This is a genomic window from Paenibacillus sp. JT22N15, from assembly GCF_059383755.1.
This window is the reverse complement of the sequence record NZ_JBXENV010000001.1, coordinates 57,672-288,357: the sequence shown is the minus strand read 5'-3', so window position 1 is coordinate 288,357 and position 230,686 is coordinate 57,672. Positions and strand designations below refer to the sequence as shown.

Below are 230,686 nucleotides of genomic sequence, written 5' to 3'. Positions count from 1 at the left end.
AGAAGCTGGATGTTTCTACGGGGGAATGGAGCGAGTGGAAGAAAAGCGGCGGTGGCTCGGGAAGCGGACTCGGAGAGTTTAAAAACCCGTCAGGCGTTGCAGTAGATGGCAGCGGCAATGTTTATGTAGCGGATATGGGCAACCATCGCATCCAGAAGCTGGATGCTGCTACGAATACGTGGAGCGCATGGTCGAAGGCTGGCGGAAGCTCGGGAAGCGGTATAGGGGAATTTAAATCGCCTAGAGGCGTAGACGTTGACCTTAACGGGAACGTGTATGTAGCCGATACCGACAACCATCGCATCCAGAAGCTGGATGTTTCTACGAATACGTGGAGCGAGTGGAAGAGGAGCGGCGGAGGCTCGGGAACTAGTCTGGGCGAGTTTAATTTTCCTAGAGGCGTCGCGGTAGATGAGGGTGGTAATGTCTATGTAGCCGACTCTCGCAACAACCGCATCCAGAAGCTGGATTTCTCGTCTGTGCCATCGGGCGAATGGAAGCTGATCGGCGGCTCGCTAGGAAGCGGTGTGGGCCAGTTTAAAAACTTGTCTGATGTCACCCTTGATCATAGCGGTAATATTTACGTAGCCGATACGGGAAATCACCGGATTCAGAAGCTTGATGTTTCTACAAATTCGTGGAGCGAGTGGAAGAAGAGCGGCGGAGGCTTGGGAAGCCAGTTAGGCGAGTTTAGGAGTCCATTCGGCGTAGCGGTAGACGAAAGCGGCGATGTGTATGTAGCCGATAGCGAAAATCACCGGATTCAGAAGCTGGATAGGCTGGCGGACTCTTGGAGCAACTGGGGTTATATGGGGGCGGTTGCAGGCGATGGCCTCGGCGAATTTGATGGTGTAACAGGAATCGCGATAGATGATGAAGGCGATGTGTACGCGGCCGACTATGAAAACCATCGCATTCAGAAACTCGATGCGATTACGGGCAGCTGGAGCGCGTGGGGGAAAATAGACGGAAGCTCGGGTACCGGCCTGGGCGAGTTTGAAAATCCGACTGGCGTAGCTGTTGATGGCAATGGAAACGTTTATGTCGCTGATCGTAACAATCACCGGATACAGAAGCTGGATGCAGGTACGGGAACGTGGGGGGCATGGGGAAAAGCAGGAGGCGGCCAAGGAAGTGGCTCTGGGGAATTTGCATACCCTTCCAGCGTTGCAGTTGACAGTGAGGGTAACGTCTATGTCGCCGATACGAACAACTTTCGCATTCAAATGCTGGAGGCTTCAACCGGAACATGGAAGACTGTAGGCGGAGGAAACGGAAGAAGCGAGATAGGCGAGTTTAATTATCCGACTGGTGTTGCGGTAGACAGCAGCAACAATATTTACGTAGCCGATACAGATAACCATCGCATTCAGAAGCTGGACATCTCCAAAGGCGAATGGGAGGAAATCGGCAACGGAGAAGGAAGCGGCTTGGGCGAGTTCAACGAGCCATACGGATTGACGGTAGACATTAATGGGGATATTTACGTTGCGGACTTGGGCAATCATCGCATTCAGAAGCTGAATATAGCGGATGGAATGTGGATTGAGTGGTCAAAGAGCGGGGGCGGGGAAGGAAGCGGTCTTGGCGAGTTTAGCAGTCCGACCGGTGTGGCAGTTTACCACAATGAAATTATATATGTGGCTGATTTCGGCAATCATCGTATTCAAAAATGGGATTATGCTGCTCCGAGCGCTCCTATTAGCGTTGCAGCAACCGCAGGCAACGGAGAAGCGACGATAAGCTTCACTATGCCTGCCAATGATAGGGGCGGCGAAATTACGGGCTACACGGTAACGGCTAATCCAGGAGGCCTGATAGCGACCGGCACGGATAGTCCGATCAAAATGACCGGTTTGACGAATGGTCAATTCTACACGTTTACCGTTATTGCATCGAATAGAAGCGGAGATTCACCTTCCTCGGCGGCATCGAATGCCGTTACGCCAATGACACATCCGGACGAACCGACCGGTGTGACAGCGACGGCAGGCAATGGAGAAGCGACGGTAAGTTTCATTCCGCCTTCCAGCGATGGAGGCAGCGCTATTACGGGCTACACGGTAACGTCTAATCCAGGGGGAGTGACAGCGAGCGGTACGGGCAGCCCCATTAAGGTTACAGGCTTAACAAATGACACAGCGTACACCTTTACCGTAATCGCGATTAATGAAGTGGGCAATAGCGCGGCTTCTACTGCGTCCGTTGCTGTAACACCGGTAAGTCCTCCCAATAACAACGGCGGAGGAAGCACGCCGTCGCAGCCGGCACCTTCAACGGCGCCGGAAGCCGGCCCATCTGACCGTTTCGTTCTTATTAATGGTAAATCGCAGAACTTGGGATCGGCAAAAGTAACGAAGGTTGATTCCCAGAGCGTAACAACGATTACCGTTGATCAGAAAAAGCTGGAAAGCCTGCTTGCAGCAGAGGCTCATTCGGCGGTCGTAACGATACAGTCGAAAGCCAATTCCGATGTTATTATCGCAGAGCTTAATGGGCAAATTATTCATGAAATGGAATCGAGGCAGGCGGTTCTGGAGCTGCAAACGGATAAAGCGATTTATCGTTTACCAGCGCTGCAGATCAATATCGGAGCCATTGCAGATCAATTTGGCAAGTCGATTGCCTTGCAGGATATTCGCTTTCAGATCGAAATTGCTGTGCCCAAAGAGCCGCTTAAGTGGACTCACGATGAGTCTGCTGGAGCAAAGATAGCCTTTGTCGTTCCACAGCTGGACTTTAGTGTAAGAGCCATATATTTGAACGAGAGCATCAATGTGAGTGAGTTCGATGCTTACGTAGAACGCAGTATTGCAATTCCTGCAGGTGTGGATACGAGCAAAATTACGACTGGGGTTGTAATTGAAACGGACGGAACGCTGCGCCACGTCCCAACGAAAATAGTGTTACGCGATGGAGTTTCTTATGCTAAGGTGAGCAGCTTGACGAACAGTGTCTATTCCTTAATCTGGCACCCGCTCGCGTTCAAGGATGTAGAGGGACACTGGGCAAAACAAGCGGTTAACGATATGGGCTCGCGCCTGATCGTTAAAGGGGACGCGAACGGCATGTTTAATCCCAATCAAGAGGTAACCCGAGCGGAGTTCGCGGCGATTCTGATCCGTGCTCTGGGCTTGCAGCCCAAAATGCAGGGGACGAGCTTCGTCGATGTTGCTCCGAACAGCTGGTTCGCGGGAGATTTGGGCACAGCATCCCACTATCGCTTAATCAGTGGCTTCGGGGATGGGACGATGCGTCCGAACGATAAAATGACGCGTGAGCAAGCGATGACCCTTCTAGCCCGAGCGATGCTGCTAACGAAATTGAAGGAGAAAACATCACCAGCTGCAGGGCAAGCGCTGGATGCTTTCACCGACAATGGTGCGGTATCGAGCTGGGCCAAGGAAGGCATTATCGACAGCTTGAGCTATGGATTAGTAACAGGACGAAAGGGGAATGAACTTGCTCCGGGCGCTTTCATTACCCGTGCGGAAGTGGCTGTTCTCGTTCAGAAGCTGTTGAGCAAATCGGATTTAATCTAGATAAATCGTTATTTTTCAATAAAGAAGACTCAAGCTCCACTGGCGGTGGTTCTTGAGTCTTCTTTGTTTGAACATTGGCATTCCACTCAGGGCGAACGACTATAACCTTTTTTCGCTGGACCTCAGCCTTACTTTTATTGCTCCATTTGTATCGTTTCTGTTTTTTAAGCTCAATTTCAGCTTTGCTTCATTCGATTTTCAGGGAAAAGGCGCACAATCTCTCATAGTGAAGCAAGAGACGGAAGCGAAAGGGCGGCTGAGCCATGGCAGTAATAAAAAAACAGCGCATGGATGCAATATTAATGGTATGTATCCTCGTATCGGCATTTTTGAATGGATTTTTAATCTGGACAGATGACCATGTCAATACGTATTACACGACTACGGTCGCAAGTATGCTGCAAAGCTTCCACAATTTTTTCTTTGCAACCGTAGATTCTGGAGGCTTCGTAACCGTTGACAAGCCGCCGGTCACGTTCTGGGTGCAGACGGCTTTTGCCTATGTGCTGGGTCTGCATGGCTGGAGCGTGATTTTGCCCCAAGCGTTAGCAGGTATTGGCTCGACGATTTTGCTGTATGTGCTGCTCAAACCGTCCTTTGGCCTTGCGGCAGCACGGATCGGAGCAGCAGCGATGGCAACGATGCCGGTTGCGGTTGCCGTGAGCCGGACGAATAATATCGATAGCATGCTCGTTTTTACGCTGCTGCTTGCCGTATGGCTGTTATTCCGTGGAACGAAGCAGGGCAAGGCGATTTGGCTGATAGGCGCTTTTGCCGTCATAGGTGTTGGATTTAATATGAAAATGATGGAAGCCTACATGGTGCTTCCGGCGTTTTATTTATTTGCTTTAATGGCGTGGAAGGGCAAATGGTTTAAAAAAATCAGCCTGCTGGCAGGAGCGACCGCTATTATGCTCGTGATTTCCTTATCCTGGGCGGTAACAGTTGATTCTATATCCACAGATAGTCGTCCCTATGTGGGCAGCAGCCAGACAAACTCTGTGTTGGAGCTAGCTTTCGGGTATAACGGACTTTCAAGGCTGACTGGAAATCGTGGAGGCGGTTCCGGCTCGATGATGGGGCCGCAGCAGCTTCCGGCGGTTGGAAATACAGATTTTGCCCAGACGAATATTGTAAATAGCTGGTTCAGCGGCGATGTGCCAGGCGGGAACCGCAGCATTGCGGCTGTAGAGCAGGATGGGCAGGGGGCGAGCGTCGATGGTGGCAGCCGCCGTGGCGGAAGCAGCCAGGGCGCGGATAGCAATAACAATAATGGCGGCGGGACTGGTGGGCTCCCAGGAGGTGCCGGGGGAGATGCTGGAGCCGGCGGTTTTAACGGCGGTCCAGGTGGGGGAATGGACGGCATGGGTGGTCGCGGCGGCTTTGGCGGCGGTGGCTCAGGCGGCATGTTTGGAACAGGAACAGCAGGGCCGCTTCGATTATTCCAAGCCGAGCTGTCCGGTCAAGCAAGCTGGTTTTTGCCTTTTGTATTTGTAGGCTGCGTGGGTTTGCTGGCTAGCATTCGCAGACGGAATATGACGATGAAGCATAAGGAGGCGTTGTTCTGGCTGGCGTGGCTGGTACCGGTTATGGCCTTTTTCAGCGTCGCAGGTTTTTTTCATCAATATTATTTAATTATGATGGGCCCCCCGATTGCCGCACTGCTTGGAGCAGGCTGGAGTGAGCTATGGAGACAATATCGCAGCAAAGCGGGCTGGGTAAGCTGGCTGCTGCCGCTCGGTATTGCCGCAACAGCGGGGTTCGAATGGTATATTATGCATCCATTTGACGCGACAATTGGCAGCGGGTGGTCGCTTGCCGTGCTAGTTGGCGGAATGACAGCAAGTTTGCTGCTCATTGGATGGCGGATAGCGAAGCAGAAGCAGGCGAAGTCATTAATACGGCATAGTAGTGGTGGCACGGAAGGGGAAGAAGCAGGGGCAGATGCTGGCGCAGATAACGAGCTGTATGGCGGCAAGCTGCCGTATGAGCATGGCGGATATTTGACAGCGAATGCTGGCGTTCAAAACGGAAAGCATGCGGCGAGCCGCCAAAAAATTTGGCAGCAGCCAGCCGTGAACCTGATTGCGCTGCTCGGGCTGCTTGTGCTGTTCATTGGCCCGGCTTACTGGGCGGCGACGCCTATCGTATACGGGCAGAGCAGCCAGCTGCCGGAGGCAGGGCCTGATCAGACGAATGCCTCTTCCCGCGATGAGCCGCTTAATGAAGCCGCGCTTGCTTTTTTGAAGGCGCACAATACAGGCGAGAAGTACCTGTTTGCGACGAACAGCTATTCGACCGCAGCACCGTATATTATCGATTCCGGTGAAAATGTCATTATACTCGGCGGTTATTCCGGCTCCGATCCCGTTCTGTCTGTAGACCGGCTGAAGGCGCTCGTGGCCGCAGGGGAATTGAAATATTTTCTCGTTTCGCAAGGCGGGCGCGGGGGCAGCAATAATAATGAGCTGACGCAGTGGATTACTTCCCATGGCAAGCAGGTTGAATCCAGCGAATGGCAGACGACAGCTGGAGGCGGGAATGCGGTGAATAACAGCGATACAGCTAGCAATAATAGTGGTGGCTTCAACAGCAGTAATTCTAGCGCTGGAATTGGCGGAAGTAGTAACGGATTTTTCACGAATCGAAATAGTGACAACAGCTTCCGCGGCTTTGGCGGAGGCGGCAGCAATATAACGATTTATGAGGTAACGCCGGAAGCTGCACTTTTGAGCGACAGCGAATAAGTATGGCTCTTATATTGAAATGGAGCCAACTGCTCCAGTTGAAAAAGCATAAAAGCCACGCAATACCACATGCCAGTGGTTTTGCGTGGCTTTTGCTATAGCTGCTGCTTGCTGGCCTATTATTCCGCCACTGCAAGCTTAATCCTAATGCTGGAAGGATCGGTTGCAAAAATAATGCCGTCTGACTCGTCAAGTGCTGCTCCCGCCTCACGCAGCCTGCTTATAGCTGTATCCCTTTCCGCTTGATTTGGATAGACGATGGTGAAGTAGTCCAGCCCAGTAGTATTGGCGGCTGGTGCAGGGGCGCCAATGCCGGCCCAAATGTTAAGCCCGATATGATGGTGGTAGCCTCCGGCTGAGACGAACAACGCTTTGAAATCGGTGTAGTCGCCTACGATATCAAAGCCGAGCAGCCCATTGTAAAAGGCGCGGGCAGCCGGAATGCCATTAATATGCAGATGAATATGCCCGATGATTGTGCTGGGCGGCAGTAGCGTAGCGGCAGCCGGATCGGCAGCGGCAAGAAGTCCGTCCCAATCGACGGGGTTGCTAGCCATAACGTAATCGCCATTGTCTTCTTTTTTCCACTCTGAGCGTGGTCTGTCTGCATAAATTTCAATGCCATTATTGTCAGGGTCCGTGATATACAGCGCTTCACTGACGAGGTGATCGGCTTGACCGATATGAATGCCGGAGGCGATTAGCCGGGCGAGTGCTGCGCCGAGCGCTTCACGATTAGGCAGCAGCAGGGCATAGTGGTAAAGGCCAGTCGTCGTTCTGCGTTCGGAGACGATGGCATTTGGAATCTCTTCCAGCTCAAGAAGTGTATGGACGCCGTCAGCCGTAAGGCGGGCAACGTTGTCTCGCTGCTCAAGCACCTGCAAGCCAACAACCTCTTGATAAAATGGCAGCGAACGTTTCAAATCGCTAATGTACAGCTTTACTGTCCCAAGTACAGTATCAGCATTTATGCTGTAGGTCATGTGCAATTCCTCCTGTGATAAGTTGATTACTATTTGTAACTAACTATATTTTATGAACTAACTTTTGTCAAGTTTAATGTCAATTTGAAACTCAATGTCAAATATGACGTATTATTGACTAATTGATGGTGAACTGTGGTTCTAATGTCATATATATGTTAGAGTAGTGATAAGGCCTCTTGAACAAAGAGGCCTTAATGATTAGAAGGAGGAAGAAAGCATGGCAATACGGCATGGATTAGAGCTTCATAAAACGCATACAGGAGGCGAAATTTATTATGAACCTTAGTGGTGGGGATCACAGAAGAACACGTTCCAGCAACCCTTTTTTGTATTTGTTTTTCAAATGGATTTCTTTAACCTCATCGGCAGTTATTGTACTGCTGTCCTTGTGGTGGCTCATTCAATTTTTGTTTCAAAGCACCGTAGCAGAAGAGCAATAAGCGGAAAAAAGGCCAGTACGTTTTGTCAGGCTGACCTGCGTGAGCATGTCTAACATTAGGAAAGTGATTGGCTGAACGTAAACGGCAGCTAATTCCAAATATATTAAAAGAGGTACAGCTAACGCTTCGAACCGTTAGCTGTACCTCTTTATTTTTTAATGAAATGTCTAGATTGGCGATATTACTTCAACAAGCCGGCGTGACGCAAGCCACCCCGAATGCCATTTTCACTCACATGAGTCGTTACGTAATCAGCGAAGGGCAGCAGCTCCGGATGGGAGTTGCCCATGGCGATGCCTAGTCCGACAGTTTCGAGCATTTCCTTGTCATTTAGTCCGTCACCGAAGGCAAGTGCTTCCTGAGCCGTCAGTCCCAAATGCTCCAGCAGCGCGGCAATGCCAAGCGCCTTGGAGCCATCATTCGTAAGCACGTCCATCGCGAACGGATGCCAGCGAATATAGCGCAAGCCTGGGATGACGTCTGTATACAGATGCTCGTCCTGCGGCTCGCAGTGCAGGAAAATTTGATAAATGTCCGCTTTTTCCCAATAGCTTGGATCGAAGCCCGGCTGCGCTACGCGCAGTGATGTCACAGAATCGAACACCTGCGGATGCGCTTCAGCGTTGGAAAAAAAGGCGTCATGTCCTTCAAAGACGAGGGAATGGTTATGAAGTCCGGCATGCTCAACAAGCGCCTTGACATCTGTACGAGGAATGGGATTATGGTATACGGGAACGCCATTGTACACGACGTAAGCGCCGTTCAGGCTGACGAAGGAATTAATCGCAAGCTTCTCGGCAATATCCTTGAAAAAATAAGGCGCGCGTCCCGTTGCAATGACAGCCTCGACGCCCTGCTCCTGAATTTCACGAATCGCATCAATCGTATCTTGGGGAATTTGTTTTTCTTCATCTAATAATGTGCCATCAATATCAAAAAAAGCAATTTTATAACTCATCTTTTGTAGGTCTCCTGTTCTGTCTAGTTGATGTTGTAACTCGGCAGCCAAATGTTCTATACCCCTTATACCATTCGGTTCTGTCTTTAAGCAAGCTTATTTGAGGATTGTTTGCAAAAATCTCTGTAAGGGCATAGGTATATACTTCATTATATTATATAATCAAATGTGTGAAAAACTTATTGGGAAATGCGGACTGCCGCAATCCCAAATACAAGAACTAAGGAGACAGTAAAATGGCAAAAACATTTATTTTCGGGCATAAAAATCCGGATACGGATACAATCTGTTCTGCGATCGCATATGCTGATTTGAAGGCTAAGCTGGGCTTTGAGGTTGAAGCGGTTCGTTTGGGTGAAATTAGCGGAGAAACGCAATACGCGCTGACTCATTTCAAGGCTGAGGCGCCGCGTCTTGTAGAAACGGTAGCCAATGAAGTAGAGACTGTTATTCTTGTTGACCACAATGAGCGTCAGCAAAGCGCAGCAGATATCGACCAAGTTCGCGTGCTGGAAGTTATCGACCACCACCGTATTGCGAATTTTGAGACAAGCCACCCGCTATACTATCGCGCTGAGCCTGTAGGCTGCACAGCTACGATTTTGAATAAATTGTACAAAGAAAACGGCGTAGCTATCGAGCCGCAAATCGCAGGTCTAATGCTGTCCGCAATCATTTCCGACTCCTTGCTGTTCAAATCGCCAACTTGCACCGAGCAAGATGTAGCGGCTGCTAAGGAGCTTGCTGCTATCGCTGGGGTTGATACAGATGCATACGGTCTGGAAATGCTGAAAGCAGGAGCTGACGTGCGCGACAAATCGATCGCTCAGCTGCTTTCGCTTGATGCGAAAGAATTCCAAATGGGCAGCAGCAAAGTAGAAATCGCGCAAGTTAATGCGGTTGACACAAACGATGTACTGGTTCGCCAAGCGGATCTGGAAACAGCGATTAACGCAATCGTTTCGGAAAAAGGCTTGGACCTGTTCCTATTCGTTGTAACTGACATTTTGAACAGCGATTCCGTAGCGCTTGCTATCGGCAGCGCAGCAGGCGCAGTTGAGAAAGCCTACAATGTAACGCTGGCTGACAACAAAGCCGTTCTGAAGGGCGTAGTATCCCGCAAATCGCAAATCGTTCCTGTATTGACAGAAACGCTTAGCAAATAAGTGTGAATGACGCATGGCCACCCTCTGAATCAGCCTGATGCTGGAGAAGGGGCGGCCTTTTTTTATTTGGAGGAGCATTAGAAATACAACGATAAGCAAAAACGTCCTGAACGAATTAGCGTTCAGGACGTTTTTGCTTATATAGGAGTTCAATTGTAGAACGCTATAGCTGCGTTGTAACGTGTTGAAAGGTTTGGCCTAGGATTTCAATACGCGTCGTGCTGTCACGTAGCGCTTATGCCAGTATGACTCGCCAAGGCTGCTGATCGTCACGCCCGTGCTCGTGGCGCTGTGCAAAATTTTGTTATTTCCCGCATAGATAGCTACATGGCTAATGCCTCTGCCGCTCGTATTAAAGAAAACAAGATCGCCTACACTAAGGTTTTCCTTAGTCACTTTGGCTCCAATGGATGCTTGGGAGGAGGAGCTGCGTGGCAGCGAAACGCCCATGGCATCGAATATGTATTGGGTAAAGGAAGAGCAGTCAAAAGCGTATGTAATGCCTGCTGGGGCTCCATATTTATAGGGGGTTCCGATAAACTCCTTGCCGGAGTCGATTAATTGTAGGGAAGTTTCAGTTGCGGCATGTGCCTGGTTGCCGGAAGCGAAGGTGAAGGCTGTCAAACCAATACTTGCGCATAAGCTCAATTTGATGACGGAGCGAAAAAAGTTTCTCTTAATCATTATGGTGTGATTCCTTTCGTTGTACGATTCGTTTTGGCTAAAAACACTATACCACACCGAAAAATGAGCCTTTTCTCATGATGAGAGCGCAAAGGAAGGGGAAATCATGTTGTTTGGTGTTTATGAGAAGTTAATGAGAATTTATTCATTTATGTTTGAAACGTAAATGGGGGGTGTATGGGGCGCTGCGCTGCGTGATGGGGTTGGGGCTCGATCGCCATTAGCCTTGGATTTCTATGCAGTTATTTCCACCCTATAGGTAGAAATCCAACGCTAAAAGCGAACGCTCCGCTTCTCACTCCCCACCCCTTCACTCCGCTCCGCTTCCCCACCCCCCACTTAAAATTTCAAACCCTAAACCCGAATGGCAAAGATAAGAAAACACGAAGAGCAAAAACGTAAAACCCAAAAGCCAAAAGCCAAAGGCAAAACCCAAAACCCAAAACCCAAAACCCAAAACCCAAAACCCAAAACCCAAAACCCAAAACCCAAAACCCAAAACCCAAAACCCAAAACCCAAAACCCAAAACCGCTTCATACTCTCCGTTTTAGATTTCATTTATAAAAAAACAATTGACTTGGTGGACACAGGAGCCGCTATTTCAATAGAAATACCGGTTAGGACACAGGCTCCGGACTCAGAAGCAGCTAATGCGCTCTCCACACCCATTTTGAAGCGATATGGAGGGCGATAGCGGATCTCCTGTCCGCTTACGCCTGAATATCGCATTAAAAGCTAGAATAGCGGAATCTCAGTCCTCCAAACAAGGAGTAGGCACCCAAGCCGAGCGATATCAGCAACAATCGAACGAACGGTAAGGTTCTCAAATCTTGAATTGTCTGATGAGATTGGCCGCGAATAAACGCTAAGCAAGCTGGAGGCAAACTCTGTTTTGCCTACAAACTCTAGAAGCTTGAAAATGGGTTATTGACAGCCATTTAATGAGCGCTTTATAATTAGGTTGCCTATTATTTTAGTTATAAGATAATCATAAGGAAAATAATTAATGGGAAAATAATTGGTAGCCTACATGAAAGGGCAAAGAAATATAAATGAAAGGAGGGCTCCCTTTGGAACATAACGAAAACGACACAAGCAATAAGAGCAGCAAAGACAAGACGGACGACACAAGCAAAGAAAGCAATGCAACGGAACACAGCGAGAAAATTACAAATGAATTAATTCGTGTGTTTCGCAGCTTTCATCGGCTCAATTGGCGGCAGAAGCCGAATCCGGACGGCAAGTTTAGCGAAATGCAGGTGCTGATGTGCATCAAGCGCGGTTCTATGAAGGCGCAGGATAAGCCAGGGATGAAAATCTCGGTCATCAGCCGCTTGCTCCGGGTAACCTCTCCCACGATCACCCAACTGGTCAACGGGATGGAGACGAATGGACTCGTGCAGAGAAACGCTGATCCCGATGATCGGCGGGCTGTACGCATCTCGCTGACAGAGGAAGGGGAACGCATCGCGGAGAAGGTCATTGCCGATTTTATGAATCGAATGGCAGGACTGGCGCAATACTTGGGAGAGCGGGATTCGCATGAACTGGTTCGTATTTTATCCAAAGCATTTGAGTATTTTGATGAGCTGAATGAGTCTGAACAAACGGGGGATGAACAGCAATGTTAAGGTTATTTCGCTTTTTAAAGCCGTTTCGCTGGCTGATAGCCGCGGTGCTTGTGCTAGTATTTATTCAGTCGCTGTCGGATCTATATCTCCCCACGCTGATGGCGGACATCGTCGATGATGGCGTATCTAAAGGAGATACCCCGCTTATATGGAAAATTGGCTCCTTTATGCTGCTCATAGCGGCGGTCGGCGGCATTAGCTCTATCGGCGCCAGCTATTTTTCGGCAAAAGCTTCAGCGAGCTTCGGGCGCCTCGTGCGGGAGAAGGTGTTTGGACATGTGCAAAACTTCTCGCTGCAGGAGTTTGACAAAATCGGCACGGCCTCGCTCATTACGCGTACGACGAATGATATTACACAGGTGCAGCAAGTGTTGATGATGATTATGCGCATGATGGTAATGGCGCCGATGATGTGCATCGGGGGCATTATTATGGCCATTTCGAAAGATGCGAAGCTGTCGCTTGTGCTGGTTGTCGCATTGCCTGTTCTCGCTGGCGCGATATTGCTCGTCGTCCGCAAAGGTATTCCACTGTTTAAAATGATGCAGGTTCGTATGGATAAGCTCAACTTGGTGCTGCGCGAAGGACTGACCGGCATTCGGGTAATCCGCTCATTCGATCGGACAAATTATGAAAACAAGAAATTTGACGCTGCCAACAGCGATCTGACCGAAACGGCGATTAAAGTCAACAAAATTATGGCGGTAATGATGCCGCTTATGATGCTGGTCATGAATTTATCGACAGTGGCGATTATCGCAATTGGCGGGCTGCGTATCGAGAATGGCGATATGGAAGTCGGCTCACTAATGGCTTTTATCCAATATGCGATGCAAATTATGTTCTCGCTTCTAATGTTATCGATGATGCTCGTTATGATTCCGCGTGCTTCGGCATCGGCGGTGCGTATTAATGAAGTGCTGGACATGGTGCCGGATATTGCGGACAGCGCCAGCGTCAAGAACACAGGCACGCGCAAAGGCTATATCGAGTTTCGCGATGTGACGTTCAGCTATCCGGGAGCCGAGCAGCCTGCTTTATCGAATATTTCGTTCAAGGCGGCACCTGGCGAGGTGACAGCTATTATTGGAGGAACAGGCTCTGGGAAGTCGACGCTCGTTAATTTGATTCCGCGCTTTTATGATACGGCGGGTGGCAGCATCATCATTGATGATGTGGATATTCGTGAGCTATCCCAGGAAACGCTGCGCGAAAAAATCGGCTTTGTGCCGCAGAAGGCCGTATTGTTCACCGGCACGATCGCGGATAATATCCGCTACGGCAAAGAAAATGCAACCGATGAGGAAATGGAGCATGCGGCAGAGGTGGCGCAGGCGGCCGAGTTTATCGGCACGATGAAGGAAGGATTTGGCGCCAGCGTATCGCAGGGAGGAAACAATCTTTCCGGCGGGCAGAAGCAGCGCCTATCCATTGCTCGTGCGCTCGTTCGCCAGCCAGAAATCTATGTGTTCGACGACAGCTTCTCGGCGCTCGACTTTAAGACGGATGCGAAGCTGCGTGCCGCCTTGCGTGAGGAAACGGTACATTCGACGGTATTGCTCGTTGCCCAGCGGGTGAGTACAGTGCTCGATGCTGACCGCATCATTGTGCTCGATGAAGGCGAGCTAGCCGGAATCGGGACGCATCAGGAGCTGATGGAGTCTTGTGATGTGTACCGGGAAATCGTATATTCACAGCTTTCGGAGGAGGAAATTGCATGAGTGAGCAGAAGCAGAATTCCCCGCAAAGGCCGAAAGGAATCGGCATGGGTCCTCCAGGAATGGGCATGATGATGCCCCCTCAGAAGGCGAAGGATTTCAAGGGCACCTTGAAACGGCTGGCTGCCTACTTGAAGCCGCATCGCACGAAGCTTGCGCTTGTGCTGCTGACCGCGATTTTAAGTACCGTATTCAGCATCGTCAGCCCGAAAATGATGGGGCAAGCTACAACGAAGCTTTACGAGGGAGTAATGGGAATAGCCCAAGGCGTTCCGGGTGCCCGTATTGATTTTGATGCGATTAACACGATTCTGCTGACGCTTGTTGTGCTGTATTTGATCAGCGCCGCATTTGGCTTCATTCAGCAGTATTTAATGGCTGGCGTCGCCCAGAAAACCGTCTATGATTTGCGCAAGGATGTAAATAATAAATTTGCACGCCTGCCGCTGAAGTTTTTCGATTCGCGCTCCAACGGCGAGGTGCTGAGCCGGGTCGTCAATGATGTGGACAATATTAGCAATACGCTTCAGCAAAGCTTGACGCAGCTCATAACGTCATTCATTACCCTCGTCGGCGTCATCGTTATGATGCTGACCATCAGCCCGCTTTTGACGCTGATCGTTTTCTTGACGATTCCTGCGAGCTTACTTGCAACGAAGGCGATTGCCAAGCGTTCGCAAAAATATTTTGCCGGCCAGCAGGCTGAGCTTGGACGCTTGAACGGACATGTCGAGGAAATGTACACGGGGCATAAAATTGTCAAAGCATTCGGACATGAGCGCAAATCGCTGGATGAATTTAATGAAATGAACGAGAAGCTGTATGATTCTGGCTGGCGCGCACAATTTGTGTCCGGCATCATTATGCCGATTATGAGCTTCATTAGCAATATCGGCTATGTGCTCGTATGCGTCATCGGCGGCTTGCTCGTCACGAGAAATGCGATTAAAATCGGCGATATTTTGGCATTTATCCAATATACAAGACAGTTCACGATGCCGATTACGCAGCTGGCCAACATTGCGAATATTATTCAATCTACAATCGCCTCCGCAGAGCGGGTATTCGAGCTGCTTGATGAAGAGGATGAGGTGCCCGAGGCGAAAAATGCCAAAGCGATCAGCAAGCCGACTGGCGCCGTTCGCTTCGAGCAGGTAGATTTTGGCTATAAAGCCGATGAGCCGCTAATTAGCGGGATGAATATTGATGTGTTGCCTGGCCAGACCGTCGCCATAGTCGGTCCGACCGGAGCTGGCAAGACGACGATGATTAATTTGCTAATGCGCTTCTATGAGCTGAATGGCGGTCGTATTACGATTGACGGCGAGGACATTACAGCGCTCCAGCGCAGAAGCTTGCGCCGAATGTTCGGCATGGTGCTGCAGGATACATGGCTGTTCAATGGCAGCATTCGCGACAATATCGCTTATGGGCGGGAGGATGCTACGGAGGAAGAGGTTTATCAAGCGGCTAGAGCAGCGCATGCGGATCATTTCATTCGGACGCTGCCAGATGGCTATGACACGATATTGAACGAGGAAGCATCAAACATTTCCCAAGGGCAGAAGCAACTGCTGACCATTGCCCGGGCCATTTTAGCTGATCCATCGATTCTGATCCTTGATGAAGCGACGAGCAGCGTTGATACGCGTACAGAAATTATTATCCAACGAGCGATGGGCGAGCTGATGAAAAATCGAACCAGCTTCGTCATTGCCCACCGCTTGTCGACGATTCGCGGCGCTGATCTGATTTTGGTCATGAACAATGGCTCTATTATTGAGCAGGGAAGACACGAAGCGCTGCTGGAGCAGGGCGGTTTTTATGCCGATCTGTATAACAGCCAGTTCACAGGCAAACGGACAATTAGCGAAGTTGTATAAAGCTTTAACCAGAAAGCTTCTCCATCCGAGCGAGGATGGGGGAGCTTTTTTTTGCTGCCACGCTTTCGTGCGAATAGTAGGGAAACGCCCATTCACCAGTTTGTAGCGAGCAATTACGTAAGCGTTTACGTCTACCCGATTTATTTTTCAAAAGAGGGTTGATAAATGCGGTTGGATTGTTTATTATGAAGTTAAATTAATGTTATCAATAAATGATTTATATTTTTATTAATCCATGTGGGAGGCTATAACGATGAGCAATCAAATTACAATTAACGCAGACATTGCTAAAGGTACGATTAACCGCAACATATATGGACATTTCTCCGAGCATTTGGGACGCTGTATTTATGAAGGCTTCTGGGTTGGCGAGGATTCGGTCATTCCAAATACGAAAGGCATTCGCAACGATGTTGTGGAAGCGCTCAAAAAATTGAATATTCCGGTGCTGCGCTGGCCGGGCGGCTGTTTTGCCGATGAATATCACTGGAAGGACGGCATTGGCCCAAGCGAAGAGCGCAAGCGCATGATCAATACCCATTGGGGCGGCGTAGTCGAAAATAACCATTTTGGCACACATGAGTTTTTGCTGCTTTGCGAACAGCTCGGCTGCGAGCCTTATATTTCCGGCAATGTAGGCAGCGGCACAGTACAGGAAATGTCCGAGTGGGTTGAATACATAACCTTCGACGGCGTATCGCCAATGGCGGAGCTGCGTGAGAAAAACGGCCGCGAGAAGCCGTGGAAGCTGAAATATTTTGGCGTCGGCAATGAGAACTGGGGCTGTGGCGGCAATATGCGTCCAGAATATTATGCGGATCTGTACCGCCGCTACCAGACTTACGTTCGCAATTATGGCGACAATGAAATTTACCGCATTGCCTGCGGCCCGAACGTCGACGATTACAAGTGGATGGAAGTGCTGATGCGCGAAGCAGCTAACAAAATGGACGGCATCAGCCTGCACTATTACACCGTTCCGAAGGAATGGCAGGACAAGGGAGCAGCTACCGGCTTCCCTGAGGATGAATGGGCGATTACGCTGAGAAAAGCGCTGTGGATGGAAGAGCTTATTACGAAGCATTCGGCGATTATGGATCAATATGATCCTGAGAAGCGCGTTGGCTTGATCGTCGATGAGTGGGGCACATGGTTCAATACAGAACCGGGCACGAACCCAGGCTTCCTGTACCAGCAAAACTCGATTCGCGATGCGCTTGTAGCTGGCCTTACGCTGCATATTTTCCACGATCATTGCGACCGTGTGCAAATGGCGAACATTGCGCAAATCGTCAATGTGCTGCAATCGGTTATTTTGACAGAAGGGGAAAAAATGCTGCTGACGCCAACCTATCATATTTTTGATATGTTTAAGGTGCATCAGGATGCTGAGCTTCTGGATACGCATACGACTAGCGCCCGTTACGAGCATGGCGACGAGAAGCTGCCGCAAATTTCAGTATCGGCTTCCAAAGCGGCAGATGGCAAAATCCATATCAGCTTATGTAATCTGGATCATAGTGCCGAAGCAGACGTATCCATTGCGCTGCGCGGCTTGGGACAAGGCCAGAAAACGATCAAGGGCACAGTGCTAGCAGGCGCGGCCATTGACTCGCATAATACGTTTGAGCAGCCAAATGCAGTAGAACCTGCCGCTTTTACAAGCTTTACATGGGATGGAGAAAAGGTATCGGCTAAGCTTCCAGCGATGTCGGTTACGGTGCTTGAGCTGATCGAGCAATAATAAAGGGATGAATAGAACGCAATGGAGGCGGACGGCATGAAGACGGGCATGGACAGGAGCGCAAGAAGCTGCAAAGGCTGTGATGACAGCTATACCGTCACAGAAGCGCAGATCCAGCGGATTTTGGCTGCGCCGATGTTTCAGTCGTCCGAACGCTGCGTGGACGATGAGGTGTATGCAGCGCGCCTTCGGGAATGCGGCAGCTGTCCGAAGCTGATGAGCGGGACGACATGCATCGTTTGCGGATGTATTGTGCAAATCTCCGCCAAATATAAAGAAAAAAGCTGTCCGAACCCAAATGATGTCAGGTGGCGCTCTGTTGCAAGCCATTGACGACAGCCGTTTACGCTTGAATGCAAACAGAGCTTGCCAGGAGGAATGAGTAGATGAAGGCGCCATTATTCAGAGATCCAATCTTTGACGGAGCGGCAGATCCGGTCGTTATTTATAATCGCGAGCAGCAGGAATGGTGGATCATTTATACGAATCGCCGTGCTACGGTGGAAGGTCCAGGCTTTGCATGGGTGCATGGCACAGATTTAGGCGTCGCCTCGTCCGCAGATGGCGGCCGCAGCTGGAATTACCGGGGAACGCTGACGGGGCTGGATATTGAATGGGGACGAAATACATTTTGGGCCCCGGAAATCATTTGGCATAATGGGCTTTACCATATGTACGTCAGCTATATTCAAGGCGTGCCCGATGATTGGGCGGGCCATAAGCGGGAGATTTTTCATTATACAAGTGCTAATTTGCTCGACTGGACGTTTGTTTCTAATGTACGGCTTAGCTCGGATCGGGTCATTGATGCCTGCATTTATGAGCTTCCGGATGGACGCTTCCGCATGTGGTATAAGGATGAGGCGCTGGGCTCGTTCACCTATGCCGCAGACAGCAGCGATTTGTATAACTGGAAAGTGGTTGGTCCTGTCATTACGGAGCGGGGCCATGAGGGGCCGAATGTATTTCGGCTGCAAGGCTCATATTGGATGATTGTCGATGAATGGCGGGGACAAGGCGTCTTCCGTTCGGATGATTTGGAACGCTGGGAGCGCAACAACTTGATCTTGAATGAGCCAGGCCAGCGTGAGGATGACGGGACCATTGGCTTGCATGCCGATGTCGTTGTCCAAGGCGAGCAGGCGTATATATTCTATTTCACCCATCCCGATAGACGCGGCGATTGGGAGGTGCCTGGTCAGGTGCCGGGGTATCTCACGCGGCGCAGCTCCATTCAAGTTGCCAAGCTTGAGGTGAAGGATGGCAAGCTGGTCTGTGACCGCGATGCGGAGTTTGAACTGGTGCTGGAAGCGGAAGCGCAATAGTGTCATACGATCGAAACTTGCTAGATAGCTGCGGCCTTTAGCCAGACTAAAATAACAGCACCCCGCATCTTCCTCAGCTGATGAGGCGGAAACGGGGTGCTGTTTTATTTAGGTTATATATTTTGAAAGCTGCTTTGAATCATTTAGGTCAAAATAAGCACGCCGTAAGGTTCCAGCATGACTGAGCCTTGAAGCGTATCCCCGCTTATAAGGTCGGTGCGCGGCTCGCTGAGATTGAGCTCGGCAGCTTCCTCCGCATAGTTGAGGAGGAAGTAGAGCGGCCCAGCCTCGCCCTCGCGAATAGTCAGCTCCACCTGCTCCGGCAGTGTGAGCCAATTGGCAACTGGCGATGACAAGCCGAGCATGCCGATCACGTTGCGTGCCGCCGCCTCATTGAATACAGCGCCGTAATACCAAGCAAAGCCAGCTCCAACGACATTGCGGGTAACGGCGGGCTTGCCTGCATAATAATCGGAGGCATATTCGCCAATGATCTCGACGGTATCGCTTTCGATTGCGAGTACATCATTGAACAGATCCGCGGTAGTTGCTTCACCGCCTCCTTGCTTCCATTCGATCATTGCCGACTTGCGCGTACCTTTAATTTGCGTAAACTCCTCGACGGAAATGCCGACAAGGCGTGCGGCGGCGCCAGGGAATGGGCGCATGTAGCAGTGGCCGCGCTCATCCTTGTAGCCGGTGCGGCAGCCGAATATAATGGTGCCGCCGCTAGCCACATATTGCTCCAGCAAAGCAGCTGTTTCATCCCGCATAATGGCCGGATGCGGATAGACGAGCACGCGGTAGCGCTGCAGGTCAGCAAGCGTTGTGCCGCTTCGCATGTAAAGGACATCATTTGGAATATGCTGGCGCTGCAGCGCTTTGAACCATTCCTTGCTGCTTTTCCAGGAAAAAGGCCCGTGCCAAATATCGTATTCGCCATCCCACTCATTGTCATAATCGCGTACGAGGGCTACCTCTGCCCGGTTGCGCGTACCGACAATGCGCGGACCGGCCTTGGCGAGCTCAGCGCCGATTTGCGCTGCTTCACGAAGACGGCGGTTCGGGCCATTATGGTAGTCGTTCAGTCCATGCCAATAGATTTCATTGCCAAAGGCTGCCGTTCTCCAGCGGAAATAAACGACCATATCTGCGCCATGAGCAATGGATTGGTACGTCCACAGGCGCATTTGACCCGGCTTCGGCGAAGGCATATCCATGCGGTTCACCCAGCCGCCTGGTCCAGCCTGCTGCTCCATAATGCAGAAATTCGGCGAAATGGAGCGAGTTGTAGACAGCGTCAGGCTCCAGCCGCGATCGAGCAGCGGGTTATCTTCATTTTTGTCATAGTTAATGGTGGAAAATTGCGGGTAGGAGTCGTAGCTGAAAAAGTCCAGCAGCTCGTCCGTCATCCGGTGGCTGTCGAGATGGCCGAACAAGCCATTCGTCGTTACCCACTGCTTGGGCGCTGCCTCGCGCAGCACCTTGGCCTGCACCTCGGCGTAAGAAATAGTGCTGTCGGAAATAAACCGCTTCTCATCCAGCGCCTGATGCGGATTCGGCTGTCTTGGCGCCGCTGTCGGACGCGGAAGAAAGACTTGCTCCCAAGCGGAATACGTCTGATTCCAAAAGACAGCGCCCCAAGCTTCATTCAGCTTGTCGAGCGTAACGTATTTGCGCTGCAGCCACTCTCGAAAAGCCAGATGATCCGCTTCCGAATAAAATTCGGAAATTTCACAATTGAATTCATTGTCGATTTGCCAGCCAACGACGGCCGGATGATCACAGTAATGCTCCGCCATTTGGCGAGCAATGCGAGCGCTCAGCTCCCGATATTTGGGACTGTTATAGTTGGTGTGGCGGCGCAGACCATGCTGAAGCGTGACCCCATCAAAGGTTACGTTGAGCACCTCGGGATACTTGAACGTCAGCCATGCAGGCGGCGTTGCTGTAGGGGTGCCGATAATGACCTTCAGCCCATGCTTATGAGCCAGGTCAATGACTTTGTCAAACAGGTCAAATTGGAATACGCCTTCCTCGGGCTCGAACACCGACCAGGCAAATTCGGCTACCCGAATGATCGAGAGCCCCATTTCCTTCATCCGGCGAAGATCATCATCCCATAGCTCCTCAGGCCATTGCTCAGGGTAATAGCAGACGCCAAGGGCAAACTCATTTATTGGGTTTACGTGTGTCATTAAAGTTATACCTCCATAAAAATAATAATAAATTGCTATCTATCGGCTATTTTATTATTGTAGAATCAGTATTTCAGTGCGTATATACTATTATGTTGTGATCGATATGAAAATATTGCGCTCTTTGGCGAAAAGGAGCTAATCGATGCGTACCTACTATCAATTGCCCGAGCCGGCTGCCGGGCATTATGTCTGTTATCCGGATTCAGTCGGCCGATATAATGATTTTCCCCAGCATAACGAGCGGCGGGCCGCAGGGGCCATAACTGCCTATAATTTGCATATTGTCTGCTCTGGAAGCGGCTATGTCATGAAGGAGGGGCAGCGCGTCAGCCTAAAAGCGGGGGAGGGCTTCTTATATCCTCGGGGAGCTTACCAGCATTATGGAACCGATCCCGAGCAGCCATGGGATGTGCGCTGGATTCATTTTATGGTGCCGATGGAGCTTTTGCTGCTGCGGGCAGCGGATGCTTCCAGCGTGTGGCTGTTTGCCGTTTCGCAAGCTTCGCTTGCGCGTTTTGTGGAGCTGACAGAGGAGATGTACATGTTGTGCGGCAGCTTCGAGACGCGGCATGAACCGCGGATGTCAGCGCTTCTATATGAGCTGCTGGCGGAGCTTGCCCATAATTCGGAGCGCCTGGAGCACGATGCGCTGCCGCTCATCACCAAAAATGCGATTCGCGAAGCGGCAGATCTTATACGCGGCACGAGTGGACAAGCGTGGACGCTGCCGGAGATGGCAGCGCTGTGCGGCTACAGCCCGTATTATTTTTTGCGGCTATTCCGGCAGGTAATGGGGCGTACGCCGCAGCAATATTTGACCGCCTGCCGTATTGCCGCCGCCAAAAGCCTGCTAGTTGCGACCAGGCTGCCTGTCAGCGAAATCGCCAGCCGAACGGGATTTTCGCAATCCAGCTACTTCATTCGCGTATTTCGCAAAGCGGAAAACGTCTCCCCGAAAGCTTACCGCGAAATGTATAGCTAGCCTGCCGAGCTGATCTTGCCTTTCCCCGCGAATGCTGGATAATTATTCATCCTTGTGGACAAAATGGATAACGGCAGCAAGCCGACATTTTAAGCGCAAAGCGGGTGAAGCAACATGCAGCAGGGACAGCCATCGATAAGCGCAAGGCAGCTAGCTATCCTTGTTATTTATTTTATCATGGGCGATATGCAGTTGTTTTTACCCTCTCTTACAGCCGAATTCGCAGAAGAAGCCGCCTGGCTGTCCGGGTTAATAGGCCTGCCCATCGGACTTGGCATGGCTTGGTTTATATACAGCCTCAGCAAACATTTTCCGGATATGACGCTCATCGAAATCAATAATCAGGCTTTTGGCAAACTAGCCGGAAGCTTTGTTTCGCTGCTTTTTCTGGCGATGATGTTCAACACCTCGATTACCCAAATCAGGGAGATCGGTGATTTTGTCACCACACAAATATTGATTGAGACGCCAAATATCATGATCTGCCTTCTGATGATTTTTCCATTAGCGATCGCGATACATGGGGGCATTCGAGCGGTCGGTCGAGCGGGCGAAACGATATTTCCCTTATTTGTATTGGTGTTTGTACTGCTCCTGCTGTTGCTCCTGCCGAGTTTGAAGCCTACTGAACTTTTGCCTATCTGGGGTGCGGGCGCTTCCGGCATTATGAAGGGCTCATTATTTTTTGTAGGTTTTCCTTTTTGCGAGCTATTCGCTTTTTTGATGATTTTTCCGAATGTTGTTCAAAGCAAACACCGTGCCCGTGACTATATGCTGGGGGTTTTGATAGGCGGACTAGCGATTTGGGTTATGGTTTTGCTGTGCTTGCTAGTACTTGGTACTTACATTACCCAACATTCTTTCTATTCCCCGTACATTATGTCGAAAAAAATCAACATCGGCAACTTCGTTCAGCGGATGGAGGCGATTTTTGCAATCAGCTTCATTATTACCGCCTATTTTCGCAGTTTAATCTACGGTTATGCTTTCGTTCTCGGCGTATCGCGGTTGTTCAAGCTTCGAGATTTTCGAATATTAACGGTTCCCTTCGCATTTATGGCGTTGGGTTATTCTTATATGGTGACGCCAGGAATAGTGTTTCTTAATACGTTAGCCGTACCCTGGGTGTTCTGGATTTTGACGTATTCGCCGGGGCTGCTGCTGCTTGGCTGGGGACTTGCAAAACTGCGGGGCAAGCTGCCAATGAAGGAGACGGCCGAATAGCCGGCAACAGCAAAAATCCATTTATGGATAATTCAACATCTTGCTGGACAAAATGGATTACGGCTATATTTCAAACGCAAAGCGGGTGATACGAAGTGCAGCGCGAACAACAAACGATTAGCGTGAGGCAGCTAGCCATCCTCGTTATATTTTTCATTATTGGCGATATGCAGCTATATCTGCCTCCCTTGACAGCTGCTTTTGCAAAACAATCAGCCTGGATGTCGGGGTTAATTGGCGTGCCATTTGGTGTTGGAGCTGCTTGGTTTATTTTCAGAATCAGCAAACGGTTTCCAGGGAAAACCCTAATCGATATTAATAATCAAGCATTTGGAAAAATAGCCGGTGGACTTCTATCCCTCGTATTTCTCGTAATGATGTTTAATACTTCGATTACTCAGGTTCGGGAAATCGCGGATTTTGTAACGACGCAAATGATGACGGAGACGCCGCAGCTAGTCATTTGCCTGCTGCTGGTTTTGCCGATTACGCTTGCCATTCGCGGTGGGATCACGACGATTGCTCGACTGGGCGAGGTGGTCTTCCCGCTTTTTTCCGCTTTGTTTATTTTGCTCATTATTTTGCTTATCCCAAAAATAGATTTTACTCAACTGCTGCCGATCGAGGTAACGGGATTTCCGGGCATCGTGAAGGGGGCGCTTTTTTTTATCGCATTTCCTTTTTGCGAAATGTTCGCATTCCTGATGATTTTCGATAGCGTGGAGGAAAGCGAACACGCTGCCCGTGATTATTTGCTGGCTGCTCTTGCTGCAGGTATAGCCATTTGGGTAATTATTGTGCTGTGTATATGCGTTCTGGGGGTATTCGCTACTGAACATACCGTCTATTCGCCCTATGTGATGGCTAAGAAAATCAATATCGGCGACTTTGTGCAGCGTCTGGAAGCGGTGCTGGCGATTGATTATATCATTTCCACTTATTTTCGATGCATCATATATGGCTATGCTTTTGTACGGGGGCTGCAGCAGCTGTTTAAGCTTCAGGACCATCGTTTTATGATGCGTCCATTTGGGTTTCTTATTGTCGGCTATGCTTATTTTTTGGCACCGGGCATCGTTGCTTTTGTACAATTCGATGTGGCGTGGCTGTTCTGGGTGTTTACTTACTCGCCGGGGCTGCTGCTGCTAAGTTATATAGCCGCCCGATTGAGACAGGGCTGGAGCAAGAAAGGAGAGGGCTAGCGTGAAGGGATTTCCAATTATAAGGAATAATTGGAAGTCCTCTTGGACAATATATGCAATTATGTGCAGCTTGGGGAGGTGGTTTGTAGATGAACGCTTCTGTGGATAAGCGGCTGGATCGGAAATTAATGAGCAATCTCTCGTTCATCAGAGCCAGCTTTGGCAACAGCCAGGATCTCGTGATTAAAGAAATGAATAATGACAATGGCTTGCAAGCGGCGCTTGTTTATATGGATGGATTAACGGATTCCACTGTGATTCATCATGTTATATTGGATTATTTTATGTCTGAGGAGCAAACGGCGAGCCGCAAAAGCGGCAATAGGCTGTTATATTTGAAAAATGCGGTGCTCGCGGTCGGTGAAACCGTTACGATCAGCGAATGGGACCCGTTATTTTATCAACTGCTGTCCGGCTGGGCTGTTCTGTTATTGGCAGACAGTCCAGATGCGATTTGTGTAGCCGCCGAGGGCTGGAAGGATCGCAATGTCAGCGAGCCTACCTCCCAGGTTGTCGTTAGGGGTCCAATGGAAGCTTTTACTGAAAATATTGCTACCAATAGAGCGCTCATTCGGCGGAAGATCAAGGACCCGCAGCTGTGGACAGAAGGCATGGAAATTGGCAAGATTACAAAAACCTCCGTATCGATTATGTATCTGCGCAATGTAGCGGATGAGAAGATCGTGGAGGAAGTGAGAAAGCGGCTTGGTGAAATCAATATCGACGGTATTCTGGAGAGTGGCTATATTGAGGAGCTGATTCAGGATACTGCACTGACGCCCTTTGCTACGATCTACAATACGGAACGGCCTGATACGATTGCAGCCGGTCTTCTGGAAGGCCGAGTTGCGATTTTGGTAGATGGTACGCCCTTTGTGCTGCTGGTTCCGGCGCTGTTTATTCAATTTTTCCAATCAGCGGAAGATTATTATCAACGGGCGGACATCAGTACTCTGCTGAGGATTCTGCGGTTTATTGCTTTTATGATTACGCTGCTTGCTCCGTCGCTTTATATCGCCATAACGACCTTTCATCAAGAAATGCTTCCGACGAGCCTGCTTATTAATTTGGCGGCTCAGCGTGAGGGAGTGCCTTTTCCAGCCTTTATTGAAGCGCTTGCGATGGAGCTCACATTCGAAATTTTGCGGGAAGCTGGCGTGCGAATGCCGAAAACCGTTGGTCAAGCGGTCTCGATCGTCGGTACGCTCGTTATTGGACAAGCCGCTGTAGACGCGGGCATCGTCTCGGCGGCGATGGTCATTATCGTATCGATTACGGCGATATCGAGCTTTGTCATTCCGGCTACGAGCATGTCGATATCGGTACGGATGATTCGTTTCGTCTTAATGGGGCTTGCCGCTTCCTTTGGTCTATTCGGCATTTTGCTGGGCTATATTTTGCTCGTTCTGCATTTGAATAGTCTGCAATCGTTCGGCATTCCCTATATGCAGTCGTTTTCCCCATTCATATGGAGCAATCAGAAGGATACGCTGTTTCGGCTGCCCTGGACGAAAATGCGAACGCGCGCTGTTGCAACCGCAGAGAAAAATTTGGTTCGGCAAAGACCGAGGAACAAACAGAAAATTTAGGGGGATAAAGCATGAGCAGATTTACTTGGCGAGCAGGCAAACTGCTCTTGCTAATGCTGGTATGGTCAATTGCAGCTTCTGCAGTCAGCGGCTGCTGGAATCGGCGGGAGCTGGATACGCTCGGCATTCAGCTGGGAACGGCCATTGACAAGGTTGGCAATCAATACCGGGTCTCCGTTCAGGTTGTTATTCCTAGCGAGCTGTCGGCAAAGGCGGGCGGGGGAGGGCGCTCGCCGGTTGCCATGTATGAGGCGACCGCGCCAACCGTATTTGAAGCGTTCCGCAAACTGACGGAAACCAGCTCGCGAAAAATATATTCCGCGCATATCCGGGTGCTGATCATCGGGGAATCGCTGGCGAGGGAAGGGATAGCCAATGTACTCGATCTGCTGTCACGTAATCCGGAAGCACGAACGGATTTTTACTTAATGATCGCGCATAAAGCGCCGGCGAATCAAATTTTGAAAATTTTGACGTCGCTGGAGAAAATTCCGGCGGAAAATTTATTTTATGCGCTGGATACATCTGCCAAAACATGGGCACCCACGACAACGGTTACGATTGAAAGTTTGATCGAACAGCTTGTTACAGACGGAATTAGCCCTGTGTTGACCGGAGTTCGGCTGGAAGGCAAAGCCCGGCAAGGGGAAAATATTTCGAATATCCAGCAAGCGGATTCACGAACGCGTACCCGAATTACCGGGCTTGCTGTTTTTCATTCTGACAAGCTTATTGGCTGGCTCAATGAAAATTATAGCAAGGGCTACAATTATATAATGGATAACGTGACAAGCACCGTAGGCCATCAGACCTGTCCAGATGGCGGTTATATTGTCATGGAAGTATTGCGCAATAAAACGAAGCTTATCCCCAAGGTCGTGGACGGCAAGCCGGTCATTAAGGTGAAGATGAAGCAGGTGGCATCGGTAGCCGATGTGGAATGCAAAATCGATTTAACGAAACCAGAAACGATCAAAATGCTTGAAGAAAACGGAAAGCAGAGGATAAGGGGGGTCATTCAGGGAGCTGTTGAGCATGTTCAGAAAACCTATAATTCCGATATATTTGGCTTTGGTAATACGTTTCATGAATACAAGCCAAAGCAGTGGGAGAAGTGGAAGGATGACTGGGATGAGCTGTTTCCCCAGGTCAAGCTGGAATATGACATTGAGCTTCAGATTCCGAAGGTCGGCACGACAAATGATGCGTTTCAAAACTATTTGAAGAAATGAGGAAGGCTAAGTGGCTGGAATTCTGATTATATCGGCTCTGGCCATAACGCTTGCGGTCATCGAGCTGCCGAAGCTCGCGAAAAAAGGCTGGAAAAAAGAAATTTTTGTTTATCTGATTATGCTGGCGGGGGGTGCTTTTTTGAGTATATGTGCCTTCAACCAAATCAGATTGCCTAGTCCACTAAATATTATTGTGTACATTTATAAGCCGCTGGAAAACTGGTTTAATGCATTTTAAGTCGAGGGGGTGAGGGCATGCCGAAGCAGGGAAGCATAAGCGCTAGACAAATGGCTGTACTCGTTCTATTTTTCATCGTGGGCGATATGTTCTGGTTTATTCCGACCTTGCTTGCTTCCATTCTGGACTCGGATGCCTGGATTCCCTCTTTGCTAAGCATGTTCTCAGGACTTGTCGTCGTCTGGTTTGTAGATAAGTGCTACCGCCTTTTTCCGGGGCTTACATTGATTGAGATTCATCGAGCTGCTCTAGGAAAATGGCTGGGCGGCTTATGCAGCCTGTTTTTCTTATTTCTGCTTTTTAATGCCATTGGTACCCAATTGAGAGTTGTTGGTGACTTTGTTACAACTCAAATGATGCCGGAAACGCCGGTACGAGTAATCGTGCTTATGATTACTATTCTAGTTGTCATTACCTTGAGGGCTGGTCTGGTTGTTTTTGCAAAATCGGCCGAGATTTTTATCGTGGGTTTGGTGCTGATGTTCATCATGTTCATTGTTATGCTGCTTCCAGAAGCTTCACTCTCCAATCTACTGCCTGTTTTTCATCATAAAGCAGCGGACTATGGCAAAGGCGTACTGTATGCAACCTCTTTTCCCTTTTTTCAAATGGTTACCTTTTTTATGCTCTTTCCTTTCATGAAGCAGACAAACAGCTGGACAAGAGATTTTATGCTGGTCTCCCTAGTAGCGAGCTGTTCCTTATTTCTGATCGTTATTATGTCGCTGCTCGTGCTGGGCGATTATATGACGGAGCATCAAATTTATGCCGCGTACGCCATGGCCAAAAGAATTAGCATTGGCCGATTTATAGAACGTGTAGAGGCTGTATTGGTCATCAGCTATATCGTTTCGACCTATGTGAAAATGTCAATTAATGCGTTTGCCTTTGTATACGGCCTATCTCAATTTCTTGGCCTGCGAGAACAACGTGCAATTATATTTCCATTCGGCTTGCTGATGTTTGGGCTGGCTTATACCATTGGTCCCAACATTCCGTATATTAATAGCTTTGTTACGATTTGGCCTTTTTGGGATTTGACCAATATGTTGATTTTGGCGCTGGCAGCCGTCATCATGGTAGTGTTTAAGAAAGGGAGGGTAAGCAATATTGGCTAATGAAAGGAAAAATCTATTAGATCAGGATGGCGGATGGAAGAGCTTTGCTTAGTTATCCGCATATTTAATAGAATGAACAGACCATCCCTAATCTCTCAGCATACGATATTGTATGGATTGAGAAGAGGAGGATACCTGATGCCTGGGTTTGTATATTTTTGCTCCATTTGTGCGTTTCTGGGGTCTATTGTGACATTTGCTTTTGGTGTATGGATGGAATCGCTTACACTGCTGATCGTCGTTATGGCTATTGACTATGTGACTGGTGTGTCTGCATCTTTAAAGGAGGGTCGAGGCCTTAACAGTTCATTTGGAGCATGGGGAATTGCTCGCAAAGGGCTTATGCTGCTCGTTATACTCATCGCACACCGTGTAGATCTATTGTTGGATGCTAATAATATGACAATGGGAGCGGCTATTTATTTTTATATTGCCAATGAACTGATCTCTATTACTGAAAATTACGGAAGATTGGGTTTGCCGCTTCCGGATAAAATTCGTCAAATGATTGAAATTTTAAAGGATAAAAATAAGTAAACGTTGGGCAATGTAGCACTTGTATAAACCGGCTCACTTTGTATATAATAGGAACAAGTGTTCTTATTGCGAAGGGGGCTGTTTATTTCGATGAAGCCATTGGAGAAACCGACTGCGCGTGTGCTAGTTATGAGGCGTCAACCGATTCAGAGAGAGGAGGAGCTTGTGCTGGCAAGGCGTTATGTGCTGCTTGGCATCATTGTACGGATTCTGGATCATGATATACGTGTGCTTCATTCAAGCGAAGCCAAGCTTCCAAAGCTTTATGAGACGATGCTGCTTGGCTTGCAGGACCGTGTGTTGCTGGAGCTTACTGCTCTTCGTAAACAGCTGAGAAGCAAGGGCATTGAAATGGTTGAAGAGAAGCGAAGTGAGGATGGGCTGGAGGCGCAGTATATTTGTCGAGGGTACCGCCACCGTTTCATTCTGTTATGGGGATATATTCGTTCGGAATCGGAGCAGTTGCTTCGAACGTATTGTCGATAATAATAAGAACTGCTTTACAAATGAAATGTCAAGCAACACCCTAGCTGCTTTTAGCGGCAATTGAGAAAAGTTCATCATTTTGTCATAATCACCAAAAAAGTTTTCCCCTTAATCAGTTTAAGCTTGAGTACATAGGACGATCTTATGTAATATAAGAAGTAAACATTAGATAGTAAAGGGGAGTACGTTGTAATGCATAAGTGGATTATGTTTGTATTAATGACAGCGGCATCACTGCTAGGTGTTTATTTGCTAACAGCAGGCTTGCCGGCAAAGCCAGTGGATGAATCTGCTTCACTGCCTGAAGGTACGGTTTTGGTAAACGTACAAGCCAACGCCGATTTCACTTTTGATCAAACAGAATATAAAGTGAAGGTTGGAGACAAAGTCATTCTTCGTCTGAAAAACAAAAGCGGTATTCACGGTTTGAAAATTGATGAGCTGAATGTTGATCTTGAAGGCGAGAAGCTGGAAACGAATATTGAGTTCGACAAGCCAGGCGAATATGTGATGCATTGCTCCGTTCCATGCGGTACGGGTCATATGGAGATGAAGACGAAGCTAATTGTAGAAGCGGCTTAATAAACGAATTTTTCATTAAAAAGAGAAGGTGCTTTGGGGCGCTTTCTGCACATAGGTTTTATAAACAAGAAGAGGAGCCGACTGGCTCCTCTTTTTAAAAATATAAGCATGTATAAGTTTCCCCCTTGTAATCGGCTTATATTTCACCCTCGAAACGGTAGCTTTGCCGCCAGAGGACGGTTTTCGGCCGTTGATGCTAGGCGCGATAACGCGTTCTGGACGAGGTTCGGTACACGATGACGTCGGCAATCAATCCGAGCAGCGCCCATGTAGCAACAGTAAGTACATACATAAGCATCACACTTACCTCATGAACATCGATAAACAAGTCAACGAACCAGGCTGGGACGCTGAACATAAAGAACACCATATTATGCGGGTCGTAGCCGGTTGAATTGTACAGGCATAAAGCCAGTCCAATCAGGGCGGCGATGGCTGTAAATTTATAACGCATGTTAAATCAGTCCTCTCTTATCGGATTAACGTTGCCGGATTGCGGCTGCTTGGGTTATTATGTGACAAAAGGGTTTAAGCAATTCCACTAGTCGAAGGGAGTAATACGATAATGATTACGCATATTGTTTTGTTTAAACTAAAGGATAACAGCGCCGAGAGCGTGGAAACGACCGCACAGGTGCTTCGCAATATGGAAGGTAAAATTGACGAATTAAAATCGATTACGGTTGGCCTGGACGTCCTGCATTCCGAACGTTCTTATGATATTGGCCTGATTACAACTTTCGAATCGCTTGATGCATTGGCGGCTTATCAGGTTCATCCGGTACACCAGAAAGTAATTGAGCATATGACCCAGGTTCGCGAAGCATCTGTAAGCATCGATTTTGAAAGCTAAGGCGCTGCGAGAAAATTAGCGGTACTTTATTTCGTCGCTGTCTCCAAGACACGCCAGCCTTAAGAGAGGACGTTAATGGCAATGGGAGAAGACTTATATCAAATAATGACGTATTTGTTCGTCATTATTGCCAGCAGCATTATTATGGTCGCTGTGCTGAAGCGCAAGGCCAAAAAGAAGAAGTAACGATAAAGGTGGCGAAACGGTATGTATTACGTGAATCGCGAACAAATTGCGGTGAGGCTTAATGCAATTCCTGATATTTCTGAGGCACTGACCTTCATTGCAGCCGAGTGGAATGGCAGCATGCTGCAAGGACTGGCACAGGAGCGGGCGCTGCATCTTGCAGTTGAAACCGTTACCGATGTCGGCAGCTATCTTATTGACGGATTTATGATGCGTGATGCGAGCAGTTATGAGGATATTGTGGATGTGACTGGAGCGGAAGGCGTGTTTTCCGCAGAGCTGCTGCCGACGTTCAAGCAATTGGTACAGCTGCGCAGGCCGCTCGTTCAGCAGTATTATGAATGGCAGCGCGGCGAGCTGCATCCGCTAACCAGTCAGCTAGCTCCGCAATTGCTGCGTTTCAAACAGGAAGTGGAGCTTTATCTGGAGCGCGAGCTGGTTGATTTTGAGGGAAAAGTTTAAACCGAATCGTACACACCATACTTTTAGAATATGTTACAATACCTGTAACAAGCGTTCGAAGGTGGCGATAGGATGAAGCAGCAAAATCAACGAAGCGCCGGTCCTGCGCCGGATAAGAGAACGTCTCCAGGCTCTACGCGCCAGCGCATTTTGCATTTGCTCAAGATGAATGGCTCTATGAATGCCGCGCAGCTTGCAAGCGAGCTTGCGCTGACTGAAATGGCCGTCAGGCGACATATGTACGCACTTGAAGAGGAACAAGCTATACAAATTGTGATGGTCAAGCAGGCAATGGGAAGACCGCTGCATCGATACGAGCTTACCTCACACGCGGATGACCGTTTTCCAAAAAACTACCATACGCTGACGCTTGATTTACTCGGTGAGCTGGCAGACGAGGCAGCTACAGCAGGCCTTATTACCCGCATGTTTGAAGGCCGCAAGCAGAAGCTGCTGGAGCGTTATGCTCCGCGCATGGCGGGCAAAGCACTGGAGCAGAAGGTGCTGGAGCTTGCAGCTATTCAAAATGCCGGAGGTTATATGGTTGAGGTCGAGCCGGCAGGCGAGGGGCATTTTGTATTAAATGAGTATAACTGCCCAATCGCTCAGGTAGCGAATCAATACCAGCAGGCTTGCAGCTGTGAGCTGACGTTATTTCAGTCGCTGCTTCATGCAGAGGTAGAGCGGACCGAATGCCTCGCTAAAGGCGGGACCAAGTGCACGTACAAAATAAGTGCCGTATAGGTTTTATATAGGGTCTATATACGTTTAAGGAAGAAACCGATGGACAGGCAGGTCATATGACCTTGCTCTAGCCATCGGTTTTTTTGCATGCCGTTGTGTCAAGACAAGCCCATGCTGCTTATAATGGCATTACGAAATGGGCAGATGCCCTGCTCTGGTTTACAACGGGAGGTGAACGGGCGATGAACCTTATAGCGGGATGCGCGATTGCAGCTACATTAGCATTTATTGGGTTAGTGGTGGGCGTATTGCTTGGCTTGCGCAAAGGGCTGATTCAGCTCGAAAGCTTGCGCACAAGCGCCGACGAGCTACGGGGACAGCTGCAGCATACAGCGGCTGAGACAGTCGCTTTAATGGAGCCGGCTAAGCAATCCCTCCTGCTGGTGCACCAGCAGCTGCAAAATGTCCAATCTTTGTTCTCAGCGGCAGGGCAAATTGGCGAGACGATCGAGCAAACGACAGAAACCGTAAGCCGGGTCTCCTCGCTATTGTCCGAATCCGCTGCCCAGCATATAGCGAAGGCTGACACGAGAAATAAGGCAAAAGAAGCGATGGAATGGGCAGAGCTAGGTATGCTGGCGTGGCAGCTTTGGCAAACTAAGCGCAAGCATAATAGCTGAAAGCAATAACGGCGCGGAAATGGCGGAATGCGCCGCAATAATGAAGGGAGCGAATCGTATGGCAAAGCAGAAGCAAACGAAAGGATTTTTGTTGGGGGCATTGGCAGGTACGGTTGCAGGAACCGTTACAGCGCTGCTGCTCGCTCCAAAAGCAGGCAAGGAGCTGCGTGAGGATATTGCAGGCGGCGTTCAAGATTTGAGTGAAAAAACGGTTAGAGCAGTAGAGCAGTGCGGCGAGAAAACGACTAGGGCGGCAAGACAGCTGGGCGATAAAGCGGTACACATCGCGGATTATGCCAAGGATGGAGCAGAGGCTCTCATTAGCAGCGCGCGTACATGGAGAAAAGGCGGGCCTCAATTAACGACGGAGGCTGCTGGCGAATTGGGGCAACTAGAAGACTTAGTGGAAGCAGCAAGCCTTTCGGAGGAGCTGGCATCTGAGGGAACAGCTGAAACGGTAGCAGCGGAAGCTGCGGAAGCGATTGAAAAATAGTGCGTCGACGACCGCGTTGTAAAGCTGTGTTATATAAGGAATAGAGCAGCAACCATGCATGGAGCCTGCCTTAATAGGGAGCAGGCTCTTTCCTTTTACACAAATATAAGCATGTATAAGCTTCACACTTATAATGGGCTTATATTTCAACGCGAAACGGTAATTAGCCGCCAAAGGACGGCGACAACCGTTTCACCTTGAAATATAGGAAAGGATTTCGTAACGATAACCATTCTCTATATTTCTCGGAATGAAACGCGCCGCACCGCCAAAGGACGGCGACAACCGTTTCACCTTGTCAGCTGCTGTCCATATTTTCCAGGGTGCGTATTGCGCCGCTTCTTAAGCGTAATTCTTGTAGGCTGTCCATAATTGAGATAAGATGTAGGTACGTTTTGATAGCTGAAAACATATGCTATTGATGTCTTATTCTCCTCATGAGCGACTACAATACGTTTAAGAAAGCGGTGTGTTTGTGCAGCAACCGATTGCCATACTTGATTCAGGCGTGGGCGGGCTTACCGTCGCCAAGGAAGTCATGCGCCAACTGCCGCGTGAAAAAATTATTTATTTTGGGGATACGGCTCGAACACCATATGGACCTCGTCCTTCGCAGGAAGTCGTTCAATTCACACGGGAAATTGTCGATTATTTAATCCAGTTTCGGCCGAAAATGATTATTATAGCTTGCAACACCGCTACAGCGGTTGCACTGGAGGATATACGTTCTAGAGTAAACATACCTGTCATTGGTGTTATCAATCCTGGGGCAAGAGCGGCCATCAAGCGCACCCAGACGGGCTGTATTGGAGTCATTGGTACAGAGGGAACAGTAAGAAGCGGCGCTTATGAACAAGCACTCAAGGAGCTGTCGCCAAGCGTACGCGTTATAAGCGAGGCTTGTCCGTTATTTGTTCCGCTTGTGGAGCGGGGCAATTTTCGTTCCAGCGAAACGTATGAGACGATTCGCCAATCTATCGGACACTTAAGCCTATATCCGATGGATTGCCTTATTTTAGGCTGTACGCATTATCCTTTTTTGACAGAAGCGATCGCTGAAGTTGTTGGCTCCCGCATAGAGCTGATCAGTTCCGCAGACGAGACGGCTCGTGATATTAGTACGATCCTTCATGATAAGGGTCAGCTTTCCCGAGGAGAAGTGCTGCCTGTTCATCAGTTTTTCTCCAGCGGCGACCCAATAATGTTCAAAGCCATTGCCCAGCAATGGCTTGGCGAGCAGATTGAGCTGACGCCTGTCGTATGGCAGGTGCCAACGATCGGATAACGGCTCTAGCCGTTTCTGCCATCCTTCGAATAAGCTTTCCAAGCCGCTGGCAAGTGGCAGAGGCCACTGAAAAACTTGTGATTTTAGAGGAGAGCAATCAAGCACAAAATAAAAGACGACCCAAATTCCCGTTTTAAGGAATATCGGTCGTTTTTTCGCTTTCTAGACAGGCCATTATGGCTGGTTTTTCATTTCATCAGTTTCAATATTCTCTTCATATTTACAGCGAAGATCGCCATAGCTCCTTGTAATTCCATGCCAACAAGATCCGAGGATGAGGCTACCTCATACCTGCGTCGGTGTTTCAACTCACTGTTTTTCGCTTCTATTTTGTAGCGTTCCTTTGCCTTTTCTTTGAAATACTCGCTTTCTTGGAACGCCATCTGGTCCGTGTGCTCGCTAGATTTAATCGTCACCGATTTTAGCCCCTTCCGTATAGCATCCCTCTTGAAAGGGGCATCGCTTGCACTTCTCGACATCGAAGTAAAAGGGATCGGTTTGGTTTTTCCTTGCTCCTTTATGCCTTGCCTTGCTTTCCGAATCGCCAGATGACCAGCTTTGCAAACGTACATACCGGCGTCTTTGTTAAACTCAAATGCTTCTTCTTTCTTGCGACCCCCTTGCGTAATTTGCGGATTCAGCTTCGCCGCTAGCTCCATATCATTCGTTTTGGTATACGCAATGTTGTCTTTTTCTGAATAAGCCGTATCCCCAATGACCGTTCTGACTTCCATCCCTGTGGTCTGACTTTTTTCGATCAGCGCTTGCAGCTGCTTGCCGTCACTCTTTTCGCCTGTTGTGACAATAGCCGCTGTAATGATTCGTTCTTCGGTCATCGCAATATGGGTTTTATAACCAAAAAATGAAGAATCCGCGCTCTTATGGCCGACCCTTGCATCTTGGTCTTCCGAGATTCGAAGCTGCTCAAGGTCATCTGCAACCGTTTCTTTAAGCAGATTTAATGGTTCTTTTATCTTAGGCAGCGCACAGATACCTCCCTCAGCTTCAATCACATCGATGAGCTTTTGACAATAAGCGATTTCATCCTCCACTACATCGTTCGTGTTCTTTGCTGGGGAGTTGGCCTTCAAGGATTCATCGATCTTGTATTCGGCTTTTCTTAGCTTTTTGGAACGATCCTGAAGGATTTCCCGTGGGGACTTCTGATTGTACCGAGCTTTTGTATGGGTTGCGTCGACGATGATCGCTTTACTCTGGATTACACCTTTCTCGATTGCAATGGCTACCGTTTTGTTGATCAACAGGTCCAGCAAATTCATATTCTTTAGCCGCAACTTGCGGAACTTGGTTAACGAACGGGAGTCAATCACCGACTCTTCTGGGGCCATATCCAGAAAGTACTTAAACGACATGTCGTATGTAGATCGCTCGACAAGATCACCGTCAGACAATTCAAAAAGGGCTTTAAGCAGCAAGTACTTAAACATCCGGATCGGGTCGATAGCATTTCTACCCTCGTTCAGGCAATAGTTTACTTTCATTTCCTCATATACAAAAGAAAAGTAAACGAGCTCATTGATTTGCCGCAGCATATTATCCTTGGGTATAACCAGTTTGTAAAGTTCAATATATGGACTGACAACCAGCGTTTGCTGCATTTGAATCATTAGCTCACCTGCTTTCCTGTATTCCTTTCATTAATACAAGAAAAAAGGCACATTCTCCTCATTTTTCATGAGTGAATGTACCTTTCTTGCTTCAAAAGGACTTTTTCAGTGGCCTCCAAGTGGCATGGGAGGCTTTTTTGCCGAATATAATTCAGGAGAGGCAATTTTGGAGCGAGGTGAGGAATACGGTTAATGTAGTGTGGGAAAATAAATACGGTTATCAGGAGCTGCTCGCGAACTGCCGCGAGCTGACGCAAACGTACCCATTTGTCACCGTTCATACGATTGGGCATAGCGTGCTCGGCAAGCCCATTGTTGCGCTGCGCTGCGGAACGGGTGCAAGAAGCATTCATATGAATGGAGCCTTCCATGCGAATGAATGGATTACGTCGGCTATGCTTATGCGATTCGTAGGGGATTATGCTGCGTCATGCGCTGAAGGCCGCTCGATCTGCGGCGAGCTGTCTTTGCGGCTGCATGAGGAGACGACGCTGTGGGCCGTGCCTATGGTCAATCCGGATGGCGTAGAGCTTGCGCAGCAAGGGGCGCTGCCTACCCACCCGTTTTATTCCCAGCTCATGGCGTGGAATGAAGGCAGGGAGTCCTTTGCCGATTGGAAAGCCAATGCGCGCGGCGTCGATTTGAATGACCAGTTTCCGGCACATTGGGAGGAAGAGTGCCAGCGGCGCGAAGTTCAGGGGCCTGGTCCGCGCGATTATCCGGGACCGTATCCGTTAAGTGAGCCAGAAGCGATGGCGATGGCGAATTTAACGACAGCACAGCGTTTTGACTTGACCGTCGCCCTGCACACGCAGGGAGAGGAAATATATTGGAACTATCGCGGCTATGAGCCAAAGGAATCCGAGCAGCTGGCGGAGCGGCTAGCCCTCGTCAGCGGTTATAAGCCAGTGAAGCTGACAGGCAGCGATGCTGGCTATAAAGATTGGTTTATCCAGCGATTTAGAAGGCCAGGCTTTACGATTGAAGCGGGACGGGGAGAAAATCCGCTGCCGCCTCAGCAGCTGCCCGCCATCTATGAGGCGGTGAAGCCGCTTCTTGTGGAGGCGTTGTCGCTTCACCGGGAACGGGAGCTTTAGCCATTTTCTAATTTAAACGCTATGCGCAAAGCAGAGCGCGAATAGCCGCAGGAAATGAAGCGCAGCTTCGATTTTCTGCGGCTATTGCTGGTTGAACAGGATGGAGGAAGAGGAGTGCCCGCCTTTAGTCCAGCTTTGCAGCAGGGATGATTATGCTATAATGAAGGCGAAAAATAACAATGAAAGGCGGCGAATGACATGCGGAAATTTTTATCGCTCCGGCATTGGCAGCGCACGTTCAGCCGAATTTTTCAACTGCTTCGCTCCAAGGAGGTTTCCTGGAAAGACAAGCTGCTGTTCCTCGTTCCGGTGCTGCTGTATTGGGTTTTGCCTGACGCATTGCCCTATTTGCCGTTTGATGATATAGCCGTGACAATGATTGTTGCAGAATGGTTTGCCCGCAGAACCGAGAACAAGTATAATAGGATAAGTTAAAATTTTTTTTCTAATTGCTGGTTAGACAAATGAAGGAGTGTTTAAGTGATGATGACAGTCAAAATTTCGCGCAATGCGGCAAAAATATTGAAGCTTGAGCTGGACAAGCCTGAGAATGAAGGCAAGAAACTTCGCGTATATGTGACGCATTCCCACGGCGACCATGCGCACTATGGCATGGGCATCGATGATCCAACGGATAAGGATGTTGTCGTTTCCACAGATAAAGATATCGATGTTATTTTGGAGAAGGACAACAAATTTCTTGACGGCATTCGCATTGACTACTTCTATGTGCCGGAAGAAGGCTTTGCCATTACGAACCCTTCCCAAGGCAATCACGGCGACCACTAACAGGCCGTGAGACCGAAGACAATACGGAAGTAGGACTAACAATAATGGCAAATGATATAATGGTATGTGATAAATGCAGGTTTTATCAGGTTAAGACGCTAGTGCCGAAGCTGCAAAAGCTAGCGCCCGATGCGGAAATTCGGGTTGGCTGCAAATCCTATTGCGGGCCTTGCGCAAGGTCGCCATTTATTTTTATTAATGGACGTTATATAAAAGGCGCTACTGAAGATGAAGCCATTGAGAAGGCCAAACGTTACATTAAAGGATAGTCAACATACGGCAGCAGGGAAGAGACTCAACATCTGTTGGGTCTTTTTTTGCCAATTGAAGCGTGAGCGGGCATTGCCATTCTTTGAAGGCAGTGCCCGCTTATGCTTTAATATTTGAGGAGGTTGAGTGAGCATGCGTCGTTTCCGCTATTATATCGCTGGATTGATTTTGGCCTTGCTGTACATTGCAGCTGCCGAGCTAATCTGGCTCCCTGCTCCGCTTAAGCTGGCCGCTTCTGGCATGCTTTGGATTGATATGATTAACTGGCTGCTCTATGCGCTCGCTTTCATTCCATTGCTCTGGCTGGTTGGCGGCTGCCGAGGCATTGTGGAGCGGGTGAATCGTAGCGGCGGTTTTGCTCGCGTTGCCACGATTCGTTTCGAGCGGCTGCTTGCAGTCGTTCAATATGGCATCGCTCTGCTCGGTGTGTCCGCTATCGGATGCATTGCTATTTTTCCGCAAAGGTTAATACTGTCGCTGCCGCTCATCGGGGGTATGCTGCTGATTGTATGCATTGAAATGGTTTGGAGCGAGCTGCTTGCGCGCCGCAGTATGGAGAAGCGGGGAGGGCGCTGGCCTAAAACCTTTATTTGGATGCTGGGCTCTGGGCTAGCCGCTGCTTTTGTACTGGTGTACCCGACAAATTATATCGTCACTTATCCGGGCCTTACGATGAACATGAACCGCTATGCCCATGTCGAAGGAGGAGCCGCTGGAGGCAGCATTAGCGGCGTGCTGGTGTTTGATCGGCCTGCAGTGCCTGCGGACTGGCTGTACAGTCTGGTGCTGCCGGAATATACGTTTGAGCGCAAGCCTGAGAACGAGCCTTCCTTGTCAGAGTCCTATACACTCGTTTCGACGATGAAAACAGATGCGAACAGTGTGGCCGCTGCGATTGCCGAGGGCAAGGCGGGCATAGGAAATGGCGTAACAACGACGGGGGTCCGCATTGTCGGCATGACGAAGGATGCCATTGCTCAGGGCGCACTCGTTCCTGGCGATTTAATCGTCAGCTTGAATGGCAAGGGGGTGGAGAGTGTGACGGAACTGACCTCCATTATGGCAGATCCAGCCTTTGTTATACCGGGAGAAACGGTTCAAGTCGGTGTTCAAAGAGGGACGTTAGCAGAAAAGTTAACGCTTGAGGTGAAGACAGCGGCGGCTGCTGCGACCGATCAATTGCCTGTGCGCGCCGTATTCGGCATTTCGGTGCAAAATGAACTGAAGCTGGATGCCCCAAGGCCTGTCAGCTATTATTCGTATATTGCCCATATCGGCGGGCCGTCCCATGGCGCCATGCTCACGCTGGCGCTTCTGGATCAGCTTACGCCAGGCGGGGTGACACATGGGCTGCAAGTCGCTGGCACCGGCACGATAGAGCCGGATGGCTCGGTGGGCCTCGTTGGCGGTGTGCCGCAGAAGGCCTATGCGGTGAGCCGGACCGATGCGGATGTGTTCTTCGTACCGGCAGAGCTTGAGCAGGAGGCGAAGAGCGCAGCGCCTGAGCTGCTTGTCGTGCCGGTCAGGACCATTGACGATATTTTGCTCTGGCTGCAAACCCACGGGAAATCCTGACCGCAGGGTAAAAAATAAACCGGGGGCTTGCTGCTTAAAGGCCAGCCCCATAAAAATGCCCCATGGCATCGCCGCTTGTATTGCGGCCTGTCATGGGGCATTTGCTTTATTTTCGAGCGGCTATTTGGGTGCTGCCGACTCGAACCATGCTTTTATCATAAAGCGCGGGGATTAAATTATGGATGACCAGAAGGTCCGACATGGACAGCTCAGTTTGCGCGTCAGCCCTCAGGTTAAGGCATGGAGCCAGTTCGCCAGGTGATTGTTCCGCAACGTTCCAGCATGTGCCATGCTCGGCAAGCCCATCAGCGGAAGGGATATAATAAACGTCGCCATTCGTAAATGCGCCATTGCGCAGCACAACAAGCTTGCTGTTTTGCTGCGGCTGACGCATGCTTTCCGTAATAAGCGGCGTTCCAATCATCGCAAGCTCGCTTGACGATATTCCAAGCAAATGCAGCAGCGTTGGCGCGACATCAAGCTGTCCGCTCGGAGCGGTATAGGCTCCTGCATAACGATCGTCTGGCAAATGGACGAGCAACGGCACCTGCTTAACGATTTGTTCCCGCTCCAGCTCATTTAACGGTTTGCCCAGAAACGCTTCAAACAAGCTCCAATCGCTGATCGAATTATCATGATCGCCATACATGGCAAATATCGTATGATCCCAAAGCCCTTCCTGCTGAAGCCGTTCAATAAGCTCGCCAAGCGCTTCATCCACGTAATGGATCGCTTGCAAATAATCGCCCATTATCGTGCCCTCAAGCTCGCCGAGCGAAAGCGTCTGTTCAGTTGCGGGAATTTGATAGGGGTGATGGCTGGACAGCGTGATCAGAAAGGAATGAAACGGCTGCGGCTGCTCGGCAATTTGGTCAAGCGATTGGCGAAAAAAGGATTTATCTCCAAGCGACCAGCCGATCGGCTCGTCCAGCTCGTATTGTTTTTTGCTCACAAAAGCATCGTATTTCATATTCGCGTACATGGTATTGCGGTTCCAGAAGCTTCCTTCGTAGGCATGAAAAACGCTAGTGTAGTAGCCGTTATTATGCAGCATCTGCGGCAAGCATTGGAATTCATTCCCGGCATATTGAATAAATACCGAGCCGCTGGCGAGCGGCTGAAGCGAGCAATTGCTGGCAAAATCCGCGTCCGACGTTCGGCCCTGCGCGGTCTGGTGATAAAAGGAGCTGAAATAGGCGCTGCTCTTGACCAGCTTATTGATGTTCGGCGTTATTTCCTGGCCGTTGAACGACTTGCCAATCATAAAGTTCTGGAAAGCTTCTGCCTGTACCAAAATAATATTGCTGCCTTTATACGCGCCAAAGCTTAAGTCCCGCTCCAGCTTGGCGCGCGATTGCCCGGATTGCTCCGTCCAGGCGAGCACCTGTGAAGTCGTCTCGGCAGAGACAGCTTCTGCATTCAGCCAATGCAGCGCCGCATAACGATACAGATCATAGCCGTGAAAGCCTAGTGCGCCTGTCACATTATAAAGTGATAAATTCCACCAATTGCTTTCGAATAATCCTTTTGCCCATGTGCGCTTGGCATCGTTAATGCCGCCAAAGGTCACCATTAATCCGATGGTCAGCAGGGCGAAGCTTAACAATAAACGCGGTGCTTTTGCTCGCCAATGCGGCTGCTTGCTGCGCTGGGGTAAAGCGGCCTCAGCGTTTGTGTCAGCTTTCATGGCAACAGATACGGCAGTTGGCTCGGCAGCGCGCCGCTTCCATGCCAGCAGAACGGCATAACCAAGCAGCAGCGGGATATCGGCCAACAATATAAAATCTTTCACTTCCAGCAGCGTAGCAATGCTGCCTCCAAGCGCCTCCACCTGCCCGGCCTGCAGCAGGACGGGTACGGAAATCAAATCCTCGAAGTAGCGATAATAAATTAAATCGGCATACAAAATAGCCGAGAACAGGGCATTCATTGCGAATAACGCAAAGAATCTGCCCCGCAGCGGCAGCAGCAGCGTCCAGAAGCTGCAAAGCGCAAGGGTGCCGATGGCGATTTTGACATCATAGACATTCATTTTCATATTGGGCACAGCTATAAATAAATCAAAGGCATATAGCTTGAGCAGAAGCACTCCGAAAAAAAGCAGCAGTTCCGCGCCATAGGGACGCCGTCCCCAGCGGGCTGCTGCTTGCAAGCTGTTGGTTAGAGCTTTGTATCTTTTTTGATGCATGAATTGAAAGTCCCTCTCTTAGAGTCCCTTTCCTCTCCCAAAAAGCGATTCTATTTCTCTATTTATTATTTTTCTGATGATTGGGATTTGCGGTTTGCATATAGGCCGCCTGGTCCGAAAAACTGGTAATAGTTGCATTCAATCCGCCCGTTGAACAGCTTGCGTTTCTTGTCGGCAGGGCGGCCCATATAATGCTCGATAGCAGCAACAGGCGTAAAAGCGAAAAATGACCAGGTCGGCAAATGGAGCGCCGACATGCCGAACTGGCGCAGCGCCGCTTCCGCCTCGCGATCATCGCCGAGTCGCTCCCCGTATGGCGGATTGGTCACGATGACGCCGTATTCGCCCTCGGGCTTAATTTTCGCGGCTGGCATGACGCTCAGCTTAATGTCTTTGCCGAAGCCGGCTTTTTTAATATTGGCTGTCGCGATTTCGATGGCGCCGGGGTCAATATCCGAACCGGCAATTTGCAGCGCCACATCGTCCTTCACCGCATCAAAGGCTTCTTCACGCGCCGTTTCCCACAGCTGGTCCGGCACTAGCGGCCAGCCCTCGCTGTTGAAGGAGCGGCGCAGCCCTGGAGCGACGTTCCACGCCAGCATCGCGGCCTCAATCAGAATGGTGCCCGACCCGCAGAACGGGTCGTAGAGCGGACGCTCCGGCTGCCAGCGGCTAATTTGCAGCAGCGCAGCTGCCATCGTCTCGCGCAGCGGCGCTTCCGTCGCTACATTGCGATAGCCGCGCTTATGCAGGCCAGCTCCTGTCGTATCAAGTGTCAGCTGCGCGCGATCATTAAGCAGCGTAACTTCGATGACGTAGCGGCCTTCATTTTCCGGAAACCACTCGGTTGCGTAGCGCTCTTTCATTTTTTCTACGACTGCCTTCTTCACGACACTCTGGCAGGCAGGAACGCTGGACAGCTGCGACTTGTGGGAACGTCCGTCCACCGGAAATTCGCCATCTCCGGGAATCCAGTCAGGCCAGTTTAGCGCCTTCGTGCCTTCGAACAGCTCCTCGAAGGTGGTCGCCTGAAATTCGCCCATCTTGACCAAAATCCGTCCTGCCGAGCGCAGCCATAAGTTGGTGCGGCAAATATCGATCGGTTCAGCCGGGAAAGTAATGCGTCCATTTTCTACTGTCAAGTCGGTATAGCCAAGCTCCTTGAGCTCGCGTGCGACAATCGCCTCAAGGCCCATCGGCGTCGTTGCGATCAATTCAATTTTCGTTGTCATTCGTGTCACTCTCTCCTTCGTATGTAAAGCGCAGTTGAATCCTCACGGTCAAAATCATACAATCAAGTATAGTAAACGCAGCTTGTTTTGACAAATGAAAGGATGAGTAAAAAAATGTCGATCGAAAATGAACAATATGCAGACAGCTTATATAAGGAAGATTTGGACCTGATTCGGGTGCGCGAAACCCTTGCTGCAAACGGGATGCCGGACATTTCCGTCGCTGATGGCTACGGCCGGCTGCTGACGATGCTGGTCGCCATGTCAGGAGCGAAGCAGCTGCTCGAAGTTGGGGCACTTGGCGGCTATAGCGGTATTTGCCTGCTGCGGGGAGCGGGAGAAGGCGGGCGGCTGACGTCGCTGGAGCTCAAAGCGGAATACGCGGAGGTCGCGCGCGGCAATGTGGAGGCAGCGGGCTATGGACAGGCCGTCACGTTCAAAATCGGCGATGGCAAAGCGAGCATGGAGCAGCTTAAAGCAGAGGGTCGGCAGTTTGATTTTTTCTTTATCGATGCGGATAAGGAAGGTTATCCCGTGTATTTGGAATATGCGCTCGCTTTAGCGACGCCAGGAGCCGTTATCGTAGGCGACAATGTGTTTTTGCGTGGGAGGACTATGAATACGGCCAGAGTTGGCCCGGCTATACAAGCCGTGAGGGCGTTCAATGAGCGGATTGCAAATGACGAGCGGCTGCTTAGCACTGTGCTGCCCGGCTATGATGGACTGGCCATAGCGATTGTAAAATAGCGGGGCAGGGGGGCTGGAAAGCCCTGTCTGTTGAGCGCTGCTGCAACTGTCTGCGCCCGCCTGCTGTTGTTCCCAAGAGGGAACGCAGGGGGTGGAACGAAGGTTGACGCTTGCAAGCTAATTATTTTATAATGATGGGGAATTAAAATCAGCGCCCCGCGAGAGAGGGAACGGTGTCCGAGGATCATGAGAAAATAACCTATTCGTTCAGAAGCTTATAAATGACAACTTATGATTGATTAAAAGTTCATTTTCTGAAGATAGGATTATTGCGCCCATTTCCGGACATGCCTCATACGTTTCGCTCGCGTTTTTTTGCCAGAGGACGGCGACAGCCGTTTCACCTTGACGCGCTTGTTTGCTGCTACACCTGAACAGGGATAGCTGCATGCTTATATCGGAATGGCTATAATTGGCGAATAATCCTCTTCAGATCGATACTTATTCGAGCTGGGGAGGTTTTTTTATGGGGAAATTAGAGGTTAGGCATATAGAAATAGCAGTACAGGATCGATTGTTAGGCAGGCTGGATGGTGTCTGGGAGCTGGGAGCTCGCGATCGCGTCGGCATTATCGGCGTTAATGGAGCGGGCAAATCGACGCTGCTGGCTGTGCTGGCGGGCAGGCTGGAGCCGGATAAAGGCACAGTGACCCGCAGCGGCTCTGCTGCCGAGCTGCGTCAGGCAGCGGGCTATCGGGGCGTGGCAGCGGCAGATGAGCAAGCAGAGCAGCAGCTCTCTGGTGTGCCCAGCGGTGAGCATGAGCTGCAAGAGGGAGCTATTCTCCGCTCTCGCCACAGCGAAGGAGAGAACGCCAGCCGCTGGCAGGCGCTGGATGCGGGGGAAGCGAAAGGCTTTGGCAGCGGAGGCGAGAAGACGAGGACGGCGATAGCTGAGCTGTTTGCTAGCGGAGCGGAAATATTGTTTGCGGATGAGCCGACGAGCCATTTGGATGCGGCAGGCATTCGCCAACTGGAAGATGCCTTCACCGCGTATCCGGGAGCCGTCATCTTCGTTTCCCATGACCGCGAGCTGCTGGACCATGTGTGCACCTCGATCATCGAGCTGGAGGATGGAGAAATCCTTATTTTCAAAGGCAATTATTCGGCTTATAAGCGGGAAAAGGAAGCGAAGCGGGCCCGCGCCGTTTTTGAATATGAGCAATATGCCAAGGAGAAGAGCCGTCTGCTGGATTCGCTAGCCAAAGTACGCCAGTCGGCGCAGGGCATCAGCCACAAGCCGAAGCGAATGAGCTATAAGGAGGCGAATCTTGGGCTTGAAGGCATGCGCAGCTCGCAAGCGAAGCTGAACAAGGCGGCGGATGCGCTGGAAAGCCGCTTGGAGCGGCTGGAGGTGAAGCAGAAGCCGGCAGAGCTGGAAATGCCTTTATTCGATGCGCAGGTGCACGAGCCTTGCCGCAGCAAGCATGTGCTGCGGCTGGAGCAGCTGGAGGCCGGGCTATCAGAGGACCGCTGGCTGTTCCGTGAGCTGTCCGTTCAAATAAAGCCAGGCATGCGCATCGCGCTTGTAGGCGGCAATGGAGCGGGCAAAACGACGCTGCTTCGAAGCATTTACGAGCAAGCGGAAGGGGTTGCAGCCGCACCGTCTTGCCGAATGGGCTATTTTCGCCAAAATTTATCGCTGCTGGATGAATCCAAAAATGTTTTGCAAAACGTGCTGGCATCAGCCGTCTATCCCGATGCGCATGTGCGAACCGTGTTGGCAAGAACCTTGTTCAAGGGCGAGGATGTGTTTAAGCAGGTGGCGCTGCTCAGTGGCGGCGAACGGGTGAAGGCGGCGCTTGCGAAGCTGCTGTTGGGGCGGCATAATACGCTGCTGCTCGATGAACCTTCCAATTATTTGGATATTTACGCTCGCGAGCAGCTGGAAGAGACGCTTCGAGCTTACCCCGGCACGATTATATTTGCATCGCATGATCGGCGCTTGGTTAGCGAGGCGGCGACGCATATCCTGCAACTGCTCGGTGACGGGGAATGGCGCTTTAGCGAGAACGAAGCGCCTGACCATGGCGGCGCAGCTGCCGACAACCCGGCAGCTGCAGGAACAGGAGCAGCGCAAGCGAGCGTGGAGCGGGAAGAGCTGCGGCTGAGGCTGGAGCAAGAATTCGCCGAGACGTTGGCGCGGCTGTCGCTGCCGCAGCGTTCAGCCGAGGAGAAGGCGGCGCTGGAGCTGAAATTCAGCGCGCTGGTCGCTAAGCGCAAGGAGCTGAAGCTTTAAAGCGCGGCTAATCGTGCAAGAGCAAGAGCAAGAGCAAGTCGCGCAAGCTTTATTTTTCATGGCGGAAACGTCTTGAAAAATAAAGCTTTTTTACTGCGGCGTGCCCGCGAAACGAGCATCGCCTTCAAACAGATGACAGCGCCAACTACACGTGCCGTGCCGCTGGGGCGAACAGCTCAAGCGCCGTATCGATAAACAGCTTGACCGCAAGCGATGCATCCTCAAGCGACGGCACGGCAAGCCGAATTTCCCGGTAGCCTTCGGGTGAAAGCTCCAGCTTAATTACATTTGGCGGCAGCGATTGCATCGCTAGCTCTGACAAAATGGACATGCCGAGTCCTTCCTGTACCATGCTGAGCAGCGTATTGACATTTTTAATGATGAATTTAATTTCCAGCTCCGTCTCGGCACGCTGAAACAGCTCCACTATAGGCGTCTCATAGCCTGATTTGCAATTAATGAGCGGATTGCCGCTAATGTCCTTAACCGAAATAACTTTATTGCCGGCCAAAGGATGATCGTCCCGCATAACGGCATACATCCGCTCCTTATACAAAGGGATCGTTTCAAACGCTTCATCCGGCGGAATGATGAGAGCCACATCGATGATGCGCGTGTGGAGCCATTCCTTCACCTCGTCAATCGTGCCTTCATGCAGCTCGAATTCGAGATGAGGATATTTGGCGGCGATGGTCCGCATGATTTTGGGCAAGAAATAAGCGGAAGCAACCGGGAAGGCGCCAACGCGAATCGTACCGATCTCCAGCCCTTTTTCACGGGAAATTTCCTGCTCAATCCGCTCATAGGATTTCAAAATTTCCCGAAACATCGTCAGCAGCCGTCTGCCGATATCCGTTAGCAGGACGCCATTTCGACGATCGCGTATGAGCAGCACGACGCCCAGCTCCGTTTCGAGCGTAGATATAGCTCGGCTCACGGCGGGCTGCGTCATATTCAGCTCAAGTCCCGCCTTCGTGAAGCTGCCGGTTTCGGCAATTTTAATGAATATCGTTAGCTGCGAGTTTGTCATAACTAAAGTGTTATGCCCCCTATGATAAACATTTATTTTATTTATGTTGCAAACTATTGTATCATTCGGTAAAACGACCACACAAGGAGCTGTTCAAGGTGCCTGGTATTTCCCGATCAGCGGCAACGATGTATTTAATTTTTCTCGTGTTTATATGGGGCATCAATTGGCCGCTTACCAAATATGCGCTGGACTTTTCTCCGCCTTTATTATTTGCGGGCATTCGAACGCTCATTGGCGGCATTTTGCTCGTAGGCTTTGCCATTTGGAAGCGGGGACCGCTGCGGCTTAAGCAGAATTGGCCTATTTATCTTATTGCTTCCATGCTGAACATCATTATGTATTACAGCTTTCAGACGATAGGGCTCCAATATATGCCGGCAGGACTGTTCACGGCGATTGTCTTTTTACAGCCTGTGCTGCTCGGTGTGTTTGCATGGCTATGGCTAGGAGAGGCGATGTACCCGCTGAAAATTATCGGCCTTCTGCTGGGCTTCGCCGGTGTTGCGGCGATAACGACGGGAGGCATTTCCGGCCATATTTCCGTGTGGGGCTTGCTGCTTGCGATTGTTTCGGCCATAAGCTGGGCAGGAGGCACGATATATACGAAGAAAATGGCGGCGCGAGTCGATTCCCTATGGATGACCGCGTTGCAGGTGGCCATTGGCGGTGTCGTTATTTTGGGCACAGGGTCGATGACCGAAAGCTGGTCCGATATTGTATGGAATATGCCGTTCATATTCGATACGCTGTTCATCTCTATTTTTGTCATCGCGATCGGCTGGCTTATTTATTTCAAACTCATCCGCAATGGCGATTCAGCGAAGGTCGGCTCGTTTATGTTTCTGATCCCGCTTATTGCGATCGTGTTCAGCGTGTTATTTTTAAAGGAGCATGTCACGATCAATTTGGTGGTGGGTCTCGCACTTGTCGCATCCAGCATAATCGTTGTTAATCGAAAGCCTAGCCGCTTGAAGAAAGAGCTTCCTGTGCTATGATAGCTAATAGAATCGTTTAAGTGTAGACGGGCGTTGCCGCTTTATGGGGCAGCGCCTGTTTCGCGCAGTTATTTTGCAGGAGACGGGAGAAGTGGGCATTGGCAGAAAAACCGGCAGTCGAACGAGTAAAAACACGGGTTGGCACGCTTAAGGAAATGAACCGTTACCCCATTAAATCGTTTGCGGGCGAGCGGCTGGATTCCAGCAGGATGGAAGCTTATGGGCTGTATGGCGACCGCAGCCATGCTTTTATAGATGAAACGAAGGAAGGCTGGGACAGCTTTATTACAGCGCGGCAAATTCCGGCGATGCTTGGCTACAAGGCGAAGCTCCAAGATGATCATGGTTTTGGAAAGGGTACGGCAGCGGCTTCCGGTTTTCCCGAAGTAACGGTTACGTCGCCTGACAATCGCGAGCTCGCCTGGAACGAGCAGCTGCTCGCCGAAATACAGTCGCACACCCGCACGACCCTTTCCATGCGGCGTTATGCGCCGGAAACGCCGGATTTGCTGGGCGCGGATGCCAGCAGCGTGCTCATTGTGACCGATGCGCTGCTGGGCAAGCTTGAGGCGATGTGGGGCAAGCCGCTCGATGCGCGGCGGTTCCGGGCGAACATGATTGTGGCGCTTGCGAGCGATGCGCCGGATGAAGACAGCTGGATCGGCAAGCGGCTCCAGCTTGGCAGCGCGGAGCTGCACGTAGACGGGCATTGCGAGCGCTGCTCCATGATAACGCTGGACCCTGACACGCTGGAGCGGGATATGTCGCTGCTCAAAAAAGTCAACCAGGAGCTTAATTTGCGTTTCGGCTTGTATGCCTCGGTTACGAAAGCGGGGCATGTCCGGGTAGGCGACGAAATATTTCTGCTGACGGATGCTTGAGTGGATTGCAAGATAAGCAGAATAGGCAGGATAGCCGAATAGGTAATGCCTTGCCTGCGGAATGTGTAGCTGATAACAGGAGTGCAGAACTGAAAAAGCAGCCTTGGCGTTTACGCCAAGGCTGCTTTTGTCTCCTTTTTCCCTGTGTGAAACCTTTACAGTTTTGTTTAGTAGAAGGTCGGCAGGTACATATGCCTGCACGATCTAGCTTTGCGAAGCCCGCCATTTGCCCCGCAGCAGCGAGCGATGCACCCAAAGCGCATTCAGCAGCATCATGACCGCGGACATAATGAACAGCCCCCGGATGCCGATCCAGCCGGATAGCGCGCCGCCTGTAATCGGACCGACCATATTGCCGAGGCCGAGCGTGCTGCTGTTAAAGCTGTAGGCACGGGATTCCATGCCGTCCGGCGTATATTTGCGAATGAGCGAATTGACCGTCGGCACAAGTCCGCCGAGAAAAATGCCCAGCACAAACCGGGAAATGAGCAGCTGCGGCACACTGTCGGCGAGCGCCTGCGGGATAAAGGTCAGTCCCGCGCCAATCAGCGAATAGCCGAGAATGCGCTCTGAGCCGATGCGATCGCTGAGCTTTCCTAGCACGGGCGACGCAATGAGATTGGAGATGCCAGCCGCAGAGCCGACGAAGCCCGCCCAAAAAGCCAAATTGGCTGTCGGGCCATGCAGGCTTTGGACATGCAGCGGCAGCAGCGTCATCGAGCTCATCATCGCGAATTGAATGAGGAAGGTGACCGCATACAGCGCCGTCAGCTCATGAATGCCGCGCAGCCGCTTGAAGCCTTCAATGACGGAAATTTGCACTTTAGCTGCTGCCTTCTGCAAGTCGAACGTCTCCTTCACGACGAACAACGCCAGCATGGACGCAGCGAACAATAGGGAGCCTGTCAAATAAAAAATCGGACGGTAGCCGACAGCGTCAGCCAGCAGCCCGCCGATAAAAGGGCCTAATATCGTTCCGGCAATGCCGCCCGATTGGAGCGTTCCCATCGCATAGCCCATGCGATCCTTGGGCGTGCTGGCAGAAATCAGCGCCACAGCCGCGGGATTAAAGCCGGAAATCGTTCCGTTCAGCATGCGCAGCAGCAGCAGATGCCACGGTGTCGTCGCAAAGCCCATCAGCACAATGACAATTGCCATGCCGATGCCAGAGCGGAGCAGCATCAGCTTGCGTCCGTAGCGATCGGCGTATTTTCCCCAAATCGGCTGGAAAATAAATTGGGTGACAAAGTTGCCGGCGAAAATAACACCAGCCCATACAGCAATTTGATGCGGATCGGTTAAGCCCAGCTCAAACTGCAAATAAAACGACATAAAAGGAATGATCATGGTCATTCCAGCCATTACGAGAAATTGTCCGAACCAGAGTACGATGAGATTTTTTTTCCACTGTTCCATGTTTTTTAGTATAGCACAAGCTGCCCGCCAGACAGAAATACGAAGAACATTTTGTCAAGGTGAAACGGCTGTCGCCGTCTTTTGGCAGCGCGGCGCGTTTCAGTCCGAGAAATATAAGCCTGTTTATAAATGTGAAACTTATTAATGCTTATATTTCAGAAAAGCACGAAATTCGCCTTGAATCAGGTTATAATGAAGAGAATGCCTAAAGAGAGTGTCATAACATTGTCATAGGAAGTCAGGGACTTGCGGTTGTTAGCCCCTGCAAAAACGGGCATAATGGAGTTAATAGAAAATTATATAGAAAAGAGGAACGGCGAACATGAGCTATAATGACCGTTTCATTCGGGCCTGCCGCAAAGAACAGCTGGATCAGGTGCCCGTCTGGTATATGCGCCAAGCTGGAAGATACGATCCTGAATATCGAAAAATAAAAGAGAAATATTCGCTGCTCGAAATTTGCAAGCAGCCGGATCTGGCTGCGGAAGTGACGATGATGCCGGTGCGCAAGCTCGGCGTGGATGCCGCTATTTTATATTCGGATATTATGAATCCGGTTGCTTCAATCGGTATTGATTTTGATATTGTGGCGAACGTGGGTCCCGTGATTGATAACCCGATTCGCTGCGCGGCGGATGTAGACCGGCTGAAGCCAATCGATGTAGAAGGCGATCTCGGCCATGTGCTGGAAACGATCCGTATTTTAGATCGGGAGCTTGATGTCCCGCTTATTACATTTGCAGGAGCGCCGTTTACGATTGCCAGCTATTTGATTGAAGGCAGACCGTCCAAAAACTACTTGCGCACAAAGGCGATGATGTACGGCGAGCCGGAAGTATGGCATAAGCTGATGGACAAGCTGGGCGATATGGTTATCGCTTATTTGCGTGCGCATATCGAGAATGGCGGGAAGGCTTTCCAATTGTTTGATAGCTGGGTCGGTGCGCTTGCGCCCGCAGATTTCCGCAAGTTTGTACTGCCGACGATCGAGCGGATATTCAGCGAGCTGTCGGATTTGCCGCATCCGAAAATTTATTTCCCAGGCGTAAGCTCAGGCGAGCTGCTGCCGGAGCTGCACAAGGTGCAAGCTGATGTAATCGGTCTTGACTGGAGAGTATCGATTCCCGAAGGACGCCGCCGTTTGAATCACGGCTTCGCGGTTCAGGGCAATCTCGATCCCGTCCTGCTGACTGCTCCAATGAGCGTACTTGAATCGTATGCGGCAGAAATTATTGAGCAGGGACTGGAAGAGCCGGGATTTATTTTTAATTTGGGACACGGATTATTTCCTGAGGCATCGCTTGAGAAGCTTCAAGAGCTAACGGCTTACATACATTCATATTCGAAAAAATACATTGCAGCGCGTGAAGGGAAGGAAACGAGCCATGTCGGAAGCTGAAAACAGCAAAATCGGAGTTCTCGTTATGTCATATGGAACGCCGGAAAGCCTTGATGGTGTAGAAGCGTATTATACGCATATTCGCCGTGGCCACCCTCCAACGCCGGAGCAATTAACGGATTTGTATGGCAGGTATGAGGCGATTGTCGGCGGCGTATTCCCGCTTCGTGAAAATACGAACGGACAGGTAGCCGGCCTTGCGGATAAGCTGGAGCAGCTCGCCCCAGGCCGTTATGCTTGTTATCAGGGGCTTAAGCATGCCCGTCCTTATATCGAAGATGGCGTAGAGGAAATGGCTCGCGACGGGATTAAGCAGGCAGTCGGCATCGTATTGGCCCCGCATTATTCGACGATGAGCGTAGGCAGCTACATCAAGCGTGCGCAGGAGAAGGCTAGCGAGCTTGGCGTGGAGATGACGTTTGTGAAGCAATATCATCTGCATCCGAAGCTGCTGCAGGCGTTGACGGAACGGGTAACGGATGGGCTTGCGCGGTTAAGCGCGTCATCGGGCGGAGAGACGAATGTAAAGGTGCTATTCAGTGCACACAGCTTGCCGGAGAAAATTCGCGAGCTTGGTGATCCTTATGAGGAGCAGCTGCTGGAGACGTCGAGAGCGGTTGCGAAGCAGGCTGGCATTGCGGATGATGGATGGCAGTTTACTTGGCAAAGCGCAGGCCGGACGAGAGAGCCGTGGCTGGGACCTGACATATTGGAGACGCTTGCCGAGCTTGCGGAGCAAGGAGTAAAGGCTGTATTGGCCGCGCCAATCGGCTTTGTGTCGGATCATCTTGAGGTGCTGTTCGACCTCGATATCGAAGCGAAGACGACAGCGAAAAATATGGGCATCACCCTTGAACGAATTAAAATGTTAAATCGCGACCCACTCTATATGGAGACGCTGGCGGAGTCTGTAATAGAAGCAACGTAGAGGTTGGTAAGAAAGGATGAATGAGATGCGGAGAATCGGAGAAGCTGATCGAATTGTCATTATTGGCGGGGGGATCAGCGGGCTGAGCTCCGCTTTTTATTTGCAGCGGGAAGCGGAGCGGCAGCGTAAAGAGATTCATATTACGCTTGTCGATAGCGCCGAGGTACTGGGCGGCAAAATCAATACGCTGCAACGTGACGGTTTCGTCATCGAACGCGGCCCGGATTCTTTCCTTAGCCGCAAGCTGGCGATTATTGAGCTGGCGAAAGAGCTAGGCATAGAGTCCGAGCTGACGGGAACGAATCCCAAGGGCAAGCAATCCTATATTTTGTTTAAAAATAAGCTTCATGCGATGCCGCAGGGACTCGTGCTCGGCATTCCGACGGAAATTATGCCATTCGCCCGGACAGGCTTGCTCTCTTGGGGCGGCAAGCTGCGGGCGCTGCTTGATTTCATCAAGCCAGCCCGGACTGCAGCTGGCGACGAATCGCTGGGCGGCTTCCTTGGCCGGCGGCTGGGGACGCAGGTTGTGCAGCGCATTGCAGAGCCGCTGCTGGCGGGCATTTACGCTGGCGACCTTAACAAGCTGAGCATTCAAGCGACATTCCCGCAGTTCGCAGCTGCTGAACGCAAGCATGGCAGCTTAATAAGGGGAATGCGGAGCAACAAAAAGCTGGCGAAAGCTCCCGATATGAGCCTGCTGCCAGAAGGAGCTAGAAGTAGCGTGTTTCTTACCTTTAAGGGCGGGCTGTCTACTTTGGTAAATGCGCTGGACCGAGCTTTGCCAAGCATGGAGCGCAAATTGGGCCAGGCGGTTATCGGAATTCATGATAGCGCTGCGGGTGGTGAAGCGGCAGGTTTCGCTGGCACGGCGGACGGGGAACAGTCGGGGTCCCGCTACACCATCGAGCTGGCAAACGGGGAACGGCTGCCAGCCGACAAAGTAATTATGACGGCGCCTGCGTTTCAGGCAGCGGAGATGCTGGAGCCGCTGGTCGATTGCGCGGAGCTGCGGGCGATCGATTACGTTTCGGTCGCAAACGTCGTCATGGCTTTTGACAAAGCGAGCCTTGGTGTAACCTTCAAAGGTTCGGGGTTCGTTATTCCGCGTTCGGAAGGCTTGCGGATTACAGCATGCACTTGGACCTCGACGAAATGGCTGCATACGAGTCCGGGAGACAAAGTGCTGCTTCGCTGTTATGTAGGCCGGGCAGGCGATCAGATAACGCCTTTTTTGCCGGATGACCAGCTTATGGCTGCTGTAAGAGAAGATGTGAAGAAGACGATGAATATTACGGCGGCTCCTTTATTTACGGAAATTACACGGCTGCCGCGCTCTATGCCTCAATATCCGGTTGGCCATCTGGACCAGACGAAGCGCCTGCGTGAGCGAATGGCACAGCAAGTGCCGGGCATTCATATTACAGGAGCGGCTTTCGACGGCGTAGGTTTGCCGGATTGTATTAGACAAGGCAAGGAAATTGCATCAGCTGCGCTTTCCTCTTCCTAGATGCATAGTGAATGAAGCAGCTTCCCTTCTAGTTATTTCGCATATTTATAACAAGCTTGCTATAATAGACAGGAAACTTTATTCATAAAGGAGCATCCTGTCATGAATAGATCTAGATCAGAATCGCGACAACAGCAAAAAGTCAGGCGAAAAAGAAGATTAAGACGCCTCATCATTTTCAACGGATTTATGCTTGGACTTATTGCAGTCGTTATTGGCTTATGGCTTAATACGCAAAATTGGTTTGATGCTGGGTCCTTATTTAATGGTGAAAATAAACCTCAGGCAGCAGATGCCGCCTCCGCGGGTACCGCTGGTGATCAGGAGCCGCAAAACGCGGAAACGGGCGCAGGCAGCAGTTCGCCTTCTCCATCTGTAGAAACGGCAGCAACGAATGATCCTGCTCCTACAGCCGATGAGGCTAACGGCCAAGGCGAGGCAGCGGCAACGCCAGCCAAGCAGCCTGAGGAGGAAGGTCATGAAGCAGTCGATGGAACAGGCGGCGATGACGGTTCCGGGCAGCAGCCATCGACTCAAGCTGGCGACGAGGATACGGTGAAGCTGAGCTTTGTTGGCGATATTTTGCTGGCGGCTTCGGTCGGCGACATGATGAAGCTCAATGGATACGACTATCCATATAAGCAATCGCTGCTTTATTTAAGCGAGCCGGATATTATGGCAGCCAATTTGGAGTATCCCGTGACGGATAGCGGTGTACCGGCAGTAGACAAGACGTATGTGTTCAAAGGTTCTCCAGATGCGCTTCCTGCTTTTCGGGATGCCGGCTTTGATGTTGTTAGCCTGGCGAACAACCATACGCTGGATCAAGGCGTCGAAGGCTTATTAAATACGATGAAGCATCTCGATGAGACAGGAATTTCCCATATGGGAGCCGGCAAAAATGATACGGATGCGTTTGCGCCTGTCATTAAAGAGGTGCGCGGCATTAAAGTAGCGTACATTGGACTGAGCAGAGTCGTGCCGGAAGTATCTTGGAAAGCAGACAAAAATGTTGCTGGCGTAGCAGAAACCTACGATACGACGAGAGCGAAGGCGGCGATTAAGAAAGCGAAGGAGCAGGCCGATCTGGTCGTCGTGATGGTTCACTGGGGAGAAGAGCGCAAAGATACGCCGCTGCAATACCAGCGGGATTTTGCACGCGAATACATAGATTCGGGAGCCGATCTAATTATCGGCAGCCATCCGCATGTGCTGCAAGGTTTTGAGACGTATAAAGGCAAGTGGATTGCATACAGTTTAGGGAACTTTATTTTTAGCGCTTACCCGAAGGGAGCGACTGCAGAGACAGGTGTGCTGGATGCGATTTGTACGAAAAAAGGGGACTGTGACCTGAAGTTTTACCCGATGTCCTCGGACAAAGCACAGCCAGTGCTCATGGATTCGGGAAATGCAGCAGCGCTGCTAACGCGCCTGACGAGCCTGTCCTTTGGCGTGAAGCTCCGTGAGGATGGCGCTCTCGTCTCTAAATAAAGAGCAGCGAGGAGGAGCGCATGGCAGAGCCAAGAAATGTATGCGTAGCCCACCGCGGGTGGTCAGGGCGTGCGCCTGAGAACACCCTTGCAGCGGTGAAGCTGGCGATGGAAGAGCCTGATGTGTTTTGGATTGAAATTGATGTGCAGCTATCGAAGGATCATATTCCGGTCGTTATTCATGATTATAAGCTAAGGCGTACAACGAATGGCAAAGGCGAAGTCCGCAACTGGACGGCTGCCGAGCTTGGCGCGCTTGATGCGGGCAGCTGGTTTTCGCCCTTGTTCAAAGATGAGGGAGTACCGACGCTTGATCAAGTGCTGGCATTAACAGCCGGGCGCTGCAACGTGAACATTGAGCTCAAGACGAATGGCATTCGTTATCCTGCGCTTGAGGAGCAAGTGCTTGCAAGCGTACGCCGATTCGGTGTGGAAAATGAAGTGGTGCTGACCTCTTTCTATGCCGGAGCGCTGAATAAGCTGTTCAAGCTGACGGAAGGACGTATTCGTACCGGCTTGATTATTGACGGCTGGCGCCAGACGCTGCCTCTGGAGCTGAGCCAGACGGGGTCGACCTTGCTTTCGATTGATTATTCGAGGCTGAATAAGGAGCGAATGAAGCTGCTTAAGGAAGCGGGCATTCAGGTGATGGCCTGGACGATAAACGAGGAACAGGCTATTCGCAAAATCGCGGAGCTGGACCGGGAGCTGATGATTTGCACGAATTTCCCGAATCGCTGGCGGCAGGCAATGGCAGGACTGAGAGATAGAACTGGGGAGGAGCGAGAAAATGGTAGGCTGGATCGATGAATGGTGGCTCAGGCTGCTTGGCGGCCTTGTTGGAAGCGGCTTAATTGCGTTCGTCGCCTATCGTTTCCGCTCTCTTTCGCTATCGGGCGCTTTATCGGCAATGGCAATGGGAACAGGCTTTGTGACATGGGGCGAACCAGTATGGTTCGCCTGTCTTATTGCGTTTTTTGTTACCTCAACCCTGTGGTCGAAATGGAAAAAGCACTCCCGAGCGAAAGCGAAGGCGGAAGCGGGATATGAAAAAACAGGACGTCGCGACGCTGGACAAGTGTGGGCGAATGGCGGAGTAGGCCTGCTGCTGTGCTTCGGCCATGCGCTGTTTCCAGCATCCGGCGATGGCTGGCTGCTCGCCTATATTGGAGTCATGGCGGCCGTAAATGCCGACACATGGGCGACGGAGATCGGTGCGCTGAGCAAGCGTCCACCGCGTTCGGTGACGAGCGGCAAAGTCGTCGCTCCCGGCACGAGCGGCGCTGTGACGCGGCTCGGCTCACTCGCGGCGCTCGCTGGTGCTGCCTGCATCGGCGTCGTAGCCGCCATCATGCTGGCATGGTTTCATCCAGCGTCTGCAGCCGATTTGCAGGCTGGGAACGCGGGGCTTGCAGGCGGCGGCCTCAGCCTAGCCTCAGCTGTAGCGCTTATTGCGGCGGCGGCGATAGCTGGCTTTGCCGGATGCTTTGCCGACTCTTGGCTCGGCGCCACCTGGCAGGCGATGTACCGCTGCACAAGCTGCGGCAGCGAGACGGAGCGCCGCACGCACTGCAGCGTAAAGACCGAGCGGACACGCGGGTTTGATTTTATGAACAATGACCGGGTTAATATGCTGTCATCCTTGCTTGCAGGTGTAGTTGGCTTAACACTGGGCCTCTGGTGGGTTTAGTTGCAAAATAAAATAACACCTTCTCTCCTTGATACGGGAGTAGAAGGTGTTATTTTTTGATTTTAGCGGTTATCCCCTTAGCTCAGAAAACAAGGCAGTCAAAGAGGAGACGCAAATTTATTTTTTAGTTAGCTCTTCCATTTGGCCGATGAGGCTTTCGAACACGCTCATCGCTTGCTCAATCGGCTCTGGCGAGGACATGTCGACGCCAGCTTTTTTCAAAATATTGATTGAGAAGTCGCTGCCGCCGCTCTTCAGGAAGCCGAGATAACGCTCGACTGCTGGCGCGCCTTCCTCCAAAATTTGCTTGGAGAAGCTCGTTGCGGCCGAGAAGCCAGTCGCGTATTTATACACATAGAAGCTGTTGTAGAAATGGGGAATACGTGCCCATTCCATCGCAATATCTTCATCTACGGCCATATCGTCGCCATAATACAGTACATTGAGGTCGTAGTAAATTTTGCTCAAATCCTGCGGTGTCAGCGATTCGCCTTGCTCGCTTCTTTCGTGAATGATTTTCTCGAATTCGGCAAACATCGTTTGACGGAACACCGTCGTCCGGAATTGATCCGCATAGTAAGTAAGCAGGTACATTTTTTCCTTCGGATCGGTTGACTTGTCAAGCAAGTAGTCCATCAGCAGCGCTTCGTTCAGCGTGGAAGCCACTTCCGCGAGGAAAATCGTATATTGCGCATCGCGGTAGTTCTGGGTCGTATCAGAATAATACGAATGCAGAGCGTGGCCCATCTCATGCGTCAGCGTAAACATGCTGTTCAAGTTGTCCTTGTGATTGAGCAGCACATATGGATGCGTGCCGAACGCTCCCCAGCTGTAAGCGCCGCTGCGCTTGCCTTCATTCTCGTACACGTCAATCCAGCCGTCGTCAAAGCCATGCTGCAGCACGTTCAAATAATCGTCGCCGAGCGGCTTCAAGCTTTCTTTGACTGTTTTTTTCGCGTCCTCATACGTAATGTTCATATCGAATTCCTCTACAAGCGGAGCGAACAGATCATACATATGAAGCTTGTCGACGCCGAGCAGCTTTTTGCGCAGGTTCATATAGCGATGCATCAGCGGCAAATGCTTGTGAATCGTGTCAACCAGGTTTGTGTATACCGTCTCGGGAATGTTATCCCCATAGAGCGACATGGCGAGAACGGAATCGTGCTTGCGGGCACGGGAGTAAAAAATATTTTTCGTTACATTGGCATTCAGCGTGGCCCCGATTGTGTTTTTGAGCTTTCCGTATGTATCGTACATTGCTTGGAAAGCTTCTTTGCGCACGTCGCGGTTTTTGCTCTCAAGGAACTGGATGTAACGGCCCTGCGTCAGTTCAATCTCTTCGCCGTTCTCGTCCTTCACTTTCGGGAACTTCAAATCAGCATTGTTAAGCAAGCTGAAAATCGTGCCGGGAGCCGAGCTCATATTGCCTACTTGCGCAAGCAGCGCCTCTTCATTTTTCGAAAGAACATGGGCTTTCTGGCGGCGCATTTCTTCAAGTGTATGACGGAACGTGGCCAGCTCCGGATTTGCGATCAATTGATCCAGCGCCTCGTCGCTTAAGGAAAGCACCTCTGGCGTAATGAAAGAGAGGGCTTCTCCTGTTTCCACGCTCAGCTTCTTGGATTTGTCGGACAAGGCCTGATAGGTCGGCTCTGCCGTATCCTCATGATGCTTCATATTGGCATATACGTATAGACGCTCCACATGCAGCGACAATTCATCCTCCTGCTCGAAGCAGGCTTTCAGCTGGGCCGGGTCTGCCAATGTGCCTTGGAAAGCGCTGATTTTGCCAATCAGGCTTTTGGCAGCGGCAAACTCCTTATCCCAAGCAGCTTGATCTGCAAACAGGTCTTCGAGCTTCCAACGGGCTTCTACTTTCGTTTCGGAACGCTTAGGTACGTGATTCATCGAATTCCTCCTTGGTATAATGGTAGATGAAGTAGCATGTGGTGCAGTTTTGGAATAGGCGGGCTGAATCATTCCCTCAGCGCCACTAATACCGGCTGTCAGGCTTAGAGAGACAAGGACGGGTAGCCATTTCATAGTTGCGTTCGCCTCCGGGCATAAATTTGTACCTAGTATGTACCGGAGGCTGCCTTGTTATGTTGAAATACAAGAACTTTCTAAACTCTTAGATGTGGCAAGCGGCTGCTCTTGTATTTGATGCGTTGGCGGCTGCTCCTTGATGTATGGCTTGTCAGCTGCCGCCAGCGCTTATGAGCTTCCCATCTGAAACAGGCTGAATACAATGAGGAAAAACGAGAATGCAATTAAAACAATAGAAGCAAGTGCCAGCCCGCGGCGCAAATTGGGAGCGAGAGAATCGCGTTTTGCAAGGACTATCCATCCTAGTGCAAAGGATGCGACAATAAAGATGATATTAGTCATTAAATCCATCTCGAAACGTACACCCCCTGTAGCCGCAAGCACAACATGGCCTCGTTAGTTTTCGCTGTTAAGGTTGAATTTTCCTGCTTACACTTCCTTGAAAGCACGGATGATGTTCTCCCGCTCTTCCTCGCGGCCAACATAATGGTCAGCACGGAAGCGATTTTCGGCCCAATGCATCATTTCAGGACGGCTTACGAACGTAAAGCATTCTTCGCCCCATTGATCGGAAATATCTCGTACGACGAGGGTTTTCCCCTGTACTTCTACCGTCAGCATATTGTACTTGTCAGTTTTGAATATCTCGTATTTCTTGAACATGTTGTAGGTCACCTTACCTTTCGTTACGGCTTACACCGTATTCTTACTATTTTAGCTATCTAGGGGGTGGAAAGCAATAAGGGACGGTGTTATAATATCAGCTATAATGCGGGAAAGAAGCATTTATGAGGCGAAGCTTCTATAGAGATAGGAGCGTAATCGCGAGAAGAGTATAGCTGAGACGAGGAGAGTTGAGAAGATGAAGCAATTGAAGTATGAGCAGGTAGGCGTTGCTATTACCTGCCGGGGTTTTGATGAGTATGTACACATGTTCGGACTGGAAGAAGACGATTTGGGCGCGGGGCCTCTACTGGACATTGCTGCCGGAGGCGCTTCTTTTACCGCTGAGGCGTGTGCCCGAGGGTATGATGCCCATGCTGTTGATCCGCGTTATGCCGGAGATGTGGAGTCGTGGATTGCACAATCTGCAGAAGAAATTGAAGTTTCCACAAACAAGCTGATCGCTTTGCAGGAGGCATTCGACTGGAGCTATTATAAGGACGCTGCGAATCATCGCGCGGGACGAGAGCGTTCGCTTGAGCTGTTTGCAAGCCATTTGCGATCTGTTGACGGGCAAGCCCGTTATCGTTTTGGGCAGCTGCCAGAGCTTCCTTTTGAACAAGGAACTTTCTCGCTTGTGTTATGCAGCCATTTTTTGTTTTTGTATGCGGAGCAGTTTGATTTCAATTTCCATAAGCAGGCTGTTTTGGAAATGATGCGACTGTGCAAGCCGGGCGGACAGGTGCGGATTTACCCGCTGTTGTCGCTAAGCTGGAATGCTTACCCGCACATGGATGAGCTGCTAAAGGCTGTCGCAGAGCGGGGCGGACAGGCGGAGCTTATGCCAGCGAAACTTCCTTTTATTCCTGGATCAGATTTATTTTTGAAAATAAGGGTTTAATTGCATTTTCCAGTTTAAGACTGTATAATATAGGGTATACGCTGATTAAACAGCGGTTTATTTTTTTAGGAGGTTGTTCATTTGAAAGGAACAGTTAAATGGTTTAACGCAGAGAAAGGCTATGGCTTTATCTCGGTCGAAGGCGGCGAGGATGTATTCGTTCATTTCTCCGCTATCCAAAGCGAAGGCTTCAAATCGCTTGACGAAGGCCAAGAGGTAGAGTTCGACATCACTGAAGGCAATCGCGGTGCACAAGCGGCTAACGTCGTTAAATTATAAGATTCGAAGTTTCTTATAATACTTGATTGCAGCATGTACAGGAGCTTCCGGTTAATCCGGGAGCTCCTTTTCGCATTTTAATAAGCCATTTTAACAAGCCATTATGACAATGGGCAGCGGATGGTGCCGAATAATAGGTTGAAAAGAGTGGAAAAGGGGAGAAAAAGGAGAACCATGGCGCGGGAAATACGTAAAAATAATAGCAGGAAAAGGCTCTTTTTAAATGGCCTTGCAGCAAAATAAAGCATGACGAACCTCGTTTTTCACTATTTTTAAAGGAGGAGAATAATGATGGAAGCCGGTGCCGTGTTTCAGAGGTTAAGCTTTAGTGACATTAAGCTGAAATTGCCTCGCGAGAGCTGGTATTACTTGCGCAATGAACAAAAGGATGGCGAATTTGAAGCAGAGGACGTTTGGTATTATAAAGGGGATTTGCGGCTTAGCGAGCTTCTGCTCGACTTGGATGCTATGCTCATTCTCGTTGAAGGAAATTTGATTGTGGATCGCTATATTGGCAATACAAATACAGACGGGGCTACCGGACTGATCGTTCTTGGCGATATGCGCGCCAGCCATATGGTTGTTGGTGGACAGGAGATCCATATTGGTGGCGATTTGCAGGTGGAAAAAATGTTTTGGGGAGATTATAATCACGGCGATCTCATCGTTGAGGGCCATATGCAGGCGGAGCTGATGATGACGAGCGATCAATATAGAGTACGCATTCAGGGGACATCGGCCTTTGAACGATACATAGTAGATTGGGACGACTTCGGTGTATGGCAGGGCTTCGACATGACCGAGCTTTTTGTTCCGGAAATTATTATAGATGAGGATGAAGAGCCGTTCGTCTGGCGAGAGGAAATGCTGCGTCTTTTGGAAGAAGACAAGCCTATCCTATATGAAGATCGAATCAAGCCGATTCGTGAACAACCGCAAATTCCTTTTTTATTCGCAGATACACAGCTCCGGCCGCTTTATATGCAGCAGGTAACTGCGGATTCTCTTTGCTTCCTCGGAGAGCCTGAAGCTGCTAGCTCAAGCTATGAGTTTTGGCTGGGCGATCAGTTTTTTCGTGCAACTGCGTATGGCAATGAAGCGGATTCGGGACATTTTCGAAGCGTTTATTTTCAGGATGGCGAGGAGTACGGGGCTTTGCTGAAAATAGAACCAGTTGCTGCGCAATCAGGCTCTGCAGCTCATTCGCGCCCTATGCAATGGCAGTTATCGGGCAAATATCGCAAAGTAACGGACGAGATTGTAGATTGGACGGTTATCGATGATGATTCACCGGCCGCGATCCAGCAGCTATGCCAGCAAAATTGGGTTTATTTGCTGCAAGCTGTATCGACCTATGAATATGCCCGTCATCTCATTGATCCGCAGCATATACGCGAGATATTGACTCTCCCGCTTGTTGAGCCCTATAACGATTATTATGATGAAGAGCGCAGCGGGCTATGGATCGGCGATATATATTTCTCATTTCGGCAAGAGGGTGAACTTTACAAGGATTCCCCGCGATTGGCTTTGGTGCGTATGGCCAGAGACTATACCGATGAACAGGGCGAGGCAAAGGTCGAATATTGCTCATACCGTATACAGAAGCATATGGACGGCTCTGAATGTGTTTACGTTCAGTATTCAGAAGATGAAGATGATGACGATTATACGATGGTTAATTACGAAGGCGGAGCTAAACTGCTGGATGCGGTCAAATTTTTTGAAAAAGGCCGAAAACTGATTACACGTTACAACCAAGATATGCTGGATGGAACGAAACCTTTTTGTGGCGAAGATTTTGCGATGGAATATTGGAGGGAGAAAGGCTATATTTCTTAATGATAGGAAGTACAGGGACGTTATTTTGCCATGCGCTTTTCGCATTTTAGACTTTGACCGGATTAGGCCTGAAATGTTACACTGTTAGGTGGAATCTTTGTCGGAGGAGCGAGTGGCATGAAGTTTAAATTGTTTAAGGATCGCAAAGGGAAGGCCGATCAGGCTAAAAATAATAAGTTTGTAAAGCTGTCGCGTGAAATTTATGTGCAGGCACGTAAGGGCGGAGCGAATCCTGAGGCGAATTTTGGCCTGAAGACAGCCATTGCCAATGCACGTGCGGAGCAAATGCCCAATGACAACGTTGAACGGGCAATCAAGAAGGCGACGGGCGGCGACGCGGTCGATTATGAAGAAATTATGTATGAAGGCTACGGCCCAGGCGGCGTCGCGATTATGGTTCGTTGTTTGACGGACAATCGCAATCGTACTGCGGCTGATGTGCGCTCGGCTTTTAATAAGCGAGGCGGCAATATGGGAGAAAGCGGCTGCGTATCCTATATGTTCGATCATAAAGGCTTGCTTGTCGTGGACCGTGAGGATTTAGAAATTGATGAAGACTCGATGATGATGGTGACGCTGGAAGCTGGAGCAGAGGATCTGGTCGTAAACGAAGACAGCTTCGAGATTTTGACGCATCCGCATGAGTTCGAGCAGGTGAAAGGCGCACTTGAAGCGGAAGGCTATACGTTTGTAAGCGCTGGAGTACGCTGGCTGCCGCAAAACATGGTTGCTGTAGAAGGCGAAAATGCGGACAAGCTGTCCAAAATGATGGACTCCTTCGACGATAATGACGATGTACAGGACGTTTACACAAACTTTGAGCTTGAGGACTAACGTCTACATAGTCAGCAGGCTAGAGCAAAAAAACAGCTTCGGGAGCCACATCATCATGTGGAGCCCAAGCTGTTTTTTTGAATTCGTTCATGAGCTAGAGGCTTTCATGCGGCACTCGTTCATGCGCTGCGCCTCGTATAATGTTTGTAAATAAAACCTGCTGCTGCTATTAAAGCAAGGGTAGTACCTAAATTAAAGAAGGCTGTGCGTCCGAAGCTTTCATATACATAGCCGCCAACGGTACCGCTGAGCAGACCGGCAAGGCCCGTCCATACAACGGCGTATACCGCTTGGCCGGAAGCGCGAAATTCATCGGGTATGAGCTGTGAAATATAACGCAAGGCAGTTGAGAAGTAGATGCCGAATGTAATGCTGTGCATGAGCTGTGTCGCCACGACGAGATAAGGGCTGCTCAAATGTCCAATCAGCCACATTCGCAGAGCATACAATACACATGCGATAAACAGCAGCGGCAGCTCCTTGAATTTATGGCCGTACTTTCCAAGCAGAAACAGGACGGGAATTTCGCTGCAGGCGGAAAGGGTCCAGGCGAGGCCGACAAGGGAATCGCTAGCTCCCATTTGATGCAGCGTTACAGCCAAAAAACCTTCGTACATACGATGCGCGACCGATACGATCAAAATAAGGACGAAAAAGGAAACGACCTCCCTTTTGCCCAGCAGCTTGAAGAAACCGCTAAAATCGACTTTGCGGGCACTGCCTCGGTAATCTCGCAGCAGGAAGGAAAGCGCCAGCGTTATCGTAATCGTACAGACTGCCAGCGGCAGCGTCCAATTGGAGCCCATCTGCTTCAATATAATGCCGAACAAGTAGGCGGATATCGCAAACCCGAGCGAGCCGAAAATGCGAATGAGTGCATAAGGAACAGCTGTATATTGACTGGATAATAAAATCATACTGTCATTCAATGGATTAATAGGTGTCTGAAAAAAATAAAAGATCGTCATCACTAGACAGATCATCGTAAAATCTTGAATCGGAAACAGCAGCGATATCATGACCAGCTGCCCGAATAATAAAAATATAAATAATTTTTTTATCGTCTGAAATCGGTCACTTGCCCAGCCTAGCAGTAAATTGGCGAAGACGGATATGAAGGGCCCAGTTGCATAGATAATGCCGATTTGATGCTCGGAATAGCCTCGCGCCAGAAAGTATAAAGGCAGGTAGGAGACGAGCAGCGCCTGTGTTGAATAGGCAGAAAAGCTGAAGGCGCGAAGACGCAGCGTTTCTCGGGATGTGTTAAGCTTCGCCTTTTCTAGGCCAAGTTGTGTCATTGCTGTATTCACTCCATAACTGTAAAAAACCTTGATTATACAGGTGTTATAGCTAATTATTAATAGATTGTAAACCATTATAGCATGAACTGCTGGATTATTGTTTATTGAAATGGTACATTTATGAGTGGAGGTTTCATTCATCGTGTAATAATGGGCTGGTAGCCGGCGGTTATTCAGCATTTTTTTAAGAGGAGGAGGTGCATCGTGAGATTGACGACATTTTCAGGCAGCCGTGCGCCCCGAGGGCCTTTAAAACTTATGCATCGCGTATATAAATATGTGCTGCCAGAAGTTGAAGAGCAGCTGGGGAAGCTGCGGGCTATGGCAGAGCAAATTCCCGACAGGGAGCTGAGGACGCAAGCGCTGAGCAGCATAGCGAGCAAGAAATTCCATTGTCAGGGTGGGGCCGTGTATGCAGCGGCCAACTTGGAACAGCGGCATATTCTTATACCGCTTATTGTTGCGCTGCAAACGATTAGCGACTACCTGGACAATTTATGCGATCGCAGCACCTCTCTTGATGCGGATGATTTCCGCCTATTGCATCAGTCCATGCTTGATGCGGTTAATCCGGCAGCGCCGCTCCGGGATTATTATGCCCACCGGAAGGAGCGGGACGACGGCGGATATTTGCACCACCTCGTTGCCGTGTGCCAGCACCATACAGCGCTGCTTCCTTCCTATGCCAGCGTTCAGCGTGACGTAACCGAGCTGGTCAGCCTATATGGCGATTTGCAGGTGTACAAGCACATTCGCAATGACTTGCGCGAGCCGAAGCTGCTCGCTTGGTGGGAGAAGCATGCACAGCGCTACCCGCACTTGCAATGGAATGAATTCGCAGCGGCCAGCGGATCGACGCTCGGCATGTTTATGCTTTTTTTAGCAGCCAGCGGTGATGGTCTGTCGAAGCAGGATGCGGCTGCGATTAAAGAAATTTATTTTCCGCACGTATGCGGCCTGCATATTATGCTTGATTATTTGATCGATCAGGCGGAGGATCAGGCCGGCGGAGATTTGAATTTCTGCAATTATTACGACAGCTTCCATTTGATGGCGGAACGGATCGGTACGATAGTGGAGTGGGCAAGGGAGGATGTGCGGCATTTGCCGGCTTCCCGGTTTCATCGCCTTATCATTGAAGGGCTGCTGGCCCTTTATTTATCCGATCCGAAGGTGCGTGCGCAGAAAGAAGTGCGCAGCGTAACGCGCAAGCTGATGAAGAACAGTCCGCTTACCCGCCTGTTTTTCCTGATTAACAGCGTGTGGATCAGGAAGCAGCAGGCTTAGCAATATATTACATCATTTTGGAGGAATGACTATGTCTTCAGTAAAATCAATCGCAGTATTAACCAGTGGCGGTGACTCCCAAGGGATGAATGCAGCCGTTCGCGCTGTAGTGCGGAGCGCTTTGTATAACGGGCTGGAAGTATACGGTGTACAACGCGGTTATCAGGGTCTTCTGAATGACGATTTGCGTCAAATGGATCTTCGCAGCGTAGGCGATATTATTCAGCGCGGGGGCACCATTTTACAGACGGCGCGCTGCAAAGAGTTTATGACAGCTGAAGGCCAGGAGAAAGGCGCTGAAGTTTTGCGTGGGCGCGGCATCGACGGTTTGGTTGTTATCGGCGGCGACGGCTCCTATCAAGGTGCTAACAAGCTGAGCAAGCTTGGAATTAAGACGATGGCATTGCCAGGAACGATCGATAACGATATTCCTTTCACGGATTATACAATCGGTTTCGATACAGCGGTTGGCATCGTGGTGGATGCTATTAACAAAATCCGCGACACGATGTCTTCCCATGAGCGTTCGTCTGTCGTTGAGGTTATGGGCCGTCATTGCGGAGATATTGCGCTTTATGCGGGACTTGCAAGCGGCGCCGAGACGATTCTTGTACCGGAAGTTCCGTTCAACCTAACGGAAGTTTCGCAGCGGATGGAAGCCAATTTTGCCAAAGGCAAGCGTCACAGTATCATTGTTGTTGCTGAAGGAGCAGGCAATGGACATGATGTATCCAGCGAAATTACGCGTGGTTGTGGACTTGAGCCGCGAGTAACCGTGCTTGGACATATTCAACGCGGCGGAACGCCGACTGCTGTTGACCGTATTCTGGCAAGCCGTCTCGGCGATTATGCTGTGCATCAGCTGATGGCTGGCGAATCGGGCAAAGCTTGCGGTATCGTGCGCGGAGAGTTCCTTTCTACGGATATTGACACGGTTGTCAACACGAAGAAGCCATTCAACCTGGAGTTGTATGAGCTCGCGCTGCGCCTGTCGCAATAATACCTTCTTGCCCGTCTGGGCAATGGCTAACATTGATTTCCAAAAACAAACAAATAACCTCCGGCAACGCTTTAAGGCAGCGTACCGGAGGTTATTTGTTTGAAATAAAGGAAAAGATATCCTAACGCTATCCTTTCTCTATATTTCTCGGAATGAAACGCGCCGCGCAGCCAAAGGATGGAGACAGCCGTTTCACCTTGTGGCGAGAAGCGTAAGTAATAGCAGCTAGCCTTACTTGAATGGTTATTCGTAATTAACGCCCTCTGAATATTTATTGCCTGCATTCCATAAAAGAAATTCATGAATATCGGTGTCGGCGAGCGCCTTAATCTGTGCCTCGACTTCTTTCTTGCCATATTTCATATAATTGCCCTGTCCCAGCCAGCTGGCTGTAAAATCCTGAATCCAAGGACGAATAATCGGCTTGGCGTCGCCAATCGGGTCAAGCTTGGCATGGGTGTCCTCCATAGCGCCTACAATGGTTTCATAGGGGTTTTTATCCGGAACCTTCTGTTTAAACCAGCCTGTGCTGTAATGGCTCGGATAAACCATAGGGGATATGACGTGCACATCATTGGAAATTTTCACAAAGTCCTGCCCAATTCCTTCGGCGGCAGGCACTGATGCGGCGTAGCCGAAAATATCGACCGATACCCGCACGCCAAGCGGCTCAAGCTGCTCGCGGGCATATTTCACGAATCCTGCGACGGCATCGACCCGGCTCTGTTCGGTTTTCTCATACTTCAGCGAATCGGCTTTCTTATCAAAGCCTTCAGGAAAACGGACATAATCAAACTGGATTTCCTTAAAGCCCAGCTTGGCTGCTTCCTTGGCAACGGCTACATTATAACTCCATACTTCTTTCATATAAGGATTAACAAAGCTTTCGCCGCGGCCGTTTTTCCAAATCGTTCCGTCGGAATGGCGGAAGGACAGCTCCGGATGCTGGCGTGCCAGCACAGTGTCCTTAAAGACGACAATTCTGGCAATGGGGTAAACCTCATGCTGCTTCAATTTCTTCATCAAGTCGCCAATATCGCGAATGTACTTCTGTGTAGTTCCCAGCTCAAGCAGCTCCGGCGTCTCGGTTGGATAGGTGATATAGCCGTTGTCGTCTTTTACATCAATGACCATGCTGTTCAGCTTCGTATCATCCATGAGCTTCAGCAAGCTATCCATACGCGCTCCACCTGCACTGTGAGCCGTCACGTAGATGCCCTTCACAATGGGAGCATCTTTCTGTGGATCATGCTTAGCGCCCGCCTCAGACGTCCCCTGGCCTTCTCCATCAGAGGGGCTCGCCTGCACGATCGTTGTTCCGAGTGAAGCGTTTAGTACGGAGGCTGCGAGCTCCCGGGCGGCTGCATGATCCTCTCCGCTTCCCGTCAATAAGCTGTATAACAGCATGACAGTTGAAAAGATGATGTCCATTTCCTTCTCTCCCCGCTAGCTCTTCTTACCAAATTATAAAGCAGAATTAGGCTGCGTGACACTTATTTTTTTCAAAAAGCGTAATTTTACACAGAGAAATGTTGCTTAAAGCACCATTTTTGGGCGGGAATTCCCGGTGGGAAAAGCATGCAAAAAACCTGCTGACGCATGCGTCAGCAGGTTTACTATCAATCGGTATATCCCCTTGTCATTGCAGTAAGGCTTCTCTTTGGTGCTCGCAAATGCTGTGCTGAACAATCTCCATTGCATCCGCCGGTTCAAGTACAGCCAGTCCGTCCCTCAATACGATATTGATCGAGAGTTCCCGATCCGTAAGAAAAGGACTGAGCTCTGGTGCTAGCTTCTCTACAATTTGTGACAGTGTTACGGTTTCGATATCCACCTGGCATCACCCTTTCATCATAGGTTCAGGGCAAAACATATGGCATGAAAACGTTAAAACAGCGGGATAACCACATTATAGCAGGATCAACTTTAAAAAAACAGGGTTAACTGCCATGCGCGCAGCGGGCAGGGAATATAAAATAAAGCAAACGCTTACGCGTGCGTCTTTTGATCTGTTTTTAAGCTTCGCTGGTAAACGTGTACGATTGTATGCTATAATAGCTTGGATATTTTTCAAGTAGGCTGCAGATAAAAGGAGTATGAGAAAGTTTGAAAACATTTGCTGAATTTGGCTTGGAACCTAAAGTGTTGCAAGCAATCACGGAGCTGGGGTTTGAGGAGTCAACTCCGATCCAGTCCAAAGCTATTCCAATTGCAATGGCTGGTCAAGATCTAATTGGTCAGGCACAAACAGGAACAGGAAAAACAGCGGCATTCGGAATTCCGCTCATTAATAAAATTCCGACAAGCGAGGAGCGCATTGTCGCCTTAATTATGACGCCTACCCGTGAACTCGCTATTCAGGTAGCTGATGAAATCGGGAAGTTGACTCGATACAAAGGTTTACGCTCATTGCCAATTTACGGCGGACAAGAAATTGGACGTCAAATTCGCGCTTTGAAGAAGAAGCCGCAAATTATTATTGGTACGCCAGGACGTTTGCTTGACCACATCAACCGTAAGACGATCCGTCTTGAAGATGTACAGACGGTCATTCTTGATGAAGCGGATGAAATGCTGGATATGGGCTTCATGGAAGACATTCAGTCGATCCTGAAGCAAGTACCGGACGAGCGTCACACCATGTTGTTCTCGGCTACAATGCCGCCGAACATTCAGAAGCTTGCACAGCAATTTCTGAAAAACCCTGAGCATGTGTCGGTTATTCCTAAGCAAGTAACGGCACCGCTTATCGATCAAGCGTATATTGAGGTTCATGAGCGTCAGAAGTTTGAAGCTCTTAGCCGTTTGCTTGATATGGAATCCCCAGAGCTTGCGATCATCTTCGGCCGTACGAAGCGCCGTGTTGATGAGCTTAGCGAAGCTTTGCAAAAACGCGGTTACACGGCAGACGGCCTTCACGGCGACTTGTCCCAAAACCAACGCGACAGCGTAATGCGCAAATTCCGCGACGGCAGCATCGATGTGCTGGTTGCAACGGATGTAGCTGCTCGTGGCCTCGACGTATCGGGCGTAACGCATGTTATCAACTTTGACCTTCCGCAAGATCCGGAGAGCTATGTTCACCGTATCGGCCGTACTGGCCGCGCAGGCAAAGAAGGTACGGCATGGTCGTTCGTAACGCCTCGTGAACTTGATCACCTGCATTTCATCGAGAAAGTTACACGTCAAAAAATCAACAAAAAACCTTTGCCTAGCATCGCAGAAGCGATTGAAGGCAAACAGCGCTTGACAGCTGAGCGTTTGCTCGAAGTTGTTCAAGAAGAAGAGTTCACGGAATACAAAGCAATTGCCATTCAGTTGCTTGAGCAATATGATTCCGTTAACTTGCTTGCAGCAGCCGTGAAATTGCTGACAGGCGAGAAGAAGGAAGTCAATATTGAATTGACACCGGAAGAGCCGCTTCGCGCGAAAAAACGCAAGCCGGACATTCGTTCGAATGGTCGTCGTTATTCTGGTTCCTCGTCCTTTGGCGGCGGCAGTGGCCGCAGCTCCAGTGGCGGTGGCGGCTATCGTGGCCGTGATGACAGACGTGGCGGCGGAAGCGGCAGCGGTTCGAGCTCCAGCTCGCGCAGCAGCAGCTATGACCGTAACCGTGATGGCGGCAGCAGCAGACCTCGCACTAGCGAGAACCGTCGTCCAAAACCATCGTCCGAAGGCTTTAACAATAACAACAACTAGGGTCATTTCTTCCTGTTCTTATACAGGATGAAGAAATAAGCCCGAATAACCAAGCTTAAGAAACCGGGGAAGTCCGTGATGCCTTACGGGCGTCCTGACTTTCCCTTTTTTATTGTTCATTTGATTAAGCCAGCCTGCTTGATTGAATAATATGCTTTGGTGCATGTCACAACCAAAATAGTAAGGAACAAGACGGAATAGTGGGGGCAGATCACATGGAGCCAAGGGGTTTAATGGGAGGTTTTTACCGCATCTCCGAATGGATTATGCGATTATCGGTAATCAATGTATTATGGCTAATATGTTCAATTCCTTTCGTATTATTGGCGTTTGTGGGCGTATTTCCAGGGAATGCTGCAGCACTTGATGAGGCGGCATATCTGGACCATGTTAAAACAACATTGATTTTCATGGCGATTGTTGCTCCTTTCACCTTATTTCCAGCTACAGCTGCGATGTTTGCAGTAGCTCGCAAATGGGTGATGGGTGAAACGGATGTCCCGCTATTCAAAACTTACTTTAGAGGATATAAGGAAAATTATCTTCAAAGTATGATCGGCGGGTTTTTCTACGCTATTCTGTTTGCCATTATGATTGTCGATTTTATTGTGTATCGCGACCAGTATAGCCTAATTTCTTATATCTTTATTGCTTTGCTGCTTCTGCTGGTGATTTCCTTGTTCAACTTCTTCTCGATGCTTGTCCATTATCACATGAAAACGTTTCAATTGTTGAAAAATGCCATTCTGATTACGATTGGCCGTCCAATACGCTCGTTCTCCTCTGCGGTAATGAGTGGTGCGGTCATCTACATCAGCACGCGCTTCACCTTTTTGATTCCGTTTTTTATGGGCAGCATTATCGCTTATCTGTCGTTCTGGAATTTCTACATGATTTACCAGAAGCTTCAGGAGCAGGCTGAAAAGGCAAGACTAGCTCAGGAGGCTCAAGAGGTCGAATTCGCAGAGCTTACAGACGGCGATTCGAGCTCGTCCAATAAATAAGCGTTTAGACATTTACAATTGTAAAGGTAACGTTTATAATAACAATACATCCTGCGATGTTCGTTTCGGCTTTACGTTGTTTTGAACCAATGGCTGTTTCTCGGGAGACCTAAATTGTTACGATGCTGACATGCCCTCTAAAGGGGACTTCAAATTCGTTTCTGCGGACACCCACCTTGCGAAAGCGAGGTTCAGAAACATGTAAGTCGGACGGCATAGGCGGGTTTTTATCTACACTCAAGAGACTCTGCTGCGCTAACACGCTCAGGGTTCTTTTTTTGTGTAACAAAACATGTTAATATAGATATTACATACAAAGATGCTGGAGGGGGAGATCGTTTTTGTTGAAGCGGACCGTAATCGGGCTGCTGCGCAGTCATGAACAAACAGGCGATAAAGCCAAAGACCCGATGCTCAAATCCCATTTTTACAAGTTGTCCAAGGAAAAGGCTTGGGAAGAAGTCGTATCTACGCTGAAGAAAATGCAGGGCTACAAGGTGCTGCATGAAGTGCAATCGGTTGGAGAGATTGTGCTGGAGAAGCGCACGGCTTTCGGCCGAACGATGGACATTACGGTGTCGGTCATTAGCGTGAATCCGGTAAATGCAGCCGTTGATATTTATTCGGCTTCCAGAGGCTCATTTGGCGACCTTGGCTCGAACTACCGGGTTATTCTTGAGCTTTATCGAACGCTGGACAAGAAGCTCTCTGCTTTTAAGACGACCGGAAACTCATAAAACGTACAAAAAGCGAGGAAGGTTTCCCTTCACTCGCTTTGTTTGTGCAGATAAAAGATTGTATACTGGATTATACGAGCGCTTTAGTTGCGTTAATCGCTGCTTCGTAGTTAGGGTGCTCTGTCATTTCTGCCAGGTACTCCACATATTGAATCGTATCATTGGCATCGATTACGAAGATCGAGCGCATATCCAGGCCGAATTCTTTAATGTAAACGCCATAGGCTTCGCCAAAGCTTTTTAGTTTGTAGTCTGACAGCAGCTCGACTTTATCAATGCCTGCAGCACCGCACCAGCGAGCTTGGGCGAATGGCAGGTCTGCGCTGATTGTAAGTACAGCAACGTTGTCGCCAAGTGTAGCAGCAGCTTCATTGAAGCGGCGAGTTTGAGCGTCGCATACGCCTGTATCAATAGAAGGAACAACGCTGATTAATTTGATTTTACCAGCATAATCTTTCAAGGATACGCTATCAACGAGTGTTTTGTTCACTTGAAAATCAGGAGCTTTATCGCCAGCTTTCAATTCTGGTCCGACTAGTGTAAGTGGATTGCCTTTAAATGCGGCAGCTCCAGCACGTTCTTGAGACATGAATAACGTCCTCCTCAAAGTTAAATGGTCAATACCCATTTATTATAATCGGAGTTCGGCAATATTGTCCAATTTTAGAGCGGGGGAATTCCTAATGATTTTTTTAAGATACGAAAGCTTTCGCGTTTATTTAAGATCTTATCCGGTGACTTCTGCGATAATCGCGTTAAATACGCTCTATTTTATATTTGTTGCTTTAAATGGCGGAACGACTAACGGAGAAAACTTGTACCGCTGGGGCGCCTTTTTAACTTTTCATGGAGATCCATACGGGCTGTTGGAGCCATGGCGCTATTTAACGTCCGTCTTTATGCATGGAGGCTTTCAGCACCTGCTTTTTAATATGTTTGCCCTGCTTGTGTTTGCGCCGCCCTTGGAGCGTCTGCTGCGCTCTGTGAAGTATGGTGTTTTTTATTTGCTTTGCGGGCTGCTCGGCAATTTGTTCAGTGCGGTTATTACGGTTATGACAGAAGGTGGCAATGGGGAGTTTGTCCATTTGTCAGTGGGAGCATCCGGTGCGATTTATGGCGTTTACGGGGCGTATCTATACTTGTCGCTGTTCCGTAAAGCTTGGCTGGATGATGGCTCGCGCAAAACCGTATATATGATTTTGGGAGCAGGTATCATTTATTCCATTATTTTGCCGACAATAGATTTATGGGCGCATGTTGGTGGCGGCCTTGCCGGCTTCCTCATGTATGGTTTATTCGATCGGGCAATGGTTCGCAGGCAGCGGATCGTCCGGAGATAATGTTTGGATAAGATAAGGAGAGATCATGGAACTTCGTCAGCTTTATTATTTCGTCAAAGTAGCGAGAAAAGAGCATGTGACACAGGCGGCGGAAGAATTGCATGTTGCTCAGTCTGCTGTGAGCCGTCAAATTCATCAATTGGAGGAAGAGCTTGGCGTAAAGCTTTTTTTACAAAAGGGCAGAAATTTGCAATTGACGCCTGTAGGTCATTTGTTTTTGAAGCGGGCTGAGGTCATATTGGCTGATTTGGACCGGGCTGTGGTTGAAATACATGAATTTCTTGACCCGGAAAAAGGGGAAATTCGGCTTGGCTTTCCGCATAGCCTCGGTGTATCCTTAATTCCGCAGGTTGTAGCTGCTTTTCGCAAGCATCATCCGAATGTGAAGTTTCGCTTTCGGCAGGGGATGTATCCGTCGCTTATACGAGATATGGTAAAGGGTGAGATTGATCTTGCTTTCATTTCTCCTTTTCCGGATGAGCATGAGCATGTATGCGGGCAGGTGCTGCTGACAGAGGAGCTTTATGCGATATTGCCGCCAGCACATGCTCTCGCTGGGGAGAGCTCGATTCGATTGAGCCAACTCAAGGATGAGACGTTTGTATTGTTCAGCGAGGGTTATTCATTGAGGCCCATCGTATGGGAAGCGTGCCAGGAGGCCGGATTTACACCGAAAATCGGCTTCGAGGGCGAGGAGACGGAGACGATCCGCGGGCTTGTCGCCGCTGGTATGGGTGTCAGTCTGCTGCCCGCAATGGCGCTTCATCATACAGGCATTTTACAGCCAGCTAAAGTGCGGGTGGAGCAGCCGCATGTGACTCGCAATATCGGCATCATTCATCGTTCTAATGAGAAGCTGTCGCTCGTTGCGAAGGTGTTCCATGGCTTTCTGCTGCATTACTTCGATGAGATGAAGCAAGAGGAATTAAAGTAAGAACCGCTATATGCAGAATGAAAAAGAACCGCTGCAAGTACCAGTTTTATTCTGGTCGTTGCAGCGGTTCTTTTTGTGTAAAAGGAAAGTGGGCCAGCCTAATGCTTTGGCTGGCCCACTCATCTGTGTTGATCGTGTATTGCTCTGAAAGCAAGTTATTCCCGGTTCGATGATGTGAAGATCATAATATATTTTAAGAGCTCCAGCAGGGAGATAAGCGCGGCTGCTACGTAAGTTAGGGCGGCCGCGTTCAGAACTTTGGCAACTCCGCGTTCTTCCTCGTTCGTAATAAAGCCTTCGGCAATCATAATGTGGCGCGCTCGATTGCTTGCATTAAATTCAACGGGCAGTGTAATGACCTGAAAGGCTACTGCTACGGAGAAGAAGATGATGCCAAGACCAATCAGATTAGCCTGTTGAAATAAAAATCCGGCGATCAGCATGAATGGGGCGATGCCCGATGCAATGTTAACGACCGGAAAAATGCGATGGCGCAGCACCAGCATTGGATATTTCGCCTGATGCTGAATCGCATGGCCAACTTCATGGCAGGCAACGGACAAAGCGGATATGGAGTTTTCATAATAAACATGCTCTGAAAGTCGTACTTTGCGTGATATAGGATCATAATGATCGCTTAGCGTGCCCCGTACGGGTTCAATTTGTACATGCTGCAGCCCATGGGCATCCAGCATTTTGCGTGCGGCCTGATAGCCGGTTAGTCCGCTCATGGAGCGAACGGTAGACCAAGTTTTGAACGTTCCTTTAACCCGAAACTGCGCCCAAATCGATAAAGCGAAAGCGATCAGGATGAGGATGTCCATTTTGTGAAAAAACATAACGTCATTCCTCCAAATGATAAATTTGACTTTCCGATCAAGGGGCGAAGCTTTTATTGTATATCTCTACATAAAATTCCCCTTGTTTAGCAGCAGCATAAGCGCTTCTATACAAGCTGCCGTTTGCGGCATGATACGAGTGTAGAGCCTGTTGGCTTGGCGAGGCTTCATTTGCTTGATCACTGGCTCCAAGTCTTTAACCTCTCGTTCCAGCTCGCTTAGACGAAGCTGTAGATCGGTCAGCTTGCGCGATACCTGCTCTTCAGCAGTTATGCTGTCCCATGCTGCTAGCGATTGTTTAATTTCTTCAAGCGTGTGCTTGCTTTGCTTCATTTGTTCAATACGTTTCAAGCGGATCAATGTTTCAGAATTATACAAACGGTAGTTCGTCGAAGAGCGTTCCGCCGGTTCAATAAGTCCCATTGAAGTATAATAGTCAATTGTTCGCGGACTGATGTTGGCCAGTTTGGCGAGTTCTCCAATTTTATAACGTTCAGCAGATTCCAATCCGTTCACCTTCTTTCCTCTATCTATATATGTCTATGTTTAATGATAATCGTAAAGTAACCATACAGTCAAACGTGTTACATAGATAGGTAAGCTAAGGGCAATTATGCCTAGGAAGCTGCTTCCTATATAGAAGATGAAAAGTACAAAGATTAAACCCCATCACGCTAAAAGCTGCCATGACCAGGCAAGTACTGTGAAAAAACTTAACATTAACCGCTTTCTTAAGGTCGAATGTTAGATTTTTTTCGAAAATAGAATAAAACGTATTGTCAAATGCGACTCTACTGACTATAATGACATTAAGTCTTTCCTGAAATGTTAGGAAACATAACGTATGGGGAGTGGTCGTAATGATTAGAAAGATGTTATTCACACTAGGGGCAATGTGCTTAGTATTCCCGGCAATGGCTTTTGCGAATGACCCATCCAATGCAACATTGAATATGGGTATCGACTCCTTATGGGTCATGGTAGCATTCGTGTTAGTTTTGCTCATGCAAGGCGGATTTATTCTTTTGGAAACAGGTTCTACCAGAATGAAAAATGCCGGCCATGTTGCAGGCAAAACGATTTTCACAGCTGGTCTAGCAGGTTTGGTTTATTGGGCGATCGGTTATGGTATTGCGTTCGGAACGGCTAATGCCGATGGCGGATCAAGCAGCTTTATCGGCTGGGGCGATTTCTTCTTTAATCCAGCTATTTCAAGTGTAAATGATGAGCTTCCAACAACTATTTTCTTCCTGTTCCAACTAGCTTTCGCAGCAGTATCGCTTTCCATCGCATGGGGCGGCTTTGCGGAACGTGCTAAATTGTCCTCATACCTTATTTTCACCGTTATCTACATTGCTGCGATCTATCCGGTAGTTGCTCACTGGATCTGGGGCGGCGGCTGGCTTGCAGCAGATGGTGCACAAGACTTTGCCGGTTCGACGGTCGTGCATTTATCCGGCGCATTGGCAGCTTTGGCAGCAACCATTCTACTTAAACCTCGTATTGGAAAGTTCAACAAAGATGGCTCTGCAAATGAAATTGCGGGACATAACCAAGTGTATACAGCACTATCGGTTTTGCTTCTGTGGGTCGGCTGGTTCGGCTTTAACGCAGGCAGCACGGTGAGCATTGGTGACGGCTTCTTCGGTTATGTTGCTTTTACAACGATGCTTGGAGCAGGTGCAGGTGCTGTTTCCTCGCTGCTGATTTCGTGGGCTGTAACAGGCAAAGCAGATATTACAACTACCCTTAACGGTACTCTTTCGGGTCTGGTTGCAATCACAGCTTCCTGTGCATTCGTTGATCCATGGGCAGCTGTCGTAATTGGTCTAGTAGCAGGTGTGCTTGTATTCTACAGCGCGAAGTTTTTCGAAAAAATGAAAATCGACGATCCGATTTATGCAATGTCGGTTCACGGTGCAGCTGGTATTTGGGGTACGCTGGCTAACGGTATTTTTGCAACACAAGCATTGGCTGACAAAGTGGGCGTAGGCCAAGGCGGCTTGCTTGATACAGGCAGCTGGAAACAATTATGGGTTCAATTCGAGAGTGTTGTTGTATGTGGCGCATTTGTTCTGGCAGCATCGTTCCTGGTACTTGGCATTATGAAGCTGGTAATGGGCTTCCGTGTAACAGAAGAGCAAGAAATTGTAGGTCTTGACCTCAGTGAGCATGGCGCTTATGGTTATCCTGAGCAAATGAAAAAAGCAGGTCAAAACCTGCAAGGTTAATAATATAAGGGCGATTCAAAGGGGAGAGACTCGGATGACGGACCCTGTACATGTAAAGCTGCTGGAGCAGTTAAGCTTGGCCGAAGAGGCCGGCACGCTGCGCAGCTTGCGGGATCAGGTACATGATCGGATGAAGGAAGCTCTCCTTGCAAGCCCTGTCGAACAGTTTAATGAACAATTGAATGAGATGCATGATACGGTGATCAGCCGGGCAATTGCACTCGCAGAAGCGGAAATGGCACGGATGGGGAAGGGTTCTCCTCCCGTGCCTTACGCCTATTTATTATTCGGCAGCGGAGGCAGGGAAGAGCAAACCTTGTCCAGCGATCAGGACAGCGGCATTGTTTATGAGTATGCGGCTGATGATGAGTCGGATGTGCAGCGCTATTTTTATGAATTGTCCGCACTCATTGTCAGTTATCTTCAAACGGCGGGATATCCTCCATGCGAGGGAGAAGTGCTTAGCAGTAATCCCCAGTGGTGCAAATCGCTGTCAGCATGGGAGGAGCAAATTAACTCGTGGTTTAAGGAGCCAAGCTGGGAGGCGGTCCGTTATTTGCTAATCATAGCGGATGGACGCTGCATTTTTGGAAGTCAGCTGCTTATGCGGCGATTCAAGGATATTTTTTTCACCGACATGCTGGCCACGCCGATTATTATTAGACGCATGCTTGAAAATACGATGCGCCACAAAATGCTGCTCGGCGTATTCGGCCATTTGCTGAAGGAGCAGTATGGAGAGGATGCAGGCAGTCTGGATATTAAATATGGCGCCTACATTCCGATGGTGAATGCCATTCGGCTGTTGTCGATCCAGCGAGGCATTCGCGAGTCTTCTACGATGGATCGCATGCGGAGGCTATTGGAAGAAAAGGAGCTCTCGGAGCAGGAAGCCAAGCAATGTGAGCAGGCTTTTCTCTTTTTTCTCAGGCTCCGGCTGTTATCGATTGAAAGCTCGGAAAATGGCTGGTATGGCAACAATGGCAAAGTGGCTTCTCGCAAGCTTACTAAAGAGATGAAAGATGAATTAAAGAAAAGCTTGCGGTTCGGAAAGAAGCTGCAGCGCAAAGTGTATAAAACCACGATGGGAAGGCTTGTGTAAGGCGGTGGATGGAGACTATGAAGGAACCTAAAGGCGTGGGACGGATGTGGAGCTTATATAAAATGGGCGGCTTTACGCCGGCCATAGCCTCTATGCTGGGATCGCAAAATGCCCAGCAAATGGCTTTTATTCGCTCTGTCAACAAAGAGCAGCGCAAGCAATCCCCGCTTGACATGCTGCTTAGGGAAATGGAATTTATCGTGTTTGACTTGGAGACAACGGGATTTTACCCGTCAAATGGCGATGAAATTATTTCCTTTGGCGCCGTATTAATGCGTGGGAGCGAAATTTATTCGTCGGAGACGTTCTACAGCCTCGTTAATCCGAAGCGCCGTATTCCCCGGGCTATTGTGGAGCTGACAGGCATTACGAATGAAATGGTAGAGGATGCCCCCGATTTGATGCAGGTGCTGCATGATTTCATGGAGTTTGTCGGCAAGCGGCCGCTCGTTGCCCATGCTTCCGGGCATGATAAGCAATTTCTCAACGCTGCGTTATGGCGAACGTCGAAAGTGAACTTAAACCATCGCGTATTGGATACGATGATGGTTGCCAAGTGGCTGGAGCCGAAGCGTGATAGCTATGCGCTGGATGATTTGCTGGAAGACAGCGGCATTACGATTACACAGCGGCATCACGCGCTGGAGGATTCTTTAATGACGGCAGAATTGTGGCAGTCGTATTTGCGGCGTATTTTTGAGCGGAATATAAATACGCTCGGCGACCTGTATGCTTATCTCAGTCAGCGATAGCCCATTGCGCTGGCTGGAAGCATCCGTTCATGTAGCAATAAGCCTGTATTTCAGGCTGCAAAGGCTGCTGCAAAGAAATAATCCAATAAGACAACAATAGATTATCCGTATGGATGCCCAGCTCATCTGCAGTTGAAGGGTGGGGCGGCGACGTTGGGTGAGAATGGAAGAAGCCGAGCAGCGAGTGCCGGCTTTTTTGCATGCGGTAATAAGCCTTTACCCAATCATCTGGTGCGAAAGCAAAGGCGGTAGCAGGGGACGGATGGACGTTGGAAATAGCAGCCACGTCGATTATTTTGCCGATGTCTTGTTCACCTGTCAAAATGCCGCAGGCTTCCCTAGGAAGTGCTTCAAGGCATGAGGCAATGAGGCGATCATAAGCTTGTGTTGTTATATGTAGTTGCGGCTGCATGCAAATGCCCTCCCGTCAATCCTATATCGTATATCGAATAGGTATGATTTGATTTATTTTAACCCAAAATAAAAGGGGAAAACACGGCAGATATGACGGTTTAATGAAGGAAGAGGCGTTTTTGTTGAGCTTATCTTGCCGGCCGTGTTACGATGGAAGCAGGTAAAAGCATGAAATTGGCAGGAGGATTTTGGAAAATGAAGAAGGCGTCCGCATGGTTTATAGTCGCTTTTGTGCTGGCTGGCTTGGCTATTTCGCAATATATGGAGAAAGACAGCGCAATTATTTCTGCTTCCGGGGATTTTAAGCCGAAAGCGGGATATGCTGCCCAGCAATTCGAGCTTCAGGCGTTGGATGAGCAGATGTACAAAGTCGGGGGAGAGCAGGGCAAGCTTAGCTTTGTGAATTTTTGGGCGTCATGGTGTGGTCCCTGTGAGCTGGAGGCGCCGGATTTGCAGGAGCTTCATGAGAAGTATGGGGATAAAATCGCAATGTATGGCGTGAATTCTACCAAGTTTGATAAAGAGCGCGCAGCAAGGCAATTCGCCCTGGATCATGAATTCACATTTACCATTCTGATGGATCGCGAGGGAGATGTCACGAAGGAGTATAAGGTGAATACTTTTCCAACGACATTTCTAATTGATTCCAAAGGTGTTATTCGGGAAAGAATCAATGGCGTCATTCCGCTATCGGAGTGGGATCGTCTCATTGAAAAATATTCATAAGCAATTAAGGGAGCCTGCAAGATCGTGAATACTGAACAGAAGAAATTATGGCTCCACCCTTATGTATGGCTGCTTATTGCTGTTTTGGCTGTAGCGATATCGTCGATTATTATTAAGTTTTCGAGTGCTCCTTCCTCGGTGGCAGGTATGTACCGGCTGTTCATTACCGTCGTTATTATGCTGCCGCTTATACCGTGGAAGGTGTTTCGGACGATTCGTTTAACCCGCAAGGAGTGGATGATTTTAAGTTGTGCCGGTTTTTTTCTCGGCCTGCATTTTTTGCTTTGGATGGAATCGCTGAAATTTACGTCTGTAGCAAGCTCTATGGTATTTATTACGCTGCAGCCCATCTTTGTGATGCTAGGCTCGTTTCTTCTATTTAAAGAGCGTCAGGCGATAGCGGGCAGCCTTTGTATGGCTGTAGCGGTACTAGGTTCCATCATTATCGCATGGGGCGATATCGGGGTGTCGCGTGAGGCATTATTCGGCGATTTATTGTCCTTGCTTGGAACGATGGCGGTTGCTGTGTATATGATAGCTGGGCAAAAGATCAGTGGCAGGCTGCCTTCAAATCTGTATAGCTTGATCGTATTTTTGATTGCAGGAATAGTCATGTTCATTTACAATCTCGTCAATCAAATTGCTTTGACGGGGTATGCTGCGCAGGAATGGATGTATTTCGTCTTGCTGGCGATTATTCCGACTATATTCGGACATTTGGTGTTTAATATGCTGTTGAAGCATATTGGGGCTACGAACGTTTCAATGGCGATTATCGGCGAGCCGGTGTTAGCAATGATATTAGCTTATTTTCTGCTTAATGAATATTTAGGCACCGCGCAGTTGATTGGCAGCTTTTTGACGATTGCCAGTATGGGCGTGTTTTTCCGGCTGAAAGCTCGGCAAACGGCGGTTCGCGCTGAAGTAGGCGCATAAGAAATGCCTTAAGCAAAGCTGCCTGAAAAATAGCATTCCGAGCATTCAGACCGTTTATTACTGCACGAAAAAGGGCATTCCTGCAAGCCAGTTGTTACTTATGGCTTGAGGAATGCCCTTTATTATCGTTACAGTTGCCTATTATGCGCTGATTTAATGGTTTACTAATCCATGCTGCTCGGTTACAGGGGCATCAATAGCATCGGGTTTGCCCATGTTGAGCAGGGCGTAGCGAATGCCGTCAACCAACGCTTCCCAGCTTGCTTCGATTACATTGTTGGAAACACCTACGGTGCTCCACGTGTTGTCGATGCTGGTAGACTCTACAAGCACGCGCACTTTAGCGGCTGTAGCGTCTTTCTCGTCGATTACGCGAACTTTGTAGTCGGACAAATGAATCTGCTTGATTTTTGGATAAAACTGTACGAGCGCTTTTCTTAGGGCGTTATCGAGCGCGTTAACAGGGCCGTTGCCCTCAGCAGCGGTATAAACCTGCTCACCGCCAACGTTCAGCTTGACGATCGCCTCCGTGCGGAGCGCGCCTTGCGAGTTTTCCACCAGCATTTTAAAGGACTCGACTGTGAAAATTTCTTCGACCTCGCCAAAAGCTTCTCTAAGCAGCAGCTCAAGCGATGCATCAGCACCTTCAAATTGATAGCCTTGATGCTCCAAGTCTTTAATCCGCTCCATAATTTGCTTTGTTTTGTCGTTGTTGGCGTTCACATCGAGGCCAAGCTCCTGGGCCTTGGAGATGATGTTGCTTTGGCCTGCCAGCTCGGAGACGAGAATGCGCTGTTTGTTGCCAACGAGTTCTGGCGCGATATGCTCATAGGTTTTGGAATCCTTCATAATCGCCGAGACGTGGATGCCGCCTTTATGGGCGAAAGCAGCATTGCCGACATAAGGCTGGCCGACAGGCATATGAACGTTGGCAATCTCACTGACAAAACGTGCGGTTCCTGTTAGCAAGCTCAGCTTGTCATCCGGCAAACAGTTATATCCCATTTTAAGCTGCAAATTTGGAATAATCGAACAAAGATTGGCATTGCCGCAGCGTTCGCCATATCCATTGATCGTTCCTTGGATTTGACGGGCTCCGGCTTGCACGGCAGCAAGCGAGTTGGCAACCGCCAGCTCACAGTCGTTGTGCGTATGAATGCCGATAGGAGCATTCAGCTCGGCGCGAACGCGCGATACGATTTCATGAATTTCGCCCGGCAGCGTGCCGCCGTTCGTATCGCAAAGCACGAGCCAATCCGTTCCCGCTTCCTGTGCCTTGCGCAGCACCGCCAGTGCGTATTCCGGGTTATGCTTGTAGCCGTCGAAGAAATGCTCCGCATCAAACATCGCTTCAATCCCGTTATGCTTCAGGAAAGCAAGCGAGTCGTAGACCATAGCTATGTTTTCTTCAAGTGTCGTTTGCAGAGCGGTGTGTACGTGAAAATCCCATGACTTTCCGACAAGCGTTGCTGCAGGAACGCCGGATTCTTTAATTCTGAGCAAATTAGCATCTTGGTGAGCCAGACTGAACTTGCGTCTAGTGCTGCCGAATGCCGTAATCTTCGCTTGCAAATTATAGGCTTTAATGCGCTCAAAAAACTCAATATCTTTGCTATTGCTTCCCGGGTTGCCGCCCTCAATATAATGAACACCTAGTGCATCAAGCTTCAAAGCGATCTTCAGCTTGTCCTCCGCTGATAGGCTTATGCCTTCTCCTTGCGTACCATCACGCAGCGTCGTGTCAAAAATAGTTAAATTCATTGTCATGGCCAGAAGGCCTCCTTCTTCACTGATAGCCTTTACAATTATAATGAATTATTATAACACTAGTTGACTGGAATGTAGAGAGCAGCCCTTACTTTTTTTAAATATAAGAATGTATAAGTTTCACCCTCGAAACGGTAGCCTTGCCGCCAGAGGACGGCGAAACCCGTTTACGCTTGTGACTTTTGCGGTTCTCAGCTGTTCAATTGACTTGCTACAGCGGCAGCGGTATGCTGATAAGTACAAATAAACAACGGTGGAGACATTGCGTTCAGGCGGATCTCCTCGCAGGTGGTGGAAACTTACAATGACGAATACGAATGAGCATTATCCGGCGAAGGGCCGCGTCATTTTGCATCTGGATATGAATGCCTTCTACTGCTCTGTCCATGAGGCGGAGGAGCCGGATAAATATAAAAATAAACCAACAGCCGTTGCTGGCAGCGTGGAGCTGCGCAAGGGCATTATCGTCACCTGCTCATACACTGCCAGAAAGCTTGGGGTCAAGACGGGCATGACGGTGCGGGAGGGGCTTAGACGTTGTCCTGAACTCATCCTTATTCAGCCGGACTTCCATTTATACCGCAAATATTCACGAGGTTTCATGACGCTTGCCAGAAGCTATACAGATTTGGTGGAAGCTGTTTCTATAGATGAATGTTATATGGACATAACCGGATCAAAAATATTCGGAACGCCGCTGGAAATTGCCAGCGTTTTGCAGGAGCGTATCCGTACGGAGTGGCAGCTGCCCAGCTCCATTGGCATAGCCCCGAATAAGCTGCTGGCGAAGATGGCCTCGGATATGAAAAAACCAAATGGGATGACGGTGCTGCGGCTGCGGGATGTGCCCGAGCTGCTATGGGACAAGCCGTGCGGCGATCTATTCGGCATTGGGAAAAAGACGGCAGACAAGCTGGCTCGGCTCAATATTCGCACAATTGGACAGCTTGCCCAGACGGATGAACGGCTGCTCATTAAGCAGTTTGGCGTCGTTGGAGCGTGGATGAAAGGGGCAGCGAATGGCATTGACCACTCTCCTGTGAATGGAGAGCGGGAAGTGAACAAGTCGATCGGCCATACGACGACGCTGCCGAAGGATTTTATCGCAAGGGAAGATATTCACCGTGTTCTGCTTAATTTATCGGATCAGACAGCACGGCGGCTCAGACGGCAAAAACTGATGGCGCTTACGGTGCAAATTACGGTTCGCAGGCCGGATATGACGACCATCACCCGTTCGAATACGTTTCGCTCGCCAACGCATGCGATGGAAGATATTTTTCAGGAAGCGTGCCGCTTGTTCGACAAGCATTGGCCGGAGGGAGAGCCGGTGAGGCTGCTGGGAGTTACGCTGCAAAATTTGTCGCCTGAGGTGGATACAGCGGTCCAGCTGGATTTGTTCAATTATGAGGAGCAGCCGCGTAAGGAAGCGCTGACAAAGGCGATGGACTTGCTGCGGGACAAGTTTGGCGAGGATGCGGTGCTAACGGCGGGGATGCTCAGCGATGATCCTTCCGCACTTATTCGCAATAAGCGGTTGCGGGGCACTTCGCTGCAAAAGGAAGATTTTTAATCGCAGTGTCAGGTTGCCAAAGGCTGAATGATGGTATATATTGATGAATGAAGCTTTATTATTATGATGTCATTAACGGAAGACAAGCTATATAGCGGCATTATTCCGTCACTTTATGGGAGGTATTTTGAATGGCTAAGTACACTTGGGTAGAAAAGGATACTTGTATTGCATGCGGCGCATGCGGCGCAACGGCTCCTGACATTTATGATTACGATGATGAAGGTCTGGCAGAGGTGATTTTCGGCAACGACGGCAATAAAGGCTGTGTTGCAATCTCGGAAGATCTTTATGACGATATGCAAGATGCAGTAGACGGCTGCCCGACGGATTCGATTAAAATCGCGGACGCGCCTTTCAACTAAACCCAGCTTAAACTTAAACTCCCCAACTATGCAGAAGTTGCACTGCGTAGTTCGGGAGTTTTTTTGTGTGCGAAGAGGGCTTTAAATAGAAGGTCGGCAAAGCCGTTTGCACTTGAAATAGAAGGAAGGATAAGGCTGCCGCGTATCCTAATACTTCTATTTCTACGCGAAACGAGCTTTTGCCACCGAAGGATGGCAAAGCCGTTTGCACTTGAAATAGAAGAAAGGATAAAGCTGCCGCGTATCATTATGCTTCTATTTCTACGCGAAACGAGCTTTTGCCACCGAAGGATGGCAAAGCCGTTTACGCTTGAAATAGAAGGAAGGATAAGGCTGCCGCTTATCATTATGCTTCTATTTCTACGCGAAACGAGCTTTTGCCACCGAAGGATGGCAAAGCCGTTTACGCTTGAAATAGAAGAAAGGATAAAGCTGCCGCTTATCATTATGCTTCTATTTCTACGCGAAACGAGCTTTTGCCACCGAAGGATGGCAAAGCCGTTTACGCTTTAAATAGAAGAATGGATAAGGCCTGCACATATCCATAATGCTTCTATTTCTACGTGAAACGGGCTTTTGCCACCGAAGGTCGGCAAAGCCGTTTGCACTAGAGTCAAAAAAAAGGTAAATGTTGCCGATATAGTGTTATTGGACTTTGAGGGGGGTTAATGATGGAGCAATTAGAGGATAACCTCTATCTAAAGCAATATGTTAGAAATCATCCTGACAATAAAATGGCGTGGTATTTGCTGGGCAAGCAATATTTACAGCTGGATAAAACGGCGAAAGCGAATTATTGCTTCATTCAAGCAGGAGAAATTTACGAGGCGTTTGAGCGCAAGCCGCATCCGCTGGCCGAAAGCCCGCAGGAAATGCTGGAGGAATGGAATCGCCAGCAGCGTAAAAAACGGACGATTCGCCGCGCGATTATGGGAGCGATTTCGCTTGTGCTGCTGCTAATGGTTATGCCTTCAAACGCAAGCCAGCTGGCTGATCTCGCTGCGGCAGAAGCGAATGCTATTATCGATGCACCCATTGATCCAACCTTCGGCGTTGTGTTGACGGACAAGGGTGAGCGCAATCCAATTGGAAGCGCTTGGGAAGAGCTGCTGTCCTGGTCCAAGCGGCCGTCTGAAGCGGCTGTAGTCAAGCTGGAAGAGCAGGAAGGCTGGCGTAAATGGACAGGCAATCGCAAGCTGCTGATGTCGGTGGAGCAGCAGTCCGATTATGTACCGATGGAAGTTAAGATGCTTGATGGCGGAGTATGCAGCTGCAAGCCGGCTGATGCTTCTACGGTGAAAACGAAGTTCATGGCTTGGAGCGAGCAACAGGAGGTTCGTTGGACGCTTGCCAGCGCCATCTATCAGTACAAGCGGATGAACGAGAAGTGGCCGGAAAAGCTTGATGATCTCATTAAGCCCTATCCCAACAATGTTTTGGCTGGTGACGCATCTGGCATGAAGGAGATGTTTAAGCCGCTAGTTGCTGCAATGAAAACGGATCAGTCAGGGACGAAACCGCCTGCGCAGCAGCAAAAAGATGAGGGTGAAAAGCCGCAGACTGATTCAAGTCAACGTCAATCGAAGTTTTTGCAAAGCAATTCGGATCAACTAGCCGGCGGAGTGGATGAAACCTGGCGCAAGCCGCTCGAAATCGTCGTTGATAAGTCAACGCACAGGCTTGCGGTTGTAAGTGGCGACATTATCGTCCGCAGCTTTAAGGTGGGGCTTGGCGGGGATAAAACGCCAGAAGGCAGCTTTTATATTAGCGAGAAAGTGAAAAATCCAAATGGGCGCGATAATGGCCAGTTCGGCAGCCGAGGGATGACGCTTTCCAGTACGCTTTATGCCATCCATGGCACGGATGAGCCGGATAGCCTCGGTCAGGACGAATCGCTTGGATGCATTCGGATGGGGAAGCAGGATGTAGAGGAGCTGTTTGATCTGGTACCGATGGGGACGGTCGTAAAAATTAAAAACGGGACTCTGCCGTCCGAAATTTCGGAATCCAAGGAGCGCTTCAAGCTGAATCCGAGTCAGGACGAGACGAATCCCGGTAAAGTGTATCACTGGCTGGGCTGATTAACCGCTAACCAACAACAAGACGGTGACGGCGACAATGACAACTCCAACAGCAGCACCTATCCAGACGAGTGCTTTCTTATTAACTTCCTCTGGCGCTTTTGCTTTCACTGTGGGTGGTTTGCGTTTGGGTGAACTCATGGCAATCAACCTCTTTCTAAATAAGTAAGGAATATAGTCATATTGTAATCGTTTTCGGAAAGAGCCGCAATAACAAAGGAGCAGTATTGCCCTTTTCTTTTCTGGGCAAAAACGCTACACTATTGGGTAGGACATTTATTGTAGATCGGAGTGAGTGTAATTGCTTTATTCTTCATTGGGTAAGCCGATATTTTTTCGAATGGATCCAGAGAAAGCCCACCATTTGGTTATCGATGGTTTGCATGCTGCTGGGCGCGTACCTGGCATGACGAGCATCATGCATGCGATGTACGGGGTAAATGAGACGCCGGAGCTTGCCGTGGATTTATTCGGCATTCATTTTCCGCATCCGATCGGGCTTGCGGCAGGGCTGGATAAGAACGCGAAGGCGGCAGACGGATTTTCCAGCATAGGCTTTGGCTTTATGGAAGTAGGAACGGTAACGCCGAAAAGCCAGCCAGGCAATGAGCAGCCGAGACTATTCCGTCTTCCGCCAGATGAAGCGCTGATTAACCGGATGGGCTTCAATAATGATGGCGTTGATGCGATGGCAGAGCGGCTGAATAAGCGCAAAATACACCGCATCCCGCTCGCTGTCAATATTGGAAAAAACAAAGTAACGCCCAATGAGCTTGCGCATGAGGATTATCGCTTATGCATTCAGGCGCTGTATGGGCAGGGAGATTTTTTTGTCGTCAACATTAGCTCGCCTAATACGCCGGACTTGCGTGCGCTGCAGCATGGGGATGAGCTGAGACTGCTCCTTGATACCGTTTTGGAGGAAATCAGGCAGCAGGCGTCGAAATCAGGTAAAAGCGCGAAGCCAGTGCTAGTCAAAATAGCTCCGGATATGACGGATGAGCAGCTTAAGCTGACGGTAGCAACCATTAAGGACAGCGGCGTTTCCGGCATTATTGCGACGAATACGACCGTGTCACGCACTGGACTTACTCATTCGAACGCTGGGGAAATGGGCGGCCTCAGTGGCGTGCCAGTGCGCGAGCGATCGACGGAGGTTATTCGTGCAGTTTACCGTCAGACGGAGGGCAAGCTGCCGATCATTGGCTCGGGAGGCATTTTCACTGCCGCTGATGCATACGATAAAATCCGCGCTGGGGCCTCGTTGGTTGAAGTATATACGGCCTTAATCTATAAGGGCCCAGGCTTGCTGCGTGAACTGACCAGCGGCTTGAAAGAGCGCTTGCGCAAAGATGGCTACCGCAGCATAACGGAGGCTATCGGCGCAGACCATAGATAAGATGAGGAGGCGGCCCTGATGGATGGACGAGACTGGAATCTATTTTTACAGCCATACGAGCAAACAGTTGAAGAACTCAAAGTTAAATTTAAAACGCTGCGCGTAGAGCTGAAAAGGCGGGAATCCTATTCGCCAATTGAATTTGTCACAGGCCGAGTGAAGAAGGTTTCGAGCGTTTTGGAGAAGGCAAGGCGGCTGCATGTGCCAGCGGACCAGCTGGAGCAAGGGATTGAGGATATTGCGGGCATTCGCATTATGTGCCAGTTCGTCGATGATATTCACCGGGTTGCCGGATTAATTCGTTCGCGCAAAGATTTAAGGCTTGTGAATGAGAAGGATTATATTACGAATTACAAGGATAGCGGTTATCGCAGCTATCATATGATCGTGGAATATCCTGTCCAAACGGCGCTCGGTCAGAAAAAAGTATTGGCAGAAATTCAGATTCGCACACTGGCGATGAATTTCTGGGCGACGATCGAGCACTCGCTGAACTATAAATATAAGGAAAGCCTGCCTGAGGACGTGCGTCTGCGTCTCAAAAAGGCGGCGGAGGCAGCCTCATCCCTAGATGAGGAGATGTCGAGCATTCGCCATGAAATTTTGGATGCGCAGCGCGGCTTCGAGGAAAGCTCGAATGTTGTCAGCAAAGTGCTCAGCACGATACAGGATCTTTATTTTTACCACCGTGTCCGGGAGGCAGCCCAATTTCAGATGAAATTTAATGAAATGTGGGAGCAGGAGGATTTGTTTGGGCTCCAGCAGCTTGCTCTAGACGTTGAAGCGGCGGTTTTGCGGGCGAAGAAAGGTACGCAAAGCTAATAACAAACCTCCAGTGGCGCACAAGCGAGCGCCTTTGGGGGTTTGTTGCATAAAGAGGGAAGCAGATATTTGAAGGAGAGATCGTTTTGGCAGCAAAAATAAGGCTGGACAAGCTGTTGGCCCATACGGGCAACGGCACGAGAAGTGAAATTAAAAAATTCGTGAAGCAGGGGCTCATTACTGTTGACGGAGCTGTAGTCAAGGATAGCGGCATGATCATTAATCCCGAAATGCATGAGGTCAGGTTTGAAGGACGGCAGGTCAATTACCGGGAATTTGCTTATTTTATGATGAACAAGCCAGCAGGAGTCGTATCGGCCACGGAGGATCGCAAAGACGAGACGGTCATCGATTTGCTCGAAAATGAAGATCAAGCGATCCAGCCTTTTCCGGTCGGACGTCTGGACAAGGATACAGTTGGCCTGCTGCTGTTGACCAATGACGGACAGCTAGCCCACGAGCTGCTGTCGCCGCGCAAGCATGTGCCCAAAACGTATGAGGCGGTCGTGCGAGGCAATGTAGGCCGTGCCGATCAGGATCAGTTCGCTGCGGGCGTTGAGCTGGATGATGGGTATGTGACGATGCCTGCCCGTTTGAATGTACGGAGTCAGGAACAGACGGATGCTGGCGTTATGTCGATGATTACGCTAACGATTATGGAAGGGAAATTCCATCAGGTGAAGCGGATGTTTGAGGCAGTAGGCAAACAGGTTGTTCATTTAAAACGAGTGGCCATGGGCCCTCTGGCGCTTGACACTGAGCTGGAAGAGGGAAGCTACCGCGAGCTGACAGAAGGCGAGCTGGAGCTGCTTCGCACTTATCGACGGACAGATTTGCAATAATGACGTGCCATACAAAATAGCATGTAAAGGTTCAACATAAGCATAACAGTGGCAGCTTTCCAAGCATGATGAATGAGACAATCTGTCGGCATCATAGGGTAGGTTAATAAATACCATTCCTGAGGTGATTGCTGCTTGCGCGTCCAAACCTTTAAAGTATACGTCATTACTTCAGCAGATATTAGGCGTTTCATCCTAATTGAAATCGTAATCGGCATGCTGACATACAATGTGGGGCTTAAGCTGCTTCATAACGCTATTTTGGCAGGAACGTTGAGCTTTGCAGGAACCGAGAGTATTAAGCGGAGCTTGCGGCTGATCAGGCGTAAGGGTGAAAATAAAAAGTGAGCTTTGCTCCTTGCATAGCAGGAGCAGTAAATCGCAGAAAAAACCGCCGGGAGCACGAATCCTGGCGGTTTTTTTACGGTGTTGGGTTAGGATTAGTACAAAAATCCTTTAGTTATGATGACCAGAAGAATAAACAGGACCAGGATGGCACCCGTCGATGTGAAGCCTCCATGTACACCAGACATGCTAATTCCTCCTGTACAGTTAATTTCCGGCTTAGGGTGCTGCTTCATTTAAATGGTCTTTTCCCTGCCGCTCGGTATACAGTATTGTATGTTTTTCGCCCTGTTTGGAATGGACTCCTGTCATGGGTCATTTATAATTGGGCGCTAGTAAGGCCGCTAACTCCGGCGGTTTATGATGGATGTTACTGAGGCGAATGCCTGGGAAGGATGAAAAAAGCAGCCTTCGCCGATAGGAATCGACGGAAAGCTGCTTGAAAGGTAAATTTATCTTTTGCGACCGCGACTGTTTCCAGCTCCGCCGCCACGGGAAGGGCTGGATCCACGGCTGGAACCGCCTGAGTTGCGACCGCCGCTGCCATAACCAGAGCTGCGTCCACCAGAACTGCGTCCGCCAGAGCTGCGTGGTGCACCTGAGGAGGAACGTTCGCTGCGCTCACCGCCGCCAAAGCTGCGAGGACCGGCAGGACGTTCGCTGCGCTCACCGCCGCCGAAGCTGCGAGGACCGGCAGGACGTTCACTGCGCTCACCGCCGCCGAAGCTGCGAGGACCGGCAGGACGTTCACTGCGCTCACCGCCACCGAAGCTACGCCCTCCATTGCCGCCACGCTTGCTTCCAGTATCGCCGCCGCTTGCTGCTTCCCATGGGCTGCCGCCGCCGGACTTGCTTGGAGCTGTTGACCGTTCAGCCTGCTGCCCACGGCCTCTGCCGCCAGCTTGCTGGCGTCCGCGTCCACCGGAGGATTCGCCGCCTCGGCGAGCTTGCTGGCCGGATCGTCCCGAATCGCGTCCGCCACGTGCTCTGCCGCCGCGCTCTGACGAGGACGAATCTCCGCGGCCATATGCTTTGGCTGGAGCTGCTGAGCGTTTCGTGCTGTCAGCTGTTAATTGGCCTTCTTCATCAATCGTAAAGCGCTGCAGCGAAGCATCAATGCTGCGCTCAATATGAGCAACAGCGCCGCGATCATGCGGCGAAGAGAGAGTTACCGCTGTACCGCGCTGTCCTGCACGACCTGTACGGCCGATACGGTGAATATAAATTTCCGAATCCTGCGGCACATCATAGTTGTATACATGGGTGACGCCTTCTACATCAAGCCCACGTGCAGCGACATCCGTTGCGACGAGAATTTGCAGCTTGGCATCGCGGAAACGCTTCATAACTTGCTCGCGCTTCGCTTGCGTCAAATCGCCGTGCAGCTCGTCCGAAGGAATGCCCTTATCCTGCAGGGCAGCATTCAGTTTTTTGGCCCGCACCTTCGTCCGGCAGAAAATAACGGCCAAATAAGGGTTATGCTGCTCAATCAGCTGCATAACGGCACGTTCACGTCCGCGATCTGTCGTTTCAATGACGAATTGCTTAATGTTGTCCAGCGTTACATGAGTGCTTTGAATACGAATATCGACCGGCGTATTCATATAGTTGGCAGCAAGGCGTTTAATCGCTTCTGGCATCGTAGCCGAAAACAGCATCGTCTGGCGAGCTCTAGGCATATGCGCGATAATGTTCTCGACCTCTGGCAGGAAGCCCATATGCAGCATTTGGTCAGCCTCATCAAGCACGAGCATTTTCAGCTTGCCCAGGTTGATCGTCTCCCGGCGAATATGGTCAAGCAATCGTCCAGGTGTTGCTACAACGATATGGGGAGCATTGTTCAGCTTGCGAATTTGTGCGACAACATCCTGCCCGCCGTAAGCAGCTAGCACCGTAGCGCCAACGGTCGGAGCAAGCTTCGTCAGCTCGCTCGTAATTTGAATAGCGAGCTCACGGGTTGGAGTCAATATAAGCGCCTGCACCTGTTCCTTGTGCACTTGAATGCGCTGCAATATAGGCAAGGCAAAGGCAAGCGTTTTGCCTGTTCCGGTTTGAGCTTGGGCAATGACGTCTTGTCCCGCAAGCAGTACGGGAATCGATTTCTTTTGAACCGGGGTTGGCTCGGTAATTCCGTTCTCATGGAGACGCGAGGCCAGCTCCGGCATGACGCCCATTGCAGTAAAATCAGTTGACATTAGACAATTTCCTCATTTCATAAAACATCGTTTGGTGTTAAGTATAACAGGTTGTACCCATCATGTGCATCTTTCCTGCACATATGCTATGCTATTTTGAAGAAAAGTATAAAATATTTCAAGGTGAAACGGCTGTAGCCATCCTCTGGCGGCGCAGCGCTGTCTTAATCAAGTGCATACTTTGGTCACTACGCTTTTTTGAAAAGGAAGGTTAACGTATGAACGGAACGAATCGCGCGGCAATCAAGCCGGGCCAGCAGGTCGACATTGTGCTTAAGCAGGATCAGCGTACAGGCAAGCTGACGAGAGGCATCGTCAAGGATTTGCTGACGAACTCCGGCACGCATCCGCATGGCATTAAAGTTCGGCTGACGGACGGGCAAGTAGGCCGCGTTAAGCATATTTTACCAATGGAATAAGGAGATGGACGGGTGGCATTTGGCATATCCAGAACCGAAATGAATGCTTGGAAGGAACGGGTGCAAAGCGGCGAAATCGCTTTTTTGACGCATTATTGGCTGGACCCGCGCTTTCCGGGCATGAAGACGGTAACGAAGGTAGGCTGCTCCAATATAGACAAGCTGGCGGAATGGTGCACGTCCTATGGGCTCGATCCCCGGTATATTCACTACCGCGACAACTATCCGCATTTTGATCTGTTTGGGCCTAAGCAGCGTCCAATCTTAATGGCGGAGCAGCAGTTCGACCAAATAACCCGCTTTAGATTGCTTTAATGGTAATTGGAATGGCATTGCCGCCGTCAGGGCGGCTGTTTTGCTTCGACAAGAGGGCGGGATGATTGCAGGGCATGCAAATTGCGAGATTTTATTTTACAAGTTTTAATGAAACGAATTGTAGAAAAAAGTTCAAATATTGGTTAGCAAAGCGAGGGAGAACGGTTCATGGAGCAGGAGCAGGAGCAGGGAAAACAGCAGTTGCTCAAGTATTTTCAAGAATGGATTACGTTTGTGGAAGGGCTGGAGCAGCGAGAGGAAGCGGTGTGGGAGCTAAGCTTGGCTCCGGGAAAATGGTCCGTTCGCGAAGCCGTCGCTCATATTGCGCTTTGGGATCGTTATTTTCTTACGACGGCAATTGAGAGATTAAGCCGGCAGCAGGAGCTGACGCTCAAGCATTTGGATTATGATGCATTTAATGAAAATGCCCGCCTGTATGGTCGTTATACTTCGATTGCGAAGCTTATCAGGCAGACGATTCAAGACCGTGAAGCGATTGTTGGGATCATCCAAGCTTTGCCGGAGCAGCATTATGCGGCTGAATACATAGACAGCGATGGGCATCCATTCCGGCTGCAGGGATACTTGACAGATTTTATCGCTCATGATCGGCATCATATGGGCCAGATAAAGCAGCTTTTGGACAGCGCCGCATTAAAGTCGTTATCTGAGGAGCAGCTGCATCTCAAGCTGGAGGAGCTGTCGATGAATGCTTGGCCTGCGCTTCAGGTGCTGATGTATGAGGGGTGGCAGCTGCGTCTGGCGAATGGCTATACAAAACGGTCAAACTCCATCGTGCCAGCAGCCTGCAGCGGGGAAGTGCTTTCGCACAAAATCACCTATGGCGAAGCTTTTTATACGGCGCGTGGAATGGATACGGCCTATAAAATCACGCCATTCTCCCAGCCGCCGGAGCTGGATGAGACGCTCGCGCTGCGAGGCTACGACAAAATAGATCCTGTCTATGTCAAGACGGCGCCCCTTGCTCAAATGCGAGAACCGGCTGGCGGGCTGGACGTTCGCATAGACACTTTTTTAAGTGAAGCTTGGCTGGAAGCCTATATGTCGATGGCGAAGCATACCGATGATGAGCGGGAGACGCTTAAAAAAATGTTCGCATCACCGCCGTTTCAGACGGGCTTTGCTGTGCTTTATGTAGAGGGAGTGCCCGCGGCTTGCGGTATTGGCGTGATGGAGCGAGGATATATCGGTCTGTATGCCGTCGTGACCTCACCAGTTTTTCGCAGGCGTGGATTTGGCGAGCAGCTTCTGCTGCATATTTTGCAGTGGGGCAAGGAGAATGGGGCGGAGCACAGCTATTTGCTCGTTACGCATGCCAATGATGCGGCTAACCGCTTGTATGACAAGCTAGGCTTTACGCTGCAATATAACTACTGGTATCGGGCGAAAAAATTACCGGCGTCCCATTAACCCGGGCGAAGTGGAGGGGCGATTACGTTGAAGCAGGCAGGCGGAAAATTCGATTCCTTTACTCAAAAAGTGACAGCCGTTCTTATTTTCGTTTATACGATATGGCTCATTTATGCAATGTTTTTTGGCTTTGGCCGGCAGGCGAGAAGCGGTACTGTGCTGCGATATAATGTCATTCCTTTTTCAACCATCAAGCTTTATGTAACGAACTTTCATCATATGCCCTTTATCGATTGGATCATTAATATGGGCGGTAATATTGTCGTATTTGTACCCTTTGGCTTGGCGCTTCCGATTGTTTTTCGCTGGCGGCTGGGCAAGGTGCTGCTGTCGTTTGTGCTGTTTATTACGCTGCTGGAAGTGCTGCAAATGCTTACGAGGCGCGGCAGCTTCGACATTGATGATATTCTCATGAACAGCGCAGCTGTTGTTCTTGGCTATGGCATTGTTTTCTGGTTTCGGAAGCTGGCAGTTGGCAAAAGAGGCATTCAAAGAACCTATTGATGATTCCATTCTATCGGGGGACATCAGGGGACAGAAACAGCGCCCCGGACTCTCTTAATAAGAGAAGGCCGGGGCGCTGTTTATTTTTATTCGAAAATCAAGCCCATTAAGTCTTCCTTCGTTACTTTGCCGAAATAATAGCTTAAATCGATCTCGCCGAGCAGCTTGCCGAGTGCAGCAGCTTCATAACGCTGACCGATGAGCTGCTTGGCAAATTCGCTGCTCTCGCCACGACCGAAGAAATCGCCATATACGGCGGCATCTGCAATAAGACCTTCCTCAACTTGCAGACGTACATCGAACGTTCCAGCTCCTTCGATCCGCTTCGTCTGGCGCATATTGAATGCTGGAGATCGGCCATAATTCCAATCCCAGCTGCGATAGCGCGTTTGTGCCAGCTCGCGGACATCCGCCCATTGCGCCTCGGACAGCTCGTAGTAAGGGATTTCTTCACTGCCTTCAAAAATGGAAGCAAGCACGCTTTGGCGGAATTCCTCAATTGTAATCGGCTCTGCCAGAAACTCGGAAATGTTGGCTACGCGGCTGCGAATCGATTTTGTCGCTTTCGACACGTATTTTTCAGGATTCGCTTTCAAAGCCGATACGACATTTTCAATTTCGGAATCAAACAGCAAGGTGCCATGACTGAACATTCTGCCGCGTCCTGAAAATTGTGCGTTGCCGGAAATTTTACGTTCGCCTACTTGAATATCGTTGCGGCCCGTAAGCTCAGCCTGAACGCCAAGCGCGGCTAGTGCTTTCACGACCGGCTCGGTAAATTTCTTGAAGTTATGGAAGGATTGGCCGTCGTCGCTCATGATGAAGCTGAAATTCAAATTCCCTTCGTCATGATATACGGCTCCGCCGCCGGACAGCCGGCGCACGACATGGATGTTGTTTTCCTCTACGTAGCGCGGGTTGATTTCTTCCAGCGTATTTTGGTTTTTGCCAATAATAATGGAAGGCTCATTAATATAAAACAGTAAATAATCGTCCTCCGGCGGCAGCGACCGTAAAATATATTCTTCCAGCGCCAAATTAAGCGCAGGGTCTGTTATATGGTTGTTGCTTACAAAACGCATCATAACGATTCCTCCGAAAATAGTAATGGGTTGCAAAAGCTTGCTGCTCCTATTATACCCCTCCTTGGGGCAAATGCCATGGATAAATGAGAGCGGCTTTTTCACCCGCAAGGAGAAAGGCGGTTCCTCGCAAAAAATGACTGACGTTCAAGCATCGTTCATCTAAGCATGCAAGAAGTGAGTGTATTGGGATAAAAAGGGAGCAACTTAGAGGCTTGTCCCTTGACATCGCGTCAAAGCTTCATTATAATCGGAACTAATTCTTAAAATGTCACATATGGCGTTGATAAGGAACAGTAGTATCGCGGGGCATGGCTTAGAGAGCCGGCGGATGGTGCAAGCCGGACCTGCAGCGATATGAATCTCACCTTGGAGCTGTGCGCGCAAGCGTACCGTAAGGCCTGCGTTAAAGGCAACAAGTGAGCACTCGGCAAAGCATGTCCGGGGGCTAACTAGGGTGGTACCACGGGAGACAGCTCTCGTCCCTAGCGATCATACGCTAGGGGCGGGAGCTTTTTTGCATGGAGCCGCTGAAATTTTGCTTTACCAAGCTTAAGGAGGAAACATTCATGAGTCAAGATCAGCAACCGCAAGGCTATAATCCGCTGATAGTAGAGCCGAAATGGCAAAAATATTGGGATGAGAACAAGACGTTCGCTACGAAGGAAGAAGCGGGCAAACCGAAATTTTATGCACTCGATATGTTCCCTTATCCATCCGGTTCAGGCCTGCACGTCGGTCATCCGGAAGGTTATACGGCAACGGATATCGTGTCGCGTTACAAGCGTCTGCGCGGCTTTAACGTCCTGCACCCGATGGGTTGGGATGCATTTGGCCTTCCTGCAGAGCAGCATGCACTGGATACAGGGCAGCATCCGCGTGAAATTACATTTAAAAATATCGACAACTTCCGCCGTCAAATCAAATCGCTCGGCTTTTCCTACGATTGGGATCGCGAGTTTAGTACGACTGACCCGGATTATTATAAATGGACGCAGTGGATTTTCATCCAGCTGTACAACAAAGGCCTTGCATATGTTGCTGAAGTTCCAGTTAACTGGTGCGAAGCGCTGGGAACTGTGCTTGCCAACGAAGAAGTCATTGACGGACTAAGCGAACGCGGAAATCATCCGGTTGTACGCAAGCCAATGCGCCAATGGGTACTGAAAATTACCGAATATGCGGAGCGCCTGCTGGAGGATCTGGAGGAGCTTGATTGGACGGAAAGCATCAAGGATATGCAGCGCAACTGGATCGGCAAGTCTACAGGCGCCGAAGTGACGTTTGCTATTGAGGGCCATGACGCGAACCTTGTCGTGTTTACGACGCGTCCGGATACTTTGTTCGGCGCCACTTATTGCGTGCTTGCGCCTGAGCATGAGCTGGTTGCCCAAATTACGACAGCGGAACAAAAGGCGGCTATTGAGGCTTACCAGCTGACAGCTTCCCGCAAGAGCGATTTGGAGCGTACTGATCTGGCGAAGGAAAAATCCGGCGTATTCACGGGTGCGTATGCGATTAACCCGGTCAATGGCGAGAAAACGCCAATCTGGATTGCCGATTATGTACTGGCAGGCTACGGTACAGGTGCGATTATGGCGGTTCCAGGCCATGATACGCGCGACTGGGAATTTGCCACACAGTTCGAATTGCCGATTGTGGAGGTCGTGCAAGGCGGAGAGATTTCCAAAGAAGCCTATACTGGCGACGGTGCCCACGTAAATTCCGATTTGCTGAACGGGCTTAATAATGAAGAAGCGATTGCGAAAATGATCAGCTTCCTTGAAGAAAAAGGCAGCGGCCATGGCAAAGTGACGTACCGTCTGCGCGATTGGCTGTTCAGCCGCCAGCGTTATTGGGGCGAGCCGATTCCGATTCTTCATCTGGAGGATGGCACAATGAAGCCAGTACCAGAGGACCAGCTTCCGCTGCTGCTGCCGGATGTTGATGCGATTAAGCCTTCGGGTACAGGGGAATCACCGCTTGCGAATGTTACGGAATGGGTCAACACGATTGATCCAGAAACGGGTATGAAGGCGCGTCGCGAGACGAATACGATGCCGCAATGGGCGGGCAGCTGCTGGTACTACCTGCGCTTTATCGATCCGAAAAACGACAAGGAAATTTGTTCGCCGGAAAAACAGCGCGAATGGCTGCCGGTTGACCTGTATATTGGCGGAGCGGAGCATGCTGTGCTTCACTTGCTGTATGCGCGCTTCTGGCATAAAGTATTGTATGATCTGGGCGTAGTTGAGACGAAGGAGCCTTTCCATAAGCTCGTGAACCAAGGGATGATTTTGGGCACGAACAATGAGAAAATGTCCAAATCCCGCGGCAACGTCATTAACCCGGATGAAATTGTATCGGAATTTGGCGGAGATACGCTGCGTTTGTATGAAATGTTCATGGGCCCGCTGGAAGCGACGAAGCCTTGGAACACGAACGGCGTAGAAGGAGCCTTCCGTTTCCTTAGCCGTGTATGGCGCTTGTTCATCGGTGACGATGGCAGCTTGAGTGCGAAAATTTCGGAAGGTGAAACGACCGAAGCGTTCAAGCGTACATGGCATCGCACCATTAAAAAAGTAACCGATGACTTTGAGCATCTGCGTTTTAACACAGCGATCAGCCAATTGATGATTTTTGTCAATGAAGCTTACAAAACCGAAGTGCTGCCGCGTGAAGCGATGGCTGACTTTGTGAAAATGCTGTCCCCGCTTGCGCCGCATATTGCGGAAGAGCTGTGGGAGAAGCTGGGCGGAACAGGGACGATTACTTACGAGTCCTGGCCGACATGGGAAGAGGCTTGGACGGTTGACCAAGAGGTTGAAATCGTCGTTCAAGTTAATGGCAAAATCATTGAGCGCCTGTCAATAGCGGCAGACACGAATGAAGCGGAAATGGAACGTCTTGCAAAGGAACTGGCTAAGGTGCAGGAGCTTATCGCAGGCAAAACCATCCGCAAGGTTGTAGCTGTAAAAGGTAAAATCGTCAACATCGTTGCCAATTAAACGTTAGCCACATGAAGAGGTGAACGGTCAGTTAGCTGAAGAACAGCTATTGACCGTTCACCTCTTCGCCGTAGAAAGAGACGGAAACTTTGGCGACATCGTCATGGAATTTGGCATGAGTTGTGCGAATAAGCCGGTTGAAAACATCATCGGTCTCATTACGAAGCAATTTGAGCGCCTGTGCTGTAATGCCTCCGGGAACGGCTACCCGGGCCTGCACATCAGCTGGGGTAAGGCCCCCTTCGGTCAAGAGCAGCCCTGTCCCGAGCAGCATGGCACTTGCCACCTTGAGCGCTTCCTCGCGGTCAATGCCCGTCTCTTCAACTGCTGCGTCGACGAACTGCTCCAGCAGACAAGAAATAAACGCCGGTCCGCAGCTGGAGAGGTCGGAGACGACACGCGTATAGGATTCATCAATTTGCAGCGGCTCGCTAATAAAGGCGAGCAGCGCTTCGAGCCGTTCCTTGTCCTCGCTCTGGATGCGGGAGCCATAAATACATAAGGAAGCGCCGCTCCATACATGATTCGTAATGCTGGGAATGACTTTCGCTACTTTGCATGGCACAACTTCCTCAAGATGTGAGAGCAGCACCGGGCTTGTAATGGAAACTAGCAGTTGCTCAGGCCTTATGATAGAGGCTATGTCGTCGATGACCTTCTTAAATTCATGCGGCTTAATGCAGAGAAAAACAATATCCTTGCCAAATGCGGCGCGAGCATTGCTCGCTTCTGCTTGAAGTCCGGCATAGCGGTCAGCGAGCGCCTGTGCTTTGGAGAAAGTGCGATTGCTGACGGAAATTTGATCGGATTCCAGCGCTCCCGAAGCGATTAATGCTTCAATGAGCAGACTGCCCATCGTTCCCGTTCCAATAAATCCAACTTTCATGCGATGACCTCCTTCGTTGTGAGGTTGTGAAATGGAAGCGGCCTTGTGGGGGCCAGATTTGAATCATTTTCTGATCTGAATTGATTTTCCGAAGTGAACAGGCTTTAAGGCGAAGTAAGCCTATTCGCAGTTTACCTGTTCTTCTACCGTATTCCTGACAACTTGGCAGTTATGTCAACGATTTTCATCTTTTTTGGAGCGGTCATTCATAGCGAAAGGTGTGGATTAAGGATGGGGCAACGAGCGAAGGAGAAGCAATATGGGAAAAGTCGAAATGCGAAGCGGACGATTATGGCGGGTTGTTTGCTGCTCGCCTGCGGGCTGCTTGGAGCTGCTATGCTTATGCCGAAGGAGCAGGCTCCGAGCGGCTGGATGACGCTAAATGCGGCGGTAGAGGCAGCATTGGATCCAGAGCAAGGCAATGAACCTGTTTCTGCTGGGGTGAAGAGCGAGGCTGGAAAGGCTAGCGGCTTAGGGAAGCAGGCGGATGGAGAAGGACAGCAGGGGAATACAGCGGCAAATGGCAGTAGTGGAAAACCGTCCTTGAACAGCGGTGGAGATGGGCAAAACGGGATCAGGAAGATGCCAGCTACTGCTGGTGGAGCAGTAGAAGGGGCTGTCTCATCTCGGTTGGATGGTGCTGGGAAGACGGTGCAAGGCGGGGCAAACGCTGATGCTGGAAGTAGCAGTGGGAATGGAAATAGAAATGTGAATGAAAATTTGACTGGATACAATACTGGGAATTCGGGGCTCCACTTGCCGGAATCTAGTGCGATTAAAGGGAGCGGTGCAACTGAAGCGGCACAGAATGAGACAGGTGATGGTGCAGCGTCATCGACGGATTCGGGCAAGCTGGATATTAACCGGGCAACTGTTCAGGAGCTCGATGGGCTGAAGGGAATCGGACCGGCGAAAGCTAAAGCGATCGTAGAAAATCGGGAGAAAAATGGGCGTTTTACATCGGTCGATGACTTGCAGCGAGTAAAAGGAATTGGTCCTAAGCTGCTGGAAGGCATGAAAGACAGCATTGTCGCCAATCCTTAAGTGTGAGAAAATAACAGGCAGCAGCCGGATTTTAAGAAAAAACGAATATATCGCGCATTTTTGACGCAGTTGTGGCTGACGATTATTTTGAACGAGCATCAAGGAGGAAGCTGAAACAATGGCAATAGTAGGGCAAGACGCCGAACGTAAAGACTGGGATACGTATTTTATGGACATCGCTTATATGGTATCGACGCGCTCACGCTGCCCAAGGCGGCATGTGGGAGCTGTTTTGGTGCAGGGTAAGAAGCTGCTTGGCACCGCATATAATGGAGCGCCAATGGGCGTTCAGGATTGCTCGGAAGCGGGCTGCATGATTGCGGAAGAGTGGGAAATTAAGCAGGAGAATGGCGAGGAGCAAATGGTTAAAAAACAGCGCTGCATTCGCACGATCCATGCGGAGCAAAATTTGCTGCTGTTTACCGATCGAGCCGACCGTGAAGGCTCAACGGTATATGTGACAGACCAGCCCTGCTGGACTTGCGCGAATATGCTTGCGAACAGCGGGATAAAAGAGGTTGTCTATCACCGCGGTTACCCGAAAGACAGCGAGAAGGTTGTGACGCTGATGGGGCACAAAGGCATCGCTTTTCGTTGTCTGGAAGGCTATGAGCCGCCGCCGCAGGCGGGAATGTCTGTAATTTCTTGATATTGCACGTTGATAGCAATTCATATATTTAGTGAGGGAGCACCTCTTATTGCATGCGGATCTGCATGTGATAAGAGGTGCTTTTTTTTGTGAATTTCATGGAAGAGGTGATTGTAAATGGATAGAAGACCGCTGCTATGGTTTGCGGTATGTTTTGTGGCAGGCTGCACAAGCGGCGCGAAGTTGAGCGGCGCAGGAGCTGCGCTGGCGGCGGGCGGTGTGGCGGTAGCCGCCCTGGCGCTGGTTTTGTCGGGGCGGCTGACGCGAAAGCTGGCTGCCGTATGTGTAGTCGGCTTCGTCCTTGCAGTTGGGGAACGAATGTGGGCGGATGACCGCAATGTGACGGGACTGCTGGACGTGCTGCGCGCCGCAGAGGCGCATGGGTCGGACGCTGCGATAGCGGTTGAAGCGTCCGGGACGATTGCGTCGGTCGTCGAGATCGACGGCGACCGGGCAAGCTTTGAGCTGGCGGTCGAAGCCGCCAGCGTAGCGGGCTTTGGCTCGCCGCGCCAGCTCGGCGGCGAGCGGATGCTTGTGCAGCTGCGGCTCGAGGAGCAACCGCAGCAGGAGGTCGCCGCTGCCTGGCGGCGCGGCGACGTCGTTGACGTTAAGGGCCAGCTGGCGCAGCCCGCTGGTCCGGCTAATCGCGGCGGCTTCGACTACCGCCGCTACTTGAGCAGCCAGAAAATCCACTGGCTGCTTCAAGCTACGGGCACGGGCGCGATCGACATCGCGCCTGGCCCGCCATGGACCGCGGCCGCGCTGCTCGGCCGCGTCGACACCGTGCGCGCCTGGCTCGCCGCACGGCTTTCGAGCATGTACCCGGGCATGCAGGCCGGCTACATGCAAGGTCTTGTCCTCGGGATCACGGATGACCTTGATCCCTCCCTCATGCAGCAATTCGCTCGTCTTGGCTTAACGCATATACTCGCCATATCGGGCCTGCACGTCGCGGTATTCCTCTACGGGCTTGGCCTGATTTTACGGCTTTGCCGCATGACGCGAGAGCGCCTGCTGCTGACGCTCGTTTTTGCCGTGCCCTTCTATGTGCTGCTCAGCGGCGCTTCGCCTTCGGTTGTACGGGCCGGAGTGATGAGCATGCTTGGCCTGCTGGCAGCGCGCATGCACAAGCTAAAGGATGGCCTGCATATATTAGCGGCCGCAGCCGTCATTATGCTGGCGTTAAATCCTTTTTATCTGGAAAATGTCAGCTTCCAGCTTTCGTTTATCGTAACGCTAGGTCTTATTCTTGGCGTCCCTCCAGTAAGGCGCGCCATGCCTCACTGGAAACGGGGCAAAGCGCTGCTCGATTTGATCGCCGTCAGCGTCGTGGCACAGGCCGTCTCGTTTCCGGTTTCCATTTATTATTTCAACCAATTCCATTTGCTGTCGCTCCCGGCGAATTTGCTGCTCGTGCCATTTATCAGCTTTATAATTATGCCGCTAGGCGGAGCCGCGCTTTTTATTCACATGGCTTGGCCAACAGGCGGCAAACTGCTCGCATGGGTGAGCGTCTACGCCAATGACTGGACATTTTGGCTCGTGGACTGGCTCGCAACAGCAGATATATTTCGCACGATTTGGGCGACTCCACCGCTATGGTGGATCGCGGCTTGGTATGGCGCTCTAGCGCTGCTATTTCGCTTACTTCCAGTGCGCGAGTTATCAGACGCCCGTGAGCAGGGGCCAGAATCAGAGCATAGCAACCTTGCAGCTGGCCACGAAAACGGCGAGCTCGAGACGCAGCCGCTCTACGAGCTTTCAGCTATACATCGAAAGGGCAGCATTACTGCTCCCAGCAAGTTTTCTGGTGGCTTTGCCGATTTTTCGTATGCATCAGCTGCAAAGGCGCTTCTTTTCCATGGAAGCTTTTTTTCCGCCGTGCTTATCGTGCTAGCACTGTTATTTTTCGCCTATCATCCGGATTTATTTGATCATGACAGCCGCGTTCATGTGCTTGATATCGGACAAGGGGACGCTATTTATGTCAGAACGCCGGAAGGGAAGCATCTGTTGATCGACGGAGGGGGAACGGTTTCTTTCCGCAAGGCCGGCGAGGAGTGGAGAGCGCGCAAGGACCCTTTTGAGGTAGGCAAAAAGGTTATCGCCCCGCTGCTAATGAAGCGCGGAGTGCATCAGCTTGATTTGCTCATCGTCAGCCATTTGGACAGCGATCATATTAGGGGGCTTAAAGCGGTTATGGATTCGATCCCTGTCAAAGGACTGTTATGGAACGGCAGTGTGAAGCATTCACCAGATGCGGAGGAGTTGCTGGCCTATGCGGTGCAGCATGAGATTCCGATGTACCGGGCTGAGGCGGGGCAGGAGTGGGAAATGGGCAAGAACACAAGTCTGAACGTTTTATGGCCCCCTGCTGTTAACCAAACGGAAGGAAGCAGCGTTTCCAACATGGAAATCAAGGAGCTCGAGGAGCAGAATGAAGCGAGTGTTGTCCTTTATTTGACGATGAAGAATTATACTTTTCTGCTGACAGGAGACATCGGATTTGATACGGAGGAGCGTTTGCTGGCCCTTATGGATGAAAATCCAGCTTTTTATGCAGCTTGCTGCGCCAATGTTGATGTGCTTAAAGTAGCGCATCATGGAAGCCGTTATTCGACTGCTGCCAATTGGCTGGAGCGCTGGCAGCCGCTGAGTGCGGCGATTTCCGCAGGTGCGACAAACAGCTACGGCCATCCTCATGGCGATGTGCTGGGACGCTTGAAGGCAGCCGGAACCGAAGTGCGCCGAACAGATCAGGATGGTGAAATTGAATATCGGGCGGCATCGGGAAGGCTTCAGGCCAGAACGATGAACAAGGGAAATTGATTTTCAATGATATTAAACGCAATCACAAAAAGGAGAATTTTGAATAAAAGTGCATGTAGTATAGGCAGGTATGCAACCGTATTTGAGCTGCATTCGAATCCAGATCCAGATCAAATATAATGTCACAAGTATTCCCATTATTACTGGAAATGTCACCGCTTATGAATGTGGACCTACGTACCGAAAGGCAGCTGGGTGGTCAGCGTTCCAGTGGCTTATTCCCTGTACAAAGCAAGACTAGGCGGACACAGAAGCAGCTATTTCAACAAAATCAAGGGTATGGCACAAGTGGCGGACTCAAAAGCCGCTAATGTGCTGTAAATGGCCATTTTGCTGCGATAAAGTGGGCAATAACGGATTTCCTGTCCGCTTAAGGTCAGAAATCGGTTCAAAACCCAAAATAGCGGAACCTCAGTCCGCCAAAAAGGAGCGTGCGCCCCGAACCGCGGATTCTCAAAAGCTGTGTTTTCAGCCACAATGATCTAAGCTACAGTGATCTAAGCGCAGTGATCTAAGCACAGTGATCTAAGCGCAGTGATCTAAGCTATAGTGATCTCAGCTACAGTGATCTAAGCTATAGTGATCTAAGCTATAGTGATCTCAGCTATAGTGATCTAAGCTACAGTGATCTAAGCGCAGTGATCTAAGCGCAGTGATCTAAGCGCAGTGATCTAAGCGCAGTGATCTAAGCCGCAGTGATCTGAGCACAGTGATCTAAGCTATAGTAATCTAAGCTACAGTGTTCTCAACCACCATGATCTCAGCAACAATCGCAGCAAGAGGTTCCCCAGCCTTGAATCGACAGGCGAGATTTGACTTGAAAAACGCTAACCAAGGAGCAGCGAGCCTGCTCCTACATGCACAACCAAAAATAGCAGCATGTCTTTGCAGCTTTCTGCGTATCTTTAGCGCATGAATCAAGCTATACTATACATTTCCTTCATATATATATTTAGTTAAAGAAAAGCAAAGTAGATTGGATCGCGATGTAGGCTTCTTTGAAATGATCCTGTAAAATGAGCATAAGTAGCGGCAGGAGATTAATGGCAAGGAAGTGTGAAGCTGATGATAAAAATAAACAGAGCCGGTAAATATGCCATTGATATCCGATTTGATATAGATGGTGCAAGTGAGCTTTACGAAGCTTTCCTCCTAACGCTTGCAGGGGAGGAAGCGGTGATTGCTTTAAGTGAAGCCGCGCAAATTAACAGTAAAAAAGTGAAGGAGTTTGGTCTTGCACAGGTTGACGACGAAGAAAGTCTCCATTACGCCCAATCGGCTTTAATGCTGAAGCTCGATAGTGACAGCATCGAAAACATTTTGGACAAGCTCAAGGCATGCGTGGGCGGAGAGGATTTTTTCCCGGCTGAATGCTGCGAAGTGCGCTTTGGCAAAATGAATATTAACTTTTATGCGTTTCTGGAGAGGGCAGTTGATTAAAAGAGCAAGGCTGGCTAGTTCCATGCAGTCATGAACTTGCTATATACGCTGCTTGCTTTTTTTGATATTCTTGAGTGTGGAGTACGCTTCTTTAAATCGGAATATGGGCCGTGTGGCTAAAATAAAAAATGAATTTGTACGAAGGTTTGCAACATTTTACGTAACCTGCTCGTCAGAGAGGTTGCAAGAGAGGGGGATCCTTCGTGGTGGAGCCTGGCCTTATTAGAGCCGCTCAGTCGGGAGATCGCGATGCATTGATTACTCTATTGCGAGAGATTGAAACACATGTTTATCGGACAGCCTACTATATAGTAAACAACGAGCAGGATGCAATGGATGCGGCACAGGAGGCACTCATTCGCATTTATACCAAAATCGGCTCCTACGAAGAAAAAGCCCAATTTAAAACATGGATTCAACGCATTGTAACGAATATCTGCATTGACAAGTTTAGAAGAAACAAGCCGACAGTATCTATTGATGAGCACGATATGGTGTTTCACGAGAAGCAAAATGTAGAGGATGAGGTTTTGTCCGCTTACGCAGCTCAAGACATCCGTAACGCTATTGATAAGCTACCCGATCATCACCGTGCTGTTGTCGTGCTTCGATACTTGCAGGATTTTTCCTACAATGAAATAGCTGAGTCTCTGGATTTGCCCCTAAACACAGTTAAATCCTATTTATTCAGAGCCAGACAGCAGCTTCAAACGTTACTACATGATTATCAGAAAGGTGGTGTCCGGGGATGAACTGTCAAGAGGTGATGGAATATATGCAAAGGGAGCTTGACGGCGACCTTGATGAATACGAGAAAGCAACCATGACAAAACATTTCAAGCAATGTCCGGACTGCGCAGCAATGTTTGAGCGGCTGAAAAATTTGTCTGCGGAATTGGAAAATCTGCCTCATGTAACGCCAAGCTACAGCCTTGTGGATGCTATTATGCCTCAATTGGAGCAGCTATCATTCGAAGCGGCTGGCTCAGTTGTGGCGCAGCAAGAGCAGGAGCCAGCAATGCCTAAGCGGAGGAAAACGCCGGATCGCGGTGCTTCATCAAAGCTTCGGCAGCTCACAGGCGTCGTTGCGGCGTGCCTCGTAGCTGGCACATTTATCATTTCCTATAACGCAGGCTGGTTTAATGGGTCGCAATCAAACAATGACATGAGCCGGACGGAAGCAAGCGCTACTGCTGCTGACAGCCCGATGGCCAATTACGACACGTCGGAGCTCAGGCAATTTGTGGCTACTGATCCACAAACTTCGGGTGAAGTGAAATCAGAATCGCTTGATACGGGCATGAGTCTTAAGACGAATGTAACTGATCGAAGTGGCGATGGATCAAATCAAGATGGCGGAAGCGCTAACGGGAATAACAACAGCGAATCTGGAACTTCTGATTTTGGTTCGGCTTCGGGTCTTACTGCTCCGGATTATTCCAAAGATGCAAAGTCTGACGCGGGTACAGACACTAACATTTCTCAAGCTCCTGCAGAGGAGGATGGCAAACCATTGGAAAGCCTTTCAGGCGAATCAGAGAAAGCATCTCTGGCAACCGTTCCCTTGGTTTCTGCTGACGGCGTTTATTCGGCGGAGGTTGTTGGCTATGCCATTAAGATTTATGAGGCAGGCGAGCATAAGCTGCTGCTGGAAACGGCGCGCAAAAACGGCCAAATCGCTAATTTGAGCTGGTCGGAGGATAATAAAATTTTAAATTATGAAATTCATCTGGAGTCGGGCGGCATTGAAAAATATGCGGTTGACCTGAATACGCTCAAAGATAACAAAGCAGCGCATTAATTTTAGTTGAATGACTACAGGTGTATGCACACTTTCCGCTCTAACTGCGTATGGTAAAGAGTGGAGAGAAGATGCGACGTGTTAGCCTTGATCGTCGTATGACCATCAGCAGAAGGAGAAGCCATGGATCTTTCTGCTGATGTTTATATAGATGTTCAGGGACAAAGGGATGAAGCCGAAACGGGCTCATCCCTTTGTTGCCGTTCACAGGAGAAGGTAGGGAGGAATAGCCTTTGGATGGGAAAGAAGCTTTGAAGGAAATCAAGGGCAAGCGATTTCGCCCTGTGTACGTCGTATTTGGCAAGGACCGTTACCGGATTCAGCAGTTTGCCGATACGCTTGCGGACGCGATGTTTACTACTGACGAGCGGGAACTGGGCATCGTCAAATTCGATACAGCGGAAAGTGTGCTTGATGAGGCTGTGCTTGAAGCGGAGACGCTGCCCTTCTTCGTTGAGCGCAAGCTAGTCATCGTCAGAGACGCCGTCGTCTTTGCAGCTGGCGGAAAAGAAGGAGGCAAGCTGGACCATCGCACTGACCGCTTGCAGCAATATATAGAGAATCCTTCTGAAACAACGGTCATTTTGTTTCTGATAAATGCGGAGAAGCTGGATGAACGGCGCAAGCTCGTCAAGCAGCTGAAGGATCGCAATGCGCTCATAGCTTTTCAAGAGCTGGATACATCCGAATTGAAGGGCTGGGCGATCCGCCGGGCTGCGGAGCAGAAACGCACACTGGATACGGAGGCGGCTGAGCTGCTTCTGTCACGGGTTGGAGCTCATATGCAGCAGCTGGCACTGGAAGTGGACAAGCTCTGTCTGCACGCTGGTGTTGGCGGTCAGATTGGACGCAAGGAAGTGGAGCTGCTTACGGTGTCGACTGTGGAAGAGGATGTATTCGCATTGGTTGATGCGATTGCGGAATTGCAGGTGGACAGGTCGCTTCGATTGTATCGACAATTGCTGATCAGACGCGAGGAGCCGATAAAAATCGCGGCATTGATTGCACGGCAGCTGCGTATTATGCTGCAAATTAAAGAGCTGGAGCAGCATCGTTATTCGCCGCAGCAAATGGCTGGGCAGCTCGGGCTCCATCCCTATGCGGTTAAGCTGGCTGCCGAGAAGTGCCGGAAGTTTTCAACGTCGCGGCTGGGGGCGCTGCTGTCCTCTATTGCTGATCTGGATTACAAGATGAAGACAGGGCAAATGGATAAAAACTTTGGCCTTGAGCTTTATTTATTATCGCTTGGCGCCCCGAAGCGGATGGCGTAAAGGCCATCCGCCACATCATATACATACAAAAAAGCTGTCGGCCGGATAACCGGAAGACAGCTTTTTTGTATGTTCAAGGACGGTTTAAGCTTGCGCCGAAAGAGCGTTAAGCTTTTTAGCAAGACGAGATTTTTTGCGGGCAGCCGCATTTTTATGAATCAGGCCTTTAGTAACCGCCTTGTCCAATTTTTTCGTCGCAGCGATTAGAGCTGTTTTAGCAACAGCTACATCAGTGCCGGCGATAGCTTGGTCAGCAGATTTAACAGCCGTACGAAGCGCGGATTTTTGGGAAGCGTTCAAAGCGCGGCGTTTTTCGCTCGTTTTGACGCGTTTAATTGCGGATTTAATGTTTGGCATCGAGTTTCACCTCCTACGAAATATGCACAGGCAATCTTTAGCATACGCTATAATTCTGGATAACACAACTTAAAATATATTATCACGCGTATACCCAAAAAGCAATAGCACGCATGAAAACCAAATGCTTGCGAACACTAATGGCAGAAAGCATTTATTTTTTCAAGGAAGAAGGGTATGCGGTGGGACAACTTGATTTGCAAGCTTACAACGTTCGAACAGATTTGGCGCTGGAAGCAAAAGAAATGGCCGAGCAGTCGGGCGGCGTCATTCCAGGCATCCACTCCGAGCGTCAAGACGAGGATGGCATCGTCATTACAAGCCTTCATGTCCAAAATGAGCAAGGAGCTGCGGCGATTGGCAAAATGCAGGGCCATTACGTCACGCTGGAGGTTCCGGGACTGCGTACGCAAGATACGGAGCTTCAGAATCGGGTGGCGACGATGTTCGCCAAGCATTTTGAGACCTTTCTTGAACGCATCGGTGTTGGCAAGACGGCACGTGTACTCATAGTCGGGCTTGGCAACTGGAATGTGACGCCGGATGCGCTGGGGCCGATAGTTGTAGAGAACGTAATGGTGACCCGTCATTTTTTTGAGCTGATGCCGGATCAGGTTGCCCCTGGCTATCGCGCGGTCAGCGCTATTGCCCCTGGCGTGCTAGGCATTACTGGTATTGAGTCCAGCGACATTATTCAAGGCATTGCCGAGCGGACGAAGCCCGATGTCATTATCGCCATCGATGCTCTTGCTTCCAAGGCGGTAGAACGGGTGAATACGACGATTCAAATTGCCGATACCGGCATTCATCCCGGCTCTGGCATCGGTAATAAGCGCAAAGGGTTGACTAAGGAGATTTTAGGGATTCCAGTAATTGCCATAGGGGTGCCGACCGTCGTGTATGCATCTACCATTGTGAATAATACGCTGGAGCTGATGCGCCAGCACATTGAAACGAACAAGGGCGACAGCAATCAGGTATTTGGCATCATGAACCAGCTGGAGGAGCAGGAGCGGCTGCAGCTCGTCAAAGAGGTGCTTCACCCGCTCGGCCATGATTTGCTCGTCACGCCGAAGGAGATTGACCAATTCATCGAGGACATCGCCAATATTATTGCAAGCGGGCTCAACGCTTCGCTGCATGATGCGGTTGATACGGATAATGTAGCCGCCTATACCCATTAACAGCAAACCGCCATACGATGCCTTTCAACACACGGGCATTGTATGGCGGTTTTTTAAAATATAAACAATTATAAGTTTCCCCCTTCTAATCGGCTTATCTTTACCCTCGAAACGGTAGCTTTGCTGCCAGAGGACGGCGACAGCCGTTTACGTCTGTGCAGCTTCTTCATAGACTGTCTAAAAGCATGCCCCTCTTACTCTAAATCTAGCAGCCCATTATATTAAAAATGAGGGTGCGGTCGGTTCTACTAACGCCAACTCGTTCATAGATTAATAGCAGCAGGACAGCTCTAGCACAGAACCGGGAGGTAAGCGAAACGATGAAACGTAAAATCATGCTGCTCGATTTGGCGTATGGAAGCCGGAAAATTCGGCAATTGTTGGTCACAGGAAGAACATTCGCTGTTCTTTCTTTATGTTCGATGATTTTTTTCGTCATTATAGGCATTGCGGCAGTTGCCCATCATCAAGCGTCGGCTGCGCCGGTGTCTTCGATGAAAGGTTTTGCAGCGGCTGTATCGAGCGGTTTGTTCGGGGATATGCTGGAAATGGAGTTGCCCGCCTTTGAGGGCAGCAATCAGGCGGACGAGCTGTCTGTGCCGCAGGTGAGCGCTTTTCTAGTCAGACTGATGACGGACATTAATCCTACACAGCCAAAAAGCCTGCTGGCAGCGGGCATTCCCGGCATGAGTGCCGGAGATTCCTTTCTCATTCGCAAAGGCAGTGGAACAGATACCGCCGTTGGGCCTGAGGATAATGAGCCGATTCCTTCGCATGCCGAAGAAGGGGCGACTGGTGAACAGCCGAATGTGGAGCCGCAGCCATCGCTTCCGCCAAGCACTGTGGAGCCGGGGGACAAGCCTGGACAAAGCGGCAGCGGCAATACGAAGCCTTCGACAGGGGAAGCTAAGATCGCATTTATCTATCATTCACATAATCGGGAATCATGGTATCCAGAACTGAAGGATGGCGCCAAGGACCCGAATTCCAGCACAACGAATATTACGCTGGTCGGCAAGCGGCTTGCGGAGCAGCTGGAGCAGCGCGGGGTTGGCGCCATGCATTCAGAAACCGATTATCCGACCGCCATGAAAAATTACAAATGGGAGCTGTCCTATAAATATTCCATGAAGACGGTTAAAGAGGCGCTGGCGAGCAGCAAAGATTTGAAGTTTTTATTCGATCTGCATCGCGATTCGCAGAAGCGCAAATATACGACGACCGAGATTAAGGGCAAAAGCTACGCGCAGGTTTATTTTATCATCGGCCATAAAAATCCGAACTGGAAGGAAAACGAAGCGTTTGCAACTAAAATTCATGAAGCGCTGGAGAAGCAGTATCCCGGCATTTCAAGAGGGATATGGGGCAAAACAGCCGCCACAGGCAACGGGGAATACAATCAATCGCTCGCCGCAGGCAGCGTGCTGATCGAGGTTGGCGGTGTAGACAATACGCTGGTAGAGTCGTATCGCACCGCGGATGTGCTGGCTAAAGTGATTGCCGATATTTACTGGCAGGATGAGAAGGTTACAGCTCCACAAAGCTGAATAGCGAATCGAGAGCGGAAAGGACGGGGTGCAGGATGAGAAAGCGGCGTGATGCGTTTAAATGGGCGATCATTGGCGGGGTGCTTGTTTTTGTTATATTGTATGGCATTGAAATGTCCTCCTCGGGCATTGAACGGATTTATGGGCCGATTGAGGAGACGGGGGCTTCCTCTGTCATTCCGGTAGATGCGATCATTAGGCAAGGCGCAGAAGAAGGCGGCAGCGGAACCATTGTACCAGAAGATCAGTCGATCGCCGGCATGTCGGATGTCGCTTCGCGCAAAATATCCGAGCTTGAGAAGGAGCTGGCCGAGGTGCGGAAGCTTGCTGAGCAAAACGCGCTGTATGGCGATAGGCTGCCGGGCATGCCTTATGAAAATCAAGAGCCTTCGGTCAATAAGCTGGCTGATGGCACAGCAGGCTTGCTGCAATCTTTTTCGACCGGAAGCATGGAGTTTATTGTGGATTTGTTTGAAAAGGTGACGAATTAACGAAGGCGCTCTTTCGGAATTTCGGCAACCGCATTGCTGGCGCACTCCATTGCTGATATAATGGAAAGAATGATTAGCAATAATGGATGGTGTGGGGGTTAGGCATGGCTGACGTACGTGACCGACAAAAGAAAATTAGAAACTTCTCGATTATCGCGCATATTGACCACGGGAAGTCTACGCTTGCGGATCGCATTTTGGAATACACTGGAGCTCTCACTTCGCGAGAAATGCAAGCTCAGGTGCTGGACCAAATGGATTTGGAGCGGGAGCGCGGCATTACAATTAAGCTGCAGGCTGTTCGTCTGACCTATAAGGCGGATGACGGTGTGGAATATTTGCTCAATTTGATTGATACGCCTGGACACGTCGATTTTACATATGAAGTTTCCCGCAGCCTTGCTGCTTGCGAAGGCGCGCTGCTCGTTGTAGACGCTGCGCAAGGGATTGAGGCACAGACGCTTGCCAATGTTTATTTGGCACTCGACAACAACCTCGAAATTCTTCCAGTCATCAATAAAATCGACTTGCCAAGCGCAGAGCCAGATCGCGTCAAGCAGGAAATTGAAGATGTTATTGGGCTGGATGCGAGCGAGGCGGTTCATGCATCGGCGAAGGCAGGCATTGGCATTAAGGAGATTTTGGAGCAGGTCGTTGCCAAGGTTCCAGCTCCTACAGGTGATCCTGATCAGCCTCTTAAGGCGCTGATTTTCGACTCTCACTATGATGCGTACAAAGGCGTTATCGTTTACGTCCGGGTTATTGACGGCAGCATCAAGGCGGGCAAGAAAATCCGCTTTATGGCGACTGGTGCTGAGTTTGAGGTTATTGAGGTTGGCGCGTTCATGCCGCGTATGGGCATCGTGGACGAGCTGGCAGTCGGTGATGTAGGCTTCGTCGTTGCTGGTATCAAAAATGTAAAAGACACGCGTGTCGGCGATACCGTAACCGAAGCGAAGCGTCCGGCACCGGAAGCACTTCCGGGCTACCGCCGAATTAATCCAATGGTATTCTGCGGATTATATCCGATTGAAACACAGGATTACAACGATTTGCGCGAAGCGCTAGAGAAGCTGGAGCTGAATGATGCTTCGCTGCGCTACGAGCCGGAAACGTCGACAGCGCTAGGCTTTGGCTTCCGCTGCGGCTTCTTGGGCCTCCTGCACATGGAGATTATTCAGGAGCGTATTGAGCGCGAGTTCAATATTCCGCTTATTACGACGGCGCCAAGCGTTATTTACCAAGTAACGCTGACGGATGGAACGGTCATGAGCATCGACAATCCGTCCAACCTGCCAGAGCAGGGCAAGCTTGATTTTATCGAGGAGCCTTATGTCAAAGCTGGCATTATCGTACCGAATGATTATGTTGGCGCGATTATGGAGCTATGCCAGAACAAGCGCGGCGAGTTCGTTAACATGGAATATTTGGATACGAACCGCGTCACCATTACGTATGAAATCCCGCTTTCGGAAATAGTATATGATTTCTTCGACCAGTTGAAATCAAGCACGAAAGGATATGCTTCGTTCGACTATGAAGTGTCCGGCTACCGCAAGTCCAACCTTGTGAAGATGGATATTATGCTGAATGGCGAGCAGGTCGATGCCTTGTCCGTCATCGTTCACCGCGATAGAGCGTTTTTCCGCGGCCGGATTATTTGCCAGAAGATGAAGGAGCTTATCCCTCGTCAAATGTTTGAGGTTCCAATTCAGGCCTCGCTGGGTACCAAGGTTATTGCCCGTGAAACCGTTAAGGCGATGCGTAAAAACGTACTTGCCAAATGTTACGGAGGCGACATTAGCCGGAAGCGCAAGCTGCTTGAGAAGCAAAAAGAGGGCAAGAAGCGCATGAAGCAGGTCGGCAGCGTTGAGGTGCCGCAGGAAGCGTTCATGGCTGTGCTCAAGATCGACGAAAGCTAGAGGGAGAAGGAGAGCCGGGGGCTCTCCTTTTTATCATGAGAGAGGCAAGAAGTCGTCCGCACTTTGACGGACTGGCACTTGAAGAGAGCTTGCCACAGGAAAGCAGGTGTACAGCATGACGATTCATCACGCGCCGCGAGCGCTGTATATTCATATCCCTTTTTGTACGAATAAGTGCCATTACTGCGATTTTACGTCCTATGTGCTGAAAGGCCAGCCTGTAGACGATTATTTGGATGCGCTGGAGCGCGAAATGGAGCGGACAATCAGCGTGCTGCCGCCTGAGCAAATCGATACGGTATTCGTAGGCGGAGGTACGCCGACGGTGCTTACACCGCCGCAGATGGAGCGATTTCTCGCTGCTGTCCGCAAGCATTTTCCACTTTCACCAGATGTCGAGTTTTCTATGGAAGCCAATCCAGGTACGACGGATGCTGACAAGCTGGCGGCGATGTATGCCGGTGGGGTGAACCGGATCAGCTTTGGCGTGCAATCGTTTAATAACACGCTGCTGGAGCGTATTGGACGTATTCACAATGTCGAGGACGTATATCGCAGCTTGGACAATGCTAGAGCAGCAGGCTTTACGAATTTGTCGATCGATCTGATGTTTGGCCTGCCTGGACAGACGGTTGAGCTGCTGGCTGACAGTGTGCAGAAGGCACTTGCGCTGGAGCTGCCGCATTACTCGCTGTACAGCCTTAAAGTGGAGGAGAATACGTTATTCCACAAGCTGTATGAGCGCAATGAACTGCCTTTGCCGACAGAGGATGAGGATTTGAATATGTATTTGCTGCTGATTGAGCAGCTTAAGGCTGGCGGCTACCAGCACTATGAAATAAGCAATTTTGCCCGTCCGGGCTTTGAGAGCAAGCATAATTCAACGTACTGGCGCAACGAGCCTTATTACGGACTTGGAGCCGGTGCCCATGGGTACGCAAATCGCGAGCGCCATGTTAATATCAAGGGGGTACAGCCTTATATTGACGCTACGCTTGCCCGCCTGCCGCGCCTTGATACGGAGACGATATCCGAGCTTGAGGCGATGGAGGACTTTATGATGGTCGGCCTGCGTCTGCTGGATGGCATTCGCACTGCTGATTTTACCCGCCAATTTGACGGCAAGACGCTCGAAAGCTATTTTGGCCCGATTATTGCTAAGCATTTGAATGACGGGTTGATGGAGCGTCTGGAGGATGAACGCGGGTCGGGTTATCGGCTGACGGATAAAGGCGTATTGCTCGGCAATGAAGTATTTGGATCGTTTATTGGTTTGGAAGTTTAGCCAGATAGGCGATTATGAAAATTCATATTAATATTTTTTAAAATTGCCTATTGAGAAAACATGCGCGATGATGTATATTTATTCAATGATAGGTATATGGTGATGAAACAAGCACCGGATGGGGGGAGCAGCATGAAACTAATGGACAGCTTGCAGGCAGTATGCAGAAAAGCAACCAAAGATGATGTTGACGTATTGTTTGATTTAATTCAAGGCTATGCAGAGAAAGGGATCATGCTGCCCCGTACCCGGTATATGCTTGAGTATTCGATAAATTCCTTTATAGTAGCGGAAGTAGGCGACCAGGTTGTCGGCTGCGGCTCGCTGACGAAGCTAGGCGATAATTTGGTAGAGATCCGGTCACTTGGCATGTCGGATGGCTACAAGGGTCTCGGCATTGGCAGTAAGCTCGTTGACGGCTTGCTTGCTGCGGCGAAGGAACAGGGCATTACGAAGGTCATGGCGCTGACTTACGAGGTTGCTTTTTTTCTGCGGAATGGGTTTACGGTCGTGGATAAAGAAATTTTTCCGGAAAAGGTATGGACCGATTGCGTCAACTGTCCGAAGCAGAACGCTTGCGATGAAATCGCCGTGCTGAAAGTGCTGGAGTAGAGGTTTTTCCGAGCCGCTGCAAGTCATTATAGTGAATATTGTAAAAATAGGCTAACTAAAAATGCCAAACTCACTTGACAATGCTCAAGCGGGTTTGGTATTTTTGTATTAACGATTAGCACTCAATCAAGACGAGTGCTAATGACAGAGCCGATGACTTGGAGGGAATGCGCATGTTGACGGATAGGCAGCGAATGATTTTAACAGCTATCGTAGATGATTATATCCGCTCGGCTGAGCCGGTCGGTTCACGCAGTATTTCTAAGCGCGGCGATGTTGGCTTCAGCCCAGCTACCATTCGTAATGAAATGGCGGATTTGGAGGAGCTTGGATTTCTGGAGCAGCCGCATACGTCGGCAGGCCGGATTCCTTCTACTAAAGGCTATCGCTATTACGTTGATCATCTGATGAGGATGGAAGAGTTGAACGATGCGGATATGACGAAGGTTCGTTCTTTTTTCACCGAGCAGATGAGCCAGATGGAGCAGGTTATTCAGCATGCAGCATCGATTTTGTCCAGCCTGACGAACTACACGTCGATTTTGCTGGGCCCGGAGCTGTTTAATACATCGCTGAAGCATTTCAGCCTTGTGCCGCTGGATGAACGTTCTGCGGTTGCCATCATTGTTACTAATACGGGGCGCGTCGAGAATCGCACCATTACGCTGCCGTCTGAGGTGAAGATGGAGGAACTGGAGAAGGTCGTCCATATTTTGAATACGAAGCTTGTCGGCATTCCGTTAGTCCGCTTGAAATCAAAGCTTTATCTGGAGGTCGGCCAGGAGCTGGAACGTTACGTCGATCATTGCGAGGAAGTGCTGGGCGTGCTGGATCAGGCGCTGCAGCCTGATAATGATCATCGCCTGTTTCTAAGTGGAACGACGAACATGCTGACGCAGCCGGAATTCAAAGATGTTGACAAGGTAAAAACGATTTTGGATTTGCTGGAAGAAACGCCAGCCGTGATGAAAATGTTTTCCTCCTTGCCTTCAGGCATACAAGTGCGCATTGGGACGGAAAATGATAATCTGGCGATTGCCAGCTGCAGCTTGATTACCGCTTCTTATTCGGTTGACGGGCAGCCGCTTGGCACAATCGGCATTCTGGGTCCCACGCGGATGGAATATGGCAAGGTGATGAGTCTGGTTGATATGATATCTAAAGATATGGCTGCATTTTTGGCCCGTTGGTATAAATGATAAGGGAATGCCAATCGGCATTTGAAGGAGGTGAATAGGGTGAGTAAAGAGCAACAAAATGATGTGGTTGAGGAGCTAGTGGCAGACGAGACTGTTGAATCGCAAGAAACGGCTGAAGCTGGGCAAAATGAAGCTGAGGTAGTTGATGCGCGTTATGCAGAGCTTGAGAAGCAGCTTGAAGAGAGCCAGCAGCGCTACCTTCGTACACAAGCGGACTTTGACAATTTCCGTCGTCGTTCCATTAAGGAAAGAGAAGAGCTGGCGCGTTATGCGTCGATGAAGCTCGTTACTGAGCTGCTGCCGGTTGTCGATAACTTCGATCGGGCTACAGCTGCAGCTTCCGTTAATGGTGATGTAGAGGCGCTTGCGAAAGGCGTGGACATGATTTTCCGCCAATTGATGCAAACGCTGGAACAGGAAGGTCTCGCAGCGATGAATGTCGTTGGAGAAGCTTTTAACCCTGACTTCCATCAGGCGATTATGACGGTGGAATCCGATGAATATGAAGAAGGAATTATTGTGGAGGAAGTTCAAAAAGGCTACATGCTGAAGGAGAAGGTTCTCCGTCCGGCAATGGTTAAAGTGAGCGGCTAACCGATAATTTCCTTTGATAATAGAATGTATGGAATGAAGAACCATTATAAGGAGGAAATTCACGATGAGTAAAGTAATCGGTATCGACCTTGGTACAACAAACTCTTGCGTTGCAGTAATGGAGGGCGGCGAAGCTGTCGTTATCCCTAACCCGGAAGGCAGCCGTACAACCCCTTCGGTCGTTGGTTTCAAAAAAGACGGCGAGCGTATCGTCGGCGAAAGCGCGAAGCGCCAAGCGATCACTAACCCTGACCGCACCATTATTTCGATCAAGCGCCATATTGGTACAAACCATAAGGAAAGCATTGATGGCAAAGATTATTCGCCACAAGAAATTTCCGCAATCATTTTGCAAAAGCTGAAGTCTGATGCAGAAGCTTACTTAGGTCAAACTGTAACACAAGCTGTTATTACGGTTCCTGCTTACTTCAATGACAGCCAGCGTCAAGCAACGAAAGATGCTGGTAAAATCGCAGGTCTGGAAGTTCTTCGTATCGTCAACGAGCCGACAGCAGCAGCTCTTGCTTACGGCCTTGAGAAAACAGAAGATCAAACGATTCTCGTTTATGACCTTGGCGGCGGTACATTTGACGTATCGATTCTTGAGCTTGGCGATGGCTTCTTCGAAGTTAAAGCAACAAGCGGCGATAACAAGCTGGGCGGCGATGATTTTGACCAAGTCATTATCGATCACCTCGTAGCTGAATTCAAAAAAGAGCAAGGCGCAGACCTTTCCAAAGATAAAGCGGCAGTACAACGTCTGAAAGATGCTGCTGAAAAAGCGAAAAAAGAACTGTCCGGCGTTATGTCGACAACGATTTCGCTGCCGTTTATTACAATGGTAGATGGCGTTCCTCAGCATATGGAAACGAACCTGACTCGTGCAAAATTTGAAGAGCTGGCAGCTGACCTCGTAGAGCGTACGCTGAAACCAACTCGTCAAGCGCTGAGCGACTCCGGCCTGTCCGCAAACCAAATCGACAAAGTCGTTCTTGTAGGCGGTTCGACACGTATTCCTGCCGTTCAAGAAGCGGTTAAAAAACTGATTGGCAAAGATCCGCACAAAGGCGTTAACCCGGATGAGGTTGTTGCATTGGGAGCGGCTGTTCAAGCAGGCGTACTGACTGGCGACGTTAAAGACGTTGTATTGCTTGACGTTACTCCGCTTTCCCTTGGTATCGAAACAGCAGGCGGCGTCTTCACGAAGATGATCGACCGCAACACAACGATTCCAACAAGCAAATCGCAAGTGTATTCGACGTATGCTGACAATCAGCCTGGCGTTGAAATTCACGTCTTGCAAGGCGAGCGCGAAATGGCAGCGGGCAACAAAACGCTGGGCCGCTTCACCCTGAGCGATATTCCTCTTGCACCGCGCGGCGTACCGCAAATCGAAGTTACTTTTGACATCGATGCGAACGGTATCGTTAACGTATCGGCACTGGATAAAGGCACAGGCAAAAGCCAAAAAATCACAATCACTTCTTCCAGCGGCCTAAGCGACGCGGAAATTGAACAAATGATGAAGGATGCCGAGCTGAATGCGGAAGAAGACCGCAAACGCCGTGAGCTGGTAGAAGCGAAAAACAACGCTGACCAACTCGTATACTCGGTAGACAAAACGATTAAAGATCTTGGCGACAAAGTAGCTCCAGAAGAAATCGAAAAAGCAAATGCTGCGAAAGAAAAAGTAACAGCTTCGCTTGCAACTGATAACCTGGAGGAAATTAAAGCAGCTTCTGATGAGCTGACTGAAATTGTACAGCAGCTATCCGTGAAGCTGTATGAGCAAGCGGCTGGGCAGCCAGGCGCAGAAGGCGAACAGCCGGAAGCAAAAGGCAAAGACAATGTGGTTGACGCTGACTACGAAGTAGTTGACGACAAAAACTAAGCTTGCAGCGCGGATGAGGTCAAAGACAGGGCTTCCCCTGTCTTTGACCTTGTTCCATGATTAAAGTATATAAAAAAAGCTTCGACGAATAGTTGAGACGAAGCTATAACTTTTTTTAAAAGGATAAGTTGAACAAAAGAAAAATATGTAGCATGGGAGTAACGGAGAGAAAGGGTAGCACTGTAGGAGCGGCAGCGTCCGCCTTTGTTTTCGGATTTTTCCTCAAGAGGAATAATTCAAGAAATCTGAAAACAACAGCGGCCGAAAGTCCACCCTTTCTCGCAGTTACGACCTTGGCGCACATAAAAGTCATTTGTCTCAGCTTATCCAACACATTTATGGGCGGAGGTGATACCGTTTGTCAAAAAGAGATTATTATGAAATTCTGGGTGTAGGCAAGGACGCTTCAGCGGATGACATTAAGAAATCGTACCGTCAGCTCGCGCGAAAGTATCATCCGGACGTCAACAAGGCAGCTGATGCCGAGACGCAGTTTAAGGAAGTCAAGGAAGCTTACGACGTACTGAGTGACGATGGCAAGCGCTCTACCTATGACCGATACGGGCATGTTGACCCGAATCAAGGCATGGGCGGCGGAGCAGGCGGTTTCGACGGCGGCGGCTTCGGCGATATTTTCGATATGTTCTTCGGTGGCGGCGGTGGCCGTCGTGATCCGAATGCGCCACAGCGTGGCAGCGATTTGCAATATACAATGACGATTGATTTCAAGGAAGCGGTATTCGGCAAGGAAACGGAGATTACGATTCCTCGCACCGAAAACTGTGATACTTGCAGCGGTTCTGGTGCTAAGCCAGGAACGAAGCCAGACACTTGCTCTGTATGTAGCGGTACTGGGCAGCAGGAGGTTGTGCAAAATACGCCATTCGGCCGTATGGTCAACCGCCGTGCATGCTCCAACTGTAGCGGAACGGGCCGCGTAATCAAAGAAAAATGCGGAACTTGTCATGGCGCAGGCAAAGTGAAAAAACAGCGTAAAATTACAGTGAAAATCCCAGCTGGCGTTGATGAAGGCGCGCAAATCCGTTTGTCTGGCGAAGGTGAAGCTGGCCAACGCGGCGGTCCTGCGGGCGATTTGTACATTGTTATTCGCGTAAGAGCCCATGAGTTTTTCGAGCGTGAAAACGACGATATTTATTGCGAGGTTCCTTTGTCCTTCGTACAGGCGGCACTCGGTGATGAAATCGAAATCCCGACGCTGACGGAGAAAATCAAGCTGAAAATTCCAGCCGGCACTCAGACGGGCACATACTTCCGCCTGAAAGGCAAAGGTGTTCCTAAGCTGCGCGGATATGGACAGGGCGACCAGCACGTTAAAGTGACAGTCGTTACCCCACAGAAGCTGACGGATGAACAGAAAGAGCTGCTTCGCCAGTTTGGCGGCGTTTCAGGCTCCGTTCCGACAGAAACAGCAGAAAATCACGAATCGATTTTTGAACGGATGAAAAAGGCGTTCCGCGGCGAATAAGCGCGGATCGTCTTTTTTTCTGAAAGCTTGCGAAAAAACGAATAATAATGGCACCGGCTTTCCATTCTATCGAAGTAGGAAGCTGGGCGGTTGAATACCGCCTAACTATACGTAGAAGGAGGCTGGGCGCATTATGGCTGATCAACACATACGCGCTGTATTTGAACATTCTGAGGCGGCACAGGGAGCGCTGCGCAAGCTGCAGGCGCTTCGGGTTGATGGACAAGCAGACAGTACGGCACTTACCGCGATGCTTGAAGAGCATGTCAAAGACAGGGCACTGCGTCTGATTGAGGATGCGGGCGGAAGTATGGAGCAATTGATGTAACCGGGCAAAGTAGAGCCGGGACTGGCGTTCGCAAGCGGAGAGGGCAGGAGCAAGGGGCCTGCCTTCTCTTTTTGCTATGCGCAAAAGAAAATTTAACGGCTGGAAAGGCTGTAAAATAGCAGGATTATCACATTTTCAAATACATATTTTGTGCATCAATGCGGATTGGTGTACAATAGATGTTAGTTTTTCACACTGGAGGCGTAGAAGCAAATGAAATGGCATGAACTTACAATCTCGACGACAGAACAAGCGATTGAGATGATTTCTAACTTTTTGCATGAACGGGATGCGGACGGGGTTTCCATTGAAGAATCCGGCACGCTGAACAAACAACGGGACACGTCCCTCGGCCAGTGGTATGAAACGCCGCTGAATGATATTCCGGAAGGACAAGCCGTTATAAAGGGGTATTTTTCGGAAGGAACAGATATCGCCGCTTTGAAAGCAGAGCTGGTAGCACCGATCGAACAGCTGCGCGAATTTGGCATTGATCCAGGCGATTATGAAATTACTTCGCAAATGGTAGACGAAGAGGATTGGGCGACGGCATGGAAGCAATATTTCAAGCCGCTTAAAGTATCGGATACACTCACGATCAAACCGACGTGGGAAGAGTACGAAGCTGCGCCGAATGAGAAAATTATTGAGCTTGACCCGGGCATGGCTTTTGGGACAGGCACACATCCGACAACTTCCCTCTGCTTGCAGACGCTGGAATCCGTCATTAAAGGCGGCGAGGAAATCATTGACGTTGGTACAGGCTCGGGCATTTTGGCGATTGGAGCTTGCAGGCTGGGGGCCAGCCGTGTGCTTGCTCTTGATCTCGATCCAATTGCTGTAACGAGCGCGACGGAAAATGTACGCCTGAATGGGCTGGAGCAGCAAGTCGAAGTTAAGCTCAGCGATCTGCTTGGCGTATTAGGAGGCAAAGGGGCACGCGGATCTGTCGGCTCTAATGAATCTACGACGGTATCGGTGCCAGTCGATCTGGTCGTTGCTAATATTTTAGCAGAAATTATTTTGCTGTTTATTGATGAGGTGTATCAAGCCTTGAAGCCGGGCGGGCTGTATATTTCCTCCGGTATTTATAAAAACAAGGAAGAGCTTGTGAAGCAGGGGCTTGTGAAAGCCGGCTTTATCGTGGAAGAAACACGCCGCAATGAAGACTGGGTTGTATTCGTAGCACGCAAGCCGCAGGTAACGGAATGAGTATGGAAGGTTGGTTTGCTTATCCGACCGCTGAATTGCCCTTTGCTGTGCTTGTGCTTATTATTGCTTTCACCGTTCACGAGTTTGCGCATGCTTACACGGCGTACAAGTTCGGTGACAATACGGCCTATGATGCGGGCAGGGTAACGCTGAACCCGCGCGTCCATTTGGATGTGCTTGGCATGATTTTGATTTTGCTTGCTGGCTTCGGCTGGGCCAAGCCTGTACCGGTAAACCAAAATCGTTTTAAGCATCCGCGTTTAATGGGCGTGATTGTGACGGCGGCAGGTCCGCTTAGCAACTTTGTACTCGGACTGCTTGGCATTATTCTTTATTATCTCAGCATCAAGACGGGGCTGTACCATATGGGCTCCATTGGCGTACAGGATGCTTTGCAAGTATTTTTCTCGTATTTCATTTCACTTAACTTTTTGCTGTTTATTTTTAATCTGATTCCATTGCCGCCACTTGACGGCTACCGGATCATTCAAAATCTCGTACCGCTAAAAGTCGGCTATAAAATGGAGCAGAACATGCAATGGGGCATTATTATTTTCCTGCTGCTATTGTTCATTCCACCGCTTCGCGCTGTGACCATTAGTCCGATTCTGAATTTTTCGCAGGAATTGGCAGCCTATTTTATGGGCTTGCTCGGCGGGCTGTTTATTTAAATTAGGAAAGGATATGATTTTCCATCCTTTCTCTATATTTCTACGCGAAACGGTAGCTTTGCCGCCAAAGGACGGAGGGCAGCCGTTTGCGCTTGAAATATAAGAATTTATAAGTTTCAATCATATAAATAGGTTTATATTTCTCGGATTGAAACGCGCCGCGCCTCCAAAGGACGGAGGGCAGCCGTTTCACCTTGTGTGGCACGGTTTGGTCATGGATTTTCGACATGAAAACATGCTATTATGAAGGATGGTTATGTAGACGATATGCAGCGGTATTTTATAGCGAAAGAGCAATTTGAAGATAATGAAGTCCGCTTGTTTGGCGAGGATGCATTCCACGCTGTTCGCGTCATGCGGATGAAGGCAGGCGATACGTTTATTGCAAGCGACGGCGAGCAGCGGGTCGTGCTTGCTTCTGTGCGGGAAGCTTCGTCCACCGAGGTTGTAGCGGCTATTGCAGAAGAGCTTCCCCAAAATAGCGAGCCGAGCTGGTCGGTTACGATTGCCCAAGCCTTGCCGAAAGGCGACAAGATGGAGCTGGTCATCCAGAAGGGCACCGAAATTGGCGCTTATTCGTTTGTCCCGTTCCAGTCAGAGCGCATGATCGTGCAATATGACGGCAAGAAGGAAGCGAAGCGTCTGGAGCGTTGGGGCAAAATCGCCAAGGAAGCGGCGGAGCAGTCGCATCGCTGCCGCGTTCCGGCTGTAGAGCCGGTGCGGAGCTGGCGCGAGCTGGTCAAATCGATTGCTTCCTATAATTTAGTTTTGTTTTGTTATGAACGCGAAGGCGATGCAGCGGAAGGCGTGGGTATTAGGCAGGCGCTGAATAGCTGGAGCTCTAACAGAGGGAGCGATACTTCCGCTCCGAGCGTATTGCTAATGGTAGGGCCGGAGGGCGGCTTTACCGAGCGTGAAGCAGATGAGGCAGAAGCAGCAGGAGCCATTATTGTCGGCCTCGGCAAAAGGATATTGCGGACGGAAACCGCAGGTATCGTCGGATTGACATGCTTGCTGTATGAAGCCGGAGAAATGGGAGGAGTATAACAACATGCCATCGGTTGCATTTTATACATTAGGCTGCAAAGTGAATTTTTACGACACAGAAGCGATATGGCAGCTGTTCAAAAATGAAGGCTACGAGCAGGTCGATTTCGAAGCGACCGCTGATGTTTATTTAATCAACACCTGTACGGTGACCAATACAGGCGACAAGAAGAGCCGCCAAATCATTCGCCGTGCGGTGCGTCGCAATCCGGATGCCGTTATAGCGGTAACAGGCTGCTACGCACAGACGTCCCCGGCCGAAATTATGGCGATTCCCGGCGTCGATCTCGTTATCGGTACGCAGGACCGCGAGAAAATCATGACATTTGTCGATCAAATTCATGCGGACCGTCAGCCGGTCAATGCTGTTCGCAACATTATGAAGACGCGCGAGTTTGAGGAGCTGGATGTGCCGGATTTTGCCGAGCGTACGCGGGCGTTTCTGAAAATTCAGGAGGGCTGCAACAACTTCTGCACCTTCTGTATCATTCCATGGTCGCGCGGCTTGTCCCGCAGCCGGGATGCTCATAGCGTTGTTGAGCAGGCGAAGCAGCTGGTTGCGGCAGGCTATAAGGAGATCGTGCTTACGGGCATTCACACAGGCGGCTATGGCGACGATTTGGATAATTACCGTCTAAGTGACCTGCTGTGGGATCTGGATCATATCGAAGGGCTTGAGCGTATCCGCATCAGCTCGATCGAAGCAAGCCAGATCGATGAGGCGATGATTGATGTGCTGAATCGGTCCACGAAAATGTGCCGCCATCTCCATATTCCACTGCAGGCCGGCGAAAACTCCGTGCTGAAGCGGATGCGTCGCAAATATACGACGGAGGAATTCGCGGCGAAAATCAAGCGTATCCGCGAGGTTATGCCGGGCGTAGCTATTACAACGGACGTCATTGTTGGTTTCCCTGGCGAAACAGACGAAATGTTTGAAGAAGGCTTCCGCTTTATGGAGGAGCTGGGCTTCTCGGAAATGCACGTGTTCCCTTACTCCAAACGGACGGGTACACCAGCAGCGCGCATGGAGGATCAAGTGGATGAAGAACTTAAGAACGAACGCGTTCACAAGCTGATCGACTTGTCCGAGCGCATGCAGCTTGCTTATGCAGAGAAGTATGTAGGCGCTGTGCTTGATATTATTCCAGAGCGCGACTACAAGGGAGCTCCAGGAACGGGACTTGTTATGGGTTATTCCGACAACTACATTCAAGTTGTATTCAACGGCTCCGAGGACTTAATCGGCAAGCTGTGCCGCGTTAAGGTTACGGAAGCTGGCGTCAATGAATGCCGTGGCCAGCTTGTGCGAGTGCTGGAAGGCGAATCGTCTGCGCTTCGCGGCTCCGAAACTCACAGCTTCGTGCTGGAGCTGGATGAAGAGCAAGATCAGCAAGCTGCCGTTCATACAAAAGCGGAAGCACTGAGAGCATAACAAAGGCGCCATACATTAGGCTTGAATTTCGGCCGCTGGCTTCGCTAGGAGGAAGCGGCTGGAGTTTTCGCTATTGCGATATGATGTCAATCAGGCAAGGGGGAAACAGGTGTGAAGGAAATATCAGCAGGAGGCGTCGTCTACCGCCGCACGGAGGAAGGCAAGCTGCAAATTCAGCTTATTCAGGATCGTTATGGCAAAGTATCGCTCCCCAAAGGCAAGATGGAGGCAGGCGAAACCGTTGAGCAGACCGCGTTGCGGGAAATTGCTGAGGAAACGGGGCTTCAGGGCAATATCATAGCACCTATTGACCAAATTAAATATCAGTACCAGCATGATACCTATGGTACGGTCGATAAAGAGGTTCACTATTACCTGGTTGAAGCCATCGGCGGCGATTTGCAAGCTCAAGTAGAAGAAATTCGCGGAGTGGATTGGTTCGAGCCGCTTGATGCATGGAGACGTCAGAAGCAATCCGGCTATGACAACAATAATCGGATCGTCTCCGGTGCATTAGAGCTGCTGGGCATACCATTTACATAGTTTTATGGTGCAGCATTGGAAGGTTAATCTTGGCGGGGCATCCGCCGCAGCGCTGGCAAATAGCAGAGCGGCAGGGCAAGCAGCGAGCTGAAAATATTAAACAGCGTTTGCGCATGGGCAATTTGCGCCGCTGGAGCTGCGGTCAGCCAAGCTGATAGTCCAGCAAGCAAGCCGACAAACGGCATAAAGAGCAGCGCGCCGCCGACATTCAGCGTTATATGGGCGAGCGCAACGAATTGACCCGCGCGCGATCCGCCAATAGAGGCGAGCAGCGCAGTGACGCAGGTGCCGATGTTTGCGCCTAGCACAACGGCTATGCCAACTTCTAGCGGCATCGCTCCGATTGCCGCAAAACCCATAATAATGGCTATGACAGCTGTGCTGCTATGCACGGCTGCAGTTAGCACCGCGCCGGCGGCCAGCCCCCACCAGAGGCTGTCCGCCGTTTTGCTCATAAACCAGTCAAACATGGCGCTTTGCTGAATGTCTGGGCCAACGCTTTGCATCATCGCCATGCCGGCGAGCAGTATGCCGAAGCCGAGCGTGGCAACAGAAGCGGAACGAATCGTGTTTAGCCAGCCGCCAGTCCGCAAGGCGGGGATAAGCTGCAGCTCGCCGAGCAGTGCAGTCAGCAGCCAGGCGGAGACGGAGAGGATGAGCAGCGGCATTGTGAGACGCTCAAGGCTAAGCCCAAGCAGCTCCGTCGTCAGGCAGGTGCCGATGTTGGTGCCAAGAATAATGCCGAGCGTTCGCGGAAAGGTGAGCAGACCGGCATTGACGAGACCTATAGAGATGACGGTTACGGCTGTGCTGCTCTGAAGAAAAGCAGTAGAGATGGCGCCAGCCGCCAGTCCGTGAATGGGCGTAGCGGTAAAACGCTGCAAAATACGATTCAATTGCGTTCCGGCAAGGCGATGCAGCGCCAGCTCCATCAGCTTCATGCCGCTTAAGAACAAGGCAAAGCCGATTGCAATCGGCAAAATAATAGAATGAAGCATGGGCTGAATCTCCTTTTCTAAAAACGAGTGACAGGTGTACCCATACATATATGCAGCAAACAAGACAAGCATGACAAGCATGAGAGAGGTTGGTTTTGCCATTATGACGAGAGCAAGGATAGCGCTGCAGCGCGGGCGCAAAAAACGTTTGGAGCAGGGCCACCCATGGGTATATGCAAGCGAGATTGATAAAATGGAAGGCACCGCAGAGCCGGGCGGCTTGGTTGATGTAGTCAGCCACCAGGGTCGTTATCTGGCGACGGGGTATTGGAATCCGAAATCGCAAATTACGGTGCGCATTATTTCGTACAAGCCGCTGGAGGCGATGGATACTGCTTTTTTCCATGAGCGTTTCCAGCAGGCGAAGGAGCATCGCAGCCGTTTTGTGCCGGATCAGGATTGCAGGCTCGTATACGGAGAAGCTGATTTCCTGCCAGGGCTGACCGTTGACCGCTTTAATGATGTGCTGGTTATCCAATTGCTGACACTTGGCATGGACATTCACCGCGATGCGATCATTGAAGCGCTTATCGAGGTGTTTGAGCCGCGCGGCATTTATGAGCGCAGTGATGTCGGCGTCAGACAGCTGGAGGGCTTAGAGAAGCGTACAGGCGTGCTGTACGGGGAATGCCCGGCCATATTGGAGATTGAAGAGAACGGGCTTAAGCTTGAGGTTGATATAGTCGAAGGTCAGAAGACCGGCTATTTCTATGATCAGCGTGAAAATCGCGCCTCCATCGCTCCGCTGATGAAGGGCTGGGGCCTTCGCAGCGGCATTAAGCTAATGCCGAAGCCTGCCGAGGACAGCAGCGCGAGTGCAGAGACAGCGGGGGAACTCGTTCCAGTCAATGCCAATGGCAAAGAGGTGACCTTCCCCTACTGGGATGGTGCGACGGTGCTGGAATGCTTTGCGCATACGGGCAGCTTTACCTTGCATGCCTGCAAATACGGAGCGAAGAAAGTGACCTGCTTGGACATTTCCGAGCATGCGATTGATACGGCGCGCCGCAATGTGGAACGTAACGGCTTTACCGATCGCGTACAGTTCGTTGTTACCGATGCTTTTGACTACTTAAGGCTGCAAACGAAGGGGCTGGAGGAGCGTCTCGAACGCAGCCGCGCAGGCACGGATACGTCCAAGCCGATTAGCGGTGGCGGCCAAACCTGGGACGTTGTCATTTTGGACCCTCCGGCGTTTGCCAAAACAAAAAATGCGGTAGCAGGTGCTGTCCGCGGCTATAAAGATATTAATTTGCATGGCATGAAGCTGGTAAATGAAGGCGGCTATCTGGTGACGGCGAGCTGCTCATACCATATGCGTCCTGATTTGTTTCTGGAGACGATCCAAGAGGCCGCAGCTGATGCAGGCAAGCTGCTCCGGCTTGTGGAATGGCGGGCGGCGGGCAAGGATCATCCGCAGCTGCTTGGCGTAACAGAAGGGCATTACTTGAAATTTGCCATCTTTGAGGTGCGCAGCAAATAACGGAAACCTCTTGAACGGCGAGTGTGCTTCTTGCTCGTTCAAGAGGTTTTTTTGCCAAATATTTAAGAACGTATGTTTGAAGGACTCGTGAAAAGTCGCGGCGGGTATGGTAGTATGGTTGATAATAGACAGGTTACGGAAGGAAGGGCTGCAGGATGCCGCTTCAATTAGTGCTGGGCCGCTCGGGAGCGGGAAAAACGACATATTGCCTGGATGCGATTCGCGGCAGGCTGAACGCTGACCCGGATGGGCCTCCGCTTATTTTGCTCGTGCCGGAGCAAGCGACCTTCCAGTCCGAGTACACGCTGCTTCGCGGCAGCGGATTGCAGGGAATGATTCGGGCGCAAGTGCTGAGCCTTCGCAGGCTTGCTCTTCGCGTTATGCAGGAAACTGGCGGTACCGCGCTCATTCCAATCGGCGACGAAGGCAAAAACATGCTGCTGTACAAAATCGTGCAGCGTCTGGGCGATCAATTGGAGCTGTTCGAGCATGGTGCTGGAAAGCCTGGTTTCATTGAGCGTCTGGGCGAGCTGTTGACGGAATGGAAGCGATATGGCATTAATCCGGCGATGATTGCAGAGCGCAGAGAAGAGGCTGCTTCTGCTTTGCAGGACTCGGCGCTGCTGAAGCGCAAGCTGCATGACTTGCAGCTGGTATACGAAAGGCTGGAGGAAGAGCTCGCCGGGCAGTATGTCGATTCGGAGGATTATTTGGTCTATCTGTCAGCGGGGCTGTCTCAATTTTCAACGATACGGGACACCGAAATTTGGATTGACGGCTTTAATGGCTTTACGCCAAAAGAATATGCCGCGCTTAGCTCGCTTATAAGCATGGCGAAGAAAGTGACGATTACGCTTAAGCTGAATCGGGCATATGCGGCTGGAGAGCGGCCAGTTGAGCTGGATTTGTTTTACCCTACAGCGGATGCGTATGTAAAGCTGAGGGAACTGGCGGAGGGCTTAGGCGTTGCGCTGCTGGAGCCGATTGTGCTCGGCGGTACAAGCAATGCTGCCTGCGAAGCGCCGGGCAGGTTCAGCAGCAGCCCGATGCTGGCTCATTTGGAGCGCCACTACGGAGGACGGGCACAAATGGCGCTTCCAAATCCGGCAATGCTCGATGCAACCAGCCCATTATGCGGCATATCGCTGCATGCGGCGGCAAATCGGCGAACCGAGGTGGAGCTGCTGGCGCGCGATATGCTGCGCAGAGTCAGGGAAGAGAGCCTAAGCTGGCGTGATATGACGGTTATGGTGCGCAATGCGGGGGATTACAGCGACTATATCGAAGCAGCGTTTCAAGAATACAGCATCCCCTATTTCCTTGATCAGAGGCACACGACCGTCCATCATCCGCTGGTCGAGTTCATCCGCTCAGCATTGGAGACGGTGCTTCATAATTGGAGCTATGAGGCGGTATTCCGCTGCATTAAGACCGAGCTGCTGTTTCCGCTTGATGGAAGCATTCCCCGCGACCAATTTGATTGGCTGGAAAACTTCGTCTTGGCGGCGGGCATCGATGGCTGGAAGTGGCTGGATGAAAAAAGATGGCGTCCATTCATCATCGAGTCGCTGGAGGAAGAGCAGGATGCAGCGGCCAATGCGCCATCGCAACGTGCGAAGGCGGAGTTTGAGGCGGTCATGGCCGCGCGCGGTGTAATCGTTCCTCCTTTGCAGCAGTTTGGCAAAGAGCTGGAGAAAGCTTCGAATGTTACCATGATGTGTGAGGCGCTATATCGCTTGCTTGAGCATACAGGGGTTGCGGAACGTCTGGAGCGCTGGAGCCGCGAGGATAGCGAGGCTGGCCGAGTACAGCGCTCACGCGGTCATCGCCAGCTGTGGGATGGAGTCATGAATTTGCTTGACCAATTAGTCGAGCTAGTTGGTAATGAACCGCTGTCCGCCGATATTTTCGTTGGCATGCTTGAGACGGGCTTGGAAAGCCTCAAATTAGGTGCCATTCCGCCTGCTCTTGATCAGGTGCTGGTGGGCAGCATGGACCGTACGCGTTCCAGTCAGGTGCAGGTCTGTTACGTGCTGGGAGCTAATGATGGCATCATGCCGACGCGTTTTCAAGAGGATGGCGTGCTGACGGACCAGGAGCGGGAGCGGCTGGCTGAAGAAGGCTTGGTCATGGCGCCGGGCCTCAAGCGGAGGCTGCTGGATGAGCGTTTTCTGATTTATAGTGCGCTCACAACGCCGAGCAGACATTTGTGGATGAGTTGGTCAGAGGCTGATGAAGAGGGGAAAAGCCTGCTGCCATCGGAAATTATTAGGCAGGTGAGGCAGCTGTTTCACGGATTGCCGATACAGCAAGTGCAGGCGGAGCCTACGCAGACTATGTCGGTAAAGGAGCAAAGGGAATATATTCAGCATCCAGAACGTGCCTTGTCGTATTTAATTACGGAGCTGCGGGCTTGGAAGCAGGGAAGCGAGATCGCTCCTTTTTGGTGGGAGCTTTACAATTGGTTCGCAGTACGTCCAGAATGGCAAACGAAGCTATCGCTGCTTACAAAATCTCTTGGTTATGTGAATCAAGAGGAGCTGTTGACCGCTGATACGGCACAGCAGCTTTATGGCGTTCGCTTGAGAGCGAGCGTATCGAGAATGGAGCGTTTCGTGTCGTGCCCTTTTCAGCATTTTGCGATTCACGGACTGAAGCTGCGCGAGCGGAAAATGCACCGGCTGGAGGCGCCGGATGTGGGTCAGCTATTTCATGCTGCGCTCAGCCGTTTGGCTGGAGAAGGCGGGCTTGGCCACGCTTTCGGCTCGGCTTCAGAGCGTCAGATCCGCGAGGCGGCGGTTCAAACGGTGGACGAGCTTGCACCAAGGCTGCAATCGCAAATTTTGCTGAGCAGCGGCCGCTATCGCTACATTGCCCGCAAGCTTAAGGAAATTGTAGCGCAGGCTGCCATTATGCTGAGCGAGCATGCCCGCCGGGCCGCATTCCAGCCCGTCGGGCTGGAGGTTGATTTTGGCCCGGGCGGCACACTGCCGCCGCTTATTATTCCTTTGCAGGATGGACGTTCTATGGAAATAATCGGGCGAATCGACCGGGTTGATGCTGCGGATACGGAGCAGGGCCTGTTGTTGCGCGTACTGGATTACAAGTCTAGCGTGACCCAGCTGCGCCTGGAGGAGGTGGCCTTTGGCCTTTCCCTGCAAATGCTGACGTATTTGGACGTATTGGTGACGCATTCTCCCGGCTGGCTTGGAAAGCAGGCATCGCCTGCGGGCGTGCTTTATTTTCACGTGCATAATCCGCTGCTTGCGCTTTCTAATCAAATGAACGAAGCGAAAATCAAAGCAGAGCTGCGCAAACGCTTTAAGCTAAGAGGACTCGTTACGGCAGAAGCCGAGGCGGTGCGCCTCATGGATGATCAGCTGGAAACGGGACACTCCGAGCTATTGCCTGTAGCGCTCAAGAAGGATGGGGCGTTCTACAGCAGCTCCTCCGTCGTGACGGACAAGCAGTGGGACATTTTGCGGGATTCTGTCAGGAGGACCATTAGCGGAATTGGCTCGGAAATCAGCTGTGGCAAAGTATCGATTGAGCCCTACAAGCTGGGAACAAAAATCCCGTGCCAATATTGTGATTATAAGGCGGTTTGCCAGTTCGATCCGCTGTTTGACGGCAATGAGTATGTGCGGCTTCGCAAGCCTTCAACGGAAGAGCTATGGCAGCGGCTGGAGAAAGGAGAAAGCATCGATGACGGACATGATCAACGCCATTAAACCGGAAGGCAGCACTTGGACCGATGAGCAGTGGAGCGCCATAGTAACGGAAGGATCCAACATTCTAGTAGCTGCTGCTGCCGGCTCTGGCAAGACGGCTGTGCTGGTTGAGCGCATTATTCGCAAAATTTCATCCTCGACCGATGTGGACCGCCTGCTCGTTGCCACTTTTACGAAGGCAGCAGCTGCGGAAATGAAGGAGCGGATTCGCATTGCGCTGGAGAAGGAGCTGGATCGCCAGCCTGACTCTGAGCATTTGCGTCGCCAGCTTGCGCTTATGAACAGGTCGTCGATCACGACGCTGCATTCTTTTTGTCTTGATGTCATTCGCCGTTATTATCCGCTGATTGGGCTTGACCCTGGCTTTCGCATCGCCAATGAAACGGAGAGCGAGCTGCTGAGGATGGAGGTGCTGGATCAGCTCTTCGAGGAAAAATATGACGAGGCGGATGCCGATTCTGGCGCTGGTGGCGCTTTTCTGGCGCTCGCTGACCGTCTGGGCGGAGAGCGCGGGGATGAGCCGCTGTACAAGCTCGTCCAGGACCTGTATGCTTTTGCGCAAAGCCACCCATGGCCCGTAGAATGGCTTCGCGAAACGGCTGAAAGCTTTAATTTGCAAAATGCAGCCGAGCTTCAGCACAGCAGCTGGGTTGCCAGCTTGCGGGCTGATGTGGAGCTGGCGCTCGCCGGGGCAGAAGCGCTGCTTCGGAAGGCGCTTGATTTGACGCGCGAGCCTGCTGGACCGGCACCTTATGCTATCAATTTCGAGGATGATTTGACACTTGTTCTCATGCTTAAAGCTGCTGTACAGGATAGACCTTGGGAGCAATGGTTTGAGCCATTTCATACAGTGGAATTTGGCAAATTGAAGGCTATGCGCGGCGACGAATACGATAAATCGCTGCAGGAGCAGGCGAAAGATTTGCGAGACAGCGCCAAGAAGCTGCTGGGCACGCTAGCCGAGGAGCTGTTCGGCCGTACGCCGGAGCAGTTTTTGGAGGAGCTGCAGGAGCTAGCTCCATTAATGGCAGCGCTGAGCGAGCTCATTATTGATTTTGGCAAAAGGTATGAAGCAGCGAAACGGGAGAAGGGGCTGCTTGATTTTGGCGATTTGGAGCATTATTGCTTGCGGATATTGCGCACGGAGGACTCTTCCGTGCAGCAGACGCTGCCTTCGCCCGCGGCACTGGAATACCAGAACCAATTCGATGAAATTTTGCTAGATGAATACCAGGACATGAATATGGTGCAGGAGGCGATAGTAACGCTGATCTCAAGACCGGGAGCGGGGAACCGTTTCATGGTTGGCGATGTGAAGCAAAGCATTTATCGCTTCCGGCTCGCGGAGCCAAATCTATTCATGCATAAATATAAAAGCTACGCCGTACAGGCTGTTCTGCCCGGAACGGCTGAAGCGGATAAAGACGCCGCAGCCACTGCAGCCACTGCAGCCACTGCACAGTCAATAGCTGAAGCAGCTTCTTCGGCTGGCCATTCAGCAGGCTTGCGCATTGATCTGGCGCGCAACTTCCGCAGCCGTCAGGAGGTGGTTGACGGCGTAAATAATGTATTCCGCGGCATAATGCGGGAATCCGTAGCCGAAATGGATTATGATCAGCGAGCGGAGCTGGTATGCGGCGCTTCCTTCCCGGCAGCAGAGGAAGCAGGAGAATTTGAAGTAGAATTGGTCGTCATTGATAAGGCTGGCTCCGTTATGGCGGAGGATAAAGCGCAGCCGGAGGATGAGGAAGAAGGGCTGGATGCGGCTGAGTCGGCCGAGGATTTGCAGACGGCGCAGCTGGAAGGGCGGCTGATTGCCCGGAAAATCCAGTCGCTTATGGACAGCGGCTACCGCGTTTACGACGGAAAAAGCAGACGGACCCGTCCGCTGGAATGGCGGGATATCGTTATTTTGCTGCGCGCGACATCGCAATGGGCGCCAATAATTATCGAGGAGCTGCAGGCAGATGGCGTACCCGCCTATGCTGAGCTGAGCAGCGGCTATTTTGATGCCATAGAAGTGCAGACTGTATTGTCGCTGCTGCGAGTCATTGACAATCCTTATCAGGATATTCCGCTCGCGGGCACGCTGCGCTCCCCTATTTTTGGCTTGGATGCCGAGGAGCTGGCGCTTATAAGGATTGAAAAATCCGGCGTCAGTTATTTTGAAGCGCTGCTGGCCGCAGAAGGCAGTTTAACGCTTCCAGAGGCGCTTCGCCAGAAGCTGACCCAGTTTCTCGTGCAGCTTGAGCGTTGGCGCAGCGATGCCAGACAGGGGGCATTGGCCGACCTCATTTGGCGTATTTTCCGCGAGACCGGTTATTATGATTTTGCTGGCGGTCTCCCTGGCGGCACACAGCGTCAAGCGAATTTGCGCGCTCTGCATGACCGTGCCCGCGGTTACGAAGCGACCTCCTTCCGGGGCCTGTTCCGGTTTTTGCGTTTCGTAGAGCGAATGCGCGATAGCGGAGGGGATCTCGGCACAGCAAGGGCGCTTGGCGAGCAGGAAAATGTCGTCCGCATTATGTCGATCCACAAGAGCAAAGGGCTGGAGTTTCCCGTCGTGTTCACAGCAGGTCTTGGCAAGTCATTTAACCAGCAGGATTTGCGCAGCGCCTTTCTTCGCCATAAGCAGCTTGGATTCGGCCCGCGATTTGTGGATCCCCAGCAGCGGGTCAGTTATCCAACTCTGCCATTTCTAGCGATTCGCCGCAGGCTGCGCATGGAAATGCTGGCCGAGGAAATGCGGATTTTATATGTGGCTCTCACCCGCCCGAAGGAAAAAATGTTTCTGGTCGGTACGGTTTCAGATGCAGCTAAGAAGCTGCCGGTCTGGCTGGCAGCTATTGACGCAAGCGGACGCATACCGGATTTTAAGCTGGCTGCGGCGTCGACTTTTTTGGATTGGCTTGGTCCGCTCGCCGCATCAAGCTTTGCGCAGCAGGAAGCAGAACAAATCGCTCAGGTATCCGGCATGAAAAGGCTGGAATGGCGATCGGGCTTCGTTGCAGCTGCGGTGTTCAGCAGTGAAGCAGCAGCAGCGCTTCAGCAAGATGCTGGACATGAAGAGAGAGAACTGCGGCTGCAAGGCGTTCTTTCGCTGGCTCAGCTTGAGCTGCAGCCTGAGGAGCAGGATAGTGAGCTGCGCGAACGATTGGATTTTCATTATTCTCATCAAGCTGCAACTCTTTTGCCTGCCAAAACGTCTGTTACTGAGATTAAACGTCTTCACGGCGAAGCTTTTACTGATCGCGAAGCCGCTCCTTTGTTTGAAGCTGGAGAGGAAGCGATGAATGATATAGAGGCAAGCGGCAGTCATTCATCGTCCGAACGGCTGGATTACCTGGAACAATCGGATTACATGAGGCAGCAAGGTGAAGCGAATAATAGCAATGACCTGCAGCCAGCGCCCGGAGGCTCATTCCGATTGCGTCGTCCGCGGTTTATGGAGCAGATTTCACTCACAGCGGCAGAGAAAGGCTCTGTCAATCACCTTGTCATGCAGCATTTACCGCTTAAGGGCACTGTCGATGAGCGCGTCGTTATGCAGACTACCCAGGGCATGATTGAACGCAAGCTGTTAACACCGCGCCAGGCGGAAGCCATTGACAGCATGAATATTGCTGCTTTTTTCGCAAGCCCTCTCGGATTGCGGCTGCTCGCAGCAAATGAGGTCAAGCGCGAGGTGCCATTCAGCTGTATGCTGCCCGCTTCGCGGGTGCATCCTTCCGTTGCTGAAGAAGCAAAGGACGAACAGATTCTAATTCAAGGCGTTATGGATTGCGTGTTCGAGGATCAGCATGGATTGGTGCTGGTCGATTATAAAACGGACCGGATCATCAATCAGCAATGGGAGCGTGCAGCCGAGCGCCATCGGTTTCAGCTGGAGCTTTATGCGGAGGCACTTGAAGCTGTTTTGCTGCGCCAGGTAGCAGAATGCCATGTGTTCTTTTTTGATGGGGGGCAGTCGGTGCGACTTCGTTGAAGCTGGAGCAGCACCTTATTGCGAAGAGGCAGCTATAGCAGTAGTTATAGTAAGGCGATTTAATTTTAGGGGGAAGAAAGCGTGTCAGTAGAGCAACAAACGCCGAAGAAAAAGCCGATTGCATTGGCAATCACAATCGTGCTGCTGGTATGCAGCCTTAATGGGAATATGTTTTTATATTCGCAATATTTGTCCAACATTCAAGAGAAAAAATATGAGACTGGGCAGCGTGTCGCTTCAGATGCCATCGGCGCCGTAGCATTTTATAATGCGATATTGCCTGAGCTTGAGAAGCTTGGGACATCAGCAGAGCTTTTGGAGCGGAATGAGGCAAAATTCAGTGCTGGTGCGGCTTTCCGAAATGTGGATCATGTGCTGGGTTTTCTGAAGGAAGCGCATCAGTATAACGGCACGGAGTTTGCTGTGGACAAGCTGGAAGCTTATTTTAACGCGGTGCAGCAGTCGCTGGCCAAGATTGGCGGCCATGAGGGGGCCCTAACGGCAGCTGAGCAGGATTACCTTGCGAAGCTTCAGGAAGCATTCCATTTGCAGTTGGAAGCTGTAACGGCTTTTAATGCAGATGCATTAGAAAGCAGAAGCTTGTCGATTCAAATCGGCAATGGCTACAACAATTGGCTGGAAATTGCGGATAAGCTGGAGCAGGCGATAGACGGCCACACAGATGTTAAGCTGCAATAGCTGTGAGCCGCCAAAAACCTATGCTCATCTATGTTTTACCCTGCAAGAAGCCGGATGGGATTGGACGAGCTTTGCTCATTCCGTTATGATGGAAGAAGGCTGTATAACATAATTTAGGGGGAGTTTTGAATGGATTGCATTTTTTGTAAAATTGTCGAAGGTACATTGCCATCAACTAAAGTGTATGAGTCGGATACAGTAGTTGCTTTTCAAGATATTAAACCGGAAGCGCCTGTACATATTTTAATCATTCCTAAAAAACATATTGCCACAATGAATGATGTGACGGCAGATGACGATATTATCATGGCAGAGCTGTTCACAGCCGCACGTCAAATTGCAATTGAGCAGGGCATCGCTGAATCTGGCTACCGTTTAATTAACAATGTGAATAGCGATAGCGGCCAGTTGGTATACCATTTGCATTTCCATTTGCTCGGCGGAGAGAAACTTGGCGCCTTGAATGCGAAATAGCGCAAGCCTAACGTGCATTAAACGTTTTTGAAAGGAGTTTGCATGGCTCGTTACAGAAAGTATATCGCTGTCGGTTTGTTTTCCTTCGTCCTGCTTATCGCTGCTTATGCTACGGCAGTAGCCCATCCGGGGACCGTTGTTACGAAAAAAATCTGTACTTCATGGGAAATGGCCAAAAATCAAGCTTTTATTATGACACATAAGCAGGCACTTAAGCCGTTAGCCGATTCTAAGCCTCTGGCGCTGGCAGGCAATGCTGAGCGGGTACCTGTGCTGATGTATCACTACATTGCACCGAAGGCTGACAATAGCGAGCCAGACAATCATTCCATCATTGATTTGGAATCATTTGAGCAGGGAATGGAATATTTGCACACGAACGGTTATAAGACAGCGACGATGGAGCAGTTGGAGAAATATATTAATGGCGAAGGCGTCCTGCCTGACAAATCGGTCGTCATTACCTTTGATGACGGATATCAAAACAACATTGTGTATGCTTATCCGATTTTGAAAAAATACGGCTTTCACGCGACGATGTTTGTTGTTGGAACTCATATACAACAGAAGACGGCAGCATTCGATTCGAAAAAAACAAGCTTTCTTTCCACTGAGGAAATGAAAGCGTCTAGCGACGTATTTGAATATCACAGCCACACCTATGATTTGCACAAAAAAGAGACGGCGCTTTGCGGTATTGCTTATTCATCGCTTGCTGACGCCACCTTGATTACAAGCGATATTCACAAAATAAAAGAGCTGGGAATCGATTCGCCTTATTTTGCTTATCCGTATGGCGAGGCGAACACACAGATTATTTATCATTTGCGTGAAAATGGCTATCGAATGGCGTTCTCCGTACGCAGCGGTTTCGCTGAACCGGGAACCGATCCGATGCTGGTTCCGAGGCTGACCGTTATTTCTTCGACGGATATGCACACGCTGCTTCATCCAGAAGCCAGCTTGAATTGATGCAGTCAAGCGCAGCATCTGCAGCAATCACATCATACGCAGGCTTCTAAAGAGAAGTGGGGGCCTGCTCTTTTTTCGACCAATGAAATCTATTAATCTAGCAATGAAAGCTTTGCTGCTTGGCGGCATTCATAATTCGGAGGTTATTTTAGTTGTTGAAGACGAAATATAAGATGTTGACGATCGTTGCTCTCGCTTTTTTGATGCTGATCGGTTGCTATTATTTATATAAATTCAAAGTAGCTTCTATCGATCGTTTGTCCATTGACCGCGTTCAGGCGCCATTTACGAAGGTTGAATCGGTTGAAACCGTACAGTCGAGCTATGATTTAATTGTTGTCGGAACAGATCCGGAAGGCATAATGGCTGCTGTGTCTGGAGCGAGGAATGGGCTGAAAGTACTGCTGCTTGAAGGAAGAGACCGCGACATTTTGGGCGGTTTAATGACGCTGGGCGGGCTGAATACGCTTGATTTGAATTATTCCCCGAATCAGCCGTGGTATTATCGATATTTGCACAAGTCAAAGTTTTTGAACGAAGGCTTATTTCAGGAATGGTTTGATCAGGTAGAAGGCAGCTCGGTTGATACTCATACGGCGGCCAACGTCTTTTACAAGATGGTTAAACAAGAACAAAATATTGATTTGCTCATGCATGTGAAAAAGATGGAGCCGATTTTGCAGCAGTCCGGCGAGAATATGCAGCTAATGGGGCTGACCATTACTAAACCGGACGGGGCGACCGAGAAGGTAGAGGCAAAAGTAGTCATTGATGCTTCGCAGGATGCGGATATCGCTGCCGCTTCGGGAGTGCCTTTCTCCATTGGGCGCCAGGATATTGGAGAAGGCAAAGCGAAGATGGCGGCTACGCTCGTGTTTAGAATGGACAATGTGACGAACGAGGCTTGGCGGAATTTCAAAGGTCTCGAGGGCTTGGGTCTAGACAGCACAAGCATTTGGGGATTTGGCGATGCTAGAAAATATCCGCCGAGCGATCCGAACAAGGTGAAAATTCGCAGCCTTAATATTGGCAGAGAAAACAATGAGACGATGTTGTTTAATACGATGCAAATTTACGGAGTCGATCCGCTTGATCCAGAATCGGTGGCTCGAGGAATGGAAGTTGGCAAAAAAGAAGCGCCGCTCATCGTCGATTACTTAAAGAAGACGTACCCAGAGTTTGCTAATATGAACTATGCAGGTACGGCTTCTGAGCTTTATATACGGGAATCCCGGCATATTTACGGCGAATACAGGCTGACGCTTGCCGATGTATTGGAAAACCGGGATAAGTGGGATGCCATCGCTTATGGCTCCTACGATGTCGATATTCAAAGCATCAACTACAGCGATGTGGGTACAATTATGCTAAGTCCGATGCAATATGGCGTTCCATTCCGCAGCTTGGTGCCGCTTAAAGTTGACGGTCTGCTCGTTGTTGGACGCACAGCCAGCTTTGATACGATCCCTCACGGCAGCGCAAGGGTCATTCCGCTCGGCATGGCGACGGCAGAAGCGGCAGGAGCAGCGGCGAGCCTTGCGATTAGCAATGACATCACCGTCCGGGAGCTGTCCCAATCGACGAAGCTTATCAGCAAGCTGCGCAAAAAGCTCGTCAAGCAGGGCATGGACTTGACGTATGAAAAGTTTGAACAGCCGGCTTACATAAAACACAAGGACTTCAAGGGCCTTGTGACTGCAGCGAGCATGTACATGACGTCGGGGAGCTATTCCAATGAGGCATGGGATCTCGATGGCACGATGAGCATAGGGCGATATTTGAACAAAATTAGAACGCTCAAAAAAGCGCATCCCGACCAGTTCCCGGGTTTTCCAGACAGTGCAGTCAAGGATATGAAGGATTTATTGACGGGGCCATTGACATTGGAGCAGGCGGCCTATATGCTGGCACTGACGGCTGGACTCGATACGACGAGAGAAACAGCGCTTAAGGATCTCGTTTCCCGCGGCTGGATTAGCGAGGAAATCATTGGTCAGATGCTCAATGTAAAAGAGCTGACGAATGGGGATACTTACATGATGTTCTACGATATTTTAAAAAATGGATTTGGCATTGTTTACGAGTGAAATTAGTGAGTTGACACTGTATTTTGTTTTGACTTATAATGGAGTTTGATAAACCGTGTTTAATGCTCTGGACGGTCTGTTTCGGAGGGAGGGAAAACTTGTGTCTGAAACTAAGGTTAAGAAAAACGAAACCATTGACTCTGCACTTCGCCGCTTTAAACGTTCTATCGCTAAAGATGGCGTGTTGGCTGAGGTTAAGAAACGCAAACATTATGAAAAGCCGAGTGTAAAGCGTAAGAAGAAGTCCGAGGCTGCTCGTAAGAGAAAGTTTTAGGAGGCTCCTAGTATAATGAACCTGAGCGAAAGATTGAACGACGATATGAAGCAGGCCATGAGGAATCAGGACAAGTTCCGGCTTACAACCATTCGTATGATGCGTGCGTCAGCTAAAAACTTGGAAATTGATTTGAAGCGTCCTCTGGACGACAGTGAAATGCTTGATATCCTAAGTCGTGAGATCAAACAACGTAAAGATTCCCTCCAAGAATTTAGCAAAGCCGGCCGTGAGGACCTGGTAACAGGTCTTAACGCAGAAATTGAAATTATTAGTCAATACCTTCCCACGCAGCTGACCGAAGAAGAGATAAAAGCGATAGTAACGCAGACCATCCATGAACTCGGTGCTTCTTCCAAAGCCGAGATGGGGAAAGTCATGGGCGCCTTGTTGCCAAAAACGAAAGGGCGCGCTGACGGTAAACTAGTAAATCAGCTCGTACAACAATTTCTGCAATAACGATATGTTCGGACGAAAACATCCCTTCCAAGGGGTGTTTTTTGCTTTTTAATACAGCTATTTTCTAAACAAATACTCGTTGAAAGCTGTTTGATATAGCTCAAAATTTGTGCGTCCCCATAAGTTGATGTAAGCTATTTAAGCTTATTTTGCAACGTTTCAGGGTAATCCATCGTAATAACGAATATAATGGATATAAAGGAGGGGTGGAAGGTTGAATATAAAAAAATGGCACCAAACCGCTTTCTGGGCGAAATTAGCTGTTTTCTCAGCATTGGTTGTCGCCTTGGGCAGCGGCCTGTTTGTCGGTATGCAGCCTGTAAAGGCACAGCAGCTTGCGGCGGATGAAGCTGGAGGAGCAGTCTACATTGTTCCAGTCAAACAGACGATTGAGAGTGGACTTAAGTCATTTTTGGAGCGCGCTTACAAAGACGCGGCTGAGGCAAAGGCGGAACGTGTCGTTCTCGTTATTAACACGTTCGGCGGAGAAGTGACGAGCGCAGAGGAGATCGGGGAGGTCATCCGGAAAAGCGCCATTCCAACAACCGCGTATATTGAGGGAAAAGCGGTGTCGGCAGGTACTTACATTGCGCTTAATGCGCAAAATATTGTCATGGAGCCGGGAAGCACAATTGGCGCTGCTGCTGTCGTTGATGGCGGAGGGCAATTGATTGACAACCCGAAGATCGTCTCCTATTGGACGAAGACGATGATGGAGGCTGCAAAGCTGGGTGGCCGGGATGCGAACATTGCAGCTGCGATGGTTGACACGACGGTGGCGCTTAGCTTGCCGAAAGCAGGCATAGAGAAACCGGCTGGGGAAATATTGTCCCTATCCGCCGATGAGGCGCTGGCTAGCGGTTACGCTGAGCATATCGCAGCTTCTGTAGGAGAAGCTATTACATGGCTGAAGCTTGATCAGAAGCAGCTCATTTCGTTTGAGCCCTCGCTTGCTGAGAAAGTGTCACGCTGGCTCGTTAATCCGTATGTGATGACGGTGCTGCTCATAATTGGCATTGCGGGCGTTGTAATTGAGCTGCTGATGCCGGGCTTCGGTGTACCGGGCATATTAGGCATTATCTCCTTCAGCTTGTATTTCTTCGGTCATTATGTTGCCGGGTTTGCAGGCATGGAATCGATTGTTCTTTTCGTTATAGGTTTGGCTTTGCTTATTATCGAGGTATTTGTTCCAAGCTTCGGTATTTTGGGACTGCTAGGCGGCGCAGCGCTTGTTGCTGGTGTAGTTACCGCGGCATCCGATCCGATGACAGCATTTATTTCGCTGGTCACGGCACTCGTAGTGGCTGTTCTTGTGATGTATTATATTTTCAGAAAATATAGACATAGAGGAATTTGGAACAAATTCATTCTTCGCGATAAGCTGACGAAGGAAGAAGGATATGTATCCGCCGATGAAAAGGACAGCCTGCTCGGACTTGTTGGGGTTACGCTTACTCCGCTGAGGCCAGCTGGAACCGTGCAAATCGGCGATCAGCGGATTGATGTCGTCACATCAGGCGAGTTTATTTCGACTGGAGCTAGCGTTGTTGTTATTAAGGCAGAAGGAACATGGGTCGTTGTAAAAGAGACAGTAAATAGCCTAACATAAGCGCAATTCAGCGCTTTACTAAAGCAATGGAGGTATTTAATAAATGGGTCTGGATCCGGTTGTATCTATATTGATTATAGCGGTTATTGTTATTATTGCGCTGTCCGTCTTCCTGAGTTTTTTTCCAATTATGCTCTGGATTTCAGCATTGGCGTCGGGTGTGCGTATCGGTATTATTACGCTCGTTGCGATGCGCTTGCGCCGGGTTGTTCCGAGCCGGATTGTTAATCCGCTCATCAAAGCAACGAAAGCTGGCTTGGGGCTGAATATTAATCAGCTGGAAAGCCATTTTCTCGCAGGAGGTAACGTTGACCGCGTCGTCAATGCGTTGATTGCGGCGCAGCGCGCCAATATCCCGCTCGTATTCGAGCGTGCGGCTGCCATTGACCTTGCTGGCCGTGATGTGCTTCAAGCGGTGCAAATGAGCGTTAATCCACGTGTCATTGAAACACCAACTGTTGCAGCAGTAGCGAAAGACGGTATTGAGGTTAAAGTTAAAGCGCGTGTTACCGTACGTGCCAACATCGAGCGTCTAGTCGGTGGTGCGGGTGAAGAGACGATTATTGCCCGTGTCGGCGAAGGTATCGTTACGACGGTTGGTTCAGCAAATTCTCATAAAGACGTGCTTGAAAATCCGGATATGATTTCCCGTACGGTGCTTGGCAAAGGGCTTGATGCTGGTACAGCATTCGAAATCTTGTCAATTGATATTGCTGACGTTGATGTAGGCAAAAACATCGGCGCCCATCTCCAAACGGAGCAAGCGGAGGCTGACAAACGGATTGCTCAAGCGAAAGCGGAGGAACGCCGGGCAATGGCGGTAGCGCAGGAGCAGGAGATGAAGGCGCGCGTTATTGAAATGCGGGCGAAGGTTGTGGAATCCGAATCGCAAGTGCCAGTTGCAATGGCGGAAGCACTCAAAAACGGCAAAATCGGCGTCATGGACTATTTGAACCTGAAAAACCTGGAGTCGGATACACAAATGCGTAATTCCATCGGCAAGAGCGACGCCCCAACCGAAAAAAATGACAATTAAAGATGGCAAATAAAGCACGGGCGTAGCTGCTTACCCTGGAGGTGAATCTGAACCAGTGGAACATGTAATAGAGTTTATTACGAAAAATATTTATTTCGTCGTTATTGTCGGCGGCTTTCTCCTGTCGATTTTCAATCGGGTCAGTGCGAAAAAGCGGACCAATCCGCGGATGCCGGACTTTAATGGTCAAAGCACGGCCGATGCTGCTTATCCGCAGCAGGGGACAGAGGTGCAGCAGCATCAGTCCGGTCGATATGATCAGGGAGAGGCTTATCCGGAATGGGAGGATAACGATGATTATGAGGAACGGTCGATTTCCTACCGCCAAGCGGAGGAGGAGGCTGAGCGTGAGAAGCAGCGCCACCTGTCAGAGCTCGCCAGAGCGCTTGAGAGCAAGCAGAAGCAGCAAGTGCCTATAACGGCCTCGCAGCAGCGCGAAGCCGCTGCAGGGCGCAGCAATCGGGCTAGCAGCGAGGCTGAGGCTGCTGCTGACACTCGGTTAGCGCCTTTGAGCGCGGAGGAGCTTCGCAAAGCGGTCATCTGGTCCGAAATATTGGGCCCGCCGAAATCGAAGCGTCCTTATGGCAAAGTCAGATAATATAAGCTTTATTTTTGAATAGCGCGGCTTTCAGAAATCCATTAAGGATGACTGAGGGCTGCGCTATTTTTCATAAAGTCATCACCCCGCGCATAGCTTGATATAGTACGATAATGGGCCTTGTGTCATATTTAACGTCTGGCGAGCGTGATAAGGGGGACGATCCTTTACCTATGAACCGTTTAAAACGCAAACTTCGCAAAATGACAGCGGATATTCTGGATTTGCCCCAGGATGTCGTCTATGATCTTCCCCGGCTGACGATGATCGGCGATCGCCAGTTATATATTGAGAACCATCGCGGTGTCATTCATTTTTCCAGCGAGCAGCTTAGGCTCGCGCTCAGCAAGGGCGAGCTTGAAGTGACGGGGAGCTCGCTAGTGATTCGGACGATTTGGACAGAAGAGGTTTTTATCGAAGGTCAAATTACGGGCATAGCCTTGCGGGAGTAGGAGGGGAGCGGCTTGAAGCTGAAATGGTCGGACTGGGTACTCGGCGTCGTAACAGTAACTATCAGGGGCGGACAACCTGAGCAGCTTGTAAATCGGGCATTGGAAGGGGGGCTGCAGCTTGCGTCCATCGGTTGGACGGGCGATGGCAAGCTGCAGTTTGATGTGCCTTTGAGTGGTTATTTTCGCTTGAAGCCTTTTTTAAAGGAGACAGGCTGTAGGGCGCATGTCGTAAAGCGGCAAGGGATGCCGTTTTGGTTAGCAAGGCTTGAAAAACGAAAATTTTTCATCGCAGGCATTGCGTTATTTTTTATTGGCATCTATTTGCTCTCCTCGCTTATATGGTCGGTTGAGGTTAAGGGCAACGTGAAATTGACGGAGGAGGAAATTGTTGAGGCGGCGCGGCAGGAGGGGATTTTCCCGCTCCAATGGTCATTCCGCCTGGCGGATACGGATATTATTTCAAAAAGGCTCGTCAACAAGCTGCCGAAAGCAACATGGATCGGCGTGGAGAAAAGAGGAACAAGAATCATCATTCAAGTCGCGGAAACGACCGAGCCTGATCATCGCGAATTGGAAAATCCTCGCCATCTCATTGCTTCTGCTGATGCGGTCATTACGGAAATTTATACGGAACGCGGTCGTGCTGTCGTAAAGAAAAACACGAAGGTCAGAAAAGGACAAACGTTGATTTCAGGTACGCTGGGCGGCGGCGCATATATGCAGTCGGTTGTGGCAAAGGGCTCAGTTCGCGGGCTGGTCTGGTATGAATTTAATATTGCTTCACCGATGTCGCAGCAGGTTAAAGCGTATACGGGGGAAAAGAAGGAGAAGTGGTATGTGGTCATTGGCGGCAGGGCGCTGCAGGTGAGCGGCTACGGCAAAAATCCGTACGAGCAGTCGGAGACGATCGTGGAGGAGGACAAGGCGAACTTTAAAAGCATAAGCCTGCCCTTCGGACGGATGAAGCAGACGGTAATGGAAGTGCATACGGAAGAGCTTAAACTATCAGCGGATGAAGCGCGCGCAGGTGGAATTTTGCAGGCGAAAGCGAATGTAATGACAAAAGCAGGCAGCGATGCGGTCATCCGGGATGAAATTGTTTTGCATGAAAAGACGGAGAATGGTAAAGTTTATATGAAAGTTCTTTTTGAAGTAGAGCAATCGATTGTGAAAGAGATGCCACTAGTCCAGATGCAAGGAGATTGAGGTTGTTTGCTAAATGAAACAATAGTCGTCAGAATTCCGCTGGAAAACGCGGGAGAAGGATTAGCGGTATTTGGCCCGCAGGACAAGTTCCTGAGGCTGGTAGAGGCGCAGTGCGAGTCCTCGATCACATCTCGTGAGGCAGAAATCGTCATTTCCGGTGCTGTGCAGGAGGTACGCTCGCTTGAGCAGCTGTTCAGCGTCATGCTGCAGCTTGTAAGGGGCGGCTACATGCCTTCAGAGCGGGACATGATGTATGCGCTTGATTTGGCCCGTACGATGCAGGCAGAAGAGCTTCTTGATTTATTCAAGGCTGAAATTACAACTACGTTTCGCGGCAAGCCCATTCGGGTTAAAACGATTGGCCAGCGCCATTATGTAAAGACGATTCACAAGCATGACGTCGTATTCGGAATTGGACCAGCCGGCACAGGAAAAACCTACCTGGCTGTCGTGCTCGCCGTAGCCGCCTTGAAGCAGGGATTGGTGAAGCGAATCATACTGACAAGGCCAGCTGTCGAGGCAGGCGAAAATCTCGGTTTTCTGCCCGGCGATTTGCAGGAGAAGGTCGATCCTTATTTGCGTCCGCTTTATGATGCCCTGCATGATGTGCTGGGACCTGAGCAGACGGTAAAGGCTTTTGAACGCGGCACCATTGAGGTTGCTCCGCTTGCGTATATGCGGGGACGGACCCTTGATGATTCCTTTATTATTTTGGATGAAGCCCAGAATACGACGCCGGAGCAAATGAAAATGTTTTTGACACGTCTAGGCTTCGGCTCAAAGATGGTTATTACCGGCGATGTGACACAGATTGATTTGCCAAGAGGGAAAAACTCGGGTTTAATAGAGGCACAGCGGATTTTGCAAAACATAGACGAACTTGGCTTTATCTTTTTTTCCGAGCAGGATGTTGTCCGTCACTCCTTAGTGCAGAAAATCATTGTCGCCTACAATCAGGACGCTGAGAACAAAGCATAGAGAGGAATGTCCGCTCCATGAACCAGAACCAGAACCAGAATCATTCCGGTAAACAGGGGAACCTGCAGAGCTCCAAGGCTGCGGGGTGGAAACAGAGCGTAGCTGTCCGCTTCGTGCTCATGTTATTATTTGTGTTGCTGTTTTATTTCAGTCTCTCTCCGCATCTCGTTCCGGAAACGTATGATATTCAAGAGGGCGTAGCCAGCGAGAAGGATATCGTCGCTCCCCATCAAATACCGGACAGCAAGGCGACGCTGCAGGCGCAGGAGGAAGCGGCGAACCGCGTAGATGCGATCTATTCGAACGTCGCGCTGCGCAGCGAGCTGCTGCTGGGCGAGATTTTTTCGCGCATGGAGCAGTTGAATCAGGATGATCAGGTTACGACGCAAAATAAAATCGATATTTACCGCAATGAAATTCCCGGCAGGTATCCCGATTTTGTTGATAATTACGTCAAGGTAAATAAAGGAAATGGCACTTATAGCGATACGCTGCTCGATGAGATGGCGGTCGTTATTAAAGAGCAGGAATACGCGATTTCTGAGGAAACATTTTATAAAATGCCGCGCATGTCGGTAGAGTCAATTACGGAAATGCGCCAGGTTGCGCAGGAGATTGTACGCAAGCTAATGAGCGAGCAGCTCCGCAGTGCGGATGCTGCGCGTACCCGTGTGGCGGAGCTGGTGAACGCAAGCTCCCTCTCCGACCGGACTAGCCGTGAAATTGTGCAGGAGCTGGCGCGTTTCTCCATTATGCCGAACCGCTTTCTTGATAAGGAAGCGACGGATGAAGCGAAAATCCAGGCGAAGAAAAACACGCCTCAGGTCGTTATCAAGGAAGGCGACGTTCTCGTCAAGCGCGGGCAAGTCATCACGCCAGAAATGTATGAGCTGCTGAAGGATTCGGCACTGCTGCAGGATAAACGCAATTATTGGCCGCAGCTTGGCCTGTTGATTTTGTCCGTTTTGTTCATCACGGCGATGTACAGCTATTTGCATCAGTCAGGCGGCATTTCCGGCCTGAAGCCGAAATATAATAATGCGCAAATTTTAATGCTGTGGCTCATCTATTTGATCAACATCGTGGTGATGATCATTATTTCATTAATCCAGACAGATGAAATCCCGTATGTCGGCTTCCTTGCTCCAGCGGCGCTCGGGACGATGCTGATTACGCTGCTGCTGGATATGCATTTGGCATTAATCAGCTCGATTTTGTTTGCGATTATCGGCAGCATCGTGCTGAATTCGGGCACGGGGCAAAATCAAATTTTTGATTTCCAATACGGCTTTGTTATTATCGTCGTTTCCGTCGCGGCTATTTTCTCGATACATCGAGCAAGCCAGCGATCGACGATTTTAAAGGCAGGCATTATGGTCAGCCTGTTCGGCACGTTTTCCGTTCTTGCGCTCATGCTGCTGACGGAGCGTCTGGATCAAGGGCCGCTTGTGTATTCGCTTTGCTTTGCTTTTGCAAGCGGCCTGCTGACAGCTGTGCTGGTGATTGGCCTTATGCCGTTTTTTGAAGTGACCTTTGGCATTTTGTCGGCGCTCAAGCTTGTCGAGCTGTCTAACCCGAACCATCCGCTGCTGCGCAAGCTGCTTACCGAGACGCCGGGAACGTACCATCACAGCGTCATGGTCGGCAATTTGTCGGAAGCTGCGGCTGAGTCCATCGGGGCGGACGGGCTGCTTTGCCGTGTAGGCTCGTTCTACCATGACATTGGGAAGACGAAGCGGCCGAATTATTTTATTGAAAATCAGACGAATATGGAAAATCCGCATGACTCGATTGATCCAAAGCTTAGCCGGTCGATTATTTGCGCCCATGCGCGGGACGGCGTGGATATGCTTAAGGCGCATAATATACCGAAGCCTATTCGTGATATTGCCGAGCAGCATCATGGCACGACGTCGCTGAAATTCTTTTATTACAAGGCGCTTAAGCAGGCTGAGGAGCAGGGGGAGGAGCCTTCCTTTACGGAGGATGATTTCCGCTATCCTGGCCCGAAAGCCCAGTCGAAGGAAGCCGCTGTGGTCGGCATTGCCGATTGCGTGGAAGCAGCTGTCCGCAGCCTGCGCAGCCCTACGGTTGAGCAGGTAGAAGCGATGATCAACAAAATCATCAAAAGCAGGCTGGATGACAATCAATACAACGAATGCGATTTGACGCTCAAGGAGCTGGATAAGATCGCACAGTCGCTCAAGGAAAGCGTAATCGGGATTTTTCACTCCCGAATTGAGTACCCTGAGGATGTTAAGTCAAAGGAGCGTTTAGCATGAGTTTGCAGCTGGATTATAGCAATGAGCAGGATAAGGTAGACATTCCCGAAGCTTGGATCACCCGGTTGGAGCAATTGCTTCAATTGGCTGGCGAAGCGGAAGGCATGACAACGGGCGAAGTAACGCTGACTTTTACCGATAATGAGCAAATTCATCAGTTGAATCGCGACTACCGCAACATTGATCGTCCTACTGATGTTTTATCATTTGCGATGCAGGATGATGGAACGGATGAGCTGGACATTATTTTTGAAGTGGAAAGCGAAGATGAGGTTGATCCTATTTCGGGCATGCTGGGCGATATTGTTATATCCGTAGAGAAAGCGGTTGAGCAAAGCGAGGAGTACGGCCATTCGCTTGAGCGGGAGATCGGCTTCCTGTTTGTTCATGGTTTTCTGCATTTAATCGGTTATGATCACGAGACGGAAAGCGATGAGGCAGTGATGACGAGCAAGCAGGAAGCAGTGCTTTCGAAGGCAGGCTTGTCGCGTTAATGAAAAAGTTTATACGCAGTTTAGGATTTGCGTGGGCGGGCATCGTATTTGGCGTGCAAAATGAACGCCATATGCGCATTCATGTGCTGGTCGCTGCTGCGGTCGTTCTGCTTGGCGCTTTTCTATCGCTTACACGTATGGAATGGGCACTGCTGCTGCTCACGATGGCGATCGTTATCGTAGCAGAAATGGTCAATACAGCGGTGGAAAAAGTTGTAGATCTTGCAAGTCCGGAGCGCCATGCGCTCGCTAAGACGGCAAAAGATGTTGCTGCTGGTGCTGTATTGCTGGCAGCATGCTTTGCCGTCTTCATTGGTTTTATTATTCTTGGCCCGCCATTATGGCAAGCCATAACGGCGGGACGCCAGTAATTTTAAAGGAGTCAACAATAAATGACAGTTACTTACGAAGGTTTGCAAGAAAATTATGCAGCTTTGCTTAATCAGGCAGGAGAGGCGATGATGCGGGCCTATACGCCTTATTCCAAGTTTAATGTCGGCGCTGCCCTGCTAGACAACGACGGGCATGTCCACTATGGCTGCAATGTCGAAAATGCTGCTTATGGTCCGGGCAACTGCGCGGAGCGCACTGCTATGTTCCGGGCGATTGCCGATGGCAAAAAGCCAGGACAATTTCAAGCGATTGCGGTTATTGGAAATACGGAAGAACCTATTACGCCATGCGGAATTTGCCGCCAGGTGCTCGTTGAGCTGCTTTACCCGGATACGCCAGTTATTATGGGCAATCTGCGGGGCAACTGGTCGATTTCGACCGTCTCTGACTTGCTGCCTGGAGCATTTACACCAATGGTATTGAAAAAGGGGCAAGCTGAAGCCTAATGAGTACACCTACAACTGACAACCGTACAAACGGCAAATTTCGTTCCGGCTTTGTAGCCATCATCGGCCGACCTAATGTGGGCAAGTCCACGCTGATGAATCACCTGATCGGGCAAAAAATTGCCATTATGTCGGACAAGCCCCAAACGACACGCAACAAAATTCATGGCGTATATACGAAAGACAATACACAAATTGTATTTTTGGACACGCCGGGCATTCACAAGCCGCAGTCCAAGCTTGGCGACTACATGATGAAAACCGCGCAAAGCGCGCTTCAAGAAGTCGAAGCTGCCCTGTTTCTTGTTGATGTAGCCGATGGCATTGGCGGCGGCGACCGTTTTATTATCGAGCAGCTTAAAAAGGTCAAGACGCCGATTTTTCTCGTGCTGAACAAAATCGACAAAATCGATCCAGAGCAGCTGCTGCCGATTATTACGCAATATAAAGATTTATATGATTTTGCGGAAATTATTCCAATTTCTGCACTTCAAGGAAATAACGTGGAAACCCTTATGGATCAGCTAATCCGTTATTTGCCTGAAGGACCGCAATATTACCCTGCCGATCAAATTACGGATCATCCGGAGCAGTTCGTTGTAACGGAGCTGGTGCGCGAGAAAATTTTGCATATGACGCGTGAGGAAATTCCGCATTCCATTGCGGTTGCGATTGAGGACATGAAGGTGCAGGAAAATGGCGTTGTCTACATTGGCTGTGTCATCTATGTCGAGCGCGACTCCCAGAAGGGTATTATTATTGGCAAGAAGGGTGCCTTGCTCAAGGAAGTTGGCAAGCTGGCACGCCGTGATATTGAAGCGCTTCTGGGCTCCCGTACGTTCCTTGAGCTGTGGGTCAAGGTCAAGAAGGACTGGCGCAACCAGGAAAGAGTGCTTAAAGACTTAGGCTTTAGAAACGACTAAAGGCCGCTTCTAATTTGACGTAAATTGCTAAGGATAACATTCATGCGATCAACGCAATCTAATACCGTCTGGAGCAGCATTTCCGAGGCGGAAAGGGTTGATACGATTGCGGAATTTTTCGTGGAAGTATTTTACATTGACCGGTGATGTGGAGTCTTATATGCTCTACAAGGAAATGGATCAGCTTGGAGAAGCGGATCATCCTAACTCAATGCTCGGTGATGACCAGGAATGGGCATCCGAGCTAGAAGAAGCTTCTCCTTAGTTCAGTGGGCGCGAAGCCTTCTGACTGTCTTAAGCCGGTCACGGGGGAGTTTCATTATGCTGTATCGTTTGGAAGGCATCGTTATTCGCAGCATGGATTATGGGGAAAATAATAAAATAATTAATGTGCTGACGAATACGAATGGCAAGGTAGGGATATTGATACGCGGCGCGAAGAAGGCTCGGAGCAGGCATGCTTCTCTCGCGCAGCCCTTTACATACGCGGAATTTACTTTTTTTCGCACTAGCGGACTTGGTACGCTGAATCATGGTGAAATTTTAGCGTCCAACCATCTGCTCCGCGAACAGCTGGAGCTGACTGCTTACGCTTCCTATGCGGCAGAATTAACGGATAGGGCAATGCAGGAGGAGGATACCAGCTCGTTTCTGTTCGAGCAGCTGAAGGCTTATTTAAGCGGCTTGGTGGAGGGGAAGGACCCGCAGATTGTGTCTCATCTTTATGAGATGAGAGTGCTGGATATGTCAGGGTATGCGCCTGTACTGGATCATTGTGTGGAATGCGGCGGTGAGGAGACTCCCTTCCGAATTAGTGCAGCCGCAGGCGGTGTATTATGCCGCCGATGCGGTCACAAAGACCCCCAAGGCATCGTATTGTCTGAAGCAGCGTATAAGCTGCTGCGATTGTTTGTCCGAATGGATTTGCGCAGGCTTGGTTCTATTCAAGTCAAGCCAGAAACGAAGCAAGAGCTTAAGAAGGTAATGCGTATGCTGATGGATCTGCATATTGGCATTCCGCTGAAGTCGCGCGGTTTTCTGGATCAGCTTGATAAATATAGCTTATAAAAAATGGCGTTCGGTCCCTGGACCGAGCGTTTATTCGTTCTCTCGTCCAATAGGACTCCAGGACGGGATTGTTTATAATAACAAAGCTGAGCAGCGCACGGCAATACACCACAACTAGAGCTTTTCAAGCATTTCACATCATTACAAGGGGGAATTTTTCATGTCTGCGGCTCAAAGTAGACTTGGCTTCGTCGTAGCGGGATTGCTGCTAGCTATCTTCGTTGCATCGATCGATAATACGATTGTATCAACGGCTATGGCAACGATTGTAAGCGATCTAGGCGGTATGGACAAATTTGTATGGGTCACTTCCGCTTATTTGGTAACAGAGATGGCGGGAATGCCGATTTTCGGCAAGCTGTCCGACATGTACGGAAGGAAACGTTTTTTTGTATTAGGCATTTTCTTGTTTTTGCTGGGATCGGTTTTATGCGGAACCGCAGAGTCGATCACACAGCTTAGTATTTACCGGGCTATTCAAGGTATCGGTGGCGGCGCCATGATGCCGATTGCCTTCACGATTGTTTTCGACGTATTTCCCGCTGAAAAACGCGGTAAAATGGGCGGCTTGTTTGGAGCCGTATTCGGTACGTCAAGCTTGTTCGGCCCGCTCGTTGGCGCATATTTTACCGATAATATTAACTGGCGCTGGATTTTTTATATTAATATTCCGTTCGGAATTGTAGCTATGTTGTTTATTTTATTGTTTTACAAGGAATCGATGGAACATTCCAAGCAGAAAATAGATTGGTGGGGAGCCGCAACACTGGTAGGCTCCATCGTCAGCTTAATGTTCGCTCTTGAGCTTGGCGGCAATGAATACGCTTGGGATTCTGCTCAAATTTTAGGGTTGTTCGCGATCTTCGCCATTTTGTTTATTATTTTCATATTTGTTGAACGCAAGGCGGCTGAGCCGATTATTTCGTTCAAAATGTTCCGTGTGCGCCTGTATGGCGCAAGTACGGGAGCTGCCCTATTTTATGGCGCAGCCTTTATTACTGCAGCTTTGTACATTCCGATTTTTGTGCAAGGGGTATACGGCGGTACGGCTACTAGCTCTGGCCTAATGCTGCTGCCTATGACATTAGGCTCGGTATTCGCAGCGCAAATGGGCGGTTTTCTCGCTAATAAAATGCCTTATCGCAACGTTATGGTGCTGTCCGCCATTATTTTTATTGCAGGCATTATGCTGCTCTCAACGATCAGTCCCGAAACGACCAAATGGACGCTTGCTTTCTTTATGTTCATTACGGGCTTTGGCATCGGCTTCTCGTTCTCAGTGCTCGGGATGTCTACCATCCACAGCTTCGATATGAGGCAGCGAGGGTCTGCTAATGCTACAATGTCGTTTATTCGTTCCTTCGGGATGACGGTCGGCATTACGGTGTTTGGGATTATTCAGCGCAATAGCTTCACGAATGGCATGAGCGATGCTTTTGCAGGCGGCAGTGGCGGCGCGGCGCTCCCTACTGAAAATGTCCGGCAAATTCTGACCCCTGAAAAACGGGAGTCGATTCCGGCAGAAGTGATGGATAAAATTATAAGCGCGCTGTCTCATTCGATTTCCACGACGTTTATGTGGTCCATAGTTCCAGCCGTGCTGGCGCTTGCTTGTGTCCTATGGATGGGCAATGCCTCGATGAAAGAACTAATTGAGCGGGAACGGATGCAGGCAGGAAAATTGGCGAAGGGGAAATAAGGTATAACAGGGATAGTGAGCAGGGGGAAGGGAGCAGGCCTTGGGTCTGCTCCTTTTTTATTGTAAAAATGGAGGTATCGGCACTTTTATGCGGCAACAATTCAGCAGGGTTTTCGCAGCTGCAATACAATGCAAACCAAATGGGCAGCGGCAGCGACATTTATTCAGAACGCAATTATTTTTACAAAACGAATCAAAGCAATCGGGTTGGTCTAGTCAGCTCGTCAGATGCTTACACGTTCTATGAGCGCAACAACTATTACAATCAGACGACCGGAACATCGGCTACTGGAGCTGCATTCCCATCCTCGCTGCCGTACCCTTCAAATGCTGAAACCGAGTGCTGGCGCGGCTTTTTAAAATTTTAAATCGTTTTCATTGCCAAAACGAAAATAAACTGCTAGAATGATAAAAACGTAATGAAAACGCATACATTTATTCATTAATTACAACGTTGTAAATTTAAATGAAGGGGGATGATGAGTAGTAAAATGGCCTGTTGATCGTTGATTGGAGTCAGCGTCATATTCAATTTTTCAAACGTTGTAAATTTAAATCTGAAGGGAGTGGATTTCATTGAATAGCCGCACTGCGACTCTGATTAGGCTAGTCAAACGGGACAAATATTTACTACTCATGTTTTCCCCTATTTTTATTTATTATTTGGTCATTATGTATTTTCCAATGCCGGGCGTCATTATGGCTTTCAAAAACTTTACGCCGGGAAAGGGCATCTTCAGTGGGGATTGGGTCGGGTTAAAATGGTTCATCCAATTTTATGACTCGATTTACTTTTGGAGGCTGCTCCGCAACACCTTTTTGCTCGCTTTTCTGCCGCTGCTGTTCGGCTTTCCAATTCCGATTTTATTCGCCATTTGCGTAGTGGAAATTAAAAATAGGGCATTCAAGCGCTTCGCCCAAACGATTACGTATTTGCCGCATTTTATTTCAACCGTTGTCATTGCCGGCATGCTGATCAACTTCCTGTCGCCGACGGATGGCATCGTCAACATTTTGCTAGAGAAGATAGGACTTGAACCGATTAATTTCATGATGGAGCCGGGATGGTTCCGAACGATCTTCACCAGCTCAGACATTTGGCAAAGCTTCGGCTTCAGCTCAATTATCTACATTGCAGCTATCATGAGCATTGATCCGGAAATGTATGATTCAGGAAAAATCGATGGGGTCAATAAATTTCAGGAGTTATGGCATTTAACGCTTCCAAGCATTAAGCCTACGATTATTATTTTGCTGCTGCTGTCGCTTGGCGGCATTATGAGCGTAGGTTTCGAGAAAGTTTACCTGCTCTATAACGCAGCAACTTATGAAACAGGAGATGTGCTTTCCACCTATGTGTACCGGATGGGCATCATCGGACAAAACTACAGCTTTGCGACAGCCATTGGCGTATTTAATTCCATCATCACTTTTATTCTCGTGTTTGCGGCGAACCAATTGACGCGTCGGGCAACGAACATGTCGCTATGGTAACAGAGCGCGCCTTAACAAGTCGCTGGAAAAGGAGTCTGGCATGAAAAAATCTAAGACAGATCTGATTTATTATAGCCTGGTGTATTTCATCACTTGTGTGGCTATTCTCGTAACCTTATATCCTTTCCTTTATGTCGTCAGCGTGTCGTTCAGCTCCGTCAGCGCGATTGACAAGCAGCAGGTGTTTTTATATCCAGTCGATTTCACGATTTCGGGGTATAAAATGGTGCTTCAGTACAAGGAGCTGTGGGTTTCCTTTTACAATACGGTATGGTACACCGTTGTCGGAACGACGCTGAACATTGTCGCCACCTGCCTCGCCGCTTTCCCTTTGTCCAGAGCGCATTTTTTCCTTAGACGCAAGCTGAATTTCTTCATTGCGTTTACGATGTATTTTTCCGGCGGATTAATTCCGCTTTACATGCTGCTGACGACACTTGGCCTCTATAACACGAGATGGGTCATGGTGGTACCAGTGCTGGTCATTACGTTTAACGTCATGATTTGCCGCTCGGCGTTTGAAGGCATTCCGAAGGAAATTTTCGAGAGCGCCTCCATCGATGGAGCGAATGATATTACGATGCTGTTCCGGCTCGCCGTGCCGATCGTCAAGCCGACGCTTGCAGTGCTCACCTTGTATTACGCGGTGTTTCACTGGAACAATTTTTTCTCGGCACTGCTTTATTTAGGCAATCAGGAGCTGCAGCCGCTGCAAATTTTTCTGCGAAGGGTGCTCATTATGGCATCTCCGGAAATTATGCAGCGTATGGGCGGGGCCACGTCGACTGGAGCGCTTGCCGTCTCTTCACTGCAGGTCAGATATGTATCCATCGTCGTCAGCATTTTGCCCATTATTATGATTTATCCCTTTATCCAGCGTTATTTCGTTAAAGGCATTACGCTGGGCGCAGTGAAAGGCTAACACCGCTTGTAAACTTGGCTTTTATTATGGGAGGGAACGTTCAATGGCACAACAGTTAAAAGGGGCAAAAAAAGCATTATCGGTTATCATTTTGGCAACGGCAGTAGCAGGATGCAGCAACAGTGGAGCACCGGCAGCTACAGATGGAAATGCTGCACCAGCAGCAAGCGCAGCAGCGGAAACGGGGCCAGCCTACAACGGCTCGGGGCCGATTACCGACCAGCCTAATCAGGAGCTGACCTTCCTCGGAACGAATGCCTGGACGACGAATGTGGATCTGGCATCGGCTGAAATCGTCAAGCAAATTGAGAAAAATGCCAATGTGAAAGTGAATTGGGAGCTGCTGCCTCCGCAAAACTACCCGGATGCGGTAGGGCCTCGCCTCGCGGCGGGCATGGATTTGCCTGATATCGTTTATTTGCCGGATACGGATCAGACGATGAAATATTTAAATAGCGGACTGTTTATACCGCTTGATGAGCTGTATGAGAAATATGGCGTCAATTTGAAAAAACTTTATGAAAAATCGCCCGATATTAAAGCCAGTCTGACGACTCCAGATGGTAAAATGTATTATATTCCCCAGCAGACGCTGACGAAAAATTACATGCCGGAGTTTATGGTGAATGAAAGATGGCTCAAAAAGCTAGGCCTTCAAGAGCCGACCACACTCGACGAATTTACGGAAATGCTGAAAAAATTCAAAACGGACGACCCGAACGGCAACGGCAAGCAGGATGAAATACCAATGTCGATGGACCCTAAATTTATACCGATGGCTTTTGGCCCGGTGTTCGGCATGGATTTGTCGAGCAACTTTTACGCAGATGACAGCGGCAAAGTCCATTATGGTTACTATGAGCCGGTCTACAAGGAGTATTTGGCTTACCTGAATGGCTTGTATAACGACGGTTTGCTGGGCGTAGATTTCGCCAGTACAACAGCGGATCAAGTGACCTCGAGATTTTCGCAAAATATAACAGGCGCGACGTTCAACTTCAGCTGGTATACGTCGATGGTGTACAGCCCGCTGTTCGCGGACTACAACCCGGAGGAGCCGCTTATCCAAGGCATTTTGCCGCTGAAAGGGCCGCATGGCGACCAGTTCTACGTGGGCCGCACGCCGGTAAGCCGAATTTTCGGTATTTCCAAAAATGCTAAAAACCCTGAGCTGGCCTTCAAGTTTCTAGACTATGCTATTGGGGAAGAAGCGCAAACCTACTACACTTGGGGCATTGAAGGTGTAACGTACGAAGAGAAGGACGGCAAGAAGCAGTTCACCGAGAAGGGCAAGGACAATGACTTCATTCAAAAATATGGTATTGGCCCAGTCAACCTGCCTAGCGCGCAATCGACGGATTCTGCGGATGCAATCGTAGCGCCATGGCATGAGAAGCGGGATAAGGAGCTTGAGCAATATATCCGTCCTCCATTCCCTAATGTATATGCGCTGCCAGAGGAAGCAAGCGTCGAAAACATGTCGATGCCGGACATCCAAACGTATGTAGATGAGATGAATTTGAAATTCATTACAGGAAAAGAAAGTCTTGATCAATTCGATGCTTATATTGCAAACTTAAAAAATATGAATATTGAACAAATCATTGCGGGCAGGCAGGCTCAGTATGACCGATACTTGGCTGCCTCGAAATCCTAGTTTCTATAGCATAAAGCATATAGAATAGGGCATGAGGAACCGCAAGCGGTTGACGGGAAAGGCGTGGGCTCAGAAATGGTTACAATTAAGGACATCGCCAAGCTTGCAGGAGTAAGCTACAGCACAGTTTCCAAGGCATTGAACAATGATCCGCTAATTAAACCGGCTACAAGACAGAAAGTGCTGGAAATCGCGGAAAAATATCAATACCGAAAAAATATTATGGCGCAGCAGCTTTCTTCGGGCAAAAGCAATATTATTGGCTTTGTTCTGGATGAACTCAGCAACCCGCTCTTTTCCAACATATCGAAAAATTTGCATAGCGAGCTGAAAAGCCGCGGTTATCAAATGATTTTGGTCATAGCGGGCGATGGGGTAGACATTTTCAGCCAGCTTCGAGTGGATGGCTGCATTTTCTGGGAGTATATGCTGGATGATCGGGAGGCGTTCTGGAAGCTCGTCTCCTCGATGCCGATGCCATGCTTCGTACTCGGTGCGGATGAGAACCCCAATTCGCCTTATATTAAAATCGACCGCAAAGAAGGCATCTTCAAAGCGGTCGAGCATTTGAAAGCGCATGGCCATGAGCGCATTGGCTTTATCGGCAATTCCCAGAACATTAAAATTGAAGGCTATATGGAGGCGCTGCAGCGGACGGGATTGGAATTTTGCGAAGGCAGCGTGCTTCCGGCTTATTCCTCTTGGGAAGACGGGTATTTTGCCGTACGCAACTACACATTTACGAGCAGCTCGCCAACCGCCTTCATCGGCCTCAACAACTTGGTTACACGAGGGGCGCTGCGTGCTTTCATTGAAGCGGGCTTCCAAGTGCCGCAGGATATCTCGTTAATCGGTTACGATGATTTGCCGGATATGCAGTATGCCGAGGTCGCATTGACGACGATCGGCCCGCCGCTCGGCGAGCTGGCTGTTCAGGCGGCTGAGCTGATCGTTGCGCTGATACGGGGTGAAGATGCTAAATATCCGGTTGTCATCCAGCCGAAGCTGTATTTGCGGAATTCGGTAGCGATTTGCAAGGAGCGAATTTAGATTGAAGGAGGACTTTGCGATGCAACAGACAAAGAAGCTTGCCTGGGCGCTGCGGACAGCGGAAGCGATTTTTCAGGAGACGGACGAGAGCAGGCATCATGCTTTTCCGTTGGAGGTGTAGCGGCTAGAATGAAAGCAGAAGAAAACAAGGTTGTCTCTATTGTAGTAGCCGCTGACGGAAGCGGCGATTTTACATCCATTCAAGCAGCTGTTGATACTGTTCCAGCAACGAATGAGGAGCGGGTCATCATTTATATTCGCAATGGGTTTTATTATGAGAAGCTTCATATCGAAAAGCCAATGATCAGCTTAATAGGAGAAAGTGCCAAGGAGACGATCATCAGCTTTGACGACCATGCCACAAAAGCATTTCCGGACGGCGAGCTCTATCATACGTTTTATTCGTATACCGTGTTCGTTGGAGCGGATGATTTTATAGGAGAAAATATGACGTTTATCAATACGGCAGGTCCTGGGGAAAAGGTGGGCCAAGCGCTGGCGCTTTACGCTGATGGCGATCGCGCCAGCTTCCGCAATTGCCGTTTAATTGGCCATCAGGATACGCTATTTACGGGGCCGCTGCCGGAAGTTCCTATTGACCGCAGTTTTTTTGGCGGTCCAAGGGAAGGCGCTCCAAGAAAGCAGTCCCGGCAATATTACGAGAACTGTTATATAGAAGGCGATGTTGATTTTATTTTCGGCTCGGCTACGGTACTGTTCAACTACTGCGATATTTTTGCCAAAAATCGCGGCGCTGCTGAGCCGGATGCCATTAACGGATGGATTGCTGCTGCATCTACCCCAGAGCATGCGCCTCACGGATATGTATTCAATGAATGCCGCTTGATAGGCGATGCTCCAGCAGGAAGCGTATATTTAGGCAGGCCATGGCGCAATCATGCCAAAACGATTTTTATCCGCTGCTGGATGGGCGAGCATATTGCTCCTGCCGGATGGGATGATTGGAACAAGCCTGAAGCCCACCCTACCGTTCATTATGGGGAATATGCAAGTACAGGGCCGGGCGGCTCCAGCGACAAGCGAATTAGCTGGTCGCAGCAGCTTACAGCCGATCAGGCAGCTGATTATTCTCTAACTCAGATTTTGGCTGGCGCTGATGGCTGGTCTCCGCTTCAAAGGGAACGGGCGATGGAATAGACGGCTTTCTGCCGTCAGGTTTGACAATTGCACGCAATTTGTTTATGATAAACAGATATAAATATCGGACAATGATGGAGAAAGTAGTTGTGATGGTTACAGCTTTAGCGATTCGGGGATAGTGGGAGCCCGAAGCGGACCAGCAGCGAAAGGGCACTCCGGAGTCGCGTTTAAGAAAGCGGGTTTTCTTGCGCAGCAAGTAGAGAAGAACTAGTGTACGATTAACTGGTTATTGTTGCTGCATCCAAGAAAGCCAAGTAGGGTGGAACCGCGGGAGATCAGCTCTCGTCCCTATGTCTGGCGGCAGACGTAGAGGCGAGAGTTTTTGCGTTCCCTTGAGACTGCCGCCGCTGGTGAAATTGCAAAAGCAAAAAAAGGAGCGGAAAAGGTATGAACTTTCAAAGCATGATATTAACGCTGCAGCAGTTCTGGGCCGAGCAAAATTGTATTTTGGTGCAGCCTTACGATGTAGAGAAAGGCGCAGGCACGATGAATCCTATGACGTTTTTACGCTCCATTGGGCCTGAGCCTTGGAATGTAGCTTATGTGGAGCCTTCTCGACGTCCGAACGATGGCCGTTATGGTGAAAATCCGAACAGGCTGTATCAGCATCACCAGTTTCAAGTTATTTTGAAGCCGTCGCCAGACAATATTCAAGAGCTTTATTTGGAGAGCCTTACTCGCCTTGGCATTGATCCGAAAGATCATGATATCCGCTTCGTTGAGGACAACTGGGAAGCGCCGACGCTTGGCGCATGGGGACTTGGCTGGGAAGTATGGCTCGATGGCATGGAAATTACGCAGTTTACTTATTTCCAGCAGGTGGGTGGCCTTGATGCAAGTCCGGTAGCCGTGGAAATTACATACGGCATGGAGCGTCTTGCTTCCTATATTCAGGACAAAGAAAATGTGTTTGATCTCGAATGGGTTGACGGCGTAACGTACGGCGATGTGTTCAAGCAGCCGGAATATGAGCATTCCAAATATACGTTTGAGACTTCGGATATAGCGATGCTGTTCTCATTATTTAATATGTACGAAGAGGAAGCTAAGAAGACGATGGAGCATAATCTCGTGTTCCCGGCCTATGACTATGTGCTGAAATGCTCGCATGCGTTCAATCAGCTGGATGCGCGCGGCGCCATCAGCGTGACGGAACGGACAGGCTACATTATGCGCGTGAGAAATTTGGCACGTCAAGTGGCTGCGACTTATTTGGAAGAGCGCGAGCGCCTGGGATTCCCGATGCTGAAAGAAAGGAGCGAGGCGTAATGGCTAAAGATTTATTGCTGGAAATCGGTTTGGAGGAAGTTCCTGCAAGATTTGTAAGAGGGGCTATGAATCAGCTTAAGGAGAAGCTGGTAAAATGGCTTGCGGAATCGCGTATCGCTCATCAAGATGTACAAGCATATGCTACGCCGCGCAGACTTGCTGTTCTGGTGCAAGGTGTTGAAGAGAAGCAGGCGGATGTTAATGAGCAGGTAAAAGGCCCTTCCCGCAAAATTGCCCAGGATGACCAGGGCAACTGGAGCAAAGCGGCGCTTGGCTTTGCACGCAGTCAAGGCGCGGAGCCGGAGCAGCTTTATTTTCAGGAGCTGGCAGGGGTAGAATATGTATATGCGAACAAAAGCAGCATCGGTATCGATACGGCTGCTGTATTGTCCGAAGGCTTGACGAATTTAATTACCTCCATGTCGTTTCCGAAAAATATGCGTTGGGGAAGCTACGATTTGAAGTTCATTCGGCCGATAAAATGGTTATTGGCTCTTTATGGCCAAGATGTTGTACCCTTTGAAATTACAGGCGTGCGCAGCGGCAACAGCAGCAGAGGACATCGTTTCCTCGGCGCAGAGACGACTGTGACAGAGCCTGCGGTGTACAAAGAACGTTTGCGCGAGCAGCATGTCATCGTCGATGTAGAAGAGCGGGAACAAATTATCGTCGCTCAAATTGAGCAGCTGGCGAAGGAGCAAAACTGGGAGATTGCCATCAATCAGGATTTGCTGGAGGAAGTGCTCTTCCTTGTGGAAATTCCGAATGTGCTTTACGGTACATTTGATCCCGAATTCCTCAACATTCCGCAGGATGTGCTCATTACGTCGATGCGTGAGCATCAGCGGTATTTCCCGGTGCTGGATGGCAAAGGACAGCTTCTCCCTTATTTTGTAACGGTGCGCAACGGCGACCGGAACAAAATTGACGTTGTAGCAAAAGGCAATGAAAAGGTGCTTCGCGCCCGTCTTTCTGATGCGAAGTTCTTTTATGAAGAGGATCAGAAGCTGGCCATTGGCGACGCGCTTGCCAAGCTTGAAAACATCGTATATCACGAGGAGCTAGGAACGGTTGCTAATAAAGTAGGCCGTATCAGAGCTTTGGCTGATTTGCTTGCAGCAAAATTGCAGGTGGATGCGGGTACCGCAGCGCATATTAGCCGGACGGCGGATATTTGCAAGTTCGACCTCGTTACCCAAATGGTCGGCGAGTTTCCAGAGCTGCAGGGCATTATGGGTGAGGATTATGCTCGGAAAGCAGGCGAGAACGAGACAGTTGCAGCTGCCATTAATGAGCATTACCAGCCGCGCTTTGCTGGAGATCGTGCACCGGCCTCGATAACTGGCGCCGTTGTAAGCCTTGCGGATAAATTGGATACGATTGTTGGCTGCTTCTCCATCGGCATTATTCCTACAGGATCCCAGGATCCTTACGCTCTTCGCCGTCAAGCGGCTGGCGTCGTGCAAATTATTTTGGCACAGCGTTTGAATTTGCAGCTTAGCGACTTGTTTGATGCGGCGCTTGAGGTTCATGAGGCTAGAGGCATGAAGCGCAGTGCAGATGAAGTACGCAAGGATTTAACGGAATTTTTGGCGCTTCGTGTGAAAAACGTGCTGTCCGAGCAAGCGATTCGTTATGACGTTGTAGATGCTGTAATGGGTGCAGGCTTTAACAATCTGCTCTTGACAGTGGAGCGCGCAGCTCTGTTGAATGCGCAAGCCTCAGGCGAGGACCGCGCAGCATTCAAGCTGATTGTGGATGCTTTCAATCGCGTCAGCAATTTGGCCGCCAAAGCAACGACTAAAGTTGTAGACGAAGCTTTGTTTGCAGAACCAGCGGAATCCGCGCTGTATAAGGAGTGGCAGGCGGTTCATGCATCGTTCCAGCAAGCAGTTGCCGGAGGGGAAATTGCCGACGCTGCAGCTAAGCTAGCTGCGCTGAAAGCGCCGATTAATACGTATTTCGATGCGGTTATGGTTATGGCGGAAGATGAGAAGGTACGCGCTAACCGTTTGGCGACCCTCTCTTTAATTGCAGAAGATATAGCGGTTGTGGCGGATTATTCGAAGCTCGTCTGGTCATAAGCGGGCGCAGAGAATAACCGGAGCAATCAATGAATCGTTCATCTTCGAAATAACTTCTAACTAAGAAGGGGAGGATGATAAAACATGACAAAACCGATGACAGATGTCATTATTTATGTCGTATCGGATGCAGCTGGCGATACGGGCGAACTCGTGGTAAGAGCCGCCGTCGCCCAGTTTCATCCGATTCAGACGGATATTCGCAGAGCGCCCTTCATTACGGATGTAGCGGGGCTTGAACGGGTAGTCCGTCAGGCTCAGGAAGCTGGCGCAATTGTGTTGTTTACGCTCGTCATCCCGCATTTGCGCGAGGCGATGGGCAGGCTGGCAGAACAGTATGACACGGTGTCAATAGATCTGCTCGGCCCGCTTATCCAAAGTCTTGAAGTGAAGACGGGACAACAATCACGGCAAGAGCCGGGACTGAACCATGTGCTGGATGAAAACTACTTCCGCAAAGTGGATGCTGTTGAATTTGCTGTGCGTTACGATGATGCGAAAGATCCTTCGGGTGTGCTGAAGGCCGATATTGTGCTCATTGGCGTATCCCGGACATCTAAGACGCCGCTATCGATGTATTTGGCCCATCAGAAATACAAGGTGGCGAACATCCCGCTCGTGCCGGAGCTCAAGCCGCCCGCAGAGCTGTTTAATGTTCCGAAGGCGAAAATTGTGGGGTTGACGATTGGCGTGCCCTATTTGAACATTATTCGCAAAGAACGGCTCAAGGCGCTTGGGCTGCCGAACAGTGCATCATACGCGGCGACGGATCGCATCGAGAAGGAGCTGCTTTATGCGGAATCCATCATGAAGCAGCTGGGCTGTGTCATTATTGATGTATCCCATCGTGCGGTCGAAGAAACAGCAAGCTTGATTATGGAGCATATTCGCTTCACCTAAGCGATATTCTAGAGAAGAAACGAGCGGTGATTCGTTATTCCTATAACAAAGCCTACTATTATCGTTGATGGCGATGCTTGTCCTGTCAAAGCGGAAATTAAGCAAATTGCCCGAAGCTTCTCGCTGCCTGTGCTGATGGTCTCCTCCTATGATCACCACCTTGAAGCCGAAGATGGCGTTTCAGTTATACAGGTGGAGGCTGGGAAAGATTCCGTAGACATGTATATCGTCAATCATTTGCTGAAAGGCGATGTCGTTGTTACACAGGATTTCGGTCTCGCTTGTATTGCGCTTGGCAAGGGGGCGCTTGTCCTTTCGCCGCGCGGCGAGCAATATACGGATGACAACATCGATTATTTGATGGAGCGCCGCCATGAACAAGCTAAACGCAGGCGCAGCGGCGGTAAATCCAAGGGCCCGAAAGCTATGACAACGGAAGATCGAGATCGATTTCAACAAAAGATGACAAAAGTTTTGCAAAGCGAGCAGGAGAAACATGACATTTAGCGAATATTATTTACGTGTTACTTAGGATGAAGGTGATGAACGATGACATACGGTAATAAAATACCGGAGGAGGTCATAGATGCGGTACGCCGTCATTATGACATCGTAGAGACAGTCGGGAAGTATGTTCATCTCACGAAGCACGGCAAATATATGAAAGGGTTATGCCCTTTCCACTCTGAGAAGACCCCATCGTTTACGGTCACGCCAGAGCTGCAAATTTTCCATTGTTACGGTTGCGGTAAGACCGGACATGTCATACGATTCGTGGAAGAGATCGAAGGCTACTCTTTTCCAGAGGCGGTCAGAGTGCTCGCTGAGGAAGCAGGAATGCCTGTAACCTGGACGGGCGCCGAGGGCGGTCAGCGCGAAGAAGTTGACTTAGACCGCTTAGCCATTATTGAAGCTCATCAGTTGACAGCGAAATTGTATAACTATCTATTGAATAATACACAGCATGGCAAAATCGCTAAAGACTATTTGCTTGATAGAGGTCTCAGGGAAAAGCAGATCGACCATTTTATGATAGGGTATGCGCCGGACCAATGGGACACGCTTAACCGATTTTTAACCGCAAGAAATTTTGACCCAGTTTTAATGGAAAAGGGCGGTTTGTTATCGGCTAAAAATGACGGCAGCGGTCATGTCGACCGTTTCAGGAGCCGCATCATGTTTCCGATATGGGATCGTGATGGCAAGGTGATCGCTTTCGGCGGAAGGGTAATCGGTGACGGTCAGCCTAAATATTTGAATTCCCCGGAGACGATGCTGTTCACGAAGAGCCGAGTTTTTTACAATCTGCACCATGCAAGACCAGCTATTCGCAAGAGCAAACAGGTTGTTCTGTTTGAAGGGTATATGGATGTTATAAAATCCTGGAGTGCAGGCGTAAATAATGGTGTTGCCACGATGGGTACAGCATTGACTGAGGAGCATTGTGCCATACTCGGAAGGCAGGCGGAGGAGATTATCCTGTGCTATGACGGCGATGATGCCGGACAAGCAGCTGCTTTGAAATCCATTCCGATGCTCGAGAAGGCCAAGCTTAGAGTCAGAGTATCTATTTTGCCGAAGGGCAAGGATCCCGATGAGTATATTGAGGAATACGGCCCGGATACGTTCCTTAGGGAAGCAATCGACGGAGCGGCAACCACTACAAAATTTAAGCTTATATATTCAAGGAAAAACCATATACTGCTAACAGAAGAGGGCCGGAAAAACTATTTGCTCGAAGCGGCTGGCATTGTTGCAGATCTTGATTCCGCTATTGAACGCGAGGTTTACTTACAGGAGTTGTCCCGCGAGTTTAATTTCCCACTTGACGTTTTGAAGCAGGACTGCCAAGCTAAAGTGCTGGAGCTGCAAAAAAAGAAGCCGCAAGGGGATAATAACGATAATTCGTGGAATAATGGTAGGAATGAAAATCGCCGTAGTTCGGGCCCTCCATCCTTGCTGCCCGCATACATCAAGGCGGAACGGCGTCTGCTCCATGTCATGATGCGTGACCGGGAAGCGGCGCTCGCGGTGCACGACAGGCTTGGCGAAGCGTTCAATGTGGAGGATCATGCAGCGCTTGCTGCTTATTTGTACGCATTTTATGCGCAGGATCATGATCCAGATGTCGGACGCTTTATTGGTTCGCTTCAGGATGAACGCCTGGAGAGAGCAGCGGCAGCCATTTCAATGATGGAAGATGTTCCTTTTGACGAGGACATATTAGCCGCTGATATCGAGGATATTAGCAAGGTGCCCGCATTTAGGGAACTTGAGCTTAAGAAGGAAGAAGCGGTACAGGCAGAACGTGCCGGGGATTATATGTTAGCCGCGCAAATGCACACTGAGATTAATGCCCTAGAGAGACAGCTTAAAGGACGATAGAGGCCTGGGTTTCTAGGGAGGAGGGAGTCGGAATATGGCGAATGATCAGCATACTGGATTGGAAGCTGAACAAAAGCTGGATCAGGTCAAGGACCAGCTGATTGAACAGGGTAAGAAGAGATCCTCCCTAACTTATAAAGAGATTATGGAGAAATTGTCGCCTTTCGACCAGGATCCGGAGCAGATAGACGAGTTTTTCGAGCAACTGGATGATCAAGGGATTGAGGTTCTCAACGAAAATGATGAGGAGCGTCATAATCCGCTTGATAATCGTGGAGAAGAGCAGGAAAGAGAACAGGACGACTTTAATTTTGATGATGATTTGGCGCTTCCGCCAGGCATTAAAATTAATGACCCTGTCCGTATGTACTTGAAAGAAATCGGACGTGTGCCGCTGCTTTCTGCTGACGACGAAATTGAACTCGCACGCAGAATCGAGAATGGCGACGAGGAAGCTAAGCGCAGACTGGCTGAAGCGAATCTACGTCTCGTGGTCAGTATTGCCAAGCGTTATGTAGGACGCGGCATGCTGTTCCTTGACTTGATTCAAGAGGGCAATATGGGTCTGATTAAAGCGGTTGAGAAGTTTGACCACTTGAAGGGCTTTAAATTCAGTACGTATGCGACATGGTGGATTCGCCAAGCGATTACACGGGCGATTGCCGATCAGGCGCGGACGATTCGGATTCCAGTCCATATGGTGGAAACGATCAACAAGCTGATCCGTGTATCTCGTCAATTGCTGCAAGAGCTGGGCCGCGAGCCATCACCGGAAGAAATTGCTGCCGAGATGGAGCTGAGCACGGAAAAAGTTCGGGAAATTATGAAGATCGCACAGGAGCCTGTATCGCTTGAGACGCCGATTGGTGAAGAGGACGATTCGCATCTTGGTGATTTCATTGAAGATCAGGAGGCGCTTGCTCCTGCGGATGCAGCTGCTTATGAGCTGCTGAAGGAACAGCTTGAGGATGTGCTCGATACGCTTACCGAGCGTGAAGAGAACGTATTGCGTCTGCGTTTCGGTCTTGATGACGGACGTACAAGAACGCTGGAAGAAGTAGGCAAGGTGTTTGGCGTAACGCGTGAGCGGATACGGCAAATTGAGGCGAAGGCTCTGCGCAAATTGCGTCATCCGAGCCGCAGCAAACGCTTGAAGGATTTTCTCGAATAAATCGTGTCTTAGAACGGTAAGCAGGTTTGACAACACGATTCAGGCTATAATGTTTTACCCGATCGGACCTTTCTGCATGAACGAGCAGCAAGGTCTTTTTTTTCAAAATACAAGTTGGTATAAAGTTCCCTTGAAAGGAATAAGCCCATAATGAATGAAGAGCGTCGGCAGACCATTGTTAAAGAGATCGATTATTGGAGCAGAAGCAAGCTTCTGCCGCAGCAGTATTGCGATTTCCTGCTTAATTTATATGTGGATCCCGATCAAGAGGAAGATCCTAAAAGAAGGCAAGCTTCTTCGCGCGGAATCGGTAAGGCGGTCATGGCCGTTGGGCAGGCATCGGGAAAACAATGGCTCCTTACTTTTGGTTTTTTTACCTTAATTTCCTTGGTTGTGCTTTATTTTAACGCTTTTCATCCTTTATTGCAAATTGGGGTCGTCGCTGCGGCGGTCGTTATTTCTCTCATTATTTCCCAGCGGGTACGCAAACGAAATGAAGCTACTGGCCTTGTAATTGGCGGGGTAGGCATGCTGCTCATGCTTGGAGCAGGAATGTACATACTAAAATTCCATGGCATCGAGGACTGGTACTGGCAGGCTAGCCTGCTTGGGTTCTGTGCTGTTTTTTGGATCGTCTATGGCATCAGCGCTCGCATTCATATTTTGCATTTATGCGGCTGGGTTGCTTCCCTGCTCGTATATGCATGGCTGCTGTCACGTTTGACTGACTCCCCGGCATGGTATGGCATTCAGCTTTATTGGCTGCCGCTGTCAGGCTTGTTCGGCTGGGCCAGCTGGTTTGTGCATCAATGGTCGAAGCCGGTGTCGGCTGTATTGTTCGTAACATGCGCTTTGGTATGGTTTATGCCGGAGCTGTATGCGATGCTGTTTACGATGGAGACAGATTGGCTGCAATTGCAGCTGCTTATTAAAATCGCCTTAGGCGGCGTATTATTGTTCGCGATGAGAAAAAAATGGATAGTGTGGGTTGCTTAATGTTGAAACTTTCTAACCGATTACAAACGATTGCGGGTTATGTAACAGAGGGCTCGCGCATAGCTGATATAGGATCAGATCATGCGCAGCTGCCGGTATATTTGCTGCAAGCAGGGATTGTGCCTACGGCGATTGCTGGAGAGCTTAATAAAGGACCGTTTGATGCGGCTCGCAGGCAGGGAGCGGCTGTTGGGCTGCTTCACAAGCTCGATGTACGCCAGGGAGACGGCTTGTCCGTAATCGAGCCGCTGGAAGTTGACACGGTTACGATTGCGGGGATGGGCGGCGCATTAATGAGCGATATTTTGGAGGCGGGCTATCAGGCCGGCAAGCTCGAAGGCGTCAAAGAACTGGTGCTGCAGCCTAATGTGGGCGAGGACCGGGTCAGAAGCTGGCTGCTTGAGCATGGCTGGTCGCTGCTTGCCGAAACGATTATGGAGGAAGACGGAAAGATTTACGAGGTTCTCCATGCGCAGAAGCAAAGCGATCAGGAGAGCAAGGAGCATAACGCTGACGTTTATGACATCTCTTTATTGCCAGACTCCTTGCCGGAGGAGATCCGTTTTGCTCTGCTTGTGCGGCTGGGGCCTTTTTTGCTGCGCAAGCCGATTCCCGTTTTCCATCAAAAATGGCAGGCGGAGCTTGAAAAGCTGGACCGCGTCTGTCAAAGCCTGTCCCTTTCAGAGCAGCCGGAAGCAGCCGGAAAGCTAGCGCAGCTGCGTCATGAAATGACGATTATGAAGGAGGTGCTCGCATGCTTGCCAATGGACACACCGTCGTGCAAATAATGGAGCAGCTGGCTCCAAAGCATTATGCGGTAGAAAATGATAAAATCGGGCTGCAGCTAGGAACGCTGGCTAAGCCCATCAGCCATATTCTCGTTGCTCTCGACGTGACGGACGAGGTTGTGGACGAAGCGATTGCTGCGGGGGCAGAGCTGATTATTGCCCATCATGCGATTATTTTTCGCCCGCTTTCCAAGCTTGACACGTCTACGCCAGCAGGAAAGCTGTATGAGAAGCTGATCAAAAATGATATTGCCGTCTATATTTCCCACACCAATCTGGACGTAACAGATGGCGGCATTAACGATTGGATGGCTGATTTGGTTGGCATCAAGCCGGAAGGGCGCGTATGTCTGGAGGAAGTGCATACAGACCAATGGAACAAGCTCGTTGTGTTCGTGCCCAAAGGTCATGAGGAAAAGGTGCTGGAAGCGATCTGGAGCGCCGGAGGCGGCCAGATTGGCGATTACAGCCGCTGCAGCTTTATAACCGAAGGGACGGGAACGTTTTTGCCTGGGGAAGGAACGACGCCGTATATTGGGACTCATGGCAAGCTGGAAAAAACAGCAGAGGTCCGTCTTGAGGTCGTTGTCCCTGACAGCCTGAAGCGCAAAGCTGTACAGGCGATGCTGAAAGCCCATCCTTACGATGAGGTAGCTTATGATTTGTACGAAATCGACTTAACCGGGCGTTCAGTTGGGCTTGGCAGAGCAGGCAAGCTGAGCGAGCCTGTAACGCTGGCAGAGCTTACAGAGCGCGTGAAGCAGGCATTCGAGGTGCCCGTTGTTCGCGTAGTAGGGGATGCTGACCGTGAAGTACGCAAGGTGGCTGTGCTGGGCGGATCAGGTGCGCGCTACGTACGCCATGCGATTTTTGCTGGTGCCGATGTGCTTATTACAGGCGATATTGACTATCATACCGCTCATGATGCACTCGCTGCGGGCATCGCTATTATTGATCCCGGCCATAATGTAGAAAAAATTATGAAGCAGCGCACAGCCGATTGGCTTAATGTGCAGCTGCAGTCGCGCAAATCGGACACGAAGGCGTTCGCCTCTGTCATCCATACCGAGCCTTTCCAATTTGTATAAAAGGGAGTAAAATTGCTTTTTTTTGCAGCATAGCTCCAGGATATATACAGCGTTCCATTTATTAATAAGCAATTCAAGCTTGAGCTTTACGCCAATACCTTGTATACTGATTGATGCACCGGAAAGTTTGACAGACAATCGCTGGCGGCCTTGTTGCCGCGAGAGGAAAGTCCGGGCTCCGCAAGGCAGGATGCTGGATAACGTCCAGTCAGCGCGAGCTGAAGGATAGTGCCACAGAAATGGACCGCCGATGGCTGGCTTCGTGCCAGCACAGGCAAGGGTGGAACCGTGGTGTAAGAGACCACGAGGAGTACAGGTGACTGTATTCCTGGTAAACCCCATCTGGAGCAAGACCGAGAGGACGTTGCAGCTTCGAGCTGCGGCCTTAGCCTGAGGCACGTCCGGGTTGGTTGCTGGAGCCGCTTAGCAATAGGCGGCGTAGATAGATGATTGTCGCTTTCTTAGTGGGAGGGTCGTCACCGTTTGCACCACTGAAAGTACAGAACCCGGCTTACGGCAAACTTTCCGCAACGAACTTAAATGAACAAATCGTCATTTGCGATTATAGAGATGTTAGTGGACGTTCCTTCGGGAGTTAACGGCCCTGCATCTCTTTTTTGCATTTTCATAGGAGGTTGATTCACATGCTGCCTTCAGGCAAGTTGTATACGAGCAATTTAAATGGCTTGAAAAAAATAAATTTCGCAGCGACAAAGCTGATGATTACGCGATCGGAGATAAATATTGAAGGTGTTGCCATGTACCAAGCGTTGGCGCCGTCGCAGGATTTATTCCAGTTTTCGCTGGATGGACGAAAAGAAGAGGCGGATTTCGCATGGTGGCCGAAATATGAAGAACGTTTTGCTGCGGAGCTGCAATTTGATCGCAAGCTGGAGGCGCTTCGCCAAGTTTACCGCATGCTGCTGGAGGGCAGCCATGTGGTGCTGATCTGTTTTTGCCATGACCATCGCTATTGCCATCGCCGATTGGTCGGCGAGTTTTTTGCGCCATATGGGGTGAAGGCAGAGGAGCTCAACCCTGTTTTGATCGAGCAGATGAAGCTGTTTTAGCACCAAACGTTAGGAATAGGAATAGGATAAAAAGAGCATGGTTGGGAGCGGACGAGCTGCTTCAATGCCATGCTTTTAATCCTTTATGCCAGCCCGATTACAAGCAGACATTGCGCCATTGCCATGACCGTGCCTAGTCAGTCTCCCGGCAGCTTATTTCTCGTATTTGCGCGTAATGGAATTCAGACGGTTTTTCGTCTTGTCCGGGTACGTCTGGAGCGCAGTATTAAAGTTCATTGCTGCTTTGAGCGCACGGTCAATGTCAATTTCCCCGTAGCCAAAATAAACATCCTTCCCTGGGTCGCCTAAATCGACGGCCGATTTGCGCATAATTTCCATCACTTCCTCATTCGTCAAATCCGGATTGACGGAGCGAATGAGCCCGGCTAATGCCGCAACATGCGGACTTGCCATCGAGGTGCCGGAGAGTGCCGCATATTGACCGCCAGGATACGTGCTGGCAATGCTGTCTCCCGGTGCAGCCACATCAATATAATCGCCATAGTTGGAGAAAGAAGCTTTTTTCTGTGCGGAATCCGTTGCCGCAACAGCGAATACTTCCGGGTAAGCAGCCGGATAGCCCGGTCGATCGGTATTGTCATTGCCGCTGGCTGCAATCAGCACAACGTCATGATCGTACGCATATTTAATCGCGTCATGCAGAAAATCCGCCTGCGCATAATTGCCGAGGCTCATATTAATGACCTTGGCGCCGTGGTCAGTCGCCCAGATCAGCCCTTGAGCGACAGAGTAGGTCGAGCCAGCACCGCTGCTGTCAAGCACCTTGACCGGCATCACCTTGTTGTACCAGGATAAGCCAGCTACGCCCTCACCATTGTTGACGGACGCACCGATGATGCCAGCTACATGGGTACCATGACCGACATCGTCATCTGGCGCAGCCTCGCTGTCGACAATGTTGGTGCCATCCAGCAGCTTGCCCTGCAGATCAGGATGATCCAATTGAACACCGGTATCCAGCACCGCTACAATGACTTGATCATTGCCTCGGGACAGCTTCCAGCCTTTCTCTGTTTCAATGGAAGGCAAATTCCACTGGTATTTGGCATACAGCGCATCATTAGGAATGACATCCCCGCTGTCGCCGTCATTATTTGTTTCATTCGTCATATATAAATAGTGAGGCTCCACATATTCCGTTTTCCAGGAGCGGCTGAAATATTCATTCATTTGCTTCGCTTCCATATTTTTGGAACGGAACACATAGGTATTATCAATCTGATTAATTTGGTTGACGGAAACAGCGTTAATGGATTGCTTCATTTTTTCAAGCTGCTCATCGGTTACCTTCTCGGCAAAATGGACCACAACATCCTTCACATGGTAATGGCTGGCATTGCCATTGTCTTCACCGGTCCGAACCGTTGTATCACGGTTTGTATTCGGAATAACCGACTCAATGCGGTAATTGCCTTCGTTCGGATAAGGGACGAGCCGCAAATTGCGCTTCTGATGGCGCTCCACCTGTGTGACAATATCCTGCTTGATGACGCCGACGACACCCATGCCGCGGTATTTTTTATGGGGAACGCCGAGCACGATGAAACGGCTGCCGCTTTTATTGACAAACGGCTTAGATTCGTAGGACTTGCCCTGCTTGACAGCGGCCGCGGCCGCTTCTACTTCGTTTTTGCCGGAATCTGATGGAATGGCCCCGCGCTGCACGCTGCGCTCTCCGTTCATCAAGCGGATGTAGGACATATGCTTATGCATGTCCATCATGCTGATAACGGGCTTGGCTGACACGGTTTTTCCGGCTTTGCCAGCTTGGCTCGTGTCCATCAACTTATAAAATTCTTTGGTGCATTCGGAGACGCACAGAAAAGAAGTGGCCTCCATATCGCGATTGAGCGTGCGCAGCTTATGCTGCTTTTCCTGATCGACAGACAAGCTCTTGACCGGTGCAGCGGGTTTCTTGCCTTGGGGTAGAAACAAAGGTGCAGTTGGAATTAGCAGCGTGGCCGCTACAAGCACGGTAAAGACGCCAATCCATTTCTTTTTCATTTGCGCGAACCTCCATTAAATGACAGCTGGAATAACAGCATGAGCCTGTTTGATGTATAGGTTCGCTTTTAAATCCAGAAAATATGCGGCACAATCGGCGTTTCTCCAGTACCATCTGCAAGTAATTTGTGGTACTATGTTGATGCCTAGAGTTTTATGATCATGCAACGTTTAAGCTTGTTTGGATTGAAGAAAGGGGAACTACCTATGCCAGCGACTAATGTCAAACCACTTAGTGAGACAACCCGTATTAAACTTAAAGAAGCCGTGAATCAATTGGAGCCATTTTTGAATCACTATTCGCTCGTACAGCTGAAAGCGGAGCAAAGCAGTGACGAGGCGCAAAATTTTTACAAAGGCCTGCTATCCGATTTGAGACATTTGTTGGTGTTTTCTGAGGTCTCGGTTGAAAAGCTGGGAGTATTGCTCAGACGCCCCAATTTTGATAACGATTTTGCAGAACGTGCCTTGTACGAAGTGTACCATCAATGTGTGAATGCCTTCTTCTATCCTAAAAATGAATGTTATTCCGAAGATGGCCGCTACGCTTACACAGGTCAAGACGCCATTCGCTTCTTGTTCAAGCCTGTTCGAGAAGCACGCGACATCGTTTTGTCTTTATCCAAAATTTACGAAGAGCTGCGCGATGAGCTTGCTTATTATGAAACAGACTATATGACCCAGCGCCGGATGCAGGGGCAAAAATAAGGCAGAATGAATCACCTCCGTTCAGGGAAACTTGATAGCGGAGGTGATTTTTTTATGCCAAAGGGCGTATCATGCAGCGTATCGAATTGCACGTTTTGGTCAGAAGGAAATAACTGTGGCGCCGATTCCATTGCGATTGATATTGACCAGCATGCAAGTGCCGATTTTGGATCTGAATTTGCCGCTGAAGAGTTAGGCTTGCAGCATCAGGACCAGGCGGCGAAGTCGTCTGCAACATGCTGCCATACCTTTAAAGCGCGCTAAGGCAGCTGGGGATGGCTGTCAGGTGCAGAAGCCTTGGGCTAAAATCGTTGGAAGCGAAAGACAAAGCTTAAATGTGGAGGTGATCCCAAATGGAACGCTGGGATGAAACGGAAAGCAGCAGTCATGGGGAGAAGGAGCAAAACCACGAAGCAGCGTTGGAAGAGCGTCATCATAGAGCATTGTTATCCGATGAAGAAATAAACCATGAAAGCCGTAATATTAATGAAGAAATGGCAGGGGAATTTGCCGCTGGAGTACCTGTTCCCGTATCTTATGTTCCGCGCAGCGAAAGCAAAAGTGAAGGCGAGGATACGGTAAGGGAGAGCACCGGAGGCACTGCGCTGGGCTGGGTCGGATTGGTGTTTGCGATCGTTTCCTGGTTTTTATGGCCTGCGCTTATGGGTGCAGCCGCAGCGGTGCTCGGCTTTGTCGCGTACCGTCAAGGAGCGAAGGGACTTGGATCATGGGCAGTCACAATTGGCCTAATCGCCTTTGTGCTCGCTGTTGTTATTATTCCATTGTACCGGGCCATAACCTGACCTTATATGATTCAACCGAACGATGCATCACCTGTATCTTCTTGAAAAAAAGCCTCCGGATACCGCTTATGCAGCGGTGCCGGAGGCTTTTTTTTTGCGATTATTCTATCGCAAATTCACGGTGCTTAAGTACCTCTTGATTCAGAGCGAGCATGCGTTTATCGAGCAAATTGATCATGTCGGCGGATTCCTTCAGCTGCTGTTGAATTTCCGGTGGAATGCCTTCATTATATTTGTAGTAAATTTTGTGCTCTAGGCTGGCCCAGAAATCCATCGCGCTCGTGCGGATTTGAATTTCTACCAGCACATTTTCAATGCGGTTCGTCAGGAAGACGGGAATTTCTACAATAAGATGCAGGCTCTTATAGCCATTTGGCTTCGGATTGAGCACATAATCCTTCACTTCAATTACTTTAACGTCGGTTTGCTGGCTGATCATTTCCAATATTTGATAAATGTCAGTGGAGAAAGAACAGATAACCCGGACGCCAGCAATATCTCGAATGTGCTCTTTCGCATTTTCCAAATTAATATCCATATTTTTGCGGCGGAGCTTGTCCATGACGCTTTCGGGATTTTTAATCCGCGTTTTGACATGCTCAATCGGGTTGTAGTCATGAATAAATTGAAATTCCTCGTTTAAAATATTCAGCTTCGTCTCCACTTCATCCAAGGCGAATTTATACGTTAAAAAAAAGTGCGCCCATTGCTTCATCATATCTCGCTGCATGCGATCCATCACTCCTAATATCATTCTTGCTGCTATTATTGTACCATGTTCCCGTCCACATTGCTCATTTCGGGGGGAGGCATAAGGTCATCCCAGCAGGCGCGTGCTGTGGAAGGATTGAATGTTAGAGCCAATTTACATATAATTTAGACTACATGGGAGGATGAGAACAATGATCATAGACATTCATAACATAACTTGGGAACGGGAAGAAAAAGTCGTCCTTCAGGGGATTGATTGGCAGGTTGAGGCGGGTCAGCACTGGTGTTTGCTAGGTCTTAACGGATCCGGGAAGACGACGCTTTTAAATATGATTAACGGCTATATTTGGCCAACGACAGGTTCTGTAGCAGTGCTGGGGCATAAATTTGGCGAATACGATTTGCGTGAGCTGCGCAAAAGCATAGGCTGGGTCAGCACATCGCTTCAGCAGAAGCTGTATGGTCAGGATACCGCCTTCAAAATCGTCTTAAGCGGAAAATTTGCGACGATAGGGCTGTATGATCAAGCGCTGCAGGAGGATGAAGAGCAGGCGATTTCCCTGATGCGCAATCTCGGCTGTGAAGTTTTGATGAACCGCACGTACAGCACGCTCTCGCAGGGTGAGCGCCAGCGGGTGCTCATTGCAAGGGCGCTGATGGCTGCGCCTAAGCTGCTTATTTTGGACGAGCCTTGTACCGGGCTTGATGTGTTTGCGAGAGAACAGCTGCTGGAGATGATCCATCAGGTGGCACAGCAGCCGGACGCGCCGACTATTATATATGTGACGCATCATGTGGAGGAAATTTTGCCTTGCTTCAATCAGACGCTGCTGATCAAGGATGGCCGGGTTTTTGAAGCTGGGGATACGAGCAAGGTGCTTTCATCGGCGCGCATGAGCGACTTTTTCGGTGTGCCTGTAGAAATTGAACAGCGCGAAAACCGCAATTGGCTTTTTATAAAGGCAGCTGATCGCAAGTGAATACAGCATTGGGGCCGTTAGGCATTGTGCCGCCACCGAAGATTCCGAGACGGCAGCGGTTGGCCCAGTGGTTAAAGGCGCGGATGCAGCAGCGGCTCGCCTATGACAGGCCGCTGTTCCACCATGGCTCGGCGGGGCTGGTGATATTCGGAACGCTTGCGATGGTGCTAGTTGCGCTGGGCATGCCGACGGGTCTTGGGGCGCTTGTGGACATCGGCGGTTTTGTGTTGATTAATACGGTGGCCTTGTATGCAGCTGCGCAGCTATGCTCAGTACTGCTAACGCTAGTTTTTGTACCGGTTCCCCGCTTGTTTGCCGGGTATTTTCTATATGTGGGGTTAGAAGCTTATTTCATTTTTTATTATTCTGAATTTGGCTTGCTTATGTCAGCATTATTTGCAGCGGCGTATGCCATTTGTGGCGCGCTTGCAGGCATGCTGCTCGGGCAAATACTAAAGCTGCGCGGCAGAGGGCTCGCCATAGCAGGCATTGTTGTAGCAGGAGCACTATTAATAAACGTTGCAGCGAATCAATTACGCGGAGCTTCTGATGATGCAGCGCCTGCCGCAGATATGGGGTCATACGATTCATCTGCGGATGGTGCCTTGGATATGAGCCTGGAAGACGCGCTGCCGGTTGCATCCATTGATGCGGAAAATCCGGCATTGCCGGGCGGTTACAGCTATCGCACCTTTACCTACGGGAGCGGGAGTGACAAGCAGCGCAGCGAATACGCCAAGGAGACGGAGCTGTTAACGACTTCCGTAGATGCATCGGCTTACATTAAAAAGTGGACATGGCTCAAGCAGCAGTTTTGGGGCTTTGACCAAAGCGAGCTTCCTTTAAATGCGAGAGTGTGGATGCCGGAAGGGGATGGAGCGTTCCCGCTTGTGCTCATGGTGCATGGCAACCATTTAATGGAGGAGTTTTCGGATGCAGGCTATGCTTATTTGGGCGAGCTGCTTGCGAGCCGGGGGTTTATCGCGATATCGGTAGATGAAAACTTTCTTAATTATTCGGTCTGGTCGGGCATACCCGAGCAGGATATGAAAATGCGGGCATGGATTATGCTCAAGCATATTCAGCAAATCCAGTCGTTCAGCACGCTGACGGATAATCCCTTTTATAGCAAAGTGGATTTTTCCAAGGTTTCTTTCATTGGGCATTCACGCGGCGGCCAAGCGGTAGCGATGGCAGTGGATTACAAGCGATGGTTTGCGAAGGATGAAGGGCTTGCCAGCATCGCCGAGGTCGATTTTGCTTCGGTTGTCGCTTTGGCCCCGACGGATAAGGAGGTAGACAAAGCATCGGCGCGGCTTAAAGATGTCAGCTATTTGACGCTGCAAGGCGCAAGGGATGGCGACGTCAACAGCTTTTACGGGGACAGGCAGTATATTCGCACCAGCTTTACGCTGGGCTCGCCGTATTTTAAAGCGTCGCTGTATATGTCCGAGGCGAACCACAGCCGCTTTAATTCCGATTGGGGCATGATGGATGAGCGGGTTCCTGGCGGCCTGTTTCTCAATCAGCACAACATGATGACGCAGGCGGAGCAGCAGCAGGCAGCTAAAGTGTATGTCGCGGCTTTTCTGGAAGCGACGCTGCACGGCAACGAGGCTTATAAGCCATTGTTCGAAAATAACAGAGCGGCGCGGGACTGGCTCCCTTCCTCCAGCGACTATGTGAGCAGATACGAGGATGCTTCCTTCCTCGCGGCAGCGCGTTATGAAGAGGATGTGGACAAGCTGACTCTGCCGAGCGGAGGCAAGCTGAGCGCCGAAGGCTTCAACGTATGGGAGGAGTCGGAAGCGAAGGACCGCGACAATCGTAACAAGGGCTCGCGAGGCGCTGTGCTGGAATGGGACGCTGCTGCCACGTATACGTTGGAGCTTGCAGCGACGTATAGCGAGGCTGTCGTTTCCAAAGGGCTGGATACGTTCAGCTTTTCAATGGAAAATACGGGCGTGGAGAATGCGGGTGATGCGGCAGCTGTACCTCAAATCGAGCTCGAGCTTGTGCCTGCCCATGGTGAGGCGGTACGCTTGCCATTATCCAGCTTTAACGATATTCCGCTGCCCTTCGAAACGCAGTTTACTATTGTCCCTTGGCTTGAGAAGCGAATGAAAGAGGGGAAATATAAAGCGAGCATGGAATCGGTGTTTCAAACCTACAGCTTGCCAGTGGCACGGTTTGCCGAGGCAGGCGGCTGGCCATCTGGAACGGAAATTAAGCGGATAATGTTTTATTTTTCCGGAGCGCCTGGCCGAGTGATGCTGGATGACATCGGCTTTTATAAATAAAATGCGCCGCGGCGTACAAATAACCTCCCGGCAGAAGGGAGGTTATTTGTACGCCTGCCGCCAAAGGATGGCGACAGCCGTTTCACCTTGAAATATAGGAAAGGATATCCTAGCGCAATCCTTTCTCTATATTTCTCGGAATGAAACGCGCCGCGCCGCCAAAGGATGGCGACAGCCGTTTCACCTTGAAATATAGGAAAGGATATCCTAGCGCAATCCTTTCTCTATATTTCTCGGAATGAAACGCGCCGCGCCGCCAAAGGATGGCGACAGCCGTTTCACCTTGCATTACGGACTTAAATCGATTCTTTCTTGAACGTGAAGCTTCGCGCTGCATATAGAAACGGCGTCGAGCAGACGGACACCAGAAACTTAATGACATAGGTGGACAGGAAGATCGACATCCACACATCGAACTCATATTCAGTTGCAAAGGCGATCGTACAAAAGATAAGCGAATCGACGAATTGGCTAATAATCGTACTGCCGTTATTGCGTATCCACAGCTGATTGCGGGCTGGAAACAGCCGCTTGAGCAGTGAATAAATTTTCACATCAAGAAATTGGCTGACAAAATAGGCGCATAGGCTGCCAAGGGCAATTTGCGGCAGCATGCCGAATATGGTCTGAAGCGCTGCTTGCGCCTCCACACCGGGCTCGGCTGGATTAAACAGCAGCGCCATCTGCATAATAATGGTTGAGGCGATTAAGGTGAAGAACCCGAACCAGACCGCTTTTTTGGCATCGGCTTCGCCATATTTCTCGTTGAGCAGGTCGGATGCCAAATAGATGGTGCCATACATCGTATTGCCGAGCGTAATAACGATGGCCAGCGTACCGAATTGCAAATCAACGGTTTTGACGACTTGAATATTGGCGACAACGGTCGCCATGCCAATCCAGGCAAAGATGCCGACTTTGCCGAATAATCGGTAGGAAATGAGAAAAAGCGTGAAGTGGGCGAGCATAAAAAGAACGCCGAACCACAAGTTGAACATGTGAAAAAAACCTCCTAGTTTTGATAACGCGGGAGTTTACGAACCGCGGCTTGCTTTGCTGCGATGCAGCATGTATGATTATATTTCTGCCTTTGCCATTATAATCGCTTGTTTTAAGACGGGCAATATTTATTTCTTATTTATACAATTGCGGAAGTACTACTTTTATATATAAAGGAGCGTGACCTATGATGCCGAATTATGAGCTTGAACAGGAACAGCTGCGAGTTAATCGGGTAACGAAGTGGGTCAAGGAGCAAATCGACGGCTTGCAGGATCAGGCTGGAGATCTGCGCGAGGACATTGTAGACATTCGTAAAAATTTCTGGGATGACGTAACGGTCAACTTTGAGGATTCTGCCGAATCTGCGGAGACGCATGCCAGCTTGAAGCAGCAGGCTGAATTGCTGTCGGAACGGGAACGGACGCGCCGCGTGGCAATGGAGCAGCTGGGGCTGCTGAAGAAGCTGGCACAGTCGCCGTATTTCGGCCGCATTGATTTTGTAGAGGATGGCGAGAGCCGCGAGGCGATTGAGCCGATTTATTTGGGGGTAGGTTCCCTGCTCGACGAAAGCGGAGCCAACTACTTAATTTATGACTGGCGTGCACCTATTTCCGGCCTCTATTACGATTATTCGCCGGGACCTGCAAAATATGAGACGCCAGGTGGGCAAATTTCCGGAGAAATGACGCTGAAGCGCCAGTATATTATTCGTCAGGGCGAAATTGAAGGCATGTTCGACACGGGCGTAACGATTGGCGATGAAATACTGCAAGCAGTGCTAGGCAAGCAGTCGGATTCGCAAATGAAAAGCATTGTGGCGACGATTCAGCGCGAGCAAAATCAAATTATCCGCAATGAGCGGGCTCGCCTGCTGCTCGTTCAAGGAGCGGCGGGAAGCGGTAAAACTTCAGCTGCCTTGCAGCGGGTAGCTTATTTGCTCTATCGCTATCGCGGTACATTGAATGCCGATCAAATCGTCCTTTTTTCGCCAAATCCGATGTTTAACAGCTACGTCGCAACCGTACTGCCGGAGCTCGGCGAGCAAAATATGCAGCAGACGACGTATCAGCAGTATTTGGAGCATCGCCTTGTTCAAACCTTTGATCTGGAGGACCCATTCTCCCAATTGGAGTATACGCTCTCTGCCGCTCATGGCAGCGAATATGATGCACGCATTGAAGGGATTCGCTACAAATCAAGCCTTGCTTTTATTGGGCTGATTGATCGGTATGCCGCTTCACTTGGCGAGAAGGGATTGCGCTTTCGGGCGATGAAGTTCCGCGGCCGCACGTTAATTACAGCCGAGGCAATACACGAGCATTTTTACAGCCAAAATCGTTCTCATCCGATTCCGAACCGTCTGCGCATGACCGCCGAGTGGCTGCTCAAGGAGCTGACCCGCCTCGGGCGCGAGGAGCGGGGCAAGCGCTGGGTAGAAGAAGAGATGGAACTGCTCGATAACGAAACGTATAATACAGTTTACAGCGAGCTGCTGGATAAGGAAGGATTTACGCAAAATTCCTTCGATGACCATAAGCGGGAGAGCGACCGTCTGGCGGCAATCATTGTACAGGAGCGCTTTAAGCGCCTGCGCAGCCGGGTAAAACGGCTTAAGTTTCTGGATATGCCGGAGGTGTATCGCCAGCTGTTTCATGAAACAAACAAGCATGAGGGTGAATATCCGCAGCTTTGGGCTGCGATCTGCGAAGGCACGGCGGAGAAGCTGGCGCGTAAGGAATTATTTTATGAGGATGCCACGCCTTATTTATATTTGAAGGAGCTGCTTGAGGGCTTCCAGACGAATACGTCGGTTAAGCATTTGTTCGTCGATGAAGCGCAGGATTATTCGCCGTTCCAATTCCATTATTTAAAGAAAATATTCCCGAGCAGCAAAATTACGGCGCTTGGCGATTTGAACCAGTCGATTTTCGCCCATGCTGTAGTCGGCGACAGCTTTCATGCCTTGTCGGGCATGTATGAGGAGCAGGAAACCGAGCGCGTCGTATTGGAGAGGAGCTATCGCTCAACCCGCCAAATTTCTGAATTTACTAGCAGCTTTATTGCGGGCGGGGAGCGGATTATTCCGTTCAACCGCAGCGGTCCATGGCCAACGATTACCGCTATTGCTGGCGAGGAAGAGCTGACGAAGCAAATTGCCCAGCGTATCGAGGCGCTCAAGAAACAAGGCAATAGCTCGATTGCCGTTATTGGCAAGACAGCGGAGGAAAGCAGGCAGGCTTTTGAAGCTTTGTCCGCCATCGTTCCAGATATAAACTTAATTGCTAAAGAAACGTCGACGTTCGAGCAGGGGGTTGTCGTTATTCCTTCCTATTTGGCTAAAGGCGTGGAGTTTGACGCTGTCATTTTGTATAATGCTTCAAGCTTAGTCTATGGACGGGAGGACGAGCGCAAGCTGTTTTATACGGCCTGTACGCGAGCGATGCATGAGCTGCACCTGTATTACATGGGCGAGCCGACAAGCTTTCTGGACAAAGCGCAGCTAGCCGAACCGCTTAATAACAAATAGTATATAAATAAGGGATGGTCCTGAAGGGGACCATCCCTTATTTGCGTATTTTTTGCCAAATCTCTAAGCAGTCCACCTTCAGCTCGGAGGCAATCAGTTCAGCGGTAAGCCGCTGGGGCATTTTTATTTTTCCATTGCGCAGCTTGGAAATCGTCTGGATGGAAATACCGGTGGCAGCTGCGAGCTGGCCTGCGCTTATGTCGCGTTTTGCCATCCAAATTTTCAGCCGCATGCTGGAATCAATATACTCATGCGTGTTAATAGGCTGCAAATCAAGCACGATAAAGGCGTATTCCTTAATTCGTCCAAACCCGTCAAAGATAGGTGTGAATGTGATCTTTACTTCAAGCTCTACGCCATTGACTTTGGTTGTTTTTACAGTAATATGGTTTGTTTTTTTGAATTTTCGCGTTTCCTCCAAAATATGTAGCAGGCGCAGATGCTCGCTTTCGGCTACAATTTCCAGAAAGGATTCTCCATTCAAATGGCCGTCGGCTATCAAATAGGCGGGGAAGGGGTCTTTCAAAAACTGCACCTGATAATTGGCGTCGAGAATGCCGCTAAACAGCACCGTATTCGTCTCGAATTGCCGTTCAATCCAATGATGGGAGCTCAAATCAGTCAGTATAATGAGTGATAATGCCTGGCGCTCTTCGTTAAGCATATTCAGGTTGTTATGCTCGACCATGACGGGCGTTCCTCCCGGCTTGCAGGTGTGGAGCAGTCCTTCTCGTTTTGTGCTGGTCTTGAAATGCTTGAGCGACCAGTTCTCTACCAGCTCGCCTACCGGCTTGTCTATCAAAGATTCATATTCCAGACCTGTTAGGCGAATGAAAGCTTCATTGACATCCATGAAGAAGCCATAATGCTTTACAGATCGGATAATAGCAGCAGGACTGTCCATCATTTGAAACACTCTTTCAAAAACCGTCAATCGTTTTCGCTCCTTTGAGCCAGCAGTGCGGCATGTATGTAAGGTATTTTTAAAATATAAGAATTTATAAGTTGCACACTAATAAATTTTTATATTTCATCGCTAAACGGTAGCTTTGCCGCCAGAGGACAAAGACAGCCGTTTACGCTTGAAATATAGGAAAGCATATCCTAATACTATCCGTTCTCTATATTTCTCGGAATGAAACGCGCCGCGCCGCTAGAGGACGGCGACAACCGTTTCACATTGGTCTAGTGTTTAATTAATTAAACTCGCAAGCCTAGCAGGCATATAGCTAGCGGATAGATGGTTATCTGTCCGATTATTGCAGCTTATTGGGCGCTCAGCGCGCTTTATAACTTGTCGCTTTCCTTGTTAAAATAATCAATATATAGGGAAATATTTTAAAAGGCTTGATTCCGGAGGAGATACACCATGAATAATGAATGCACCATTGAGAACTGCACCAAACCCGTCAAAGCCAGAGAATTATGCTCCATGCACCATCAGCGTCTTATGCGTCATGGCGACCCTCTCACCATCCGGCCTCGTAGAACGAAAATTGTAACGAACTGTAAATGGATTAACTGTACAAAAAGCGCCAGTACGAAGGGATACTGCTCTAAACATTATTACATTCATCGCGTAACCCGTACAGTATAAAATAAATACATATTCATCTTCTATCAGTCAGTAAATCAGCAATTTAAGGTTTCATTTGGCTATGAAAGATGTATAATATAACTAGCTGCAAGATGGGGCCATTGGCCCCATTTACCTCACAAATAATCAGGCAACCGTCGCTTTTGTCCAATTTAAAAGGAAGGAGCAGACCTTGTCAATCGCAGCTTTCCAAATAACAGGATGATTATCCCCACTACAGCTTTATTTCACTCAATGGCAAGGCCACCGCAAATGTAGAACTCTCGCATACGAATTTATCACAGTTAAGCAGCTCTTTGCTTCCTATTCACTTTAGCTCCATAGTTTGTCTGCTCACGGACGGAAGCTCTCTTCCAGTTCTATTCTGGCATATATTCATATTGCCGGACAATCTGTCATATCCTAATTATGATGTGGCAAGGGTTTGTTGTTAAAGCCAACTACTCCAAAATGCTGCTCCAACTATCAAATCGGAGTGCCAGAGCCGGGTTGCAACCGCTCTTTCATAGACGACAAGTCATATAAACCCGGGACTCGGGGATAAGGGATAACCTTATTTCGTCAGCGATACGATTGCTGGGCACGACTGCAAATGTTGCATCTCATCACATTTTCCCCCGCTATCGCCTTGCTCTCTCATCTAGGTTCTGGGGGACACTCATGAATAAGGAGTTGGTGTCCATGGCTCGTAAAGAAATGTTGGCAATGCTGCTTGCAGGGGGTGAAGGAAAACGTCTTGGAGTGCTGACGAAGGATTTGGCCAAGCCTGCCGTTTATTTCGGCGGGAAATATCGGATTATTGATTTTACATTAAGCAATTGCACGCATTCAGGTATCGATACAGTAGGTGTATTGACGCAGTATCAGCCGTTTGAGCTCAATCGTTATTTGGGCATTGGAACGCCTTGGGGTCTGGATCGCAGCGATGGCGGCATGGCTATTCTTCCTCCGCATGTGAAACAGAAGGGCGGCGTCTGGTACAAGGGCACGGCCAACGCAATCTACCAGAATATGGAGTTTATTGAGCGATATAATCCAAGCTATGTCTTGGTCATTTCCGGCGATCATATTTATACGATGGACTACGATCTGATGCTTCAGCATCATAAGCGGTGCGGGGCGGATGTAACGATAGCAGGTATAGAAGTAGATTGGAAGGAAGCCAGCCGCTTCGGTGTCATGCATGTCGATGATGAAGACCGTATAACTGCATTTGAGGAAAAGCCTGCGAAGCCGACCAGCAATATCGCCTCGATGGGCGTCTACATTTTTACATGGTCGGTATTGCAAAAGTATTTGATTTATGACGAGGCGAACCGCCAGTCCAGCAATGATTTTGGCAAAGACGTTATTCCGGCTATGATGCGGGATGGCCTCATCGTCAGCGCTTATTCGTTCCGCGGCTACTGGAAGGATGTCGGCACGATTGAAAGCCTATGGGAGGCGAATATGGATTTGCTCGCAGAGGAGCCTTCGCTAGATCTATCGGATCAAGATTGGCGCATCTATTCTGTCAATCCCAATCGGCCGGCACAATACGTAGCGGCGGGCGCCGAGGTGAAATCATCTATGGTGACGGAGGGCTGCGTTGTGGAAGGGCGGGTAGATCGTTCCGTTCTCTTCTATGGCGTACAGATGGAGAAGGACAGTGAGGTGAGCGAGTCCGTCATTATGCCGAATGTGCGAATTGGCGAAGGGGCACGCGTTTATCGGGCAATTATCGGCGAAGGCGCTGTAATCGAAGACGGCGTGCAGATTGGCGATCCGGAGGATGATGCGATTACCGTCGTAGCTGTTGGACAGTTCGTTGCGAATGATCACGTATTGCTGGAGGTGGAGCCATCATGAGCAACCGGATAATGGGCGTTATCAATTTAATACACGAGTCGGACGAGTTGGAGCATTTAACGCAAAGCCGCTGCCTTGCGACCGTGCCGTTTGGAGCACGCTACAGGCTCATTGATTTTATTTTGTCCAGCATGGTGAACTCTGGCATTAACAAGGTAGCGGTGTTTGCGCATACGAAGTATCGCTCACTTATGGATCATCTTGGATCAGGTAAATATTGGGATTTGAACAATCGTCAGAGCGGGTTGTTTATTTTGCCGCCAGCTACGGATGATTTGCAGGAAATCAGCCGCGGCGATTTATACCATTTTTATCAAAATCGCGATTATTTCAACCGCTCAACGACGGAGTATGTTGTCATTACGCGCAGCCATATGGTTTGCAATATTGATTTTAATCCGATTATTGATGAGCATGAGGCACGCGGGGCGGATATTACAATCGTGTGCAAGAAGCAGCATGATTTGGCCGGCAAGGCGCGCAAGGTCAAGATGAGCAGCGATGGCCGAATTACATCGATTCAGGAAAACTATGGGCGCATGCTGAGCGATATTTCCTCGATGGAAATGTATGTGATGAAGAAGGATCTGCTCATGGAAATCGTAGAAACCTCGCTCGCCCAAGGGCAGGATCATCTCGTACGCCATGCGATATTCTCCCGCTTGAACAAGCTGCGGGTTTATGGACATTTATACGATGGTTATTTGGGCGTAGTCAATACGCTTGAAAGCTATTTTACCAATAGCATGAATCTGCTTTGCCCTGAAGTATGGAAGGAGCTGTTTTTCCAGCCAGGCACGATCTTTACGAAGGTTAAGGATGAGCCGCCGGCGCGGTATTTGGAATCTTCCAAAGTTAATAATTCATTAATCGCCAATGGCTGCCGCATTGAAGGGACCGTGGAGAACAGCATTTTGTTCCGGGGTGTCCATATTGGCAAAGGGGCAGTCATTCGCAATAGCATCATTATGCAAAATGGCATCATTGGCGAAAATAGCCTGATTCAGCATAGCATTTTGGATAAGGATGTACGAGTCGATTGCAACCGGGATATAAGAGGAGCGGAGAAGCTGCCCTTCCTGGCAGGCAAGCGCAAGACGATCTAACTTAAAGGAAATAGGCAGGTATGAGGCTGGGTGCTAAGCTGGGACTTTTCTGCAGCGTGTCGCAGCCTCTGCCAGCTCCATTTTTGAGCGAAACAGGAGGAGAAAAAAATGAATATTTTGTTTGCAACTTCGGAGGCCGCGCCACTCGCAAAAACCGGCGGCTTAGGCGACGTTGCAGGCGCTCTTCCCAAAGCATTGGTTAAACGTCAAATCGGCACAAGCGTTATTTTACCAAAATACGAGGACATTCCAGCAGAATATTTGGAATATTTCGAACAAATCGCTTCCTTCAACGTTTCCTTTAGCTGGCGCAATCAATATTGCGGGCTATTCCGTGGAGAAATCGAAGGCGTTTGCTATTATTTGATCGACAATGAGTTTTATTTTAAGCGCAGAGGGTTATATGGATATGGAGACGATCCTGAGCGCTTTGTGTTTTTTAGCTTTGCTGTGCTGGAGGCGCTAAGCTTTATTGATGTGCTTCCGGATGTCATCCATTGCCATGATTGGCAGACCGCGCTCATTCCGTTTCTGCTCAAGACGCAATATGCGGCACAATGGGCACATATCCGCACCGTTTTCACTATCCATAATCTGAAATATCAGGGCGTACTGGGCATCAATCAGCTTCAGGATTTAACGGGAGCGGGCGATGAAGCTTTTGGCCCGGATGGGCTGGAATTTCATGGCGCAGCCAGCTGTTTGAAGGGTGGCCTCGTGTACGCAGATAAGCTGACAACAGTCAGCCATACTTATGCGGAAGAAATCAAGGGCAGTGAATATGGCGAGCGTCTGGAGAAGCTGCTGCGGCATCGCGAAGGCGATCTTTTGGGCATTGTAAACGGGATTGATGATGAGTCCTATGATCCGATGAAGGATTCCTCGCTGCATACGCCATACCGGAATTCAATTAGCCGAAAACGGAAAAACAAGCTCGATTTGCAGCAGGAGCTCAGACTGCCGGAATCGGAGGAAATTCCGCTCATTGGCATGGTCAACCGGCTTGTAGAGCAGAAAGGGCTGGACCTCATCACGGCAAGGCTTGAACAGCTGCTGCAGGAGGATATCCAGCTCGTCATTCTTGGTTCGGGCGAGTGGCATTATGAGCAGCTGCTGCAGCAGTTTGCGCTGCGTTATCCTGACAAAATTGCGGTAAAGCTTGGCTATAACGAGAGGCTCGCTCGCCGCATCTACGCAGGAGCTGATTTATATTTGCTGCCTTCACGCTTCGAGCCTTGCGGAATTAGCCAGCTTCTTGCGCTGCGCTACCGTGCTGTCCCGATCGTTAGGGAAACCGGGGGATTAAAGGATACCGTCCAGTCTTTTGATGAATATACTGGTGAAGGAAATGGCTTCAGCTTTGTGGGCTATGATGCCGATGAATATTGGAGTACGGTTAGCAGAGCGCTGCGCGTATACCGGAATCCAGAGGCTTGGAAGCAAATTATAGACAATGTCTCCAAGGAGAACTATAGCTGGAATCGCTCGGCCAAAGCCTACGTAGCCGTATATCATCAACTTTTGTTACAGCGAGAGGAGAACAAACCATGCCCCGTCACCTTGTAATTGGCAATGGCAAGCTGTTAGTGAATTTGGATCAAACCTGTTACATCCGCGATATTTATTATCCTTATGTGGGACAGCTCAATCATGTGGGCGGCCACTATTGCCGCTTCGGCATTTGGATTGGCGGCGTCTTCTCCTGGCTGGATGAACCCGAGTGGAACATTGAGCTTGGGTATATTGACGATTCGCTCGTTACGAACATCATAGCCAGACATGCTGGGCTTGGTGTTGAGCTGCAGATGAATGACGGTATTCATCAGCGCGAATGCATTTATATTAAGCGGGTCGTCGTACGAAATTTACGCAATGATGGCCGCGAGGCAAGGCTGTTTTTTCATCAGGATTTGATGATCGATGGCTCGGAGGTAGGCGATACAGCTGCGTATTACCCGGAAAATAATACGCTGTTTCATTACAAGCGCTCGAACTATTTTATGTTCAGCGGCTCAAGCGATGAAGGCGGCTTGATGCAATATTCGACGGGAATCAAACGGTTCCACTCTGCGGAAGGCACCTGGCGTGATGCAGAGGATGGCGTGCTAATGGGCAATACGATTGCCCAAGGCTCCGTAGACAGTACGATTGGCCTCAGTGCCAATGTGCCGGGGGACGGCGAAAAAACGTTTTATTATTGGATGTCGATTGGCAAAAACCTGGAGGAGGTCAAGGAGCTTAATCAATACGTCCTTGATAATAGCCCAGAAAAGCTGCTTAGCCGCGTCGTCATCTATTGGAATCATTGGCTGAGAAGAGCCGAGAGCGATTTGGGCGATTTAAATGAGAGCATCAGCCGCATGTTCCGTCACAGCCTGCTCATCGTGCGCACGCAGGTAGATGAGCGCGGCGCGATTTTGGCGGCGAATGATACGGATATATTGCAATACAATCGTGACCATTACAGCTACATGTGGCCGCGTGACGGCGCATTAATCGCCGAATCGATGTCGCTTGCCGGCTACCAGAGCGTTATTGCGCCATTTTTCAATTTTTGCGCAGCAGCGCTTGCGCCAGATGGCTATTTGTATCACAAATACAATCCGGATGGAACGGTCGGCTCCAGCTGGCATCCGTATATCGTACAGGGCAGCCAGCGGCTTCCGATTCAGGAAGACGAGACGGCGCTCGTCCTGTTCGCGTTATGGCAGGATTATTTGCGCAATCAAGTCATTGAGCTGCCTCAGTCCTTGTACAGCAACTTGATTCGCAAGGCAGCTACCTTTCTTAGCAGCTATATAGAGCCTGAGCTGTCGCTGCCTAAACCGAGCTATGACCTGTGGGAAGAGCGTTATGGCATCTGGACCTATACCGTCGCTTCTGTATATGGCGGCTTAATGGCGGCAGCCTTCTTCACCGAGCTGTTCGGCGATTATGAGCGCAGCGACCATTACCGGAATACAGCCCAGACGATTAAGAACGGCATGCTGACACAGCTGTGGGATGAGGAAAGCGGACGGTTCGCGCGAGGGCTTATTCAGAAGGACAATGGCTGGGTGAAGGATATGACGCTGGAGAGCAGCGTATTCGGCATTTGGGAATTTGGCGTGCTGCCGGTCGATGATGATAAAGTTGTTCGGACGATGAATGCGATCAGAGATGGGTTGAAAATCCAGACCGACGTCGGCGGACATGCACGGTATACGAACGATTATTATTTCCAGCAAACCGGCGATATTGATAAAATTCCGGGCAATCCGTGGATTATTTGCACGCTATGGGTCGCCAATTACCAAATTGCTTCTGCACAGAAGCTGGATGATCTGGAAGGGCCGAAGCAGACGCTGCAATGGGTCGTGGATCATGCTTTATCCAGCGGATTGCTGGCAGAGCAGCTGAATCCGTTCGACGGCAGCCCGCTCTCGGTCGCACCGCTCACTTGGTCGCATGCGACATTCATTCAGAGCGTTAGCAAATACGCAGAGAAGTATAAGCAGCTCAAGGGCTAAATCTATCAAGTATCATTCATAAGCAATTCCGGCAGGATAAAGAACGCAGCAAACGTTCTTTGTCCTGCTATTTTTTTGCGGAAACCGCATCCTGCTCTGACGGGAAGATCTGCTGTTATATACAGGAAAGTTTGTCTGTACCATCAATATAAATGTCGTATATTTACAAATAATAAAACGCTTACATGACATATAGAATGGCTTTAGTTTTCGCGATAAATAGATAAAAAGCAGCAGTTTCCATTACGGGAGCGGCTGCTTTTTATCGTTTTAAACCATTTTCAAAGCTAATTACGACAAAAAAAGTCTATATTCGACAGCTAATTTCGACAGACTTTTTCATAAAATTAAATTACCATTACATATGTAATTTGCTATAATTATCTATTTTTTATTTTATGTTTAATTTAGATTTTTTATAAACTAATTATCAAGATTTTTATGGTAAAAAATAATGTAAGAGGTGTTGAATAACGTGCAAACCTATGAATTTTCAGCTAAAAGTGCCTATTTGAAAAGAATGAAAGGGAGAAATTCTGTTTATTTAAACGGGATTCAAGTGGATGTAGCGACAAACCCGGCTTTTGCGGGTGCGATTGGTTGTATTGAAAAGTATTATGATTTGCAGGAAGAACAATCCGATATTCATTGTTTTAACGATGGCAGCCACAATGCCGCAATTAGCCTGCTAGTCCCTTCAACAATCGAGGATTTGCAGCGGAAAAGAAAATCCTACAAGGCTGTAGCGGATATTTCCTTTGGGATGTTGGGCAGAACGCCAGATTTTATCAATGCCGCTTTAGCTACGTTATATGCTCATTCTAAGCAGCTGGGAAGCAATCCGTTTGCTAATTTCTCGGAAAATATGAGAGCTTACTATCAATATGTGAAAGAGAATAACTTATTTGTAGGGCATGGGGCTATTAATCCGCAAATTGATCGTTCTTTGCCTCTTGGCTCCCAAATCAATGAATATGCGGCCGTGAGAATCGTAAGCCATGATCAAAAAGGAATCGTCGTTACTGGGGCAAAAATGATCGTAACCTTGGCGCCAATTGCAGATGAATTGCTCATTTTTAATATGCCAGGGTTAAAGCCGGGTGACGAGGACTACGCGGTTTCTTTTGCTTTGCCAATCGATTACCCAGGCGTGAAAATTATTTGCCGAAAACCGATGGTGAATCCAGCCTATCATTCCTTTGATCACCCACTAGCTAACGCTTTTGATGAAATTGATGCTTATTTGATTTTAAATGAAGTATTTATTCCTTGGGACAAGGTGTTCGTGTTTAGAGATGTTGCTAAATCAAATTTATTCTACGATAAAACCTTCGCTAGAAACCATACGGGGCATCAAGGTATTGTGCGAGGTTTATCTAAAGCGGAGCTCCTCACAGGCATTTCCATTCAACTGGCGAAGATGCTGAAGCTTGATGGATTTATTAATATTCAAGAAAAGTTAGGAGAGCTAACCTCCTATGTTGAGCTTGTAAAAGCGAGCATCGCATGGAGTGAGGCAGAGGCAACGATAAGTGAGGAAGGAATCATAACGCCAAGCATTAGCGCGATTCAGGCGATTCGCTATAATTTTCCGAAAATGTATGAAACGATGGTTAAAACCTTGCAATCTCTTGCCGCTGGTTCCATGTTGTCTACCCCGCATTATGAGGATTTTCTTAATTCGGATTTAAGCGACTTGGGGAGTGCGCTTACTACAGGTGAGACGGATGCGTTATCCCGGACTAAATTATTAAATCTCGCTTGGGATGCATCCGGTGATGGCTTTGGGCAAAGACAGTTAGTCTATGAATTTTTTCATGCCGGGGACCCGATGAGAATTGCCGCAGGACATTTTATAAATTATGACAAGCAAAACATGATCAACATGGTAGATAGGGTGCTGCTGCATGACAATGATTAGCTGTGCCTGCCTTGTAAAACAGGATAAAAACAAGCTGCTTCTCGTTAGGGTTAGGGATAATGAGCTGTGGTATTTGCCCGGTGGGAAAATAGAGCCAGGAGAGGACCCGCAGGAAGCTCTAGTAAGGGAATTGAAAGAAGAGCTGAATATAGAAGTTCAGAGGGAAAGCATTCAACATTTGACAACGGTAATAGGGCCTGCCTATAAAGAGGATGCCAACGTTGAGCTCATCTGTTATACAGCAACCTGGGCTGGACATATCGTGCCGTGTTCGGAAATTAGTGAAGTGGATTGGGTGGACTCAAGCGATAATAGCTTGCTTGCCCCTGCCGTTATTAAGCTGGTTGAGCAATTAGAGTTCGAATAAAACATGAGGTGAATGATGCTGTTTAATACGGAGCGATTATTATCAAAAATGAAAGAGCATAATCTGTCGGCCATTGTTGCGGCTACCAAAGAAAATATAAAATATTTTACAGGATTTGAGCCTGTAGTCAAAACGTTGAACCCTTATTTTGGACAATGCTTCGCAGTCATTACAAGCTGTGCTCCCGATAAGGTTCATATTGTGCATTCCGTTGGTGAAATTGACCAGATTTTAGATGCGAGAGTCCCCATTGGGGAAGTCATAACCTATGGTACCTTTTATCGGGAATATGGAGCAGACACCCCATTAACGGAAGACGAGCAGCGTTTGAACGATTTATCAAATCATGACAATGGAAATGTAAATGCCGAAGAAGGTCTTGTTGCGTTAATCCATAAGCTTAATCTCGCGAGTGAACGAGTAGGGATTGATGAGGATGGCATGAGAGGAAGCCGCTTGTCGATGATTAAAAGCAAGCTCCCTCAGGTTGAATGGGTTGAAAGCTCGGCGGTGATCCGAAGCGTTAGGGCGGTTAAAACGAGCTTTGAAATAGAGGCGCTTGCTTATTCGTCTATTTGTATCGAGAAAGCGATTAAAACCGTTATTGATCAGCTATATGAGGGCATTAATGAACAGGAAATTGTCAAAATTTTTTCATGCTCGATTGCAGAGCAAGGTGCTGTAGCTACATTGCCGATGATTAAAGTGGGCAGACATGCCGTCGGCGGCCAAAGAAAGCCTAGTGCTGACAACCGTCTAATGCCAGGAGATATTTTATGGTTTGATTGCGACATTGTATGTGATGGTTATTGGGCGGATATTGCCAGAGTTTTCGCCTACAAGGAGCTTAAAGCCGAATACTTGAAATATAATGCGCTGCATAAAGGGCAGCAAGAGGCGATAAAAAGGGTTAAGCCGGGGATGAAGGGCAAGGATGTGTTCCATCTGACGATGAATGCTGTTCATGAAGCAGGCTTTGAAAGCTATAGAAGGCATCATGTTGGACACGGAATTGGCCTAGAGCCGTACGAACTGCCTATTTTATCCCCAGCAAGCGATGATGTTATTGAAGAAGGAATGGTTCTTTCCATAGAGACCCCTTATTATGAATTTGGTCTTGGAGCCTTGCATGTAGAAGATCCTATCGTCGTGCTGCAGAGCGGCAATAAAATACTGACTACGGGTGATAGCTTAATTAAAATTGTGGGGTGACGCAATGATATATAACAATATTACGGAATGCATCGGAAATACGCCGGTTCTAGCTCTAGCTGATGATTTAGTTCCTAAGGGCAAAAGACTATATTTAAAGCTGGATTATTTTAATCCCAATTTTAGCATCAAGGATCGAACGGCTCTTGGCTTAGTGAAATCGGCTCTTGCTTCAGGAAAATTAAATCATGACAGTATATTAGTAGAATCTACCTCAGGCAATCTTGGGAAATCTCTGGCTATGCTAGGGGCTGTGTATGGGTTTCGGGTCATTATTGTTGTTGATCCAAAAGTAAGCGAAAGCTTGCTTAGGTGGTACCAGGCTTATGGGGCAGAAATCAGCATGGTCACTTCACCAGCAGCGGATGGCGGCTTTCAACGAGCGAGGCTGAACCGGGTTCAGGAGCTGCTTCAACAATTTCCTAATGCTTACTGGACAAACCAATATGATAATCCGCAAAATCCGCAATATCATTCTCAAACGACCGCATTGGAAATCGTGGATTTGCCGGTAGATTCTATTATTGGCGCAGTCAGCACAGGCGGGCATCTGTGCGGAATTGGGAAATATGTGAAAGAGCAGCGGCCGGATGTGAAAATTGTTGCTTGCGATGTAGCGGGTTCGGCTGTGTTCCGAGAAAAATTTTCTCCTTATTTGATTAATGGTGTAGGACTAAGCTGGAGAAGCGATAATACAGATATTTCAGTGCTGGATCAGGTGTGCATTGCCAGCGACCAGGAAGCGATATCGATGTGTCGTTTGCTTGCTCGACATCATGGTATTTTAATCGGGGGATCTGGCGGCTTGACGGTAGTAGCGGCTTTGGCTTGGCTGAATAATAGTGATTCACAAGCTGCTGTTGCGATTATCCCGGATACGGGCATCAATTATTTGGACCAGTTTTACGATGACGAATGGCTTGTTGAAAAAAATATAACGCTGCTTGATCGCTCCGAGCTGCAGCAAACGATTCAAAATAAAACGTTTGATTCCTTACAAATGAAATCGAATGTTTTATCCTAAACGTTAATTTAGAGATGGAAGGTGAATGAGCTGCGAGATATTAGTAAGGAATTTGCAAAGTTTATAGTCGATGATGGCATCATTAAATTTGGTGAATTCACATTGAAATCGGGAAGATTAAGCCCATACTTTTTTAATTTTGGTTCCTTCAATGATTCTGCGATGTTAGCGCGGCTGGGAAGCTTCTATGCAGATACGATTGTGAAGGAACAGATACCATTCGATATTATTTTTGGGCCCGCCTACAAAGGTATACCGATAGCGTTAACTACAGCACTGACCTTGCATAATAACGATGCCATTAATGTTGGTTTCGCCTTCAATCGCAAGCTGCAGAAGCAATACGGCGAGGGCGGAAATATCATTGGCGCATCCCTTGCTGGCAAAAAAATTCTTGCGGTCGATGATGTGCTTACATCAGGCAGAACGATTAAAGAGACGAAGCAGCTCGTCGAAAGCGAGGGAGGCCAATTAACGGCATTTCTAGTTGCGTTGGATAGAGAAGAAAAAGGCTCCGAAACGGCATTATCCGCATTGGAGGAAGCAAGCAAAGCCTATAATGTGAACATATACGTCGTAGCTCGTATAACAGATGTTGTAGCCTACATGTCCGATGCTGCCGATAAAGAGCAGCATGTGACAAAAATTAAGGAATATCTAAATGTGTATGGGAAATAAGGAATTAAATGAAAAGAAGTCATTTCAGCCTAAAATTGGCTTCTTTTTTTTAAATATAGGAAAGTATATCATTTCGTTATCCTTTCTCTATATTCCACTCTCGAAACGAAAGCTTTGCCGCCAGAGGACGGCAAAGCCGTTTGCGCTTGTGCAGTAAGACAAACTAGCATAGGATAGAGGTTGACAATGGGTAGAGTAATGATGCAAATTAAAGCTTTAAATTTTTTAGTTTTTTCGACCTTCGCAATTTTGCTTCCTTATCTTCCGTTACTGCTTTCAGAGAGAGGCTTTAGCATCGCTCAAATTGGGCTGCTGCTTATGGTAGGCCCTTTCTTTGCAATTTTTCTTCAGCCCATTGTAGGTTACATTAGTGATAAATGGCATGCAGTAAAACGGATTTTATTGCTTTTATGGGGCTTGACAGGAATAAGTGCAGTTGGTTTGTTTTATATAAGCAGCAAGCTGTTGTCGGTTGTTTTTGTCGTTTCTTTATTTATGTTTTTCCTTTCCGCCATTCCATTGGTAGATACGCTGACTGTGAAAATGGCTGAAAAATTCAAAAGTACATACAGTACGATCCGATTGTGGGGCTCTATCGGCTTTTGTATGGTCGCTGTATTTCTTGGCGCTTATTTTGAACGTATCGGAGGATTAGACGCATTAATTAAAATCTATTTTCCTATTTGGCTTGCCGCCATCGTTATATTATTTAATTTAAATGAAGTAGACGGACAGGAGAGCAGCCGATTTCATTGGAAAGACCTCGTACAGTTAATAGGCAATAAAAAAATATTTGTCTTTTTGATTTTTTTATTGTTTTTAGCGGTGCCCCACCGAATGAATGATGCTTTATTCTCCATATACTTTAAAGAAATCGGCGCAAGTGATTCTATGATTTCATGGGCTTGGGCCATCATTGGCTTGAGCGAGATCATAGGTTTTTATATGTCGGCTAAACTATTGAAAAGGTTCCATCCCTTAAAGTTGATCATTGTGGCGTCTTTATTTTATATCATTCGATGGGTTTGTTATGTGTATACGACCGAGCCTTATATCATTTTAGCGTTGCAGTTGTTTCAAGCGATAACCTACAGCCTATTTTGGGCATCAGCCGTAAATTATATGGTTTTAGTGGTGCCTAAAGCATTTAGAACAACATCCCAATCGCTGCTGGCTATGATTTTTTTAGGCGTATCAGGCATTTTGGGAGGGTCCATAGGCGGTGCGGTTCAGCAAAATTACGGCGGGAATTATATGTATGTGTTTGCTGCATGTTCCGTGTTTATCGCTTTGATTGGCTTTTTCGCTTTAAGAAAACAAGTGGATTCAGGCAGCATCCCCTCCAAGACGGAGGTAAAGGAGAAGTATGCAGGCTGATTTAATAATAGTGGAAATTTATGAAATTTTTATATATAATAGTCAAGCGCAAATGGAAGCTCGAGGGCGCATTGGCAAGCCAGAGATGTGCACAATGGAAATAAGGACTAACTGGAGGGAATTTTTCAGCCATGTATAAGTTAATCGCAATTGATATGGACGGCACCTTATTAAATGATCATCATATGATTTCTGAAAAAAGTATAAACATCATTAAGGAGCTTTCCTCGTCAGGCTCAGAAGTCGTATTATGTACCGGCAGAGGGCCGACAAGCACAAAATTTTATACGGACATCATTGGCATAAATGGTGTGGGCATCACTTTTAATGGAGCGATTACGATCGATTTTGAAAATAACCAGATTATTAATCAATATGCGATAAACGCTCCTCAACTTGAAAGCTTTATGAGCTATTGCCGAAAACACCAGATTCATTTTGATATTAACACGCCGTTTGATCTTTATGTTGATAAAGTGGAGCAGATGAGTAAAGAAATAGGTGATATATACGCCAGTTTTTATATTCATCCTAGATCGCTCCCGCAATTTGATAGTCTTGCAGATCCGTTAATTAAATTCACCTGTATCGGTACAAGTGAGCAATTAAATCAATTGCAAATTGATTTAAGCCTGTTGAGCCAGGAGCTCAATATTACAAGATCGGCGGATACCTTTATAGATGTTTTGAATATTCAAGCTGATAAGGGTAATGCCTTGAAAAACTTAGCCGAGCTGAGGGGGATAAAGAAAGAGGAAATTTTAGCGATTGGAAACTACTATAATGATATAACGATGCTAGAATCTGCTGGGCTTGGTATCGCGATGGATAATTCTCCGGAAGAGTTAAAGCTTTTGGCAGACGATATTACGTTGTCTAATAATGAGGATGGTGTATACCACGCCTTGCAAAAATATTGTTTTTAAAATTTTCAAGCCACATGGGAGTGTAAAACGCCATGTGGTTTTTTATTTTGTCGGCAGGCCAGGTAGGAAAAGGTAAGAATTTGGTTCACTGCAGGGGGAATTTCGTGCAAATATCCCAAACGACTTTCTCTCGAGCTGAAACAGCTGTCACTCTCTGCTGAAGTGCTATTCACGCTAAACTAAAGGCAAGATCAACCGCTGGGTACTGGTGGATTCATTTTCGAGTAAGCGCTTACTCGAAGCGGGAAGCCTGGCATGCGGTTGCGACATCTTTACAGGAGGGATTACATGAAGGCGGCTATCCGTCCGCAAAGCTCGATGTCTCGGCGAAGCGGCAGCTTGATACCGGACAAATTCCGTTTATTTTTATTTGCCTCTCCGTTCCTCGTGCTGATTTTATTGTTTAGCTACTTTCCGCTATACGGCTGGTTATATTCCTTCTACAATTATCGGCCAGGTTTTCCGTTATCGGAGACGCCGTTCGTCGGCCTGCAATGGTTTAAGGCGATTTTCTCCAACCCGACCCAGACGCAAGAGGTCATGCGGGTGATGCGCAATACGCTTGCGATGAGTACACTCGGCATTTTAACGTCGGTGTTCCCCGTTATTTTTGCTATTATGCTCACTGAAATTCGTACAACCTGGTATAAGAAAACGGTACAGGTGCTCACGACGCTGCCCAATTTCATCAGCTGGGTGCTTGTTTATTCGATAGCCTTCATGATGTTTTCGGTAGATAGCGGCGTCGTCAATAAATGGATGATTGCCCTAGGTTTTCAGGAAATGGGCATTAACTATTTGGCGCAGGACGACCACACTTGGCTGGCGATGACGCTGTGGGGCTTGTGGAAAGGGCTGGGCTGGGGAGCCATTATGTATATCGCAGCCATTTCCTCCATTGACCAGGAGCAATATGATGCGGCAAAGGTAGATGGTGCGGGCCGTTTCCGGATGATCTGGCATATTACCGTTCCGGGGCTGATGCCGACGTACTTTGTACTGCTGCTGCTTTCCATCGCTAATTTCATTAACAACGGCATGGAGCAATTTTTCGTCTTCCAAAATGCGATTAACAAAGATCATATCGAGGTGCTTGACCTGTACGTGTACAACACGGGAATGCTCGGCTTCAACTTCTCGTTTGCAACGGCGATCAGCATGCTCAAATCGATTATAAGCATTGTCTTGCTGTTTTTCGCTAATCAGTTATCCAAAATCGTCCGCGGGGAATCGATCATCTAACTTGAACGAGAGGAAAGGAGGAGGCGCATGCATACGCAACGCCGGCTTGGGGACTGGTTGTTCCATATTTGCAACTATGGATTTTTCACCTTGTTTACGCTGCTTTGCCTGTTTCCCTTTTATTACCTGTTTATTAATACGATCAGCAGCAACGATCTTAGCGCCAGGGGACTGGTTACCCTGTACCCGAAAATGATTCATTTTGACAATTATATTCAGGTGCTGCAATTAAAGGGCTTGGCGCAGGCGGCACTTGTATCGGGCGGCAGAACGATTATTGGCACGCTGCTCACCGTCGCGGCTTCGGCCTTTCTCGGTTATTTATTTACGAAGCGCAAAATGTGGGCCAGAAGCTTCTGGTACCGTTTTGTCATCATCACAATGTATTTTAATGCGGGCATCATTCCGTGGTACATCATTATGATGAAGCTGAATATGACGAACAACTTTTGGGCGTATATTTTGCCTGCAGTCGTCTCGCCGTTTTATGTCATTCTCGTCAAAACGTTCGTGGAATCGATACCGGATGTGCTGGAGGAGTCGGCGGAAATGGATGGGGCAGGCTATATCGTTATTTTCAGCAAAATCATTATGCCGCTCATTACGCCGATTGCAGCGACCATCGCGATTTTTTCGGCGGTCAGCCAGTGGAACTCCTTTATCGATACCGTATTCCTTATGACGAACAGCAAGCTGTTTACGCTGCAATTTGTACTCTACAAGTATTTGAACGAGTCGACATCGCTCGCCGCGATTATTCGCAACTCCCAAGGCGCGGTAGGCAATATCGACCTGACGAATAAGCAGACAGCCACTTCGATTCGAACAACGGTTTCAATGATTGTCGTGCTTCCGATTTTGTTCGTATATCCGTTTTTCCAGCGGTATTTTGTCAAAGGCATTATGATTGGCGCTGTTAAAGGCTAAGAGCGGGTCGGGAATGTATTTTACCCCAGGAGTGATCTCATTGAAAGGGGGTGGCCTGCCGAAGTCGGAGGTCAAGCATAAGCATGAAAAAAAAGGGAGGCAACTGCATTGAAATCATTTCGTAAAACATTTTCCTTGCTGTTACTGGCGGCGATGCTGATCGTATCGACAGCAGCTTGTACATCGAACACGAACAATGGGCCAGGCAATACGGCCAGCACGGCACCATCAGCTGGAGGAGCAACCGAGACGGCAGGCAGCAGCCAGCAAGAAGAAATTACGCTTGATGTGTTCTCGATGCTGTCCAATTTCTCGGGCGAACAGACGGGCTGGTTTGCCAAAGTCATTAAAGATAAATTCAATATTAATTTGAACATTATTGCTTCGAACCTCGAAGGCGGCGGCGACGTCAAATTCGCCACGATGATGGCGGCAGGCAATCTTGGCGATTTAGTTATTTTCGGCGATGATGGCCAGAAGTATTTGGATTCAATCAAAGCAGGCATGCTGGTGGATTGGACGAAGGATGGTTTGCTGGACAGCAAGGGCCAAAATATTTTGAAATACGCTCCGAAGGCGATTGAGAAAAATAAAGCGAACTTTGGCGGCGGTTCCAGCGTCTACGGCATCGGCTTTGATGTTGGCGACGACAAGCCGGGCCCATCCGAGGCGAAGGATTTGACCTACAACCCGAATTTGCGCTGGGACTTGTATGAGAAGCTGGGCAGACCGGAAATCAATTCGATGGAAGATTATTTGCCCGTGCTCAAGCAAATGCAGGAGCTGGAGCCGAAAAGCGAATCCGGGCGACCAACTTATGCATTCTCGATGTGGGCGGATTGGGATGGCAATATGATGGTGCTGACGAAAGCATGGGCAGGCATTCACGGCTTTGACGAAGGCGACGGCTTTAATCCTGGCGGCTTCTCGCTCGTTTCGGCCGACAAGGACGAATATCAAGGCGTGCTGGATGAAGATGGCTATTATATGCGCGGACTCAAGCTTTATTTTGACGCCAATCAAATGGGACTTGTTGACCCAGATTCCATGACGCAGAAGTTTGAGGATGTTGTGAACAAAATGAAGGACGGCCAGCTGCTGTTCACCTTCTTCCCATGGCTCGATGATACGTACAATACCGCTGAGCATATGGCAGCAGGAAAAGGCTTTGCACTCGTTCCGTTCAAGGATGAGCGGACGTTCTCTTATGGCTATGACCCCTATGGAGGCAACCGCGTTTGGGCGATTGGCTCAAAAACGAAGCACCCCGATCGCGTTCTGGAGCTCATCGATTGGCTGTACAGCCCAGAAGGCAATATGATTTCCTCCAATGGACCAGAAGGTCTTAACTGGGAGCTGAAGGATGGCAAGCCGGTTCTGACTGCATTCGGCGAGCAGGCTCTGCCAGCAAATGATACAGCAGTACCAGAGGAGTTTGGCGGCGGTACGTGGAAGGATGGCATGAGCCAGCTGAACAATTCTACTTTCAAAAATACGAATATTAATCCCGACAATGGCGAGCCTTACGATTATAATCTATGGCAGTCAACGCTTGAGAAATCGCCAACGAAGCTTGATCAAGACTGGAGAGCTGCGATGGGCGGCGCTCTGACGGCTAAGGATTATTTGGAGAAAAATAATCAGCTTGCCATCATGCGTCCGCTGTTCACTGGCACACCGCCTTCCGTCATCAGCGATGAGCTGGAGCAGAAGCGCGGCCAAGTGGCACAGGTAATCAAGCAATTTTCGTGGAAAATGATTTTTGCGAAAAATGAAGCTGAATTCAATAAGCTGCGCCAGGAAATGCTCGATAAGGCGAAAGGCCTTGGCTATGATGACGTGCTGGCGTGGAACGTTGAGCAAAATAAGAAAGTATTCGGCTATCGCAAGCAGTAGGCAATAGGGTAATAAGCAGTAGGCAATAGCAGCATAGAATCTAAAGGTTTTAGGATCTCATTGTTGAATAGCTCATAGCCCCGCCAACTGGCGGGGCTAATTACGTCCTGCGGCAAACTCGGGCTTGAACGCTCCATGATTGAATGGGACCACGACTAAATCCGGTGGCAAAGAAAATCGCGAAAAGCGTCCATTCCCCCCTTGCATAAATGGCAAGCCAATCGTAAGATAATAACAAGATTTTCTAACTATAGTAAATGAACGTAAAAATATAGCACTGTCAGCGACATGTCCGAAAGAGAGGGATCAGCCCGCGATGTCAGCACAACAGCCGGTGCTTCACAACCGCTTTGCGGCCCGTTCCTTGCGGCGCACCTTAATTTTTTATGTGATGCTGGGCTGCCTGCTGCCGCTCGTTCTGGTCGGCTTTCTGACGTATTCCTCCATCTATGCGATCTTCTCCAACAAAATTCAAAGCGGAATTAGCGCCAGCCTGGGCCAAGAGGCGGTAAATCTTGAAAACGCTATCAATAATCTTGACTTTGCCTCCAAGCAATTTGCGCTCGATGGCCAAATCGTAGATGAGGTTTCTGAATTTTTGCAGGAGCGGCAAATTTCACGCAAATCCCAAATGATGACCGCCATTGATCAGAAAATCAATCTCGTTAATTTCACGAACCCTTATTTGGGCTTGACCGCTTACATTATGCCAGGCGAAGAAAACCCGGTGTTGTTTTCCAATTTGGCAATGAATCCGAACTTTGACAGCGAAGCGCTGCCCTTGTTTATTCATTATAATGGCGCGGATTATTATGGGCCGCATCCAACGCAGTACAGCTCCAGCAGCAATATGGTGTTCTCCGAGCAGCGCATCGTTCGGGTAGGCGGCGAGCATAAGCTATATATTTATTTGGAAACGAATTACAATTTATTTCGCAGTATTTTGCAGCAGCAGACCTACGGTATGAAGGTTACACATGTGCTCGTCAATGAGCAGGGCAGCATGACGTATATGGAGGACGAGAGCATGCCGATGCAGGTACGGGACGCGGTAGATGCCGGTTTTCCCGAACTGCATAAGGAGGTGGCGGATTATCATTTGTTCCGTTATCCAAGCGCCCAAGGCTGGCAGCTTATAGCCGTCGTCAGCAAATCGGCCTTTAACAGCGAAATGTATGCCTGGCTGGGCAAAATGCTCGTGCTGGCTTGCTCCACACTCGTCTTTGCGCTGCTGCTGGCGCTGTTCATTTGGAAGCAAATTTATCGGCCGCTGCGCAAGGTCAATGTAGAAATTGTGCGCATGGCGGAAAATCGCACAAGCCCAGTTTCTTTTACCAATGTCGAGGAGTTCGACTTCGTGCTTAATAATTTTCAAAATATGAAAACGACGATTAATGATTTGATTGCTGAGGTTGCCAACAAGGAAAAGCAAAAAGGACAATTCGAAATTGAAAAGCTGCTGAGCCAGATTAATCCGCATTTTTTGCATAATACGCTCAATACGGTACAGTGGCTGGCCCGGATGAACGGGCAGAAGGAAATTGATAAGCTGGTCACGCTGCTCGTCAAGGTGCTGCATTATAATTTGGGCAAGCAAAGCTTGATCGTAACCGTTGATGAAGAGATTGAAGCGATGACGAATTATATGGAGCTGCAGCGCATTCGTTATGATTATGAATTTGAATTTCAGCTCAACGTTGCCGATGAGGTGCTGCAGGTTGCGGTTCCGCGTTTTCTGCTGCAGCCGCTCGTCGAAAATGCCATTTACCACGGGATGAGCGACCGTACTGGGCGCATCGTTATTACAATTGAGCCTGTTGGCCTCGCGGAGATGCTGCTGCGGGTAGAGGACAATGGCTCCGGCATTGAGCCGGAGACGATTGCAAAGCTGCTGTCTGGTGACGACAGCAAGGCGAAGCGCGGGCTTGGCATTGGGCTGTCCTATGTGAACCGAATGCTGCGGCAATTTTATAATGGGCAGATGCAGTTTCGCATTGAGAGCGAGCTGGGTCAAGGAACGGTAGTGACCATCGTGATTCCACGTAAAGCGAAGGAGGAGTTCGATGATTAAAGCGATTGTAGTCGATGATGAGCGCTTGGTGCGCAAAGGCTTTATTTCGTTGTTCGACTGGTCAATGTTCGGCATTTCGATCGTTGGCGAGGCGGGGGATGGGAAAGCAGCGCTTGAGCTATTGGAGCATACGGAGGTTGATCTCGTATTCACCGATATAACGATGCCGCAGTTATCCGGCTTTGAGCTGATCGAGCAAATTAAGCAGCGCTTTCCCACTATTCGCAGCGTCGTGCTGACCTGCCATCATGAGTTTGATTATGTCCAGGAGGCGCTGCGGCTGGGGGCCATTGATTATATTGTGAAGACGCTGCTCGAGCCCGATAAAGCGGATGAAGTGATGCAAAGAATCGTTCAGCGCTTTCGATGGGAAAACAGCTTTCGCTCGGGGGCGGAGCTGAGCTCCGCAGCGGAGCGGATGAAGGCGGATGCTGCGCTGGTGTGTTATCCGCTAGAGGAAGGGGCAGGGAAAGAAGAGCTGTGCCGGCTGCCTGTCTTGAAAAATTTTACGCTGCTAGAGCTGAAAGGGCTATGGCTGATCCCGCTGCCGCATCTTACCCCAGATTCCGAATGGCAGCGTGAGGTGGCGCAGCTGTTAAAGGGCCGATTTCATTATGCTGTCGTTACAGGGCTGCAAGAGAAGGAGCTGGCTGATGTGAAGCGTTTGCTGGAGGAGCGCTTTGCTGCTGTAATGTTTTATAAGGCGTCCGGCCAGCATGACAGAATTCAAATGGGCTTTGGCGAGCTTCAGCAGTTTACGGCATCCACTGATCAGGAGGCTCAGCTTCTGCTGCTTGATGCTGATATGGCTGATTTGCGCTGGGCGCTATACCCCGCTGCATGGGAAACGTTCATAAGCCGTTTGGAGCGGCTGCGGGCTAGCGAGGAGCAGCTGGTGCAATGGGGGCAAAGCTTATGCCAAAGCTGGGCCGCACTTCTCATGCAGCCAAGTGAGGCGGAAGGGCTTCGCGCGGAGCTAGGGCGTTCGCGTTGCTGGCAGGACTTTAAAAGCTGGCTGCGTCGCTTCTCGGATTATGCCCAGCGCAGAATGCTTGCGCTGTCGCTTTCCAAAGAGGTGTTTCAGTGCATGCTGCGTGCAACGGTCTATATTCGCCGCGAAGCGGCCGGCAAGCTTAATCAGGTTGATGTGGCGGATTATGTGAAAATGAGCCGGAGCTATTTTAGCGGCTGCTTTGCCCGTTTTGCCGGGATGCCCTTTGGCGTTATGCTTCGCGGCATAAGAATGGAGCGTGCGAAAGAATTGCTGCTCACGACAGAAATGCCCGTCTACGAAATTGCTTGCGCTGTAGGCTTTGAGGATGATAAATATTTCAGCAAGCTGTTCCGCGAGCTGGTAGGCAGCCTGCCTAGCGAGTTCCGTGCCGAGCGAGTGCGTATGGGCGGTTATTATTAGCATACAAAGAGCAAGCGGCGGTTGAGACGGCGGCAATCCAAGGGGAAATGGAGGGGGAGCAATGAAAGCGAGAGTAGCTTTGCTTATAATGGCTGTGCTGCTGCTGACCGGCGCGTGTACAGGCAATAATAGCCCAGCGCAGATGAGCGGCTTGCAAGGGGATGAACGGGCAGACAGCAGCGCGGAGCCACTCGCTTATGGAAGCATGCCAGAGCGGGTCAGCGTTCGGGTAGGGTTCAAAATACCCGAATCCCGCTTATCCGGCAGCGACACTAATGACAACAACCCCATTTCCCGCTACTTGGATCAATTGACGAATATAAAGGTGGTTCATGCTTGGGAAGCGAAGGGTGACGATGCCTTTGAGCAAAAAATCAGCTTTGCCATTGCAAGCAACGATATGCCGGATGCAATGGTCGTTGACCGCGCCCAGCTGCGGAAGCTTATCGACAACGACATGATTCAGGATTTAACGGGTACGTATGCGGCATACAGCTCCAAGCTGGTACGCGATATTTATGCTTCATCTGGCGGCAAGGCGCTGGAGGAGGCTTCGCGTGATGGCAAGCTTTACGGCCTGCCCAATGTGGCAATTGAGATGGATGCGGTCACCTTGCTATGGGTGCGCCAGGATTGGCTGGATCGTCTAGGGCTGGAGCCGCCGAAGACGCTTCGCGATATTGAAGAGGTCGCCCGAGCCTTCGTACAGCGTGACCCTGATGGCGACGGAAAGGTGAATACCGTCGGTATAGCCGGCGACAAAATTGTCGTATTCGGGCAGAAGCCGAATCCAAGCGGCTTTGATTCTATTTTTCATTCGTTCCATGCGTTTCCGAAAAATTGGACGAGGGATACAGATGGCAATGTTGTATACGGCTCGATTACACCGGAGAGCAAGGCTGCGCTCGGCCAGCTGGCCGATTGGTACAAGCAAGGGCTGATCGACAAACAGTTTGTGCTGTATCGGGAGTCGGAGAAGCCGATTGTGGATGGCAGAGCAGGGATGTTTTTTGGGCCGTGGTGGATGCCTTATTGGCCGCTATCAGAGGCAGTAGCCCAGAATACGAAAGCAGAGTGGCGCGCTTATGCGGCTCCGGTTGATGCGAACGGGGAGTATGTGACACATACCGCACCGGTAACGGATCGTTATCTCGTTGTGCGTAAAGGCTATGAGCATCCTGAGGCGGTCGTTAAGCTGCTCAATGTATTTACCCGCCTGGAGCGGCGGCTAGACCCGAACATTCAGGAAACCCAATGGCTGGATGAATATGCATCCCAGTCCGGCGTGCAGCTGCGCCATTATTATCCGTTCGACCTGCTGCTTGATTATTCGGATGCGGTAGACAGTCGTTATGATAAGTTGCAAGGCGTGCTGGAAGGCAAGCTTGACCCATCGACGCTTGATCCTGACTCTTACCAGCTGTATGAAATGACGGAAACCGAGCATCAGAACCCGAAGAAAAATTTGGATGCATGGAAGCCCGCAGCAGCTTACGAATATGGCGTCGGTGTCATTCGAAAAACACCCATGATTAAAGTAAACAGCGTTTTCTACGGCGCAACACCAGCGATGGGCACAAAATGGGCCGCACTGGAGCAGCTGGAGAACGAGACCTATTTGAAAATCATTGTTGGCGACCAAAGCTTGGACAGCTTTGATGAATTCGTCAAGCAGTGGCGCCTGCAGGGCGGGGATGAGATCACGAAAGAGATTGCGGCGCGTGTTTCCGAGGAATAGTTATCCATGCACGGGCAATAACCGGCAGGGCCCCATGCCCCCTGCCGGTTATTGCCGTGTCTGTATCCTCCTACCCCTTTATTGCTAGTGCTGCTTAAATGAAGCTGGCTTTAAAGCAAGCCATATCAATATGCGCTAACGTGCAATGGTGTGAATAAGCTTAGAAGCAGAAGGTACGCAAGATGATAACTAGCAAAATAAAGAGAACGAGAATTGTGCCCGTATTTGTCCAACAACTGTTGGCACCCGCGATTGGACCGCAACCTACGTTAGCGCCTGCTACAGGGTATCCCACTATTAACAACCTCCTGAATGGTTTTGTTAGTGTGAAGCTTTTGTTCACATGGTTAATGTATGCCGGAGGCGTGTGGAAAAATTGGACGTTTGTACCGTCACATTCGCATTTCAGCTAATGCCTAGTTGAAAAAACGGAAGCTTGGCAAGGGCATATTGCCTTGCGGGTATTTCGTACAGCACAGCTGTTTACTATGCTGCCATTCATCTATACAGCGCAGGCTTGACCGGAGGAAGCGGGCAGCCGATGCCTGGTACTGGAATAGGACGCTTGAACTGGCGAATATGTTTAATCCGCGATTCGGCGATCGTTTCCATCGCATTTCCCGCTTGTACGCTCGATGATGAGCCCATAGCAATAATATAAACGCAGCCCACTACGATGCGCGGACAATGATTGGTACGCTTAATATGGATGATGTCTTTAGCTGGGCCATCAAAATCATCAAATATTGGAAACGACTGGGTGAATAAATCATATGATTCAAAATAAACATCGCCCGCCCGAGTGTGGTCAATTTCCCGCTGCAGCGCAAGCGCACGAAGCTTCGGCGTCGATTGCCCGCGATCTCCGAGCTGGACGATGGCCGCTCCCGAGGCGCTGATAATCGTCAAACCGCCAACCTCAGCCGTACGAATCGGGTAGTCGAGCGGGAAGCTCATTCCGAGCCTTCCCCTTCCGCGATGCTGGCGCCACCTGGTTCTGGAAAAGGTGCGAGAGGACCAACGATTACGGATTCAGGCGGTGTATCAAAAATGGAATAAAGCGTAACATAGTCGCTATCGCCGATTTGAAAATGCGATGCGCTGGATATGCCAAGTATGTCAACTTTACCAACGCTTAGGCAATCATTGTGTACGACAAATTTAATCATGGGCTTTCCTTACGCCTCCATTCTGTAATTGCTGCATATATTGAAGCATTGCCGCATCGGCATCGCGAGCGGTTTTGGCGAACACCTCGGCTCGGTTTTGCTGGGCAGCGGTTTCCTCGCTAACCCCATCCTGGCGGGGCAGTGACCTGGCGTAATATTGGATGCGGGCAGGCATTTGGCTGCGGATATCGGACAGAATGAGTCTGCGGTGATGGGGATCAAGCGGCATGCAAAACTGTTTTTCCATTTGCATCAGCTTCTGTGCGCCTTCATTGTCGATATACTGATTCATATCATTTTGAATCGGAGCATAGGGATCTGTTGGCTGAGCTGCATCATTAGGCGGAGCGGGATAGACGAGCGGCTTGGATATGGCCATCTGCTCAATATCGCCATTCATATTCGGCGATCCCTGTGGAGTCATGCCGATATTGAGCGTGCCTTCAAGCTTTTCTACCTTCAACTGGTCAAAATGGTACTGCAAATTTTCCACATTATAAGTAGGTTTCGCTTCAAGCTTTTTGAGCTGCTCGCAGATGGCCGCAAGCTGCTGCTCCAACGCGGTGATGCTTTCCTGCTGGCATTGGAGCTGCTTTGCGACGTCAAGCGACCAGGCCTGCCATGGCGACAGCTGATTCGGCTGCTGCTGCATCGTTGAAACCTCCTGTCCTTAGGTCGGATTGGGCAGCGGAACGAAGGAAAGCGGATTTTCGCCCCCCAGCTGGGCGGCTGGTCCCGTGAAGCCGCCCGTATTATACAGCTGGGACAAGGAGCGAATGGAGCCTGCGCTGCCAATTTGCAGGACAGAGCTGTTCGAAACGCTGTCCACGCGGAGCTGATGAATCGTAATCGTCTGATGAACGGTCCAATTCATACGACATTGACCCCGCTCGCAACTTCATTTTGCGAGCTGTCCTGTACGTCTGGATCAAGCGTATTCGTGGCGCTTACGGCGTTGTTTGAATTCGTCAGACTGCCGGTAAGGAAGGAGCCTGAGCCAGCATAGGTTTTGGAAGTGCTGGAGGGCGACATTTGCACGGCGTCGCCAAACTGGACGATGGAGCTGGAGCCGACGCTAACGATTTTTACGAATCCGACTATAGCGGGCATAGCAAAGACCTCCTTGCTGCTAAGCGTATGGTTGTAATATCGTATGCGGCATTCGCCCAGAGGTTCCCTGCTGGGTATATGTTGAGAACAGCGATATTTGCAAATACTGAAAAGCCATATCTCCTTTACTTTTGTTTTGCCGCAGAAGCAGCTAAAGAGGTATCCGCCTAACTGGGCGGCGCATATAGTGGAGATAGGCCGGGAGGTGGGAGGTAAACGATGGATTCTAAATGGGATGAGCTCGAACGCTGGGTAGAAGGGCAGAAGCTGCCTAAAGGCTTTGATGTGCTGCGCGAGCCGGACTGGGTGGAGCAATTTGTGCGCAAAATGATGACCAAAGCGCTGCCTGAAGCTGCCGGAGCCATTGCGGAGCAAGCTTCGCCGTACTCTTTTTCCCAGAGCGAGCAATTTATCATCGTCAAATACCCGCTTCCCGCACATGTGCGCTCGGAAGAGCTTCGTTTATGGGTAAAGGAAGACCGCCTGCGCGTTGAAGGGCTGCCCGGCAATAGGAAGGAAATGATTAAGCTGCCTGTTGGAGTGCGCCCACGCGTATGCAGAGCAATTGTGAAGGACGGCGAGCTTCGTGTGAAGCTGCGCAAGCGGCCGGTGGGGCGGAAGTATTATGAGGCGGATATTCGGTGGCAGGAGTAGAGCGGAAGAAGTATACAAGACGATTGAACCTTGCTGAACAAGTTTTCCTTGCCCGCTGCCTGAAGCTCAAGAAGAAAAGGAATGCTGGCCATGTAAAAAGATGAACGTTGTTTTTTGTCTGATACTTAGTCGATAATAAAAGAGTAAATTTGAAAGCGATTACATATAAAAAAGGGACAACCTTGCTTAGGCCATTCGAAAATGTAGGAGATAAGAGAGCGGATTAGCTACTGTGCTGCTCTCTATTTTTCATTTCTTTTTTTAAATCAAATAATGGTAAATAGAAATAAATTAATAATAATTTTCACTTTTAAAATAAAAAAACACATCGATTAGTGAAGGTAATTATTTTATGATAAACACAGAAACGATCATTTGAAGGAGGAGACGAAAAAATGTTCAGAAAGTCATTTGCATTATTGGTAGCGTTTACATTATGGCTAAACGTATTGCCCAGCACCTTCATATTCGCTCAGCAGGAAGAGGCTGCATTTCAAAATCCATTATTATGGGCTGACGTTCCAGATCCAGATGTTATTCGTGTAGGCGACGTCTATTACATGTCCAGTACGACTATGCATATGAATCCAGGTGTACCAATTATGAAATCAACTGATCTCGTACACTGGGAAATCGTCAATTATGTGTATGATATTTTGGCTGATAATGACGAGCAGACGTTTCGAAATGGAAAGAGCGATTATAGCAAAGGCTCGTGGGCCAGCAGTTTAAGGTTTTATAATGGCAGCTATTATGTCGCATTTTCTTCATACAGTACCGGTAAAACCTATATCTATCAAACGGCCGATATTGAAAAAGGGCCTTGGACCAGATCCGAGCTTGACGGGGTTTATCATGATATGTCGTTGCTGTTTGATGATGATGGGCGTGTGTACATGGTTTACGGCGGCGGGGATATTAAAATCATTGAGCTTACCGCAGATGCAACTGCGATTAAAGTCGGCGGTCTAAACAAAATCCTTATCCCCGACGCCAGCTTGGTAGCAAGCACAATAGAGAACGTAGGTTTACCTGCAGAGGGCTCTCACATTCAAAAAATAAATGGATATTATTATGTATTCAATATCGCATGGCCTAAAAATTCACCTCGTGTTCAAATCGTCCATCGCGCCTCAACAATCGATGGTACATATGAGGGAAGACTTGCATTAAGCGAAGGAACTGCACAGGGTGGCATTGTCGACACGAAAGACGGCAAATGGTATGGCCTGTTGTTCAGAGATCACGGCGCAGTAGGACGAATACCGTTTCTGGTACCCGTTGCTTGGGAAAATAATTGGCCGGTGTTCGGCGTCAACGGTACAATTCCGGAAAACATTAAAATGCCTGTAAGCGGAGTAAGCGCGAACAGCAATTTTGCAGCTTCCGATGAGTTCTACCAGAACGCAGAGAGAGTGGGAGCTTCACAATTTAATGCATTAGGCCGTTCATCAGCGAATGCGGCTGCTATGCAACAAATTTCAGGCCTAGATGCACAGCTTTCCGCAGAGGAAGGACAAGAGCTTCTGCTCAACGGCAGCTTTGAAGAAGGTCAAGACCCATGGACAGCTCATGATCAGGCCATTGTTACGGTAACAGACAGCGTATATCACAGCGGCTCCAACAGCATGCACGTCAGCAGCAGACAGGCTACAGGGGCAGGGGTTCAGCAACGGCTTGCCAGTAAAGTAAAGGCTGGCGGCACCTATAAATTTTTAGCAAAAGTAAAATATGAAGGTGACGACTCGCTTCCTGCTAGAAGGCAATTTAATATCGCAATGCAGGATGGAGATTGGACAACGATCAAGGTGATGGGATCAGCTATGGTAAACAAAGGGGAATGGGGAGCGATTGCAGGCACCTACACCATCCCGGCAGATGCCGAGCTTCATGAGCCGATTATTTTCATCGAAACATCCTGGACAGCTGAGCAAGATCCGGTTAAGGATTTGATGAATTTTTATGTGGATGACGTGTCACTCATTGACGTTACTCCAGCCGAAGGTGTGGACCAAACAAACGACGGAGAATATGACTACAATGGCTCCAATCTTGCCTTAGTATGGCAGTGGAACCATAACCCGGACCAAAATCATTGGTCGTTGACACAGCGTCCAGGCTATTTGCGGCTTACGAACGGAAGGAAGAGCACAAGCATCGAAAATGCTAGAAATACGCTTACCCAACGAACGTTTGGGCCAGAAAGCTCCGGCAAAGTGGCAATGGATATAAGCCAAATGAAAAATGGAGATTTTGCTGGTCTCGCCGCTTTTCAGAAGGACTATGGAATTGTAGGTGTGAAAATGGAGGGGAATTTGAAATCCCTCGTTATGGTGAATGCAAGCTCAGGAACAGCAGAAGAGTTGGCAAGTATTCCACTCACACAGGACAGAGTCTACTTAAAAGTCGAATTTGACTATAGGAATTTTACCGATAAAGCCAATTTCTACTATAGTCTAAATGGCGTTGAATGGCGAGCAATAGGAAATACCCTTCAATTGAGCTATAAGCTTGATCATTTTATGGGCTATCGATTCGCATTGTTTAATTTTGCTACCAAGACTACAGGCGGATATGTAGATTTTGATTACTTTAGAGCAGCCGACAAGCTGACGGGAACCGATTCAGCCGCAACCGTCCTGCAAGCAGATTTGGGAAATGTGCCGGATGTTATTGGCGTTCAGAATATGGAGCTTTCCGTACCCGTAAAGATGGAAGCGCTTCCGGATGAGGGGTATAAGTCGATTTCAGCGTCCTTCAACATCCCTGATTATTTAACGGTAACCGATGTTGCGTTTAATGCTGACAATCTGACTGGAAAGGGGGCGTATACGTATGACGATCATCATCTTCAGCTGCATGTATCTGGGGACAAGGTGAAGTTCGCCAACGCATCCTCCGACCTTTTTGCGACGATCAAGCTGAAGGTGGATCGATTTGTGCCATCTGATCGTACCGTTTTCATTCGCACAGACTACATTGCTGTTGAAGGCGGAAATGTCGTTTACAACGTTCATGATGCAGTAGCGAGCATTGGATTAAAGCAGTTGGATACGAAAGCGCTTGCGAAAATCCCGGGCTACTCCAATCCGCTGATGAGACACAAGCTGGGAGCTGATCCGTATGCATTAGTTTTTGATGGAAGAGTTTACATCTATATGTCGAGTGACGCCTTCGAATATGATAGCAGCGGAAATATTAAAGATAATTCGTTCGCTAATTTGAATAAAGTACATGTGATTTCCTCGGCAGATATGGTGAACTGGACGGATCATGGCGCAATTCCAGTGGCGGGATCGGGCGGCATTGCGGACTGGGCGACTTTTTCTTGGGCGCCGGCAGCTGCTCATAAGCAAATAAACGGCAAGGATAAGTTCTTCCTTTATTTTGCTAATGGTGCAGGAGGAATTGGCGTGCTGACTGCGGACAGCCCGCTCGGACCGTGGATTGATCCGCTCGGAGAAGCGTTGATAACCGGAAATACGCCTGGCGTTCCCGGCGTCGTCTGGCTGTTTGACCCGGCAGTACTGGTTGATGACGACGGCAAAGGTTATTTGTATTTTGGCGGGGGCATTCCTGGTGAACCTAACTCGACCGCAGAACAAATGGCTCATCCCAACACCGCCAGAGTAATTCAACTGGGTGATGATTTGATCAGTACAGTAGGGTCGGCGGTTACGATCGATGCGCCTTTCATGTTCGAGGATTCCGGCATTCATAAGTATAATGGAAAATATTATTACTCCTATTGTTCGAATTTTGCGGGTACTCATCCGGAAGGCACACCGCCTCCAGGTGAAATTGCTTATATGGTGAGCGACAGTCCTATGGGGCCGTTTACGTATGTCGCCCCAATTCTGAAAAATCCGTATACGTTTTTCGGGGTTGGCGGCAATAACCATCATGCTATTTTCGAGTTTAATGGAGAGTGGTATGTTACCTACCATGCGCAGACCGTCAGCAAAGCTTCTATAGGGGACGGAAAAGGCTATCGTTCCACTCATATTAATAAGGTTGAATTTTATGAGAATGGACGAATGAAAGAGATTCAAGCTGATATGGAAGGTGTCGCTCAACTGAAAACGCTCGATCCCTATCAAAGAACGGAAGCAGAAACAATTGCATGGCAAGCAGGCATTTTGACAGAAATATTTGAAGCGCCAGGCAGCCAAAGCACAAACCCTAATCTGAATGTCACAAATATTCATAACGGGGATTGGCTGGCGGTTGCGAATGTTGATTTCGGCAATGATGGGGCCGGGTCATTCGAAGCCAATATTGCTTCAGTCGTAGGCGGGAAAATTGAGATTCGTATAGATAGTCCTATTGGTGAGGTTATAGGTACGCTTGATGCGGCTTCTACAGGCGGGGAGCAAGCTTGGAAGCTGATAAAAACAGATGTAAGTTCTGTTAAAGGGGTTCACAATGTTTTCTTGATGTTCAAAGGAGAAGGCGAGAGCAATCTTTTTAATATGGATGATTGGAAATTCACCGCTCTTGAAACGGAGGAAAACATTCCCCTGCAATCCGTCAGCATTTCATATGGGGCACAAACCCTTAAAGTGAATGAGCAATTGGCTGTTAACTCGGCGCTTGATCCAACTGATGCAACCAACCCCGCTTATCAATGGGAGGCTAGCGGTTCTATTAGCATCGTAGGCGACAGCAACAAAGCTGCCGTAACCATTAAAGGCTTGTCGGCTGGATTAGGGACGCTGACATTAACTGCTGTTGCCGGAGGCAAAGAGAAAAAAGCGGTAACGCAAATTACGGTAACGGGCGAAAACAACGGAGGCAGTAATGGTGGCAGCAATGGTGGAAACAACGGAGGAAGCAGCGGTGGCGGTGCACCAGCAGCTACACCAAGGACAGGAAGCAGCAGTATCGACATCCTAATCAACGGCAAGGTTGTGAGTGCCGGAACTGGAACTGCCGATGTGACAAATAAAAATGGGAAAACCGTTACAACGGTTGTGTTTGACGAGCAGAAGCTGGAGCAGCTGCTTGCTTCGTTGGGGGACAATGCGCTCATTACCATTCCCGTTTATAACGGCTCCGACATCGTTATCGGGCAGTTGAATGCCCAAATGCTAAAAGGCTTAGGAGAGAAGAAAGCTGTAATCGAGATCAAAACCGATCGTGCAGCCTCTACTGTGCCTGTGCAGCAAATCGATAGGAACGTGATAATCGGTCAGCTGGGGGCCATGATCAATTTACAAGATACGACGATGCAATTTGAAATTGCAGAAGCGTCCGAGGAAATGGCAAAAGTGGTAGAGAATGCGGCTGCTCGGGAGGGATTTAACCTAGTCATACCGCCAATTGATTTTAAAATTAGTTTAATAAATAAAGATTCTGTCATTCATCTGACGAAGTTCAATGCTTATGTCCAGCGGACAATTACTCTTCCAGAGGGTATTCATCCGGACCAAATAACAACAGGCATTGTAATAGAGCCTGATGGAATAGTTCGTCATGTGCCAACTAAAATCGTTCAGGTGGACGGCAAGTATTATGCGTTGCTGAACAGCTTGTCGAACAGCACCTACTCGATTATTTATCATCCCGTAATGTTCAAGGATGTCGCAAATCATTGGGCAAAGGATGCCGTCAACGATATGGACTCAAGAATGGTCATTAATGGCATCGGCCAAAATTTGTTTAACCCAAGTGCAGCCATCACACGGGCCGAATTCGCAGCAATCATTGTAAGGGGACTGGGATTGGAGCTGGAAAGCGGCACACCTCCATACTCGGACATTTTGGCGAAGGATTGGTACAGCAGCGCGGTCATGACTGCCCAAGCCTACGGACTTATCCAAGGATTCGAGGATGGCACATTCCGGCCGAAAGAGAAAATTACTCGCGAGCAGGCGATGACGATTTTAGCAAAGGCGATGGTCATGACCGGTCAGAAAGCGAAGCTTTCCAGTCAAGCTGCGAGCGAGCTATTAAAGCCCTATACCGATGCATCGGAGGTGGCTGACTGGGCGAAAAGCGGAATAGCGGACAGCATACAAGCGGGCATCGTAACTGGTAGAAATGAAGCTATACTTGCTCCGAAAGCGCAGGTGACAAGGGCCGAGGTTGCCAAGATGGTGCAGCTGCTGCTGCAGAAGTCGGATTTAATCTAATTTTTGGAGTTGTTCGGGTGTGTAGGCATGCCGGTGTCAGCATGTGGTTTCTTACTAGCGTTTATTTCGGCCCTATTTCATCTGACGAAGAAGTTTCAAACACATCCGTCCATCATCCAATAAAGGAGATGGGCGGATGATTTATTTTTTAAGTAAAGGACGGGTAACAAAATAAAGAGATGTGTATTGTGTTATTAGCCCGTAATTCGGATAATTAGAAGCATAGAATGGAAATGGATCGATATTTTCAAATGTGAAATGGGGTCACACCTGTTGAAAATACCAATAATGAACAAGGTCAAGCTTTTGCTTACTGCATTATTGTCAGTTCAACTCCTTGCGTCATGCGACTATAGCAGCGGCACCAACAAAGAAGTATCTAGTGAATTTGAAGGAGAGACTGCCTATCAGGGTGCCGCGCTAAGCCAATATAATCCAGCTATTGAATTAACCTTTGCAAGAGAAAGCGACGATAGCTTGGAGAATTTAATCAGCCAATTGCCAGAAGAAACGTTTGAGGATAATAGGTGGAATCGACTATATGAACAGATGCTGGGCATTAAAATTAAATATGATTGGGTTGCCAAGGGGGACCTTTATCATCAGAAACTAAGCGGTGCATTTGCTTCAGGAGATATACCCGATGTCGTCAGAGTCAATGCGCAGCAGCTGAGGATGCTCAGCAATGCTGGACTGATTCAAGATCTATCTGCTGCTTACGAGCAATATGCCTCTTCGTTTACGAAGAAAATTTTAAGCCAAGAAGGGACGGGCCCTTTCGAAGCGGCAACGGTCGATGGTAGGCTGATGGGAATACCAGAGACCAGCTCTTCTATTGAAGGGGCGATGTTTATTTGGCTGCGTACAGATTGGTTGGAGCAAGTCGGTTTAAAACCGCCGAAAACGATGGGCGACGTTTTAGCTATTTCGAAAGCGTTTACAGAAAATGACCCTGACAATAATGGCATTAATGATACGTTTGGACTAGCCGTGACCCAATATTTATTCGATCCCGTTATGGGCTTGGCAGGCTTTATGGCAGGCTATGAGGCTTACCCTAACCTATGGATCAAGGACAAGTCGGGAAAACTCTTATATGGCGGGATTCAACCCGAAGTGAAAGAGGCGTTAAAGGTGCTTCAAAATACGTATCGGGATGGTCAAATCGATAGCGAGTTTGGGCTTAAGGATGGTTTGAAAGAAGAAAAGCTAATTGCTGAGAGCCATATTGGCATGTTTTATGGAGAGCAATGGGGGTCTTTTTTAGCTCAAACCAGCCGTGCTGCTCAACCAAATGCAGAGTGGCAGGCATTTCCGATCGTTTCTGTGTCAGGAGAAGAGCCGATGGTACCGCTGCGGTTCAGCACGAGCCAGTTTCTTGCCGTTAGAAAAGCTTATCCCCATCCTGAAGCAATCGTTAAGCTTTTTAATTTGCATTTGGAGAAAAACTGGGGGGAAACGGCTGAATATGAAACCTATTACAGCTCTCCATTACCGGTATGGAAGCTTTCACCGGTTACCCCTTTTCCAGCGATGAAAAACTTGGAGGCGTATCGCCAAATTGCTGAGTCAGAAAGAACCGGCGATCATTCTGTCTTAAAGGATGAAGCCAGTTCCATCTACAAAAACATTCAAACCTACCGTACTGGCCATGTGAACAAGGAGTCAGGATGGGGATGGGAGCGGACCTATGGGCCGAATGGGGCTTTTGCGATCCTTGATCAATACATGAAGAATAATCAGCTATTGTACGAAAGCTTTGTAGGGCCTCCAACGGAAACGATGATAGTGAAGCAAGCCATTTTGTATAATCAACAGATCGAAACGTTCGTGAATATTATACTTGGCAGTCCCATAGACGAGTTTGATCGGTTTGTAGACGATTGGAATAAGCTGGGCGGGAGTCGTATAACAGCGGAGGTAAATCAGTGGTATGCGGAAAGAGGCAGTGATTTTAAGTAAGAAGACTCTCCTTCGACTCTGTATGCTAGAAGACAAGACACTTGCTCATCACTTATTAAAGCAGCATCGGAGGAATTGGTTTGCTTAAATTTCCCGCCCATTCATGGCGAAATACGATATTTATACGACAGGTCATTATTTATCTCATTGTGATTCTGCCTATCATCCTGCTAGGCGTCTATTTGTATAATTGGAGCTATAAAAATGCGAGTGAAGGCCTGTCAAGAACTTCCGAGGCGCAATTATCGAATTATTTGGAAGCCTTTAATCGGGAAATTGAATGGATGGAGCTGCAGGAGTTCGACTTGTTGGAAGATAATGAATTGAATAGGCTCGTTGTCACTTGGGAGATGATGGACAATGTTGAAAAAAGAGCGAGCTTAAATTATTTGATCCGTCGCTTAACTTCTTTTAAAAATAGCAGTGTTTATATTAAAGATGTTTATGTGCATATCCGTCCTGTTAACAAAACAATTTCGTTCGGCAATGCGATCTCTGATCTTGACGTTGAAAAGTTCAATTACTTTCGCTTCAGTATTGGGAGGAGCGAGCAGCGACTTGTAAAGTGGGGGAACACCCTTCATCTTAGCACCTCAAAGTATAACGGCATGAAGGGAGAAGAGCCGCTATTCGTCATACAAATTGAATTAGATAGGGAAAAGCTGAGATATGCCTTGGACCAAGTCAATATTTATCCGGAAAGCGGGTCATTTCTCATTTCGGATACAACGGGATTTGTATTGATGAGCGACGAGCAATTAAGTGGAAGGCTTCAAGGCGATATAAGAGAAGTAGAAGAAGCCAGCACGACCAAGCTGATTATTGATGGCAAAAAGTATCATATTGACAAAGCACATTCGGATAAATTGGGTGTTACCGTCGCTTCGTATTTGCCCGAGGAAACCGTACGCAAACCGCTGGGCAAATTTGTAATCTGGGCTTGGCTATTCGCGATCATGACCTTCATTGCCATCGCTATCTATTCTTATTCCACTTATAAATTCGTTCATAAACCATTGCTGCTCCTCGTTCAGAGCTTTAGGAGAATGGAGGGAGGTGCACTGGATATTCATATTGAGCATGAGGAAAAGGATGAATTCGGCTACCTGTATAATCGGTTCAACCAAATGCTGAATAAATTGCAGGCACTGATTGATCAGGATTTCAAGCAAAAGCTGATGATGCAGCGGGCAGAGCTGAAGCAGCTTCAATCTCAAATCAATCCCCATTTTCTTTATAACAGCTTTTTTATTCTCAATTCCTTGGCTAGAACCGGAGATACGGAGCGCATTGAAGAATTTACAAATATGCTAGGGGAATATTTCAGGTTCATTACCCGTAATGGGGAGGATAATGTGCTGCTAGCTGAGGAAACGAAGCACTCCCGCATGTACACCGAAATTCAGAAGCTCCGGTTTTCAAGGCGGATTCGTGTGGAATTTGATGAATTGCCAAAGGAAATGGCGAATATCCATGTGCCCAGGCTTATCATTCAGCCTATTATCGAAAACGCATATGAGCATAGTCTAGAGAAAATGACGGAAGATGGTCTGCTTCGAGTTGCTTTTGAGCTGGATGAGACTGCAGCTCAAATTATCGTGGAGAACAATGGGAATCGACTGAGCGATACCGAAATTGAAGACTTACAGAATCGCCTGGACAGCCCTTCAGAATCCTATGAAATGACAGGCATGATGAACATTCATAGGCGCATTCTTTTAACGTATGGAAAAAATAGCGGATTGCTTCTGTCTAGAAGCGAGCTGAACGGTCTTAAGGTCGTCATTCGCATCAAGCTGAAGGAGGAGAAATGGATTGCTTAGACTGTTAGTCGTGGATGATGAAGATATCATTACGGATGGGTTATATGAAGTGTTCCAGCAATGGATGCCAGACAAGCTCGATGTCTGTAAAGCGTACTCTGGCAAAGAAGCGCTAAATTGGTTGAAACGTACCCGAATTGACATCGTTCTGACTGACATTAGCATGCCAGGCATGAGCGGTTTAGAATTGTCGGATGAGATTCAGATGTATTGGCCAAGATGCAAAATCATCTTCCTAACGGGCTATAGCGAGTTTCAGTATGCTTATAAGGCGATTCAAATGTCCAATGTTCGATATTTATTGAAAACAGAAGGGTATGCGAAAGTTACTGAAGTTGTACAGGAAGTCATTCAAGAGATTCATCAAAACAATCAATTGAGCGCATTAGTCGAGCAATCCCGCGAACAGGTTGATGCGCTTGAATTTATGGCGCAAGGAGAGTATATCAGACATCTTCTGCAACAAAGCCACCTTCTATGCCTTGAGCAAGAGGTGCTGGTCAAGGAATTCGGCAAACTGAACATCGATCTGAATCCTTTGATTCCGGTTGTAATGGTAGTTGGTCATTTGTCCTATCCAGCTGAGGCCACTTACTCCGATAGAAGCGAGCTTGTTCATTCCACCAGAATAATCTGGCATTCCTATTTGTCAAAGCAGACGCGGCATATTGGAATTGTTGATAAGCACGGAGATTTGTTATGGCTGCTTCAGCCTTCAGAACATGTCGAGGAGAGGCTATATAATCATTTGATTCGTTATTTGGAAGGAACGCTGGAGCTCATCCAGGAGACATGCTTGGAATCGCTCGGCTTAACGATTGCCTTCACCATAAGCGGTGCTTCTTGTGAATGGGAAGCGGTAACACAGCAATATGAAAGGCTGCGCCAGCTGCATCAAATGACAATTGCCGACGGGTTATCGATTATTTTAATGGATCGCACGGAGCAGCTTGAGCCTTCAAACAGGAAAGAAGACGGTATGCTTGCTCAAAAAATAGAGTTAATGGAAGCCTATCTTGAGGCTGGGAGGAAAGATAAGTTTTGTGAAGTGCTGGAGGAATTGACGGCCAGCATGCTGCATGCAACGGCCCATGTTCACCGAACGATAGAGAGCTATTATTCTATCGCGCTCGTGCTGCTTTCTTCCATTAATCGCGGGGGACTTTATCACCAGATCGGTGATTATGGAAAACTGATGCGTCTGGATGAGCATTCATCCATGAAGGAGGGGATTGCCTATTTGCATGTCATTGCCGAACGCCTATTCAAAGTTAAGCATAACGGCGAGCTAGAGCGGGCAACCAGTGTAATCGACCGTATATGCCGATATATCGAAGAACATTTAAGCGAGGATTTGTCCTTAGTGCGGCTGGCGGAAATTAATTATTTTAATCCATCCTACTTATCCCGTTTTTTTAAGCAGGAGCGCGGAGTGAATTTATCTGAATATATAGATAGCTGCCGCTTGAAAAAAGCGAGAGAGCTGCTAAGGAACGGGGAGCTTAAAATTCGAGAAGTATCGTCCGCCGTCGGTTACGAAGCGGCACATTCGTTTACGCGCTTTTTCAAGAAGGCTACGGGAATAACGCCGCAAGAATATCGGGATACCTTTCCTACAGGAATAAATGAAAGCGAACGTACAAGGAGGATATGAAATGAATGACCTATTGCCCGCGAGTGCATTCGGGAAGGTGCCGCCACAAGGCAATCCGCTTGTCTCCCACAAGTTTGGAGCAGACCCGTATGCCTTAGTAGTAGAGAAGCGCGTCTATCTCTATATGACGAACGATGTTTTGGAATATGGCGAAGATGGAAATATGAAAGAAAATACGTATGGAACCATCAACAAAATCACGGTTATTTCCTCGGATGATTTGATGAACTAGACGGATCATGGCGAAATCCGGGTGGCAGGCCCGCAGGGCGCAGCCAAATGGGCCACGCAGTCGTGGGCGCCAGCAGCAGCGCATAAAATAATCGACGGCAAGGATAAATATTTTCTTTATTTTGCCAACAATGCAAGCGGAATTGGCGTATTGTCAAGCGATAGCCCGGTAGGCCCGTGGGTTGATCCCATTGGGCAGCCCTTAATTTCGAGATCAACGCCTGGCGTGGAGAATGTGACGTGGCTTTTCGATCCTGCCGTATTGGTCGATGATGACGGAAAGGGCTATATCTATTTTGGCGGGGGCGTTCCCGAGGGGAAGGATGAGATGCCCAATACTGCGCGCGTCATGCAGTTAGGTGATGATATGACGAGCGTTGTCGGCGAGGCAGCCGTCATTCCTGCCCCGTATATGTTCGAGGATGCCGGCATCAATAAGCGGGATGGGATTTACTACTATACCTATTGCTCGAACTTCTATAATGGCGCTCGCCTGGAGGGGAGTCCGCCCGCAGGCGAAATTGCCTATATGACAAGCGACAAGCCGATGGGGCCATGGACTTATCGTGGAACGATTCTCAAAAATCCAGTGCACTTCTTCGGTATTGGCGGAAACAACCATCATGCCATTTTCCAGTTCCATGATGCTTGGTATATCGCTTATCATGCCCAGACCTTATCCAAAACGCTTGGCGTTCCGAACGGCTATCGCTCCACGCACCTGAACCAGCTTGCGTTTAAGGATGGTTTGATTCAAGAAATCCATGCTGATTATGAAGGTGTCCGGCAAGTAAAGGCATTTAATCCCTACGATCGTGTTGGCGCGGTGACGATGGGGTGGAGTGCGGGCGTTGCTGTGGAAGCCATCGCAAGCGAGAACGATCCGCAAAGCCCGCTAATGGCTGTAACGGACATTATTAACGGGGATTGGCTCGCTTTATCCAAGGTGGAATTTGGGGGGAAAGGAGCCGCGGCTTTTAAGGCTTCCGTCTTGAATGTAGGTGCGGCTAGCAAAATGGAGCTCCGCTTGAATGCCCCGGACGGAAAGCTGGTTGGGACGCTCGCGATTCCGAACATGACCGGTCAGGGCTGGATGGAATGGCAAACAGAAGTCTCGGGTGCTGACGGTGTGCACGATTTGTACTTTGTGTTCTGCGGGGAACCTGGCAATCCATTGTTTAAATTTTACGATTGGCAGTTTGGCGAATAAGCGGTATATCAGCTTGAAATGACCTTGAATTGGAGGAGAATTCCTATGTCTCATGCACCAGTACCTAATCAACCACTTGTTACCCATATGTTTACGGCAGATCCTTCTGCACACGTATTTGAAGGCAAAATCTATATTTACCCGTCTCATGACCTCGACCACGATGGCCCTGACAACGATAATGGGGATCAATACGCGATGGAGGATTATCATGTGCTATCCCTAGATAATTTTGAAACGGCTGTTGTTGACCATGGCGAGGTTTTGCATCTAAAGGATGTACGATGGGCCTCCAAGCAGCTATGGGCGCCGGATGCTGCCTATAAGAACAATCTGTATTATTTGTTTTTTCCCGCTCGGGATCATGAAGGGATATTTCGAATTGGCGTAGCCACAAGCACGACACCAGCGGGTACCTTTGCCCCAGAGCCAGACTACATTGCGGGCAGCTTCAGTATTGATCCGGCTGTATTCGTGGATGACGACGATAAGTCCTATATCTACTTTGGAGGTCTTTGGGGAGGACAACTGGAAAAATGGCAGAACGGCGTCTTCGAGGCAGACGCAGCAGGTCCGAATGCGGGGGAGGCAGCGCTGGGTCCGCGTGTCGCTTTGCTGAGCGAGGATATGCTGTCTTTCCAAGGGGATCAACAGGAGATTTCGATTCTCGACGAGAACGGCAGCCCGATTTTAGCTGGTGATGAGGATCGACGATATTTCGAGGGACCTTGGGTGCATAAGTATAACGGCTGGTACTATTTGTCGTACTCAACAGGGACTACGCATAAGCTGGTATACGCGGTTAGCCGTAACCCGATGGGTCCCTATACGTTCAAAGGGACCATTCTTACGCCGGTAATCGGCTGGACAACCCATCATTCTATCGTGCAGTTCGAGGACAAATGGTATTTATTCTATCACGACAGCTCCCTCTCTGAAGGCGTCAATCACAAGCGCTGTGTTAAATTTACGGAATTGCACTACAATGAGGACGGGACGATTCAGATGATCGATCCTTATGCGAAGGAAAGCAAAGCATAGCATATAAATACGATAATGCTTGAGGAGTGAATCGTGTGAGCAAGACGATGATTACCAACCCGATCATATGGGCAGATATCCCTGATCCAAGCGTCATTAGAGTGGGAACGACCTTCTATATGGTTAGCACAAGCATGCACACGATGCCTGGGTGCCCAATCATGAAGTCGGAGAACTTGCTGCATTGGGAAATTGTAAACTATGTGTTCGATACTTTCGAGGATAATGCTGCCCATAATTTGCTTGACGGGAAAGGAATTTATGGAAAAGGTTCGTGGGCCGCATGCTTGCGCCATCATAACGGCAGGTTTTATGTATGCTTCTCGAGCCTCGACATGAACCAGTTCTATGTTTATCAGACGACGGATATCGAGAATGGATGTTGGGAACGCTCCGCCATTCCAGGACTCCATCATGACCCGAGCATGCTGTTTGACGAAGGACGCGTCTATGTCATCCACGGGAACGGGGATATCCGTATTACGGAGCTCACAGCAGATGCGACGGCTCTCAAACCGAGCGGGATCGATCAATTGCTGTTTGAGACGGAGCGGGATGGAATTGGGCTGCGCTGCGAGGGCTGTCATGCTTACAAGCTGAATGGGTACTATTATTTGTTTTTCATCGAATGGCCGAATACCGGAAATCGGCGCAGAAGACAGCTATGCTACCGTTCCCGAGCGCTTCTGGGCCCTTATGAGAGCAAGCTGCTGCTAGATGATGATATGGGCTATCGCAACAATGGCATCGCGCAAGGCGGCATTGTCGACACACCCGCAGAAGACTGGTTTGCAATACTGTTTCAAGACCATGATGCCGTAGGCAGAATCCCTTGCCTGCTGCCTGTCTCCTGGATAGATGATTGGCCGGTTATCGGCATAGACGGTGAAGTTCCCCCAGCATTTGACGTGCACTTGCCGAATTCGGAGCCTAAACCGTTAGTCATTAGCGATGAGTTTGAGTATGCGGAAAACAAACTGGCCTTGAACTGGCAGTGGAACCATAACCCGGATAATCGACTTTGGTCCGTAACGGCTAGGCCGGGTTTTTTGCGATTGATGACGGGGAATCCGGCAAGCAGTATTGCATATGCCCGCAATACGTTAACACAGCGGACGGAAGGCCCGGTCTGCAGCGGGATGACAATGATGGATGTTTCCCATATGAAACCGGGTGACTATGCAGGCTTGGTTGCCTTGCAGCATTTATTCGGGACAGTAGGCATTCGGGCTGCGGACAATGGCGACCGCTATGTGGTCACATGTATGAATCAGAGCGACGGCGGTGAAGAAGCGGTTGAGCAAAGTCCATTCGAAGGCAGCCAAATACATTTGAAAATCGATTTTAATTTTAAGGACAGTGCGGATATCGCTCACTTTTATTATTCTGCGAATGGAGTGGAATGGATACGAGTCGGCCGTTCTTTACCTATGAAATATAGGTTGGAGCATTTTATGGGCTATCGGATTGGGCTGTTTAATTACGCCACCGAGCAAGCAGGCGGATATGTCGATTTCGATTATTTCCGTTATTGCAAGATTATCTAACGTAGTACAATCTAGCTTTTACCGGGTGATGTGAAGTATAACTGAGCATATACTGGATGAGATGAAGCAAATGAGCGAGCGGCCTGTGCGCAGGGGCCGCTCGTTTGCTTTTTTCTCCTGTTGCTACGCTTTAGCATCTATGATTTATCGGGTAAATTCACAAAGATCGACGGGTAGTTGCTGAAATATGAAAGCGCTATACTTTCATGGAGGAGCTGAATCAGGGTGGATTTGGTTAAAAGGCTGCCATGACACGCCCCGAGTGGGGACTTTATGGAATAAAAGTTGAAAGGCGAGGTGTCTTTAATGAAGAAAAATCGATTGAAACGCTCTATTTCATTGTTATTGGTTACCATTTTGATGATGACGGCCTTGTCGCTTAGTTTGCTGCCAAAGCAGACGAATGCGGAAGCTGGCGCAGAGACGCCAAGCGAGGCGGAACGGCTCGCGACGGATTTTGAAGACGGCACTACACAAGGCTGGCATGGACGCGGCGGCAACGAAAGTCTGACAGCTACCTCCTCGGCCGCCCATTCGGGAGCATACGGTCTTCAGGTTACGGGGAGAACGGAAGGATGGAACGGTCCGATGCTCGATCTGGCATCGTTTATGGAGGTTGGCAAAACCTACGCGTTTTCGGCCTGGGTTCGCCTGCCTGCGGGAATGCCTGATTCCTCTATCTCTATGATGATTGAGCGGAAAACGAATGGGAATATGTTTTATGAGCCAGTTGCTGCCAAAACGGTAACAGAAAGCGGCTGGGTGAAGCTAACGGGCGCGTACAGCTTGCTCCATCCGATTGAGACCCTAGGTGTTTACTTTGAATCCATAGATCATGCGAAACTGGAATTTAATGTGGACGATGTTGTTATTGAGCGTATGCCAGATTCGGTACCCATTGAAATTCAAAAGGATATTCCAGCTCTAAAAGATGTATTTGCCGATGATTTTTTACTCGGATCCTCCTTGCTCGTGGGTGAAATTGAAGATGCTGCCGGGCCAGATGCCCAGCTGCTTCAAAAGCATTTCAACAGTCTGACCGCAGGCAATGAGCTGAAGTGGGATGCTACCGAGCCGAAGGAAGGACAATTTGATTTTACACGCTCGGATAAGATCGTTGATTTCGCTTTAGACAATGACATTGCCTTACGCGGCC

205 protein-coding genes, 2 other RNA genes, 1 pseudogene and 1 other annotated feature (2 of these 209 only partly in view) are annotated in these 230,686 nt (G+C 49.3%); of the genes and pseudogenes, 169 read left to right on the top strand and 39 right to left on the bottom strand.

Annotation, left to right across the window (positions count from 1 at the left end; translation table 11 throughout):
- The 3 genes from AC50X8_RS01260 to AC50X8_RS01250 form a co-directional block, all read left to right on the top strand.
- Positions 1 to 3,542, top strand: the 3' portion of a protein-coding gene (locus AC50X8_RS01260) for an S-layer homology domain-containing protein (protein WP_494878668.1). Its footprint begins 241 nt before the window's first position; the window shows 3,542 of its 3,783 coding nt (coding positions 242-3,783); its start codon lies off the left edge, out of view; it ends in the stop codon at positions 3,540 to 3,542.
- Positions 3,543 to 3,609: 67 nt separating this feature from the next.
- Complete coding sequence (locus AC50X8_RS01255; RefSeq protein WP_063892462.1) at positions 3,610 to 3,900, top strand: hypothetical protein; 291 nt, start codon at positions 3,610 to 3,612, stop codon at positions 3,898 to 3,900.
- A complete protein-coding gene (locus tag AC50X8_RS01250) occupies positions 3,806 to 6,289 on the top strand; it encodes a glycosyltransferase family 39 protein (protein WP_494878187.1) in 2,484 nt (827 codons plus the stop codon). The genes AC50X8_RS01255 and AC50X8_RS01250 overlap by 95 nt, the downstream gene beginning before the upstream one ends.
- 119 nt (positions 6,290 to 6,408) lie before the next feature.
- Here the strand turns inward: AC50X8_RS01250 and AC50X8_RS01245 are convergent, their stop codons facing one another.
- Positions 6,409 to 7,272: a VOC family protein gene (locus AC50X8_RS01245; protein ID WP_494858238.1), complete on the bottom strand. Its 864-nt coding sequence runs from the start codon at positions 7,270 to 7,272 to the stop codon at positions 6,409 to 6,411.
- 278 nt (positions 7,273 to 7,550) lie between these two features.
- Between AC50X8_RS01245 and AC50X8_RS01240 the strand changes: the two genes are divergently transcribed.
- On the top strand, positions 7,551 to 7,715 hold the full coding sequence (locus AC50X8_RS01240; protein WP_155972754.1) for a hypothetical protein: 165 nt from the start codon (positions 7,551 to 7,553) through the stop codon (positions 7,713 to 7,715).
- A 181-nt stretch (positions 7,716 to 7,896) separates the two neighbouring features.
- Here the strand turns inward: AC50X8_RS01240 and AC50X8_RS01235 are convergent, their stop codons facing one another.
- The gene (locus AC50X8_RS01235; protein ID WP_056029643.1) at positions 7,897 to 8,673 is read right to left on the bottom strand and encodes a Cof-type HAD-IIB family hydrolase; all 777 of its coding nucleotides are present in this window, start codon (positions 8,671 to 8,673) and stop codon (positions 7,897 to 7,899) included.
- Between the two features lie 236 nt (positions 8,674 to 8,909).
- Here AC50X8_RS01235 and AC50X8_RS01230 point away from each other — a divergent pair, with 236 nt between their 5' ends.
- On the top strand, positions 8,910 to 9,839 hold the full coding sequence (locus AC50X8_RS01230; protein WP_056029640.1) for a manganese-dependent inorganic pyrophosphatase: 930 nt from the start codon (positions 8,910 to 8,912) through the stop codon (positions 9,837 to 9,839).
- Positions 9,840 to 10,037: 198 nt separating this feature from the next.
- Here AC50X8_RS01230 and AC50X8_RS01225 read toward each other — a convergent pair whose 3' ends face one another.
- Positions 10,038 to 10,523 (bottom strand): C40 family peptidase, encoded by a 486-nt coding sequence (locus tag AC50X8_RS01225; RefSeq protein ID WP_056029637.1) that lies wholly within the window; start codon positions 10,521 to 10,523, stop codon positions 10,038 to 10,040.
- A gap of 310 nt (positions 10,524 to 10,833) precedes the next feature.
- Positions 10,834 to 11,082, bottom strand: a complete 249-nt coding sequence (locus AC50X8_RS01220) for a hypothetical protein (RefSeq protein ID WP_494878180.1) — start codon at positions 11,080 to 11,082, stop codon at positions 10,834 to 10,836.
- Positions 11,083 to 11,594: 512 nt separating this feature from the next.
- Here AC50X8_RS01220 and AC50X8_RS01215 point away from each other — a divergent pair.
- From AC50X8_RS01215 to AC50X8_RS01190, 6 genes are all read left to right on the top strand, one after another.
- Positions 11,595 to 12,155 carry a MarR family winged helix-turn-helix transcriptional regulator gene (locus AC50X8_RS01215; RefSeq protein ID WP_235533033.1) on the top strand — a complete coding sequence of 187 codons (561 nt, stop codon included), beginning with the start codon at positions 11,595 to 11,597 and terminating at the stop codon, positions 12,153 to 12,155.
- Positions 12,149 to 13,876 (top strand): ABC transporter ATP-binding protein, encoded by a 1,728-nt coding sequence (locus tag AC50X8_RS01210; protein ID WP_099519628.1) that lies wholly within the window; start codon positions 12,149 to 12,151, stop codon positions 13,874 to 13,876. Before AC50X8_RS01215 ends, AC50X8_RS01210 begins: the two co-directional genes overlap by 7 nt.
- Positions 13,873 to 15,756 (top strand): ABC transporter ATP-binding protein, encoded by a 1,884-nt coding sequence (locus AC50X8_RS01205; RefSeq protein WP_494878177.1) that lies wholly within the window; start codon positions 13,873 to 13,875, stop codon positions 15,754 to 15,756. Before AC50X8_RS01210 ends, AC50X8_RS01205 begins: the two co-directional genes overlap by 4 nt.
- Positions 15,757 to 16,009: 253 nt before the next feature.
- A complete protein-coding gene (locus AC50X8_RS01200) occupies positions 16,010 to 17,500 on the top strand; it encodes an alpha-N-arabinofuranosidase (RefSeq protein WP_494858250.1) in 1,491 nt (496 codons plus the stop codon).
- A gap of 36 nt (positions 17,501 to 17,536) precedes the next feature.
- Positions 17,537 to 17,833 carry a hypothetical protein gene (locus AC50X8_RS01195; protein ID WP_231594156.1) on the top strand — a complete coding sequence of 99 codons (297 nt, stop codon included), beginning with the start codon at positions 17,537 to 17,539 and terminating at the stop codon, positions 17,831 to 17,833.
- 53 nt (positions 17,834 to 17,886) lie between these two features.
- Positions 17,887 to 18,825: a glycoside hydrolase family protein gene (locus AC50X8_RS01190; RefSeq protein WP_056029625.1), complete on the top strand. Its 939-nt coding sequence runs from the start codon at positions 17,887 to 17,889 to the stop codon at positions 18,823 to 18,825.
- Between the two features lie 143 nt (positions 18,826 to 18,968).
- Here the strand turns inward: AC50X8_RS01190 and AC50X8_RS01185 are convergent, their stop codons facing one another.
- Positions 18,969 to 21,023, bottom strand: a complete 2,055-nt coding sequence (locus AC50X8_RS01185; RefSeq protein ID WP_494878175.1) for a beta-galactosidase — start codon at positions 21,021 to 21,023, stop codon at positions 18,969 to 18,971.
- Positions 21,024 to 21,168: 145 nt separating this feature from the next.
- Here AC50X8_RS01185 and AC50X8_RS01180 point away from each other — a divergent pair, with 145 nt between their 5' ends.
- The 10 genes from AC50X8_RS01180 to AC50X8_RS01135 all read left to right on the top strand — a co-directional run bounded on the left by AC50X8_RS01180 (position 21,169) and on the right by AC50X8_RS01135 (position 30,216).
- The gene (locus AC50X8_RS01180) at positions 21,169 to 22,008 is read left to right on the top strand and encodes an AraC family transcriptional regulator (protein ID WP_494858255.1); all 840 of its coding nucleotides are present in this window, start codon (positions 21,169 to 21,171) and stop codon (positions 22,006 to 22,008) included.
- 114 nt (positions 22,009 to 22,122) lie between these two features.
- Positions 22,123 to 23,232 carry a GerAB/ArcD/ProY family transporter gene (locus AC50X8_RS01175; protein ID WP_494878173.1) on the top strand — a complete coding sequence of 370 codons (1,110 nt, stop codon included), beginning with the start codon at positions 22,123 to 22,125 and terminating at the stop codon, positions 23,230 to 23,232.
- 95 nt (positions 23,233 to 23,327) lie between these two features.
- Positions 23,328 to 24,434, top strand: a complete 1,107-nt coding sequence (locus tag AC50X8_RS01170; protein ID WP_056029613.1) for a GerAB/ArcD/ProY family transporter — start codon at positions 23,328 to 23,330, stop codon at positions 24,432 to 24,434.
- 89 nt (positions 24,435 to 24,523) lie between these two features.
- Positions 24,524 to 26,023, top strand: a complete 1,500-nt coding sequence (locus tag AC50X8_RS01165) for a spore germination protein (protein WP_046230013.1) — start codon at positions 24,524 to 24,526, stop codon at positions 26,021 to 26,023.
- Between the two features lie 11 nt (positions 26,024 to 26,034).
- Complete coding sequence (locus AC50X8_RS01160; RefSeq protein WP_494878171.1) at positions 26,035 to 27,255, top strand: Ger(x)C family spore germination protein; 1,221 nt, start codon at positions 26,035 to 26,037, stop codon at positions 27,253 to 27,255.
- A 10-nt stretch (positions 27,256 to 27,265) separates the two neighbouring features.
- On the top strand, positions 27,266 to 27,493 hold the full coding sequence (locus AC50X8_RS01155) for a hypothetical protein (RefSeq protein WP_046230012.1): 228 nt from the start codon (positions 27,266 to 27,268) through the stop codon (positions 27,491 to 27,493).
- Positions 27,494 to 27,510: 17 nt separating this feature from the next.
- Positions 27,511 to 28,611: a GerAB/ArcD/ProY family transporter gene (locus AC50X8_RS01150; protein WP_056029606.1), complete on the top strand. Its 1,101-nt coding sequence runs from the start codon at positions 27,511 to 27,513 to the stop codon at positions 28,609 to 28,611.
- 138 nt (positions 28,612 to 28,749) lie between these two features.
- Positions 28,750 to 29,148 (top strand): phage holin family protein, encoded by a 399-nt coding sequence (locus tag AC50X8_RS01145; RefSeq protein ID WP_056029603.1) that lies wholly within the window; start codon positions 28,750 to 28,752, stop codon positions 29,146 to 29,148.
- Positions 29,149 to 29,238: 90 nt separating this feature from the next.
- Positions 29,239 to 29,634, top strand: a complete 396-nt coding sequence (locus tag AC50X8_RS01140) for a YhjD family protein (protein ID WP_235533032.1) — start codon at positions 29,239 to 29,241, stop codon at positions 29,632 to 29,634.
- A gap of 192 nt (positions 29,635 to 29,826) precedes the next feature.
- Entirely contained in the window at positions 29,827 to 30,216 is a 390-nt protein-coding gene (locus AC50X8_RS01135) for a cupredoxin domain-containing protein (RefSeq protein WP_056029600.1), read from the top strand.
- 196 nt (positions 30,217 to 30,412) lie between these two features.
- Here the strand turns inward: AC50X8_RS01135 and AC50X8_RS01130 are convergent, their stop codons facing one another.
- Positions 30,413 to 30,670: a hypothetical protein gene (locus AC50X8_RS01130; RefSeq protein WP_056029597.1), complete on the bottom strand. Its 258-nt coding sequence runs from the start codon at positions 30,668 to 30,670 to the stop codon at positions 30,413 to 30,415.
- 111 nt (positions 30,671 to 30,781) lie between these two features.
- Here AC50X8_RS01130 and AC50X8_RS01125 point away from each other — a divergent pair, with 111 nt between their 5' ends.
- The 6 genes from AC50X8_RS01125 (at position 30,782) to racE (ending at position 34,859) form a co-directional block, all read left to right on the top strand.
- Positions 30,782 to 31,069: a Dabb family protein gene (locus AC50X8_RS01125; protein ID WP_056029594.1), complete on the top strand. Its 288-nt coding sequence runs from the start codon at positions 30,782 to 30,784 to the stop codon at positions 31,067 to 31,069.
- Between the two features lie 207 nt (positions 31,070 to 31,276).
- On the top strand, positions 31,277 to 31,717 hold the full coding sequence (locus tag AC50X8_RS01120; protein ID WP_056029591.1) for a DUF86 domain-containing protein: 441 nt from the start codon (positions 31,277 to 31,279) through the stop codon (positions 31,715 to 31,717).
- Positions 31,718 to 31,789: 72 nt separating this feature from the next.
- Positions 31,790 to 32,461 carry a helix-turn-helix transcriptional regulator gene (locus AC50X8_RS01115; protein WP_056029588.1) on the top strand — a complete coding sequence of 224 codons (672 nt, stop codon included), beginning with the start codon at positions 31,790 to 31,792 and terminating at the stop codon, positions 32,459 to 32,461.
- A gap of 95 nt (positions 32,462 to 32,556) precedes the next feature.
- The gene (locus AC50X8_RS01110; protein ID WP_494858264.1) at positions 32,557 to 33,081 is read left to right on the top strand and encodes a hypothetical protein; all 525 of its coding nucleotides are present in this window, start codon (positions 32,557 to 32,559) and stop codon (positions 33,079 to 33,081) included.
- 58 nt (positions 33,082 to 33,139) lie between these two features.
- Complete coding sequence (locus AC50X8_RS01105; protein WP_494878168.1) at positions 33,140 to 33,574, top strand: YtxH domain-containing protein; 435 nt, start codon at positions 33,140 to 33,142, stop codon at positions 33,572 to 33,574.
- 475 nt (positions 33,575 to 34,049) lie between these two features.
- Entirely contained in the window at positions 34,050 to 34,859 is an 810-nt protein-coding gene (gene racE / locus AC50X8_RS01100) for a glutamate racemase (RefSeq protein ID WP_494878166.1), read from the top strand.
- A gap of 188 nt (positions 34,860 to 35,047) precedes the next feature.
- Here the strand turns inward: racE and AC50X8_RS01095 are convergent, their stop codons facing one another.
- Positions 35,048 to 36,487 (bottom strand): IS1182 family transposase, encoded by a 1,440-nt coding sequence (locus AC50X8_RS01095; RefSeq protein WP_494878164.1) that lies wholly within the window; start codon positions 36,485 to 36,487, stop codon positions 35,048 to 35,050.
- 137 nt (positions 36,488 to 36,624) lie between these two features.
- Between AC50X8_RS01095 and AC50X8_RS01090 the strand changes: the two genes are divergently transcribed.
- The 5 genes from AC50X8_RS01090 (at position 36,625) to AC50X8_RS01070 (ending at position 40,218) form a co-directional block, all read left to right on the top strand.
- Positions 36,625 to 37,584, top strand: coding sequence for a M14 family metallopeptidase (locus AC50X8_RS01090; protein WP_494878162.1), 960 nt, complete (start codon positions 36,625 to 36,627; stop codon positions 37,582 to 37,584).
- Between the two features lie 198 nt (positions 37,585 to 37,782).
- Entirely contained in the window at positions 37,783 to 38,019 is a 237-nt protein-coding gene (locus AC50X8_RS01085; protein ID WP_056029577.1) for a hypothetical protein, read from the top strand.
- Between the two features lie 51 nt (positions 38,020 to 38,070).
- On the top strand, positions 38,071 to 38,373 hold the full coding sequence (locus AC50X8_RS01080; RefSeq protein ID WP_056032761.1) for a hypothetical protein: 303 nt from the start codon (positions 38,071 to 38,073) through the stop codon (positions 38,371 to 38,373).
- Between the two features lie 44 nt (positions 38,374 to 38,417).
- Positions 38,418 to 38,642, top strand: coding sequence for a YuzB family protein (locus AC50X8_RS01075; protein WP_056029575.1), 225 nt, complete (start codon positions 38,418 to 38,420; stop codon positions 38,640 to 38,642).
- A gap of 133 nt (positions 38,643 to 38,775) precedes the next feature.
- Positions 38,776 to 40,218, top strand: coding sequence for a S16 family serine protease (locus tag AC50X8_RS01070; RefSeq protein WP_056029573.1), 1,443 nt, complete (start codon positions 38,776 to 38,778; stop codon positions 40,216 to 40,218).
- 106 nt (positions 40,219 to 40,324) lie between these two features.
- Here the strand turns inward: AC50X8_RS01070 and AC50X8_RS01065 are convergent, their stop codons facing one another.
- Positions 40,325 to 42,406 (bottom strand): LTA synthase family protein, encoded by a 2,082-nt coding sequence (locus AC50X8_RS01065; protein ID WP_494878160.1) that lies wholly within the window; start codon positions 42,404 to 42,406, stop codon positions 40,325 to 40,327.
- 65 nt (positions 42,407 to 42,471) lie between these two features.
- Complete coding sequence (locus AC50X8_RS01060) at positions 42,472 to 43,638, bottom strand: THUMP domain-containing class I SAM-dependent RNA methyltransferase (protein ID WP_056029566.1); 1,167 nt, start codon at positions 43,636 to 43,638, stop codon at positions 42,472 to 42,474.
- Between the two features lie 102 nt (positions 43,639 to 43,740).
- Between AC50X8_RS01060 and AC50X8_RS01055 the strand changes: the two genes are divergently transcribed.
- Together AC50X8_RS01055 and abc-f are read left to right on the top strand one after the other, a co-directional pair.
- Positions 43,741 to 44,385 carry an O-methyltransferase gene (locus AC50X8_RS01055; protein ID WP_056029564.1) on the top strand — a complete coding sequence of 215 codons (645 nt, stop codon included), beginning with the start codon at positions 43,741 to 43,743 and terminating at the stop codon, positions 44,383 to 44,385.
- A gap of 466 nt (positions 44,386 to 44,851) precedes the next feature.
- Positions 44,852 to 46,621, top strand: coding sequence for a ribosomal protection-like ABC-F family protein (gene abc-f, locus AC50X8_RS01050; protein ID WP_494858277.1), 1,770 nt, complete (start codon positions 44,852 to 44,854; stop codon positions 46,619 to 46,621).
- A 145-nt stretch (positions 46,622 to 46,766) separates the two neighbouring features.
- Here abc-f and AC50X8_RS01045 read toward each other — a convergent pair whose 3' ends face one another.
- Positions 46,767 to 47,651, bottom strand: a complete 885-nt coding sequence (locus AC50X8_RS01045) for a LysR family transcriptional regulator (RefSeq protein WP_494858280.1) — start codon at positions 47,649 to 47,651, stop codon at positions 46,767 to 46,769.
- Between the two features lie 98 nt (positions 47,652 to 47,749).
- Between AC50X8_RS01045 and AC50X8_RS01040 the strand changes: the two genes are divergently transcribed.
- The gene (locus AC50X8_RS01040) at positions 47,750 to 48,649 is read left to right on the top strand and encodes a DMT family transporter (RefSeq protein WP_494878158.1); all 900 of its coding nucleotides are present in this window, start codon (positions 47,750 to 47,752) and stop codon (positions 48,647 to 48,649) included.
- 98 nt (positions 48,650 to 48,747) lie between these two features.
- Positions 48,748 to 49,530, top strand: coding sequence for an MOSC domain-containing protein (locus AC50X8_RS01035; RefSeq protein WP_494878156.1), 783 nt, complete (start codon positions 48,748 to 48,750; stop codon positions 49,528 to 49,530).
- A gap of 204 nt (positions 49,531 to 49,734) precedes the next feature.
- On the opposite strand, the gene AC50X8_RS01030 is transcribed toward AC50X8_RS01035, so the two are convergent.
- Positions 49,735 to 50,946, bottom strand: coding sequence for an MFS transporter (locus tag AC50X8_RS01030; protein WP_494858286.1), 1,212 nt, complete (start codon positions 50,944 to 50,946; stop codon positions 49,735 to 49,737).
- Positions 50,947 to 51,268: 322 nt separating this feature from the next.
- Between AC50X8_RS01030 and hemE the strand changes: the two genes are divergently transcribed.
- The 6 genes from hemE (at position 51,269) to AC50X8_RS01000 (ending at position 57,963) form a co-directional block, all read left to right on the top strand.
- Positions 51,269 to 52,345: a uroporphyrinogen decarboxylase gene (gene hemE, locus AC50X8_RS01025; RefSeq protein ID WP_494858288.1), complete on the top strand. Its 1,077-nt coding sequence runs from the start codon at positions 51,269 to 51,271 to the stop codon at positions 52,343 to 52,345.
- A complete protein-coding gene (hemH, locus tag AC50X8_RS01020; RefSeq protein ID WP_494878154.1) occupies positions 52,332 to 53,273 on the top strand; it encodes a ferrochelatase in 942 nt (313 codons plus the stop codon). Before hemE ends, hemH begins: the two co-directional genes overlap by 14 nt.
- Positions 53,274 to 53,298: 25 nt before the next feature.
- Positions 53,299 to 54,783 carry a protoporphyrinogen oxidase gene (gene hemG / locus AC50X8_RS01015; RefSeq protein ID WP_494858292.1) on the top strand — a complete coding sequence of 495 codons (1,485 nt, stop codon included), beginning with the start codon at positions 53,299 to 53,301 and terminating at the stop codon, positions 54,781 to 54,783.
- A 102-nt stretch (positions 54,784 to 54,885) separates the two neighbouring features.
- A complete protein-coding gene (locus AC50X8_RS01010) occupies positions 54,886 to 56,274 on the top strand; it encodes a CapA family protein (protein ID WP_494878152.1) in 1,389 nt (462 codons plus the stop codon).
- A 20-nt stretch (positions 56,275 to 56,294) separates the two neighbouring features.
- The gene (locus AC50X8_RS01005) at positions 56,295 to 57,083 is read left to right on the top strand and encodes a glycerophosphodiester phosphodiesterase (RefSeq protein WP_494878150.1); all 789 of its coding nucleotides are present in this window, start codon (positions 56,295 to 56,297) and stop codon (positions 57,081 to 57,083) included.
- Positions 57,064 to 57,963, top strand: a complete 900-nt coding sequence (locus AC50X8_RS01000; protein ID WP_494878148.1) for a DUF92 domain-containing protein — start codon at positions 57,064 to 57,066, stop codon at positions 57,961 to 57,963. Before AC50X8_RS01005 ends, AC50X8_RS01000 begins: the two co-directional genes overlap by 20 nt.
- 117 nt (positions 57,964 to 58,080) lie before the next feature.
- Here the strand turns inward: AC50X8_RS01000 and pepF are convergent, their stop codons facing one another.
- The 3 genes from pepF to AC50X8_RS00985 all read right to left on the bottom strand — a co-directional run bounded on the left by pepF (position 58,081) and on the right by AC50X8_RS00985 (position 60,675).
- Positions 58,081 to 59,874 (bottom strand): oligoendopeptidase F, encoded by a 1,794-nt coding sequence (gene pepF, locus AC50X8_RS00995; RefSeq protein ID WP_494878147.1) that lies wholly within the window; start codon positions 59,872 to 59,874, stop codon positions 58,081 to 58,083.
- A 306-nt stretch (positions 59,875 to 60,180) separates the two neighbouring features.
- Entirely contained in the window at positions 60,181 to 60,363 is a 183-nt protein-coding gene (locus AC50X8_RS00990) for a hypothetical protein (protein ID WP_046229983.1), read from the bottom strand.
- A 78-nt stretch (positions 60,364 to 60,441) separates the two neighbouring features.
- Positions 60,442 to 60,675: a hypothetical protein gene (locus tag AC50X8_RS00985; protein WP_494878145.1), complete on the bottom strand. Its 234-nt coding sequence runs from the start codon at positions 60,673 to 60,675 to the stop codon at positions 60,442 to 60,444.
- Between the two features lie 199 nt (positions 60,676 to 60,874).
- Here AC50X8_RS00985 and AC50X8_RS00980 point away from each other — a divergent pair, with 199 nt between their 5' ends.
- The 4 genes from AC50X8_RS00980 to AC50X8_RS00965 all read left to right on the top strand — a co-directional run bounded on the left by AC50X8_RS00980 (position 60,875) and on the right by AC50X8_RS00965 (position 64,531).
- Entirely contained in the window at positions 60,875 to 61,576 is a 702-nt protein-coding gene (locus tag AC50X8_RS00980) for a class I SAM-dependent methyltransferase (protein WP_494878143.1), read from the top strand.
- An 81-nt stretch (positions 61,577 to 61,657) separates the two neighbouring features.
- Positions 61,658 to 61,855 (top strand): cold shock domain-containing protein, encoded by a 198-nt coding sequence (locus tag AC50X8_RS00975; RefSeq protein ID WP_046229980.1) that lies wholly within the window; start codon positions 61,658 to 61,660, stop codon positions 61,853 to 61,855.
- A gap of 288 nt (positions 61,856 to 62,143) precedes the next feature.
- Positions 62,144 to 63,697, top strand: coding sequence for a hypothetical protein (locus tag AC50X8_RS00970; RefSeq protein ID WP_494878141.1), 1,554 nt, complete (start codon positions 62,144 to 62,146; stop codon positions 63,695 to 63,697).
- Positions 63,698 to 63,814: 117 nt separating this feature from the next.
- Complete coding sequence (locus AC50X8_RS00965) at positions 63,815 to 64,531, top strand: YebC/PmpR family DNA-binding transcriptional regulator (protein WP_056029519.1); 717 nt, start codon at positions 63,815 to 63,817, stop codon at positions 64,529 to 64,531.
- Between the two features lie 119 nt (positions 64,532 to 64,650).
- On the opposite strand, the gene AC50X8_RS00960 is transcribed toward AC50X8_RS00965, so the two are convergent.
- Positions 64,651 to 65,829, bottom strand: a complete 1,179-nt coding sequence (locus tag AC50X8_RS00960; protein WP_494858305.1) for an MFS transporter — start codon at positions 65,827 to 65,829, stop codon at positions 64,651 to 64,653.
- 261 nt (positions 65,830 to 66,090) lie between these two features.
- Here AC50X8_RS00960 and AC50X8_RS00955 point away from each other — a divergent pair, with 261 nt between their 5' ends.
- Together AC50X8_RS00955 and pfkA are read left to right on the top strand one after the other, a co-directional pair.
- A complete protein-coding gene (locus AC50X8_RS00955; protein WP_155972923.1) occupies positions 66,091 to 67,119 on the top strand; it encodes a tetraprenyl-beta-curcumene synthase family protein in 1,029 nt (342 codons plus the stop codon).
- Positions 67,120 to 67,150: 31 nt separating this feature from the next.
- Positions 67,151 to 68,119 (top strand): 6-phosphofructokinase, encoded by a 969-nt coding sequence (gene pfkA, locus AC50X8_RS00950; protein ID WP_056029507.1) that lies wholly within the window; start codon positions 67,151 to 67,153, stop codon positions 68,117 to 68,119.
- A gap of 243 nt (positions 68,120 to 68,362) precedes the next feature.
- Here the strand turns inward: pfkA and AC50X8_RS00945 are convergent, their stop codons facing one another.
- Together AC50X8_RS00945 and AC50X8_RS00940 are read right to left on the bottom strand one after the other, a co-directional pair.
- Positions 68,363 to 69,550 (bottom strand): putative glycoside hydrolase, encoded by a 1,188-nt coding sequence (locus tag AC50X8_RS00945; RefSeq protein ID WP_099519665.1) that lies wholly within the window; start codon positions 69,548 to 69,550, stop codon positions 68,363 to 68,365.
- Positions 69,551 to 69,758: 208 nt separating this feature from the next.
- Positions 69,759 to 69,953 carry a hypothetical protein gene (locus AC50X8_RS00940; RefSeq protein ID WP_046229973.1) on the bottom strand — a complete coding sequence of 65 codons (195 nt, stop codon included), beginning with the start codon at positions 69,951 to 69,953 and terminating at the stop codon, positions 69,759 to 69,761.
- Between the two features lie 272 nt (positions 69,954 to 70,225).
- Here AC50X8_RS00940 and cshA point away from each other — a divergent pair, with 272 nt between their 5' ends.
- The 4 genes from cshA (at position 70,226) to AC50X8_RS00920 (ending at position 73,559) form a co-directional block, all read left to right on the top strand.
- Positions 70,226 to 71,818 carry a degradosome RNA helicase CshA gene (gene cshA / locus AC50X8_RS00935; protein ID WP_056029501.1) on the top strand — a complete coding sequence of 531 codons (1,593 nt, stop codon included), beginning with the start codon at positions 70,226 to 70,228 and terminating at the stop codon, positions 71,816 to 71,818.
- 215 nt (positions 71,819 to 72,033) lie between these two features.
- Complete coding sequence (locus AC50X8_RS00930) at positions 72,034 to 72,822, top strand: YesL family protein (RefSeq protein ID WP_056029498.1); 789 nt, start codon at positions 72,034 to 72,036, stop codon at positions 72,820 to 72,822.
- Between the two features lie 45 nt (positions 72,823 to 72,867).
- Positions 72,868 to 73,052: non-coding RNA, 6S RNA (ssrS, locus tag AC50X8_RS00925), on the top strand.
- Between the two features lie 111 nt (positions 73,053 to 73,163).
- Entirely contained in the window at positions 73,164 to 73,559 is a 396-nt protein-coding gene (locus AC50X8_RS00920) for a DUF1499 domain-containing protein (RefSeq protein WP_056029495.1), read from the top strand.
- 70 nt (positions 73,560 to 73,629) lie between these two features.
- On the opposite strand, the gene tpx is transcribed toward AC50X8_RS00920, so the two are convergent.
- Positions 73,630 to 74,148 (bottom strand): thiol peroxidase, encoded by a 519-nt coding sequence (gene tpx / locus AC50X8_RS00915; protein ID WP_056029492.1) that lies wholly within the window; start codon positions 74,146 to 74,148, stop codon positions 73,630 to 73,632.
- Between the two features lie 94 nt (positions 74,149 to 74,242).
- On the opposite strand from tpx, the gene AC50X8_RS00910 reads away from it, so the two are divergent.
- Both AC50X8_RS00910 and gltC read left to right on the top strand, forming a co-directional pair.
- A complete protein-coding gene (locus AC50X8_RS00910; RefSeq protein WP_056029489.1) occupies positions 74,243 to 74,899 on the top strand; it encodes a rhomboid family intramembrane serine protease in 657 nt (218 codons plus the stop codon).
- 25 nt (positions 74,900 to 74,924) lie between these two features.
- Positions 74,925 to 75,833: a glutamate biosynthesis transcriptional regulator GltC gene (gene gltC / locus AC50X8_RS00905; protein WP_494858312.1), complete on the top strand. Its 909-nt coding sequence runs from the start codon at positions 74,925 to 74,927 to the stop codon at positions 75,831 to 75,833.
- Positions 75,834 to 75,988: 155 nt separating this feature from the next.
- Here gltC and AC50X8_RS00900 read toward each other — a convergent pair whose 3' ends face one another.
- Together AC50X8_RS00900 and AC50X8_RS00895 are read right to left on the bottom strand one after the other, a co-directional pair.
- Positions 75,989 to 76,672, bottom strand: a complete 684-nt coding sequence (locus tag AC50X8_RS00900) for a zinc metallopeptidase (protein ID WP_056029483.1) — start codon at positions 76,670 to 76,672, stop codon at positions 75,989 to 75,991.
- 66 nt (positions 76,673 to 76,738) lie between these two features.
- Positions 76,739 to 77,188 carry a MerR family transcriptional regulator gene (locus tag AC50X8_RS00895; RefSeq protein WP_494858314.1) on the bottom strand — a complete coding sequence of 150 codons (450 nt, stop codon included), beginning with the start codon at positions 77,186 to 77,188 and terminating at the stop codon, positions 76,739 to 76,741.
- Positions 77,189 to 77,532: 344 nt separating this feature from the next.
- Between AC50X8_RS00895 and AC50X8_RS00890 the strand changes: the two genes are divergently transcribed.
- From AC50X8_RS00890 to AC50X8_RS00880, 3 genes are read left to right on the top strand one after another with little or no spacing between them, the layout of a single operon-like run.
- Positions 77,533 to 78,903 (top strand): ammonium transporter, encoded by a 1,371-nt coding sequence (locus tag AC50X8_RS00890; RefSeq protein WP_494878138.1) that lies wholly within the window; start codon positions 77,533 to 77,535, stop codon positions 78,901 to 78,903.
- 34 nt (positions 78,904 to 78,937) lie between these two features.
- Positions 78,938 to 80,005 carry a DUF294 nucleotidyltransferase-like domain-containing protein gene (locus AC50X8_RS00885; RefSeq protein ID WP_494878136.1) on the top strand — a complete coding sequence of 356 codons (1,068 nt, stop codon included), beginning with the start codon at positions 78,938 to 78,940 and terminating at the stop codon, positions 80,003 to 80,005.
- 17 nt (positions 80,006 to 80,022) lie between these two features.
- The gene (locus AC50X8_RS00880; RefSeq protein ID WP_099519672.1) at positions 80,023 to 80,757 is read left to right on the top strand and encodes a 3'-5' exonuclease; all 735 of its coding nucleotides are present in this window, start codon (positions 80,023 to 80,025) and stop codon (positions 80,755 to 80,757) included.
- Here AC50X8_RS00880 and AC50X8_RS00875 read toward each other — a convergent pair.
- On the bottom strand, positions 80,744 to 81,169 hold the full coding sequence (locus AC50X8_RS00875) for a M67 family metallopeptidase (protein ID WP_494878134.1): 426 nt from the start codon (positions 81,167 to 81,169) through the stop codon (positions 80,744 to 80,746). The genes AC50X8_RS00880 and AC50X8_RS00875 overlap by 14 nt on opposite strands.
- A gap of 197 nt (positions 81,170 to 81,366) precedes the next feature.
- On the opposite strand from AC50X8_RS00875, the gene AC50X8_RS00870 reads away from it, so the two are divergent.
- Both AC50X8_RS00870 and AC50X8_RS00865 read left to right on the top strand, forming a co-directional pair.
- Positions 81,367 to 81,897 (top strand): TlpA family protein disulfide reductase, encoded by a 531-nt coding sequence (locus AC50X8_RS00870; RefSeq protein ID WP_056029464.1) that lies wholly within the window; start codon positions 81,367 to 81,369, stop codon positions 81,895 to 81,897.
- Between the two features lie 24 nt (positions 81,898 to 81,921).
- Entirely contained in the window at positions 81,922 to 82,833 is a 912-nt protein-coding gene (locus AC50X8_RS00865) for a DMT family transporter (RefSeq protein ID WP_494878132.1), read from the top strand.
- Between the two features lie 153 nt (positions 82,834 to 82,986).
- On the opposite strand, the gene cimA is transcribed toward AC50X8_RS00865, so the two are convergent.
- Complete coding sequence (cimA, locus tag AC50X8_RS00860) at positions 82,987 to 84,600, bottom strand: citramalate synthase (protein WP_494858326.1); 1,614 nt, start codon at positions 84,598 to 84,600, stop codon at positions 82,987 to 82,989.
- 304 nt (positions 84,601 to 84,904) lie between these two features.
- Here cimA and AC50X8_RS00855 point away from each other — a divergent pair, with 304 nt between their 5' ends.
- The 3 genes from AC50X8_RS00855 (at position 84,905) to AC50X8_RS00845 (ending at position 88,619) form a co-directional block, all read left to right on the top strand.
- Positions 84,905 to 86,173, top strand: coding sequence for a DNA polymerase IV (locus AC50X8_RS00855; RefSeq protein WP_056029456.1), 1,269 nt, complete (start codon positions 84,905 to 84,907; stop codon positions 86,171 to 86,173).
- 131 nt (positions 86,174 to 86,304) lie between these two features.
- Complete coding sequence (locus AC50X8_RS00850; RefSeq protein WP_046229957.1) at positions 86,305 to 86,538, top strand: ferredoxin; 234 nt, start codon at positions 86,305 to 86,307, stop codon at positions 86,536 to 86,538.
- Between the two features lie 671 nt (positions 86,539 to 87,209).
- Complete coding sequence (locus AC50X8_RS00845; protein ID WP_494878130.1) at positions 87,210 to 88,619, top strand: L,D-transpeptidase; 1,410 nt, start codon at positions 87,210 to 87,212, stop codon at positions 88,617 to 88,619.
- Here the strand turns inward: AC50X8_RS00845 and AC50X8_RS00840 are convergent, their stop codons facing one another.
- Complete coding sequence (locus tag AC50X8_RS00840) at positions 88,620 to 88,760, bottom strand: hypothetical protein (protein WP_172455573.1); 141 nt, start codon at positions 88,758 to 88,760, stop codon at positions 88,620 to 88,622.
- Positions 88,761 to 88,920: 160 nt separating this feature from the next.
- Here AC50X8_RS00840 and AC50X8_RS00835 point away from each other — a divergent pair, with 160 nt between their 5' ends.
- The 4 genes from AC50X8_RS00835 (at position 88,921) to AC50X8_RS00820 (ending at position 92,030) form a co-directional block, all read left to right on the top strand.
- Complete coding sequence (locus AC50X8_RS00835; RefSeq protein WP_056029447.1) at positions 88,921 to 90,018, top strand: quinone-dependent dihydroorotate dehydrogenase; 1,098 nt, start codon at positions 88,921 to 88,923, stop codon at positions 90,016 to 90,018.
- A gap of 18 nt (positions 90,019 to 90,036) precedes the next feature.
- A complete protein-coding gene (yjbM, locus tag AC50X8_RS00830) occupies positions 90,037 to 90,840 on the top strand; it encodes a GTP diphosphokinase (protein WP_056029444.1) in 804 nt (267 codons plus the stop codon).
- Between the two features lie 86 nt (positions 90,841 to 90,926).
- Complete coding sequence (locus AC50X8_RS00825; protein WP_056029441.1) at positions 90,927 to 91,682, top strand: pseudouridine synthase; 756 nt, start codon at positions 90,927 to 90,929, stop codon at positions 91,680 to 91,682.
- A 135-nt stretch (positions 91,683 to 91,817) separates the two neighbouring features.
- The gene (locus AC50X8_RS00820) at positions 91,818 to 92,030 is read left to right on the top strand and encodes a hypothetical protein (RefSeq protein WP_056029438.1); all 213 of its coding nucleotides are present in this window, start codon (positions 91,818 to 91,820) and stop codon (positions 92,028 to 92,030) included.
- Between the two features lie 92 nt (positions 92,031 to 92,122).
- Here AC50X8_RS00820 and AC50X8_RS00815 read toward each other — a convergent pair whose 3' ends face one another.
- Both AC50X8_RS00815 and AC50X8_RS00810 read right to left on the bottom strand, forming a co-directional pair.
- On the bottom strand, positions 92,123 to 92,215 hold the full coding sequence (locus tag AC50X8_RS00815; protein ID WP_081418580.1) for a sporulation protein YjcZ: 93 nt from the start codon (positions 92,213 to 92,215) through the stop codon (positions 92,123 to 92,125).
- A 264-nt stretch (positions 92,216 to 92,479) separates the two neighbouring features.
- Complete coding sequence (locus tag AC50X8_RS00810; protein WP_494878128.1) at positions 92,480 to 94,222, bottom strand: DEAD/DEAH box helicase; 1,743 nt, start codon at positions 94,220 to 94,222, stop codon at positions 92,480 to 92,482.
- A gap of 218 nt (positions 94,223 to 94,440) precedes the next feature.
- On the opposite strand from AC50X8_RS00810, the gene AC50X8_RS00805 reads away from it, so the two are divergent.
- The 4 genes from AC50X8_RS00805 (at position 94,441) to AC50X8_RS00790 (ending at position 96,891) form a co-directional block, all read left to right on the top strand.
- A complete protein-coding gene (locus AC50X8_RS00805) occupies positions 94,441 to 94,641 on the top strand; it encodes a YwbE family protein (protein WP_056029433.1) in 201 nt (66 codons plus the stop codon).
- Between the two features lie 12 nt (positions 94,642 to 94,653).
- Positions 94,654 to 94,956, top strand: a complete 303-nt coding sequence (locus tag AC50X8_RS00800) for a hypothetical protein (RefSeq protein WP_056029431.1) — start codon at positions 94,654 to 94,656, stop codon at positions 94,954 to 94,956.
- A 168-nt stretch (positions 94,957 to 95,124) separates the two neighbouring features.
- The gene (locus tag AC50X8_RS00795) at positions 95,125 to 96,387 is read left to right on the top strand and encodes a GNAT family N-acetyltransferase (RefSeq protein ID WP_494878126.1); all 1,263 of its coding nucleotides are present in this window, start codon (positions 95,125 to 95,127) and stop codon (positions 96,385 to 96,387) included.
- Between the two features lie 27 nt (positions 96,388 to 96,414).
- Positions 96,415 to 96,891, top strand: coding sequence for a VanZ family protein (locus AC50X8_RS00790; RefSeq protein ID WP_056029424.1), 477 nt, complete (start codon positions 96,415 to 96,417; stop codon positions 96,889 to 96,891).
- A gap of 86 nt (positions 96,892 to 96,977) precedes the next feature.
- On the opposite strand, the gene lplA is transcribed toward AC50X8_RS00790, so the two are convergent.
- Positions 96,978 to 97,973, bottom strand: a complete 996-nt coding sequence (gene lplA, locus AC50X8_RS00785; RefSeq protein WP_494878666.1) for a lipoate--protein ligase — start codon at positions 97,971 to 97,973, stop codon at positions 96,978 to 96,980.
- Positions 97,974 to 98,247: 274 nt separating this feature from the next.
- Positions 98,248 to 98,463, top strand: a binding site (T-box leader).
- 79 nt (positions 98,464 to 98,542) lie between these two features.
- Between lplA and leuS the strand changes: the two genes are divergently transcribed.
- The gene (leuS, locus tag AC50X8_RS00780) at positions 98,543 to 100,981 is read left to right on the top strand and encodes a leucine--tRNA ligase (RefSeq protein ID WP_494878123.1); all 2,439 of its coding nucleotides are present in this window, start codon (positions 98,543 to 98,545) and stop codon (positions 100,979 to 100,981) included.
- A 46-nt stretch (positions 100,982 to 101,027) separates the two neighbouring features.
- On the opposite strand, the gene comER is transcribed toward leuS, so the two are convergent.
- Positions 101,028 to 101,867: a late competence protein ComER gene (gene comER / locus AC50X8_RS00775; RefSeq protein ID WP_056029421.1), complete on the bottom strand. Its 840-nt coding sequence runs from the start codon at positions 101,865 to 101,867 to the stop codon at positions 101,028 to 101,030.
- A 231-nt stretch (positions 101,868 to 102,098) separates the two neighbouring features.
- Here comER and AC50X8_RS00770 point away from each other — a divergent pair, with 231 nt between their 5' ends.
- The 9 genes and pseudogenes from AC50X8_RS00770 to holA all read left to right on the top strand — a co-directional run bounded on the left by AC50X8_RS00770 (position 102,099) and on the right by holA (position 110,901).
- The gene (locus tag AC50X8_RS00770; RefSeq protein WP_494878121.1) at positions 102,099 to 102,911 is read left to right on the top strand and encodes a ComEA family DNA-binding protein; all 813 of its coding nucleotides are present in this window, start codon (positions 102,099 to 102,101) and stop codon (positions 102,909 to 102,911) included.
- A gap of 118 nt (positions 102,912 to 103,029) precedes the next feature.
- Positions 103,030 to 103,560: a deoxycytidylate deaminase gene (locus tag AC50X8_RS00765; RefSeq protein WP_056029414.1), complete on the top strand. Its 531-nt coding sequence runs from the start codon at positions 103,030 to 103,032 to the stop codon at positions 103,558 to 103,560.
- Positions 103,561 to 103,677: 117 nt separating this feature from the next.
- Positions 103,678 to 106,389: a ComEC/Rec2 family competence protein gene (locus AC50X8_RS00760; RefSeq protein ID WP_494878119.1), complete on the top strand. Its 2,712-nt coding sequence runs from the start codon at positions 103,678 to 103,680 to the stop codon at positions 106,387 to 106,389.
- A 165-nt stretch (positions 106,390 to 106,554) separates the two neighbouring features.
- Positions 106,555 to 106,710 (top strand): hypothetical protein, encoded by a 156-nt coding sequence (locus tag AC50X8_RS00755; protein WP_494878117.1) that lies wholly within the window; start codon positions 106,555 to 106,557, stop codon positions 106,708 to 106,710.
- A 224-nt stretch (positions 106,711 to 106,934) separates the two neighbouring features.
- Positions 106,935 to 107,036 (top strand): annotated as a pseudogene (locus AC50X8_RS00750) (pentapeptide repeat-containing protein); the annotation flags it as partial.
- 418 nt (positions 107,037 to 107,454) lie between these two features.
- Complete coding sequence (locus AC50X8_RS00745) at positions 107,455 to 107,829, top strand: hypothetical protein (protein WP_494878115.1); 375 nt, start codon at positions 107,455 to 107,457, stop codon at positions 107,827 to 107,829.
- 203 nt (positions 107,830 to 108,032) lie between these two features.
- A complete protein-coding gene (locus AC50X8_RS00740) occupies positions 108,033 to 108,581 on the top strand; it encodes an RNA polymerase sigma factor (protein WP_056029404.1) in 549 nt (182 codons plus the stop codon).
- Entirely contained in the window at positions 108,578 to 109,630 is a 1,053-nt protein-coding gene (locus AC50X8_RS00735) for an anti-sigma factor family protein (RefSeq protein WP_494878113.1), read from the top strand. The genes AC50X8_RS00740 and AC50X8_RS00735 overlap by 4 nt, the downstream gene beginning before the upstream one ends.
- Positions 109,631 to 109,863: 233 nt before the next feature.
- Positions 109,864 to 110,901 (top strand): DNA polymerase III subunit delta, encoded by a 1,038-nt coding sequence (gene holA, locus AC50X8_RS00730; RefSeq protein ID WP_494878111.1) that lies wholly within the window; start codon positions 109,864 to 109,866, stop codon positions 110,899 to 110,901.
- 84 nt (positions 110,902 to 110,985) lie between these two features.
- Here holA and rpsT read toward each other — a convergent pair whose 3' ends face one another.
- Complete coding sequence (rpsT, locus tag AC50X8_RS00725; RefSeq protein WP_056029395.1) at positions 110,986 to 111,258, bottom strand: 30S ribosomal protein S20; 273 nt, start codon at positions 111,256 to 111,258, stop codon at positions 110,986 to 110,988.
- Between the two features lie 140 nt (positions 111,259 to 111,398).
- On the opposite strand from rpsT, the gene gpr reads away from it, so the two are divergent.
- The 16 genes from gpr to AC50X8_RS00645 all read left to right on the top strand — a co-directional run bounded on the left by gpr (position 111,399) and on the right by AC50X8_RS00645 (position 128,705).
- On the top strand, positions 111,399 to 112,442 hold the full coding sequence (gpr, locus tag AC50X8_RS00720; protein ID WP_056032748.1) for a GPR endopeptidase: 1,044 nt from the start codon (positions 111,399 to 111,401) through the stop codon (positions 112,440 to 112,442).
- A gap of 320 nt (positions 112,443 to 112,762) precedes the next feature.
- Complete coding sequence (gene spoIIP / locus AC50X8_RS00715; protein ID WP_494878109.1) at positions 112,763 to 113,989, top strand: stage II sporulation protein P; 1,227 nt, start codon at positions 112,763 to 112,765, stop codon at positions 113,987 to 113,989.
- A 35-nt stretch (positions 113,990 to 114,024) separates the two neighbouring features.
- Complete coding sequence (locus AC50X8_RS00710; RefSeq protein WP_494878107.1) at positions 114,025 to 114,480, top strand: hypothetical protein; 456 nt, start codon at positions 114,025 to 114,027, stop codon at positions 114,478 to 114,480.
- A 104-nt stretch (positions 114,481 to 114,584) separates the two neighbouring features.
- Complete coding sequence (gene lepA / locus AC50X8_RS00705) at positions 114,585 to 116,402, top strand: translation elongation factor 4 (RefSeq protein WP_056029385.1); 1,818 nt, start codon at positions 114,585 to 114,587, stop codon at positions 116,400 to 116,402.
- Positions 116,403 to 116,517: 115 nt separating this feature from the next.
- Positions 116,518 to 117,687, top strand: a complete 1,170-nt coding sequence (hemW, locus tag AC50X8_RS00700) for a radical SAM family heme chaperone HemW (protein WP_494858358.1) — start codon at positions 116,518 to 116,520, stop codon at positions 117,685 to 117,687.
- 132 nt (positions 117,688 to 117,819) lie between these two features.
- On the top strand, positions 117,820 to 118,299 hold the full coding sequence (locus AC50X8_RS00695; RefSeq protein ID WP_081418578.1) for an N-acetyltransferase: 480 nt from the start codon (positions 117,820 to 117,822) through the stop codon (positions 118,297 to 118,299).
- A gap of 173 nt (positions 118,300 to 118,472) precedes the next feature.
- Positions 118,473 to 119,498, top strand: coding sequence for a heat-inducible transcriptional repressor HrcA (gene hrcA, locus AC50X8_RS00690; RefSeq protein ID WP_056029380.1), 1,026 nt, complete (start codon positions 118,473 to 118,475; stop codon positions 119,496 to 119,498).
- Positions 119,499 to 119,519: 21 nt separating this feature from the next.
- Positions 119,520 to 120,092: a nucleotide exchange factor GrpE gene (grpE, locus tag AC50X8_RS00685; RefSeq protein WP_056029377.1), complete on the top strand. Its 573-nt coding sequence runs from the start codon at positions 119,520 to 119,522 to the stop codon at positions 120,090 to 120,092.
- 64 nt (positions 120,093 to 120,156) lie between these two features.
- Positions 120,157 to 121,983, top strand: coding sequence for a molecular chaperone DnaK (gene dnaK, locus AC50X8_RS00680; protein ID WP_046229932.1), 1,827 nt, complete (start codon positions 120,157 to 120,159; stop codon positions 121,981 to 121,983).
- A gap of 358 nt (positions 121,984 to 122,341) precedes the next feature.
- Positions 122,342 to 123,469, top strand: coding sequence for a molecular chaperone DnaJ (gene dnaJ, locus AC50X8_RS00675; protein ID WP_056029374.1), 1,128 nt, complete (start codon positions 122,342 to 122,344; stop codon positions 123,467 to 123,469).
- Between the two features lie 133 nt (positions 123,470 to 123,602).
- Complete coding sequence (locus tag AC50X8_RS00670; RefSeq protein ID WP_056029371.1) at positions 123,603 to 123,797, top strand: hypothetical protein; 195 nt, start codon at positions 123,603 to 123,605, stop codon at positions 123,795 to 123,797.
- 213 nt (positions 123,798 to 124,010) lie between these two features.
- Positions 124,011 to 125,009, top strand: coding sequence for a 50S ribosomal protein L11 methyltransferase (gene prmA, locus AC50X8_RS00665; protein ID WP_494878104.1), 999 nt, complete (start codon positions 124,011 to 124,013; stop codon positions 125,007 to 125,009).
- Positions 125,006 to 125,680, top strand: coding sequence for a site-2 protease family protein (locus AC50X8_RS00660; RefSeq protein ID WP_327204892.1), 675 nt, complete (start codon positions 125,006 to 125,008; stop codon positions 125,678 to 125,680). The genes prmA and AC50X8_RS00660 overlap by 4 nt, the downstream gene beginning before the upstream one ends.
- A gap of 267 nt (positions 125,681 to 125,947) precedes the next feature.
- The gene (locus tag AC50X8_RS00655; protein WP_494878664.1) at positions 125,948 to 126,727 is read left to right on the top strand and encodes an RsmE family RNA methyltransferase; all 780 of its coding nucleotides are present in this window, start codon (positions 125,948 to 125,950) and stop codon (positions 126,725 to 126,727) included.
- 4 nt (positions 126,728 to 126,731) lie between these two features.
- Entirely contained in the window at positions 126,732 to 128,162 is a 1,431-nt protein-coding gene (mtaB, locus tag AC50X8_RS00650) for a tRNA (N(6)-L-threonylcarbamoyladenosine(37)-C(2))-methylthiotransferase MtaB (protein ID WP_494878102.1), read from the top strand.
- Positions 128,163 to 128,273: 111 nt separating this feature from the next.
- Positions 128,274 to 128,705, top strand: a complete 432-nt coding sequence (locus AC50X8_RS00645; RefSeq protein WP_056029360.1) for an NUDIX hydrolase — start codon at positions 128,274 to 128,276, stop codon at positions 128,703 to 128,705.
- 23 nt (positions 128,706 to 128,728) lie between these two features.
- Here AC50X8_RS00645 and AC50X8_RS00640 read toward each other — a convergent pair whose 3' ends face one another.
- A complete protein-coding gene (locus tag AC50X8_RS00640; RefSeq protein WP_494878100.1) occupies positions 128,729 to 129,703 on the bottom strand; it encodes a Na/Pi cotransporter family protein in 975 nt (324 codons plus the stop codon).
- Between the two features lie 70 nt (positions 129,704 to 129,773).
- Between AC50X8_RS00640 and AC50X8_RS00635 the strand changes: the two genes are divergently transcribed.
- The 40 genes from AC50X8_RS00635 (at position 129,774) to AC50X8_RS00440 (ending at position 175,086) form a co-directional block, all read left to right on the top strand.
- Entirely contained in the window at positions 129,774 to 131,186 is a 1,413-nt protein-coding gene (locus AC50X8_RS00635) for a class I SAM-dependent rRNA methyltransferase (protein WP_494878096.1), read from the top strand.
- A gap of 155 nt (positions 131,187 to 131,341) precedes the next feature.
- Positions 131,342 to 134,917 (top strand): helicase-exonuclease AddAB subunit AddB, encoded by a 3,576-nt coding sequence (addB, locus tag AC50X8_RS00630; protein ID WP_494878090.1) that lies wholly within the window; start codon positions 131,342 to 131,344, stop codon positions 134,915 to 134,917.
- On the top strand, positions 134,892 to 138,902 hold the full coding sequence (addA, locus tag AC50X8_RS00625; RefSeq protein WP_494878088.1) for a helicase-exonuclease AddAB subunit AddA: 4,011 nt from the start codon (positions 134,892 to 134,894) through the stop codon (positions 138,900 to 138,902). The genes addB and addA overlap by 26 nt, the downstream gene beginning before the upstream one ends.
- Before the next feature lie 81 nt (positions 138,903 to 138,983).
- Positions 138,984 to 139,601 (top strand): hypothetical protein, encoded by a 618-nt coding sequence (locus AC50X8_RS00620; protein ID WP_056029346.1) that lies wholly within the window; start codon positions 138,984 to 138,986, stop codon positions 139,599 to 139,601.
- Between the two features lie 129 nt (positions 139,602 to 139,730).
- The gene (locus AC50X8_RS00615) at positions 139,731 to 140,075 is read left to right on the top strand and encodes a histidine triad nucleotide-binding protein (protein ID WP_056029344.1); all 345 of its coding nucleotides are present in this window, start codon (positions 139,731 to 139,733) and stop codon (positions 140,073 to 140,075) included.
- A 42-nt stretch (positions 140,076 to 140,117) separates the two neighbouring features.
- On the top strand, positions 140,118 to 141,047 hold the full coding sequence (locus AC50X8_RS00610; protein WP_056029342.1) for a polysaccharide deacetylase family protein: 930 nt from the start codon (positions 140,118 to 140,120) through the stop codon (positions 141,045 to 141,047).
- A gap of 152 nt (positions 141,048 to 141,199) precedes the next feature.
- Entirely contained in the window at positions 141,200 to 143,134 is a 1,935-nt protein-coding gene (locus AC50X8_RS00605) for an FAD-dependent oxidoreductase (protein ID WP_155972742.1), read from the top strand.
- Positions 143,135 to 143,234: 100 nt separating this feature from the next.
- A complete protein-coding gene (gene rpsU / locus AC50X8_RS00600) occupies positions 143,235 to 143,408 on the top strand; it encodes a 30S ribosomal protein S21 (protein WP_046230300.1) in 174 nt (57 codons plus the stop codon).
- A 15-nt stretch (positions 143,409 to 143,423) separates the two neighbouring features.
- The gene (locus tag AC50X8_RS00595; RefSeq protein ID WP_046229920.1) at positions 143,424 to 143,867 is read left to right on the top strand and encodes a GatB/YqeY domain-containing protein; all 444 of its coding nucleotides are present in this window, start codon (positions 143,424 to 143,426) and stop codon (positions 143,865 to 143,867) included.
- A 214-nt stretch (positions 143,868 to 144,081) separates the two neighbouring features.
- The gene (locus AC50X8_RS00590; protein WP_494878086.1) at positions 144,082 to 145,476 is read left to right on the top strand and encodes an NfeD family protein; all 1,395 of its coding nucleotides are present in this window, start codon (positions 144,082 to 144,084) and stop codon (positions 145,474 to 145,476) included.
- Between the two features lie 43 nt (positions 145,477 to 145,519).
- Positions 145,520 to 146,512, top strand: coding sequence for a flotillin-like protein FloA (gene floA / locus AC50X8_RS00585; RefSeq protein ID WP_056029336.1), 993 nt, complete (start codon positions 145,520 to 145,522; stop codon positions 146,510 to 146,512).
- Positions 146,513 to 146,567: 55 nt separating this feature from the next.
- On the top strand, positions 146,568 to 147,110 hold the full coding sequence (locus AC50X8_RS00580; RefSeq protein ID WP_494878084.1) for a YqfB family membrane protein: 543 nt from the start codon (positions 146,568 to 146,570) through the stop codon (positions 147,108 to 147,110).
- A gap of 173 nt (positions 147,111 to 147,283) precedes the next feature.
- Positions 147,284 to 147,562 carry a sporulation protein YqfC gene (gene yqfC / locus AC50X8_RS00575; protein WP_046229917.1) on the top strand — a complete coding sequence of 93 codons (279 nt, stop codon included), beginning with the start codon at positions 147,284 to 147,286 and terminating at the stop codon, positions 147,560 to 147,562.
- Between the two features lie 12 nt (positions 147,563 to 147,574).
- Positions 147,575 to 148,768 (top strand): sporulation protein YqfD, encoded by a 1,194-nt coding sequence (gene yqfD / locus AC50X8_RS00570; RefSeq protein WP_056029330.1) that lies wholly within the window; start codon positions 147,575 to 147,577, stop codon positions 148,766 to 148,768.
- 6 nt (positions 148,769 to 148,774) lie between these two features.
- On the top strand, positions 148,775 to 149,746 hold the full coding sequence (locus AC50X8_RS00565) for a PhoH family protein (RefSeq protein WP_056029326.1): 972 nt from the start codon (positions 148,775 to 148,777) through the stop codon (positions 149,744 to 149,746).
- A gap of 17 nt (positions 149,747 to 149,763) precedes the next feature.
- On the top strand, positions 149,764 to 152,028 hold the full coding sequence (locus AC50X8_RS00560) for an HD family phosphohydrolase (RefSeq protein WP_494858382.1): 2,265 nt from the start codon (positions 149,764 to 149,766) through the stop codon (positions 152,026 to 152,028).
- Positions 152,025 to 152,522 carry an rRNA maturation RNase YbeY gene (ybeY, locus tag AC50X8_RS00555; RefSeq protein ID WP_056029321.1) on the top strand — a complete coding sequence of 166 codons (498 nt, stop codon included), beginning with the start codon at positions 152,025 to 152,027 and terminating at the stop codon, positions 152,520 to 152,522. The genes AC50X8_RS00560 and ybeY overlap by 4 nt, the downstream gene beginning before the upstream one ends.
- On the top strand, positions 152,522 to 152,893 hold the full coding sequence (locus tag AC50X8_RS00550) for a diacylglycerol kinase (protein ID WP_056029318.1): 372 nt from the start codon (positions 152,522 to 152,524) through the stop codon (positions 152,891 to 152,893). The genes ybeY and AC50X8_RS00550 overlap by 1 nt, the downstream gene beginning before the upstream one ends.
- Before the next feature lie 21 nt (positions 152,894 to 152,914).
- Entirely contained in the window at positions 152,915 to 153,361 is a 447-nt protein-coding gene (cdd, locus tag AC50X8_RS00545; protein ID WP_056029315.1) for a cytidine deaminase, read from the top strand.
- Complete coding sequence (gene era / locus AC50X8_RS00540; protein WP_056029311.1) at positions 153,361 to 154,284, top strand: GTPase Era; 924 nt, start codon at positions 153,361 to 153,363, stop codon at positions 154,282 to 154,284. The genes cdd and era overlap by 1 nt, the downstream gene beginning before the upstream one ends.
- A 106-nt stretch (positions 154,285 to 154,390) precedes the next feature.
- Complete coding sequence (locus AC50X8_RS00535) at positions 154,391 to 154,549, top strand: YqzL family protein (protein WP_081418577.1); 159 nt, start codon at positions 154,391 to 154,393, stop codon at positions 154,547 to 154,549.
- Positions 154,550 to 154,605: 56 nt separating this feature from the next.
- A complete protein-coding gene (gene recO / locus AC50X8_RS00530; protein WP_056029308.1) occupies positions 154,606 to 155,352 on the top strand; it encodes a DNA repair protein RecO in 747 nt (248 codons plus the stop codon).
- Positions 155,353 to 155,512: 160 nt separating this feature from the next.
- Entirely contained in the window at positions 155,513 to 157,051 is a 1,539-nt protein-coding gene (locus AC50X8_RS00525; RefSeq protein ID WP_494878081.1) for an MDR family MFS transporter, read from the top strand.
- Between the two features lie 68 nt (positions 157,052 to 157,119).
- Entirely contained in the window at positions 157,120 to 157,419 is a 300-nt protein-coding gene (locus tag AC50X8_RS00520; protein WP_494878079.1) for a hypothetical protein, read from the top strand.
- Positions 157,420 to 157,687: 268 nt separating this feature from the next.
- Positions 157,688 to 158,545: an ABC transporter permease gene (locus AC50X8_RS00515; protein ID WP_442952511.1), complete on the top strand. Its 858-nt coding sequence runs from the start codon at positions 157,688 to 157,690 to the stop codon at positions 158,543 to 158,545.
- Between the two features lie 40 nt (positions 158,546 to 158,585).
- Positions 158,586 to 159,467, top strand: a complete 882-nt coding sequence (locus AC50X8_RS00510) for a carbohydrate ABC transporter permease (RefSeq protein WP_056029300.1) — start codon at positions 158,586 to 158,588, stop codon at positions 159,465 to 159,467.
- 43 nt (positions 159,468 to 159,510) lie between these two features.
- A complete protein-coding gene (locus AC50X8_RS00505) occupies positions 159,511 to 161,124 on the top strand; it encodes an extracellular solute-binding protein (protein WP_056029297.1) in 1,614 nt (537 codons plus the stop codon).
- A 75-nt stretch (positions 161,125 to 161,199) separates the two neighbouring features.
- Positions 161,200 to 162,174, top strand: coding sequence for a LacI family DNA-binding transcriptional regulator (locus AC50X8_RS00500; protein ID WP_494878076.1), 975 nt, complete (start codon positions 161,200 to 161,202; stop codon positions 162,172 to 162,174).
- A gap of 129 nt (positions 162,175 to 162,303) precedes the next feature.
- Complete coding sequence (locus tag AC50X8_RS00495; protein WP_494878074.1) at positions 162,304 to 163,332, top strand: pectinesterase family protein; 1,029 nt, start codon at positions 162,304 to 162,306, stop codon at positions 163,330 to 163,332.
- Between the two features lie 390 nt (positions 163,333 to 163,722).
- Complete coding sequence (glyQ, locus tag AC50X8_RS00490) at positions 163,723 to 164,604, top strand: glycine--tRNA ligase subunit alpha (RefSeq protein ID WP_494878071.1); 882 nt, start codon at positions 163,723 to 163,725, stop codon at positions 164,602 to 164,604.
- Positions 164,604 to 166,688 (top strand): glycine--tRNA ligase subunit beta, encoded by a 2,085-nt coding sequence (glyS, locus tag AC50X8_RS00485; RefSeq protein WP_056029295.1) that lies wholly within the window; start codon positions 164,604 to 164,606, stop codon positions 166,686 to 166,688. The genes glyQ and glyS overlap by 1 nt, the downstream gene beginning before the upstream one ends.
- An 84-nt stretch (positions 166,689 to 166,772) precedes the next feature.
- A complete protein-coding gene (locus AC50X8_RS00480) occupies positions 166,773 to 167,588 on the top strand; it encodes a pyruvate, water dikinase regulatory protein (protein WP_056029292.1) in 816 nt (271 codons plus the stop codon).
- A gap of 36 nt (positions 167,589 to 167,624) precedes the next feature.
- Positions 167,625 to 168,095: a YaiI/YqxD family protein gene (locus AC50X8_RS00475; protein ID WP_081418575.1), complete on the top strand. Its 471-nt coding sequence runs from the start codon at positions 167,625 to 167,627 to the stop codon at positions 168,093 to 168,095.
- Positions 168,096 to 168,137: 42 nt separating this feature from the next.
- On the top strand, positions 168,138 to 169,973 hold the full coding sequence (gene dnaG / locus AC50X8_RS00470; RefSeq protein ID WP_056029286.1) for a DNA primase: 1,836 nt from the start codon (positions 168,138 to 168,140) through the stop codon (positions 169,971 to 169,973).
- 34 nt (positions 169,974 to 170,007) lie between these two features.
- Positions 170,008 to 171,144 carry an RNA polymerase sigma factor RpoD gene (rpoD, locus tag AC50X8_RS00465; protein WP_046229898.1) on the top strand — a complete coding sequence of 379 codons (1,137 nt, stop codon included), beginning with the start codon at positions 170,008 to 170,010 and terminating at the stop codon, positions 171,142 to 171,144.
- A gap of 150 nt (positions 171,145 to 171,294) precedes the next feature.
- The gene (locus AC50X8_RS00460) at positions 171,295 to 172,140 is read left to right on the top strand and encodes a hypothetical protein (protein ID WP_056029284.1); all 846 of its coding nucleotides are present in this window, start codon (positions 171,295 to 171,297) and stop codon (positions 172,138 to 172,140) included.
- Positions 172,140 to 172,928: a tRNA (adenine(22)-N(1))-methyltransferase gene (locus tag AC50X8_RS00455; protein ID WP_056029281.1), complete on the top strand. Its 789-nt coding sequence runs from the start codon at positions 172,140 to 172,142 to the stop codon at positions 172,926 to 172,928. The genes AC50X8_RS00460 and AC50X8_RS00455 overlap by 1 nt, the downstream gene beginning before the upstream one ends.
- Positions 172,895 to 174,016 (top strand): Nif3-like dinuclear metal center hexameric protein, encoded by a 1,122-nt coding sequence (locus tag AC50X8_RS00450; protein WP_494858407.1) that lies wholly within the window; start codon positions 172,895 to 172,897, stop codon positions 174,014 to 174,016. The genes AC50X8_RS00455 and AC50X8_RS00450 overlap by 34 nt, the downstream gene beginning before the upstream one ends.
- A gap of 122 nt (positions 174,017 to 174,138) precedes the next feature.
- An RNA gene (rnpB, locus tag AC50X8_RS00445) (RNase P RNA component class A) lies at positions 174,139 to 174,545 on the top strand.
- A 115-nt stretch (positions 174,546 to 174,660) separates the two neighbouring features.
- Positions 174,661 to 175,086, top strand: a complete 426-nt coding sequence (locus tag AC50X8_RS00440) for a DUF488 family protein, N3 subclade (RefSeq protein ID WP_056029275.1) — start codon at positions 174,661 to 174,663, stop codon at positions 175,084 to 175,086.
- A gap of 153 nt (positions 175,087 to 175,239) precedes the next feature.
- Here the strand turns inward: AC50X8_RS00440 and AC50X8_RS00435 are convergent, their stop codons facing one another.
- The gene (locus tag AC50X8_RS00435) at positions 175,240 to 177,111 is read right to left on the bottom strand and encodes a S8 family peptidase (protein WP_494878065.1); all 1,872 of its coding nucleotides are present in this window, start codon (positions 177,109 to 177,111) and stop codon (positions 175,240 to 175,242) included.
- 207 nt (positions 177,112 to 177,318) lie between these two features.
- Here AC50X8_RS00435 and AC50X8_RS00430 point away from each other — a divergent pair, with 207 nt between their 5' ends.
- The 3 genes from AC50X8_RS00430 (at position 177,319) to AC50X8_RS00420 (ending at position 178,622) form a co-directional block, all read left to right on the top strand.
- The gene (locus tag AC50X8_RS00430) at positions 177,319 to 177,819 is read left to right on the top strand and encodes a YpuI family protein (protein WP_056029271.1); all 501 of its coding nucleotides are present in this window, start codon (positions 177,319 to 177,321) and stop codon (positions 177,817 to 177,819) included.
- Positions 177,820 to 177,873: 54 nt separating this feature from the next.
- Entirely contained in the window at positions 177,874 to 178,083 is a 210-nt protein-coding gene (locus AC50X8_RS00425; RefSeq protein ID WP_056029269.1) for a DUF1540 domain-containing protein, read from the top strand.
- A gap of 89 nt (positions 178,084 to 178,172) precedes the next feature.
- Positions 178,173 to 178,622, top strand: coding sequence for a hypothetical protein (locus AC50X8_RS00420; protein ID WP_494878063.1), 450 nt, complete (start codon positions 178,173 to 178,175; stop codon positions 178,620 to 178,622).
- Positions 178,623 to 178,722: 100 nt separating this feature from the next.
- Here AC50X8_RS00420 and AC50X8_RS00415 read toward each other — a convergent pair whose 3' ends face one another.
- Complete coding sequence (locus AC50X8_RS00415; RefSeq protein ID WP_341278386.1) at positions 178,723 to 179,352, bottom strand: GTP pyrophosphokinase; 630 nt, start codon at positions 179,350 to 179,352, stop codon at positions 178,723 to 178,725.
- A 172-nt stretch (positions 179,353 to 179,524) separates the two neighbouring features.
- Here AC50X8_RS00415 and AC50X8_RS00410 point away from each other — a divergent pair, with 172 nt between their 5' ends.
- On the top strand, positions 179,525 to 180,313 hold the full coding sequence (locus tag AC50X8_RS00410; RefSeq protein WP_494858412.1) for an ABC transporter ATP-binding protein: 789 nt from the start codon (positions 179,525 to 179,527) through the stop codon (positions 180,311 to 180,313).
- Positions 180,310 to 182,613 (top strand): alpha/beta hydrolase, encoded by a 2,304-nt coding sequence (locus AC50X8_RS00405; protein WP_494878061.1) that lies wholly within the window; start codon positions 180,310 to 180,312, stop codon positions 182,611 to 182,613. Before AC50X8_RS00410 ends, AC50X8_RS00405 begins: the two co-directional genes overlap by 4 nt.
- 296 nt (positions 182,614 to 182,909) lie before the next feature.
- Here the strand turns inward: AC50X8_RS00405 and AC50X8_RS00400 are convergent, their stop codons facing one another.
- Positions 182,910 to 183,611: a queuosine precursor transporter gene (locus tag AC50X8_RS00400; RefSeq protein WP_099519731.1), complete on the bottom strand. Its 702-nt coding sequence runs from the start codon at positions 183,609 to 183,611 to the stop codon at positions 182,910 to 182,912.
- 191 nt (positions 183,612 to 183,802) lie between these two features.
- Here AC50X8_RS00400 and helD point away from each other — a divergent pair, with 191 nt between their 5' ends.
- Positions 183,803 to 186,142 carry an RNA polymerase recycling motor HelD gene (gene helD, locus AC50X8_RS00395; protein WP_494878661.1) on the top strand — a complete coding sequence of 780 codons (2,340 nt, stop codon included), beginning with the start codon at positions 183,803 to 183,805 and terminating at the stop codon, positions 186,140 to 186,142.
- 37 nt (positions 186,143 to 186,179) lie between these two features.
- On the opposite strand, the gene AC50X8_RS00390 is transcribed toward helD, so the two are convergent.
- Positions 186,180 to 187,076 carry a PAS domain-containing protein gene (locus AC50X8_RS00390; RefSeq protein WP_494878059.1) on the bottom strand — a complete coding sequence of 299 codons (897 nt, stop codon included), beginning with the start codon at positions 187,074 to 187,076 and terminating at the stop codon, positions 186,180 to 186,182.
- 1,344 nt (positions 187,077 to 188,420) lie between these two features.
- Here AC50X8_RS00390 and AC50X8_RS00385 point away from each other — a divergent pair.
- From AC50X8_RS00385 to AC50X8_RS00305, 17 genes are all read left to right on the top strand, one after another.
- Entirely contained in the window at positions 188,421 to 189,587 is a 1,167-nt protein-coding gene (locus AC50X8_RS00385; RefSeq protein ID WP_056032723.1) for a glucose-1-phosphate adenylyltransferase, read from the top strand.
- Positions 189,584 to 190,693 carry a glucose-1-phosphate adenylyltransferase subunit GlgD gene (gene glgD, locus AC50X8_RS00380; protein WP_056029251.1) on the top strand — a complete coding sequence of 370 codons (1,110 nt, stop codon included), beginning with the start codon at positions 189,584 to 189,586 and terminating at the stop codon, positions 190,691 to 190,693. Before AC50X8_RS00385 ends, glgD begins: the two co-directional genes overlap by 4 nt.
- Positions 190,694 to 190,801: 108 nt before the next feature.
- Positions 190,802 to 192,259, top strand: coding sequence for a glycogen synthase GlgA (gene glgA / locus AC50X8_RS00375; RefSeq protein ID WP_494878057.1), 1,458 nt, complete (start codon positions 190,802 to 190,804; stop codon positions 192,257 to 192,259).
- Complete coding sequence (locus AC50X8_RS00370; protein WP_494858419.1) at positions 192,241 to 194,202, top strand: glycoside hydrolase family 15 protein; 1,962 nt, start codon at positions 192,241 to 192,243, stop codon at positions 194,200 to 194,202. Before glgA ends, AC50X8_RS00370 begins: the two co-directional genes overlap by 19 nt.
- Before the next feature lie 463 nt (positions 194,203 to 194,665).
- Positions 194,666 to 196,123: a 4-hydroxyphenylacetate 3-hydroxylase family protein gene (locus tag AC50X8_RS00365; RefSeq protein ID WP_494878055.1), complete on the top strand. Its 1,458-nt coding sequence runs from the start codon at positions 194,666 to 194,668 to the stop codon at positions 196,121 to 196,123.
- Positions 196,110 to 196,490, top strand: coding sequence for an NUDIX hydrolase (locus tag AC50X8_RS00360; protein ID WP_056029242.1), 381 nt, complete (start codon positions 196,110 to 196,112; stop codon positions 196,488 to 196,490). The genes AC50X8_RS00365 and AC50X8_RS00360 overlap by 14 nt, the downstream gene beginning before the upstream one ends.
- A gap of 12 nt (positions 196,491 to 196,502) precedes the next feature.
- Complete coding sequence (locus AC50X8_RS00355) at positions 196,503 to 197,702, top strand: Xaa-Pro peptidase family protein (RefSeq protein ID WP_327204891.1); 1,200 nt, start codon at positions 196,503 to 196,505, stop codon at positions 197,700 to 197,702.
- A 4-nt stretch (positions 197,703 to 197,706) separates the two neighbouring features.
- Positions 197,707 to 198,726 carry a cysteine synthase family protein gene (locus tag AC50X8_RS00350; RefSeq protein WP_056029233.1) on the top strand — a complete coding sequence of 340 codons (1,020 nt, stop codon included), beginning with the start codon at positions 197,707 to 197,709 and terminating at the stop codon, positions 198,724 to 198,726.
- Between the two features lie 21 nt (positions 198,727 to 198,747).
- Positions 198,748 to 199,404 (top strand): orotate phosphoribosyltransferase, encoded by a 657-nt coding sequence (gene pyrE / locus AC50X8_RS00345; RefSeq protein ID WP_494858429.1) that lies wholly within the window; start codon positions 198,748 to 198,750, stop codon positions 199,402 to 199,404.
- 186 nt (positions 199,405 to 199,590) lie between these two features.
- The gene (locus AC50X8_RS00340; RefSeq protein WP_494858431.1) at positions 199,591 to 200,781 is read left to right on the top strand and encodes an MFS transporter; all 1,191 of its coding nucleotides are present in this window, start codon (positions 199,591 to 199,593) and stop codon (positions 200,779 to 200,781) included.
- A gap of 131 nt (positions 200,782 to 200,912) precedes the next feature.
- Positions 200,913 to 201,707: a Cof-type HAD-IIB family hydrolase gene (locus AC50X8_RS00335; protein ID WP_056029224.1), complete on the top strand. Its 795-nt coding sequence runs from the start codon at positions 200,913 to 200,915 to the stop codon at positions 201,705 to 201,707.
- Between the two features lie 288 nt (positions 201,708 to 201,995).
- Complete coding sequence (locus AC50X8_RS00330; protein ID WP_177217903.1) at positions 201,996 to 202,949, top strand: ABC transporter permease; 954 nt, start codon at positions 201,996 to 201,998, stop codon at positions 202,947 to 202,949.
- 27 nt (positions 202,950 to 202,976) lie between these two features.
- Positions 202,977 to 203,876, top strand: a complete 900-nt coding sequence (locus AC50X8_RS00325; protein ID WP_056029218.1) for a carbohydrate ABC transporter permease — start codon at positions 202,977 to 202,979, stop codon at positions 203,874 to 203,876.
- Positions 203,877 to 203,984: 108 nt separating this feature from the next.
- Positions 203,985 to 205,772, top strand: coding sequence for a type 2 periplasmic-binding domain-containing protein (locus tag AC50X8_RS00320; protein WP_235533023.1), 1,788 nt, complete (start codon positions 203,985 to 203,987; stop codon positions 205,770 to 205,772).
- 316 nt (positions 205,773 to 206,088) lie between these two features.
- Positions 206,089 to 207,843, top strand: a complete 1,755-nt coding sequence (locus AC50X8_RS00315; protein ID WP_056029215.1) for a sensor histidine kinase — start codon at positions 206,089 to 206,091, stop codon at positions 207,841 to 207,843.
- Positions 207,836 to 209,257 carry a response regulator transcription factor gene (locus AC50X8_RS00310; protein ID WP_494878052.1) on the top strand — a complete coding sequence of 474 codons (1,422 nt, stop codon included), beginning with the start codon at positions 207,836 to 207,838 and terminating at the stop codon, positions 209,255 to 209,257. The genes AC50X8_RS00315 and AC50X8_RS00310 overlap by 8 nt, the downstream gene beginning before the upstream one ends.
- A gap of 61 nt (positions 209,258 to 209,318) precedes the next feature.
- A complete protein-coding gene (locus tag AC50X8_RS00305) occupies positions 209,319 to 210,995 on the top strand; it encodes an extracellular solute-binding protein (protein ID WP_494878050.1) in 1,677 nt (558 codons plus the stop codon).
- Between the two features lie 160 nt (positions 210,996 to 211,155).
- On the opposite strand, the gene AC50X8_RS00300 is transcribed toward AC50X8_RS00305, so the two are convergent.
- From AC50X8_RS00300 to AC50X8_RS00275, 6 genes are all read right to left on the bottom strand, one after another.
- Positions 211,156 to 211,248, bottom strand: coding sequence for a dihydroorotate dehydrogenase (locus AC50X8_RS00300; protein WP_099521728.1), 93 nt, complete (start codon positions 211,246 to 211,248; stop codon positions 211,156 to 211,158).
- A gap of 245 nt (positions 211,249 to 211,493) precedes the next feature.
- Entirely contained in the window at positions 211,494 to 211,952 is a 459-nt protein-coding gene (locus tag AC50X8_RS00295) for a spore germination protein GerPE (RefSeq protein ID WP_494878046.1), read from the bottom strand.
- On the bottom strand, positions 211,949 to 212,164 hold the full coding sequence (locus tag AC50X8_RS00290) for a spore germination protein GerPD (RefSeq protein ID WP_494878040.1): 216 nt from the start codon (positions 212,162 to 212,164) through the stop codon (positions 211,949 to 211,951). The genes AC50X8_RS00295 and AC50X8_RS00290 overlap by 4 nt, the downstream gene beginning before the upstream one ends.
- On the bottom strand, positions 212,157 to 212,816 hold the full coding sequence (gene gerPC / locus AC50X8_RS00285; protein ID WP_056029197.1) for a spore germination protein GerPC: 660 nt from the start codon (positions 212,814 to 212,816) through the stop codon (positions 212,157 to 212,159). Before gerPC ends, AC50X8_RS00290 begins: the two co-directional genes overlap by 8 nt.
- An 18-nt stretch (positions 212,817 to 212,834) precedes the next feature.
- The gene (locus AC50X8_RS00280; RefSeq protein WP_046229874.1) at positions 212,835 to 213,038 is read right to left on the bottom strand and encodes a spore germination protein GerPB; all 204 of its coding nucleotides are present in this window, start codon (positions 213,036 to 213,038) and stop codon (positions 212,835 to 212,837) included.
- Positions 213,035 to 213,274 carry a spore germination protein gene (locus AC50X8_RS00275; RefSeq protein WP_056029193.1) on the bottom strand — a complete coding sequence of 80 codons (240 nt, stop codon included), beginning with the start codon at positions 213,272 to 213,274 and terminating at the stop codon, positions 213,035 to 213,037. The genes AC50X8_RS00280 and AC50X8_RS00275 overlap by 4 nt, the downstream gene beginning before the upstream one ends.
- A gap of 219 nt (positions 213,275 to 213,493) precedes the next feature.
- On the opposite strand from AC50X8_RS00275, the gene AC50X8_RS00270 reads away from it, so the two are divergent.
- The 10 genes from AC50X8_RS00270 to AC50X8_RS00225 form a co-directional block, all read left to right on the top strand.
- On the top strand, positions 213,494 to 213,928 hold the full coding sequence (locus AC50X8_RS00270) for an Hsp20/alpha crystallin family protein (protein ID WP_056029191.1): 435 nt from the start codon (positions 213,494 to 213,496) through the stop codon (positions 213,926 to 213,928).
- A 395-nt stretch (positions 213,929 to 214,323) separates the two neighbouring features.
- The gene (locus AC50X8_RS00265; protein WP_494878038.1) at positions 214,324 to 220,062 is read left to right on the top strand and encodes a family 43 glycosylhydrolase; all 5,739 of its coding nucleotides are present in this window, start codon (positions 214,324 to 214,326) and stop codon (positions 220,060 to 220,062) included.
- Between the two features lie 288 nt (positions 220,063 to 220,350).
- The gene (locus tag AC50X8_RS00260) at positions 220,351 to 222,024 is read left to right on the top strand and encodes an extracellular solute-binding protein (protein ID WP_494878036.1); all 1,674 of its coding nucleotides are present in this window, start codon (positions 220,351 to 220,353) and stop codon (positions 222,022 to 222,024) included.
- An 80-nt stretch (positions 222,025 to 222,104) separates the two neighbouring features.
- Positions 222,105 to 223,847, top strand: a complete 1,743-nt coding sequence (locus tag AC50X8_RS00255) for a sensor histidine kinase (protein ID WP_494878034.1) — start codon at positions 222,105 to 222,107, stop codon at positions 223,845 to 223,847.
- Positions 223,840 to 225,501: a response regulator gene (locus AC50X8_RS00250; protein WP_494878032.1), complete on the top strand. Its 1,662-nt coding sequence runs from the start codon at positions 223,840 to 223,842 to the stop codon at positions 225,499 to 225,501. The genes AC50X8_RS00255 and AC50X8_RS00250 overlap by 8 nt, the downstream gene beginning before the upstream one ends.
- Position 225,502: 1 nt before the next feature.
- Complete coding sequence (locus AC50X8_RS00245; RefSeq protein ID WP_494878030.1) at positions 225,503 to 225,733, top strand: hypothetical protein; 231 nt, start codon at positions 225,503 to 225,505, stop codon at positions 225,731 to 225,733.
- Between the two features lie 21 nt (positions 225,734 to 225,754).
- Complete coding sequence (locus tag AC50X8_RS00240; protein ID WP_494878028.1) at positions 225,755 to 226,942, top strand: glycoside hydrolase family 43 protein; 1,188 nt, start codon at positions 225,755 to 225,757, stop codon at positions 226,940 to 226,942.
- 45 nt (positions 226,943 to 226,987) lie between these two features.
- Entirely contained in the window at positions 226,988 to 227,983 is a 996-nt protein-coding gene (locus tag AC50X8_RS00235) for a glycoside hydrolase family 43 protein (protein WP_494878026.1), read from the top strand.
- Positions 227,984 to 228,018: 35 nt separating this feature from the next.
- The gene (locus tag AC50X8_RS00230) at positions 228,019 to 229,530 is read left to right on the top strand and encodes a glycoside hydrolase family 43 protein (RefSeq protein WP_494878024.1); all 1,512 of its coding nucleotides are present in this window, start codon (positions 228,019 to 228,021) and stop codon (positions 229,528 to 229,530) included.
- Between the two features lie 306 nt (positions 229,531 to 229,836).
- Positions 229,837 to 230,686: the 5' portion of an endo-1,4-beta-xylanase gene (locus AC50X8_RS00225; RefSeq protein WP_494878022.1), read on the top strand. 1,853 nt of this gene lie beyond the right edge of the window; 850 of the gene's 2,703 nt are visible here — the first part of the coding sequence; the start codon lies at positions 229,837 to 229,839; its stop codon lies beyond the right edge, outside the window.

Coding starts and splice junctions, on each gene's coding strand:
- glyQ (WP_494878071.1), top strand. CDS start 163,723: ATGAACTTTCAAAGCATGATATTAACGCTGCAGCAGTTCTGGGCCGAG.
- cdd (WP_056029315.1), top strand. CDS start 152,915: ATGACAGTTACTTACGAAGGTTTGCAAGAAAATTATGCAGCTTTGCTT.
- AC50X8_RS01240 (WP_155972754.1), top strand. CDS start 7,551: ATGAACCTTAGTGGTGGGGATCACAGAAGAACACGTTCCAGCAACCCT.
- AC50X8_RS00595 (WP_046229920.1), top strand. CDS start 143,424: ATGAACCTGAGCGAAAGATTGAACGACGATATGAAGCAGGCCATGAGG.
- helD (WP_494878661.1), top strand. CDS start 183,803: ATGCCGAATTATGAGCTTGAACAGGAACAGCTGCGAGTTAATCGGGTA.
- AC50X8_RS01070 (WP_056029573.1), top strand. CDS start 38,776: ATGCGTCGTTTCCGCTATTATATCGCTGGATTGATTTTGGCCTTGCTG.
- hemH (WP_494878154.1), top strand. CDS start 52,332: ATGTCGGAAGCTGAAAACAGCAAAATCGGAGTTCTCGTTATGTCATAT.
- AC50X8_RS00280 (WP_046229874.1), bottom strand. CDS start 213,038: ATGAATTGGACCGTTCATCAGACGATTACGATTCATCAGCTCCGCGTG.
- AC50X8_RS01220 (WP_494878180.1), bottom strand. CDS start 11,082: ATGAAATCTAAAACGGAGAGTATGAAGCGGTTTTGGGTTTTGGGTTTT.
- AC50X8_RS00955 (WP_155972923.1), top strand. CDS start 66,091: ATGCATCGCGTATATAAATATGTGCTGCCAGAAGTTGAAGAGCAGCTG.
- rpoD (WP_046229898.1), top strand. CDS start 170,008: ATGGCGAATGATCAGCATACTGGATTGGAAGCTGAACAAAAGCTGGAT.
- pfkA (WP_056029507.1), top strand. CDS start 67,151: ATGTCTTCAGTAAAATCAATCGCAGTATTAACCAGTGGCGGTGACTCC.
- AC50X8_RS00945 (WP_099519665.1), bottom strand. CDS start 69,550: ATGGACATCATCTTTTCAACTGTCATGCTGTTATACAGCTTATTGACG.
- AC50X8_RS00660 (WP_327204892.1), top strand. CDS start 125,006: ATGAGTATGGAAGGTTGGTTTGCTTATCCGACCGCTGAATTGCCCTTT.
- AC50X8_RS01130 (WP_056029597.1), bottom strand. CDS start 30,670: ATGCGTTATAAATTTACAGCCATCGCCGCCCTGATTGGACTGGCTTTA.
- AC50X8_RS00340 (WP_494858431.1), top strand. CDS start 199,591: ATGGGTAGAGTAATGATGCAAATTAAAGCTTTAAATTTTTTAGTTTTT.
- pepF (WP_494878147.1), bottom strand. CDS start 59,874: ATGAATCACGTACCTAAGCGTTCCGAAACGAAAGTAGAAGCCCGTTGG.
- addB (WP_494878090.1), top strand. CDS start 131,342: ATGCCGCTTCAATTAGTGCTGGGCCGCTCGGGAGCGGGAAAAACGACA.
- AC50X8_RS00990 (WP_046229983.1), bottom strand. CDS start 60,363: ATGGATTTAATGACTAATATCATCTTTATTGTCGCATCCTTTGCACTA.
- comER (WP_056029421.1), bottom strand. CDS start 101,867: ATGAAAGTTGGATTTATTGGAACGGGAACGATGGGCAGTCTGCTCATT.
- AC50X8_RS01135 (WP_056029600.1), top strand. CDS start 29,827: ATGCATAAGTGGATTATGTTTGTATTAATGACAGCGGCATCACTGCTA.
- AC50X8_RS00870 (WP_056029464.1), top strand. CDS start 81,367: ATGAAGAAGGCGTCCGCATGGTTTATAGTCGCTTTTGTGCTGGCTGGC.
- AC50X8_RS00560 (WP_494858382.1), top strand. CDS start 149,764: ATGAACCAGAACCAGAACCAGAATCATTCCGGTAAACAGGGGAACCTG.
- AC50X8_RS00760 (WP_494878119.1), top strand. CDS start 103,678: ATGGATAGAAGACCGCTGCTATGGTTTGCGGTATGTTTTGTGGCAGGC.
- AC50X8_RS01140 (WP_235533032.1), top strand. CDS start 29,239: ATGAAGCCATTGGAGAAACCGACTGCGCGTGTGCTAGTTATGAGGCGT.
- rpsT (WP_056029395.1), bottom strand. CDS start 111,258: ATGCCAAACATTAAATCCGCAATTAAACGCGTCAAAACGAGCGAAAAA.
- yjbM (WP_056029444.1), top strand. CDS start 90,037: ATGGATGGACGAGACTGGAATCTATTTTTACAGCCATACGAGCAAACA.
- AC50X8_RS01120 (WP_056029591.1), top strand. CDS start 31,277: ATGTATTACGTGAATCGCGAACAAATTGCGGTGAGGCTTAATGCAATT.
- AC50X8_RS00710 (WP_494878107.1), top strand. CDS start 114,025: ATGAGAAAGCGGCGTGATGCGTTTAAATGGGCGATCATTGGCGGGGTG.
- AC50X8_RS00460 (WP_056029284.1), top strand. CDS start 171,295: ATGAATGAAGAGCGTCGGCAGACCATTGTTAAAGAGATCGATTATTGG.
- era (WP_056029311.1), top strand. CDS start 153,361: ATGAGTACACCTACAACTGACAACCGTACAAACGGCAAATTTCGTTCC.
- AC50X8_RS00480 (WP_056029292.1), top strand. CDS start 166,773: ATGACAAAACCGATGACAGATGTCATTATTTATGTCGTATCGGATGCA.
- AC50X8_RS01080 (WP_056032761.1), top strand. CDS start 38,071: ATGACAGTCAAAATTTCGCGCAATGCGGCAAAAATATTGAAGCTTGAG.
- recO (WP_056029308.1), top strand. CDS start 154,606: ATGCTGTATCGTTTGGAAGGCATCGTTATTCGCAGCATGGATTATGGG.
- AC50X8_RS00420 (WP_494878063.1), top strand. CDS start 178,173: ATGGAACGCTGGGATGAAACGGAAAGCAGCAGTCATGGGGAGAAGGAG.
- prmA (WP_494878104.1), top strand. CDS start 124,011: ATGAAATGGCATGAACTTACAATCTCGACGACAGAACAAGCGATTGAG.
- gpr (WP_056032748.1), top strand. CDS start 111,399: ATGGCAGAAAGCATTTATTTTTTCAAGGAAGAAGGGTATGCGGTGGGA.
- AC50X8_RS00435 (WP_494878065.1), bottom strand. CDS start 177,111: ATGAAAAAGAAATGGATTGGCGTCTTTACCGTGCTTGTAGCGGCCACG.
- AC50X8_RS00290 (WP_494878040.1), bottom strand. CDS start 212,164: ATGATTAAATTTGTCGTACACAATGATTGCCTAAGCGTTGGTAAAGTT.
- AC50X8_RS00310 (WP_494878052.1), top strand. CDS start 207,836: ATGATTAAAGCGATTGTAGTCGATGATGAGCGCTTGGTGCGCAAAGGC.
- AC50X8_RS00355 (WP_327204891.1), top strand. CDS start 196,503: ATGATGCTGTTTAATACGGAGCGATTATTATCAAAAATGAAAGAGCAT.
- AC50X8_RS00325 (WP_056029218.1), top strand. CDS start 202,977: ATGCATACGCAACGCCGGCTTGGGGACTGGTTGTTCCATATTTGCAAC.
- floA (WP_056029336.1), top strand. CDS start 145,520: ATGGGTCTGGATCCGGTTGTATCTATATTGATTATAGCGGTTATTGTT.
- hemW (WP_494858358.1), top strand. CDS start 116,518: ATGACGATTCATCACGCGCCGCGAGCGCTGTATATTCATATCCCTTTT.
- AC50X8_RS01085 (WP_056029577.1), top strand. CDS start 37,783: ATGCGGAAATTTTTATCGCTCCGGCATTGGCAGCGCACGTTCAGCCGA.
- AC50X8_RS01095 (WP_494878164.1), bottom strand. CDS start 36,487: ATGATTCAAATGCAGCAAACGCTGGTTGTCAGTCCATATATTGAACTT.
- AC50X8_RS01235 (WP_056029643.1), bottom strand. CDS start 8,673: ATGAGTTATAAAATTGCTTTTTTTGATATTGATGGCACATTATTAGAT.
- AC50X8_RS00410 (WP_494858412.1), top strand. CDS start 179,525: ATGATCATAGACATTCATAACATAACTTGGGAACGGGAAGAAAAAGTC.
- hrcA (WP_056029380.1), top strand. CDS start 118,473: ATGTTGACGGATAGGCAGCGAATGATTTTAACAGCTATCGTAGATGAT.
- AC50X8_RS00430 (WP_056029271.1), top strand. CDS start 177,319: ATGCCAGCGACTAATGTCAAACCACTTAGTGAGACAACCCGTATTAAA.
- AC50X8_RS00840 (WP_172455573.1), bottom strand. CDS start 88,760: ATGAGTTCACCCAAACGCAAACCACCCACAGTGAAAGCAAAAGCGCCA.
- AC50X8_RS00970 (WP_494878141.1), top strand. CDS start 62,144: ATGATGGAAGCCGGTGCCGTGTTTCAGAGGTTAAGCTTTAGTGACATT.
- AC50X8_RS00815 (WP_081418580.1), bottom strand. CDS start 92,215: ATGTCTGGTGTACATGGAGGCTTCACATCGACGGGTGCCATCCTGGTC.
- glgD (WP_056029251.1), top strand. CDS start 189,584: ATGAGCAACCGGATAATGGGCGTTATCAATTTAATACACGAGTCGGAC.
- AC50X8_RS01245 (WP_494858238.1), bottom strand. CDS start 7,272: ATGACCTACAGCATAAATGCTGATACTGTACTTGGGACAGTAAAGCTG.
- AC50X8_RS00295 (WP_494878046.1), bottom strand. CDS start 211,952: ATGAGCTTCCCGCTCGACTACCCGATTCGTACGGCTGAGGTTGGCGGT.
- AC50X8_RS00350 (WP_056029233.1), top strand. CDS start 197,707: ATGATATATAACAATATTACGGAATGCATCGGAAATACGCCGGTTCTA.
- AC50X8_RS00315 (WP_056029215.1), top strand. CDS start 206,089: ATGTCAGCACAACAGCCGGTGCTTCACAACCGCTTTGCGGCCCGTTCC.
- AC50X8_RS01175 (WP_494878173.1), top strand. CDS start 22,123: ATGCAGCAGGGACAGCCATCGATAAGCGCAAGGCAGCTAGCTATCCTT.
- gltC (WP_494858312.1), top strand. CDS start 74,925: ATGGAACTTCGTCAGCTTTATTATTTCGTCAAAGTAGCGAGAAAAGAG.
- cimA (WP_494858326.1), bottom strand. CDS start 84,600: ATGACAATGAATTTAACTATTTTTGACACGACGCTGCGTGATGGTACG.
- AC50X8_RS01045 (WP_494858280.1), bottom strand. CDS start 47,651: ATGACAAACTCGCAGCTAACGATATTCATTAAAATTGCCGAAACCGGC.
- AC50X8_RS00655 (WP_494878664.1), top strand. CDS start 125,948: ATGCAGCGGTATTTTATAGCGAAAGAGCAATTTGAAGATAATGAAGTC.
- AC50X8_RS01200 (WP_494858250.1), top strand. CDS start 16,010: ATGAGCAATCAAATTACAATTAACGCAGACATTGCTAAAGGTACGATT.
- AC50X8_RS01075 (WP_056029575.1), top strand. CDS start 38,418: ATGGCAAATGATATAATGGTATGTGATAAATGCAGGTTTTATCAGGTT.
- lplA (WP_494878666.1), bottom strand. CDS start 97,973: ATGCGTTTTGTAAGCAACAACCATATAACAGACCCTGCGCTTAATTTG.
- AC50X8_RS00495 (WP_494878074.1), top strand. CDS start 162,304: ATGAAAGCAGAAGAAAACAAGGTTGTCTCTATTGTAGTAGCCGCTGAC.
- AC50X8_RS00415 (WP_341278386.1), bottom strand. CDS start 179,352: ATGCAGCGAGATATGATGAAGCAATGGGCGCACTTTTTTTTAACGTAT.
- AC50X8_RS01165 (WP_046230013.1), top strand. CDS start 24,524: ATGAACGCTTCTGTGGATAAGCGGCTGGATCGGAAATTAATGAGCAAT.
- AC50X8_RS00515 (WP_442952511.1), top strand. CDS start 157,688: ATGTTTTCCCCTATTTTTATTTATTATTTGGTCATTATGTATTTTCCA.
- AC50X8_RS01065 (WP_494878160.1), bottom strand. CDS start 42,406: ATGCATCAAAAAAGATACAAAGCTCTAACCAACAGCTTGCAAGCAGCA.
- AC50X8_RS00270 (WP_056029191.1), top strand. CDS start 213,494: ATGGATTCTAAATGGGATGAGCTCGAACGCTGGGTAGAAGGGCAGAAG.
- AC50X8_RS00615 (WP_056029344.1), top strand. CDS start 139,731: ATGGATTGCATTTTTTGTAAAATTGTCGAAGGTACATTGCCATCAACT.
- AC50X8_RS00795 (WP_494878126.1), top strand. CDS start 95,125: ATGGAGCAGGAGCAGGAGCAGGGAAAACAGCAGTTGCTCAAGTATTTT.
- AC50X8_RS00330 (WP_177217903.1), top strand. CDS start 201,996: ATGAAGGCGGCTATCCGTCCGCAAAGCTCGATGTCTCGGCGAAGCGGC.
- AC50X8_RS01105 (WP_494878168.1), top strand. CDS start 33,140: ATGGCAAAGCAGAAGCAAACGAAAGGATTTTTGTTGGGGGCATTGGCA.
- AC50X8_RS01160 (WP_494878171.1), top strand. CDS start 26,035: ATGAGCAGATTTACTTGGCGAGCAGGCAAACTGCTCTTGCTAATGCTG.
- AC50X8_RS00670 (WP_056029371.1), top strand. CDS start 123,603: ATGGCTGATCAACACATACGCGCTGTATTTGAACATTCTGAGGCGGCA.
- AC50X8_RS00525 (WP_494878081.1), top strand. CDS start 155,513: ATGTCTGCGGCTCAAAGTAGACTTGGCTTCGTCGTAGCGGGATTGCTG.
- glgA (WP_494878057.1), top strand. CDS start 190,802: ATGAATATTTTGTTTGCAACTTCGGAGGCCGCGCCACTCGCAAAAACC.
- AC50X8_RS00610 (WP_056029342.1), top strand. CDS start 140,118: ATGGCTCGTTACAGAAAGTATATCGCTGTCGGTTTGTTTTCCTTCGTC.
- AC50X8_RS00450 (WP_494858407.1), top strand. CDS start 172,895: ATGCTTGCCAATGGACACACCGTCGTGCAAATAATGGAGCAGCTGGCT.
- AC50X8_RS00810 (WP_494878128.1), bottom strand. CDS start 94,222: ATGTCAACTGATTTTACTGCAATGGGCGTCATGCCGGAGCTGGCCTCG.
- AC50X8_RS00880 (WP_099519672.1), top strand. CDS start 80,023: ATGAAGGAACCTAAAGGCGTGGGACGGATGTGGAGCTTATATAAAATG.
- AC50X8_RS00275 (WP_056029193.1), bottom strand. CDS start 213,274: ATGCCCGCTATAGTCGGATTCGTAAAAATCGTTAGCGTCGGCTCCAGC.
- AC50X8_RS01055 (WP_056029564.1), top strand. CDS start 43,741: ATGAGTAAAAAAATGTCGATCGAAAATGAACAATATGCAGACAGCTTA.
- AC50X8_RS00305 (WP_494878050.1), top strand. CDS start 209,319: ATGAAAGCGAGAGTAGCTTTGCTTATAATGGCTGTGCTGCTGCTGACC.
- AC50X8_RS00370 (WP_494858419.1), top strand. CDS start 192,241: ATGCCCCGTCACCTTGTAATTGGCAATGGCAAGCTGTTAGTGAATTTG.
- addA (WP_494878088.1), top strand. CDS start 134,892: ATGACGGACATGATCAACGCCATTAAACCGGAAGGCAGCACTTGGACC.
- AC50X8_RS01060 (WP_056029566.1), bottom strand. CDS start 43,638: ATGACAACGAAAATTGAATTGATCGCAACGACGCCGATGGGCCTTGAG.
- AC50X8_RS00640 (WP_494878100.1), bottom strand. CDS start 129,703: ATGCTTCATTCTATTATTTTGCCGATTGCAATCGGCTTTGCCTTGTTC.
- AC50X8_RS00500 (WP_494878076.1), top strand. CDS start 161,200: ATGGTTACAATTAAGGACATCGCCAAGCTTGCAGGAGTAAGCTACAGC.
- AC50X8_RS00510 (WP_056029300.1), top strand. CDS start 158,586: ATGAAAAAATCTAAGACAGATCTGATTTATTATAGCCTGGTGTATTTC.
- mtaB (WP_494878102.1), top strand. CDS start 126,732: ATGCCATCGGTTGCATTTTATACATTAGGCTGCAAAGTGAATTTTTAC.
- AC50X8_RS01180 (WP_494858255.1), top strand. CDS start 21,169: ATGCGTACCTACTATCAATTGCCCGAGCCGGCTGCCGGGCATTATGTC.
- AC50X8_RS01030 (WP_494858286.1), bottom strand. CDS start 50,946: ATGGAACAGTGGAAAAAAAATCTCATCGTACTCTGGTTCGGACAATTT.
- AC50X8_RS00845 (WP_494878130.1), top strand. CDS start 87,210: ATGGAGCAATTAGAGGATAACCTCTATCTAAAGCAATATGTTAGAAAT.
- AC50X8_RS01190 (WP_056029625.1), top strand. CDS start 17,887: ATGAAGGCGCCATTATTCAGAGATCCAATCTTTGACGGAGCGGCAGAT.
- hemG (WP_494858292.1), top strand. CDS start 53,299: ATGCGGAGAATCGGAGAAGCTGATCGAATTGTCATTATTGGCGGGGGG.
- AC50X8_RS00755 (WP_494878117.1), top strand. CDS start 106,555: ATGTGGACCTACGTACCGAAAGGCAGCTGGGTGGTCAGCGTTCCAGTG.
- AC50X8_RS00900 (WP_056029483.1), bottom strand. CDS start 76,672: ATGTTTTTTCACAAAATGGACATCCTCATCCTGATCGCTTTCGCTTTA.
- AC50X8_RS01185 (WP_494878175.1), bottom strand. CDS start 21,023: ATGACACACGTAAACCCAATAAATGAGTTTGCCCTTGGCGTCTGCTAT.
- AC50X8_RS00980 (WP_494878143.1), top strand. CDS start 60,875: ATGAAGCAATTGAAGTATGAGCAGGTAGGCGTTGCTATTACCTGCCGG.
- AC50X8_RS00890 (WP_494878138.1), top strand. CDS start 77,533: ATGATTAGAAAGATGTTATTCACACTAGGGGCAATGTGCTTAGTATTC.
- AC50X8_RS01000 (WP_494878148.1), top strand. CDS start 57,064: ATGGTAGGCTGGATCGATGAATGGTGGCTCAGGCTGCTTGGCGGCCTT.
- dnaK (WP_046229932.1), top strand. CDS start 120,157: ATGAGTAAAGTAATCGGTATCGACCTTGGTACAACAAACTCTTGCGTT.
- AC50X8_RS00765 (WP_056029414.1), top strand. CDS start 103,030: ATGGCAATAGTAGGGCAAGACGCCGAACGTAAAGACTGGGATACGTAT.
- AC50X8_RS00455 (WP_056029281.1), top strand. CDS start 172,140: ATGTTGAAACTTTCTAACCGATTACAAACGATTGCGGGTTATGTAACA.
- AC50X8_RS01145 (WP_056029603.1), top strand. CDS start 28,750: ATGCCTGGGTTTGTATATTTTTGCTCCATTTGTGCGTTTCTGGGGTCT.
- AC50X8_RS00885 (WP_494878136.1), top strand. CDS start 78,938: ATGACGGACCCTGTACATGTAAAGCTGCTGGAGCAGTTAAGCTTGGCC.
- AC50X8_RS01195 (WP_231594156.1), top strand. CDS start 17,537: ATGAAGACGGGCATGGACAGGAGCGCAAGAAGCTGCAAAGGCTGTGAT.
- glyS (WP_056029295.1), top strand. CDS start 164,604: ATGGCTAAAGATTTATTGCTGGAAATCGGTTTGGAGGAAGTTCCTGCA.
- AC50X8_RS00770 (WP_494878121.1), top strand. CDS start 102,099: ATGGGGCAACGAGCGAAGGAGAAGCAATATGGGAAAAGTCGAAATGCG.
- AC50X8_RS00505 (WP_056029297.1), top strand. CDS start 159,511: ATGGCACAACAGTTAAAAGGGGCAAAAAAAGCATTATCGGTTATCATT.
- tpx (WP_056029492.1), bottom strand. CDS start 74,148: ATGTCTCAAGAACGTGCTGGAGCTGCCGCATTTAAAGGCAATCCACTT.
- AC50X8_RS00360 (WP_056029242.1), top strand. CDS start 196,110: ATGACAATGATTAGCTGTGCCTGCCTTGTAAAACAGGATAAAAACAAG.
- yqfC (WP_046229917.1), top strand. CDS start 147,284: ATGAACCGTTTAAAACGCAAACTTCGCAAAATGACAGCGGATATTCTG.
- AC50X8_RS00520 (WP_494878079.1), top strand. CDS start 157,120: ATGGAGGTATCGGCACTTTTATGCGGCAACAATTCAGCAGGGTTTTCG.
- gerPC (WP_056029197.1), bottom strand. CDS start 212,816: ATGCAGCAGCAGCCGAATCAGCTGTCGCCATGGCAGGCCTGGTCGCTT.
- AC50X8_RS01005 (WP_494878150.1), top strand. CDS start 56,295: ATGGCAGAGCCAAGAAATGTATGCGTAGCCCACCGCGGGTGGTCAGGG.
- AC50X8_RS00985 (WP_494878145.1), bottom strand. CDS start 60,675: ATGTTCAAGAAATACGAGATATTCAAAACTGACAAGTACAATATGCTG.
- AC50X8_RS01115 (WP_056029588.1), top strand. CDS start 31,790: ATGAAGCAGCAAAATCAACGAAGCGCCGGTCCTGCGCCGGATAAGAGA.
- AC50X8_RS00265 (WP_494878038.1), top strand. CDS start 214,324: ATGTTCAGAAAGTCATTTGCATTATTGGTAGCGTTTACATTATGGCTA.
- AC50X8_RS00550 (WP_056029318.1), top strand. CDS start 152,522: ATGAAAAAGTTTATACGCAGTTTAGGATTTGCGTGGGCGGGCATCGTA.
- AC50X8_RS00635 (WP_494878096.1), top strand. CDS start 129,774: ATGACAAGCATGAGAGAGGTTGGTTTTGCCATTATGACGAGAGCAAGG.
- AC50X8_RS00855 (WP_056029456.1), top strand. CDS start 84,905: ATGACGAATACGAATGAGCATTATCCGGCGAAGGGCCGCGTCATTTTG.
- AC50X8_RS00260 (WP_494878036.1), top strand. CDS start 220,351: ATGAACAAGGTCAAGCTTTTGCTTACTGCATTATTGTCAGTTCAACTC.
- AC50X8_RS01250 (WP_494878187.1), top strand. CDS start 3,806: ATGGCAGTAATAAAAAAACAGCGCATGGATGCAATATTAATGGTATGT.
- AC50X8_RS01225 (WP_056029637.1), bottom strand. CDS start 10,523: ATGATTAAGAGAAACTTTTTTCGCTCCGTCATCAAATTGAGCTTATGC.
- AC50X8_RS00910 (WP_056029489.1), top strand. CDS start 74,243: ATGATTTTTTTAAGATACGAAAGCTTTCGCGTTTATTTAAGATCTTAT.
- dnaG (WP_056029286.1), top strand. CDS start 168,138: ATGACATACGGTAATAAAATACCGGAGGAGGTCATAGATGCGGTACGC.
- AC50X8_RS00335 (WP_056029224.1), top strand. CDS start 200,913: ATGTATAAGTTAATCGCAATTGATATGGACGGCACCTTATTAAATGAT.
- AC50X8_RS01210 (WP_099519628.1), top strand. CDS start 12,149: ATGTTAAGGTTATTTCGCTTTTTAAAGCCGTTTCGCTGGCTGATAGCC.
- AC50X8_RS01150 (WP_056029606.1), top strand. CDS start 27,511: ATGCCGAAGCAGGGAAGCATAAGCGCTAGACAAATGGCTGTACTCGTT.
- AC50X8_RS00875 (WP_494878134.1), bottom strand. CDS start 81,169: ATGCAGCCGCAACTACATATAACAACACAAGCTTATGATCGCCTCATT.
- AC50X8_RS01125 (WP_056029594.1), top strand. CDS start 30,782: ATGATTACGCATATTGTTTTGTTTAAACTAAAGGATAACAGCGCCGAG.
- AC50X8_RS00960 (WP_494858305.1), bottom strand. CDS start 65,829: ATGACACAACTTGGCCTAGAAAAGGCGAAGCTTAACACATCCCGAGAA.
- AC50X8_RS00735 (WP_494878113.1), top strand. CDS start 108,578: ATGAACTGTCAAGAGGTGATGGAATATATGCAAAGGGAGCTTGACGGC.
- AC50X8_RS00965 (WP_056029519.1), top strand. CDS start 63,815: ATGAAGTTTAAATTGTTTAAGGATCGCAAAGGGAAGGCCGATCAGGCT.
- AC50X8_RS00440 (WP_056029275.1), top strand. CDS start 174,661: ATGCTGCCTTCAGGCAAGTTGTATACGAGCAATTTAAATGGCTTGAAA.
- AC50X8_RS01205 (WP_494878177.1), top strand. CDS start 13,873: ATGAGTGAGCAGAAGCAGAATTCCCCGCAAAGGCCGAAAGGAATCGGC.
- AC50X8_RS00245 (WP_494878030.1), top strand. CDS start 225,503: ATGAATGACCTATTGCCCGCGAGTGCATTCGGGAAGGTGCCGCCACAA.
- leuS (WP_494878123.1), top strand. CDS start 98,543: ATGAGTCAAGATCAGCAACCGCAAGGCTATAATCCGCTGATAGTAGAG.
- AC50X8_RS00425 (WP_056029269.1), top strand. CDS start 177,874: ATGCCAAAGGGCGTATCATGCAGCGTATCGAATTGCACGTTTTGGTCA.
- AC50X8_RS00235 (WP_494878026.1), top strand. CDS start 226,988: ATGTCTCATGCACCAGTACCTAATCAACCACTTGTTACCCATATGTTT.
- AC50X8_RS00930 (WP_056029498.1), top strand. CDS start 72,034: ATGGAGCCAAGGGGTTTAATGGGAGGTTTTTACCGCATCTCCGAATGG.
- AC50X8_RS00805 (WP_056029433.1), top strand. CDS start 94,441: ATGAACGGAACGAATCGCGCGGCAATCAAGCCGGGCCAGCAGGTCGAC.
- AC50X8_RS01010 (WP_494878152.1), top strand. CDS start 54,886: ATGAATAGATCTAGATCAGAATCGCGACAACAGCAAAAAGTCAGGCGA.
- AC50X8_RS00745 (WP_494878115.1), top strand. CDS start 107,455: ATGATAAAAATAAACAGAGCCGGTAAATATGCCATTGATATCCGATTT.
- AC50X8_RS00385 (WP_056032723.1), top strand. CDS start 188,421: ATGGCTCGTAAAGAAATGTTGGCAATGCTGCTTGCAGGGGGTGAAGGA.
- spoIIP (WP_494878109.1), top strand. CDS start 112,763: ATGAAACGTAAAATCATGCTGCTCGATTTGGCGTATGGAAGCCGGAAA.
- abc-f (WP_494858277.1), top strand. CDS start 44,852: ATGGGGAAATTAGAGGTTAGGCATATAGAAATAGCAGTACAGGATCGA.
- AC50X8_RS00850 (WP_046229957.1), top strand. CDS start 86,305: ATGGCTAAGTACACTTGGGTAGAAAAGGATACTTGTATTGCATGCGGC.
- ybeY (WP_056029321.1), top strand. CDS start 152,025: ATGAGTTTGCAGCTGGATTATAGCAATGAGCAGGATAAGGTAGACATT.
- AC50X8_RS00695 (WP_081418578.1), top strand. CDS start 117,820: ATGAAACTAATGGACAGCTTGCAGGCAGTATGCAGAAAAGCAACCAAA.
- AC50X8_RS00400 (WP_099519731.1), bottom strand. CDS start 183,611: ATGTTCAACTTGTGGTTCGGCGTTCTTTTTATGCTCGCCCACTTCACG.
- lepA (WP_056029385.1), top strand. CDS start 114,585: ATGGCTGACGTACGTGACCGACAAAAGAAAATTAGAAACTTCTCGATT.
- hemE (WP_494858288.1), top strand. CDS start 51,269: ATGAGCTATAATGACCGTTTCATTCGGGCCTGCCGCAAAGAACAGCTG.
- AC50X8_RS01230 (WP_056029640.1), top strand. CDS start 8,910: ATGGCAAAAACATTTATTTTCGGGCATAAAAATCCGGATACGGATACA.